General features: G+C 43.1%; 239 protein-coding genes, 1 tRNA gene, 1 pseudogene, 2 riboswitches and 2 other annotated features (2 of these 245 running past the window's edge). Of the genes and pseudogenes, 41 read left to right on the top strand and 200 right to left on the bottom strand.

Features of this window, described 5'->3' with window-relative positions; genetic code table 11:
* Both JI667_RS01605 and JI667_RS01610 read right to left on the bottom strand, forming a co-directional pair.
* Window positions 1-170 carry the beginning of a CoA transferase subunit A gene (locus JI667_RS01605; RefSeq protein ID WP_206849556.1) on the bottom strand. The gene continues 523 nt to the left of window position 1, outside the view, so 170 of the gene's 693 nt are visible here — the first part of the coding sequence; the start codon lies at window positions 168-170; its stop codon lies beyond the left edge, outside the window.
* Between the two features lie 35 nt (window positions 171-205).
* The gene (locus JI667_RS01610; protein WP_206849557.1) at window positions 206-1,393 is read right to left on the bottom strand and encodes an acetyl-CoA C-acetyltransferase; all 1,188 of its coding nucleotides are present in this window, start codon (window positions 1,391-1,393) and stop codon (window positions 206-208) included.
* 176 nt (window positions 1,394-1,569) lie between these two features.
* Between JI667_RS01610 and JI667_RS01615 the strand changes: the two genes are divergently transcribed.
* The 4 genes from JI667_RS01615 to JI667_RS01625 all read left to right on the top strand — a co-directional run bounded on the left by JI667_RS01615 (window position 1,570) and on the right by JI667_RS01625 (window position 4,611).
* Entirely contained in the window at window positions 1,570-2,469 is a 900-nt protein-coding gene (locus JI667_RS01615) for a hydroxymethylglutaryl-CoA lyase (RefSeq protein WP_206850501.1), read from the top strand.
* Window positions 2,470-2,530: 61 nt separating this feature from the next.
* Entirely contained in the window at window positions 2,531-2,662 is a 132-nt protein-coding gene (locus tag JI667_RS22855) for a hypothetical protein (protein ID WP_256503904.1), read from the top strand.
* 129 nt (window positions 2,663-2,791) lie between these two features.
* Entirely contained in the window at window positions 2,792-3,718 is a 927-nt protein-coding gene (locus JI667_RS01620) for an alpha/beta hydrolase (protein WP_206849559.1), read from the top strand.
* On the top strand, window positions 3,715-4,611 hold the full coding sequence (locus JI667_RS01625; RefSeq protein WP_206849561.1) for an aminoglycoside phosphotransferase family protein: 897 nt from the start codon (window positions 3,715-3,717) through the stop codon (window positions 4,609-4,611). The genes JI667_RS01620 and JI667_RS01625 overlap by 4 nt, the downstream gene beginning before the upstream one ends.
* 104 nt (window positions 4,612-4,715) lie before the next feature.
* Here the strand turns inward: JI667_RS01625 and JI667_RS01630 are convergent, their stop codons facing one another.
* Complete coding sequence (locus tag JI667_RS01630) at window positions 4,716-5,048, bottom strand: iron-sulfur cluster biosynthesis family protein (RefSeq protein WP_206849563.1); 333 nt, start codon at window positions 5,046-5,048, stop codon at window positions 4,716-4,718.
* 130 nt (window positions 5,049-5,178) lie between these two features.
* Between JI667_RS01630 and JI667_RS01635 the strand changes: the two genes are divergently transcribed.
* Window positions 5,179-5,394 carry a CDGSH iron-sulfur domain-containing protein gene (locus JI667_RS01635; RefSeq protein WP_206849564.1) on the top strand — a complete coding sequence of 72 codons (216 nt, stop codon included), beginning with the start codon at window positions 5,179-5,181 and terminating at the stop codon, window positions 5,392-5,394.
* 39 nt (window positions 5,395-5,433) lie between these two features.
* Here JI667_RS01635 and JI667_RS01640 read toward each other — a convergent pair whose 3' ends face one another.
* Window positions 5,434-5,766: a YolD-like family protein gene (locus JI667_RS01640; RefSeq protein ID WP_206849566.1), complete on the bottom strand. Its 333-nt coding sequence runs from the start codon at window positions 5,764-5,766 to the stop codon at window positions 5,434-5,436.
* 18 nt (window positions 5,767-5,784) lie between these two features.
* Window positions 5,785-7,047 (bottom strand): DNA polymerase thumb domain-containing protein, encoded by a 1,263-nt coding sequence (locus JI667_RS01645; protein WP_206849568.1) that lies wholly within the window; start codon window positions 7,045-7,047, stop codon window positions 5,785-5,787.
* Window positions 7,048-7,568: 521 nt separating this feature from the next.
* On the opposite strand from JI667_RS01645, the gene JI667_RS01650 reads away from it, so the two are divergent.
* Complete coding sequence (locus JI667_RS01650) at window positions 7,569-7,871, top strand: EthD family reductase (protein WP_206849570.1); 303 nt, start codon at window positions 7,569-7,571, stop codon at window positions 7,869-7,871.
* Between the two features lie 47 nt (window positions 7,872-7,918).
* Here JI667_RS01650 and JI667_RS01655 read toward each other — a convergent pair whose 3' ends face one another.
* The 5 genes from JI667_RS01655 to JI667_RS01675 all read right to left on the bottom strand — a co-directional run bounded on the left by JI667_RS01655 (window position 7,919) and on the right by JI667_RS01675 (window position 12,106).
* Window positions 7,919-8,704 carry a glucose-1-dehydrogenase gene (locus JI667_RS01655; RefSeq protein WP_206849572.1) on the bottom strand — a complete coding sequence of 262 codons (786 nt, stop codon included), beginning with the start codon at window positions 8,702-8,704 and terminating at the stop codon, window positions 7,919-7,921.
* Window positions 8,705-8,716: 12 nt separating this feature from the next.
* Complete coding sequence (locus tag JI667_RS01660; RefSeq protein ID WP_206850502.1) at window positions 8,717-9,568, bottom strand: GRP family sugar transporter; 852 nt, start codon at window positions 9,566-9,568, stop codon at window positions 8,717-8,719.
* A 196-nt stretch (window positions 9,569-9,764) separates the two neighbouring features.
* Complete coding sequence (locus tag JI667_RS01665; RefSeq protein ID WP_206849574.1) at window positions 9,765-10,286, bottom strand: DUF3221 domain-containing protein; 522 nt, start codon at window positions 10,284-10,286, stop codon at window positions 9,765-9,767.
* Window positions 10,287-10,335: 49 nt separating this feature from the next.
* Complete coding sequence (locus JI667_RS01670) at window positions 10,336-11,130, bottom strand: SDR family NAD(P)-dependent oxidoreductase (RefSeq protein ID WP_206849576.1); 795 nt, start codon at window positions 11,128-11,130, stop codon at window positions 10,336-10,338.
* 16 nt (window positions 11,131-11,146) lie between these two features.
* On the bottom strand, window positions 11,147-12,106 hold the full coding sequence (locus JI667_RS01675; protein WP_206849586.1) for an MBL fold metallo-hydrolase: 960 nt from the start codon (window positions 12,104-12,106) through the stop codon (window positions 11,147-11,149).
* Between the two features lie 226 nt (window positions 12,107-12,332).
* Window positions 12,333-12,556 (top strand) — a binding site (T-box leader).
* 45 nt (window positions 12,557-12,601) lie between these two features.
* Here JI667_RS01675 and proC point away from each other — a divergent pair.
* From proC to namA, 3 genes are all read left to right on the top strand, one after another.
* On the top strand, window positions 12,602-13,420 hold the full coding sequence (gene proC / locus JI667_RS01680; protein ID WP_206849588.1) for a pyrroline-5-carboxylate reductase: 819 nt from the start codon (window positions 12,602-12,604) through the stop codon (window positions 13,418-13,420).
* A 75-nt stretch (window positions 13,421-13,495) separates the two neighbouring features.
* Window positions 13,496-14,647, top strand: a complete 1,152-nt coding sequence (locus JI667_RS01685; RefSeq protein ID WP_206849590.1) for a glycosyltransferase — start codon at window positions 13,496-13,498, stop codon at window positions 14,645-14,647.
* Window positions 14,648-14,743: 96 nt separating this feature from the next.
* Window positions 14,744-15,760, top strand: a complete 1,017-nt coding sequence (namA, locus tag JI667_RS01690; protein WP_206849592.1) for an NADPH dehydrogenase NamA — start codon at window positions 14,744-14,746, stop codon at window positions 15,758-15,760.
* 41 nt (window positions 15,761-15,801) lie between these two features.
* Here the strand turns inward: namA and JI667_RS01695 are convergent, their stop codons facing one another.
* From JI667_RS01695 to rnz, 3 genes are read right to left on the bottom strand one after another with little or no spacing between them, the layout of a single operon-like run.
* Window positions 15,802-16,557, bottom strand: coding sequence for a GNAT family N-acetyltransferase (locus JI667_RS01695; RefSeq protein WP_206849594.1), 756 nt, complete (start codon window positions 16,555-16,557; stop codon window positions 15,802-15,804).
* Window positions 16,558-16,591: 34 nt separating this feature from the next.
* On the bottom strand, window positions 16,592-17,131 hold the full coding sequence (locus tag JI667_RS01700) for a histidine phosphatase family protein (protein WP_206849596.1): 540 nt from the start codon (window positions 17,129-17,131) through the stop codon (window positions 16,592-16,594).
* Between the two features lie 12 nt (window positions 17,132-17,143).
* Entirely contained in the window at window positions 17,144-18,070 is a 927-nt protein-coding gene (gene rnz, locus JI667_RS01705; RefSeq protein WP_206849598.1) for a ribonuclease Z, read from the bottom strand.
* A 280-nt stretch (window positions 18,071-18,350) separates the two neighbouring features.
* Between rnz and zwf the strand changes: the two genes are divergently transcribed.
* Window positions 18,351-19,859 carry a glucose-6-phosphate dehydrogenase gene (gene zwf, locus JI667_RS01710; protein ID WP_206849600.1) on the top strand — a complete coding sequence of 503 codons (1,509 nt, stop codon included), beginning with the start codon at window positions 18,351-18,353 and terminating at the stop codon, window positions 19,857-19,859.
* A 16-nt stretch (window positions 19,860-19,875) separates the two neighbouring features.
* Window positions 19,876-20,496 carry a cyclase family protein gene (locus JI667_RS01715; protein WP_206849602.1) on the top strand — a complete coding sequence of 207 codons (621 nt, stop codon included), beginning with the start codon at window positions 19,876-19,878 and terminating at the stop codon, window positions 20,494-20,496.
* 331 nt (window positions 20,497-20,827) lie between these two features.
* On the opposite strand, the gene JI667_RS01720 is transcribed toward JI667_RS01715, so the two are convergent.
* From JI667_RS01720 to mce, 9 genes are all read right to left on the bottom strand, one after another.
* Window positions 20,828-21,931 (bottom strand): NADH:flavin oxidoreductase, encoded by a 1,104-nt coding sequence (locus JI667_RS01720; RefSeq protein ID WP_206849604.1) that lies wholly within the window; start codon window positions 21,929-21,931, stop codon window positions 20,828-20,830.
* Between the two features lie 73 nt (window positions 21,932-22,004).
* Window positions 22,005-22,502, bottom strand: a complete 498-nt coding sequence (locus JI667_RS01725; RefSeq protein WP_206849606.1) for an HIT family protein — start codon at window positions 22,500-22,502, stop codon at window positions 22,005-22,007.
* 519 nt (window positions 22,503-23,021) lie between these two features.
* A complete protein-coding gene (locus JI667_RS01730; RefSeq protein ID WP_206849608.1) occupies window positions 23,022-23,294 on the bottom strand; it encodes a hypothetical protein in 273 nt (90 codons plus the stop codon).
* Between the two features lie 45 nt (window positions 23,295-23,339).
* Window positions 23,340-24,746 carry an NADP-dependent phosphogluconate dehydrogenase gene (gene gndA, locus JI667_RS01735; protein WP_206849610.1) on the bottom strand — a complete coding sequence of 469 codons (1,407 nt, stop codon included), beginning with the start codon at window positions 24,744-24,746 and terminating at the stop codon, window positions 23,340-23,342.
* Window positions 24,747-24,895: 149 nt separating this feature from the next.
* Window positions 24,896-26,149, bottom strand: a complete 1,254-nt coding sequence (locus tag JI667_RS01740) for a DNA polymerase IV (RefSeq protein ID WP_206849612.1) — start codon at window positions 26,147-26,149, stop codon at window positions 24,896-24,898.
* Window positions 26,150-26,170: 21 nt separating this feature from the next.
* Window positions 26,171-26,641 carry a chemotaxis protein CheW gene (locus JI667_RS01745; RefSeq protein ID WP_206849614.1) on the bottom strand — a complete coding sequence of 157 codons (471 nt, stop codon included), beginning with the start codon at window positions 26,639-26,641 and terminating at the stop codon, window positions 26,171-26,173.
* A gap of 186 nt (window positions 26,642-26,827) precedes the next feature.
* Entirely contained in the window at window positions 26,828-27,952 is a 1,125-nt protein-coding gene (locus tag JI667_RS01750; RefSeq protein WP_206849616.1) for a tripeptidase T, read from the bottom strand.
* A 74-nt stretch (window positions 27,953-28,026) separates the two neighbouring features.
* Window positions 28,027-29,574 carry an acyl-CoA carboxylase subunit beta gene (locus tag JI667_RS01755; RefSeq protein WP_206849618.1) on the bottom strand — a complete coding sequence of 516 codons (1,548 nt, stop codon included), beginning with the start codon at window positions 29,572-29,574 and terminating at the stop codon, window positions 28,027-28,029.
* A 5-nt stretch (window positions 29,575-29,579) separates the two neighbouring features.
* Window positions 29,580-29,993, bottom strand: a complete 414-nt coding sequence (gene mce, locus JI667_RS01760) for a methylmalonyl-CoA epimerase (protein ID WP_206849627.1) — start codon at window positions 29,991-29,993, stop codon at window positions 29,580-29,582.
* Between the two features lie 187 nt (window positions 29,994-30,180).
* On the opposite strand from mce, the gene prli42 reads away from it, so the two are divergent.
* Window positions 30,181-30,276 carry a stressosome-associated protein Prli42 gene (gene prli42, locus JI667_RS01765; RefSeq protein ID WP_206849636.1) on the top strand — a complete coding sequence of 32 codons (96 nt, stop codon included), beginning with the start codon at window positions 30,181-30,183 and terminating at the stop codon, window positions 30,274-30,276.
* A gap of 47 nt (window positions 30,277-30,323) precedes the next feature.
* On the opposite strand, the gene JI667_RS01770 is transcribed toward prli42, so the two are convergent.
* The 5 genes from JI667_RS01770 to JI667_RS01790 all read right to left on the bottom strand — a co-directional run bounded on the left by JI667_RS01770 (window position 30,324) and on the right by JI667_RS01790 (window position 34,150).
* A complete protein-coding gene (locus JI667_RS01770) occupies window positions 30,324-30,827 on the bottom strand; it encodes a L,D-transpeptidase (RefSeq protein WP_206849638.1) in 504 nt (167 codons plus the stop codon).
* A gap of 20 nt (window positions 30,828-30,847) precedes the next feature.
* Entirely contained in the window at window positions 30,848-31,825 is a 978-nt protein-coding gene (locus JI667_RS01775) for an aromatic acid exporter family protein (protein WP_206849640.1), read from the bottom strand.
* Window positions 31,826-31,928: 103 nt separating this feature from the next.
* Complete coding sequence (locus JI667_RS01780) at window positions 31,929-32,645, bottom strand: amino acid ABC transporter ATP-binding protein (RefSeq protein ID WP_206849642.1); 717 nt, start codon at window positions 32,643-32,645, stop codon at window positions 31,929-31,931.
* A complete protein-coding gene (locus JI667_RS01785) occupies window positions 32,638-33,297 on the bottom strand; it encodes an amino acid ABC transporter permease (protein ID WP_206849645.1) in 660 nt (219 codons plus the stop codon). Before JI667_RS01785 ends, JI667_RS01780 begins: the two co-directional genes overlap by 8 nt.
* 76 nt (window positions 33,298-33,373) lie before the next feature.
* Window positions 33,374-34,150: a transporter substrate-binding domain-containing protein gene (locus JI667_RS01790; protein ID WP_206849647.1), complete on the bottom strand. Its 777-nt coding sequence runs from the start codon at window positions 34,148-34,150 to the stop codon at window positions 33,374-33,376.
* A gap of 289 nt (window positions 34,151-34,439) precedes the next feature.
* Here JI667_RS01790 and JI667_RS01795 point away from each other — a divergent pair, with 289 nt between their 5' ends.
* Entirely contained in the window at window positions 34,440-34,577 is a 138-nt protein-coding gene (locus tag JI667_RS01795) for a hypothetical protein (RefSeq protein ID WP_206849649.1), read from the top strand.
* Between the two features lie 157 nt (window positions 34,578-34,734).
* Here JI667_RS01795 and JI667_RS01800 read toward each other — a convergent pair whose 3' ends face one another.
* From JI667_RS01800 to JI667_RS01860, 13 genes are all read right to left on the bottom strand, one after another.
* Window positions 34,735-35,172, bottom strand: a complete 438-nt coding sequence (locus JI667_RS01800; RefSeq protein ID WP_169213592.1) for a BrxA/BrxB family bacilliredoxin — start codon at window positions 35,170-35,172, stop codon at window positions 34,735-34,737.
* Between the two features lie 105 nt (window positions 35,173-35,277).
* On the bottom strand, window positions 35,278-36,327 hold the full coding sequence (gene meaB / locus JI667_RS01805) for a methylmalonyl Co-A mutase-associated GTPase MeaB (protein WP_206849651.1): 1,050 nt from the start codon (window positions 36,325-36,327) through the stop codon (window positions 35,278-35,280).
* A complete protein-coding gene (scpA, locus tag JI667_RS01810; RefSeq protein WP_206849653.1) occupies window positions 36,327-38,489 on the bottom strand; it encodes a methylmalonyl-CoA mutase in 2,163 nt (720 codons plus the stop codon). The genes meaB and scpA overlap by 1 nt, the downstream gene beginning before the upstream one ends.
* Window positions 38,470-40,266, bottom strand: coding sequence for a methylmalonyl-CoA mutase family protein (locus JI667_RS01815; protein WP_206849655.1), 1,797 nt, complete (start codon window positions 40,264-40,266; stop codon window positions 38,470-38,472). The genes scpA and JI667_RS01815 overlap by 20 nt, the downstream gene beginning before the upstream one ends.
* 189 nt (window positions 40,267-40,455) lie before the next feature.
* Entirely contained in the window at window positions 40,456-44,805 is a 4,350-nt protein-coding gene (locus JI667_RS01820; protein ID WP_206849657.1) for a S8 family serine peptidase, read from the bottom strand.
* Between the two features lie 518 nt (window positions 44,806-45,323).
* Window positions 45,324-46,637 (bottom strand): dihydrolipoamide acetyltransferase family protein, encoded by a 1,314-nt coding sequence (locus JI667_RS01825; RefSeq protein WP_206849659.1) that lies wholly within the window; start codon window positions 46,635-46,637, stop codon window positions 45,324-45,326.
* 45 nt (window positions 46,638-46,682) lie between these two features.
* Window positions 46,683-47,666 (bottom strand): alpha-ketoacid dehydrogenase subunit beta, encoded by a 984-nt coding sequence (locus JI667_RS01830; RefSeq protein ID WP_206849661.1) that lies wholly within the window; start codon window positions 47,664-47,666, stop codon window positions 46,683-46,685.
* Window positions 47,667-47,680: 14 nt separating this feature from the next.
* Window positions 47,681-48,679, bottom strand: a complete 999-nt coding sequence (locus JI667_RS01835) for a thiamine pyrophosphate-dependent dehydrogenase E1 component subunit alpha (RefSeq protein WP_206849663.1) — start codon at window positions 48,677-48,679, stop codon at window positions 47,681-47,683.
* A 103-nt stretch (window positions 48,680-48,782) separates the two neighbouring features.
* Window positions 48,783-50,207 carry a dihydrolipoyl dehydrogenase gene (gene lpdA / locus JI667_RS01840; RefSeq protein ID WP_206849684.1) on the bottom strand — a complete coding sequence of 475 codons (1,425 nt, stop codon included), beginning with the start codon at window positions 50,205-50,207 and terminating at the stop codon, window positions 48,783-48,785.
* Window positions 50,208-50,227: 20 nt separating this feature from the next.
* A complete protein-coding gene (gene buk, locus JI667_RS01845; RefSeq protein ID WP_206849686.1) occupies window positions 50,228-51,349 on the bottom strand; it encodes a butyrate kinase in 1,122 nt (373 codons plus the stop codon).
* Window positions 51,350-51,485: 136 nt separating this feature from the next.
* Window positions 51,486-52,583 (bottom strand): Leu/Phe/Val dehydrogenase, encoded by a 1,098-nt coding sequence (gene bcd, locus JI667_RS01850; protein ID WP_206849696.1) that lies wholly within the window; start codon window positions 52,581-52,583, stop codon window positions 51,486-51,488.
* Window positions 52,584-52,626: 43 nt separating this feature from the next.
* Window positions 52,627-53,535 carry a phosphate butyryltransferase gene (gene yqiS, locus JI667_RS01855; RefSeq protein ID WP_206849699.1) on the bottom strand — a complete coding sequence of 303 codons (909 nt, stop codon included), beginning with the start codon at window positions 53,533-53,535 and terminating at the stop codon, window positions 52,627-52,629.
* 135 nt (window positions 53,536-53,670) lie between these two features.
* Complete coding sequence (locus JI667_RS01860) at window positions 53,671-55,740, bottom strand: sigma 54-interacting transcriptional regulator (protein ID WP_206849700.1); 2,070 nt, start codon at window positions 55,738-55,740, stop codon at window positions 53,671-53,673.
* A 125-nt stretch (window positions 55,741-55,865) separates the two neighbouring features.
* Here JI667_RS01860 and JI667_RS01865 point away from each other — a divergent pair, with 125 nt between their 5' ends.
* Window positions 55,866-56,108 carry a DUF2627 domain-containing protein gene (locus tag JI667_RS01865; protein ID WP_206849703.1) on the top strand — a complete coding sequence of 81 codons (243 nt, stop codon included), beginning with the start codon at window positions 55,866-55,868 and terminating at the stop codon, window positions 56,106-56,108.
* A 13-nt stretch (window positions 56,109-56,121) separates the two neighbouring features.
* Here the strand turns inward: JI667_RS01865 and JI667_RS01870 are convergent, their stop codons facing one another.
* The 29 genes from JI667_RS01870 to JI667_RS02010 form a co-directional block, all read right to left on the bottom strand.
* Complete coding sequence (locus JI667_RS01870) at window positions 56,122-56,856, bottom strand: glycerophosphodiester phosphodiesterase (RefSeq protein WP_206849705.1); 735 nt, start codon at window positions 56,854-56,856, stop codon at window positions 56,122-56,124.
* A gap of 169 nt (window positions 56,857-57,025) precedes the next feature.
* Window positions 57,026-57,238 carry a hypothetical protein gene (locus tag JI667_RS01875; RefSeq protein ID WP_206849707.1) on the bottom strand — a complete coding sequence of 71 codons (213 nt, stop codon included), beginning with the start codon at window positions 57,236-57,238 and terminating at the stop codon, window positions 57,026-57,028.
* A 277-nt stretch (window positions 57,239-57,515) separates the two neighbouring features.
* Window positions 57,516-58,295, bottom strand: a complete 780-nt coding sequence (spo0A, locus tag JI667_RS01880) for a sporulation transcription factor Spo0A (protein ID WP_206849709.1) — start codon at window positions 58,293-58,295, stop codon at window positions 57,516-57,518.
* Between the two features lie 324 nt (window positions 58,296-58,619).
* Entirely contained in the window at window positions 58,620-59,909 is a 1,290-nt protein-coding gene (gene spoIVB, locus JI667_RS01885; RefSeq protein WP_206849711.1) for a SpoIVB peptidase, read from the bottom strand.
* 125 nt (window positions 59,910-60,034) lie between these two features.
* Complete coding sequence (gene recN / locus JI667_RS01890) at window positions 60,035-61,744, bottom strand: DNA repair protein RecN (protein ID WP_206849713.1); 1,710 nt, start codon at window positions 61,742-61,744, stop codon at window positions 60,035-60,037.
* Between the two features lie 109 nt (window positions 61,745-61,853).
* Window positions 61,854-62,303, bottom strand: coding sequence for a transcriptional regulator AhrC/ArgR (gene ahrC / locus JI667_RS01895; RefSeq protein ID WP_098353657.1), 450 nt, complete (start codon window positions 62,301-62,303; stop codon window positions 61,854-61,856).
* A gap of 600 nt (window positions 62,304-62,903) precedes the next feature.
* On the bottom strand, window positions 62,904-63,740 hold the full coding sequence (locus JI667_RS01900; RefSeq protein WP_206850503.1) for a TlyA family RNA methyltransferase: 837 nt from the start codon (window positions 63,738-63,740) through the stop codon (window positions 62,904-62,906).
* Window positions 63,741-63,742: 2 nt separating this feature from the next.
* Entirely contained in the window at window positions 63,743-65,635 is a 1,893-nt protein-coding gene (gene dxs, locus JI667_RS01905; RefSeq protein ID WP_206849715.1) for a 1-deoxy-D-xylulose-5-phosphate synthase, read from the bottom strand.
* 21 nt (window positions 65,636-65,656) lie between these two features.
* Complete coding sequence (locus tag JI667_RS01910; protein WP_206849717.1) at window positions 65,657-66,289, bottom strand: hypothetical protein; 633 nt, start codon at window positions 66,287-66,289, stop codon at window positions 65,657-65,659.
* 701 nt (window positions 66,290-66,990) lie between these two features.
* Entirely contained in the window at window positions 66,991-67,881 is an 891-nt protein-coding gene (locus tag JI667_RS01915) for a polyprenyl synthetase family protein (protein WP_368077869.1), read from the bottom strand.
* A gap of 2 nt (window positions 67,882-67,883) precedes the next feature.
* Window positions 67,884-68,117, bottom strand: coding sequence for an exodeoxyribonuclease VII small subunit (gene xseB, locus JI667_RS01920; RefSeq protein ID WP_206849719.1), 234 nt, complete (start codon window positions 68,115-68,117; stop codon window positions 67,884-67,886).
* Entirely contained in the window at window positions 68,104-69,471 is a 1,368-nt protein-coding gene (xseA, locus tag JI667_RS01925) for an exodeoxyribonuclease VII large subunit (RefSeq protein WP_206849721.1), read from the bottom strand. Before xseA ends, xseB begins: the two co-directional genes overlap by 14 nt.
* Window positions 69,472-69,589: 118 nt before the next feature.
* Window positions 69,590-70,456: a bifunctional methylenetetrahydrofolate dehydrogenase/methenyltetrahydrofolate cyclohydrolase FolD gene (folD, locus tag JI667_RS01930; protein WP_206849722.1), complete on the bottom strand. Its 867-nt coding sequence runs from the start codon at window positions 70,454-70,456 to the stop codon at window positions 69,590-69,592.
* A gap of 21 nt (window positions 70,457-70,477) precedes the next feature.
* Window positions 70,478-70,864, bottom strand: coding sequence for a transcription antitermination factor NusB (gene nusB, locus JI667_RS01935; protein ID WP_206849724.1), 387 nt, complete (start codon window positions 70,862-70,864; stop codon window positions 70,478-70,480).
* Window positions 70,865-71,459: 595 nt separating this feature from the next.
* Window positions 71,460-71,870 (bottom strand): Asp23/Gls24 family envelope stress response protein, encoded by a 411-nt coding sequence (locus JI667_RS01940; protein ID WP_206849732.1) that lies wholly within the window; start codon window positions 71,868-71,870, stop codon window positions 71,460-71,462.
* 23 nt (window positions 71,871-71,893) lie between these two features.
* A complete protein-coding gene (accC, locus tag JI667_RS01945) occupies window positions 71,894-73,246 on the bottom strand; it encodes an acetyl-CoA carboxylase biotin carboxylase subunit (protein ID WP_206849734.1) in 1,353 nt (450 codons plus the stop codon).
* 15 nt (window positions 73,247-73,261) lie between these two features.
* A complete protein-coding gene (gene accB / locus JI667_RS01950) occupies window positions 73,262-73,768 on the bottom strand; it encodes an acetyl-CoA carboxylase biotin carboxyl carrier protein (protein WP_206849736.1) in 507 nt (168 codons plus the stop codon).
* 268 nt (window positions 73,769-74,036) lie between these two features.
* Window positions 74,037-74,594, bottom strand: a complete 558-nt coding sequence (locus JI667_RS01955) for a SpoIIIAH-like family protein (RefSeq protein ID WP_206849738.1) — start codon at window positions 74,592-74,594, stop codon at window positions 74,037-74,039.
* Between the two features lie 14 nt (window positions 74,595-74,608).
* Entirely contained in the window at window positions 74,609-75,259 is a 651-nt protein-coding gene (spoIIIAG, locus tag JI667_RS01960) for a stage III sporulation protein AG (protein WP_206849748.1), read from the bottom strand.
* On the bottom strand, window positions 75,249-75,878 hold the full coding sequence (gene spoIIIAF / locus JI667_RS01965) for a stage III sporulation protein AF (protein WP_206849756.1): 630 nt from the start codon (window positions 75,876-75,878) through the stop codon (window positions 75,249-75,251). Before spoIIIAF ends, spoIIIAG begins: the two co-directional genes overlap by 11 nt.
* Before the next feature lie 16 nt (window positions 75,879-75,894).
* Entirely contained in the window at window positions 75,895-77,100 is a 1,206-nt protein-coding gene (gene spoIIIAE / locus JI667_RS01970; protein WP_206849774.1) for a stage III sporulation protein AE, read from the bottom strand.
* Between the two features lie 24 nt (window positions 77,101-77,124).
* Window positions 77,125-77,517 carry a stage III sporulation protein AD gene (spoIIIAD, locus tag JI667_RS01975; RefSeq protein WP_206850505.1) on the bottom strand — a complete coding sequence of 131 codons (393 nt, stop codon included), beginning with the start codon at window positions 77,515-77,517 and terminating at the stop codon, window positions 77,125-77,127.
* Between the two features lie 14 nt (window positions 77,518-77,531).
* Window positions 77,532-77,738 carry a stage III sporulation protein AC gene (gene spoIIIAC / locus JI667_RS01980; protein ID WP_034758004.1) on the bottom strand — a complete coding sequence of 69 codons (207 nt, stop codon included), beginning with the start codon at window positions 77,736-77,738 and terminating at the stop codon, window positions 77,532-77,534.
* Between the two features lie 53 nt (window positions 77,739-77,791).
* A complete protein-coding gene (gene spoIIIAB, locus JI667_RS01985) occupies window positions 77,792-78,307 on the bottom strand; it encodes a stage III sporulation protein SpoIIIAB (RefSeq protein ID WP_206849776.1) in 516 nt (171 codons plus the stop codon).
* Window positions 78,308-79,231 (bottom strand): stage III sporulation protein AA, encoded by a 924-nt coding sequence (gene spoIIIAA, locus JI667_RS01990; protein ID WP_206849778.1) that lies wholly within the window; start codon window positions 79,229-79,231, stop codon window positions 78,308-78,310.
* 241 nt (window positions 79,232-79,472) lie between these two features.
* Window positions 79,473-80,030 carry an elongation factor P gene (gene efp, locus JI667_RS01995; RefSeq protein ID WP_206849780.1) on the bottom strand — a complete coding sequence of 186 codons (558 nt, stop codon included), beginning with the start codon at window positions 80,028-80,030 and terminating at the stop codon, window positions 79,473-79,475.
* A 38-nt stretch (window positions 80,031-80,068) separates the two neighbouring features.
* The gene (locus tag JI667_RS02000; RefSeq protein ID WP_206849783.1) at window positions 80,069-81,133 is read right to left on the bottom strand and encodes a M24 family metallopeptidase; all 1,065 of its coding nucleotides are present in this window, start codon (window positions 81,131-81,133) and stop codon (window positions 80,069-80,071) included.
* Window positions 81,123-81,581, bottom strand: coding sequence for a type II 3-dehydroquinate dehydratase (gene aroQ / locus JI667_RS02005; protein WP_206849784.1), 459 nt, complete (start codon window positions 81,579-81,581; stop codon window positions 81,123-81,125). The genes JI667_RS02000 and aroQ overlap by 11 nt, the downstream gene beginning before the upstream one ends.
* Window positions 81,582-81,675: 94 nt before the next feature.
* Complete coding sequence (locus tag JI667_RS02010) at window positions 81,676-82,245, bottom strand: YqhR family membrane protein (RefSeq protein ID WP_206849786.1); 570 nt, start codon at window positions 82,243-82,245, stop codon at window positions 81,676-81,678.
* A gap of 294 nt (window positions 82,246-82,539) precedes the next feature.
* Here JI667_RS02010 and JI667_RS02015 point away from each other — a divergent pair, with 294 nt between their 5' ends.
* Complete coding sequence (locus JI667_RS02015; protein ID WP_206849787.1) at window positions 82,540-82,902, top strand: SA1362 family protein; 363 nt, start codon at window positions 82,540-82,542, stop codon at window positions 82,900-82,902.
* Between the two features lie 16 nt (window positions 82,903-82,918).
* Here JI667_RS02015 and JI667_RS02020 read toward each other — a convergent pair whose 3' ends face one another.
* The 3 genes from JI667_RS02020 to JI667_RS02030 form a co-directional block, all read right to left on the bottom strand.
* A complete protein-coding gene (locus tag JI667_RS02020) occupies window positions 82,919-83,800 on the bottom strand; it encodes a patatin-like phospholipase family protein (protein WP_206849788.1) in 882 nt (293 codons plus the stop codon).
* Window positions 83,801-83,906: 106 nt separating this feature from the next.
* Window positions 83,907-86,477 (bottom strand): vitamin B12-dependent ribonucleotide reductase, encoded by a 2,571-nt coding sequence (locus tag JI667_RS02025; protein ID WP_206849790.1) that lies wholly within the window; start codon window positions 86,475-86,477, stop codon window positions 83,907-83,909.
* Window positions 86,478-86,825: 348 nt separating this feature from the next.
* Window positions 86,826-87,662, bottom strand: a complete 837-nt coding sequence (locus tag JI667_RS02030; RefSeq protein WP_206849793.1) for a lipoate--protein ligase family protein — start codon at window positions 87,660-87,662, stop codon at window positions 86,826-86,828.
* Window positions 87,663-87,875: 213 nt separating this feature from the next.
* Here JI667_RS02030 and JI667_RS02035 point away from each other — a divergent pair, with 213 nt between their 5' ends.
* Window positions 87,876-88,259 (top strand): rhodanese-like domain-containing protein, encoded by a 384-nt coding sequence (locus JI667_RS02035; RefSeq protein ID WP_206850507.1) that lies wholly within the window; start codon window positions 87,876-87,878, stop codon window positions 88,257-88,259.
* A 133-nt stretch (window positions 88,260-88,392) separates the two neighbouring features.
* On the opposite strand, the gene gcvPB is transcribed toward JI667_RS02035, so the two are convergent.
* From gcvPB to gcvT, 3 genes are read right to left on the bottom strand one after another with little or no spacing between them, the layout of a single operon-like run.
* The gene (gcvPB, locus tag JI667_RS02040; RefSeq protein WP_206849795.1) at window positions 88,393-89,856 is read right to left on the bottom strand and encodes an aminomethyl-transferring glycine dehydrogenase subunit GcvPB; all 1,464 of its coding nucleotides are present in this window, start codon (window positions 89,854-89,856) and stop codon (window positions 88,393-88,395) included.
* Window positions 89,849-91,195, bottom strand: coding sequence for an aminomethyl-transferring glycine dehydrogenase subunit GcvPA (gene gcvPA, locus JI667_RS02045; RefSeq protein WP_206849797.1), 1,347 nt, complete (start codon window positions 91,193-91,195; stop codon window positions 89,849-89,851). Before gcvPA ends, gcvPB begins: the two co-directional genes overlap by 8 nt.
* Window positions 91,196-91,211: 16 nt before the next feature.
* The gene (gene gcvT, locus JI667_RS02050) at window positions 91,212-92,318 is read right to left on the bottom strand and encodes a glycine cleavage system aminomethyltransferase GcvT (protein WP_206849805.1); all 1,107 of its coding nucleotides are present in this window, start codon (window positions 92,316-92,318) and stop codon (window positions 91,212-91,214) included.
* 97 nt (window positions 92,319-92,415) lie between these two features.
* Window positions 92,416-92,495, bottom strand: a riboswitch (glycine riboswitch).
* Between the two features lie 3 nt (window positions 92,496-92,498).
* Window positions 92,499-92,590: riboswitch (glycine riboswitch) on the bottom strand.
* Window positions 92,591-92,764: 174 nt separating this feature from the next.
* Between gcvT and JI667_RS02055 the strand changes: the two genes are divergently transcribed.
* Window positions 92,765-94,465, top strand: coding sequence for a DEAD/DEAH box helicase (locus tag JI667_RS02055; RefSeq protein ID WP_206849808.1), 1,701 nt, complete (start codon window positions 92,765-92,767; stop codon window positions 94,463-94,465).
* Complete coding sequence (locus tag JI667_RS02060; RefSeq protein ID WP_206849809.1) at window positions 94,434-95,225, top strand: YqhG family protein; 792 nt, start codon at window positions 94,434-94,436, stop codon at window positions 95,223-95,225. The genes JI667_RS02055 and JI667_RS02060 overlap by 32 nt, the downstream gene beginning before the upstream one ends.
* Window positions 95,226-95,290: 65 nt before the next feature.
* On the opposite strand, the gene JI667_RS02065 is transcribed toward JI667_RS02060, so the two are convergent.
* The 8 genes from JI667_RS02065 to comGA form a co-directional block, all read right to left on the bottom strand.
* A complete protein-coding gene (locus JI667_RS02065) occupies window positions 95,291-95,494 on the bottom strand; it encodes a YqzE family protein (protein ID WP_414635216.1) in 204 nt (67 codons plus the stop codon).
* A 24-nt stretch (window positions 95,495-95,518) separates the two neighbouring features.
* Window positions 95,519-96,028 (bottom strand): shikimate kinase, encoded by a 510-nt coding sequence (locus tag JI667_RS02070; RefSeq protein WP_206849813.1) that lies wholly within the window; start codon window positions 96,026-96,028, stop codon window positions 95,519-95,521.
* 3 nt (window positions 96,029-96,031) lie between these two features.
* Window positions 96,032-96,364 carry a hypothetical protein gene (locus JI667_RS02075; RefSeq protein WP_206849815.1) on the bottom strand — a complete coding sequence of 111 codons (333 nt, stop codon included), beginning with the start codon at window positions 96,362-96,364 and terminating at the stop codon, window positions 96,032-96,034.
* A 16-nt stretch (window positions 96,365-96,380) separates the two neighbouring features.
* A complete protein-coding gene (comGF, locus tag JI667_RS02080) occupies window positions 96,381-96,866 on the bottom strand; it encodes a competence type IV pilus minor pilin ComGF (protein ID WP_244668179.1) in 486 nt (161 codons plus the stop codon).
* 239 nt (window positions 96,867-97,105) lie between these two features.
* Complete coding sequence (comGD, locus tag JI667_RS23110) at window positions 97,106-97,552, bottom strand: competence type IV pilus minor pilin ComGD (RefSeq protein WP_368077877.1); 447 nt, start codon at window positions 97,550-97,552, stop codon at window positions 97,106-97,108.
* Complete coding sequence (gene comGC / locus JI667_RS02090; protein WP_206849827.1) at window positions 97,548-97,856, bottom strand: competence type IV pilus major pilin ComGC; 309 nt, start codon at window positions 97,854-97,856, stop codon at window positions 97,548-97,550. The genes comGD and comGC overlap by 5 nt, the downstream gene beginning before the upstream one ends.
* Window positions 97,857-97,881: 25 nt before the next feature.
* Entirely contained in the window at window positions 97,882-98,904 is a 1,023-nt protein-coding gene (comGB, locus tag JI667_RS02095; protein ID WP_206849829.1) for a competence type IV pilus assembly protein ComGB, read from the bottom strand.
* Window positions 98,888-99,928, bottom strand: coding sequence for a competence type IV pilus ATPase ComGA (gene comGA, locus JI667_RS02100; protein ID WP_206849831.1), 1,041 nt, complete (start codon window positions 99,926-99,928; stop codon window positions 98,888-98,890). Before comGA ends, comGB begins: the two co-directional genes overlap by 17 nt.
* Window positions 99,929-100,515: 587 nt before the next feature.
* Here comGA and JI667_RS02105 point away from each other — a divergent pair.
* Window positions 100,516-100,587, top strand: a tRNA-Gln gene (locus tag JI667_RS02105).
* Window positions 100,588-100,929: 342 nt separating this feature from the next.
* On the opposite strand, the gene JI667_RS02110 is transcribed toward JI667_RS02105, so the two are convergent.
* Window positions 100,930-101,310 carry a Spx/MgsR family RNA polymerase-binding regulatory protein gene (locus tag JI667_RS02110; RefSeq protein WP_206849832.1) on the bottom strand — a complete coding sequence of 127 codons (381 nt, stop codon included), beginning with the start codon at window positions 101,308-101,310 and terminating at the stop codon, window positions 100,930-100,932.
* A gap of 391 nt (window positions 101,311-101,701) precedes the next feature.
* Here JI667_RS02110 and JI667_RS02115 point away from each other — a divergent pair, with 391 nt between their 5' ends.
* Window positions 101,702-101,947 (top strand): DUF2626 domain-containing protein, encoded by a 246-nt coding sequence (locus tag JI667_RS02115; protein ID WP_034757675.1) that lies wholly within the window; start codon window positions 101,702-101,704, stop codon window positions 101,945-101,947.
* Window positions 101,948-101,984: 37 nt separating this feature from the next.
* Here JI667_RS02115 and JI667_RS02120 read toward each other — a convergent pair whose 3' ends face one another.
* The gene (locus JI667_RS02120; RefSeq protein WP_206849842.1) at window positions 101,985-102,620 is read right to left on the bottom strand and encodes an MBL fold metallo-hydrolase; all 636 of its coding nucleotides are present in this window, start codon (window positions 102,618-102,620) and stop codon (window positions 101,985-101,987) included.
* Window positions 102,621-102,827: 207 nt separating this feature from the next.
* Here JI667_RS02120 and JI667_RS02125 point away from each other — a divergent pair, with 207 nt between their 5' ends.
* Window positions 102,828-103,001, top strand: a complete 174-nt coding sequence (locus tag JI667_RS02125; RefSeq protein WP_034757672.1) for a DUF2759 domain-containing protein — start codon at window positions 102,828-102,830, stop codon at window positions 102,999-103,001.
* A 209-nt stretch (window positions 103,002-103,210) separates the two neighbouring features.
* Complete coding sequence (locus JI667_RS02130) at window positions 103,211-103,564, top strand: winged helix-turn-helix transcriptional regulator (protein WP_206849844.1); 354 nt, start codon at window positions 103,211-103,213, stop codon at window positions 103,562-103,564.
* Window positions 103,565-103,621: 57 nt separating this feature from the next.
* Here JI667_RS02130 and JI667_RS02135 read toward each other — a convergent pair whose 3' ends face one another.
* The 8 genes from JI667_RS02135 to JI667_RS02170 form a co-directional block, all read right to left on the bottom strand.
* Window positions 103,622-103,936, bottom strand: coding sequence for an MTH1187 family thiamine-binding protein (locus tag JI667_RS02135; RefSeq protein WP_206849853.1), 315 nt, complete (start codon window positions 103,934-103,936; stop codon window positions 103,622-103,624).
* On the bottom strand, window positions 103,936-104,838 hold the full coding sequence (locus JI667_RS02140) for a hypothetical protein (protein ID WP_368077870.1): 903 nt from the start codon (window positions 104,836-104,838) through the stop codon (window positions 103,936-103,938). Before JI667_RS02140 ends, JI667_RS02135 begins: the two co-directional genes overlap by 1 nt.
* Window positions 104,795-105,043 (bottom strand): hypothetical protein, encoded by a 249-nt coding sequence (locus tag JI667_RS02145; RefSeq protein ID WP_206849857.1) that lies wholly within the window; start codon window positions 105,041-105,043, stop codon window positions 104,795-104,797. The genes JI667_RS02140 and JI667_RS02145 overlap by 44 nt, the downstream gene beginning before the upstream one ends.
* A 530-nt stretch (window positions 105,044-105,573) precedes the next feature.
* On the bottom strand, window positions 105,574-106,767 hold the full coding sequence (locus JI667_RS02150) for a M14 family metallopeptidase (RefSeq protein ID WP_206849875.1): 1,194 nt from the start codon (window positions 106,765-106,767) through the stop codon (window positions 105,574-105,576).
* Window positions 106,768-106,866: 99 nt separating this feature from the next.
* On the bottom strand, window positions 106,867-108,744 hold the full coding sequence (locus tag JI667_RS02155) for an LTA synthase family protein (protein WP_206849877.1): 1,878 nt from the start codon (window positions 108,742-108,744) through the stop codon (window positions 106,867-106,869).
* Window positions 108,745-109,090: 346 nt separating this feature from the next.
* A complete protein-coding gene (locus JI667_RS02160) occupies window positions 109,091-110,059 on the bottom strand; it encodes an ROK family glucokinase (RefSeq protein WP_206849887.1) in 969 nt (322 codons plus the stop codon).
* A 5-nt stretch (window positions 110,060-110,064) separates the two neighbouring features.
* On the bottom strand, window positions 110,065-110,271 hold the full coding sequence (locus JI667_RS02165; protein WP_206849889.1) for a YqgQ family protein: 207 nt from the start codon (window positions 110,269-110,271) through the stop codon (window positions 110,065-110,067).
* Between the two features lie 235 nt (window positions 110,272-110,506).
* The gene (locus tag JI667_RS02170) at window positions 110,507-111,967 is read right to left on the bottom strand and encodes a spore germination protein (RefSeq protein ID WP_206849891.1); all 1,461 of its coding nucleotides are present in this window, start codon (window positions 111,965-111,967) and stop codon (window positions 110,507-110,509) included.
* A 143-nt stretch (window positions 111,968-112,110) separates the two neighbouring features.
* Between JI667_RS02170 and JI667_RS02175 the strand changes: the two genes are divergently transcribed.
* Window positions 112,111-112,989, top strand: coding sequence for a hypothetical protein (locus JI667_RS02175; RefSeq protein WP_206849892.1), 879 nt, complete (start codon window positions 112,111-112,113; stop codon window positions 112,987-112,989).
* On the opposite strand, the gene JI667_RS22615 is transcribed toward JI667_RS02175, so the two are convergent.
* From JI667_RS22615 to JI667_RS02220, 9 genes are all read right to left on the bottom strand, one after another.
* Window positions 112,986-114,503, bottom strand: a complete 1,518-nt coding sequence (locus tag JI667_RS22615; RefSeq protein WP_206849903.1) for a rhomboid family intramembrane serine protease — start codon at window positions 114,501-114,503, stop codon at window positions 112,986-112,988. The genes JI667_RS02175 and JI667_RS22615 overlap by 4 nt on opposite strands.
* A gap of 164 nt (window positions 114,504-114,667) precedes the next feature.
* Window positions 114,668-114,850, bottom strand: a complete 183-nt coding sequence (locus JI667_RS02185) for a hypothetical protein (protein ID WP_244668165.1) — start codon at window positions 114,848-114,850, stop codon at window positions 114,668-114,670.
* Window positions 114,851-114,925: 75 nt separating this feature from the next.
* A complete protein-coding gene (locus tag JI667_RS02190) occupies window positions 114,926-115,711 on the bottom strand; it encodes a DUF92 domain-containing protein (protein ID WP_368077871.1) in 786 nt (261 codons plus the stop codon).
* The gene (locus JI667_RS02195) at window positions 115,701-116,267 is read right to left on the bottom strand and encodes a 5-formyltetrahydrofolate cyclo-ligase (RefSeq protein ID WP_206849914.1); all 567 of its coding nucleotides are present in this window, start codon (window positions 116,265-116,267) and stop codon (window positions 115,701-115,703) included. The genes JI667_RS02190 and JI667_RS02195 overlap by 11 nt, the downstream gene beginning before the upstream one ends.
* Before the next feature lie 132 nt (window positions 116,268-116,399).
* Complete coding sequence (gene rpmG, locus JI667_RS02200; protein WP_064091498.1) at window positions 116,400-116,549, bottom strand: 50S ribosomal protein L33; 150 nt, start codon at window positions 116,547-116,549, stop codon at window positions 116,400-116,402.
* A 57-nt stretch (window positions 116,550-116,606) separates the two neighbouring features.
* A complete protein-coding gene (locus JI667_RS02205; RefSeq protein WP_206849916.1) occupies window positions 116,607-117,185 on the bottom strand; it encodes a hypothetical protein in 579 nt (192 codons plus the stop codon).
* A 6-nt stretch (window positions 117,186-117,191) separates the two neighbouring features.
* The gene (locus tag JI667_RS02210; RefSeq protein WP_206849918.1) at window positions 117,192-118,199 is read right to left on the bottom strand and encodes a nucleotidyltransferase family protein; all 1,008 of its coding nucleotides are present in this window, start codon (window positions 118,197-118,199) and stop codon (window positions 117,192-117,194) included.
* On the bottom strand, window positions 118,196-120,520 hold the full coding sequence (locus JI667_RS02215; RefSeq protein ID WP_206849920.1) for a glycosyltransferase: 2,325 nt from the start codon (window positions 120,518-120,520) through the stop codon (window positions 118,196-118,198). The genes JI667_RS02210 and JI667_RS02215 overlap by 4 nt, the downstream gene beginning before the upstream one ends.
* Window positions 120,517-121,221: a DUF4912 domain-containing protein gene (locus JI667_RS02220; protein WP_206849923.1), complete on the bottom strand. Its 705-nt coding sequence runs from the start codon at window positions 121,219-121,221 to the stop codon at window positions 120,517-120,519. The genes JI667_RS02215 and JI667_RS02220 overlap by 4 nt, the downstream gene beginning before the upstream one ends.
* 344 nt (window positions 121,222-121,565) lie before the next feature.
* Between JI667_RS02220 and JI667_RS02225 the strand changes: the two genes are divergently transcribed.
* Window positions 121,566-121,898 (top strand): hypothetical protein, encoded by a 333-nt coding sequence (locus JI667_RS02225; RefSeq protein WP_206849925.1) that lies wholly within the window; start codon window positions 121,566-121,568, stop codon window positions 121,896-121,898.
* A gap of 54 nt (window positions 121,899-121,952) precedes the next feature.
* Here the strand turns inward: JI667_RS02225 and JI667_RS02230 are convergent, their stop codons facing one another.
* The 14 genes and pseudogenes from JI667_RS02230 to JI667_RS02290 form a co-directional block, all read right to left on the bottom strand.
* Window positions 121,953-122,900 (bottom strand): methyl-accepting chemotaxis protein, encoded by a 948-nt coding sequence (locus JI667_RS02230; protein ID WP_414635217.1) that lies wholly within the window; start codon window positions 122,898-122,900, stop codon window positions 121,953-121,955.
* Window positions 122,892-123,092, bottom strand: a pseudogene (locus JI667_RS24015) (HAMP domain-containing protein); the annotation flags it as partial. The gene JI667_RS02230 and the pseudogene JI667_RS24015, both read right to left, overlap by 9 nt.
* Complete coding sequence (locus tag JI667_RS02235) at window positions 123,089-123,709, bottom strand: hypothetical protein (protein ID WP_206849929.1); 621 nt, start codon at window positions 123,707-123,709, stop codon at window positions 123,089-123,091. The pseudogene JI667_RS24015 and the gene JI667_RS02235, both read right to left, overlap by 4 nt.
* A gap of 166 nt (window positions 123,710-123,875) precedes the next feature.
* Window positions 123,876-124,535, bottom strand: a complete 660-nt coding sequence (gene phoU, locus JI667_RS02240) for a phosphate signaling complex protein PhoU (RefSeq protein WP_206849931.1) — start codon at window positions 124,533-124,535, stop codon at window positions 123,876-123,878.
* A 54-nt stretch (window positions 124,536-124,589) separates the two neighbouring features.
* Entirely contained in the window at window positions 124,590-125,363 is a 774-nt protein-coding gene (gene pstB, locus JI667_RS02245; RefSeq protein WP_206849933.1) for a phosphate ABC transporter ATP-binding protein PstB, read from the bottom strand.
* A gap of 23 nt (window positions 125,364-125,386) precedes the next feature.
* Window positions 125,387-126,202 carry a phosphate ABC transporter ATP-binding protein PstB gene (pstB, locus tag JI667_RS02250; RefSeq protein WP_206849935.1) on the bottom strand — a complete coding sequence of 272 codons (816 nt, stop codon included), beginning with the start codon at window positions 126,200-126,202 and terminating at the stop codon, window positions 125,387-125,389.
* Window positions 126,203-126,220: 18 nt separating this feature from the next.
* Entirely contained in the window at window positions 126,221-127,108 is an 888-nt protein-coding gene (gene pstA, locus JI667_RS02255; RefSeq protein WP_206849937.1) for a phosphate ABC transporter permease PstA, read from the bottom strand.
* Window positions 127,108-128,025, bottom strand: a complete 918-nt coding sequence (pstC, locus tag JI667_RS02260) for a phosphate ABC transporter permease subunit PstC (protein ID WP_206849939.1) — start codon at window positions 128,023-128,025, stop codon at window positions 127,108-127,110. Before pstC ends, pstA begins: the two co-directional genes overlap by 1 nt.
* Window positions 128,026-128,109: 84 nt before the next feature.
* Window positions 128,110-129,030, bottom strand: coding sequence for a phosphate ABC transporter substrate-binding protein (locus tag JI667_RS02265; protein ID WP_206849941.1), 921 nt, complete (start codon window positions 129,028-129,030; stop codon window positions 128,110-128,112).
* Between the two features lie 299 nt (window positions 129,031-129,329).
* Window positions 129,330-131,456, bottom strand: a complete 2,127-nt coding sequence (locus tag JI667_RS02270; RefSeq protein ID WP_206850512.1) for a peptidoglycan D,D-transpeptidase FtsI family protein — start codon at window positions 131,454-131,456, stop codon at window positions 129,330-129,332.
* Window positions 131,457-131,682: 226 nt separating this feature from the next.
* Window positions 131,683-132,897 (bottom strand): MFS transporter, encoded by a 1,215-nt coding sequence (locus JI667_RS02275; RefSeq protein ID WP_206849944.1) that lies wholly within the window; start codon window positions 132,895-132,897, stop codon window positions 131,683-131,685.
* 105 nt (window positions 132,898-133,002) lie between these two features.
* A complete protein-coding gene (locus JI667_RS02280; protein WP_034757581.1) occupies window positions 133,003-133,611 on the bottom strand; it encodes a superoxide dismutase in 609 nt (202 codons plus the stop codon).
* A gap of 323 nt (window positions 133,612-133,934) precedes the next feature.
* Window positions 133,935-134,414, bottom strand: a complete 480-nt coding sequence (locus JI667_RS02285) for a DUF456 domain-containing protein (RefSeq protein ID WP_206849946.1) — start codon at window positions 134,412-134,414, stop codon at window positions 133,935-133,937.
* 78 nt (window positions 134,415-134,492) lie between these two features.
* Window positions 134,493-136,121 carry a Na/Pi cotransporter family protein gene (locus JI667_RS02290; protein WP_206849948.1) on the bottom strand — a complete coding sequence of 543 codons (1,629 nt, stop codon included), beginning with the start codon at window positions 136,119-136,121 and terminating at the stop codon, window positions 134,493-134,495.
* A 242-nt stretch (window positions 136,122-136,363) separates the two neighbouring features.
* On the opposite strand from JI667_RS02290, the gene JI667_RS02295 reads away from it, so the two are divergent.
* On the top strand, window positions 136,364-137,137 hold the full coding sequence (locus tag JI667_RS02295) for a DUF1189 domain-containing protein (protein WP_206849950.1): 774 nt from the start codon (window positions 136,364-136,366) through the stop codon (window positions 137,135-137,137).
* 44 nt (window positions 137,138-137,181) lie between these two features.
* Here the strand turns inward: JI667_RS02295 and JI667_RS02300 are convergent, their stop codons facing one another.
* Window positions 137,182-138,357, bottom strand: a complete 1,176-nt coding sequence (locus JI667_RS02300) for an MFS transporter (RefSeq protein WP_206849952.1) — start codon at window positions 138,355-138,357, stop codon at window positions 137,182-137,184.
* Window positions 138,358-138,415: 58 nt separating this feature from the next.
* Here JI667_RS02300 and JI667_RS02305 point away from each other — a divergent pair, with 58 nt between their 5' ends.
* Window positions 138,416-138,787: a hypothetical protein gene (locus tag JI667_RS02305; RefSeq protein ID WP_206849954.1), complete on the top strand. Its 372-nt coding sequence runs from the start codon at window positions 138,416-138,418 to the stop codon at window positions 138,785-138,787.
* Between the two features lie 125 nt (window positions 138,788-138,912).
* The gene (ispG, locus tag JI667_RS02310; RefSeq protein ID WP_206850514.1) at window positions 138,913-140,019 is read left to right on the top strand and encodes a flavodoxin-dependent (E)-4-hydroxy-3-methylbut-2-enyl-diphosphate synthase; all 1,107 of its coding nucleotides are present in this window, start codon (window positions 138,913-138,915) and stop codon (window positions 140,017-140,019) included.
* Between the two features lie 85 nt (window positions 140,020-140,104).
* Here the strand turns inward: ispG and JI667_RS02315 are convergent, their stop codons facing one another.
* On the bottom strand, window positions 140,105-140,488 hold the full coding sequence (locus tag JI667_RS02315; protein WP_206849957.1) for a DUF4190 domain-containing protein: 384 nt from the start codon (window positions 140,486-140,488) through the stop codon (window positions 140,105-140,107).
* A 204-nt stretch (window positions 140,489-140,692) separates the two neighbouring features.
* Between JI667_RS02315 and JI667_RS02320 the strand changes: the two genes are divergently transcribed.
* The gene (locus tag JI667_RS02320) at window positions 140,693-141,262 is read left to right on the top strand and encodes a hypothetical protein (protein WP_206849959.1); all 570 of its coding nucleotides are present in this window, start codon (window positions 140,693-140,695) and stop codon (window positions 141,260-141,262) included.
* Between the two features lie 29 nt (window positions 141,263-141,291).
* Here the strand turns inward: JI667_RS02320 and JI667_RS02325 are convergent, their stop codons facing one another.
* The 5 genes from JI667_RS02325 to JI667_RS02345 all read right to left on the bottom strand — a co-directional run bounded on the left by JI667_RS02325 (window position 141,292) and on the right by JI667_RS02345 (window position 144,851).
* Window positions 141,292-141,654 carry a DUF1499 domain-containing protein gene (locus JI667_RS02325; RefSeq protein ID WP_206849961.1) on the bottom strand — a complete coding sequence of 121 codons (363 nt, stop codon included), beginning with the start codon at window positions 141,652-141,654 and terminating at the stop codon, window positions 141,292-141,294.
* Window positions 141,655-141,755: 101 nt separating this feature from the next.
* Window positions 141,756-142,172 (bottom strand): Fur family transcriptional regulator, encoded by a 417-nt coding sequence (locus tag JI667_RS02330; protein WP_206849963.1) that lies wholly within the window; start codon window positions 142,170-142,172, stop codon window positions 141,756-141,758.
* A gap of 4 nt (window positions 142,173-142,176) precedes the next feature.
* Complete coding sequence (locus JI667_RS02335; RefSeq protein ID WP_206849971.1) at window positions 142,177-143,034, bottom strand: metal ABC transporter permease; 858 nt, start codon at window positions 143,032-143,034, stop codon at window positions 142,177-142,179.
* An 18-nt stretch (window positions 143,035-143,052) separates the two neighbouring features.
* Window positions 143,053-143,829: a metal ABC transporter ATP-binding protein gene (locus tag JI667_RS02340; protein WP_206849973.1), complete on the bottom strand. Its 777-nt coding sequence runs from the start codon at window positions 143,827-143,829 to the stop codon at window positions 143,053-143,055.
* Between the two features lie 140 nt (window positions 143,830-143,969).
* Window positions 143,970-144,851, bottom strand: a complete 882-nt coding sequence (locus tag JI667_RS02345; RefSeq protein WP_206849975.1) for a YitT family protein — start codon at window positions 144,849-144,851, stop codon at window positions 143,970-143,972.
* A gap of 85 nt (window positions 144,852-144,936) precedes the next feature.
* On the opposite strand from JI667_RS02345, the gene JI667_RS02350 reads away from it, so the two are divergent.
* Window positions 144,937-145,191, top strand: coding sequence for a DUF2624 domain-containing protein (locus JI667_RS02350; RefSeq protein WP_206849984.1), 255 nt, complete (start codon window positions 144,937-144,939; stop codon window positions 145,189-145,191).
* Between the two features lie 50 nt (window positions 145,192-145,241).
* Here JI667_RS02350 and JI667_RS02355 read toward each other — a convergent pair whose 3' ends face one another.
* Window positions 145,242-146,135, bottom strand: a complete 894-nt coding sequence (locus JI667_RS02355) for a deoxyribonuclease IV (RefSeq protein WP_206849986.1) — start codon at window positions 146,133-146,135, stop codon at window positions 145,242-145,244.
* A gap of 69 nt (window positions 146,136-146,204) precedes the next feature.
* A complete protein-coding gene (locus tag JI667_RS02360; protein ID WP_206849988.1) occupies window positions 146,205-147,512 on the bottom strand; it encodes a DEAD/DEAH box helicase in 1,308 nt (435 codons plus the stop codon).
* A 494-nt stretch (window positions 147,513-148,006) separates the two neighbouring features.
* Here JI667_RS02360 and vrrA point away from each other — a divergent pair, with 494 nt between their 5' ends.
* Together vrrA and JI667_RS02370 are read left to right on the top strand one after the other, a co-directional pair.
* The gene (gene vrrA / locus JI667_RS02365) at window positions 148,007-148,726 is read left to right on the top strand and encodes a VrrA/YqfQ family protein (protein WP_206849990.1); all 720 of its coding nucleotides are present in this window, start codon (window positions 148,007-148,009) and stop codon (window positions 148,724-148,726) included.
* 170 nt (window positions 148,727-148,896) lie between these two features.
* A complete protein-coding gene (locus tag JI667_RS02370; protein ID WP_206849992.1) occupies window positions 148,897-149,853 on the top strand; it encodes a 4-hydroxy-3-methylbut-2-enyl diphosphate reductase in 957 nt (318 codons plus the stop codon).
* 42 nt (window positions 149,854-149,895) lie between these two features.
* Here JI667_RS02370 and JI667_RS02375 read toward each other — a convergent pair whose 3' ends face one another.
* The 10 genes from JI667_RS02375 to JI667_RS02420 all read right to left on the bottom strand — a co-directional run bounded on the left by JI667_RS02375 (window position 149,896) and on the right by JI667_RS02420 (window position 159,687).
* Entirely contained in the window at window positions 149,896-151,014 is a 1,119-nt protein-coding gene (locus JI667_RS02375) for a Nif3-like dinuclear metal center hexameric protein (protein WP_206850000.1), read from the bottom strand.
* Window positions 151,011-151,721: a tRNA (adenine(22)-N(1))-methyltransferase gene (locus tag JI667_RS02380; RefSeq protein ID WP_206850516.1), complete on the bottom strand. Its 711-nt coding sequence runs from the start codon at window positions 151,719-151,721 to the stop codon at window positions 151,011-151,013. The genes JI667_RS02375 and JI667_RS02380 overlap by 4 nt, the downstream gene beginning before the upstream one ends.
* A 113-nt stretch (window positions 151,722-151,834) precedes the next feature.
* Entirely contained in the window at window positions 151,835-152,209 is a 375-nt protein-coding gene (cccA, locus tag JI667_RS02385) for a cytochrome c550 (RefSeq protein WP_206850008.1), read from the bottom strand.
* A 258-nt stretch (window positions 152,210-152,467) separates the two neighbouring features.
* Window positions 152,468-153,610: an acyl-CoA dehydrogenase family protein gene (locus JI667_RS02390; RefSeq protein WP_206850016.1), complete on the bottom strand. Its 1,143-nt coding sequence runs from the start codon at window positions 153,608-153,610 to the stop codon at window positions 152,468-152,470.
* Window positions 153,611-153,776: 166 nt separating this feature from the next.
* Window positions 153,777-154,316, bottom strand: coding sequence for a hypothetical protein (locus JI667_RS02395; RefSeq protein ID WP_206850018.1), 540 nt, complete (start codon window positions 154,314-154,316; stop codon window positions 153,777-153,779).
* A gap of 120 nt (window positions 154,317-154,436) precedes the next feature.
* Window positions 154,437-155,567: an RNA polymerase sigma factor RpoD gene (gene rpoD / locus JI667_RS02400; protein WP_034757535.1), complete on the bottom strand. Its 1,131-nt coding sequence runs from the start codon at window positions 155,565-155,567 to the stop codon at window positions 154,437-154,439.
* 33 nt (window positions 155,568-155,600) lie between these two features.
* Entirely contained in the window at window positions 155,601-157,412 is a 1,812-nt protein-coding gene (gene dnaG, locus JI667_RS02405) for a DNA primase (protein ID WP_206850020.1), read from the bottom strand.
* A gap of 47 nt (window positions 157,413-157,459) precedes the next feature.
* The gene (locus JI667_RS02410; protein ID WP_206850518.1) at window positions 157,460-157,933 is read right to left on the bottom strand and encodes a YaiI/YqxD family protein; all 474 of its coding nucleotides are present in this window, start codon (window positions 157,931-157,933) and stop codon (window positions 157,460-157,462) included.
* A gap of 301 nt (window positions 157,934-158,234) precedes the next feature.
* Window positions 158,235-159,047, bottom strand: coding sequence for a pyruvate, water dikinase regulatory protein (locus JI667_RS02415; protein WP_206850520.1), 813 nt, complete (start codon window positions 159,045-159,047; stop codon window positions 158,235-158,237).
* Between the two features lie 13 nt (window positions 159,048-159,060).
* Window positions 159,061-159,687: a helix-turn-helix transcriptional regulator gene (locus JI667_RS02420; RefSeq protein ID WP_206850522.1), complete on the bottom strand. Its 627-nt coding sequence runs from the start codon at window positions 159,685-159,687 to the stop codon at window positions 159,061-159,063.
* Window positions 159,688-160,149: 462 nt separating this feature from the next.
* On the opposite strand from JI667_RS02420, the gene JI667_RS02425 reads away from it, so the two are divergent.
* Complete coding sequence (locus JI667_RS02425) at window positions 160,150-161,523, top strand: glycine--tRNA ligase (protein ID WP_206850022.1); 1,374 nt, start codon at window positions 160,150-160,152, stop codon at window positions 161,521-161,523.
* Window positions 161,524-161,788: 265 nt separating this feature from the next.
* Here the strand turns inward: JI667_RS02425 and recO are convergent, their stop codons facing one another.
* The 15 genes from recO to rpsU form a co-directional block, all read right to left on the bottom strand.
* Entirely contained in the window at window positions 161,789-162,541 is a 753-nt protein-coding gene (gene recO / locus JI667_RS02430) for a DNA repair protein RecO (protein ID WP_206850024.1), read from the bottom strand.
* 45 nt (window positions 162,542-162,586) lie between these two features.
* Window positions 162,587-162,730 (bottom strand): YqzL family protein, encoded by a 144-nt coding sequence (locus JI667_RS02435; protein ID WP_206850025.1) that lies wholly within the window; start codon window positions 162,728-162,730, stop codon window positions 162,587-162,589.
* A 106-nt stretch (window positions 162,731-162,836) separates the two neighbouring features.
* Window positions 162,837-163,757 (bottom strand): GTPase Era, encoded by a 921-nt coding sequence (gene era / locus JI667_RS02440; RefSeq protein ID WP_206850027.1) that lies wholly within the window; start codon window positions 163,755-163,757, stop codon window positions 162,837-162,839.
* Window positions 163,750-164,148 carry a cytidine deaminase gene (locus JI667_RS02445; RefSeq protein ID WP_206850029.1) on the bottom strand — a complete coding sequence of 133 codons (399 nt, stop codon included), beginning with the start codon at window positions 164,146-164,148 and terminating at the stop codon, window positions 163,750-163,752. The genes era and JI667_RS02445 overlap by 8 nt, the downstream gene beginning before the upstream one ends.
* A gap of 245 nt (window positions 164,149-164,393) precedes the next feature.
* Window positions 164,394-164,786, bottom strand: coding sequence for a diacylglycerol kinase (locus tag JI667_RS02450; protein ID WP_206850031.1), 393 nt, complete (start codon window positions 164,784-164,786; stop codon window positions 164,394-164,396).
* Window positions 164,761-165,234 carry an rRNA maturation RNase YbeY gene (ybeY, locus tag JI667_RS02455; protein ID WP_206850032.1) on the bottom strand — a complete coding sequence of 158 codons (474 nt, stop codon included), beginning with the start codon at window positions 165,232-165,234 and terminating at the stop codon, window positions 164,761-164,763. Before ybeY ends, JI667_RS02450 begins: the two co-directional genes overlap by 26 nt.
* Window positions 165,231-167,393: an HD family phosphohydrolase gene (locus JI667_RS02460; RefSeq protein WP_206850034.1), complete on the bottom strand. Its 2,163-nt coding sequence runs from the start codon at window positions 167,391-167,393 to the stop codon at window positions 165,231-165,233. Before JI667_RS02460 ends, ybeY begins: the two co-directional genes overlap by 4 nt.
* A 184-nt stretch (window positions 167,394-167,577) precedes the next feature.
* On the bottom strand, window positions 167,578-168,537 hold the full coding sequence (locus tag JI667_RS02465) for a PhoH family protein (RefSeq protein ID WP_206850035.1): 960 nt from the start codon (window positions 168,535-168,537) through the stop codon (window positions 167,578-167,580).
* Between the two features lie 3 nt (window positions 168,538-168,540).
* The gene (gene yqfD / locus JI667_RS02470) at window positions 168,541-169,728 is read right to left on the bottom strand and encodes a sporulation protein YqfD (RefSeq protein WP_206850037.1); all 1,188 of its coding nucleotides are present in this window, start codon (window positions 169,726-169,728) and stop codon (window positions 168,541-168,543) included.
* A gap of 11 nt (window positions 169,729-169,739) precedes the next feature.
* Complete coding sequence (yqfC, locus tag JI667_RS02475; RefSeq protein WP_206850039.1) at window positions 169,740-170,024, bottom strand: sporulation protein YqfC; 285 nt, start codon at window positions 170,022-170,024, stop codon at window positions 169,740-169,742.
* A 57-nt stretch (window positions 170,025-170,081) separates the two neighbouring features.
* Window positions 170,082-170,543, bottom strand: a complete 462-nt coding sequence (locus JI667_RS02480; RefSeq protein ID WP_206850042.1) for a hypothetical protein — start codon at window positions 170,541-170,543, stop codon at window positions 170,082-170,084.
* A 30-nt stretch (window positions 170,544-170,573) separates the two neighbouring features.
* Entirely contained in the window at window positions 170,574-171,569 is a 996-nt protein-coding gene (gene floA / locus JI667_RS02485; RefSeq protein WP_206850524.1) for a flotillin-like protein FloA, read from the bottom strand.
* A 27-nt stretch (window positions 171,570-171,596) separates the two neighbouring features.
* Window positions 171,597-172,907 carry an NfeD family protein gene (locus JI667_RS02490; protein WP_206850044.1) on the bottom strand — a complete coding sequence of 437 codons (1,311 nt, stop codon included), beginning with the start codon at window positions 172,905-172,907 and terminating at the stop codon, window positions 171,597-171,599.
* A 141-nt stretch (window positions 172,908-173,048) separates the two neighbouring features.
* Window positions 173,049-173,495: a GatB/YqeY domain-containing protein gene (locus JI667_RS02495; RefSeq protein ID WP_206850046.1), complete on the bottom strand. Its 447-nt coding sequence runs from the start codon at window positions 173,493-173,495 to the stop codon at window positions 173,049-173,051.
* A 14-nt stretch (window positions 173,496-173,509) separates the two neighbouring features.
* Window positions 173,510-173,683, bottom strand: a complete 174-nt coding sequence (gene rpsU / locus JI667_RS02500) for a 30S ribosomal protein S21 (RefSeq protein ID WP_032087602.1) — start codon at window positions 173,681-173,683, stop codon at window positions 173,510-173,512.
* Between the two features lie 336 nt (window positions 173,684-174,019).
* Between rpsU and JI667_RS02505 the strand changes: the two genes are divergently transcribed.
* Complete coding sequence (locus JI667_RS02505; protein WP_206850048.1) at window positions 174,020-174,952, top strand: Na/Pi symporter; 933 nt, start codon at window positions 174,020-174,022, stop codon at window positions 174,950-174,952.
* A gap of 32 nt (window positions 174,953-174,984) precedes the next feature.
* Here JI667_RS02505 and deoC read toward each other — a convergent pair whose 3' ends face one another.
* The 13 genes from deoC to spoIIP all read right to left on the bottom strand — a co-directional run bounded on the left by deoC (window position 174,985) and on the right by spoIIP (window position 190,774).
* On the bottom strand, window positions 174,985-175,656 hold the full coding sequence (gene deoC / locus JI667_RS02510) for a deoxyribose-phosphate aldolase (RefSeq protein ID WP_206850050.1): 672 nt from the start codon (window positions 175,654-175,656) through the stop codon (window positions 174,985-174,987).
* Between the two features lie 164 nt (window positions 175,657-175,820).
* Complete coding sequence (locus JI667_RS02515; protein ID WP_206850052.1) at window positions 175,821-177,485, bottom strand: glycoside hydrolase family 13 protein; 1,665 nt, start codon at window positions 177,483-177,485, stop codon at window positions 175,821-175,823.
* A gap of 242 nt (window positions 177,486-177,727) precedes the next feature.
* Window positions 177,728-179,062, bottom strand: a complete 1,335-nt coding sequence (gene mtaB / locus JI667_RS02520) for a tRNA (N(6)-L-threonylcarbamoyladenosine(37)-C(2))-methylthiotransferase MtaB (protein WP_206850061.1) — start codon at window positions 179,060-179,062, stop codon at window positions 177,728-177,730.
* Window positions 179,063-179,067: 5 nt separating this feature from the next.
* Complete coding sequence (locus JI667_RS02525; RefSeq protein ID WP_206850064.1) at window positions 179,068-179,814, bottom strand: 16S rRNA (uracil(1498)-N(3))-methyltransferase; 747 nt, start codon at window positions 179,812-179,814, stop codon at window positions 179,068-179,070.
* A gap of 31 nt (window positions 179,815-179,845) precedes the next feature.
* Window positions 179,846-180,787: a 50S ribosomal protein L11 methyltransferase gene (prmA, locus tag JI667_RS02530; protein WP_206850066.1), complete on the bottom strand. Its 942-nt coding sequence runs from the start codon at window positions 180,785-180,787 to the stop codon at window positions 179,846-179,848.
* A 24-nt stretch (window positions 180,788-180,811) separates the two neighbouring features.
* On the bottom strand, window positions 180,812-181,942 hold the full coding sequence (dnaJ, locus tag JI667_RS02535; protein ID WP_206850068.1) for a molecular chaperone DnaJ: 1,131 nt from the start codon (window positions 181,940-181,942) through the stop codon (window positions 180,812-180,814).
* Window positions 181,943-182,134: 192 nt separating this feature from the next.
* Entirely contained in the window at window positions 182,135-183,964 is a 1,830-nt protein-coding gene (gene dnaK / locus JI667_RS02540) for a molecular chaperone DnaK (RefSeq protein WP_206850076.1), read from the bottom strand.
* 39 nt (window positions 183,965-184,003) lie between these two features.
* Window positions 184,004-184,567: a nucleotide exchange factor GrpE gene (grpE, locus tag JI667_RS02545; protein WP_206850083.1), complete on the bottom strand. Its 564-nt coding sequence runs from the start codon at window positions 184,565-184,567 to the stop codon at window positions 184,004-184,006.
* A gap of 106 nt (window positions 184,568-184,673) precedes the next feature.
* The gene (gene hrcA / locus JI667_RS02550) at window positions 184,674-185,708 is read right to left on the bottom strand and encodes a heat-inducible transcriptional repressor HrcA (RefSeq protein WP_206850526.1); all 1,035 of its coding nucleotides are present in this window, start codon (window positions 185,706-185,708) and stop codon (window positions 184,674-184,676) included.
* Window positions 185,709-185,982: 274 nt separating this feature from the next.
* Window positions 185,983-187,113, bottom strand: coding sequence for a radical SAM family heme chaperone HemW (hemW, locus tag JI667_RS02555; RefSeq protein WP_206850085.1), 1,131 nt, complete (start codon window positions 187,111-187,113; stop codon window positions 185,983-185,985).
* 90 nt (window positions 187,114-187,203) lie between these two features.
* On the bottom strand, window positions 187,204-189,036 hold the full coding sequence (gene lepA / locus JI667_RS02560) for a translation elongation factor 4 (RefSeq protein WP_211201163.1): 1,833 nt from the start codon (window positions 189,034-189,036) through the stop codon (window positions 187,204-187,206).
* A 174-nt stretch (window positions 189,037-189,210) separates the two neighbouring features.
* Complete coding sequence (locus JI667_RS02565) at window positions 189,211-189,546, bottom strand: DUF3679 domain-containing protein (RefSeq protein WP_206850087.1); 336 nt, start codon at window positions 189,544-189,546, stop codon at window positions 189,211-189,213.
* A gap of 19 nt (window positions 189,547-189,565) precedes the next feature.
* Window positions 189,566-190,774 carry a stage II sporulation protein P gene (gene spoIIP, locus JI667_RS02570; RefSeq protein ID WP_206850089.1) on the bottom strand — a complete coding sequence of 403 codons (1,209 nt, stop codon included), beginning with the start codon at window positions 190,772-190,774 and terminating at the stop codon, window positions 189,566-189,568.
* Window positions 190,775-191,001: 227 nt separating this feature from the next.
* On the opposite strand from spoIIP, the gene JI667_RS02575 reads away from it, so the two are divergent.
* A complete protein-coding gene (locus JI667_RS02575; protein ID WP_206850091.1) occupies window positions 191,002-191,190 on the top strand; it encodes a hypothetical protein in 189 nt (62 codons plus the stop codon).
* On the opposite strand, the gene gpr is transcribed toward JI667_RS02575, so the two are convergent.
* Complete coding sequence (gene gpr, locus JI667_RS02580; protein WP_206850093.1) at window positions 191,178-192,287, bottom strand: GPR endopeptidase; 1,110 nt, start codon at window positions 192,285-192,287, stop codon at window positions 191,178-191,180. The genes JI667_RS02575 and gpr overlap by 13 nt on opposite strands.
* Before the next feature lie 203 nt (window positions 192,288-192,490).
* Between gpr and rpsT the strand changes: the two genes are divergently transcribed.
* Window positions 192,491-192,742: a 30S ribosomal protein S20 gene (gene rpsT, locus JI667_RS02585; protein ID WP_034757447.1), complete on the top strand. Its 252-nt coding sequence runs from the start codon at window positions 192,491-192,493 to the stop codon at window positions 192,740-192,742.
* Window positions 192,743-192,784: 42 nt separating this feature from the next.
* Here rpsT and holA read toward each other — a convergent pair whose 3' ends face one another.
* On the bottom strand, window positions 192,785-193,813 hold the full coding sequence (gene holA, locus JI667_RS02590; RefSeq protein WP_206850095.1) for a DNA polymerase III subunit delta: 1,029 nt from the start codon (window positions 193,811-193,813) through the stop codon (window positions 192,785-192,787).
* A gap of 293 nt (window positions 193,814-194,106) precedes the next feature.
* Here holA and JI667_RS02595 point away from each other — a divergent pair, with 293 nt between their 5' ends.
* A complete protein-coding gene (locus tag JI667_RS02595) occupies window positions 194,107-194,241 on the top strand; it encodes a YqzM family protein (RefSeq protein ID WP_034757445.1) in 135 nt (44 codons plus the stop codon).
* Window positions 194,242-194,392: 151 nt separating this feature from the next.
* Here JI667_RS02595 and JI667_RS02600 read toward each other — a convergent pair whose 3' ends face one another.
* The 3 genes from JI667_RS02600 to JI667_RS02610 form a co-directional block, all read right to left on the bottom strand.
* Window positions 194,393-196,675 carry a DNA internalization-related competence protein ComEC/Rec2 gene (locus tag JI667_RS02600; RefSeq protein WP_206850097.1) on the bottom strand — a complete coding sequence of 761 codons (2,283 nt, stop codon included), beginning with the start codon at window positions 196,673-196,675 and terminating at the stop codon, window positions 194,393-194,395.
* Window positions 196,668-197,231, bottom strand: a complete 564-nt coding sequence (locus JI667_RS02605; RefSeq protein ID WP_206850100.1) for a ComE operon protein 2 — start codon at window positions 197,229-197,231, stop codon at window positions 196,668-196,670. Before JI667_RS02605 ends, JI667_RS02600 begins: the two co-directional genes overlap by 8 nt.
* Before the next feature lie 77 nt (window positions 197,232-197,308).
* On the bottom strand, window positions 197,309-197,914 hold the full coding sequence (locus JI667_RS02610; protein WP_206850105.1) for a helix-hairpin-helix domain-containing protein: 606 nt from the start codon (window positions 197,912-197,914) through the stop codon (window positions 197,309-197,311).
* A gap of 78 nt (window positions 197,915-197,992) precedes the next feature.
* Between JI667_RS02610 and comER the strand changes: the two genes are divergently transcribed.
* The gene (gene comER / locus JI667_RS02615; RefSeq protein ID WP_206850106.1) at window positions 197,993-198,814 is read left to right on the top strand and encodes a late competence protein ComER; all 822 of its coding nucleotides are present in this window, start codon (window positions 197,993-197,995) and stop codon (window positions 198,812-198,814) included.
* 101 nt (window positions 198,815-198,915) lie between these two features.
* Here the strand turns inward: comER and JI667_RS02620 are convergent, their stop codons facing one another.
* The 8 genes from JI667_RS02620 to JI667_RS02655 are packed head-to-tail and all read right to left on the bottom strand — an operon-like array spanning window position 198,916 to window position 203,915.
* A complete protein-coding gene (locus tag JI667_RS02620) occupies window positions 198,916-199,662 on the bottom strand; it encodes a class I SAM-dependent DNA methyltransferase (protein ID WP_206850107.1) in 747 nt (248 codons plus the stop codon).
* Window positions 199,663-200,016 carry a ribosome silencing factor gene (gene rsfS, locus JI667_RS02625; RefSeq protein ID WP_206850114.1) on the bottom strand — a complete coding sequence of 118 codons (354 nt, stop codon included), beginning with the start codon at window positions 200,014-200,016 and terminating at the stop codon, window positions 199,663-199,665.
* A 4-nt stretch (window positions 200,017-200,020) separates the two neighbouring features.
* Window positions 200,021-200,587 (bottom strand): bis(5'-nucleosyl)-tetraphosphatase (symmetrical) YqeK, encoded by a 567-nt coding sequence (gene yqeK / locus JI667_RS02630; RefSeq protein WP_206850116.1) that lies wholly within the window; start codon window positions 200,585-200,587, stop codon window positions 200,021-200,023.
* The gene (locus JI667_RS02635; RefSeq protein ID WP_206850118.1) at window positions 200,580-201,146 is read right to left on the bottom strand and encodes a nicotinate-nucleotide adenylyltransferase; all 567 of its coding nucleotides are present in this window, start codon (window positions 201,144-201,146) and stop codon (window positions 200,580-200,582) included. Before JI667_RS02635 ends, yqeK begins: the two co-directional genes overlap by 8 nt.
* Before the next feature lie 14 nt (window positions 201,147-201,160).
* Window positions 201,161-201,454, bottom strand: a complete 294-nt coding sequence (gene yhbY / locus JI667_RS02640) for a ribosome assembly RNA-binding protein YhbY (RefSeq protein WP_206850126.1) — start codon at window positions 201,452-201,454, stop codon at window positions 201,161-201,163.
* Window positions 201,441-202,286, bottom strand: coding sequence for a shikimate dehydrogenase (aroE, locus tag JI667_RS02645; RefSeq protein ID WP_368077872.1), 846 nt, complete (start codon window positions 202,284-202,286; stop codon window positions 201,441-201,443). Before aroE ends, yhbY begins: the two co-directional genes overlap by 14 nt.
* Window positions 202,287-202,296: 10 nt before the next feature.
* Window positions 202,297-203,397: a ribosome biogenesis GTPase YqeH gene (gene yqeH, locus JI667_RS02650; protein ID WP_206850128.1), complete on the bottom strand. Its 1,101-nt coding sequence runs from the start codon at window positions 203,395-203,397 to the stop codon at window positions 202,297-202,299.
* A complete protein-coding gene (locus tag JI667_RS02655) occupies window positions 203,394-203,915 on the bottom strand; it encodes a YqeG family HAD IIIA-type phosphatase (protein ID WP_206850129.1) in 522 nt (173 codons plus the stop codon). The genes yqeH and JI667_RS02655 overlap by 4 nt, the downstream gene beginning before the upstream one ends.
* Before the next feature lie 449 nt (window positions 203,916-204,364).
* Here JI667_RS02655 and JI667_RS02660 point away from each other — a divergent pair, with 449 nt between their 5' ends.
* From JI667_RS02660 to sigK, 3 genes are all read left to right on the top strand, one after another.
* The gene (locus JI667_RS02660; RefSeq protein WP_206850132.1) at window positions 204,365-204,505 is read left to right on the top strand and encodes a sporulation histidine kinase inhibitor Sda; all 141 of its coding nucleotides are present in this window, start codon (window positions 204,365-204,367) and stop codon (window positions 204,503-204,505) included.
* Between the two features lie 309 nt (window positions 204,506-204,814).
* A complete protein-coding gene (gene pssA, locus JI667_RS02665; protein ID WP_206850135.1) occupies window positions 204,815-205,354 on the top strand; it encodes a CDP-diacylglycerol--serine O-phosphatidyltransferase in 540 nt (179 codons plus the stop codon).
* 664 nt (window positions 205,355-206,018) lie between these two features.
* A complete protein-coding gene (gene sigK / locus JI667_RS02670) occupies window positions 206,019-206,735 on the top strand; it encodes an RNA polymerase sporulation sigma factor SigK (protein ID WP_044339577.1) in 717 nt (238 codons plus the stop codon).
* Window positions 206,736-207,212: 477 nt separating this feature from the next.
* Here the strand turns inward: sigK and JI667_RS02675 are convergent, their stop codons facing one another.
* From JI667_RS02675 to JI667_RS02700, 6 genes are all read right to left on the bottom strand, one after another.
* Complete coding sequence (locus tag JI667_RS02675; RefSeq protein ID WP_206850137.1) at window positions 207,213-207,353, bottom strand: YrzI family small protein; 141 nt, start codon at window positions 207,351-207,353, stop codon at window positions 207,213-207,215.
* A 382-nt stretch (window positions 207,354-207,735) separates the two neighbouring features.
* The gene (locus tag JI667_RS02680) at window positions 207,736-207,969 is read right to left on the bottom strand and encodes a YrhC family protein (protein ID WP_206850139.1); all 234 of its coding nucleotides are present in this window, start codon (window positions 207,967-207,969) and stop codon (window positions 207,736-207,738) included.
* Between the two features lie 102 nt (window positions 207,970-208,071).
* The gene (locus tag JI667_RS02685) at window positions 208,072-209,208 is read right to left on the bottom strand and encodes a bifunctional cystathionine gamma-lyase/homocysteine desulfhydrase (protein WP_206850141.1); all 1,137 of its coding nucleotides are present in this window, start codon (window positions 209,206-209,208) and stop codon (window positions 208,072-208,074) included.
* A gap of 2 nt (window positions 209,209-209,210) precedes the next feature.
* On the bottom strand, window positions 209,211-210,134 hold the full coding sequence (locus JI667_RS02690; protein ID WP_206850142.1) for a PLP-dependent cysteine synthase family protein: 924 nt from the start codon (window positions 210,132-210,134) through the stop codon (window positions 209,211-209,213).
* 137 nt (window positions 210,135-210,271) lie between these two features.
* The gene (mtnN, locus tag JI667_RS02695; RefSeq protein WP_206850152.1) at window positions 210,272-210,964 is read right to left on the bottom strand and encodes a 5'-methylthioadenosine/S-adenosylhomocysteine nucleosidase; all 693 of its coding nucleotides are present in this window, start codon (window positions 210,962-210,964) and stop codon (window positions 210,272-210,274) included.
* A 16-nt stretch (window positions 210,965-210,980) separates the two neighbouring features.
* Window positions 210,981-211,619 carry a class I SAM-dependent DNA methyltransferase gene (locus JI667_RS02700; RefSeq protein WP_206850153.1) on the bottom strand — a complete coding sequence of 213 codons (639 nt, stop codon included), beginning with the start codon at window positions 211,617-211,619 and terminating at the stop codon, window positions 210,981-210,983.
* A 188-nt stretch (window positions 211,620-211,807) separates the two neighbouring features.
* On the opposite strand from JI667_RS02700, the gene JI667_RS02705 reads away from it, so the two are divergent.
* Complete coding sequence (locus JI667_RS02705) at window positions 211,808-212,014, top strand: DUF2536 family protein (RefSeq protein ID WP_206850163.1); 207 nt, start codon at window positions 211,808-211,810, stop codon at window positions 212,012-212,014.
* Window positions 212,015-212,241: 227 nt separating this feature from the next.
* On the opposite strand, the gene JI667_RS02710 is transcribed toward JI667_RS02705, so the two are convergent.
* From JI667_RS02710 to JI667_RS02795, 18 genes are all read right to left on the bottom strand, one after another.
* Window positions 212,242-212,952: a YrrS family protein gene (locus tag JI667_RS02710; protein WP_206850165.1), complete on the bottom strand. Its 711-nt coding sequence runs from the start codon at window positions 212,950-212,952 to the stop codon at window positions 212,242-212,244.
* Window positions 212,953-213,061: 109 nt separating this feature from the next.
* Complete coding sequence (locus JI667_RS02715) at window positions 213,062-214,819, bottom strand: peptidoglycan D,D-transpeptidase FtsI family protein (RefSeq protein WP_206850167.1); 1,758 nt, start codon at window positions 214,817-214,819, stop codon at window positions 213,062-213,064.
* A 101-nt stretch (window positions 214,820-214,920) separates the two neighbouring features.
* Window positions 214,921-215,397 (bottom strand): transcription elongation factor GreA, encoded by a 477-nt coding sequence (greA, locus tag JI667_RS02720; RefSeq protein WP_206850169.1) that lies wholly within the window; start codon window positions 215,395-215,397, stop codon window positions 214,921-214,923.
* Between the two features lie 171 nt (window positions 215,398-215,568).
* Entirely contained in the window at window positions 215,569-216,204 is a 636-nt protein-coding gene (gene udk / locus JI667_RS02725) for a uridine kinase (protein WP_206850170.1), read from the bottom strand.
* Window positions 216,205-216,209: 5 nt separating this feature from the next.
* Window positions 216,210-217,487, bottom strand: a complete 1,278-nt coding sequence (locus JI667_RS02730) for a peptidase U32 family protein (RefSeq protein ID WP_206850173.1) — start codon at window positions 217,485-217,487, stop codon at window positions 216,210-216,212.
* 37 nt (window positions 217,488-217,524) lie between these two features.
* Window positions 217,525-218,454: a peptidase U32 family protein gene (locus tag JI667_RS02735; protein ID WP_206850175.1), complete on the bottom strand. Its 930-nt coding sequence runs from the start codon at window positions 218,452-218,454 to the stop codon at window positions 217,525-217,527.
* On the bottom strand, window positions 218,454-219,098 hold the full coding sequence (locus tag JI667_RS02740; protein ID WP_206850177.1) for an O-methyltransferase: 645 nt from the start codon (window positions 219,096-219,098) through the stop codon (window positions 218,454-218,456). Before JI667_RS02740 ends, JI667_RS02735 begins: the two co-directional genes overlap by 1 nt.
* A gap of 195 nt (window positions 219,099-219,293) precedes the next feature.
* Window positions 219,294-220,436: an endolytic transglycosylase MltG gene (mltG, locus tag JI667_RS02745; RefSeq protein WP_206850185.1), complete on the bottom strand. Its 1,143-nt coding sequence runs from the start codon at window positions 220,434-220,436 to the stop codon at window positions 219,294-219,296.
* 164 nt (window positions 220,437-220,600) lie between these two features.
* A complete protein-coding gene (locus tag JI667_RS02750; RefSeq protein ID WP_098439785.1) occupies window positions 220,601-220,891 on the bottom strand; it encodes a DUF1292 domain-containing protein in 291 nt (96 codons plus the stop codon).
* A 14-nt stretch (window positions 220,892-220,905) separates the two neighbouring features.
* Window positions 220,906-221,322 carry a Holliday junction resolvase RuvX gene (gene ruvX / locus JI667_RS02755; protein ID WP_206850187.1) on the bottom strand — a complete coding sequence of 139 codons (417 nt, stop codon included), beginning with the start codon at window positions 221,320-221,322 and terminating at the stop codon, window positions 220,906-220,908.
* Between the two features lie 3 nt (window positions 221,323-221,325).
* Window positions 221,326-221,592 (bottom strand): IreB family regulatory phosphoprotein, encoded by a 267-nt coding sequence (locus tag JI667_RS02760; protein WP_034757362.1) that lies wholly within the window; start codon window positions 221,590-221,592, stop codon window positions 221,326-221,328.
* An 83-nt stretch (window positions 221,593-221,675) separates the two neighbouring features.
* Window positions 221,676-224,309 (bottom strand): alanine--tRNA ligase, encoded by a 2,634-nt coding sequence (gene alaS / locus JI667_RS02765; RefSeq protein WP_206850190.1) that lies wholly within the window; start codon window positions 224,307-224,309, stop codon window positions 221,676-221,678.
* A 67-nt stretch (window positions 224,310-224,376) separates the two neighbouring features.
* Window positions 224,377-224,594, bottom strand: a binding site (T-box leader).
* Between the two features lie 74 nt (window positions 224,595-224,668).
* Complete coding sequence (locus tag JI667_RS02770; protein ID WP_206850192.1) at window positions 224,669-225,745, bottom strand: AI-2E family transporter; 1,077 nt, start codon at window positions 225,743-225,745, stop codon at window positions 224,669-224,671.
* Window positions 225,746-226,076: 331 nt separating this feature from the next.
* The gene (locus JI667_RS02775; protein ID WP_206850194.1) at window positions 226,077-226,208 is read right to left on the bottom strand and encodes a YrzQ family protein; all 132 of its coding nucleotides are present in this window, start codon (window positions 226,206-226,208) and stop codon (window positions 226,077-226,079) included.
* 15 nt (window positions 226,209-226,223) lie between these two features.
* Complete coding sequence (locus JI667_RS02780; protein ID WP_034757353.1) at window positions 226,224-226,409, bottom strand: hypothetical protein; 186 nt, start codon at window positions 226,407-226,409, stop codon at window positions 226,224-226,226.
* 192 nt (window positions 226,410-226,601) lie between these two features.
* The gene (gene bioB / locus JI667_RS02785) at window positions 226,602-227,609 is read right to left on the bottom strand and encodes a biotin synthase BioB (RefSeq protein ID WP_206850197.1); all 1,008 of its coding nucleotides are present in this window, start codon (window positions 227,607-227,609) and stop codon (window positions 226,602-226,604) included.
* Window positions 227,610-227,623: 14 nt separating this feature from the next.
* Window positions 227,624-228,220, bottom strand: coding sequence for a biotin transporter BioY (locus tag JI667_RS02790; RefSeq protein WP_206850198.1), 597 nt, complete (start codon window positions 228,218-228,220; stop codon window positions 227,624-227,626).
* A gap of 160 nt (window positions 228,221-228,380) precedes the next feature.
* Window positions 228,381-230,686 carry the 3' portion of an ATP-dependent RecD-like DNA helicase gene (locus JI667_RS02795; protein ID WP_206850200.1) on the bottom strand. Its footprint extends 91 nt past the window's final position, so the window shows 2,306 of its 2,397 coding nt (coding positions 92-2,397); its start codon lies off the right edge, out of view; the stop codon is at window positions 228,381-228,383.

Raw genomic sequence — 230,686 nt, forward strand, 5'->3', positions numbered from 1 at the left:
TCTACACCGCAGTTATTTGAAATGACGGTCAGGTTCTTCACACCCTTTTTCACAAGGGCAAGGATGAGCTTTTCAGGGATCCCGCACAGACCGAATCCTCCAACCATTATCGTGGCTCCATCATGGATGTCAGCCACTGCTTCGTCATATGAAGTGTACACTTCTTTCATTGTATTCCCTCCTCGAATCTGGATTTTCCAACTCCTTATTTATGAAGTTCAACAACCGTTGCTACTCCCTGTCCACCACCGATACAAAGAGTAGCCAATCCGTTTTGAACGCCTCTTTTCTTCATCTCATGGATCAGCGTCACCAGAATTCGTGTTCCACTAGCTCCAATCGGATGACCTAGAGCAATGGCTCCCCCATTTACATTCAAAGCATCCTTCTTGAATTGAAGTTCCTTATCCACGGCTAATGATTGAGCAGCGAATGCTTCATTTGCTTCAATTAATTCCATGTCCTCAATCGTCATCTTTGTTTTTTCCAATACTTTTTTCACTGCGGCAACAGGTCCGATTCCCATGACACTTGGATCTACACCTGCATTGGCGTTCCCCTTGATCGTCACGAGAGGCGTGATGCCAAGTTCGTCTGCTTTCTTCCTGGACATGACGACAACAGCAGCTGCACCATCATTTATGCCTGACGCATTACCGGCTGTCACAGAGCCATCTTTTTTGAAGGCAGCACGAAGCCCCGATAACTTCTCGGCAGTTGAGCCTTTACGCGGGAACTCATCCTGACTGAACACGAGTGGATCCCCTTTTCGTTGCGGGATGGAAACCGGAACGATTTCATCATCGAATCGGCCGGATTCGATGGCAGCAGCAGCTTTTTGCTGACTCCATGCAGCGAATTCGTCCTGTTCTTCTCTTGTCAGAGAGTAACGGTCACATAGATTTTCTGCCGTCACACCCATATGATAATCATTAAAGGCACACCATAAGCCGTCTGATATCATGCTGTCGACGACTTTCTGGTCCCCCATTTTATACCCTTCTCTTGCTCCCTGAAGTAAATAGGGAGCCTGACTCATATTTTCCATTCCACCTGCAACAATGATATCTGCATCCCCCGCGAGGATTGCCTGCGTTGCTAGATGAACCGTTTTTAATCCTGATCCACATACTTTATTGATCGTCATGGCAGGTACTTGCTCAGGCAGTCCTGCTTTGATGGATGCTTGACGGGCGGGATTTTGACCCAACCCTGCCTGCAACACATTCCCCATGATCACTTCATCCACGTCACTACCACTTAAACCAGCCTTTTCAAGGGCATCTTTAATCACAATCGCTCCAAGTTCCGGAGCGGAAATACCTTTTAAAGATCCGTTAAAGCTTCCGATGGCTGTGCGTACTGCACTCACAATGACAACTTCATTCGACATCTTTCTTCCTCCCTTTCTCTTCTGACTGATGTGCTTGCCTATTCGTTACCTTTTGAAAACTGTTCCACTTTAACTCATTCTATGTAAGCGGTTAAATTCCTCTAAATTCGTCAAAAAATTTTTATATTGATTTATATGTCGAAATTTTCTTAAAATGAAGAGGGAGGAGTGAAATGATGAAATTACCTAAAAAAGCTACGATTATCGAAGTAGGTCCAAGAGACGGCTTACAAAATGAGAAGAATTTTGTCCCGACGGACGTTAAGAAAGAATTTATCCTTCGTTTGAAACAATCGGGAATAAAAGAAATGGAACTGACCTCGTTTGTGTCTCCGAAATGGGTTCCACAGATGCAGGATGCGAGTGAAATTGTCGACACCTGTCTGACACTGGATTCACGTGATATGATACTTGCTCCTAATAAAAAGGGGATGGAACGAGTTTATGAAACAGACTGCCGGTCTGTCGCTGTATTCGTTGGCGTAAGCAATACCTTCAATCAAAAAAACATCAATAAGACAACGGATGAAGCTCTTACAGATCTGGCACCGCTTCTTTCAGAGTTAAAAGAAAAGGGCTATTTCGTAAGAGCCTGCATCTCTACCGCCTTCTACTGTCCATATGAAGGGAAGATCAAGCCTCTTGACACTCTTTCCCTTTGTAAGGGATTCGTTTCATTGGGAGTGGATGAACTGAGCGTCGCCGATACGATCGGCCGTGCTAATCCGTCTGAAGCATATCATCTTTTTGCAAGGTTGAAGCAGGAAATACCTCATACATTACTGACAGCACATTTCCATGACACCCGCAAAATGGCCCTGGCGAATATCCTTGCGTCCCTTCAAGCGGGGATCGATCGCTTCGACACGAGTGCCGGCGGTCTTGGAGGGTGCCCTTTCGCCCCCGGTGCCACCGGAAATGTGGCAACCGAGGATGTTGTGTATATGCTCGAAGAAATGGGGATCTTAACAGGGATTGATCTGGAGAAGCTTGCACATGCCATCGAAGTCGTTAAACCGCATGTCAGCCGCCCAATTCAGAGCGGTTACTACCGTCTTCATGAATTGAATCAGTAATGCATAGGCCCTTTCTCCTTGAAGCATTATAATGATGATAACCTCTAAGGAGATGAATCACATGAGCCAAAAACGCGATAAAGGATTCAGTCAAAAAGGGAAACCGAATGCAGATACGGTTTCAAACACCATGGCGAAAGAAGAACTTGATAAAGCCATTCATCCAACTAAAGGACAAAATGCTAAATCATAAGTCCTGAATTACACACCGATTAAAAAGAGTGTCTCTTCCTGAGGCACTTTTTTTCGTCCTCAAAAATTCCGCTTATTTCCTTTATTTGCTACAATAAGAATAAACGATATTCCTTTGAGGTGATGACACATGAGAAAAAAATGGGCCATCCTTGGCGGCACCCTTTCTTCTATCGGGCTGCTTGGGGTTTATATTACGAATCGATTTATGTATTTACCGAAAAAGGGGGATGACTTCATCCGGGCTCGGGAAACCGAATCGACCCGGCTGATCGAAGAAGAGTATGACTCCCTTCCTAAAGAAGAAATCCTGATTCCTTCTCAGTACGGTTATGATATTAAAGCGGTATTCGTGAAGCCCCACCCTCATAAAAAATTCATGATCTTTTCCCATGGAGTGACGGAAAACAAGTGGAATTCCATTAAATACATGAACCTTTTCATCAAACAGGGGTTCAACGCCGTCATTTATGACCACAGGCGCCATGGGGAATCAGGGGGGAAGACTACGAGCTATGGATACTTTGAGAAATATGACCTGAAGGCGGTCGTGGATGAACTGATCCGCCGGGAAGGGGACGATGTATTCTTCGGAATCCACGGGGAATCCATGGGGGCTGCAACTCTGCTTCTTTATGCCGGAAGTGTTGAGGACCGGGCTGATTTTTATATTGCCGATTGTCCCTTCTCCGACTTTGGTGAACAGCTTGCCTACCGGATGAGTGCAGAAGTGAAGATGCCTGCAAAATTCCTCCTCCCCCTCGTGGATGGTACGCTGAAGCTGCGACAAGGCTACACATTAAAGGATTTATCTCCTATTTCGGTAGTCCAAAACATTCAAAAACCCGTATTATTCATTCACAGCAAGAACGATGATTTCATCCTACCTCAAATGACCAAGGATCTTTTTGAGAAGAAACAGGGTCCAAAGGAGCTTTTCCTTGATTTCAGCGGTACCCATGCCCAGTCGTATAATGATAACCCGGAAGAATACGAGGAATTGATCCAACGGTTCTTAGAGCAATTTGTTATAGAGGGAAAGGATGTCGTCTCATGATTCCAACTGATTTCAGGTTAAAAATGCAAACGATGTACGGAGATGCGGGGGATGACTGGATTACGGATACGGAAAATCTCATGGAGTCACTAAAAGACCGGTTCCGGTTAACCTACGGTGAGCCGTTTTCACTAAGCTATAACTTCGTGGTTCCTGTCCACATCATGCATGAGCAGGCCGTTTTAAAGATCGGGTACCCGAACAGTGATTTCTACAATGAGTTTCATGCCCTGCAGGATTTTCAGGGAAAGGGAATGGTGAAGGTGCTCGACTTCAATAAGGAAGAAGGCTGGATTCTTTTAGATCGCCTCATGCCGGGTTCCCCCCTTCTCTCTATTGAGGATGAAGAAGAGGTTCTCTCTGTCTTCGCCCGTACTGCCAAGGGACTTTGGCATAAACCTGTCAGCAATCATCCCTATCCTACGGTTCAATCCTGGTCAAAGGGGATCGGGAGGTTACGGGATCGATTTAACGGAGGAACCGGCCCCATTCCTCCGGAGTTCGTCGTAAAAGCTGAAGCCCTTTATCCGGAGTTGCTGAATACTTCCACAGATTTCTATCTTCTTCACGGTGATCTTCATCATGGTAACATTCTCTACTCCGATTCTTCCGGCTGGACAGCCATCGACCCTAAAGGGCTGATCGGAGAGAGAGAATATGACTGTATTCAGTTCATGTTGAATGAGTGGGAAAAGTGGGATGCGCCGTTAGAGTTGCTCCGATATAGGACAGAGACAATCGCTTCCCTGCTTTCCCTCTCTTATGAGCGGTTGCTTCAGTATGGATTTTGTCATTCAATTCTGTCTGCGTCCTGGTCTGTAGAAGATGGACTTGATGGATGGAAAACCGGAGTTTCTTTGGCGGGGATGTTTGAAGAGCTGTTGGCAGAGTAACAGGCTCCACTGACCCTCTGCCCCAGAGATTCCCCTTATATTTTGTTGGGAATATTGGTTTTTAAGAACATAAAAGCTCCGGTATGCACCGGAGCTTTTCTTCTCTATTCCCCAGGATACATCAAAAAGTTCATTCTCCCATTAATGATTTGACCTGGGCTTTTTAATTGGAATGTATTACTTTGGGAAGAAAAGTCGATTTTCAGCTCTTCATCTAAAAAGACCACCTTTGACTTTTCTACGAGTATCGGGTAGCTGTTCGTCTCTATTTTTATATCTTCACCTTCAACGGGATGCTCGACAAACCATAAAGTAGGAATGCCGCTCACTACACAGCCACAGCCTTCTGTATCATACTTTAGCTTGAGGTGACCTTTTTCGTTTTCTATTTTATCTTGAATTTTTCGGATTGCTTCGTTTGTCAGTTCGATTTTCATTTGACGACCTCCTCTGCCCTTTATCCTATCACATTTTATTAGTTCCTTTTAGATTATTGCTTTTTTGCTCTTTTCACCTTACTATCGATAGTGGGGATTCTTTTGTATTTTCTAGAAAGGGTGGTTTTTTATGACAAAAGCTCAAATTAAAGTGAACGATAACGGTTCTTTTCGCGTTAGCGGCGATGTGGAACTGATCGATGCTGATGGGAATGTATTTCCAACCAAACAAGTATTTACCCTTTGTCGCTGCGGTTTATCTGCCAACATGCCGTTTTGTGACGCTTCACACAAGGGAAAATTCGATTCTTGTGTGCGTGCAGAAAAAGTATTGGACGAAGAGTAGTTTGAATGAAAAGAGAGACTTCGGACGAAGTCTCTCTTTTCATTCAAAAAAACGAATGTCCACAACGCTTGCCAGTGGAATATAGTGTACACTTTCAAACCTGTCGACCACGTGCAGCTTCTCTTCCATGGAGTCGAAATGATGAACGGTTCCAATCAATAACTGATGACGATACTTTGCATAATGAGTAATCGAGACCAGCTTCCCGAACTCCATCGCCTCTGCCACCACTTCATTCATCCTGTCCAGCTCCTGCTCATCAAGTTCGGCCCTTTTTTCATGTGTATCTTCCTTAGCCCAATCTCTTAGGAGCTTCACATGCTCCGGGAGCATCATCGATGTCCATTTGATTCTTCCTCGATCGCGGATCAACTCTCTCACCTCCATTCGTTACGATTTATGTCCGCCCACCAAGCGGGCACGATGCTTCGCTGTTCCTGCTTCTGTGTAGGAAACGGCGCGGAGAAGTGCCCCTGATCCATATCTATTCCGGATGCGATCCACCACATACCCAAGCTCCCGTTTTTCCCAACGGTCAGGTTCAAAAAGGGACACCTGCATCGCTCCATCCTCCACTATATTTGAAAGGGTGATGTTGATTTTCCGGACGGTTTTTCCATTGTAGTTCTCTTCGAATAGGTCCAGGCACACCCGGTACAAGTCCATGGTGATATTGGTCGGTTCCTCTATCGTCCTTGACCGGTGAAACCCGCCGCCGAATTCTTCGTGGCTGTAGCCGATCCCAAAGCTGACGGTCCTCCCCGCCTTGCAATGGGTCCGGGCGCGTCTTGCTACTTCTTCGCACATTTCCAAAATGACGCGCTTGATTTCCTTTTTCTCTTTGTAATCCCTGAGGAGGATCTGCCCCTTTCCGAAGCTGACCTGGCCATCCATGATCGGGGCGCCTATTTCCGACAGATCCACTCCCCATGCATGGTGATAAAGCTGGTTCCCCATCACGCCGAACTTCGCCTCAAGCTTCCCGAGATCATACTTCGCCAACTGTCCGACAGAGAAGATGCCCATCCGATTGAGGGTCTTTTCAAGGCGTCCGCCTATCCCCCACATCTCGCGTAACGGTGCCAGGGGCCACAGTTTCTCCGAAACGTCTTCATATGTCCACTCGGCAATCCCTTCTTTCTTTGCTTCAAGATCCAGGCACAGCTTGGACAGAAGCATGTTGGGGCCGATTCCGATGGCGCATGGAAGTTGGAATTCCCTTTCCATATCGTCTTTGATCTTCCCTGCGATGGTGGTCGCATCCCCCCAGAGACTCGTCGCCCCATCAATCTTGATGAAGCTTTCATCCACGCTGTACGTATGGATGGCATCCTTCGGTACATAGCGATGAAACAGACGGGTGAGCTCCGTTGAAATCCGTACATACGTCGCCATTTTCGGCTCTACAAGGCGGATTCGTGGATCGTTCGGAATTTCAAACATCCGCGAACCCGTTTTGATTCCAAAGTCCTTCTTCATCCTGGGCGAGGCAGCCAGCACGATGCTTCCCTGCCGGCTTTTATCCCCCACTACAGCCAAGTGGCATCCAAGGGGATCCAGCCCCTCCATGACAGCCGAACAGCTAGCATAAAAGCTCTTCATATCGATGCACAAAATCTTGTGGTGTGGCAGCACACTGTAATCGACAGTCATATCTTCGCCCTCCATTTTACCTAAATAAGAACAAACGTTCTTGTATAGTATAGTTATGATTCTATACGAATATACGTTCCCTTTCAACTTAAATTACTGGAAATGGAGAGAATAATAAGAAAAGCGGAGGCGGCTTGGTCAGGCTCGACAAGCACAACTGGGAAATTCCAAAAGGCGCTTTTTGCCTTATGGAATTTTTCAGTTGTGACCTCGAGGGACTAGCCGCCGGAGCTGGACAAAGAAAAGTGGAAGGGGCTCGCCCTGGGGCGACAAGCATAAGACGAGTAACCCGGAAAGGCGCCCTTTGCCTTTTTGGGTTACTTGGCTTATGACCTCGAGCCCCAAGCCCCTGCAGCTGGACACAAGAAAAGCGGAGGCGGCTTGGTCAGGCCCGACAAGCATGAAAGACACACGCCTAAGTCAGATCCTGTCGATATTTTTGTTATGAATGACATAGTCGTATTTTCCTATATTTGTTAAAATTCAAAAGAACGATCATTGTGAATATAAGGAGGAGTAACATGCCGAAAGTAATTGTGATGTATGAAAAGCCAAAAGATCAGGACAAGTTCGAAGAGTATTACTTCAACACCCATATGCCGATTGCAGAAAAGGTGCCCAATGTAAAAGAGGCTAGAGTACAACGGGTATTATCGAATCAAAACACTGATTTATCCCTATACTTAATAACAGAAATAGAGTTTGAAAACAAAGGTGCCATGAAAGAAGCATTTGCGTCGGAGCAGTGGAAAGCCGTCGGGGATGACGTGCCAAACTTTATGAAATACTTAGAAAAACCGCCGATTATCACGATCGTAGATTAAACGCTATAATAAAGGCCGGAATCTACCATGATTCCGGCCTTAGTTCATTACCCTTTTCCGGCTTGGAAGCCAGGATATTTCGTCATGCCACCGTCGGCAATGAGAGTCGTGCCCGTGACGTAGCTCGCTTGATCAGATGCAAGGAAAACCGCACAGGAAGCAACCTGCTCGGGTTCTCCGATATAGCCAAGAGGGATGAGTTTCTCCACTCCTTTTTTCTTTTCCGGATCTGAGAATTTTTCCGCATTGATGGGTGTATCGATGGCCCCGGGAGCGATATTATTCACCCGGATTCCATCGGGAGCGAATTCCAATGCAAGACTCTCCATTAATAATTTCACTCCTCCCTTACTGGCAGCATAGTGAGCAAAGTGAGGCCAAGGAATGATTTCATGTACGGAAGAAACATTGATGATGGATCCTTTAATATGATGATTGAGCATGTATTTTGCCGCTTCACGGCACCCAAGGAATGTACCTGTGAGATTCGTATTGATGACCCTTTGCCAATCTTCAATCGGCAGGTTTTCAGACGGGACTTCATTTTCGATTCCAGCGTTATTCACGTAGATATCCAAACTGCCATATGTATCATGGGCAAATTGGACAAAGCCCTGAACGTCCTCTTCATTTGAAACGTCCCCCTGAATGATGGAGGCTGTTCCCCCTGCTTCTTCAATTTCTTTTACTACTTCTTCTGGGTTTTCTTCATCTTTGAAATAGTTAATGACAACCTTACAACCTTCAGACGCGAACCGTTTCGCAATCGCCTTTCCGATACCCGTTGCAGCTCCCGTTATAATGACGACCTTATCTATTAGATCTGAATACATATCCATTCCTCCTTAATCTTTCGTAAATCCTAATAGCACACCGCCGATAATGATCAGCACACAGCCTGCGATGACGAGAAGGATCTGCTTTTTCGATTTCTTTTCACCTAAGAAAAACAAACCTCCGAGAGTCGAAATGACGATTCCCGTTTGGGAAAGGGAGAAACTTGTTGCGACCCCGATACGTGGAAGGGCAAGCAGCAGCCCCAGATTTCCCGAAGCCCACATAAGTCCGGTTAAGATATTCCGGATCGTATATTTATTAAATGGTTTATGCCTGAAAGTGATGACAACGGCTCCAATGAACATGCCGATTGCCTGAGGCAAAATCGCTTCCCAGCCATCGATATCAAACCATCTTAAGATGACCACATATGCTATGTAACCACAACTTGAAAGAAGGAGCGTCATTAAGCCTTTTTTAAGTTGTGAGTCTTCATCACCCTCGGATTTTTGAGTGAATGAGGTCAGGACGACACCGATGATAAGAGCTAAAACCGCTCCGCTGCCGAGGAGGATCGTTTCAGTCGTTTTCCATTCCTTGAATACTAAAACACCAAAAAGGGTCGTTCCAATCAGCTGCATCCCCGTTGAAATCGGGACGGTTTTTGAAACGCCGATGAATTTTACACTGGCCAGCTGGTTCACTTGTCCGACCGCCCAGAAGACGCCGGAAATAAACCCGATTCCCCAGACAAATAACGTTAATTCAGGGGATTTGATGAAGAAAACGCCAATTGCAAACAGCAGTGAGCCAACCGTGATTCCAACCGTTTGACTATAGGCATTCCCTCCGAGTTTTACACTTACAAACACAAGACTTCCCCACGCAACCGCAGGGATCAGGGCTAAAAGAATCCCTATCATACATCCACATCCTTTTTCCAACAATGATCATAGTTTTCCTCCGAAACCGTCATTCTAGCCGTTTCGACTGGAAAAACCTAAAAGATTTCCCACTCTCTGATGCATACCCTTCTTTTCTACGGTGTAATCTCGAAAAGAGGAATGCGGACAGAAAAAAGAAAGCGGTGATTGGTCATCAACGCTTTCTTTTTTGCTATTGGGTGGACGTATGTATCGGGACAATCACTCTTTCATTCTCGACATTCACCATAACATGGACATCACGATCGATGGAAAGGTCTTTAAAACGGAGTGAATATAAGCCGGTAGGATTTTTTTCGATGGATTGGATGACCACCTCTGAAAACCGGGGATCTCTCATGACTAATTGAACGACATTTTTTTCTGTTTCACTTTGCACGTCTGTCAGGAACACCAGTTGGTCCGCAGAAGCTCTTCTGGGATAGGATTCCTGGAGCTCGCCATTGAAGGTCACATTCACTTTTTTGCCCAGTTCTATATCTTCTTTATGCAGCTTTTTGTCTTGATCAGTCACTATGACGGTATGTTGATCGAAAGAAAACCAAATATCATTGATCAATACCTCGTTATTCTCCATCCGGGTCACGAAGCCTATGAAATCTGTACTGCCCTGAGAGTTGACAGATGTTGAAGGCCCGCAGCCGGTACACAATAAACAGAAACAAAGTATCAGAACAGTCAAACATTTTTTCATAGACTCCCCCCTTATGTGATTAGACGATTGAGGACAGTATTAAGTTTCACTATTTTTTGAAAAATAGGTTATTTCCTGCTTTTTCGACAAATGATGGGAATAATTGATAGATCTTACTGCCCATATTCATCCACCGTGGCAGGTTGATTTCTCTCTTGTTCGTAAAGAGCCCGTTCACTACCGTGTCTGCAACATATGCAGGATCAAGCATGAATTTTTCTACATTCTTAACATAATTCCCAGATTCATCGGCAATGGAAAAGAAGTCCGTGGCGATCGGACCGGGGTTTACAGCGGTCACCTTTACACCATACCTTTTCGCTTCCATCCTTACACTGTTTGTATAGCCCAGGACAGCATGCTTGGAGGCTGAATATGCACTTGATTTCGGGGTGGCAAACTTCCCTGCCTGAGAAGCGATATTCATAATGTGCCCGAAACCTTGTTCACGCATATGGGGAAGGACTTCACCTGTGCACGCCATAAGGCCTAGCACATTCACATCCATCATTCCTTTCACATCTTGAAAGGTGACTTCATGCGCTTCTTGAAATATTCCATAACCCGCATTATTGATCAAGGCATGAATGGTTCCAAAGTCCTCAAGGATGGTGTGGAAGACAGAGGGAATTTGCTCATAATCCGTTACGTTTAATGGATAGACTTCCACCTTACACTTATATTCTGTTGTCAACTTTTCCTTCAATGCCTGGAGGAGATGGACGCGGCGCGCAATCAACGCAAGGTTCCCGCCACTCTCGGCAACCTTGATGGCCATCTGTTCCCCAATGCCTCCAGAGGCACCGGTAATGACAATCGTTTTACCTTTGATTCTACTATTCATGGAACGTCACATCTTTCTAAGCGAAATAATAAAAAATTCCTTCATGTTTTTCTTTTTTTATGTAGTGAAGGGATTCCAAGTAGTCCAATTGCCCGATGGTTTCGGACAGTGTCAAGCCGAGTTCCTTTCGGTAAACGGAAGGAAATAGCCTCTTGCAAACCTCAAATACGGTCACTCGATTTCCTCTTATCATCCCGAGCACGCCTTGAGCCCTCTCATCTTGTTTCCCTAATCTCCTCGGAATTAATCCATGAACATCTTCAATATTGTCCCCATGGCCCGTGTAAGCAAGGGTAATCGGTATGTCCAGCAGTTTTTTCAATGAAGCATTATATTGCAGCAATGGCTTTGAACGCTCCATTTCCCCCTCGAATGGAGGTTCAATGAGGGGATTGGGAGAAATCGTTGCAAGAATGTGATCTCCCGCGATCAGAACACCATCACGTTCACGATAAAATGATAAGTGACTCTGTGCGTGGCCCAGGGTTTCGATTATGGACCATCCTTCCATTCCAGGCACTTTATCCCCTTCGCCGATTACCACGTCCAGCTTACGGTTTCCCATGAATTTCAACGCACTCTTAAATTTTGGGATAGCTGAGAGATACTCATGGGGCAATCCCGATTCAATAGCCAACTGCATAAAAAAACGGTCGTACACTTCATGGAAGTGGTCATCGCGGTGAAGCCAGAATCGATTATATTGGTGACCATAAACAGTAACGGAGGACTGAAAACGGTCAAGCAGTCCAGCATGATCCGGATGGTGATGGGTCAGGACGATTTGTTCGATATCCCCCGGTGTATATCCTAAAGCGGATAATTGCTCCGTCAGCTGTATCCAGGCCGCATCGGTAAGAGGACCTGCATCAACCAGCGTCAAAGCATCCCCTTTCACTAAATAAACATTCACATCTCCTACGGCAAATGGAGTGGAAAGTGTGATTTTTGCAATATCATTCACTAAGGTTGTCATATTTTCACCACATTCTTCATAATAAAAAGGGTAAAGCAAACACCATACCCTCAGCCACTCACAAAAAATGAATGACCCTTCAGTACCTAGTGTACAATTTTTCGTGTACAATGTCATTTTTAAAATGATTGAATATACTGAAATAAACACTTGACAAACAAGCTGTCTTTCAAAGATAATCACCTATAATATCTACTTGATCTTCATTTTTTACCTATTGATACATGAAAAAGCGATGATAAAGACTAGTAATGAATAGATGATGTCAGAGAACGGAGCCCACCGGCTGAAAGGCACCGTCGTCCCCTCTATTCGTGAACCTGCCTTTTGAGCGTCTTAAAGCAGAACGTTCTCCAGCGTTAATGGAATTTAAGAGTGTGTTCATTTTCTTCGATTGAAAATGGACAAAACAAGGTGGTACCACGGAAGACAGACCCTTTCGTCCTTTAAGGATGAGAGGGTCTGTCTTTTTACTATAAAGGGAGGAATGAGGGAATGAAGACATTATTTATCGGGGCAGGATCGATGGCACATGCATTAATGAGCGGCGCCTTGAAAGCAGGCGTATTGAGAAGTGAAGAAGTGTATGTAACCAATCGTGCCAACCAGCAGCGTTTAGAAGAAATCATGCACGAATTCTGTGTTCAGAGGGTGAATCAGAACATCCCCTATGATGTCGTCATTCTTGCCATGAAACCAAAGGACTTTCATGAAGCGGCAGAGTCGATCAGCCCCCACCTCTCAGAAGATACGCTTGTTATTTCTGTACTGGCAGGGATCACCTTGGAACATATAAGCGACAGGCTTTCCTTTAACGGGGCCATTGCAAGAGCCATGCCCAATACTAGTGCCACCCTTGGGAAATCGGCAACGGCTGTATCCTTTAACGGAAACCTCTCACACTCTCAAAAGGAATGGACTAAAACACTCTTTCAATCTGTCGGAATGGCAACAGAGGTAGAAGAAGAGAAGCTGGACCTCATTACGGCACTTTCCGGAAGCGGGCCTGCTTATATCTATTATATTGCCGAAATCATGAAGCACGCGGCAGTCGAATTGGGACTCGAAGAAGAGCTCGCCGAAAGTATGGTGACCCAGACAATTGCAGGAGCGAGTGCCATGCTTTCTGAATCCGGATTAGAAGCCGGTGAATTGAGGAAAAACGTAACCAGTGCAGGTGGCACAACCGAGGCGGGTATTAGAAAGCTAGAAGATCACCAGGTAAGGGATGCCTTTCTCCAATGTATCACTTCTGCAAAGGACCGATCCCTGGTCCTTGGAAGTGAATTAAAGAAGCAATCTTTGAAAAAATAAACGGAAAGCCCACCATGATTCGAAAAGATTCCATCACATTGTTACAATCAGAGAAAAAGAAGAGGGTCGACACACATGAATCTCCTGATTATCTTCCTTTCTACAATCCTTGTGGTCTGGATTGTTCTCTCCATAGACGTGTGGAGGGGCCTGGGAAAGCTTACATCGATCGAAGAATTTCAGTTAACAGCAGACAGACCGTTTCTATCCATCATTGTGCCAGCAAGGAACGAAGAGGAAACCATTTCAGACAGTATTCTGTCACAACTCGATCAGGACTATGACCGGATTGAATGGATTCTCGTTAATGACCGTTCCACAGACGACACCCCAGTGAAACTGGAGGCAATGGCGGAAAAAGACAAGAGGATCCAAGTCCTTCATATCGATTCCCTGGAAAAAGGCTGGCTTGGCAAAAATCAGGCATTATACAAAGGGTATAAACGCTCAAAAGGGTCACTGATCCTGTTTACCGATGCAGACGTACTGTATAAAGATCCTTCGACGCTATCAAGAGCTGTCGGTTTCTTACAATCACGGAAACTTGACCACCTGACCTTGGCACCCGGCATCAAATCACAAACTTTCTGGTTAAGAAGCTTTGTTGCATTCTTTTTATTCGGTTTTTCATTTTATAAGCGTCCATGGAAAGCAAATGATCCTTCCTCTAATACAGGAATGGGGATTGGCGCATTCAATCTCGTCACCCGTTCAGCTTATGAGGAGATTGGAACTCATGAGAAGATCAAGCATATGCCCGATGATGATTTGCAGCTCGGCATCACGATGAAAAAACAGGGCAAAAACCAGGCTTTCCTCACTGCCTTAAAGTCCCTAGAAGTCGAATGGTACCAATCGTTGAAAGAGGCGTTTAAAGGTCTTGAGAAAAATACGTTTGCCGGGCTCCATTATTCTATTCTCCTTGTATTGTTTGCGATGACGGGGGTATTCTGCTCCACTGTACTGCCTTTCTTAACGATATTCTCTAGAGATCCGCTCATTGCGACCGTCAGCCTGCTGATCATTTTCTTCATCGGTATTACCTACTTAAAAGTGATAAAAGAAATGACGAACGAGTCTCCCCTCCTTTTTCTTTCTTTGCCTGCTACCGCCATGTTATTCATCTATTCCATCGCAAGAGCCACCTTTCTAACCTTCAAAAGGGGAGGTATTGAATGGCGAGGAACGATTTATCCGTTGAAGGACTTGAAACAAAAAAGAAAATAAAGCACATTTCTTTTCGGGCAAAAATGTTGTTGATATAATCACTGTGTATAACTGTTTAGAAACCCGAAATAAATTCGTCGTGGAAGGTGATCGAAGATGAAAGCAAAATTATTCGAACCATATAAACTTAAAAATGTAGAACTGAAGAACAGAATCGTTATGGCCCCGATGTGCATGTACTCTTCCCACCATGAAGATGGAAAAGTCGAAAACTGGCATCGGACCCACTATACAAGCCGTGCGGTCGGAGGAGTCGGACTCATCATCCTAGAAGCATCGGCGGTTACGCCACAGGGAAGAATTTCTCCACAAGATTTAGGTATCTGGGATGATGCACATATTGAAGGATTAAAAGAGTTAGTGGATCTGATGAAAGAGCAAGGGGCAAAGACAGGCATCCAGCTTGCCCATGCAGGAAGAAAAGCTGTCCTTGATGGCGATATCCTCGCACCATCTGCCATTTCCTTTAACGATGAGATGAAAACCCCGGTAGAAATGTCAGCGAATGATATAGAAGAAACAATCGCGGCCTTCATAAAGGGAGCCGAAAGAGCAAAGAGAGCGGGCTTTGATGTAATCGAGATTCACGGCGCCCACGGATATCTCATCAATGAGTTCCTCTCCCCTTTATCCAATAAACGGACGGATGAATACGGCGGATCGGCAGAAAACCGCTACCGTTTCCTACGTGAAATCATTGACGGCATCCAACAGGTGTGGGATGGACCACTCCTCGTCCGTGTTTCTGCCAAGGATTATCACGATGAAGGGCTGGACGTGGAAGACTATGTCGTCTTTGCAAAATGGATGAAAGAACAAGGTGTCGACTTGATTGACGTCAGCTCAGGCGCCCTGGTACCTGCACGCATCCCTGTATTCCCGGGCTATCAGGTGAAGCTTGCCGAGGATATCAAGAACGGAGCAGGCATCGATACAGGAGCTGTTGGATTGATAACAACCGGCATTCAGGCAGAAGAAATCCTGCAAAACGAACGGGCAGACCTTGTCCTCCTCGCACGTGAACTCCTGAGAGATCCATACTGGCCAAGAACGGCAGCGAAAGAGTTGGGTGTAGAGATTGAAGCACCTAAACAGTATGAGCGCGGCTGGTAATCCAAAGAAAGAGCGCGGAACCCCCGGTTCCGCGCTCTCTTTTATTTATACACCTTCTGCACCTCATACCGAAAACCTAAACACGTGTAACCCTGCTTCTGATACATCAGTCTCGGCGTATCTTCCCCATCCGCAACCAATATGACATCCCTGTCAGAGAACCGGTCCATGACAAATCGTTGCAGCCTGCTGCCGATTCCTTTCTTTTGAAAGGTTTCGTGAACCATCAATCCGTCGATTTCCACAGCATCTTCTTCAATGATCACATCCACGGACCCTGCAGGTGTCTCCTTATAATAAGCAAGTACCTGCATAATACAGGGATTTTCAAAATTCCGCTTATGCATATCCACCTTTTGATCGGCAAATTCCCGTCCATAGTCCATATCCTGATCATACTGAAAAGCAAGATAATCATTCAGTTCCTTCTTAGTCACTTCTTTGACTTCTATGTCAGAATTCTCTTCCACTGTCGGGAATTGATCTGGTTCAATGGAATAAAGTTCATTGAATCCGACGTCATATCCCTCTTGTTTAAAATAGTCCATCAGTTCTTCTGAAGGTTTGTGATCTTGAGGAAACAGAAATTTCACGTGTTTCTGACCTTTCGATTGATGGAATTCCCTTAAAAAAAGGGAAGCATCTTTAAACTCTTCGACAGTAAGTTGTCTCGTGAATGCCAGAAAGTTGCTATCATACCTCGTCAGCATTTCCGGATAATGAACATGTTTATAAAGTGCGTTTTCCCCGATAACATGTCCTGGATAATAAATATGGTCAAATGTGTATGCTTTCATATTGACTCCCCCTTGTGTCTATGTACACTTTTTCCTATTCCCATATGCGACGCACAGTGGCGCGCTGATTTACTATTTCAACGACGTATACATCCGGATTTGAAAGAGCGAAAAGCTCCTTGTATCCATAGGTGTCATCAAACAACCTTAATAAAAGCGTTGTTAAATTTCCATGGCTAACACAAACGATCCGGTCCTCTTCTTTTTTCATTACCTCATCCACAAATGATCTTGCACGTTCCAGTGCCATTTGATTGGACTCACCGCCAGGCAATGAAAGGGAGAAATTGTCGAAGCTGTCCTTCAGCCTTTCCCTCCAGTCGGGAAGATCCCGGTCACTCAACACCCTTTCCCCCAGTCGGTCATCCTCCTGCACCGTAAGACCGGACCGCATGGCAAAAGGAGCAATCGTACCCTTTGCCCTTACAAAGGGACTTGAATAAATCGCCTGTATGGATCGATTTTCTAAAAGGGTTGATAATTGAAGTGCCTGACGTTCCCCTTCTTCCGATAAAGGAGCCTGAAACCGCTGACCTTCCGCCTTTGCATGACGCACGACATAGATTGTTTTCAATTTTTCTCCCCCCTATTTCTTTAAAGGTATGACGTATTCCAAGAAATCTTTTGCCATGTATGTTTCAGGGAAGATTTCCCTCGCTTCCATCTCAAGCTCCCCCCATGATTCCTTGGCATATCTGGAAGAAATATGAGTCAAGAAAAGCCTCTTCGCTCCGGCTAGAAGGGCCGTCTCCCCTGCTTGTTTCGTCGTGGAGTGGAAATATTCCCTGGCCATATCCTCTTGATCCCGGTTAAAGGTTGCTTCATGGACCAGCACATCCGCACCTTTCCCAAGCTCCACCGCAGCGGAACAGACCCGTGTGTCTCCAAGCACCGTGACAACACGCCCTGGAATAGAGGGTCCAAGAAAGTCCATCCCGTCAATCTCCCTGCCACCTTCCAACTTGACCGTTTCTCCCGCTTTCAACCTCTTATAGAGGGGACCCGGCGAAACGCCGCTTTCCCGCAATCGGTCTACTTGCAATACTCCGGCCTTATCCTTTTCAACCACCCGGTATCCGAAGGTAGGCAGTGCATGATCCAATGCCAATGCTTCAACACGAAAAGCGTCATCCTCAAACATGATCCCTTCCCCGATCTCCTTCACTTCAAGAGGATACTGAAGATGTGTCCTGCTGACAGAGAGGGAAACCTCAATATACTCCTTGATCCCCTTAGGACCATATACGGTCAACTGTGATTCTCCCCCCTGAAAAGAACGGCTCCCAAGTAACCCGGGCAAGCCGTAAATATGATCACCATGAAGATGGGTTATAAAAATTTTTTCGATTCTTCTTGGTTTCAAGCTTGTATGTAAAATTTGATGCTGTGTCGCTTCCCCGCAATCAAAGAGCCAGACTGCACCACGCTCCTCCAATAATTTCAATGCAATACTGGTCACGTTGCGGAGTTTGGCAGGAACTCCGGCGCCCGTACCTAAAAACAATAATTCCACTGTATTCACTCCTCAGATGAACTATTTTGTCTCCATTTTAGCATAATCGCCACTATTTTACCCTTTCACGGAAAATCAGTCATAAGAATGAAAATTAAAGCCAACATAATGACGAAGATGTTTGCAAAAAAGATAAAACGTTTTCATGCATATACGCAGAAAAAGTCCTCAGCATATCATTTGCTAAATGAATCATAAGTCTTTAAAATTAAGTAATTGTAGAGGATATTAAATAAGAAGAAACGCATAAATAAGGGTTACAACAAGATAAAGTGAGGTCATGACATTGAATAATTCAACGACACCAACATCTCTGATTACCATCTTTGGAGCGACTGGTGATTTAGCCAAAAGGAAACTCTATCCGTCTCTTTATCATTTGTTCCGTAAAGGGAAAATCTCCAAGCGTTTTGCCGTTGTAGGTGTGGCGCGACGGGAATGGTCAAATGAAGAATTTCAGGAACACGTCAAAACATCGGTACATAAGGCGTTAGGCAGCAATGAAAACATCGATGAATTCGTTTCCCATTTTTATTACCAGCCAAATGATGTTTCAAACAGCGATTCATACAAAGCATTAAAAGACTTATCCGATGAACTGGATGAAACATATGAATTGGAAGGCAACCGTGTTTTCTACTTGGCGATGGCGCCTGAATTCTTCGGAACAATCACTGAACAGTTGAAAAATCAAGGATTAACCGATACAAGCGGATTCCAAAGACTAGTGATTGAAAAGCCCTTCGGCCACGATCTTCCTTCAGCTGAAAAACTGAACAGCCAGATCCGTGAATCATTCTCTGAAGACCAAATTTATCGTATCGATCACTACCTAGGCAAAGAAATGGTTCAGAACATCGAAGTCATCCGTTTCTCAAACGCCATGTTCGAACCACTTTGGAACAACCGCTATATTTCCAATATCCAGGTCACTTCATCCGAAGAGCTTGGTGTGGAAGATCGAGGTCGCTATTATGAAAAAAGCGGGGCCCTTCGCGATATGGTGCAAAATCATCTCCTTCAGATGGTTGCCTTACTTGCCATGGAGCCACCCATCAAATTAACGACGGATGAAATCCGCAGTGAAAAAGTACGTGTATTACGTTCACTTCGTCCATTTGAACAGGATGAAGTCAAGGATTACTTCGTTCGTGGGCAATACGGTCCTGGAAAAGCAGGAAATGAAGAACTTCCTGGCTACCGCGAAGCAGAGAACGTCGATGAACAGTCCAATACGGAAACTTATGTTGCCGGTAAGCTGATGATTGATAACTTCCGTTGGGCAGGTGTGCCTTTCTATATCCGCACAGGAAAAAGAATGGAAACCAAATCAACGAAGATTGTCATCCAGTTCAAAGATATCCCGATGAACCTGTATTATAATCCGGACAAGCCGCTGGCGCCAAACCTTCTGGTCATTCACATCCAGCCTGAAGAAGGAATCACTCTTCACCTGAACGTAAAGAAATCCGGACAGAACATCGAAACGACTCCGGTGAAGCTGAACTTTGCCAACAACAGCGTAGATGGCATGAACACTCCGGAAGCATATGAAAAACTCTTATTCGACTGTCTGCGTGGAGATGCCACGAATTTCACACACTGGGATGAAGTAAAACTATCATGGGCATTCGTCGACAAAATCTCTGATGTATGGGAACATACCCGTGACGGAGAATTCCCGAACTACGAAGCAGGTTCGATGGGACCGAAAGCCGCTGACAATCTGCTGGCAAAAGACGGCTTCTCCTGGTGGCCAATTGCCAACCTTGATGTAGACCAATGCTAAGAAAGGTGTGTAACCAATGAACATTTATGACGTAACAGCCCCAATCTTTAACGGTATGCCCGTTTATAAGAACAAACCTGAAAAACAACCGACTATCGAAACGAATACGAATGGACATGTGACTGAGTCAAGGCTCTCGATGGATGTTCACACAGGAACCCACGTTGACGCCCCGCTTCACATGATCAACGATGGCGATACGATTGAAACCATCGATATCGAAAAGCTTGTCCGCCCTGTTAAAGTATTTGATGTAACGGAAGTGGATGAAAAGATCAGCCTGAAGGATATTGAAGGATTAGACATCGAAGAGAATGACTTCATCCTCTTCAAAACAAAGAATTCATGGGATACGGAATTCAACTTTGACTTCATCTATGTTGCTGAAGATGCTGCAGCTTACCTTGCTGAGAAAAAAATTGCAGGGGTCGGAATTGATGCCCTCGGAATCGAAAGGGCACAGGAAGGTCACCCTACTCACCGCAGTCTGATGGGAAGCGGCGTTATCATCATGGAAGGCCTTCAGTTGAAAGATATCAAAGACGGCCAGTACTTCATGGTGGCGGCACCACTTAAGATTCAAAACACCGATGCATCACCGGCACGCGTGCTGCTGTTTGATGAGATGATCGGGTAAATGGTATATGGAGACTCTTCGGCTTTTTGCCGGAGAGTTTTTTTGAGGGATTTCAAGTACTGACCTTGCTGAAGGTAATTATGGCGTATTTTTATGAAGTTTAAGCCTTTTTTTGAACACAGATTAATGGATTGGTTAATGGAAGCCTGATTTACGGTAGGAAATGACACTTTTTTTGTTTTGTAGTGGACACCTCAGCCGAACTCGTGCCAGTTAGAGGATAACTTGTGCCACTTTTCAGGAAACTTGTGCCAAATTGTGAACTATTAGAATTGCTATCGTTAATAACGTAAAAACAGGTGCCTCAATCAATGAGGCACCCTCCCTACCATTAATACAATTTTTTCAAAGCTTCCTTATCAAACGGAAGCAGGTCATCCGCTCTGCCCTCTTCCACTTTCCTTACCCATTCAGGGTCCTGAAGGAGTGAGCGTCCGATTGCGACCAAATCGAATTCTTCGCGATCCAGTCTTTCAATCAGACCATCCAGACTAGTGGTACCCGCAGCTGAGAAGCTGGTGAATTCCCCATCGAGGCCAACCGATCCCACAGATATCACCGGTTTACCTGTCAGTTTCTTTGTCCAGCCAGCAAGGTTCAAATCAGATCCTTCAAATTCCGGCTCCCAGAAGCGGCGTGTGGAGCAATGGAAGATATCTACACCTGCCTTCACTAGAGGCTCGAGAAAATGCTCCAGTTCATCGGGTGTTTTTGCAAGCTTTGCCCCGTAATCATTCATTTTCCATTGCGAAAAACGGAAAATGATCGGAAAATCGGGTCCCACTTCGCGTCGGCAGGCCTCGATCACCTCGACGGCAAATCGGGTTCTTCCTACATGATCTCCACCATAGCGGTCCGTTCTTTTATTTGTATTCTCCCAAAAAAACTGGTCGATCAAATAACCATGTGCCCCGTGAAGTTCAATTCCATCAAATCCAATGCGTTTGGCATCAGAAGCAGCCTGGGCATAAGCATCCACCATTTGCATAACTTCCTCCTCCGACAGAGGCTCATTGATTTTTTTCCCTGATAGGCTTAGTCCCGATGGTCCAACAGGCAACGCTTCTTCATTGGGAAGCTCACCTTTTTTGCGGGTCATCCCCACATGCCAAAGCTGTGGAACGATCTTTCCTCCTGCTTGATGGACTTCCTTCACGACGTTTGCCCATCCATTCAGAGATTCCTTACCATGGAAAAGCGGAATGCTTGCTCCTGAAACAGATGAGGGATGGTTGATCCCTGTTCCCTCCGTAACAATCAGTCCGACCCCATTTTCTGCCCTGCGGCGATAATAGGCAGCCACGTCATCGCCGGGTACTCCATCTGGCGAAAAGCCCCGCGTCATTGGTGCCATCACCGTGCGGTTGGATAACTGTAATTTCTCACTATTAAAAGGTTTGAATAATGGTTCTGTCGATGTATTCGTTTGACTCATTAAAATGCCTCCTCTTTTCTTGGTGCACTCTTTCATTATTTCAAACACGTAAGGAAAATCAAAGAAATCTGTTTCAAGCCTGCACGTTCCTTTGTAATTCTCGTGAAAGTGCTTGAATGGCTGACATTACTGCCCTAACATTTTCTTCATCGTTCATTTCGTTCCTTGCATGGAGGAGTACTGGCCTGACCGATTCAACAGATCGCCCGAATTCATACATCCATTCGTAACGGGGAACCATCCACGTATGGAAATGATGGGTGGTGTCCTCATTGTAAAAGTAGTAAACATATTCAATGCCCAACACATCTCTCTGAGCCTGTCTGATTCTAGATAAAATGGTTATGTAATCTTTTTTTTCATCTTCACTGAGTTCGTCAAACGATTTAATATGACGTTTGGAAGCTAATATGATCAATCCCCTAATGGGATATGCTACATCCTGATGTGCATGGAAATATTCCGTTTCATATACCACACCACCATCAGGGTCGATTAAACCGCTTGTTAATGCGCAGCTAAGACAGTCGACCACTACCACTTTTCCGTTTGATAAAGTAATTTGTCTCATAAGCTTCCCTCCTGTAAAAATTCATAATGTGAAAATCAATCTATTTTTTCTTTTTCGTTTTATTTTCCATTTTCTTTATTCTCAGCCACCCTGAATTTTACGATTCCTATACCAATTCATTGGGCATGGGCTTATTTAAAGGAAATTGCACAGTCGCTTCTGAGGCGTTATACTCTGTCATTTTATCTTCAAACGCATTGATTCCACTGGGAGCTGGCTAGAATCCTATATGATTTTGATAAGCCGTAAAATGCACCAGATTTCCATGAAGGGCAAAGGTGGGCATTTGATTAGCTGATCTTCTCCTATGCATCAGGGACGGTCTCTCTAATCCCTTTTCTTAAGAATTGTAAACGCTCATGGACACTTTCCGGGTATTGTGAAATAGATTCATCGACGGTCGTAAATGACTTTTTTCCCTTCCATCATAACCTCCTTTCCAAGCAAAACCCAGTAATGCTTCATTCATTTTATCGTAAGAAATCCGTTGGTGTCATCTCACCAACGGATTTTTAGACGCTATCTTAAAAATTTCTTTAGTAGGTGCAATTCTTTATTGGTAAATGATTTCCCACCGTAGCGCACTTTTTCATAAAGCGGTATGACTTCTGTCGGACCTTTTATCCGCCTGAACCATTCTTGAATGGTTTCGTGGTTCTTTTTTCTATTTAAGATGTTTAAATGAGCCTCCCAGTCTCTCATCAATTGACGGATTTCGTTCAACTTTACTTCAGGGGGCGTAATGGATCCTTCTTCTCTTGGTACTTTTTGAAAATTAAGTAGATTCCACACAAAAACCCCTTTCCTATCAAACAGGAAAAGGGCCATCATACTCTATTATTTCATCCACTCGGTATGGAAAATACCTTCTTTATCTACACGCTCATATGTGTGTGCACCGAAGTAATCCCTTTGAGCCTGGATCAGGTTCGCAGGGAGCGTTTCAGTGCGGTAGCTGTCGTAATATGACAATGCCGCTGAGAAGCCAGGTACGGGTACGCCGTTCTGGACGGCCACACTGATGACTTCACGAAGTGCATATTGATAGCTTTCAACGATTTCTTTAAAGTAAGAATCTAGTAGGAGGTTTGTCAGATTCGCTTCACGGTCATACGCTTCTTTGATTTTCTGAAGGAACTGTGCACGGATAATGCAGCCTCCGCGGAAAATCATCGCAATATCACCGTACTGAAGATCCCAATTGTATTCCTCAGAAGCAGAACGCATTTGGGCAAATCCTTGAGCATACGAACAAATCTTGCTCATGTAGAGGGCTTTGCGGATGGATTCAACCAATGCTTGCTTATCGCCTTCAAACGGTTTCGCATCGGGACCTTTCAGCATTTTGCTCGCTTTCACACGCTCATCTTTAATGGCAGAGATGAAACGGGCGAAGACGGACTCCGTGATGATCGGTAACGAAACGCCAAGATCCAAAGCACTTTGGCTTGTCCATTTACCTGTCCCTTTTTGGCCGGCTTTATCAAGGATGACGTCCACCATAGGCTTTCCAGTTTCTTCGTCCTTCTTCGTGAAGATATCGGCTGTGATCTCGATGAGGTAGCTATCAAGCTCACCCTTGTTCCAGTCGGCAAATACTTCATGCAGTTCTTCGGCACTCAAGCCGAGGACATTCTTCATCAGGAAATAAGATTCTGCAATCAGTTGCATATCTCCATACTCGATGCCGTTGTGCACCATTTTCACATAGTGTCCGGCTCCATCTGGGCCGATGTATGTTGTACAAGGATCTCCATCTACCTTCGCTGCGATATCCTTCAGAATGGGAGCGACAAGATCATATGCTTCCTTCTGTCCACCAGGCATGATGGACGGACCCGTAAGAGCGCCTTCTTCCCCACCGGATACACCTGTCCCGATGAAATGAATGCCTAGTCCGCTTAACTCCTGATTGCGTCGACGCGTATCTTCGAAGAACGTATTTCCCCCATCGATCAGGATGTCCCCTTCTTCAAGAAAAGGTTTCAACTGTTCGATTGTCGCATCGGTCGGATTCCCCGCTTTCACCATCAATAGAATCTTACGAGGTTTTTCCAGCGAATTGACAAATTCCTCAATCGTATATGCAGGAACGACATTCTTCCCTTTCGAATCATCCATCATTTCGTCCGTTTTTTCACGGGAACGATTGTAGACAGAAACAGAATATCCTCTGCTTTCAATGTTCCAGGCTAAATTTTTCCCCATTACGGCTAAGCCGATAACACCAATTTCCTGAGGCATAGTCAACGTCCTTTCATCTATAGAATCATGATTAAACACTTTCATTATTTCATCAAAAGAATGACTAAAGTCTATTTCAATCTATCAAGAATGGAGAAGCGATGCAAATAATCCGTTTGAGGAGGCGTCTTCTATAACAAGATACCCCGTCATTCCCTTAAAAAGTCTTTGTTAAAGCTAGTGTCCTGTTTCGGATCAAAAGGCTTCTTCTTATTTTTCCCTTTAACCCCTTGAGAGATGGAGTCTTTTCCGAACTTATCCTGCAACTGTGATAAGACATTGTAAAGAGGCTCCTTTTCGGCCACCTTTTTATAAGAAAACAGGTCCAGCTGCTCCGTGGCTTCACTCTTCTCCACCACATCCTGGGCAGTCACACCTAAAAGCCTTACAGGATCCCCGTCCCAATGCTTTAAAAACAGATCTTTCGCATGGCGATACAGGTCTTCTGTTTTATAAATCGGATTTTCCACCTTTTTGCTTCTTGTGATGGTTTTCCTGAATTTATCACGGATCATCAACTGAACGGTCGTTCCCAACACGTCTTTTTGTTGCAAACGAGAGGATACCTTCCCACATAATTTCTCTACCACTGTGAGAAGCTCATGCTGATTTGTCGTATCCTTTGGCAGCGTAGTAGAATTTCCCACGCTCTTATAATCATAAATGGATTCTGGGTCGACACTTCTTCTGTCGATCCCGCTGGCACGTTCCTTAAGCCGCATACCATTGATTCCAAGGAGGGACTTCAACTGGATATCGTTGGCATGAGCCAGATCGCCGCATGTATGAATACCAATTGTATTCAGCTTCTCGGCGGTCTTCTGGCCTATCCCGTGCATTTCGATGACCTGAAGCGGCCAAAGCTTCTCAGGGATATCACGTTTACGTAAAACGGTGATTCCCATCGGTTTTTTCATATCTGACGCCGTTTTAGCTAGAAATTTATTGGGGGACACCCCTATGCTGCAGGGCAAATCCAACTGTCCTTTAATCTGGGCCTGAATGTCTGAGGCAATTTGTAAAGGACTCCCTTTTTCAAATGAGTCCGTAATATCCACATACCCTTCATCAATGGAGACCGGCTCCACTAATTCAGAGTACTGTCTCAAAATGTCAAATATTCCTTTGGAGGCTGCACGGTACCGGTCGAAGTTAGGGGTCATGATAATCAGACCAGGGCACAATTTTTTGGCTTCCCAAAGAGGCATCGTTGTTTTAACCCCAAAGCTTCTCGCTTCATAACTACATGTCACGATGATACCGCGCCTTTCTTCGGGGTTGCCGGCTATGGCCAATGGCTTGCCCCTCAAGGTGGGGTCGTATGCCATCTCCACGGATGCATAGAAACTATTCATATCAACATGAAGGATCACTCGTCCATTTTTTGGATAGTGTGGATTCATTTCAATCGCGGCTTTCTTTGTCTAATTTTGATGAGCTTTTTGCTCGTTCACATAATCCTTAATTTCCTTAATGCTTTCTAAGCTCTCTACTAAAACGTCTGCATCAATCTGGGTAATCATCTTATCTTCTAGATTAATGATACCAGAAAAATAGTTGGTCTTCGAATAGGCCAGTAACCCAACGTTGGTTATGGATTCTTCAGACACTTCAAGAATTTCCTTCGCTTCCTTTACAACCATACCGATCTGCATCGTTTTGGTTTGAACAACCAATAGGAACATCCCTGTTTCCGTCCCGGCAGTGGTGCCATAAAGGATGTTCCCTAAATCCAACACCGGGATCATCTCTCCCCTTACCTTAATAATCCCCATGACAAACTGGGGTAAATGAGGGATGGCCCTTATTTCTTCTACCTTCTCGATCGATACTACGTTTTCAACAGGCAGAGCATACTCTTCTTTTCCAGCATGAAATACAACTACTTTCGGCATTGTAAAACGTCCCCTCTCAAACTTCTGATATGTCTATTACTAATGTACCATATTTCAGAAAGGATGGGGTCTGGTTTGAAAGAAGAAAATCCACGCATAAGGGGATACCTTAGTGCGTGGATTTTTAAATTCACTCCGCTGGATTCATCTTATGCTTGTCGCCCCAAGGCGAGCCCTTCGGCTTTTCTATTCCCCAGCGACTTCCTGGATGATGGCTACTACCATTTCAGAAAGTTTGTTTAGTTCTTCGACAGGCATTCTTTCACTTTTGGTATGGATCTCTTCGTATCCTACTGCGAGGTTAACAGTTGGTACTCCGAATCCTGCAATGACGTTGGCATCACTTCCGCCTCCGCTTGTTAGAAGTTCACTGGGGCGACCGATTTTCTTGGCAGCACGCTTCGCCACTTCCACTACTTCGTCACCGTCTTTGAATTTGAAGCCAGGGTACATTACTTGTACTTCCACTTCCGCTTTTCCACCCATTTCTTCGGCAACGGTCGTGAAGGCCGCTTTCATTTTTTCTACTTGTGCTTCCATTTTCTCAGGAACGAGTGAACGGGCTTCTGCTAAGATATCCGCTTGCTCACATACGATATTCGTTGCTTTTCCGCCTTCAAAACGGCCGATGTTTGCAGTCGTTTCTTCATCAATGCGGCCAAGGGGCATTTTGGAGATTGCTTTCGCTGCGATTGTGATGGCAGAGACACCTTTTTCAGGCGCAACGCCTGCATGAGCTGTCTTCCCATAAATCGTCGCTTTCACTTTTGCCTGTGTAGGCGCTGCTACGATGATGTTCCCAACTTTTCCATCGCTGTCAAGGGCGAAGCCGTATTTCGCTTTAACCAGCGATGAGTCAAGGGCTTTCGCTCCAACCAGACCTGATTCTTCCCCTGCGGTGATGATGAACTGAATGTCGCCGTGTGAAATATTATTTTCCTTAAGAACACGCACTGACTCGAGCATCGTCGCAAGACCTGCTTTATCATCGGCACCGAGTATGGTTGTTCCGTCAGAATAAATATAGCCATCATCTTTAAGGGTAGGCTTAACCCCTTTTGCAGGAACTACAGTATCCATATGGGAAGTAAAGTAAATGGTATCAACACCTTCTTTATTTCCTTTCAATGTACAGATCAGGTTACCGGCACCGTGTCCCGTTTCCCCCATCGTGTCATCTTCGAATACTTCTACTCCAAGATCCGAGAACTTCTTGGTTAACACTTTCGCGATTTCCGCTTCTTCTTTCGTTTCGGAATCAATCTGAACCAATTCCAGGAATTCATTTAATAAACGCTCTTGATTAATCATTTAGTAGACCTCCACAAATATGTATTCACTTCTATAGTATAGCGTGAATAGTCAAGGACAACAAATGGTACCACTTACAACGGGATATTGCCGTGCTTTTTCTTTGGACGTTCTTCCCGCTTGTTTCTCATCATCTCAAGCCCCTGGATCAATTTGATACGGGTTTCCCGTGGATCGATGACGTCATCAACCATCCCACGTGAGGCTGCCACATAAGGATTTGCAAATTTTTCTCGGTATTCCTCAATTTTTTGTTCACGGAGCTCTTCCGGATTCTCGCTGCCGGCTATTTCCCTGGCGAAGATGATATTGGCCGCCCCTTGAGGTCCCATGACGGCAATTTCGGCATTCGGCCATGCAAATACTAAATCGGCCCCGATCGATTTACTGTTCAGCGCTACATAAGCTCCCCCATAGGCCTTTCGTAAAATGACCGTCATCTTTGGAACCGTCGCTTCAGAATAAGCATAAAGGATTTTCGCACCATGACGGATGATCCCCCCATGTTCCTGCTTGATACCAGGGAAGAATCCTGTGACATCTTCGAATGTGATCAACGGAATATTAAAGGAATCACAAAACCTGATGAAACGGGCCGCTTTGTCAGAAGAATCGATGTCAAGCCCACCTGCCATGAATTTTGGCTGGTTGCACACGAGGCCGACGACCTCTCCTTTAATGCGTGCTAATCCCACTACGATGTTCTTCGCAAATTCTTTTTGGACTTCCATAAAGCTTCCTTCATCGACGATTTCATTGATAACCGTCCGGACGTCGTAAGGACGGATGGCATCGAAAGGGATAAGGTCTGTTAAGTTGGCACGGTAATCATCTTCTTCGCTCACTTCTACTCGAGATGGTTTTTCTTCATTATTTTGAGGTAAATAAGTCAAAAGTCTTCGAACCTCTTGTAATACTTCTTCCTCGGTCTTTCCCCTGAAATGGGCATTGCCGCTTATGGAGTTATGAACCTTTGCTCCACCCAGATCTTCTGAGCTGATTTTCTCACCTGTCACCGTTTCGATGACTTTAGGACCAGTGATGAACATTTGACTTGTATCATCCACCATGAAAACGAAATCCGTGATGGCAGGAGAATAGACCGCACCACCGGCACATGGCCCCATGATGACGGATATTTGAGGGATCACCCCAGAATAGACGGCGTTCCGGTAGAAGATATGGCCATAACCATCCAGGGAGACGACCCCTTCCTGAATCCTCGCTCCTCCTGAGTCATTCAACCCGATGAAGGGTGCACCATTTTTGACAGCGAGATCCATCACATGAGAAATCTTCTTTGCATGCATCTCTCCCAATGCCCCTCCGAACACAGTGAAATCCTGTGAGAACAAGTATATGGGCTTACCATTTACTTTTCCGTATCCTGTCACGACCCCGTCCCCGGGGCCCTGCATTCCGTCCAGCCCAAAGTCTGAGCATCTGTGTTCAATGAATGGGTTCAATTCCACAAAGCTTCCCGGATCGACTAACAGATCAATTCGTTCCCTTGCCGTCAACTTTCCTTTCTCGTGCTGTTTATCTATTTTTTGATCCCCACCGCCAAGCTCCACTTCTCTTCTGCGATCGTATAATTCGTTTATTTTTTCATAGATATCCATTATGGTTACTCTCCTTTGATGTTAGTTTTATCACAAAGTTCATATAATACACCGTGTGCCGATTTCGGATGCAAAAATGCCACGGAAGCCCCGCCCGCACCCGGCTTCGGAGTATCATTGATCATTCGTACCCCTTTGGTTCGAAGTTCCTCAATGCGTTCCTCGATTCCTTCGACCCCAAAGGCTATATGATGGATTCCTTCTCCCTTTTTTTCAATGAAAGACGCAATCGGGCTTTCTTTATGTAGTGGCTCCAGTAACTCAAGCTTAAGATTCCCGCTATCCAGGAATGCTACCTTCACGCCTTGATTCCCCACTTCTTCAATCTTGAGTAGTGTAAGACCCAGAGTACCTTCGTAAAATGCGAGAACATTGTCTATTGATGATACTGCTATTCCGATATGATCTACCTTTTTCATCCCTATCATCCCCCTGTTGTTTGCATGCTCCACCCCTATAGTATTCCATACCCGATGTCGGATTTCCTCCTATTCCGCCGAATAATTAAAGCGTTTTCTTTAACCCGGTGGTTGTCTTCTACCGACATTCACGATAAAATAGAGTTGAAAATTATCTCATGCTTACGTGGGAGAATGGAGCGATACAATGGGTAATAAAAAGGTTCAAAAGATCGTTGTACTAGTCATGCTGTTTGCGATGATTGCAACCACGATCATGGCAGGACTGACGTTCTTATTATAAAAAATAAAAGGATCTGCTTTTCGACTAGTCGAAAAGCAGATCCTTCTTTATTTTAGTGCCCCATATTCTTTTCCAAGCTGTTCAAAGCTTTTCTTTGTTTTGACGACTAGTACCTTGGTGCCGATGGGGACTTTATTGAACAGGTATTCAACATTGTGAGTATGCATCCGGATGCATCCGTTGGAAATGTACTTTCCAATACTCGTTGGCTGGTTCGTCCCGTGTATCCCATATATCCTGCCGTCCGTCCCCTTGGCATCAAACCCGATCCATCTCGATCCGAGAGGGTTTCTTGGGTCACCACCGGGGATGTTCTTTTTCCGATAATACGGATTTTTCGCTTTAACCGTGACATTGAATAAGCCTTCAGGAGTAAGCTCAGCGGTCTTCCCCGTCGCGACTGGGAAGGTGCCCTGTATTCTGGCATCTGAAATGAATGCCAATTGGTTGTTTTCCTTGTTCACGATGACAAACGGATCACCGGGTATCGGGTTTCTCCCCAAGGGCCAGATGGGGGAGGCAAACAGTATAATAGCAAGTAGTAATCGCATCCTATCACCTATTTCGTGTTTTAGGTGTAGTTTGCATCACTTTCATACTTTTTTATTCCTTTAAACGAGCTTTTCAGGAGAAGGTACTGCTCCATCTCCTGGACAAACTGATAAAGGGCGGCACGGGTTTCGAACTCTTCCCTCGTTTTGGGTAACTCCATCTGTTCGAACTCCACTTTCATATCGTACAATTTTTTCAAGTAAAAGAGCGCCGTGTTACCAGGATGAATATGATCGCTCAGTTCTTCCAGGAATTCTGCAATGCGATGTCCCTGCTCTACCGTTAGCGATATAGATGTCGCAATCGGCAGGATACGCTGGAGGATTTCAAATTGCTTCTCCCTCATTTTAAAATATAAATAGTATAAGTTCTCATCTCTTAGAAAGTGGTTTTCTACATCTTTGAAGGCAATCGTCTTCGCCTCTTTAAGTAATTCCTCCGTTTCCGTGATTTCCTTACCGTCCCAGGCGCTATCGTTTGTCTTTAAGTAATTGATCATTTCGCAGAAGATCTTAAAAAAGTTTGCTTCAATTTTCTCCTGATAATTGATCATCTGTTTGTCGACGCTTGGCATATACAGGTTCATCAGGAGGGCAATCCCGATCCCGATTACGATGATCCCCAATTCATTTTCAAAAAGGCCCAGGGTGACGTGTCCCGCTGAGTAAACATGAAGGATGATGACGGAACTCGTGACAATCCCTTCTTTTATGTTCAGTTGGACGGTGATTGGAATGAACACAAGAAGCAGCAAGCCGATGACCGCCGGATGGTAGGCGATAAATTCAAAAAATCCGGCAGAAAAGATCATCGCAATGACGCATGCCAGGAAGCGGCTCCATGATGCGTTGACCGATTTCTTCTTTGTATTTTGAATGCACAGGATCGTCAATATCCCCGCTGATACGAAGTTATCCAGATGGAACCACTGTGCAAGGCTGATGGCAGCCGCGGTGCCGATTCCGGTCTTTAGTGTCCGATATCCGATTCGAAACATTCATCTTTCTCCTTACTACTTCATTTTTTGGCTTCTTTAGAATACCATAAACCGCGATGAACATAAAAAGAGGATTAACGACTGGTGCCGTTAATCCTGCATCCTATAATATTTTCTCGAGAAATTCTTTTCCCCTGTCACTTTGGGGATTGGAGAAAAAATCTTTGGGCTCGCCTTCTTCTACAATCCTCCCATCATCCATGAAGAGGATTCTGTCCGCTACTTCCCTGGCAAAGCCCATTTCATGGGTCACGATGAGCATGGTCATCCCTGTATGAGCCAGTGACTTCATGACGTCGAGAACCTCTTTCACCATTTCAGGATCAAGGGCGGACGTCGGTTCGTCAAATAACATGACTTTCGGCTCCATGGCGAGTGCCCTGGCAATCGCCACACGCTGCTTCTGCCCGCCGGATAAACGGTTCGGGTATTCGTCACTCTTTTCTTTCAATCCGACTTTTGTCAGAAGATCCGTTCCCAGTTTCTTCGCTTCCGCTTTATTCAGTCCTTTCACTTTCACCGGAGCGTATATGACATTCTCCAATGCGGTCATATGAGGGAAGAGGTGAAAGTGTTGAAATACCATTCCAACGTCCTGCCTTACTTTGTTGATGTTTTTCCCCTTTACGTGGGCATTTTCAAAGTATATTGATCCTGATGTCGGATCTTCTAAATGATTCAGGCACCGCAATAAGGTGGACTTCCCTGAACCGGATGGACCGATCAAGGCGACCACTTCCCCTTTTTCCACAGAAAAATCAATTCCCTTTAATACATTCAGCTTCCCAAACGATTTAGTGATCATTTCTCCTCTAATCATTTCCACGCAATCTCCCTTCCAGTACTTTCCCTAGTAGAGTCAGAATCATGACAAGCACATAATAGATCAGCCCGGCGAAAAGAAGAGGTTCAAAGAAGGAATATAAATCACTTCCGACCATATAAGATCTTCTCATCACATCAGCTGCACCAATGACGGTGACGATGGCGGATTCCTTTGTAAGGGTGATGAATTCGTTCATTAACGCAGGAAGGATATTTTTAATCGCCTGAGGCAAGATCACATCTTTCATCATCAAACGATAGGGAACTCCAAGAGCCATTGCAGCTTCCTTTTGCCCTTTATCTACTGCATTGATCCCGGCCCGGATTATTTCTGATATATAAGCAGCCGAATTCAGTGAAAACGCTAGAATGGCGGCTGAGTATGGTTCAATTTGTGTACCGAACAGCTGTGGCGAACCGTAAAATATGATCATCAGCTGAAGAACGAGAGGTGTTCCCCTGAAGATGGACGTATAAAGGTCGGCAAGCAGAGTCAGTGGTTTAACGGAACTTATTTTGCATAGGGCCAGAAGGATACCGAATGCAAACCCAAGCACCCCTGATAGTGCGACAATCTTAAGCGTGACCTTCAATCCTTCCAGAATAAAAGGAATTGAAGGAAGCAATTGTTCAAAATCCAGCGGCATGAAAATCTCCTCCAAATATGTGTTGTGCCTTTAATAAGGAAGGGCTAACCGGATTAGAGGTTAGCCCTAAATCAATCTACTGCTCTCCGTTAAACCATTTTTCAGCTAGTTTATCCAATTCTCCTGCGTCTTGAAGCTTCTTCAAGACATCATTGAATTCACTTGTAAGCTTGCTGTCCTTAGGAAGGGCAACAGCAGAACCAGTCTCCTCTTCATTTGCATTCATCGTATTCCCTTGAAGTTCATCGTTCTTATCCAGATAGCCGTTCGCGACCGTATTTTCAATGATAATGGCGTCAAAGCGCCCATTTTGAAGATCTTGAATCAATTCGGGAATTCGATCACGTGTATCTACTTTCAACCTGATTGTTTTAGAAAGCTCCTCTGCTGCATCCTGCTGGATGGAGCCAAGCTGAACGCCCACTATTTTCCCGTCGAGATCTTTCTCACTCTGTATTCCGCTATCTTTGGTGGAGATGATCATATCCTTGGCAGTATAGTAAATGTCACTGAAGTCAACGTTCTTTTGTCGCTCGGGCGTTGGCGTCATGGCAGATAGTACGAAATCCACCTGACCTGTTTTCAAGGCTGAAATCAATCCGCTGAATTCCATGTCCTTGATTTCTATTTCATAGCCCATTTCATCTGCCAGCATGTTCGCAAGATCGATATCGTATCCGATGATTTTGTCGCTGTTGGCGGTATCTACATATTCAAACGGTTTATAGTCAGCCGACGTCCCCATGATCAGTTTCTTCGATTCTCCTGACGCAGCCTTCTCTTCCCCTGTACCGCATGCTGCTAGAGTAGTAGAAAGGATTAGTAGTAATGCGAGAGATAATAGCTTTTTCATTGTGTTTCCTCCTCAGGTTCTGTGTATAAATATAATATATAATGTATATTAATTACTATATTCGTATTGTAACAGAGTTTAATTTTTATGCAATAGTATTTATAATCATAGATAAATATTTATATTTTCTGAAAAATTAAAGCGCACATTAATAGCATTTTACATAGGGAATTGTTTATAGAGGGATGGATAATATTCAAATTCTATGCATTGTCAGGCGGATTGAGTTTGAGTTTCACTCTTGGTGTAGCTTCAATTGCGTCTTACCATTTATTGAGAGGGAAAGTATATGGATTGGATAGAGGAGGCATTATTAAGGGACTTGTTGTTCAGGAAACACCTAATTGATATTTCAAGTGGCCAAATCCTGACTTCCTATCTGATGGTGATTGCGTCATTTCAGGGGGGATTGCTTCATTTTATTTAATGAATGCGTCATTTATAAAGTTATTGCGTCATTTTCATAAGGAATTGCGTCATTTAGTAAAAAAAAGAAATTACACTCAATCCCCCTTCTCAAAATAAGAAACCCGTCAAGCTTCTCACTGGACCTTCGAGAAACCTGACGGGCTATTTCAACTTCCTTATACTTCTTCACAATACTGATCGAAATAGGATTGAAGTTTATTCACAACGGACATTGGGTCATGCCCTTCAATCTCGTGTCTTTCGACCATCGTTAACAGCTTTCCGTCTTTAAGCAGGGCGAAAGACGGTGAGGAAGGCGGGTAACCTGTAAAGTAGCTGCGTGCTTTCGCAGTCGCTTCTTTATCCTGACCTGCAAAGACCGTTACTAATTGATCCGGTCTCTTATCGAAGTGAATGGAATGGGCAGCTGCCGGACGGGCGATTCCACCTGCACAACCACAGACGGAGTTAATCATCACGAGGGTTGTACCTTCCTTAGAGAATGCTTGATCCACTTCTTCTTCTGTAGTCAGTTGCGTATAACCTGCCGTCTCGATTTCCTGACGGGCCTGACGGACTACGTCGTTCATTAACAAATTGAAATCTATATCCATGCTAAACTCTCCTTTAATCACTGACTTGATCATCATTCCACTAAAAACGAAGGGATTTGATATACCCTTATCATAACAATTTCAAACCATATCTTTCAAATAAAATTAACTATTCCCATCCTGTATGGCAGCTTTGTATTGTTTTAACAGTCTTTCTACCGCTTGTGAAGTTGTAAAATCCCCCTTTTTCACCCTATCTTCCATGGCGGGAAGTGATGACTTGATGCTATTCTGAAAGAAAAAGTCTGAGAGGATTCTTTCTTTCAGCATGGTATGGAACCATTCCTGTCTTTGTTCAAGCCTTCTTTCTTCAAATACACCCTGTTCTTTTGTCTGCTTTTCAAACTGACGGATGAGATCCCAAAGCTCGGTCAACCCTTCATTCTTCAAGGCTGAACAGGTATAGGCCTTTGAACTCCAGCCTTTCGTTGCAGGAATCAGGAAGTGAAGGATCTGATTGAGTTCCCTCTTCGTTTTCTCGGCGAGAGGTTTATTTTCCCCGTCGGCTTTATTCACAAGTAAAGCATCGGCAAGCTCCATGATTCCTTTTTTCATTCCTTGAAGCTCATCACCGGCACCGGTTATGACGAGTAGTAAGAAGAAATCCACCATCTGCCTCACCATCACTTCACTTTGCCCTACTCCCACGGTTTCAATGATGATGAGATCGTACCCGGCTGCTTCACATAATAAGAGGGTTTCATTGGTCTTTCGATGAACACCCCCCAATGTACCTGCAGTAGGGGATGGCCTGACATAGGCAAGGGGATTTTTCGATAGCCGCTCCATTCTGGTTTTATCTCCCAATATGCTCCCTCCTGAAATGGAGGAGCTTGGGTCGATGGCAAGAACGGCAACACGTAAACCTTCGTTACATAACATCTCACCGAATTGTTCGATGAATGTACTTTTCCCTGCTCCCGGTACACCCGTTATGCCGATCCGGAAACTTTTACCTGTATGGGGCAGTAATTCCTGCAGAAGTTCCTGTCCCAATGCATAATGCTGCTCTGCATTGCTCTCGATCAACGTGATGGCCTTCGCTAAATGGCTCCGGTCCCCATTCAGGATACCGGTTTTCAATTCTGTTACTGAAACGGGGTCTTTCTTCCTTTTCACAAACCGCTTCTTTCGACCAGACTGTTGCTCTGTCATTATTCAGCCACTTCCTCATATCCCAGCACTTCATAAATTTCTTTGATCACCTTCTGTGCAGCAACGGGAATGATCGTGCCAGGACCAAAGACGGCCGATGCCCCATTACTTAAAAGGAACTCATAATCCTTCGCAGGTATTACCCCGCCGATGACGACAAGGATGTCTTCCCTGCCAAGCTTCTTCAATTCTGCCACTAATTGAGGAAGAAGTGTTTTATGTCCGGCAGCAAGTGAGCTGACACCGATGACATGTACATCATTTTCAACTGCCTGAAGGGCCGTTTCCTCAGGAGTTTGGAACAACGGACCGATATCTACATCAAATCCGAGATCGGCGAAGGCTGTGCTGATTACTTTCGCCCCTCTGTCATGCCCGTCCTGGCCCATCTTCGCAATGAGAATGCGGGGTCTCCTTCCTTCATTCTCCAAAAATTCTTCTGTCATCTCTTTCACAGTGTTGATTTCCTGTTCATTTGAGAAATTGGAACTGTACACCCCGCTTATGCTCCGGATCGTTGCTTTGTGCCTTCCAGAGACTTTTTCGATTGAATCCGAAATTTCTCCTAATGTTGCCCGCGCTCTTGCTGCTTCAACGGCTTTTTCAAGAAGATTCCCTTCTCCTGTTTCTGCGGCATGAGTTAATGCGTGAAGGGTTTCAATGACTCTCTCTTCATTTCGCTCTTCTTTCAGTCTTTGAATCCGGTCAATTTGTTTTTGTCTGACAACCGTATTATCAATGTCAAGCGTTTCAATCGGATCTTCCTTCTCGAGGCGATATTTATTCACCCCGATGATGGACTCATCTCCTGAATCGATCATCGCCTGTCTTCTTGCAGCCGCTTCTTCGATTCGCATCTTAGGTAATCCGGTCTCGATCGCCTTGGTCATGCCACCGAGCTCTTCGATTTCTTCAATATGCTCCCACGCTTTTTCCATCAGCTGATGAGTTAAGGTCTCTACGTAATGTGAACCTGCCCAAGGATCGATCACTTTCGTAATACCGGTCTCTTCTTGTAGAAACAGTTGTGTATTACGGGCGATCCTGGCCGAAAAATCTGTTGGCAGCGCAATCGCTTCGTCGAGTGCATTGGTGTGAAGGGATTGCGTATGCCCCATGGCCGCTGCGTGTGCCTCAAGTAACGTACGAACGACGTTATTATAAGGATCCTGTTCCGTTAAACTCCACCCGGATGTTTGGGAGTGGGTCCTTAGCGCCATCGATTTAGGATTCTGAGGATTGAACGTCTTCATCATCTTCGCCCAAATTCTCCGTGCCGCTCTCATTTTGGCCACTTCCATGAAATAATTCATCCCGATTGCCCAGAAAAATGAGAGTCTGGGAGCGAAGGAATCGATATCAATTCCCGCCTTCAATCCGGTCCGGACGTATTCAAGTCCATCCGCCAGTGTGTACGCAAGTTCAATGTCGGCTGGTGCACCCGCCTCCTGCATGTGATACCCTGAAATACTGATGCTATTGAACTTTGGCATATGCTTGGATGTGTACTCAAAGATATCAGCAATGATCTTCATAGACGTTTCAGGTGGATAAATATATGTGTTCCGTACCATGTATTCTTTCAAAATATCATTTTGGATCGTACCGGACAGTTTATCCTGGGAAACACCCTGCTCTTCCGCCGTCACGATATAAAACGCGAGGATCGGCAGCACTGCACCGTTCATCGTCATGGAAACAGACATTTGGTCAAGGGGAATTCCGTCAAACAGAATCTTCATATCCAGTATCGAATCAATAGCTACCCCCGCTTTCCCTACATCTCCTACAACCCTTGGATGATCCGAATCATAGCCGCGATGAGTGGCCAGGTCGAACGCCACCGACAACCCTTTCTGCCCCATGCTTAAGTTTCTGCGATAAAAAGCATTGCTCTCTTCAGCCGTTGAAAATCCTGCATATTGCCTGACCGTCCAAGGACGGTTAACATACATCGTAGGGTACGGCCCCCTTGTGTATGGAGCAAGGCCTGGAAGGTCGCCTCCATGAGAGATATCCTTTGTGTCTTCCCCTGAATAAAGTGGTTTTATAGAGATTTTTTCGTTCGTTTCATAGTTTTGGTCCGAAGAGGGGACCCTACTCGTTGTTCCCTCATTTGCATATGGGTTGATTTGCTGCCAATCAGGCTTTTTCACTGTCATTTCCCTCCTCCCAGATCGTTAAAAGCTCATCCATTTTTTTAAGTATGTTCTGTTTATTATAGATGGACCCGTTCAATCCCATACGTTCCCACTTGCTTCTCTTTTCATCAGGTATTTTCCCTGCAATGTCAATCACGATGTCTCCATCTATTTGATGGATCGATTCAACGATCATTGATAATTGATCAAGATATTCCTCATCTTTCCCACACACTACATAGTACGGATACCGGGTATCTTCTATAAAATGAAGGAGATCTTCCTTTGACATGCTTGCTTGACTTTGATGTGCATGAATGCCCCCCGTGGCTAAAAAGCCTTTTACAAAGTCTGCACGGGGCTTATGGGTCTTCAACTCTCCCAAACCAATTAGACCAGCCACCGGTTTCCTTGTGAGCTTCTGTGCCCGACTCCTTAAATCTTCAAAAGGAAGGGACAACCGTTCTTCAGAAGTCGACTGTGTATCAGGCAGGTTTTCTTCCAGGTTTGCATAGATATTCGTCCCGATCATAGAATTCTTTCGAGTGGCCAAGTCAATAATCCGGGTTTCTCTCACTCTAGTAATTTGACTTTCAATAAAACCATCTTTCAGGGAGACAAGCATTCCCCCTTTTTCATCAATGCGTTGAAATTCCTTCCACGCTACCTTGCCTACCTCTTCTGAGAGCCATTCCACATAGTAAGAACCGCCTCCCGGATCGATGACTTTATCCAGATGGGCTTCTTCTCCGAGGATGAGTTGAGTATTTCTTGCGATCCTTTCAGAAAATGGATTTACATTTCCACTCACTTCATTGAATGGAGCAACAACCAAATAATCAACGCCTGCAAGAATGGCAGAAAAAGCTTCTCCACCACCGCGAAGCATATTCACATATGAATCTAAAGTAGATTTATTAAATCGGGACGTTTCTGCACTGATGCTGATAGTACGGGAAATCACGTCTTTCTCCATCCCATAAGAAGACAAGACCTCTTGCCACAATTTCTTGAAAGCCCTGATTTTCGCTATTTCCATAAAGAAATGACTGCCTACTGCAAAGTGAAAATGCATCTTTTCGGCTGCTTTCTCAAGGGTCCAGCCTTTTTCGGAAAGTGCCTCGATATAAGCAACACCCTCACTCAGTGAATAGGCCAACTCCTGGGTGGCACTTGCTCCTTTGTTATGATAAGGTGCAGAGTTGACGATTATGGTCTTTACTTCAGGAAAGAGCTTATCAGCCCCTTCCACACTCTTCATCCATTCTTCTAATCTATCTTCATCCGACCATTCCTCTTCTGAGAGAGGATCGAATCCAACGATTCCATTCATTCCCTTCCATTCAGGTACCTCCTCCATTGCAAGGATGGATAACGATGTCTTTTTATCAATTGAGAAGATCGGAGTATCGAATCCTATCATTTCTTTCAAGAATGGAAAAAGATGCTCTTCATGCTGCAGATCCCCAATGGAAAAGGAAAGACAGTTCTGTCCACGTGATAACGCATCCTGCACAGCTGTTGTCAGTTCTTTCCACGAATCCCTTTTGATGGACTGAGCGATATACCATTTAGAAGCACGCTCATACTTCCCTTCTATATTTGGAATATAATCCTTCACTCTATCCCGATGAGGGACGTCTACTTCTGTAAATAACGGCTTAAGATCAATATTCTCATATGTGCTTGTATGTAACGTACTTATTCCCTTCCCCTTTAACGCCTTTTCAGCTGCTTCCTGCCACTCTGTAAGCGTACGGTGACTGAATGATTGATCTTTCATATCACTAAGCTTCATATATACCCCTCTTCCATACTGCAATTTTGTAATCGTTTACATTATTCCTGGAAAAAGTCCCCCAAATTTTCTAAATGTTTATACTAATACTATTTTAGTATATAAAAAAAAACGCCTTTCTTCAATCTCTCAGGAAAATGAGTGTAAAAAAGAAGAAGAGCTGAACGTTCCAACTCTTCTTCCATGATCTTATTTCTTTGTATTGATATACAATTTACCTTCTGCACGGTCCGTCGTGCCATTCCCATAATCATCGGAGATCTTCACTTCAATCACGGCTCCCGGTGCCTTAACGTTTGAGGTTGCCGTATAGTAACCGACGTAATGACCTTGTGACGTTTCCATCATCGGAAGTTCATTCGCATTCGTTACTTGACCCGCATTGGTTAGAGGCATGTGAAGGACAAATGTCGCATCCAGCCCCGGCTCACTGTCGAATTCGATTTTGACGGATTCACCTTTCTTCAGTTCCTTATCTTCTGCAGGAAGAAGATTTTCAATCTCAATGTCTCCAAACTTAGCGAAGACCGTTACACTTTGTTTCTTTCTGTTTCCTGCTTGATCTTTCGCTACAACCTGGATGACATTTTCTCCTTCATTGAGGAGAATTCGGTGACTGAACTCGCCTTCTTTGACGGATGCTTTCTCTCCATTCACTTTCACCCATGCAAGATTTTCTTCTGTAATCGTTCCTTTCACCGTTATGGCTTCGCGATTTGTTTTCATGCCATCTTCCGGTGAAGTGATGGCGAGTTCAGGTTTATTCTGATCAAGTATGACGGTCACTGAATCCGATGGACCCGTCATTCCCTGTTCCGTCGCTGCCTTTGCGGTTAACACATTCTCACCTTCGTGGAGGGAGACATCGGCAGAGAATGTTCCATCGTCTCCTGTGTCGGCTGTCCCTACTTCTTCCTCTCCATTATAGAGATGAACAGTCGTCGTCGGGGCAGAAGTCCCTTCAACTGTAATGGAATCTTTATTCGTAAATGAACCATCTTTCGGCGATGTGATGACCGGTGCGGTCACTTCATAATTCACCGTTGCACGAATCATGTAGTTCCCTTCGTCTTCCGGTGCTTGGGACCATGCTCCACCGACGAACTGCCAGCTTCTGGCTGCATACTCACCATCTTCATCTGTTCCAAGACCAGGTGCATTCGGGTTTGGAGCAGATTGGATATACACCATGTAGAAATCTCCTTCGACCATGATACCGTGCTCACTAAGGTCCACATGCGTCCATTTGCCGTTACGCAACGCGGTTCCATCGAACGGACCAGCAATTTTCTTCCCTGGTGCCCCGTCCGGTCCATTCGCATCATATACGGCGACCTCGAATTCAGTTCCACCCGGTATCGGCCATTCAGTATCCCAGAAGCGGAATAGTCCACCCGTCACAAGTGCGGTGTCATTTCCTTCTTCAAGAGACATTTTTACGGCCCAGCCGTTTCCTGCATCATAGAAAGCACGTGCATTTTCAGCTGTACCATCATCGTAACCAATTTCACCAGGAAAACCGATGAATGGTTCTAAGCTTACATCAGCGGTTGTTGCTTCCCCACCTTCAACTGTGACGCTCATTTCCTTACTGTAATAGTAAGGAGCTACTACTTTAAGGGTGTAATCCCCTTCGTAAACCTCCAGTTCATATGTTCCATCTGCATTTGTTTGTACCGGCTCTACTACGGCATCTTCTAGAACAAAGACCGTTGCTCCTTCGACGGGTTCACCCGTCACTTCGTTGGTTATGGTTCCGGTCATATTTCCTTTAGGGATTTCCTCAAGGGTAAAGTTAGCCGTTGATGCTCGGTCGGCTTCAATCGTAACATTTTGTGTATCGGATCTATAACCATATGTGGATGCCTGCAGCGTAAATTCACCTGCTGCATGGGTCATTTCGTATGATCCATTGGAAGGGTCGGTATAAACCGATCGGCCCGTTTCCAGTACACTTACTTCTGCTTGTAATGGAAGCAGTAAAGGTGCGGGACCAGCTTCACCCGCCTTTCTATCTTCCTTCACTGAATTTTTTAAAGTAATTTTATCTGGATCTACACTTGGCTTTTTCGAAACAGATGAGGAATTCTCATCTTTGGATTTCAAACGAAGACTCATTTTCTTGGCAGGAAGGTTGGATTCTGCACTAAGCTTAACGTCATCCAGGTACCAGCCTTGCTTGGTCACACTTCCATCGGAGGTAACGTTGAAGGCAATATATACGCGCTGACCTGCATAATCACTCAGATCGACCTCTCCGTCAATCCATCCTCCGGTATCACCATTGACCCTTAGTGCCTGTGTCCACTCTTCTCCATCAGTAGATACAAACACGTGACCATAATCATAGTTCCTTTCAAGCTCATGCCACTGTTTGAATTGTAAGAAGCTCTCTCCTTCAGGTAAATCGATTGGAGGCATTTGAAGGGACATGTTCGCCCTGTTGTCATACGTACCGCCAAGATTTGTGGCATAAACATTTTCCCCCGAAGTAGCCACTCCGGGACCACTCTCCGGAACTCCACGCTCCCAACTGTTTCCTGGGCCATAAGAAGTCCACCCGGTAGCAGAAGATTCAAAGTCCTTCTCATAGCCTACTGTGATACCCGGAAGAAGATTTACCGTATACGTGTCGGACTCGACTTCGTTTCCACCGAAATCCATGGCCGCCCATTTATACGTGATTGTGTCTCCTGTGAGGGCGTCCCCGGGTATGACTGCTTCAAACGTTCCTGATGTGTAGTTTCCTGACGTTCTTACTGCATCAACCTGCATCCACGTACCATCTTGATTCTGATAATGCAGGGCTACACTGGTTACACTTACATTATCACTTGCTTCTGCCTCTAGGGGCAGATTCATTTCTTTAAATGCTTCTTGCGGTGCTTCATGTGAGATGACTGGCGCTTCCGAATCTTCTCCTTCTTTTGAAACCTGCCCTTTTACTTTTCCGATCCCGCTCATAACCGATGAAACGGCGTCAAACGCATTGACCAAGCCGTGTCCATACCCGTTATTCGGCGACTCGGGAAATGTGCCGTCTGTAAGTGGCACAGCGGTTGTCATAAGGATTTCTTCGATCTCATCCACTGTCAGGCTTGCATCCACTTGACGCAAGAGGGCAGCTACTGCCGTCACATGCGGTCCAGCCATCGATGTTCCATTCCATCCGCCTTCATAATTGCCACCTGGTACGGAAGAACGAATATTCACACCCGGTGCTGCAATTTCAGGCTTAATTTCATCATAAGGTGAAGGTCCCTGTAAGGAGAAGCTTCCCAATTGATCATTGATATCCGTTGCACCCGTTGCGAATGACTCAGGGTAGTTGGCAGGATTCGCGATCGATCCAGGTCCACCCGGATTGAATAGCGTGGTATTTCCTGCAGAGAACTCAGGGAAGATTTCAGCCGCTCTCCACGCGCTTACCATATCCCGGTACCACTCATCAAGTCCAGCTCCACCACCCCAAGAGTTATTGACAACATCCGGAGCCATTTCAGGATGGGGATTACCCTCGGCATCCTTTGGAGCCAGAATCCATTCCCCTGCTTCCAGTAAATCTACATCCGTTCCACCATTAGCTGTGAACGCTTTAACTGCAATCCACTTTGCACCTGGTGCTACACCGATTTGATTGCTGCCATCAGGCTCAGAGCCGACCATTGTTCCAACAGTGTGCGTTCCATGTCCATCATCATCATATGGTGCACTCTGCCCGGCAGTTGCATCAAACCAGTTGAATTCATGGTCTGGAGATTCAGGATTTTGAGGATCATACCCTCTATATTTTTCTTTTAATGCCGGATGATTCCATTGTACTCCAGAGTCAATGGAGGCAATGACCGTTCCCGCTCCATCGATACCCATGTCCCATACCGCAGGTGCACCGACCCGATCGATATTCCACTCAATCGATGCTGGAGTATTTGGGGCTTCTTTATCCAATACTGCTGAAGAAGAAGCCTTAGCTTTCGCAGGTTGGATAATCTGTCTCGTTTCATTCGGCAGGATTTTCTCTACTTCAGCAAAGGTTGAGATTTTTTCCATGACTTTCTTTGTACTTGTGACGGCCATCCCATTCACAACATAAAAGTCTTTGATTTCCTTCACTGCACCTGATTTCTTTTCTTTCTGTAAGTATTCTTTCACTTGTGCTTGAGATTCAAGGGCGGTTGCCCGAAGCTCGGAGACGACCATATTTCGTTTTAATAGTTTTTTACTATTAGCAGACAGTTTCTGCTTTTTCGCTTTTTCAGTCGCCTTTTTCGCTACAGACCCAGTGTCCACCTGATCCTTGAATTTCACTAAGTATGTGACATGCTTCTCTTTCTTGAATTGTTCCTGTAGTTGAGACGTGATCTTTGATTGTGGGTTTACTTTTGATGATTCTTTTGCTGAAGTGGATGGTCTTTCTTTCCCTAAAGATGTTTGTGAGGTATTCGCCGCCCCTGCATTATATGGAAACATCAAGGGGACAAACATGACTAAAGTGAGTACAATGGATAACCATCTAGACTTACGTCTACTTCCTGACATCTAATTCCCTCCCAATCATTTTTGGCTCTTTCTGTAAACCCCGCACCTCCCTTAGACACCCAATATGGTAAATTGTAGGTGTTAAACCAAAGATAACCAATAATAGATAAGGGATGTTGTAAATTAATGTCGAAATAAATCTGAATATTCAGTATTTAATAGAAAAGTCACGAACCCACTCATTTTAAATGAGCATATAGCCACACAAGCATTATAACTCCAGGAATATATTGGGTTTCACCGGATTTGCAACAGAGTAATAGGTGCCGGTATTCCACTTTTCTTATTTGAATAAAGTTAGAAATGAGCGGGAAGTTGCAGAGGGTATATTCAGTTGTTGAGGAAACAGTAAAACGAACTACTGGTAAAAAGCCAACTAAATTTAGAATATTCTTCTAGTTATAAATGATAAGCTTTTCCCGAATCGAAGCATCCGGGAATCCACATGTCCCGGGACATTTTATCTAGCTGCAAAATAAAACAAGGACCAACCTCCCAGGGTCAGTCCTTTGTTTTATTTAATATAAAGATGTATTTTCTTTTGATGTGTTTTCTAGAATTTCTTTTACACGTTGTAAAAATCTTCCGCATACTAATCCGTCGAGAACACGGTGATCAAGTGACATACATAGATTCACCATATCACGAACGGCAATCATTCCGTTGTTCATGACAACTGGGCGTTTCACGATCGATTCAACCTGAAGGATTGCTGCTTGAGGGTAATTGATGATTCCCATCGATTGTACCGAACCAAATGACCCGGTATTATTAACCGTAAACGTTCCTCCCTGCATATCTTGGGAAGTCAATTTACCGCTTCTGACTTTTCCGGCAAGCTCTGTGATCTCTCTAGCAATTCCTTTGATTGTTTTTTCGTCTGCATTTTTAATCACTGGAACATAAAGTGCATCATCCGTAGCTACTGCAATGGAAAGGTTGATGTCCTTCTTCTGGACAATCTTATCTCCCGCCCACATTGAATTGATTTGTGGGTATTCTTTAAGGGCTTGGGCTACTGCTTTCACAAAGAATGCAAAGAATGTCAGATTATACCCTTCACGTTGCTTAAATTCTGTCTTAAGGGAATTTCTGTAGTCAACCAGATTGGTTACATCCACTTCCATCATCGTCCATGCATGCGGCGCTTCATGCTTACTGCGTACCATGTTGGATGCAATCGCTTTGCGGATTCCTGAAACCGGAATTTCAATGTCCCCAGGTACGACAGGAACATTCGCGGCAGGTGCAGAAGGTTTGGCCGGTTGTGCCGGCGCCGCGTCCTCCACAGGCGCTTGCTGTGGAGCCGGTGTTTCAGCCTTAGGTACCGGAGCGTCTCCAGCCTTTGGAATTGATCCAGATTCTATGATTTTCTTTAGATCCTTACGAGTGATTCGGCCGCCGTTACCGGTACCCTCCACTTGATTTAGATCAATATCATGCTCTTGAGATAGCTTTAATACGGCAGGAGAATACCTTGCTTTATTTCCGCTATCTTTGCTCGGAGCTTTTGTTTTCGGTGCAGTTGATTCGTTTTCTGCCTGTTTAGGCGCTTCTTTCGGAGCTTCTTCAACAGGAGCTGAACCTCCACCTTCAATTTCAATCGAACAAATGATTTCCCCGACTTCAAGAGTATCCCCTTCTTCGGCAATCAGTTCTTTAATCGTACCTGTGAAGGAAGATGGTACTTCTGCATTTACTTTATCCGTTTGCACTTCTGCAATCGGGTCATATTTATTAACGGTATCACCAGGTGACACCAACCATTTACTAATCGTACCTTCTGTAACACTTTCCCCTAGCTGAGGCATTTTCATATTTTCAATACCCAATGAGGAACCCTCCTTACTTTTACGTTTAATTGGTGTTAACGGGGATTAAAATTCTGCAAGTTCACGCATTGCTTTTTCTACTTTGTCCGGGTTAATCATAAAGTATTTTTCCATTGTCGGTGCATATGGCATAGCCGGCACATCTGGACCGGCAAGACGTTTAACCGGAGCATCCAGCTCAAATAAACAATTTTCAGCAATGATGGCTGAAACTTCACCCATGATGCTTCCTTCTTTATTGTCTTCAGTTACAAGAAGGACTTTACCTGTTTTAGAAGCTGCTTCAATAATTGCTTCTTTATCTAACGGATAGATGGTGCGCAGGTCCAGGATATGCGCTTCAATTCCGTCCTGGGCAAGTTTTTCTGCAGCTTGAAGAGCAAAGTGAACACACAGACCGTATGTGATGACCGTGATGTCTTCCCCTTCACGCTTCACATCTGCTTTACCGATTGGAAGAGTGTAATCATCATCAGGTACTTCTCCTTTGATTAGACGGTAAGCCCGCTTATGTTCAAAGAATAATACCGGATCTTCATCGCGGATCGCCGCTTTCAGTAAGCCCTTTACATCATAAGGAGTAGAAGGCATAACAATCTTTAATCCAGGCTGATTGGCAAACACGGCCTCTACGGATTGCGAATGATAGAGCGCTCCATGTACTCCACCACCATAAGGTGCACGGATGACCATCGGGCAGCTCCAATCATTATTCGAGCGGTAACGGATACGTGCTGCTTCAGATATGATTTGGTTCACAGCCGGCATGATGAAATCAGCAAACTGCATTTCAGCAATCGGTCTCATACCGTACATAGCAGCCCCGATTCCGACACCTGCAATCGCAGACTCCGCAAGAGGTGTATCGATAACCCGGTCTTCTCCGAACTGATCGTACAATCCATGAGTGGCTTTGAAGACCCCACCTTTTCTTCCAACGTCCTCACCTAGAACGAATACTTTTTCGTCTCGTTCCATTTCTTCTCTTATGGCCATCGTTACGGCATCAATGTATGAAATTACTGGCATGATTGAATTCCCCCTTACTTCTCTTCTGCGTATACATACTTCATCGCTGATTCAGCTTCAGCATATGGAGCATTTTCTGCATAATCCGTTGCTTCGTTCACAAGTTTCATAATGCGGTCATTGATGTCTTTTTCAATCTCATCATTCATGACGCCTGTTTCTTTTAAGTAAGCACCAAAGGTGATGATTGGATCATTTGTTTTCGCTTTGGCCACTTCGTCAGGAGAACGGTAGCTGCGATCATCATCATCAGAGGAGTGAGGAGTTAAACGGTAAGAAACTGTTTCAACAAGCGTTGGACCTTCACCACGTCGACCGCGGTCAGCGGCTTCCTTAACAGCTTTATATACTTCGATGGGATCATTTCCATCTACAGTGATACCAGGCATGCCGTATCCAATGGCGCGGTCTGATACTTTCTCACAGGCCAATTGTTTTTCAATCGGAACTGAGATCGCATATTTATTGTTTTCACACATGAAAATAACAGGAAGTTTATGTACACCTGCAAAGTTTGCCCCTTCATGGAAATCACCCTGGTTGGAAGATCCTTCACCGAATGTGACAAACGTCACAACGTCTTTCTTCTCCATCTTTCCTGCAAGAGCGATTCCCACTGCATGGGGGACTTGAGTCGTTACAGGAGATGAACCCGTTACGATATTATTTTTCTTTTGACCGAAGTGACCCGGCATTTGACGTCCGCCAGAGTTTGGATCTTCTGCCTTGGCAAAACCTGATAGCATTAATTCCTGAGCAGTCATACCGAATGTCAGAACGACACCCATATCGCGGTAGTAAGGAAGAACGAAATCCTTCTCGCGATCTAAGGCGAATGCAGCACCTACTTGAGCCGCTTCCTGACCCTGACAGGAAATAACAAACGGAATTTTACCCGAACGGTTCAATAACCACATGCGCTCATCGATTTTCCTGGCAAGCAGCATGGTTTCATACATTTCTAATACTTTCTCATTGGAAAGACCTAATTCTTCATGACGATTCTCTGCCATTTTGTTTACCTCCTACACAATCTAATGGTTGGAAGGTAGAGAAGACCTCTACCTTTTACTGATTTTCTTTCATTAAGAGGGCTAATAAGCCTTCTCCGTTCTCTTAAGAGTGAATCGCCTTTCCATCCACAGCGAGTGCTGCTTCTCCAATCGCTTCTGATAAGGATGGATGAGGATGGATGGTATGGGCAATCTCCCATGGAGTTGCGTCTAATACTTTCGCCAGACCAGCTTCGGAAATCATATCCGTTACGTGAGGTCCGATCATATGAACACCTAGGATATCATCACTGTCCTTGTCGGCAATGATCTTCACAAAACCATCCGATTCCCCATAAACAAGGGCTTTACCGATGGCTCTAAAGCTGAATTTACCGACTTTTAAGTTGTATCCTTTTTCTTTCGCTTCCTGTTCTGTGATACCGACACTTGCGATTTCAGGATTGCTGTAGATACATTTAGAAATAAGTGAATAGTCAATCGGATCCGGATTTTCATTTGCCATATGTTCAACTGCCGTGATTCCTTCATGAGAAGCGACATGGGCCAATTGAAGTCCACCGATTACATCACCGATTGCATAGATGTGGGATTCCTTGGTTTGGAAGAATTCATTGACCTCAATGAAACCCTTTTCCACTTTAATATCTGTGTTTTCCAGACCGATGCCTTCTACATTTGCTTGACGGCCGACAGAAACAAGGATTTTTTCAGCTGTAAAGGATTTCTCTTCCCCTTTGTGCTCCGCTTTAATCGTAACCTCTCCGTCCCCTTTTTCTAAGGATTCAGGAAGCACCTTGGCACCTGTCACGATTTTGACGCCTTTTTTCTTCATTAAGCGCTGCATTTCCTTCGAAATCTCATGATCTTCCGTTGGTACGATCTTATCAGCGTATTCAACAACGGTTACTTCAACATCAAAGTCAGAAAGCATTGAAGCCCATTCGATTCCGATGACACCGCCACCGACGATGATAATCGATTTCGGAAGCGCCTCAAGTGAAAGCGCTTCATCTGAAGATAGAACAAAATCTCCATCGATATCAAGTCCAGGCAGTGAACGGGGTCTTGAGCCTGTTGCCACTATGACATTCTTCGGAATCAGCATCGGATTATCTTCCCCGTTGTTCATTTCCACGGAAATCGTTCCAGGCATAGGTGAAAAGATAGAAGGTCCGAGAATGCGTCCAAGTCCTTCGAAAACATCGATTTCCCCCTGTTTCATCAGGTGTTGAACCCCTTTGTGAAGCTGCTCGACGATTCCGTCTTTTCTTGATTGAACCTTGGTGAAATCGAGCTCTACCCCATTGATTTTCACACCAAAGTCTTCACTGTGTTTCGCCGTTGCATATACTTCAGCACTGCGAAGAAGAGCTTTACTTGGAATACAACCTTTATGAAGGCATGTTCCTCCCAGTTTCCCTTTTTCAACGATTGCTGTTTTTAATCCAAGTTGAGAAGCACGTATGGCTGCTACATATCCACCCGTACCTCCCCCTAGAATGACTAAATCATATTCTTCTGCCAATCTTGAGTCCTCCTCCGCTTTTATACTCTCGCTTCTTTTTTTACATTTCCCGGGTACATCTTGTAGTCTTCCTCATTTCGTAAGACCCTGAGTGCTCCTTCAGCAAGAGCCTGAAGTTCATTTTCTCCAGGCTGGATGACGACATCCGCTATCCAATTGATTCGATCGCTTATCGCCTTTACAAATTCCTTCCCATATGCAAGTCCACCCGTCAGCACTATGGCATCGACTTTACCATTCAGGACTGCACTTGCCGAGCCGATCTCTTTCGCAATCTGGTACGCCATCGCATCATATACGGCTTTGGCATTATCATCGCCATTTTCAATCATTTTTTCGACTTTAACTGCATCATTTGTGCCAAGATAACCGACCAGGCCACCTTGTCCGACAAGTTTCTTCATGATTTCATCACGGTAATAGTCCCCGGAAAAACATAGATCGACCAGATCACCGGCAGGTACGGTCCCCGCTCGTTCAGGACTGAATGGACCATCGCCGTGCAATCCATTATTCACGTCGACCACCTTCCCATTTCGGTGGGCCCCTACCGTGATTCCACCACCCATATGAGTGATGATCAGGTTAAGATCTTCATATTTCTTCCCCAACTGCTTCGCGACCCTTCTTGCTACCGCTTTCTGGTTTAATGCATGGAAAATACTTTTCCTTTCAATCAGTGAGAATCCCGATACGCGGGCAAGGGGTTGAAGCTCGTCCACTACTACGGGGTCCACGATATAAGAAGGAATATTCAATCCAGAAGCGATTTCAAATGCTAATATACCACCCAGATTCGATGCATGCTGGCCTGAAAATCCTTCTTTCAAATCCTTAAGCATGTCAGCATTCACTAAATAGGTACCACCTTCGATTGGTCTCAGTAGTCCTCCACGGCCGCAGACTGCGCTTAGCTTTGAAACATTGATTCCTTCTTCATCCAACGTTTGAAGAATGGTGGTTTTCCTGAATTCGTATTGATCTATAATGGTTGGAAATTCATTGATTTTTTCTGTATCATGACGGATCGTTTTCTCAAAGATTGAGCGATCATCATCAAAAACACCAATCTTGGTTGATGTTGATCCAGGGTTAATGACGAGAATTCGATGTTTGGTTTCTTGCACTGTTGTTACCTCCATTTGGGCAGCTAGATTGTATTGTTTGCATGAAAGAATTTTCCCCCTATGATAGATAACCCCTTACTTTGTTCGATGTTCGTTATAACAGGGAAGAAACGCTTCACTTCATTTCAAAGTAAAGCGTTCACTCTTCTTATTATCCGCGTCTGCTAAGGATATGATGACCGTTTTGAAGGAATTGGCTTCTTGACCGGCGCATTTTTTCAATGCGTTCTTCTGCCATACGGTCCGCAGCCACATATGTTGGGACGTTATCACGTTTGGCAATTTCAATTACACGTTCAACGTTGTTGTATACCTGCTCTACTTTCTTCATCGCTCTTTCGCTGTTGTAGCCGTATAATTCGTCTGCTACGTTAATGACGCCTCCTGCATTGATCACATAATCCGGTGCGTAAACGATACCCATCTCATGGATAGCATCACCATGACGAGTTTCTTTCAACTGGTTATTCGCAGCCCCTGCAATGACTTTCGCCTTTAGCTGAGGAATGGTTTCATCATTGATAATCGCCCCTAGAGCACATGGTGCGAAGATATCACAATCAACACCATAAATATCGTTGATGTCAACAGCTTTGGCACCGAATTCATCCACTGCACGTTGAACGGCTTCTTTATTGATATCCGTTACGATGAGGTTTGCCCCTTCTTCATGAAGGTGACGGCACATATTGTATGCAACATTTCCGATACCTTGAACGGCAATTGTCTTCCCTTCCAAGGAGTCTGTACCGAATGCTTCTTTCGCTGCTGCTTTAATTCCACGGTATACTCCATAAGCTGTTACAGGGGATGGGTTACCGGAAGAACCGAAAGCTGGTGAAATGCCTGTTACATAGTCCGTTTCTTCGTGGATCAGATCCATATCCGCAACCGTTGTCCCCACATCTTCAGCAGTAATGTAGCGACCGTTCAGTCCTTGGATATAACGTCCGAATGCACGGAACATTTCTTCGTTTTTATCTTTGCGGGGGTCACCGATGATGACCGTCTTTCCTCCACCCAGGTTAAGTCCTGCAGCTGCATTTTTATAAGTCATACCTTTTGCAAGTCGCAGTGCATCTTCAATTGCCGCTTCTTCCGATTCGTATGTCCACATACGGGTTCCTCCGAGAGCTGGTCCAAGAGTTGTATCATGAATGGCAATAATCGCTTTTAAACCTGATGCTTCATCTTGACAGAATACCAATTGCTCATAATCATATTGTTCCATATAGCTGAAAATTTTCATTTTTATTTCCCCCTGTAGTCTTTTGATTTTAGGTTGTTTGTAATTATTTATTAGAAGCAGAGCATATGGCCAGTGCCAATGAATATAACTTACTTTCTGCACTGTCCGCCCTGGATGTTAATACAATTGGTGCTTTTGCTCCAGCGATGACAGCCCCAACTTTAGCCTTGGCAAAATAGATTAAGGACTTATATAGAGCATTTCCAGTTTCAATATTTGCCACAAGAAGGATATCTGCTTGCCCGGCCACTTCACTTTCGATTCCTTTATGCTCGGCGGCATGGCGGGAAACGGCATTGTCAAGGGCTAAGGGTCCGTCCACTTTACAGTCGCGAATTTGCCCCCTTTGATTCATCATCGTAAGAGAAGCGGCATCAACTGTTGCCTGCATTGCAGGATTCACAACTTCCACAGCGGCAATCGCTGCTACTTTCGGCAGGTCCACACCGATTGAACGGGCGATTCCCACGGCATTTTCAATGATTTGGGCTTTCTGCTGGACATCGGGACTGATATTCATGGCTGCATCGGTAATGAAGGTCAGCCTCTCATATCCTTCCACTTCAAATGCCGCAACATGTGAAAGGACATTACCTGTACGAAGGCCCCACTCCTTGTTTAATACTGCTTTTAAGATGACAGCAGTCGGGACGTTCCCTTTCATCAATGTACCTGCTTCATTTTCCTTTACCGCCTTCACTGCAAGTTCGGCTGCCTTCTGGGGAGAAAATGCATGCTTGATTTTGATACTGCTATGAGATATGAGGTTTGGAGCAACCTCTTCTAAAATGGAGAGGATCTCCTCTTTATCACCGAACAATAAAAAGTCAGCCATCTTTTTTTCAACCGCCATGGCGACAGCACCAAGAACTTCTTTATCTTCTGCAGCTGCCACGGCTACAGTTGAGTTTTCGATTCGGGTTGCGTTTTCCACTATAGATTGTAGATTCATGTATGTCGTTTCAACCCCTTTTTTCTGTTTTTTTGTATCCATTAAACTTCTTGCAAGAAGCGTGCCAACTTTAAATTACTGAAAACGCTTTATAACCGCGTTATCCACCCTGCAACTTTCTTCGTACCATGCAAATTATTTCATGCTATTTATTTCAATGTTATATTTTTCAATTTTGTAATATAAGTTTCTCACTGAAACGTTCAACGCTTTAGCAGTAGCCGTTTTATTACCTTTATTCTGCTCTAAAACCTTTTGAATTATATTTTTTTCATACTTTTCAACTTGGGCTGCAAGATCCCCCCCTGTTTCTCGAGAAGCAACTTCCCCTGCGTTGAAGTAGGTTTTCCCTGTATTCTCTAATTGAGGTAGATGCTTACCATCTATTTTGACTTCATTATAGTTCATAAAGATGATGGCTCTTCCCAGCACATTCTCAAGCTCCCGCACATTCCCGGGCCAATGATAATTCATAAGCTTGCTCATGGCTGTCTCCGTCACTCCCTCTACATTCCTTCCGTAGTCCTGGTTGATCTTCGTGATCAAAGCTTCTGAAATGAGTGGAATGTCGGATTTGCGCTGTCTTAGTGGAGGTATTTGAATCGGCATTCGGTTGAGGCGATAATACAGGTCTTCCCTGAATGATCCATCGGCTATCCCCTTTTCGAGGTTTACATTCGTAGCAGCGATGACGCGGACATTGATTTGGATTGATTTCGTACCTCCGACCCTTACAATTTCATTTTCCTGAAGAACCCTCAATAATTTCGCCTGGGTATTCGCACTTAATTCGCCTATTTCATCGAGGAAGATACTCCCGTTATTCGCTTCTTCGAACAACCCTCGCTTACCACCGCGCTTCGCTCCGGTAAAAGCCCCCTCCTCATACCCGAATAATTCGCTTTCCAATAAGTTCTCAGATAACGCAGCGCAATTGACCCTGAGGAATTTATTAAACTTGCGATTACTCGCATTATGTATGGCGTGGGCAAACAATTCCTTCCCGGTCCCAGATTCTCCGCGCAGGAGGACGGTTGCAGGAGTTTTCGCCCCCAGTTTTGCCTGTTCGATGGCAATCATCATTTCCTCGGAATCACCTATAATATCTTCAAACATATACTTCGCCTCTAGAGTGCGGATGATTCTCCTCGCACGGTCCAATTCCTGGGTAAGAGATTGAATTTCAGACATGTCATGGATGACCCCGACGCTTCCCTTGAGCTTGTTGTTCACGATGATCGGTGCTACATTGACAATGACTTCCTTGCGTTTGGGGCCAACGCGCATCCTCGTCCCGCGGATCGCTCTCCGGGTTTGCAGCACTTTCAAATGGATGCTTTCCCCTTCGGAAATATCTGCCGTCGCAGGCTTTCCGATCACTTCCTCCTGAGAAAGACCCGTGATCCTGGTATACGCAGGGTTTATCATAATCCCCTTACCTTCTTCATCGACGACGGAGATCGCGTCATCACTGGAATGGATGATGGCTTCAAGCATCGTCTGGATTTCTCTGAGGTTGGTTATTTCTTCTGCCAGATTCACCACTTCCGTGATATCTTTGAATACAGAAAAGGCACCGATGATTTCATCTTGTTCTGTGATCATCGGAATCCGATTGGAGATGATTTTCAATCCATTCCCCAGTATGACCTCCTGATTGATTTCCGTTCGCCTTGTCTCGATCGTTCTGGTCAATTTACTTTCAGGAATCACTTCGGAAATATGAATACCCATCACATCTTCCTGCTTCTTTCCGATCATTCGCTCTGCACTTTTATTAAAGAGCATCACGATGCCACGATCGTCAATCCCAACCATGCCATCATCAGTAGAGTTAAAAATAAGATCCCTTTTAAAGGACTCACTCGTCAATTGATGGATAAGGTCTTCTTTTTCTTCAAGAAGCTTGGAAATAAGGAAAGCCACACTACCAGGTATGATAACGGTGTTTTTCCCACGCTTATCTCTTATCTGTTCAAACACTTCCTGTTCACCGGTCACTTCGATGACGATGTCAACGGAATCACTGAGGAATGGCCGCCAATCAGTACCTACAGGAATGTCAAGCTCTTTAGAAAGCTGGATACCTGGAGCATTTTTATTTAGGTCTACCACGGCAATCACTTTCATAACGGAGACTTCGTGTAGAATCTGCAATATTGCTGTCCCACCCTTACCGCCCCCGACAATTAGAACCTCTTGCAACTTTCTTCACCCCGACACCTGCAATTTTTTTCACAATCATAATGTTACACTACTTTTTGAAACTTGACAATTTTCTACTTGGAGTTAGAATTTTAGTATGGAAACGTAAAGGAGTTAAACATCTCATGGCCCGTCTAATTGCCCTTATTATTATGTTGATTCCCGGTGCATTTGCTGCTCTAGGGATTAAGCTGATGAGAGATATGTTATTTGGGATCCTGCAGCCTCCCATCCCCTTTTTATGGGTGCAGTTTATTATCGGGTTACTATTTTTCATTTGCGGTCTCGGATTCATTGCAGGATTCGTCCTGCATCGTGATCGAAAACGCAATAAAGTTCAATCCCGATTCAACAACAAGAAAGGCTAGCGCTTTGACAGCGCTAGCCTTTTTTACTTTCCCTCAGCTTCCATGCTTTTTCAGGATAGTCCGTTACAAATGCCGAACATCCTATATTCAGTAATCTCTCCATTTGTTCCACCTTGTTCACCGTGTAAGGTCTGACAGCAATCCCGTTATTCATCGCCTCGATGATGATTTCATCCCTGACAGCTTTCAGGTTGGGGTGTATCGCTTTCGCCCTTAAAGACTGGGCATAAATCCAGGGCATGAATAATCCTGATGAGTACAGTGGTGCAGTTTCCACGGCAGGCTCCAATTGGTAACAAGCCACAATCGAATAGTGATTAAATGATGAGATGATGATTCTCTTTTCAAATCCGAATTCGCGGATTAATCCGATCACCTTCTGTTCCAGTCCCAGATAGTCAATGATACTGTTTTTCAACTCTATATTACAAAGAAGATCATTTCTCTGCATCCACAGAAAAACCTCTCTCAGTGAAGGAACACGATTTTTCTTGAATAGCTTGCTTTTAAATTTAAAATTCGCTTGAAGTTTTTGAATTTCCTTTAATGTATAATCTTTGACGAATCCTTTTCCATTCGTTGTCCGATCGACAGTTTCATCATGGATCACGACCACTTCTCCGTCTTTGGTCAGCTGAACATCCAATTCAATTCCATCAGCTTTCACTCTTTCGGCTTCATAAAAAGCTTCCATAGTATTTTCGGGATGAGTACCGGCAGATCCACGATGAGCAAAGATTAGCGTCATGTGTTCACTTCCTTCGTTTGGTCTTTAAGTATCTTTTTTCCCCTGTGTAGTCGTATGACTGACTCCATTATAAACTTATTTCATCCGACCACAAAGCATGAACCTTTTAAATACGATCATCAAAATAAAAAAATCCTGAGAAACTAACTCAGGATTTTTCGAGGTTCAATTAGAACCAGCGGCATCTGCATTTGCAGCGGTTGTCCATTTCACCTGCTACATCGTTTTCTCTGCAACGACGCACGGCTTTACAGAAATCTTCCCCTCTGATATAAGCTTTAACAGGTACTCTGAAGTTATTGTCAGAAGCTCCGCCTACATCATTGTTTCTGCAACGGTCATTTGCTCCTGCTACATAGTCATTATTGCGGTAGTATCCCATCGTCTCACCTCCCCTGTTTTCTTATTGCACTACACTTTATCTTATGTCTCAGGGGACATGCTGTAAGGGCGAAACACCAATAAATGAAAAAAGAGGCGATTGTTCCTGTGTCTATGCTCTCAGTGTAAGGAGTTAAATATGAGAGGAATGGAGAGAAGGATATACTTCACAAAAAAATACCGACAAAAATAAAACCCAATGAACTTAAGGGGCTCAGAGGGTTTTTCACGTTCGTATGATTTTATTCTTTGTCAGACGCGGGCTATTCCTTCCTTTTTCAGGAAGCCATATGCTCCAGGCGAAGTTTGTCGGCCACCATAGCGATAAATTCAGAATTGGTCGGCTTTGCCTTCGACATGCTGACGGTATATCCGAATAAAGAGGAAATGGAATCGATGTTCCCTCTGCTCCAAGCCACTTCGATGGCGTGACGAATCGCCCGTTCTACACGTGATGCAGTCGTATTGTATTTTTTTGCGATATCCGGGTAAAGGACCTTGGTGATGGAACCGAGTAGCTCGATATCGTTATAGACCATTGAAATCGCTTCTCTTAAATATAAATAACCTTTAATATGTGCCGGCACGCCGATTTCGTGGATGATGCTTGTAATACTTGCATCCAAGTTTCTTGGTTTTTGCTCTGTATTCATTCTGGACGAGGAAGGTTTTTTGATGATTGGGTTTGACTTGCCGCTAACTTGTCTGATATGACTCACTAAGTTTTCCATATCGAATGGTTTTAGGATAAAATAAGAAGCTCCAAGGTCTACAGCTTTCTTCGTAACATCTTCCTGACCGAAGGCAGTAAGCATGATTACGTTCGGAATGCTCTTCTTTTCACGAAGTCGTTCCAATACTGCCAGCCCGTCCAGATGGGGCATGATAATATCTAAGACCAGGACATCTGGATCGACTTCTTCTAATAAGTCCAAACAATCTTGACCATTATGAGCAATCCCTACTACTTCCATATCATTTTGTGAAGCGATGTAGTCCTCCAATAATGACGTTAGTTCACGGTTATCGTCCACAACACATACTTTAATCGATTTCACTACAGGTTTCCTCCTCAATCCTAATTAATTCATCTCTGTAATTTTATTCTAAATTACTTTTTCGACAATGCAACCCAAATTCCTTTTATTTTTGAAAAAAACTTGAAAAATATTATATTTTCTTCGATTTTCTAAAGATTTCTTTATATTTCGACCCTATTCGATATTAACTCTTCCGTTTGTCGAATATTCTTTATTTTAACAAGGAGAAGCTCTCTTTAGCAAACCAATATGATGTAAAAAGACGGTTGTATCCGTTTAATTTATAAAAAAAGAACCCTTAAAAGCACCCGGGTTCGGTACTTTGGTAAGGGTTTTCTCACTTCAGCTTGCTCGGTTATGATCTTTTTTATAAATATCGATTCCAGCTTCACTCAGCATCCATTCGATATGGACACCATATCCACTGGTCGGGTCATTCACAAATACATGGGTGACAGCCCCGATGACCTTCCCGTTTTGAATGATCGGGCTTCCGCTCATTCCCTGGACGATCCCGCCTGTTTTCTTTAGGAGCTCTGGATCAGTCACCTTCAGAACCATCCCTTTTGTTGCCGGATACTTCTGCGGGATGGTGCTCACTATTTCAATGTCGTACATTTCTACTTCTTTCCCATCCACTACAGTCAAGATTTGAGCTGGTCCTTCTTTCACTTGATGAGAGAGAGCGATTGGCATCGGTTTATCCATCAGATCATTCTCGATGGCCTGATTCAGTTCACCAAAAATTCCAAAAGGACTATTACGTGTGATATTACCGATGACGTTCCGGTCAGATGAAAAGCGGGCTAACTTTTCCCCCGGCTTCCCATCCGTGCCTTTTTGAATGGACGTTACTTCCGAATTCACGATTTCACCATTCTCAACTACGATCGGCTTCTTTGTATCCATATCTGAAATCACATGGCCAAGTGCACCATATTTCTTGGACTTAGGGTCATAAAATGTCATGGTACCAATACCTGCTGCCGAATCACGGATATACAGACCCAATTTGTAATTTGTATCCCCTTTTTCCTTCAAGGGGAGCAAGTGTGTCTTTACCGTTTTTTGCTCTCTCTTGATCACCACGTCAAGAGATTTGGATTCCTCTCCCGCCTTCTGAACAAAAGGAGCAACATCAGCAAGCTCTTCAATTTTTGATCCATTTATTTCTGTAATCATGTCCCCTACCTGAATCCCGGCTTTTTCGCCGGGGGACAATTTCCCATCATCTGTATCAACCAGATGATGACCAACCACCAACACCCCAACAGTATTTAACTTGACCCCAATGGATTGCCCACCAGGAATCACTTTGAAATCCTTCAGTACTTCCACATCGACCTTTTTAATAGGTAAACCGGCGAGCTCAAAGACCACTTCGTCCTTCCCTACAGAACTTCCCTGGATGGAGAGCTGCCCCTTTCCTTCTTCTACTTGAACATGTCCATTATGCGACGAACCCATAGTCGTGACAGATGCAGCCTTGGGGAGAGCAACTTGATCCCCTTCCATCATTCTTACAGTGTTCGGTGTATTGATAAATTGTTGAACCGGCTTGTAAAAACCAATAAGACAAAGCGAAACAAGGAGAATTCCACCTATACATTTCCTTAACCAATCTAAACTCAATATATTCACTCTCCTCGCTTCTAATCCACACACACTAACTATTGGCTACAGTTATAATTTTGCCTTTAAGAGTCACATTTATAACTGGTAATCACGAAAAAAAGCTACCCGAATTGGATAGCTTTTCATGTTTCTTTTATGGATCCCGCCAACTGCAGCAGTTCCTTTGCATGTTCGAGAGTTAAATCGGTTATTTCCACACCCGATATCATGCGAGAGATTTCTTTAATCTTATCTTTCTCCTGAAGCCGTTTCACCATAGTACTTGTCCTGCCACCGGACAGTTTTTTGAAGATGAATAAGTGACAATCTGCCATAGCAGCCACCTGTGGCAAATGGGAAATGCACATAACCTGGGAATGGACGGCAACATGATAAATTTTTTCGGCGATCGCCTGTGCGACTCTTCCGCTCACACCCGTATCCACTTCATCGAAAATAATCGAAGTAATTCCTTGATGTTTTGAAAAGATGGTCTTAAGAGCGAGCATGATCCTTGAAAGTTCTCCACCTGAAGCCACTTTAGATAAAGGCTTCAAAGGCTCTCCAGGATTGGTGGAGATATAAAACTCAACCGTGTCCCACCCATCTTTTTTGAAATGTTGAAAGGAAAAGGATTCACCCTCTCCACTTTTCACAAAACGGACTTCAAATTTCGTCTTATCCATATACAGCTGCTTTAACTGTTCATGAATGCTCGCGGTCAATTTTTTTGCCCAATGCTTTCGCGTTTGGGAGAGGTTTTTCGCTTCCAGTGATAAATCTTTCTCCAACGAATGTAACTTGCCTTGCAAATGTTCAACATGGGAATCCTTATTCATGATCGTTTCGATTTCTTCTTCAATCTTTGAACTGTACGCAAGAATTTCTTCCACTGATGCTCCATATTTTCTCTTGAGACCATTGATTTCATTCAATCTTGCTTCGATCAAATCCAAACGATTCGGCTCGAACTCAAGCATATCCAACGCTCCGCGCACCTGATGGGCGGCATCTTCTAGTATATAATAGGCATTCGATACGGATTCAAATGTCTTTTCATACTGGGAATCCACCTCTGCAGCCGTTTCAAGATGGCTCATGGCAAGTCCTGCCCAGTCCATCCCTTTTCTCTCACCCTGAATGCTATCATAGGACGTTTGAAGCGCTTCAAAAAGGCGTTCGAAATTCATCAGCTTCCGTTTTTCTTCCAACAGCTCTTCATCTTCATTCAGCTGTAAATTCGCATCATGGATTTCCTTCAGCTGAAATTGAATGAGATCCAGGCGGTGCGCCATCTCCTGCTCGTTCTCATTTAATCTGTTTAATTGCTTATAGATGGAAAGATATTCTTTATATACTTGTCCGTAGCTGGATAAACCAGAGGCAATTTCACTACCCCCGAATTGATCCAATAAGGAGAGATGCAGGCTTTCATTCATAAGCTCCTGATGTTCGTGCTGTCCATGGATATCGATGAGAGATGCCCCGACCTCCCTCATGATGGCGATGGTCACCAGCTTGCCATTGATTCTGCAAACACTCTTTCCAGTGCTTGAGATATCCCTTCTGAGGATGATCATGCCTTCCTCTATCTCAATCCCGAAGTCCGCCGCTTTACGAAAGCAAGGATGAGTTTCATTATCAAGAATAAATAACCCTTCAATTTCAGCCTTTTTCTCTCCATGCCGTACAAATTCAGAAGATCCTCTACCGCCAACCAATAAATGAATGGCATCGATGATAATCGATTTACCAGCACCCGTTTCACCCGATAATACGGTCAATCCTTCTTCAAAGGAAAGGGAGAGGGAATCGATTATGGCGAAATTTTTGATTGATAGTTCTTGTAGCAAAACATTCACCTCAAATAAAAAGGAGCTTTCCCCTTACATACTCAAAAGAAAAGCATCCTATTGGATTTTGTATTGGGGTCATAAAAGACCCATTGTACTCATAATTCCTTTACAACATATCTAAAAATCGTTCCGAAACGACTCTGGTTTCTTCCTCTGTCCGGCAAATGATCAAACAAGTGTCATCGCCACAAATGGTCCCTAATATCTCTTCCCAGTCCAGGTTATCGATCAATGCACCGATGGCGTTTGCATTGCCGGGTAACGTTTTCATCACCAGCATGTGCCCTGCCTGATCCACTTTCACGAAAGCATCCGTCAATGTCCGCTTTAACTTTTGAAGGGGATTGAATCGTTGATCCGCCGGCAAACTGTATTTATATCTGCCATCCATCAGCGGAACTTTAACGAGATGGAGCTCCTTGATATCCCTTGACACGGTTGCCTGGGTTACATTAAAACCTGCATTTTTCAGGCTTTCCACAAGCTCATCCTGTGTTTCAACATCTCTATTCGTAATGATTTCCCTGATTTTAATATGTCTTTGCCCCTTGTTCATCATAGAACATACACCTCTTACATTGGATTAAATCCTGTATAAATATACCTCTACGCTTATGTTAGCCTATTTCGAATGGAAGTACAATAAAAAAGAAAAGCAGAGGCGGCTTGGGTTGAGGCGACAAGCATAAGACGAACATCCCACAAAGGCGATCTTTACCTTTTTGGGATGTTTGGCTTATGACCTCGAGCCTCTGGCCGCCGGAGCTGGATAATGAAAAGCGGAAGGGGCTCGTTCTGGGGCGACAAGCATAAGGCGAGTAACCCGGAAAGGCGCTCTTTGCCTTTTTGGGTTGCTTGACTTATGACCTCGAGCCCCAAGCCCCTGGAGCTGGACAATGAAAAGCAGAGGCGGCTTGGGTTGGGGCGACAAGCATAAGGTGTTGGTCCGAAAAATAAGGTTCACTTCAGATTTTCATGAAATTTAGCCCTTTTCAGTAACGCCACGTGACATTTCTTGAAAAATTGAAAGGAATAGTCATAACCCCTGTTTAGGATAGCCTTTTGGATAAATTCATTCACTTAAGGAACTGTTTTATTTTTAAAAGGCCTGCTAAAGACATCAAAAAGCCACCCTCCGAAGAAGAGTGGCCCTATTTTACTGCTGCGTTTTCGCCTTAAATTGTTGATGCGCTTCCTCGATCACCTCAACCGGTGTGGTGGTGAGGAGGGACTCTCCTTCACCATCTTTACCTGACCATTTCAGATGAATGAGGAATTCAATATTTCCGTCTCCACCTGTAATAGGAGAGTAAGACAAACCGGCGATATGATAGCCTTCTTTGATTGCCAGGGTCATAATCTTCTCGATGACCATCTTGTGCACGGCCGGGTCCCTTACGATTCCTTTTTTTCCAACCTGGTTTTTCCCTGCTTCAAATTGCGGCTTGATTAATGCGACACAGTCCCCGCCAGGTACGAGCAATGTTTTCAGGACAGGGAGTATCAAGGAAAGGGAAATGAAGGATACATCGATGGATGCAAAGCTTGGCATTTCCCCTTCCAGATCAGCGGGGGTGACGTAACGGAAGTTGGTCCTTTCCATCACGACTACCCGTTCATCCTGTCGCAGCTTCCAGGCTAATTGATTGTATCCTACATCAAGGGCATAGGACATCTTGGCACCGTTTTGAAGGGCACAATCCGTGAATCCCCCTGTGGAAGCACCGATATCAATCATCACTTTCCCGTCTACTTCCACGTCGAAGACCTGCAGGGCTTTCTCAAGCTTCAATCCTCCGCGGCTCACATAAGGGATGACTTTCCCCTTCATTGTCAGGGGGATATCTTCACTGACTTTTTCACCCGGCTTGTCCAGTCTCATTTCATTGGAGTAGACTAGTCCCGCCATGACGGCCCGTTTCGCTTTTTCTCTTGTTTCAATTAATCCTCTTTCAACTAGAAGTACGTCTACACGTTGTTTTTTTACTTTCATCATTAAGCCCTTTTTTGTTTTTTTGGTGTAATCGTCAAAATCCGATCCACTACATTTTCTTTCGTCATACCAATTTCGTTCAATAATTCCTTTACGCTTCCGTGCTCTATGAAGTAATCCGGGATTCCGATACGGTCGATCACAGCGTCATGGAATCCCTGTTCCTGTGCAAACTCGAGGACTCCGCTTCCGAATCCGCCTTGAAGCACCGCCTCTTCTATCGTCAGCACTGGCATTTCTTCTTCCAGGATACTCTTCAACATGGCTTCGTCCATGGGTTTGATGAAACGCGCGTTTACCACCCGGACAGATAACCCCTGTTTTTCAAGGTCGGCAGCCGCTTCCATGGCCATGGGGATCGTTGTCCCAAAGGTTAGGATGGCCGCATCCGTTCCGTGCTTCAATACTTCCCACGTTCCAATAGGGATCGTCTTCAATTCAGGATCCATCGGTGCCCCATAGCCGTTTCCACGAGGGTAGCGTAAAGCGATAGGTCCTTCATCATATTGAAGTGCCGTATTGACAAGATGCTGTCCCTCATTCTCATCCTTTGGCATCATGATGACCATGTTCGGTAAATGTCTTAAAAATGCGATATCAAATACACCTTGATGGGTTTCACCATCAGCACCTACTAAGCCGGCACGGTCAATTCCAATGAAAACATTTAAATTCTGGCGACATATATCGTGGACCACCTGATCATAGGCTCTTTGCAAAAAGGTAGAATATATAGCTAAAAACGGCTTCATTTCCTGAGTGGCAAGTCCTGCCGCCACCGTTGTAGCATGTTGCTCGGCAATTCCTACATCAAACATCCGGTCAGGAAATTCCTCGGCGAAACCAAGAAGTTTTGAGCCTACCGGCATAGCGGGGGTGATGGCAACAATCCGTTCATCCTCACGGGCAACCTTACGAACTGTTTCACTGACAAGGCCACTCCATGATGGAGGTGCATTAACCGGCTTGATCAGATCCCCTGTATCAATCTTGTACGGTCCTGTGCCGTGCCAAGTCCCCTTTTTGTCTGACTCTGCTGGATGAAACCCTTTCCCTTTTTTCGTAATCACGTGTAGAAGGACGGGCCCTTTGGTCTTCTTTGCATATTGGATGTTTTCAGAAAGATTTTGATAATCATGCCCATCGATTGGTCCCAAGTAGGTGAATCCCAGCTCCTCAAAGAACATGCCCGATACGAATAAATACTTTAAGCTGTCTTTTACCCGCTCGGCAGTACTCGCAAGTTTCCCTCCTACAGCAGGGATGCGCTTGAGGATATACTCCATTTCATCCTTCACCCAGTTGTATTTGCCTGCTGTGCGAAGGCGTCCCAGTACATTGTGAAGGGCCCCTACATTCGGGGCGATGGACATTTCATTGTCATTCAGAACCACAATCATATCCTTCTTCTCATGACCGATATGATTCAGAGCCTCGAGTGCCATTCCCCCTGTCAAGGCACCGTCCCCGATCACCGGGATGATATAGGAATCTTCCTTTTTAACGTCCCTGGCGATCGCCATACCCATGGCTGCAGAAAGTGACGTAGAACTGTGACCTGTTTCCCATACATCGTGCTCGCTTTCATTACGCTTTGGAAAACCGCATAACCCTTTGTACTGACGGAGAGTGTCAAACTGACAAGCTCTACCTGTTAAAATCTTATGAACGTACGATTGGTGACCAACATCCCAAAGGATTTTATCTTTTGGACTGTTAAAATGCTTATGGAGGGCAACAGTTAATTCGACCACCCCTAAGTTTGGACCAATATGACCGCCAGTCTTGGATAGATTCTTGATTAAGAATTGGCGAATCTCCTGGCTGAGCTCTTCCAATTGTTCATTTGACATGGTTTTTAGAAAAGAAGGCTCCTTTATTGATAATAAATCCATGGGGTCCACTCACTTTCATTACTAAATATTTTGTTTCTCACGCTTATAAGTTTTTTTCTTGTTTTTATCTTTTTTGTCTTTTTTATCTTTGATCAATACGATATGGAATCGATCTTCAAGGAATTGTAGAACTTTACCAACTCTAAATATTATATCCTTAGAATAGGTGATAGCAAACGTTTTTCCAAGCGCTTTGCCTCCGACGGTCAAAGAAGCGATGATGCTTGTAAGGGTCACGCTTACGATATACTCCCTCAAGGATCCCCCTTCAAGGTGGAAGGAAACAGCCAGCTGAATCAGGACAATAGCCGAGGCCGTCCCGCTTATGATCCCTGATATATCACCGATTACATCATTACAGAAACTCGCAAACCGATCCGCGTTACGTACTATTTTAATTGAATATTTGGCACCGTACACCTTTTTGGCTGCCATGGCATGAAAGGGGGTTTCATCAGCCGCTGTAGCTGCGATTCCCAACATATCAAAAAAGATCCCGATGAAGACGATGATCAACACGACGATGAGCCCTGTAAACCATGCGACACCATTTAAAACCATATTGGATGTGACTGAAAAAATAGCCGCTAACACAAATGTGATAACGGCAATGCTGACACTCCATTTTATTGAGTTTTTCATCGTTTCATTCATTATCGTTTAAACACACCGTTTCTTGTGTAAATAGTTTGTTTATATGTAATTGGGGGGTCATATAAAGAGTAAAAATTGCAGCTTAGGTCCAGTAGGTTTTCCCAATCAGGTACCGGATGTTGCCATACCGGCGGTTTCCCATTAAACCCGACTTAGCCGCGTCACCACAAGCTAGACTGGATTACCACTTAGTCCGCACTATAATCCTCTTTATATGTCCGTATATGAACAGTCTAGGAGTTTTCCTCAACAGTCCTTAACGCAATCCTTAGCCTCTTTTGCAAAGAGGATTTCATATGGACGAAAAAGCACATATCAATGGCCAACTGATGTGTACCCTGTAACCATAATCCCCTCACTCTTCACTCAAGGCAGGCTACGCTGCTAGTGAATCATCACATCACAGGTTCATACTTTGTTCTTATTGCATATGCTTAATGCCAGCATAAGAAACAAAGCCTCCGCGGCTCGCGGGTCAACGCCCACATGCCATTGTGGATCGCCCTCAAGCCTTACTCCCAGATATGACCCAAAGCTGGGCGCCTCAAGCCAATTCCAGGAACTTCATCGATGTGCCCTTTAGTGGATTTTTAGGCCCACCTTCAAGATTGGTGGACTGACTAGAATACTGCACCACCCCAAAATTAATTCTAATCATATTATAACATATGTTAAATCTTTTGCTCAAACAAAGAATGGTTTTAATGATTCCTTGAAACGATCAATTGGGCAATTTCTGTAAGCAGACTTGAGTCCACCGGCAATTCATCAATGGACGTTAACGCTTCATCCAAATGGAATTGCAGCTTCTCCTTCGCGCCTTTCATCGTCAATATACTTGGATAAGTACTCTTATGTTTCGATTCGTCGCTCCCGACCGGTTTACCAATCATTTCTTCTGATCCTTCAATATCAAGGATGTCATCCTGAATTTGAAAAGCAAGGCCGATATGAAAAGCAAACCGCTCAAGAAGCTCGAGTTCAAATCTTGACACCCCGGAGATGATCCCACCGGCCTTAACACTGAACGTGAGTAACCTTCCCGTCTTGTGAACGTGAATGTTCTCAAGCTCGTTAGCTGAAAGCTGCTTCATTTCACCTTCAATGTCTGCAGCTTGTCCTCCCACCATGCCTTCAGGACCTGCACACCGTGCGAGTAAGGCAATTAGCTTTACCTTCTTATCACTTGTTAAGGCAGCATCTTCTGCTATGAGCTGAAAGCTATATGTGAGCAGACCATCGCCGGCTAATATAGCGGCTGCTTCCCCAAACATTTTATGATTGGTCGGCTTTCCTCTCCTTAAATCGTCATCATCCATGGAAGGAAGGTCGTCATGGATGAGGGAATATGTATGAATCATTTCAAGAGCAGCCGCAGTATTCAAACCCAGCATCGGGTCCTCATTGAAAGTCTTGATTGCAGCTAACAGGAGGATGGGACGAATTCTTTTCCCACCTGCCTGCAGGGAGTAAACCATGGCCTCCTTTAATAAATGAGGCATGGAGAGCCTCTCAACGTTTTTAACCATATGATTGGTAATCAATTCTCCATGCTCCTGTTGAAACTCTTTCAATGTAATGGGAGGATTCACTTTTATTCCCCCTCATCAAGATCAAAGGATTTTTCCCCTTCATCTGTCATCATTTTTGTTAATTGATTTTCTGCATTTTGCAGGGTATCATGGCAGTATTTCGAAAGGTCCATTCCTTTTTGATAAAATTCCAGCGCCTTTTCCAGAGGAACTTCCCCTTCTTCCAATTTCTCCACAATCTCCTCCAACTGATCCATTGCTGTTTCAAATGATAGCTCTTCTTTAGACTTTGCCATTTTCCTCACGCTCCTCAACAGATTCCACTTCACAATGTATTTTCCCATCTCTGACATTGATCTCCAAACGGTCGCCTGTTTTGACTTGTCGAGATGATTTAATCAATGTACCTTCATTCTGGTAAACCAAACTATACCCCCTGTCCATAATCTTCAATGGACTTAAGGCATGTAGGGTAGAAAGAGCTGAACTGAACCGATGATCCTTTTCCTTCAGCACCTGTTTAAATTGCTTCTCCAACCGGGTTTGCATAAACAACACCCGTTCATTCTGCCTCTTGATGAGTTGCGATGGATGAACCCGCTGCAGCCTGGAATGAAGTGAGCCTATTTGATCCCTGTTCTGCTTCACATGTAGACTGATATTTCTTTGAAGCTGATCTGTTAACCTGTCGACCGTCTCAATCTTCTGCTGATAGAGGTTGCGGGGATTTCTTAAAGCGTAAGACTTCATCAATCCATTCAATCGGCTTCTTTCACTTTGGAGCTTGGTTTTAAAGGATTTAATTAAACGTAACTTACGGTTCATGATTCTCTCCATTAAGTCATCTATATGGGGAACCGCAAGTTCACCGGCAGCTGTAGGGGTAGGGGCCCGAAGATCCGCGACAAAGTCTGCGATGGTGAAATCCGTTTCATGTCCGACAGCTGAAATGACGGGAACGCCGGACTCCACGATGGCTTTGGCCACAATTTCTTCGTTAAACGCCCATAATTCTTCTATTGACCCGCCACCACGGCCGATGATCATCACGTCAATATCCCCTATGTCATTCACCTTACCCATTGCTCCGGCAATCGAGGCAGCCGCATGATCTCCTTGGACCAATGCGGGAAATACGAGAATTTCACCAATCGGAAAACGCCGTTTGATCGTTGTAATGATATCCCGGATTGCAGCACCTGTCGGGGAGGTAACCACAGCAATCCGTTTAGGGAATTTGGGAATCACCCGTTTTCGGCTTCCATCAAAGTAGCCGGCCTTCTCGAGCTTCTCCTTCAGTTGTTCATACGCTAAATAAAGTTCACCTATCCCATCAGGCTGCATTTCTTTTACATAGATCTGATATTGACCACCTGATTCATAGACAGAGATATCCCCGCGTATCAACACATTCATCCCATTTTCAGGCCTGAATTTCAGGGATTGATTGTTGCTTGAAAACATCACAGACAATATACGGGCTTTTTCATCCTTCAAGGTGAAATACATGTGGCCGCTCGAATGTCTTTTGAAGTTGGAAATTTCCCCCCGCACAAACAGGTTGGAGAGGTGGGGATCCTTATCGAATTTTCTTTTTATGTATTTTGTCAGAGCTTGTACCGTTAAATATCGAGACTGATCAAGTTCCATGCTCTATGACTCCTTTATTTTCGTTCATGATCTGGTGGATTTTTATATGCAGGAAAACGGAAAGGGACCAGCAATTAGCCTGTCCCTTTCCATTTTGTTACTACCAGTGTACTATTTTTTACCCATTTTGGCGATTCTGAATGGCCCATTCTGCAGATTTCACAGTGTTATATAGAAGCATCGTAATCGTCATCGGGCCGACACCGCCTGGAACCGGTGTAATTTTACCTGCTTTATCCTTCACCTCTGTAAAATTCACGTCCCCACATAGCTTGCCTTCTTCATCACGATTCATTCCCACATCGATGACAACGGCGCCGGGTTTAATATCCTCTGCACCGATCAGGTTCGCCTTCCCCACAGCCGATACGATGATATCAGCCTGCTTTGTGTAAAATGACATATCTTGAGTCCGTGAATGGCAATACGTCACTGTTGCATTACGGTTCAGGAATAAGTGTCCAGCCGGTTTCCCGACAATATTACTCCGCCCTAATATGACGACATGTTTCCCCTCTACCGAAATGTTTTCATATTCAAGCATTTTCATGATCCCCAGGGGCGTACAGGAATAAAATGTATCTTGATTCGTCACCATTTTCCCGATCGAAACAGGATGAAATCCATCTACATCCTTCGCTGGTGAAATGGTTTCAATCACCGTAATCGGATTAATATGCTCAGGGAGGGGCAGTTGAACGAGGATCCCATGGATATGCTCTTGTTCATTTAACTCCCTGATTTTAGTTAAAAGCTCTTCCTCTGTAAGGCTGGATTCGTACTGATAAAGCTCTGAATGAATCCCAAGCTCACTGCATGCCTTTCTCTTCATTTTCACATATGAATGAGAAGCATGATTATTCCCAACTAGGACGACAGCCAAACCTGGAGTAACATTCTGCAGTTCCAGCTGTTCGATCTGATACCTTAATTGTTCCCGATAATGATCTGCAATGCGTTTACCATCAATTATGGAAGCTGACATTCCACTCGTCTCCTAACATTGTTAAGATTGACTTACCTTGGAAAGAACACCATTGATAAATTTACTGGACTGATCATCCCCAAAGATCTTCGCGATTTCAACCGCTTCATTAATGACGACTTTATTCGGTACATCTTCTACGAACAAAAGCTCGTACACACCCAAACGCAATATATTACGATCGACTTTCGCCAGCCGGTCAAAAGACCATTTCTCCAGGTTTTCACGAATATGCCCATCAATCCGTTCCTGATTTTCAATGAACCCCAATACAATATGTTGAAGATATGCATCCATCTTCTCTTCTTCCTCCAACACATTCGTTAACGCAACCTCGGGCTCAATCCCACTCATATCTATTTGAAATAACGCCTGTAAAGCCTTTTCACGGGCAACTCTTCTCTTCATCTTATATTTACTCCTTTTACTCCATCAATTTTCATACCTTTGATAATAGCACAAACTAAGGGCAATACGCACGTCTATGTAAAAAAATCAATATTCTGAAAGAAAAGCGGAGGGGCTTTGGTCAGAGGCGACAAGCATATGACGAACCAGCCGGAAAGGCGTTCTTTGCCTTTTTGGCTGGTTTGGCATATGACCTCGAGGCTCTAAGCCCCGGAGCTGGACAATGAAAAGCGGAGCCGACTGGGTTGGCCCGACAAGCATAAGATGAATGGGCCTTGAAGGCGTTTTTTGCCTTCATGGCCCATTTAGCTTATGACCTCGAGGGACAAGGAGGTGGAGCTGGACAATGAAAAGCGGAGTCGGGTTGGTCAGGCCCGACAAGCATTTCTGGGAAATCCCTGAAGGCGTTCTTTGCCTTTGGGGATTTTTTAGAAATGAACGTCCGTGGAAAGCGGGACTGTTCCCTTCACCCTCCAGCACCACAACCTCAATGACAGAGCATCGAATATCTTAGTTTGTATGCGATTAGCCACAATTTTTGCGAAAACAGCCTTTCAAAAAAAAGAACGGCCCCCTAAAAGGACCGTTCCATCTATTACATTTCGTCTTCAATTTCAGCTTCAAACTTCTGGTTTTCAAATTGAACGCCAACGATATGAACATTTACTTCGTCTGCTTCGAGAGCAGTCATGTTAAGCAATGCTTGACGGATGTTGTCCTGGATTTTTTGAGCGACTGTCGGGATGGCTACACCAAATTTCATGATGCAATAGACATCCACGACGATTCCTTCTTCGGAAAGCTCCACCTTGACACCTTTACCGTGGTTTTTCTTACCAAGACGCTCTACGACACCTGTCGCGAAATTCCCGCGCATCTGGGATACTCCTTCGACCTCTGACGCTGCGATACCTGCGATCACTTCAATCACTTCAGGTGCGATTTCAATCTTCCCAAGACCGTCTTTTCCATGAGACATTTGTAAAAGGTTTTGATTTTCCGCCATGTAAGGCACCTCCTGAATTCACACTAGGATTTCATTACTTCATATTTTTCTAAAAACTTCGTATTAAATTCACCGCCAACAAAGGTTTCATGTTCTAATAGTTTAAGGTGGAACGGAATGGTTGTGTGTATTCCTTCAACCACAAATTCACTCAGGGCACGTTTCATCCTGGAAAGGGCTTCTTCACGAGTCGCTCCAAATGTAATGACTTTGGCAATCATGCTATCGTAATAAGGAGGGATCATATAACCAGGATATGCTGCTGAATCGACTCTTACGCCGATTCCCCCTGGTGGAAGATACATTTCAATCCGTCCCGCGGAAGGCATGAAATTCTTCTCCGGATTCTCTGCATTAATACGACATTCAATGGCCCATCCAGTGAATGTTACTTCCTCTTGTGTAAGAGAAAGTTTTTCTCCAGACGCAACCAAAATCTGTTCTTTAATCAAATCGACCCCGGTAACCTGTTCGGTTACCGGATGCTCCACCTGGATACGTGTATTCATTTCCATAAAGTAGAAGTTTTGGTTCACGTAATCATATATAAATTCTACCGTGCCCGCACCTGTATAATCAACCGCTTTGGCTGCTTTTACGGCTGCTTCCCCCATTTTAACACGAATTTCCTCCGTTAAAGCAGGTGACGGTGTTTCTTCGATCAATTTTTGGAGGCGGCGCTGAATCGTACAGTCACGCTCCCCTAGATGGATCACGTTTCCGAAATTATCGGCAAGGACCTGAATTTCAACATGTCTGAAGTCCTCAATGTATTTCTCGATATAGACACCAGGGTTTCCGAATGCAGTCATGGCTTCCTGCTGGGTGATCGTCACCCCTTTAACAAGCTCTTCCTGACTTTTTGCAACCCGTATCCCTTTCCCTCCACCACCGGCAGTGGCTTTGATGATAACAGGATACCCCATAGATTCTGCAAGCTTCACGGCATCTTCTGCGTCCTTTACGATTCCTTTTGAACCAGGTACGATCGGAACGCCTGCTTCCCTCATCGTTTCACGGGCAACATCTTTTGTCCCCATCTTCGAGATTGCTTCGGGTGATGGCCCAATAAAGATGATATTGCAATCGCGGCACAGATCGGCAAAATCAGAGTTCTCGGCTAAAAATCCATAACCCGGGTGGATCGCATCACAATCCGTCAATTTTGCCACGCTAATGATATTGGTGAAATTAAGGTAACTGTCTTTCGATGCAGTGGGTCCTATACAATACGCTTCGTCCGCTAATTGAACATGAAGCGCCTCTTTGTCCGCTTCAGAATAAACGGCTACACTTTCGATGCCTAAATCTCGGCATGCACGAATGATTCGTACAGCAATTTCTCCTCGATTGGCGATTAATACCTTTTTTATCATATCTGTTTTCGCTCCTTATTCAGGTTTAACCAAGAATAACGGCTGTCCATATTCAACTAATTGACCGTCTTTTACTAAGATTTCTACGATTTCACCGTTCGCTTCGGCTTCAATCTCATTAAACAGTTTCATGGCTTCTACGATACATACGACAGAACTTTCATCTACCTTATCTCCGACTTTCACATATGGGCCTGTTTCAGGTGAAGAAGATTGATAGAACGTGCCTACCATCGGTGACGTGATCCTATGTAATGTCGGATCCTCTGCATTTGCTTTAGGAGCTTCTTTTTCTTGTGAATTTACAACAGCTGGAGCTTCCTGTACAGGCGCTTGTTGAACTGCCTGTGCAGCGGGCTTCACTTCTTCTACCGCTTGTACGACTTGTGGCTGGGCAGATACTGTTACTCCATTATTTTTCTTTAAATTGATCTTTGATCCTTCATGCTCGTATGTAAACTCTTCAACACTAGACTGATCTACGAGTTTGATTATTTCGCGAATTTCTTGAATTTTCAACACTGTTGACACCCCTCTTATAGTTTAAAGAATTATGACTAGCTACTAATATCATACGATAATACCATGTATAAATTCAATATGCGATTCCTACTATCCTGTAAAGCGCATACAACTCTTCTTCTATTCTAGACCTTTTTCGCAAAAAAATAAAATAATAGAAAGGGATTTTTGATGAATCCTGTAAAAAAGTACGTGAAAGAGAATTTGCGATGAGTACAAATAGAAATAAGCCGCCTAAAGGTCTCCTGTAGGCGGCAAGGGTTTTCATTTATTCATTTGCGGGTTGGAATTCCACAGCAACCGGCTTCATTTGTCCCACTTCACTCATTACCAGGCGGATGATTTCGTTGGCATCTGCTTTAGAATGCTCCTTGTCTGATTTCACTGTGATACGGATGTTTTCTCCGTTCGCTCTTACCAGTGCATCCTCATAACCCATTGTTTTAATCATGGTTTCAAGGACCGATTCTGTCATTGCGAGTTCTCGAAGGTTTTCCATCTGCTCATACGCGGCACTCTTTTCTTCTGCCGACACATCTGCGTTTGCTACTTTTGCTTCAAGTTCTTCACGAAGCTGTTCACGCTGATCCGTCACTTCTAATCTGAGTGCTTCAAACATTTCATTTCCTGCCGCGTCGGTCACTACTTGCATGTCAGTGCCTGACATCGTTTCTTTATCTCCATCTTTCGCCTGTTCTTTTCCGTCCTTTTCCTGGTAAGCCATATCTGTCGCTTGCTGCGTTGGTGAGGTAATGTAATAAACCGAGAGTACAATCACAAGGCTCAACATCGTTAATAACCAAACTGTTTGTTTTTTAAGTAACATCTATCATTTCCCCCTTATTGTTTGGGCAGGACCGATACCCTGTGGCTTGGAACATTAAGCGAACGGGTGACGGCCTCTATAATCCATTTTTTGATTTGTATGTTATCGGCACCTTTTGCTACTACAAGGACACCGCTGACTTTAGGCTTTTTCGTTTCTTTCACTATGGGAACTTCCTTATCTCCGTTATTGACAATGACGATTTCTTCTTCCTGTGATTTATCTTCTATCGACCGCTTTCCGCCTTCTTTATCTTCTTCATCGGTGGATTGCAGCTTGGTCGATTCATTCTTCTCATACACTTTCGATTCAGTCGCTTCCACATTGACTACCACATACACATCGCTTACCCCGACGATTTGATCAAGTGCTTCTTTCAACTGATTTTCGTATTGATCCTCATACCCCCTCATCGAACCGTCAGAGTCCTTTTGGCCAGCTCCAAACGCCTCGACATCATGGGTTCCTCCATCCACGGGCTTCGCGACCTCGATGCCCTTATCACTGCTCCACAGATCACTAATCAGCATAAAAGCGACACCAACTAGCAGTACGATGAGAAAATAATGCAGCCTTTTGCCTTTTTTTACACTGGGAGGAGAATTCGCATCTTCCTTTGACAACCATTGCTTCAATAGATTCAGCGGACCTTTATTAAAGTTCATTTCCTACCCCAGTCCCCCCTTCAACGGTAATGATTATTTTGTCTGGTGTAAGATTCCATTGTTTGGCAAGTAAGGAGGCCAATCGGGACGTATCTTCTTCTGATGTTTTCATTCTCGCTTCAGACCCCGTATCGATTTCAACGTTCTGGACCGTCTCAATCGTGCTGTCTGTTTCACTTTCTTTGTCTTTCATTAAGACTGCTACCTTTGAAATACTATCAGGAACATTTTTCAGATCATCTGCTTGTACGGTTATCTTCTCAATGACCTTACCGTGTTCATCCATCAGCTCCTTTTCTGCTTGTTGTTTCATTTGGACAGCCATCTGTTCTAAAATATATGCATGTTGCGAGGCTTGTATTTCTTTTTTCTTCATTTCTATTACATTTTCCACAGAATTATTCTCAGAAGTTCCATTAAAATCAATTGAATTCATCACTTCGTCAAAATCGGTGGACATTAATTTGAACAGCGGAGTGAGGATGATGGTGATCAGTAGTAAGCCCGTCACGATCTTGGCATATTTTTGCATGTTGGAGCTTGGAAGAAGCATGTCGATGACGGTGGCTAATAGGACAAAGATAATGATATTCGTAATCCAATCGGTTAGAAATGACATGACGACTTCTTCCTCCCTATCGCATCATCATCGTGATATTGCCTGCTGCAATAATGACCGTAAGACTCAAGAAAAACATGAATGACACAATGGCCAGTGCGGCAAATACATAGATTACACTCTTCGCGATCGTATCGAGACAATCAATGACCGGTCCCCCACCCAGTGGTTGAAGAAGGGCCGCGGCCAATTTATATATGAAAGCGATCATGAGGATCTTGATGGCAGGAAAGGCGGCAATGATCAGTACGATGGCGACCCCCGCTATCCCCACTGTATTCTTAAGAAGGACCGATGCGCTGATCACTGTATCAGTGGCATCCGTGAACATTCTTCCGATGACGGGGACAAAGTTCCCTGTCACAAATTTCGCCGTTCGGATCGTAATCCCATCCGTCACGGCTGCGGTTGCCCCCTGCACGGAAATCACACCGAGAAAGACCGTCATGAATGCCCCCAGGAGTCCGATACTCCAGGTCCTTAGAAGCTGAGCCAGCTGTGTCACTTTGTAGTGAACGGAAAGGGTGCTCACGATGCTCAGGAGGGCGGAAAGGAATAAGAGAGGCAGCACGATATTCTGAATAAGTAAGCCACTTGTATTCATGAGAAATATAATCACAGGGTGAAAGAATGCTGCCGAAACCACACCCCCTGAAGCAGCAATCAAGGCGAGCAGCAGGGGAATGAGGGCGATGATGAAATGAACCATGGTTGAGATGGCCTCCCTGGTGTAGTCGATCGCCACATGAAAGCTGTTCAGGGCAATGATGATCAGCACCATGAAGATGATGCTGTACGCCACCTTACTGACACTCCCCCCCTCGAAAGAATTCTGAAGGGATTGGAGAAACATGCTGAAAATTGTGAGAAGAATCAGGGTCCCTAACAATTTCCCATTCATCACAAGCTCTTGAAAGGCGAACTTGAAAATGCCGCTGAACCACACCTTGAATGAAAATTCTTTTTCCCCTTTCATGAAATCGATCAGACTGCCTTTTTGACTTTCAGGAAGAAACCCGCCGTACTGATCCACGATGTCATTCCAATATCCTGTTAATTCTTCAATTCCTAATCGGTCCAGCTGGGTATTGATCATTTCCTGCTGAATGGCAGGATCGGGATCGGGAGATGCATTCCGTTCTCCCTCTTCTGCTTGTCCACTTGAGGTGCTTATCATAAATAAGACGAGTGCCGTGACGATAATCCGATATAGCTGCAACATTTTTTCCACCTCATAACGTTTCGCTTATCCAGTTGGAATCATATTGATAATTGTTTCGATCATCACTGTAAGGATGGGAACAGCCATTGCCAATATTAATATTTTTCCGGCCAGTTCTACTTTTGCTGCAAGGGCCCCCTGCCCGGCATCTTTCGTAATGTGAGAAGCGAATTCCGCTATGTAGGCGATGCCGATGATTTTTAAGATGGTTTCCACATACACCATGTTCACGTTTGCGTTGGCAGCAAGTTTTTCAATCATATGGATGATAGAGTAGATCTGATCAATTAGAAATAGAAAAATCGTACAGCCAGTAAATACAATGAGCAGAAAAGCAAAATTCGGTTTCTGTTCTTTAACAATTAACGCGAGAAAGGTCGCAACCAATGCAATGCCTACAATTTGAATGATTTCAATCGTCGACGCCCCCTCTATCCCTGATATAAGAAGACCGACTTAATCTTCTGGAACAAATCATCAACAATCGATGCCACCATGAACAATATATAAATGAATCCGAACAACGTGACCCACTGGGCATATTCTTTTTTTCCGACCTGGTCTAGAATCGTGTGTAAAAAGGCGACCACTATCCCTACCCCTGCAATCTTGAATATAATATCTACATCAATTCCCATCGTAATTTCCCTCCTGGTTTCTGTATGCTCATCCCCCGTCCGGGAGAGGCAAGTCAAAGCAATAGGATGATCAGCAGCAATCCCGATAGAAAGCCTAAACTCTTCGTCATCTTTTCATATTTCCTCTGTTTCTCTACAGCTTCCGTTTCTTCCCTTTCCAGATGCTTTAGAGCAAGCTGGATATGTTTTTGTTGAGTCATCATATCGTGTCTGCCCAGGTTTTCCCCGAATTGCTTGAGGATTTCATATTCACCTGACTTGAAAGCCGTTAATTTCCAAATATCATTAAGGCTCTCTTCCCATGCTTTCTTAACGGAAATTTCCTGCTCAGTCAATTTCTTAGAAAACGTTTCAAAAAACCAGGAAACAGGCTTTTGCAGCTGTTTGGAAATTTTTCTGGTTGCTTCATGCAAAGGGGTATGACTGTAAGTGATCTCAGCTTCCAAAGACTGAAGCGCCACTTTCAGCAATCGAAGCTGCCGGGGACGTTCCGTCAAATATTTCGAAGCTTCGAATCCTGCCCAGGAAGTGGATAAGAGAATAAATACAGCACCAATCAATTTGATCATTTATGTCACACTCACTTTTTTGAGAAGAGATTGACCGTATTGGTCCCACACTTCATGAACCTGACCGGGTTCATCCCCTCTCCTTAGTTCAACAAAACGCTCGATCGTTTGGAGACCCACTATGTCCTTAATCACCGGTCTTTTTCTCACTTCTTGCAGTGTTGCTCCATGAGTCGTCATGATCAGGGTGATTCCGGCATTCACTGCTTCCTGGATGGATTGACCATCTTCTTTCCGCCCGATTTCATCGACGATCAGGACATCCGGGCTCATGGAACGAATCAGCATCATCATGCCTTCCGCCTTTGGACACGCATCCAGCACGTCCACCCTCGGCCCAAACAACAGCTGAGGGATTCCATTCACACAGCCGGCAATCTCAGAACGTTCATCGACGATTCCCACTTTATAAGGGGGAATCTTTTTTTCTGGTATACCTGTGGAAATCATCCTGGCAAGATCCCTGAGGAGCGTCGTTTTTCCGGTCTGAGGTGAGCCGATCAACATCGTATGCTTCCAGCCTTCGTCGTAAACATAAGGAAAAACTGACTGTGAAATACCGATCTTTTCTCTGGCAATACGGATATTAAAGGAAGAGAGACAGCGAATCCCTTTTACGAGGCCTCCTTCGAGTATCACTTTCCCGGCAAGACCTACACGATGACCACCTTCAATGGTGATATAACCCCTCTTCAATTCTTCTTCCAATGTATAAAATGAATGGTGCGATAATTTGTTAATGAGCTGTTCACTATCATCCTCAGTCACGATATAGGAAAGAAAATACGGTTTCCCTCGTGCCGTGACTTCCAATACACGGTTGGTTCGGATCCTTATTTCCTCAATCCGGTCAATCAAATCTTGTGGAAGAGTCAGGACTTTTTCAGAAATAGTGCTGGGTAGTAAGGCTAGAACTTCTTGCATTTGGAATACCTCCTAATCTTGTTCCACTTCAGGCTGAATGAAAAAGGGAATCCTTCCTCGTACATGCTTCCCGATAATACAATGTATTCTAGTGAAATAAGATTATGACAGTGGAGGTGCAAGATTTCTTGTGGACGTGGATTGGAATGGAGTGAAACGGATGAAGAGTTGAGAGCGGGCATGCCAAGAGACATAAAAAAAAGCCTGAACAGGAGTATTCCCGTTCAGGCTTTACAATCATTTAACCACGTGATACGTAAGATCCATCCGTTGTATTGATGATTAATGTATCCCCTTCATTTACGAAGAATGGTACGTTAACCACCAGTCCCGTTTCTACCGTTGCAGGTTTTGAACCACCGGAAGCCGTGTCGCCTTTGATTCCCGGTTCAGTTTCCGTCACTTTCAGTTCAACTGAGTTCGGAAGCTCTACCCCAAGGGTTTCTCCTCTGTACATCATGATGGATACTTCCATGTTTTCTTTCAAATATTTCAATTCATATTCGATGGAAGAAGCAGGAAGCTCGATTTGATCGTAGCTTTCATTATCCATAAATACATGCATGTCCCCATTTGCATACAGGTATTGCATTTTGCGGTTATCGATTTGTGCTTTTCCTACTTTTTCACCTGCACGGAATGTTTTCTCCTGTATGGCTCCTGTGCGAAGGTTACGGAGTTTAGAGCGGACGAAAGCTGCCCCTTTACCGGGTTTAACGTGCTGGAAATCGATTACTCGCCAAATGCCATTGTCGACTTCAATCGTTAAGCCTGTACGAAAATCATTTACTGAAATCATGTTTATTCCTCCTATTGTCTAGTAGGCCTTGTTCAGGACTAAAATGGTAGAATGATTAGATCTTTTGTTGAGTGTGTCAGTGTTTCATTGGAATCTTCCGTAATGAGTGTATCATCCTCGATACGCACGCCGCCAACACCCGGTACATAGACACCTGGTTCAACTGTAACAATCATTCCAGGCTCAAGAACCACATCAGAGCGTGTGGATAGTCCTGGTCCCTCGTGTACTTCGAGACCAATCCCATGTCCTAATGTATGGCCGAAGTACTCACCATAACCTTTTGCTGTTATGTAATCGCGTGCGATGGCATCCGCTTCTCTACCAGTCATGCCCGGCTTGATTTGTTCCATCGCAAGAAGCTGTGATTGAAGGACCACATCGTAAATCTCTTTCAATTTCCCGCTTGGTTCTCCTACAGATAAAGTGCGTGTCATATCAGAGCAATATCCTTTATAGTAAGCACCATAATCCAATGTTACAAAATCACCTTTTTCAATGACTTTATCACTGGCAACCCCATGAGGAAGGGCAGAACGATTACCTGAAGCTACGATGGTATCAAACGATGATGACGTCGCTCCTGCTTTTCTCATGAAGAATTCTAATTCGTTGGAAACTTCTAACTCTGTCACACCCGGTTTGATAAAGTCTAATATATGCTTAAATGCTGCATCGGCAATATCAGCCGCATCCTTAATTATATTAAGCTCTTCAGGTGTCTTAATCAAGCGTAACTTTTCCACTAAGCCTGATACAGGAACCATTTCCGCTTCCACTGCATCCCGGTAGCTTTCGTATGCGCTGTAAGTCATGTCGTTCTTTTCAAAACCCAGTTTTTGTATGCCCAGGTTTTTAGCCTGTTTCGCTACTTCTTCATGAATCGGTCCCGTGTGCTTAACGATTTCATAATCAGCCGCTTGTTCTGCCGCTTGCTCTATGTATCTGAAATCTGTAATGAACAGGGCTTTCTCATTTGAAATCAGCACGACACCGGATGAACCCGTAAAATTTGTCATGTAGCGGCGATTATAAGGACTCGTCAATAAAATTCCATCAAGTTCATTTTCTGAAAAGGTTTCACGTAATCGACTAATTTTCATTGTCATCCACTCCCTTAATATTTTTTATAATGGCTTCTAAGGCTAAGTTATAGCCAAATAGTCCGAATCCGACTATCTGCCCAATGGTTTCAGCGGCAATCACTGACTGATGCCTAAAGTCTTCCCGGGCATGAATATTGGATATATGCACTTCCACCACAGGAACGGATATGGATGCCACAGCGTCTCTAATGGCATAACTGTAATGGGTGAATGCACCGGGGTTCATGATGATCCCACCGTAACCTTCATCCTCCGCATTGTGGATGATATCAATCATTTCCCCTTCGTGATTGGACTGGGCTGAAACCAACTGGAACCCTTCTCCTTCTGCCTGCGTTCTTACGTTTTCCTCTAATTGAGACAGTGTGACTTGGCCGTAAATTTCAGGTTCACGCTTCCCTAACCTGTTTAAATTCGGACCATTTAGCAGTAAGATTTTCACCATATGTAAACTCCTAAGAAAAAAGAATGTTCATCATGAACATTCTAACATAAACCTTTTACCTATACCTACATAATTGTCTGATAAATAGGATTTCCTAATGAGATACTTCCCCGGACTTTTCCTTATTCTCCTGGTGTCTTAATTCATTTTCTTCATACGAAATCGAGTAACCTATAAATACCCCATAAAGAACATAAATACAAAGAGTAGTGATTAATGTATGATAATCAATCGTTGTAAAGGATTTGATGCTTGGGAAAAGTGGATTCAAAACCAGGAAAAAAGCCAGGTAAAGGACAATCCCGTAACCTGCGCCTACCCACATTGACTTGAATTTCCTTAGAACCCCATAATAGATAAGGGCTACACCGATCGAGATGAGACCGTAGGCAATGATGGATAACACGACCCCAATCCATTTATCCACCCAGTTCCCTACTGCCCAAGGTTCGAATATAATATTAGGTTCAATCTTCGTAAAAGAAAAGAAATAGCAAATGTATGCAATGGAACTCCAGAACATCCCCCCGATAAAACCAGTGACTACGACCATGGCCGTAAAGGAAAGAGGTTTTTCACTCTGATTCTGTTCTAAGTTAGGATTTTCTTTGCTTTCTTCCGTGCCGTTTTGGACTTTTTCATGTTGACCTTTTTGTTCTGCCATCTGAAACACCTCCATTCGTAGTATGTCCCATAGAATGAAACATTTGCATATAATTGAGGATATTTCATTGAAAATGGAGGCAGTATTTCACCGATTGACATAGTGAGGAGACCTCTCTCTAGTGCTTTTCTTCATTTTTTAGTAAAATAGATATTATCTTTCGAAACTTCAGAATAAAGATGCGTTTATAACACTATAAAAAATCAATTTATACGGTTAAAGAACACACAAATGGTCTAGAATAATAGTATAGATATCATTTATGATGGATAGTCATGTAAGGAGGTGGCTTTGTTGAACGCTCGTAATATCCTTGTTTTCACTCTTATATTATTGGCTACGATCGGGCTCGGAACTTCCCTGTTCGGAAATCCTTTAGGACTTGCAAGAAAACTGCTCGTGACAGCAGCCGTCATCGGAATCATCTACTTAATTTACCGAAGATGGTTCAGTGGAAGAAGCGCTGGTAATAGCAACGAACAGAGAGCGTTTGTTAAAGCAGCCAAACAATCAAAGAAGCGGCATAAGAGGAAATCTGCAAGTAAGCCTCAAGTATCCAATGTTTCAAAAAAACGACCGATACGAAAAAAATCCAATGCTAAACTGACTGTAATTGAAGGGAAAAAGAATAAAAAAAACAATCGAGCCTCTTTTTAGGAGCTCGATTGTTTTTTTAATAGGGCCATTTTTGCAGGAAGCTTTCAGCCTTGGATTTTCCATATTGAATGAGTTCCAGTTTCCTTTCCGGAGTCAGTTCGAACTCCGTGGTCAGCACTCCTTCAGTGGGGATAAAAATGATATTCTTTTCAAGCTTCCTTGAAATATATCTTGAATCATGGGCATCTTTCATTGTCGTAAAGAGGGCACCGTATAAATCAATGGCATTCTTGATTTGTTTTTTCGGTTTACCTATGAAGTCATGACTCAGCTTGACTCCGATAACAGGTCTTATCTTTTTCACATTCTCCCTGTCAAACAGCCACATCGGGAAATTACTGAGCACCCCTCCATCTACCATGTAACTGACCCCTTCCAAAGAACGCAATTTCACCGGTTCAAAAAAATAAGGAAGGCTCGCGCTCATCCGGATCGCCCTTGCAACAGGGAAGGTTTCTTTCGCGACCCCATACTTATCGAGGTCATCCGGAAGGACCAACAACCGGCCATTAGATAAATCGGATGCTATGACACGAAGGGAATGAGGAGGTAAATCCGCAAACGTATAAATCCCCCTCGCCTTCAGCTTTTCTTCCAGCCAGTTTTCAAGTGCCACCCCTTTATATAACCCTAAACGATAGTAGATACGAAACCACTTGAGAATGGGAAGAGGAATGATTGCGTTTGAGTCCAACAGCTTATGGAAATCCACATCGTCCATTATATCGAGCAGTTCCCGGCTTGAGTATCCTGCCGCAATAAAAGCGGCAATCACGGCTCCTGCACTTGTGCCCGCCAGTCTCTTGAACGTATACCCTTTTTCCTCTATAGCCTGATATGCTCCAATCAGGGCGAGACCCTTTATGCCTCCACCTGAAAATACCCCGTCAATGTCCAAAGGCTCCACTCCTCTTAGGTGTATTACTACATCTTTAATTCACCTTGAAGGAATTTAGACTAAAAAAATAAGAAGGGAACCAGTCCCCTCTTACCCATTTCCTTAATTATAGTCCACACTTCAGCTGTGCGCCGCAGTTTGTACAAGTATTGCACCCACCCATATCTTTTACCGTCCCTTTACGGCAGACAGGGCATGTATTCCCCACTTCAGAACCGATGGTCACGTCCGTTGAACGTACATCCTGGATCGTATCCAGTAATACAATCGGCTTTTTGGATGTAGGAATGTCATGTTGAACTTGTTCCTCTTCATCGTCAAAGCTGTTTTCTTCCGCTTTAAGGGTAAGGACCTGTGAATCACGGCTTCCGTCGACGTACACCGTCCCTCCCTTGGCGCCACCTTTATAAAGACGCTCATATACTTTTTCCACTTGTTCAACCGTATAACCACGCGGGGCATTGACGGTTTTAGAAATGGAGCTGTCGATCCAGTTCTGGATGACACACTGCACATCAGCGTGCGCTTGAGGTGCCAGGCTCATGGAAGAAACGAACCATCCCGGGAGATTGTCAGCATCGGCATCGGGATTTCTCTTCAAGTAATCCTCTACAATATCCGCTTTCACTTCAATGAATTTACCGAGGCGACCGCTACGGTAATACGTAAAGGAGAAGTAAGGTTCTAGACCCGTTGAAACACCGACCATCGTACCGGTCGAGCCCGTTGGAGCGACGGTTAACAAGTGGGAGTTTCGAATACCGTATTGTTCAATGTCTTTACGCACATCTTCAGGCATTTTCTTCATGAAACCTGTATTGACAAAGGCTTTTCGTAAGGCTTTCGTTTCTTCATCCGTGCTTCCAGTGAGGAATGGGAAGCTCCCTTTTTCCTTCGATAATTCAACGGATGCACGATAAGCCGTTGTAGCAATAACTTCAAACACTTCATCCACGAGCTTATTGCCTTCTTCTGAACCATATTCTTTTTCACAATAGATCAGGAGATCGGCAAGACCCATTACGCCAAGACCGACTCGTCTCTCACCGAGTGCCTGCTTCTTATTTTCATCCAGGAAGTATGGTGTCGCATCGATGACATTGTCCTGCATGCGGACACCGACTTTTACCGTGCGCTTCAATTTCTCGAAATCAACGGTTTTCGTCTCTTTATCAGCGAACTGAGCAAGGTTGACAGCAGCCAGGTTACACACGGAATATGGAGCAAGAGGCTGCTCTCCGCATGGGTTCGTGGCCACTACCTTTTGACCGTATGCTTTTGCATTCGTCATATCATTGGCGTTATCGATAAAGAAAATTCCAGGCTCAGCAGAGTATGTTGCACACACATTGATCAGGTTCCAAAGCTCTTTTGCCTCGATCTTGCGGTAAGTACGAACTTTGTAACCAAGCTTTTCCCACTCGCGGACATCGCCTATGTTGTGCCATTCTTCATTATAGTATTTCATTTGCTCTTCATTGTAGCTCTCCACATCAGGAAAGCGCAGCTCATATTCCCGGTCGTTCTCCACCGCTTCCATAAAGTCGCTTGTCAGGCACACAGAGATATTCGCACCTGTCAGGAATTCTGAATTATGGACGCTGTATGTTCCCCCAGTGCGGAGCTTTTCTTCTGCATTCTTAAGGATCTTTGCATCAAATCCACCGTAACCCGGGATATGTCTGTAGTTCAGGATTCCTTGATACATCGCTTCCTCTTGTTCAGTCAACGGAGTGAATTTCAACTTATCCTGAGCGGCTTTTTTAATCGTTTCATCTTCTGTGTTCTCCAGAAGGTAGCGCAGGATACGCGGGTTTTGCATTTTAGAAATAATAAATTCGATAATATCGGGATGCCAATCTGAAAGCATGATCATTTGAGCCCCACGTCTTGAACCGCCCTGCTCAACCAGATGAGTCAATTTCGCAATATCGTCCAGCCATGAAACGGAACCGGATGATTTGCCGTTCACACCTTTTGCCAGGGTATTGCGTGGACGAAGGGTCGACCCGTTCGTTCCGACTCCGCCACCGCGGCTCATGATTTCCATGACCTGCTTGCGGTGTTCTGAAATGCCTTCACGGGAATCCTGTACGAAAGGCATCACGTAACAGTTGAAGTACGTTACATCCGTTCCTGCTCCCGCTCCATAAAGTACACGCCCTGCTGGAACAAAATGCAGGTTCACTAATTCATGATAGAATTTTTCAAACCATACTTGTCTCTTTTCAGGAGTTTCTTCCACTTCTGCCAAGCCTGTTGCGTTACGCTTCGCGATTTGTTCATAATAGACCTCCAGTGGTTTCTCAATAACATCAAGTGTTCTTGAGACGACCCCCGTTTCCATTTCCTCCGGTTTGTCGATGGCGCTTCTGTATTCTTCTTCGATCCAGACAGATGCTTTTTTCGTTTCCCAATCGATTCCAGTGATGTAACCTAGCCCTCTAGCTGGAAATTTAGGATCTTCCTTAATGGTAAGGACCACAAAGTCACCTTCAGAAAGGGTGATTTTTTCCGTGTCTTTGAAAGAATAACGATCGATCATGACCAGACGGGATACACCTTTGTGTGTTGTTTTCATATCAGGGGTGATGGGATGTACTAGAGGGAACAATCCAATATCCTTGTTTAATCTTTCGGTGTTTAAATTCATCGTATTTTTCGACGCAACAGTCATAAAGACAACTCCTTCTATCTCAAATGTTTCAATTTATGTTATTTCGCTGATGACTAATATCAAATATTAAGATATCACAGCCATTCTGGAAAAGCAATAAATAAACACAACATATTGTGTACGAAAAATTATTCGACACACCATATATTGTGTTTCAGGTCAACAGGTCATTTGTTTGTCAAACGGATAATAAGCCAATAAAAATAGAAAACGGGAGAAAATAATAGAAAACAATATAATCCATGAGTCAATTCTATTAATTCAAGACTTGATATAAATCGAAGCCGTGCAATAGTTGCTAAAATAGGAAAAAAGCGACAAGGATCGCTTTCTTTCTACAAAAAAATTTTAACGCTTAAAGTTCCATTCATCTGATTCGTATCTGGATTTCGCAATGTCTACAACATATTGTGTTTCTTCTTCAGAAAGTTCATAGGGCTCAAGTTCGATGTTCAATCCCTCTTCAAAGCCTTTTTTGAATGCTTCCTTGGCCATGTCCATCGTGATCGTTTCAGAACTGATTTCGTTCATGGCAACCGCCTTGTTTTTGAAGGCACGCTGCATCCGTTCTTTTACTCTGTCAGATGGATAGTTAAACAGACTGAACAATTTATCTTCATCAAGATCCAGCAGAATTGAACCGTGCTGAAGGATGACACCTTTTTGACGGGTCTGAGCACTCCCTGCCACTTTCCTTCCTTCTACCACCAACTCATACCAGCTTGGTGCGTCGAAGCATACGGAAGATCGCGGGTTTTTCAATCCTTCCCGTTCTTCTGCTGTTTTCGGAACTGCAAAGTAAGCTTCCAGCCCGAGACCCTGGAACCCCTTAAGAATTCCTTCAGAGATGACCCGATATGCTTCTGTGACGGTTTTAGGCATCTCAGGATGTTCTTCTGAAACGATGACGCTGTAAGTCAATTCATGTTCATGCAGAACTCCACGCCCCCCCGTCGGCCTTCTAACGAATCCGAGTCCATGTTCCTTGACGGCATCAAGATTGATTTCTTTTTCTACCTTCTGAAAGTAGCCGACCGATAGTGTAGCTGGATCCCATCCGTAAAACCGGATCGTCGGAGGTATCTTCCCTTCACTATGCCATTCAAGCAATGCCTCATCAAGGGCCATATTATAAGAAGGGGAACAATTTCCCGAATCGATGAATCTCCATGTTTCTTTTTTCATGTAACATACCTCATTTACGTCTTTGCGTTAAGATTTTGTTATGTACAATTGTGTATTGATTCAAGTCCGTTACTAGTCTATCAAATCCCCACCAAAAAACAAAGAAAAACAGATTGGAAAGTCTTTGCTTTAAATTTAAAAAATATGTTTTGATTATCACTTGAATGATGAATATAATAGAAGGTAGCGCATTTGTAGAAAGGAGCATGAATGATGGAAGGATTATATATTCTTTTAGTCGTACTGGGTGGAATCATCATCTATTCACTTTTTACGTTCTTCTATCAAAAGAGAATCGTGAATACACTGACTGAAGAGGAATTTCGAGCAGGATATCGCAAAGCTCAATTGATAGATGTTCGTGAAGCGAATGAATTTGAAAATGGTCACGTCCTGGGTGCACGAAATATTCCATTGTCACAGATTAAAATGAGACAAAAGGAAATCCGTTCGGATCAACCCGTATACCTTTACTGCCAAAGCGGACTTCGCAGCGGAAGAGCAGCTCAAATGCTGCACCGCAAAGGATACCGCGACCTTCACCACTTACAAGGTGGATTTAAAAAGTGGACAGGTAAAGTGAAACATAAAAAATGATGTGGAAGGATCACCCTGGGTGATCCTTTTTTAGTGAAGTAAGGCGGGATGTGGTTTTGTGCTTAAAATGAAGGTCCGTCCCTCAGGTTAAAACCCCTCAGCATATCGCCAAGGGGTTGTTTAGGTATTGTTTTTAGCTTTCTTTCGTATAGCGCAGAACCGGCTTTCTAGCTGCCAGTGTTTCATCCATTCGTTTCACGATGGTTGTGTGAGGGGCTTCTTGGACAATTTCGGGTGTTTCTTCCGCTTCTTTGGCAATCTGGATCATGGCATCAATGAATGAATCCAGGGTCTCTTTTGATTCTGTTTCCGTTGGCTCGATCATCATGCATTCTTCCACATTCAATGGGAAGTAAATGGTTGGCGGGTGATATCCGAAGTCCAATAGTCGTTTCGCGATATCCAACGTACGGACACCTAGCTTCTTCTGACGCTTTCCACTGATGACGAATTCATGTTTACAATGACGGTCGAATGGAAGGTCGAAGTGAGGCGCCAGCCTGCGCATCATGTAATTGGCATTCAGGACGGCATTTTCCGTCACCGCTCTTAATCCATCCGGCCCCATCGTTCTGATGTACGTATAGGCACGAACGTTAATTCCAAAGTTTCCGTAGTAAGGTTTTACACGACCGATGGAGTCAGGACGATTGTAATCAAATTCGTATCCATCTCCGTTTTTCACCAGGATTGGCTTTGGAAGGTATTTAATCAGGTCTTCCTTCACTCCGACAGGACCGCTTCCCGGGCCGCCGCCTCCGTGAGGACCGGTAAATGTTTTATGGAGATTTAAATGAACGACGTCAAACCCCATATCTCCCGGTCTTGCTTTTGACAGAACCGCATTTAGATTGGCACCGTCATAGTACAGCTTTCCGCCAGCTTCATGAATGATGGAAGCCATTTCCATGATATTCTCTTCGAATAAACCCAATGTGTTCGGGTTTGTCAACATGAGAGCAGCCGTATCTTCTCCGACTACACGCTTAAGATCTTCTAAGTCGACCAGACCATTTTCGTTCGACTTGACCGTTACGGTTTCAAAACCGGCAACCGTTGCACTGGCAGGATTCGTTCCATGAGCGGAATCAGGTACGATAACCTTCGTTCGATCTGTATCTCCATTCGCTTCATGGTAAGCACGGATCATCATCAGGCCGGTCCATTCTCCATGGGCTCCGGCAGCTGGTTGAAGGGTGACTTCATCCATACCGGTGATTTCTTTCAAATGCTCCTGAAGGTCATACATCAATTCAAGTGCCCCTTGAACGCTTTCTGCTTCCTGAAGCGGATTGATATGGGCAAATCCATTCAAACGTGCTACGTTCTCATTCACTTTTGGATTGTACTTCATCGTGCAGGATCCAAGGGGATAGAAACCTGAATCCACTCCATGATTACGCTTGGATAAAGCCGTATAGTGACGCATGATATCAAGCTCCGATACTTCCGGTAGCTCCGGTGCTTCCGTACGGATATAATCGGATGGAATGAGATCGGACAATTCCACCTGTGGTACATCCATTTCAGGCAGGCTGTACCCTATGCGGCCTTCTTTAGATAATTCAAAAATAAGAGGCTGATCTTTCTTATTCATGACAATCCCCCAATTCTGCTGCGAATGCGTCGATTTCTTCTTTGCTTCTAAGTTCAGTAACAGCTACCAGCATATGTTGAGCCAGGCTGTCATCCATTAATCCAAGATCGTACCCGCCGATCATCTCTTTTTCGAGAAGCATTTGATTGATTTCTTTAACCGGCCTTTTCACCTTTACGACAAACTCATTGAATGAAGGCCCTTCAAATGCGATGGAGAATCCTTTTGCTTTAAAGGCTTCTTTGGCATAATAAGCTTTTTGGATATTTTGCATCGCCATTTCTTTGACACCCTGTTTTCCTAGGGCTGTCATAGCGACAGATGCGGCAAGAGCATTCAATGCCTGGTTGGAACAAATATTCGAAGTCGCTTTATCACGACGGATATGCTGTTCACGTGCTTGCAGGGTCAACACGAATCCGCGGATTCCGTCTTCATCGACGGTTTGACCTACAAGGCGGCCAGGTACCTTGCGCATAAGCTTCTTGTTCACGGCAAAGTATCCACAGTGAGGTCCACCGAAGGCACTTGGGATCCCGAATGGCTGTGCATCACCGATAACAATGTCAGCACCTAATTTTCCTGGAGGTGTAAGTGCTCCAAGGGCAAGAGGATTGGACGAAACGACAAACATGGCTTTTTCGGCATGTGCCACTTCTTCGATCCCTTTCAGCTCTTCCACCCGGCCGAAGAAATTAGGATATTGAACGATGACCGCTGCAATCTCAGAGCTCATCAACTTCTTAAGTTCTTCCACGTCCGTTACACCATCATTGTGCGGGATTTCTACCACTTCAATGTATTGACCTTTAGCATATGACCTCAGGACATCACGTGATTCAGGATGCACTGTGCTTGAAACCAGGACCTTTTTACGACGGGTCTGACCTGCACTCAGCATAGCCGCCTCTGCAAGAGCCGTTCCTCCATCGTACATGGAGGAGTTGGCTACATCCATGCCTGTCAGCTCACAGATCATCGTTTGAAATTCAAAAATGGCTTGAAGCTCCCCTTGAGAAATCTCAGGTTGATACGGCGTATAAGCTGTATAGAACTCTGAACGTGATAATACATGGTCCACGATAATCGGCATATAGTGGTCATATACTCCAGCCCCTAAAAAGGATGTATGACTTTTTAAATCAGCATTCTTCGCTGCCATTTTTGTGAGTTCTTTTACCAATTCCGTTTCTGACTTCGCTTCTTTGATCTTGTAATCCCCTTTGAAACGAACCTGTTCGGGAATATCTTCAAATAGATCATTAACGCTGTCTACTCCTATTTGTCCTAACATTTCCCTTTGATCTTGCTCTGTCATCGGTAAATAACGATGCTTCATGACCGTCATTCCTCCCCTATTTCTTTGGTCTTTTATAAAAAGGTGTTGCTACCACTTTTGCCTTCAACTTTTTCCCTCTGATTTCCACCCGTACTTCTGTATCCAAAGCAGTAAACTCTTTATTCAAGAGGGCGAGTCCTACATTTTTCTTTAACGTTGGAGATTGTGTACCCGTGGTGACTTCACCTATTTCTTCTTCTCCGGAAAATACTTTATAGCCATGACGCGGGATGCCGCGATCGATCATTTCAATCCCGACGATTTTTCGCGTGGCACCTTCTTCTTTTTGGTGTTTCAGCATTTCCTGACCGATAAATGGAACTTCTTTATTTACTTTTACAGCGAATCCGATTCCTGCTTCAATCGGCGTAATGGATTGAGACAATTCTTGCCCGTAAAGTGCAAGATTCGCTTCGAAACGCAAAGTATCGCGAGCACCCAGTCCGCACGGGAGGACTCCCTGCTCTTTACCTTCTGCAAGGATCTTCTTCCAGATCGCCGCTGCATCCCCTGAGGCACAATAGATTTCAAACCCATCTTCACCTGTATAGCCGGTACGGGAAACGAGTGCATGTTTGCCGTCTATATTCACTTCAGTCTGGAATTTAAAAAATCCGATATCGCTTAACGTCTGTTCATTGGTGATTTTTTGCAGTACTTCTTCAGCAAGTGGACCTTGAAGTGCCAATTGCGCCATATGTTCAGAGATATTGTTGATTTCAACGGCATCTGTTTCATGTTCTTTCAACCACTGAAAATCTTTATCTATATTTGCTGCATTTACAACGAGCAAATAATCATTGTCTTTTAGTTTATAAACCAGTAAGTCGTCGACCGTCCCACCGTTTTCGTAGCACATAGCCGTATACTGTGCGCCTCCGTCTTTTACTTTGGAGACATCGTTTGTCATCATTTTCTGTAAGTAGTCAAGAGCCCCTTCACCCTTCACTTCAATTTCTCCCATATGAGAAACATCGAATAGTCCTGCCCGGGTTCTTACCGCTTCATGTTCTTCTTTAATGCTTGAGAATTGCACTGGTAAAGCCCAGCCACCGAAGTCGATGGTCTTTCCTCCATACTCCTTGTACACATCGTATAAAGGTGTTTGTTTTAACTCTGACATGACTTTTCCCCCTTTAAATTCCTTGCTTGCATAATCCTTAACCACATTTTATCCCATGAAAAAAGGACAGAAAAACCCCTTTTCATAAAGAAGTTTTCTCTGTCCTTGCACCTGAAAGTTTACCGAAGAACGGCTTTCCCCTTTGGTGGTTTCCTGAGTCGGAAACGCTCTCCAGAGTTGCGTCCAACAAGAGTCTTTTTGCCTGAGAGATTCACACATTAACGTGCTTGCTCCTTCGGCGCTGTCTGCACAGTCTCTCCCCTTGCTATCATTCGCCAATATTCCTTGAAACAATTGGTCATACTAGAAATATACAGAAGAAATGTTGTAAATGTGAATGTTCGGATTTTCAAGTTTTTCTAACAATTGAAAATCTATTTTCATCCTACCATTAAATACGAGTTTTGAGCAATCATTTTTATTAGAAATAAGGAGATGTTTTTCAGATGAATGTTGATGTTATATTTGATGAAGAGTGGGGAGAAGGTCTTGAAAGTTTAATCGAAAACGATGGACCATGGGGGAACTGGGAGCTTTATAAACTCGCCATCGAATTTGAGCACCATCTTGCAATTCCGAACTTTGAAGGCCTGCAGGCTCCAAAACATTTGGCAAATGTCACTCCTCTCCCTCACCAGCTGGAAGCAGCGAAGCAGGTAGTGGAAACGATGAACGGAAAAGCCATTCTTGCGGACGAGGTAGGACTCGGAAAGACGATTGAAGCAGGATTAATATTGAAAGAGTATATGATTAGGGGATTGGTCAAAAAGGTGTTGATTCTTGTCCCGGCTTCCCTCGTTTCTCAATGGGCATATGAATTAAACAGTAAGTTCTTCATTCCCGCTGTACCACAGCGTAAGAGCTACGTTTGGGATCAATGTGACATTGTGGTCTCGTCCATGGATACGGCGAAAAGAAGCCCCCATAGGGAAAAGGTGTATGAGCAGGATTATGACCTGGTGATCATCGACGAAGCTCACAAACTGAAAAATCATAAAACAAAAAACTATGAATTTGTCCAAAATCTCAAGAAGAAATTCTGCTTGCTATTGACAGCGACACCCATCCAAAATCGTGTAGAAGAAATCTTTCATCTTGTTTCCCTTTTAAAGCCCGGGCATCTTGGGAATGAATCCGGGTTTACGGACAGATATAAAAAAGGGGATCGCACACTACAGGAGGATGAACATCTAAAAAGCCTCATCAACAAAGTGATGATACGCAATAGGCGCGGCGATACAGGGATTGAATGGACGAAACGGCATGTAAAGACAGTATTGATCGATTTCAACGAGGCTGAGAGAGATTTATATAACAGTATCGACCTGCTCAGGGGAAGATATGATGACTGGGCAAATTCCAGCTCTTTCTCTCTCCTCACCCTTCAAAGAGAAGCGTGCAGCTCCCGTGAAGCTGTATTTTACACGCTCAAGAATATGCTTGAAAAGAAGGAATCCCCTACACCTGCTTTTGAACAAATGATTGGCACACTGATGAAAAAAGTAGAAAATGTGACCATGAACTCAAAGGCACAAAAGGCACTGGAAATTGTCCAATCGATTAATGATAAAGTGATCATTTTCACAGAATATCGGGCAACCCAGCTCTACCTTCAATGGTTTCTGAAACAGCACGGAATCAGCTCGGTCCCTTTCAGGGGCGGATTTAAACGAGGAAAAAAAGACTGGATGAGAGAATTATTCCAGAAACATGCACAGGTGTTGATTGCGACTGAAGCAGGGGGAGAAGGAATCAACCTCCAATTCTGTCATCACGTGATCAATTTTGATCTGCCATGGAACCCGATGAGATTGGAACAGAGAATTGGCCGCGTTCACCGTCTTGGGCAGACAGAAGATGTTCATATTTATAACTTCGCTACAAAAAATACAGTTGAAGAACATATCCTGAAACTTCTGTATGAGAAAATAAATCTGTTTGAGCGGGTGATCGGTCAACTGGATGAAATACTCACCCGCCTGGATTTCAGGGATTTCGAAGAGCATGTGACAGATATCCTATCTTCATCCCGAACAGAGGGAGAAATGAAGATCAAAATGGAGAATTTAACAAGTATGATACAATTTGCAGAACAACTAAAGGAGGAGAAATCAAATGCAGCAGCACGAAATTCATCGATTTCTTGAGAGGTATTTCGTCGCCAATGGGTGTGATTTGGTTAGGAATGGAAATGGGTATATGACCGTACAGCTCACCATCGACTTGGATAAAGAACTAATGAACCGCCCATTCTACTGGCATTATCTTGAAAAGACAGGGGGAACACCGAATCCGATGACGTTATCCCTCATCACCAATCCAGATCATGCACCTGAGGATCTGAAAGGAGAACCGATCCACTTTGGTTCACCGAGGCTGCATCAGATCTTCCACTCAACACGGAATCTTGCCGGGTATATACGGCTTTATGAAAACCGGTATACTCCGAGCGGCCAACAGACGCCCCTTCATCCTTGGCTGGGGTTGAATATTAAAATATCTTATCAGTCCAACCGAAAGAAAGACAGCATCCGAAGTATCGGCATTAACTTGATCAATGGAATCATTGAAGAAAGCTTCCATGAGACATTAATGGCCAAAAACATGACACCGAAGATTCCAGATTTCTCTTTCACTTTGACACCGATCATCAAACCGAAAAGTGGAGTGAACAGGGTCCAGGCGTATTTATCTGAAGAAATAAAAAGGGAGCCCGTCGAGTGGGCGGATCAAGCAAGGAAGACCTGGGAGGAGGACCTTCAACTATTGAATCATTTTTATGGGGACCAGGAAGAAAAACCCGAATCCTATTTTCTTGAGCAGCAGGGGTTAAAGGAGCAGTATGAACCGAAAATAACTATTGAGGTCATAAACGGAGGAATATTTTATCTACAGCAATCTCAGTGAGGATTCCGGGGGCTCCCTTCCTCCAGGATCAAAAAAGGACTGCCTTTTACGGCAGCCCTTTTCCACTATTTATTTTTCTTGAACAGTATCATAAAAGCATATGGAATGATGCCGAACCACCTGAAAAGAAAAGGTTCCCGTTCATTCTTTTTCTGCTTTTTTAATGTTTTACGTTCATGAGGTGATTTTTCATAATGTTGGACAAATGTTTGTGTTATGAATTTAACATAATCATTCACTGACATAAAAGCACCACCTTCCGCTTTCATCAGTATTCCCGGAATGGAGCGGAATTATACAATGTTCTGTTGAAGATAGGGTAATAGCAGCTTTACCACTTCATCCACGGATTTTCCCTCTGTAAAAATGGTCACTGTGCTTCCACTTTCGTAAAGGGGCAGCCGTCGCTCATACAGCTCCATTAGACTGGTTTTCGAATTATTTTGAACGAGTGGTCTATCCAGATCCCCTTCAAGCCTTTCCCATAAAGCTTCAAAAGGGCAGGTAAGGTGGAAGACTGAACCACAATTCTGTAGAAAAGCACGGTTCTCCTTCCTATCCACTATTCCCCCACCAGTCGTTATGATGGCCTTTTCACTTTTCAGTTCCAGAAGAACCTTTGTTTCAAGTTCTCTGAAATACGTTTCACCATGCTTAAGAAAAATATCTTTAATCGGTTTCTTTTCTTTATTTTCAATATATTGATCCAGATCAATGACAGGAAGATTCAGTACTTCTCCTAAACGTTTTCCAACCGTTGTCTTTCCCACACCCATAAAGCCTACAAAGAAAATCGGTTTCATATTCTACTCCCAACGTATGATTTGTTTTGTTTCCCTATTATACACAACCGTTTCAGGAAGAAAAACCTTCTTCTCACGTTTATACGTCAATTCCATTTGAACTTCATTGGAATTAAGCATCGTACTTGAGGTACTGACCTCGCCGAAAGTAAGGCTTATTACTCCAGAGTATAAGGATTCATTCTCCATCTCAAGTAAGATGGCGTGGGAGAGGCTTATGTTTCTCTCATGAATAGTCTTCATATTCGAGAGGTATTGATACTTGCTTATATAAATGTCTTTCGAAGTAAAAGCTAAAAACAAGACAATCATCAGAAGGAGCAGCGTATACGGCAAGATGAAGCCTCTATCGTTAAGGAGAAAACGGCCCCTCCACACCTGAAAAACAGAAGAAGTCTCCTTCCACTTTTTCCCCTCCTTCAAATTCCAAATCCAAATGCATCCCTCCCCGAATGGAGGTAAAGGTAGCCTGATCCACTGCCTGAAGTACGATTTCATGCCCTCTATTATTCACCCTCCTTCGAATGGATTGATTGTAGGTTTCATAAAGAATCGTTTCTCCATCAATCACAAATGAAATGTGCTGAGGCGCAATTTCTATACTTTTTGCATTCTTTAATTCGTTCCTCACGCTCTCATTGAATAAATTCCACTCATAATAGTGGGGTGGGACCAAGTCATTTTTAATCATCGTAACGGCCTTCATCATAAGAGGAAGACTGAAGGATATCATGCAAAATACACTAAAGCTTAACAGGGCTTCAACCATTGTAAACCCCCGTTCATCTTTTTCTTGATATACATATCTCCCGGCTATCGTAGTGCACACATGCTTCATCACCTTCGCCCTCCTCCCAAACGACCTCATACCTGACCCCCTTATAAATTCTTGCGTGAGTAGAAAATTCATTCGTAACAATCGCTTTCTCTACACTTTCCCTGAGAAATTTCAGCGCTTCCACTTCGTGTTGGAGCAGTTGAAGACGGTGCATGTAATGAATGAGAAAAGGAATAAACAAACTACATATCATAAGGGTACAACTAAATGCGACAAGCGTTTCCGGAAGTGAAAAACCTTTAGGATTCTTGTACATAAAATCTCCCTTGCCCAATTTGGAACATAAGGTGTAACCTCTCATCTTTCATTTTAAAATTCACCCTGCCAAACCTGTTCGTATTTCCATCAGGAAAAAAAGTGATTTCTTCAAGGCTGTTTCTAGAAACCATTTCAATTCCTTCGGGAAGCTCTCTTGATACAATCGTTTGTCTCGCTCCCGTTTTAGCAACATATTTACTTGTTAGTGGATAAAAAGTTAGGGAAATCAGTGTTTGATGGTTGATACTGTAGCTTTGAATCTGATAAAGATCCGATTCGAGCTGAGATATGAAGAGTTCTTTTTCAGTGTGGCTTTTTAAAGGCAGGACTGAAAAGCCGACCCATGAAAGGAGAATGGTGAAAATCAACAAGACGATGAGTATTTCTATGAGGGTATAACCTGCTTCCGCTGTACCGCTATCATTAATCGGAGGTCACCACCTTTCCTTCCCCATTCACCGTGATGGATCTCCCATCAGGGCATGTTTTATACTTCTCGTTCAGATAACCATCGGTAACAAGAGAGTCAATGGTCACCGGATCAGTATTTCCGTCCATCTTATATGCTTCAATTTGCCCCTCAACCATATGAATAAATGCTTCGCAGCCCTTTGAATTAATGGAATTACTCTGATTGGTCACATTCGGGATTGTAATGAAAAGCAAAACCGAAATGACAAGCAAAACGATCATCATCTCAATCAATGTGAAACCTTTTTCACTTTTGAGCATTTTTGTCCTCCTTGAACTAATTTTTTCATATTCCCTGCATCATTTGAAAGAGAGGCATCATGATGGAGAAGTAGATCGCCATGATGAAAAGGCCGACAATTGTAAAAATGGCAGGTTGGATATACTTGAGCCATGTATGGGTTCTTTCTTCTAAATCCTGAAGGCAGATATCACTGTATACACGAAGCTCTTCCGCCAATCTTCCGTTCGTTTGCCCGTGATGAACGATGAACGACAATTCTTCCTGAAAAAAAGGCAGAGAAGTAAAACATTCATGAAAAGGTATACCTGCCTTAAGTTTTCGTATGAACTGACTGGAAATGTATTGTAATGTCGGGCGGAATGACTGACTCTCGATGATGAGGAGGGATTCAGTAATGGTTACTCCGCTTGAGAGAAGAAAGCTTAATTCCCTTGAAAAAAAGTAGGAATGAAACAGCTTTATATAAAACGAAAAAATGGGAAGTCTACAAAAGGCTGCTGAGAGTTTAGCAGGGGAAATTCGCCTTTTAAAAACAAAGAAAAGAATGGTTGAAACAAGGAGAGTTAAAAATACTGCACCTACTACCATTGGGAAATTTTCAATGAAGTGTAAAAGATACGTAAGTTTTACTGAAGGTTCATAACCCATAGAGGAATATAGGGACTGAAATCTTGGAAAAAGCACTTTTCGAAGCAACACCATCATTATAATGGAAATGAAGATCAGCATTAGTGGGTATTGAAGGACTTTTTGGAGCTTCTGTTGATTTTTCCTTCTATTAATAAGATAGATTCCGGCTTCAGACAAAGTGTGGCCCATTTGACCATGATGCTCGGCGAAAAAAATTTGTGCGCTGACATGATTGGGAAGGTTTAATTGTTTACTCATTACAGATGAAATAGACTCACCTTTCTGGAGTGATGCAACCAATCTCCTTTTTAATTTGATGGTTTTCTTCTCCTGATGTATTAGTAGAAAGTCGATGGCTTCCGTATAGGTATATCCTTTTTGAAGTAAATCACCAAGTCTCTTTAGAAACTTTCCTTGATCATCGCTTTTCCTCATGAACCCATTTCCTATATTCATTCTCCGAGACAAAACCTAGTGCCACCCCCTTACAGATTAATGTTTGCAGTGTGCTGTACTGGTGTTGGACAATTTCACCCCTTGCCTCTTTCAATACTTTCTTCAAGGCACTTCCCGTAATGATTTCATATACCGATGCCCTGTTCCCCTTACCAACTCTTAAACATTGTCCTCCACACTCTGCTTTGCAGATCGGACATAAAAGTTTCAGTAATCTTTGAGCGGATACAGCAAGCAGGGTCTGCTCGATATCATGCCACTCGATTCCTAATTCCATTAAGCGGTAAATCGCCCCTTTCGTATCTCTTGTATGCATGGTTGAAATTACTAAATGGCCCGTCAAGCTTGCCCTGACAGCGATTTCTGCCGTCTCCCGATCGCGGATTTCCCCCACCATGATGATGTCAGGGTCGTGCCGCAGGATTGCTTTTAATCCGGTGGCATACGTAATCCCCGCTTTCTCATTTACCTGGATCTGAACCATTTCATCATGCTGCTTCTCAACGGGATCCTCAAGGGTGATCACATTACGGTTTAGTACGACGGAACAGTGGTGAACGAGTGAATACAGCGTAGTGGTTTTTCCACTGCCAGTCGGTCCAGTGAAAAGGATGAGGCCGTGGGAATGCATAAGCAGGGCAAGAAGTTTCTTGGCAGAAGATGGGTAAAGAGACATTTTCTCAATGGGAATCTGGTATTTTTGAGGGAGTATCCGAATGACAAGACTTTCTTTAAGATGTGTCGTGGGCAGGGTAGATATTCTGAGAGAAAGAGGAGTATTTCTGACGGTAAGACTGAAAGAGCCACTTTGAGGTTTACGTTTTTCTCCGATATCCATGGAAGCCATGAACTTCAGATGGGCAATCAGGCGTTCACCCTGATCTTTGTCGATGGTCTGGAATGGCACCAAGCCCCCGGGTTTCCTGAATTGAATCAGGTATTCTTTCGTTCTAGGAATCAAATGAATATCTGTTGCATCATTGCTGAATGCTTCTCCAATCATCACTTCCGATAAGGATTCAACTGAGTGAAATATGGATGTGCACCACCTTTCTTATTTCATACCTTAAGATATACGACATTTTTTTACAAATCCCTTCTTTTTCCACAAACTTTTTTAAAAATTGTATTGAAATATATTCCTATATCCATTTACCAAGAACCTTCTTAATTATCGGATATCCTCTGGACAAGTCGCAAATGTCCCTCAAGGATGGTGGCATCACGAGGAAGCGACAAAAGATCGTACTCACCTATTGGCAATCTTCAAGGCAACCTACGCAGAAGTGATATTAGATTCGGATATAAATGAAACTCACTGCTTCAAGTGTCATGGCAATAGCCTATTGCATGAGTAAAAACGCGAGGATCAAAACGACAAAAAAGGTGAAGCCCGGAACTTATATCGGTCCGAGTTGCTTAGAACCTGATAGGTATCAACCTGCACGCTCAACATAGTTCCATTATTCTCCATACTATTACCCATACCAGCCCCCTATGACTTTAGGCAATGCATCCCGAAAAATTTTTAAAAACAGGTGAATAGATCATTAATATTGAACCATACTATATTTTGTAAAGAAGATTCAATGGGCTATAGCCAAGCGGTAAGGCATCGCACTTTGACTGCGACATGCGTTGGTTCGAATCCAGCTAGCCCAGTTTTAAAAGCGGAAGGGCTTTGCCCAGAGGCGACAAGCATAAGATGAGGCACCCTGAAAGGCGCTCTTTGCCTTTTGGGGTGCCTCATCTTATGACCTCGAGCCTCTAAGCCCTGGAGCTGGATAGTAGAAAAGCGGAGGCGGCTTGGTCAGCCCCGACAAGCACAACTGAAAAATCCCAAAAGGCGCTTTTTGCCTTATGGGATTTTTCAGTTGTGACCTCGAGGGGCTAGCCGCCGAAGCTGGACATCACGAAAAGCGGAAGGGCTTTGCCTAAAAAAAAGAGACACTTCCCATTGTAAAAGGCAGTCATTTGAAAAATTCAAGTGACTGCCTTTTAGATTCAGCTGCTTTTCTTCAACGTTTTGTTTTTATTCGCAAGACTCTGTAGTCCATCCGGGTTGTAGCCGACCACCAGTTTTTTGCCGTCTGTAAGAAGCGGCCTGCGAAGAAGCTTCGGTTCATCAATGATCAATTTGATCACTTCGGAAAGTGGCAGATCATTCACGTCTTTCCCAAGTTCTTTAAAGGTTTGGCTCCGTGTGGCAAGGATCTCATCAAGTCCCTCTGTCGTAAGGGTTAACAGTTCCATTAATTCTTCATGAGTCGGTGTCTCTCTAAAAAGGTGCCTCTCATCGAAATCAACAGAATGTGCGGTTAACCACTTTTTGGCTTTTCGACAAGAGGTACAGCTTGGATAAGTAAAAAATGTAAGGTTATTCACTTTCTTGACCTCCTTCAAATTTAACTTTCAGATTTCTAAGATTTGTTAAACATATTGTATATCACTTGTATAACTTTTGTACAGTAATTTCCCTTGTAAATTTGTGAACATTTTATTACGGGGAATAAATAGAGTAAATTCATCTTAGATGTTTCGTTTTAAAGCTGATTACATCTCGGCATTAAGCAGCGGAGTGGCCTTTATTAAACGAGGGGTTTGGCTTATTGGCAGTGTGGAAGTATATAACAAGGGTGAAAAGCGGATAAATCATTATTATACGGTTAGATAACACGTATTCGTCACAAACTAACGTCAAACACTTATTTACTTTTATGGTAGTATTCATTTATAATATTGAGTGATGGACTTAGGGTGCAAAGGAGGGTTACATATGGATCGTATGTTTAGAGTTCTTGGGTTTTGGACTGGTATTTTCGCCGTCATGTTCTATCTTGGTGATATGACCACGACATCATTAATCTTTTTAGGCCAAACCGGATTCTTCATTATGCTTAGCTATTTAAAACTGTCCGAACGCATGTATATTTATGTTTTCGGTGCATACTTAACAGTGTTCTTTGCAGGATTTACTTATTGGACGACCTTTATGATGACTCCTGGTGCAGGAGGACACTAAAAGAAATCCCTTCAGCTGATTGCTGAAGGGATTTTTTTTAGAAACCGTTTAAAAATGGGTTTGAGTCCATCTCTACTACTATTGTAGTTTCCGGACCATGACCGGGAAGTACCTTTGTATGTTCAGGCAGGCTTAATAATTGATCATGGATACTTACTATCAACTCTTTATGATTTCCACCAGGCAGATCAGATCTTCCGATACTCCCCATAAATAATGTATCTCCTGCTAATACGATTCCGCTTTCTTGTACATAATAAGAGATACTACCAGGTGAGTGCCCTGGTGTTTCGAACAACTGGAGCTGAAAGTCTCCAATTGTTAAATTCTTTTCATTTGTCAGTATGTAATCAGCCGGCTTAAGCCTGATCAACTCACCCATCATAAATAGCTGTGAGCCATTTAAAGAAGAGTCTATTAACCACTGAGCCTCTTTTTCATGAACATAAACAGGGATGTCAAAACGGTCCCTTATATGGTCGACAGCTCCGATATGATCAAAATGAGCATGTGTGAGGAGAATGGCTAATGGGGTCAACGATTGACTTTCCAACCAGCCGATCAGCTTCTCCCCTTCTCCGCCTGGATCGATGACAAGACAATCACGGTTTGAGTTCCATAAGATATAACAGTTTGTTTGCAAAGGGCCTAATGGGATTTGTTTCCACTGCAACGTTTCCACCTCCATTTGTGATACATTCATTGTATCAGAACGCGAAGCTTCTTAAAAACATGGAAGTCGGAAGGTCGCCATAGAAGTGTCAAATATTCGACCTCGACAAAATGGGAAAAAAACTATAAAATGTTAATGAGTGCATTTATGTACATATTGTTTATCAAGAGATCAGTAAAACGCATTTTAATGAAAGGGGTCATATAAATGGGTCTTGTAATTATTACTTCACTGGTTACATTATTAGCTTTATTCGCAGTAGTAAGCACTTTCAAAAACAAGAATGCAATGGGAATTCTTTTCTCACTTGCCACTTTAGGTGTTTTTGGATGGTTTACAATTATGACTGTCCTTCACTCTGGATACCCAGGTGGTCATTAATTGAAACTGTTTCACATTAAAAAGCCTTCCATATCATTATGGAAGGTTTTTTAATTTAACGGTGTTACAGGCACCAAAAAGTACCCTATGGACCTTTTGGATATGTACGTTATACTACTATTGACAATTACCTTAAGGCGTATGGGATATTCCACATCCTTACAGCCAATTCTATATAGTATTAGAACTCAGGCCAGGAGGTTTAGTAAATGAAAAAATACAATATACCGGTAGAAGCTTCCCTGGAAGTGATTGGGGGAAAATGGAAGGTAGTCATCCTTTGTCATTTGATCAAAAACAAACGGAGAACCAGCGAATTAAAACGGTTGATGCCTGGCATAACACAGAAAATGCTTACTCAGCAATTAAGGGAGCTAGAAGCCGATGGTGTCATCAATCGAATCATTTATAATCAAGTCCCTCCAAAGGTGGAATATGAATTGACAGAGTATGGGTGGTCACTAAAAGAGCCTTTGGATATGTTATGTGCATGGGGAGAGCAGCATATTGAAAAAACATATCCTGATAAAAGTGAAGTACTCTTGGAAAGTGAAGAAGCATAGAGATCAAATTAAACAGAGAGGGCCTTCGTTAACGAAGGCCCTCTCTGTTTGCCATTTTTATTGTTCTAATTGACGCTGAACGGAAGACAGTTTCCCTTCCATAGTCGTTTTCTTATCCCTGCGGTCATCTATTCTGATATTCGTGGCCACACGTTGGATCCCATGATTAAATGGGGATTCATGAATATCTTCTATTACTTGGAAAAGGATTGAAAGTTCCCCTTCTATAATGGTATTCATAGGAGTAAGCTGAAAACGGATTTTGCCATCCTTCTCATATTCCTTCAGGATCTTCTGCAAGTCTGCAACATACGAACTTACACTGGAAGATTCCGTTCCGATTGGAATCACTGATACATCAACAATTGCCATTATATATCTGCTCCTTCTTCTTTTAGTAGGTGGATGATGTCCGGTTTCTTGAGATTGATTACTTTTTCTAACTGGTTTCCATATAAACAAAATTCTCCATCAGGGGAGCATCGAATGGGTTCTAAAGGGAGATCTTCAAACAACACTTTCTCCTTACCTGAAACCGTATCCCAGCTCTTTAAAGAGAACGTCCCCGTGTACGTATCAAAAGAACCTGGTTCGTTTGCCACGAACGTAATCAACCGACCATCCTTTTCTATCATATCATAATAGGGAATTAACCAATCTGAGTAACGGCTCAATAGTACTACTGTGAATTCCGACTGAATTTCTCCATTGGAATGAATGAACTGGTATGTGAACGGTCCCTTATCTTCTAGGGAATGAACTGATAACAGAGAATCAACGAATTGATTGAAGTGAACACTATCTTCCACAATCATTTCCTTCTCATGATTGAGGATATTTTGAGAAATCAGTGGAGCTGATACACTCAGTTCATTCGAATCCCAATCTTGAAAAAGAATGGAGGATTTTGATTGCCACTGGACAAATGGCTCTTCCACTTCAATGGGTTCCATGATCTTTTTCTTCAAATTTATTTCAAAAACCTGAAAACTCCAATCCTCATTGAAACTAGTCATTAACAAAACATCTTCATTGAATCGATTCCAAGAATGAGTCAAATCATAGGAAGGCACATCTTTTTGATACTCGACCTCTCCTGTTTTATCTATGATGGTCACCTGCGCTGAATAAGAGACAGGGGACGAATGGATGAATATTTTTTTCATATCCGGAGAAATGCTTGCACTGACATAAGAGGAGTTCACTTCATAGATTTTTTTACTGCTGCCATCATATAAGTTGTAAATATAGAAGGAGGTGCCCCCCCCCCTCATCTCTTACAGTGAGGATTTCCCAGTTAGACAGCCAGCCCACATTTTCAATAAATCCTTCGACAGGAAGATGGTTGGCCATCAATTCTTTTTTCTCAGCCTTCACTTTTTCTGAGGGGGAGTTCTGTGTTTCTTCTGACTGACATGCCGCCAACCACAATATGCACAGCATCATTAGCATAATCAAGCTCATTTTTTTCTTTTTCATTCTCTTCCCCCCTCCTCTTTTATTTCATATTAATTAGTACGTTTTAAAAGCGAAAATGTTTCAAAAATATTAAAAAAACATTACAAAAATTCAAAAAAGTGATGACCAGATGCTCATTTATACACCTTTTGGGTCACCACGATATTGGTTACTAATCATTAGGATGATGCTTTATTTTACTCCTCATTTCTGTTTTCTACAATAGTTATTTGTGCAACAAATTTAAAGATTTTTCGAGATTTTTCTTAACCTTCTATTCCTTGCGATTAAACCTTCTCCGCTTTTTTCACTTCAGCTCCGGCGGCTTGCCCCTCACGGTCATAACTGGGAAATCCCATAAGGCAAAGGACGCCTTTGGGGATTTCCCAGTTATGCTTGTCGGGGCAGGGCGAGCCGCCTCCGCTTTTTTCACTCCAGCTCCGGCGGCTTGCCCCTCGAGGTCATAACTGATAAATCCCATAAGGCAAAGGACGCCTTTTGGGATTTATCAGTTATGCTTGTCGGGGCAGGGCGAGCCGCCTCCGCTTTTGTTAGTACCAGCGATAGATGGATACAAGGAATATGCCGAGGACGTCCTGGTAGATTTCATTGAATTGAGAAAGAGGTAGTGGATTGATCCCTTTTCCTAACTCCAGGGTGTATCCTGCTTTTTTGAAGTCCTTAATGAACCAGTCTTTATAGCCTGCGTAGCTATCGATATATCTGACAGATTCATATCCGCTTACTCTGGTGAAATCAGCTGCAAGTTTGGCTGCTTCCGGAGGTTCCAACCCTTCATATCCCCAATAAAATTCTTTCCCCTGGGTATGAATGGCGAGGAGGCGATCAAATTTTTCTTGCCGGGCAAGGTTAGCCATTGCGATGGCTTCAGGCTCTGAAAGGGGCTTGTATCCTGGGAAATCTCTCGGGGCAGGTGCTTTTTCCTCTTTTCTTTCCTTTTCTATTTCCCATTTGGCAGGAAACTGATTATTCAGATCTACTCCCCTGATATTGGCTTTCCATCCGATAAAATCCGTGCTGCCCCTATTGATGGCAAGGAGTTCCTTCCTTCTATCCTCCGGTGGTCCCTTCAGAACAAGATCAACTCCATCGGGGTTCACCATCGGCACGAATGACACCGTCACATCCCCATAGATTGGTAAGGTCTGTATACCTCTTATTGGGTTACTGTTGGTCAGGGACAGTAAATAATCATTCAGAAATGTCATTAAGATGGCGGTCGTGATCCATTCATTCGCATGAAAGGCAGCATTCATTTGAACCTTCTTCTTTCCGGTACCCACCCGAATTTCCACGAGGTCGTCCCCCAGGATACTCTCCCCTACAGACCTTAACTTTATGAAAGGGTAAATCTCTTTCAAATTTTTAATGTCTTCATTGAGTATTTTAGAATGATATACCTGTTTTCCTTTGACGATGGGAGCAACAACCCTTGATGGCAGGAAGATCGATGAACCTATTTGCAGCCCATTCGCATTTACATCTTCATTTAATAAAAGTAAGGCATCGACGCCAATGTTCCACTCGCTGGCGAGTGACCAAAAGGTATCACCTTTTCTAATCGTATAGTTTACTTCCCTGAAACCGGGAAGGTCTATTTCAGTGCCGATTTTCAATTTCTTCGGGTCAACGGAAGGGTTTGAATCGATAATGAGCCCGACCGGGATGTAAAACAGCTGGCTGTAATACCAAAGGGTGTCCCCACTTCGCACTTTCACTTTCATGATAGAACCTCCCCATATATATGTCCTTACTTACATGTATGAACAGTTCGAAGTTTCATGACAAAAAAAAGCTTGCGAAATTGATCGCAAGCCTTTTGTCTATGATTCGTCATTGTCCCTATTATCATTATCTCCATAAAAGCGAAGCAGGTCTCCGTATATGATCTTATCAGAGTATTCCAGCTCATTATTCACTCGCTCTTTGAATGGTTCACAATAGTTCATATCCGTTTTTTCCTCTGTCTCCTTGTTCCAGCATTTTTCACCTGCATACACATAGTCTTTCGTTATGAACCGACCGTCTCGAAGTATGGCAAGATCTTCATGCTCATCGGAGAAGATATCCGACCCAAACTGTATGTCTTTCTTGGTGTCAATTCCGAGAAGGTGCATGATAGTCGGCTTCAGATCAATCTGCCCTGACACTTTGGAAATGGTCTTTCCTTTCTGACCGGGGACATGGATGATCATCGGTACTTGTTGAAGCTGAGTGCTCACAAATGGCGTGATATCTTTACCAAGATATTGGCTCATTGCCTTATTATGGTTCTCTGATATCCCATAATGATCTCCATACATCACGATGACCGAGTTTTCATACAGTCCGGCTTCCTTTAGATCCGTGATGAAGTTCTTCACTGCTTCATCCATATAACGGACCGTTTGAAAATAGCGATTCACTGTACCATCATTGGACGTATAAGGATCGATCAACTTATCTTCTTCGTCCAAAGTGAATGGGTAATGATTTGTCAATGTGATCATCTTGGTACTGAAAGGCTTAGGCATTTGTTTCATATGCTCTACAGACTGCTTAAAGAACGGGATATCTTTCATGCCCCAGTTTACGGAGTTGTCTTCTGTTACATCATAATCCGGTAAGGAATAAAAACGTTCGTACCCTAAAGAATCATACATAATGTCACGATTCCAGAAACTTTTATTATTTGCATGCATGGCTGTTGTATAATATCCGTTTTCCCCGAGCTTTTCTGTCATCGACTCAAACTCATTCCCTGAATGGGTAAAGAAAACGGCTCCCCGGTTCAATGGGTAAAGGGAGTTGTCCAGGATGAATTCTGAATCTGACGTCTTCCCCTGTTGGGTTTGATGGTAGAATTGATCAAAGTAGTAGCTTTCCCCGATGAAGTCATTCAGGAAAGGAGTGATCTCCTCACCGTTCACTTCACTGTTGATGACAAAGTTTTGCAGTGACTCAAGGGATACAATGATCAGGTTTTTATCTTTGGCTGCCCCGAACATATCTTTATTGGGCGCAATATACCCCGCCCTGACATAGTTATCGATATCTGCCAGTTCACTTCCATCTGCCAATGCTCTTTGTGCAGAAGATTTGGATTGAAGAAAGATATCGTATACATGGTAATTATATGTGCCTATATTCTTGACCAGCATTTCACGATCGAATGTCCTTGTAAGTAATTGAGGTCTTTCCGATTCTGCGAGACCAAGATTAAAGAAAACCAGGGCTGTCGCCACCAGGAAATATGCCCGTCGGTTGACCCTAGAATAATTCTTAAGAGAAAACCATGCTGGTTTTACCTTAATGATGAGAATTAACACAATCACATCGGAGAAGTAGAATATATCCTTCCAGTTCATGATTGCGCTGGCACTGGTTCCTAAATCAGAGAAGTTGCTCGTTTGAAAGAGGACAGGTAATGTTAAAAAATCATCAAAAAACCGATAGAATACTACGTTCCCGTAAAGGATAAACGAGAGGATGAAACTTATCGTAATAATATAACGGGTACGCGCTTTATCCTTCTTAAGGAGTAATCCTATTCCGAAGATGAATAGTAAGAAACTTAGCGGGTTAATAAATAGGATCAGTTCCTGGAGTCCGTTTTCAATCTTAATATCAAAACTAGTTTTATAGACAATATACGTTTTGATCCAGAGGAGCAGTGCCGCAATGATGATCAGCGGTACCTTAGGTGTCTTTCTTATATTCATGTATTCAGCCTCCTTGCTACAAACGGTTCCTTCGTATGTAACACTTTCATTAGTATAATGGTAAAATAAGAGAATTATTAAACAATAAAGACCCGGATTACTCTTTTTTTACAAAACGTCAAACGTGGGTTCACATTGAGGGAGTATAATTGTTAAAGTCTTATTCTCTTACCCATACTATTAGACGATTGAAACCATTAAAAGTTTCAAAAAAACATGTTGAATAAAAAAAACGGTTCAATGGTCCTTGGGTTTTTTGTACTACCCTGAAGAGGGTACCTATAAAAAAGAGAACCTTCCTTTCCGGAAAGCTCTCCATTGAGCATTACTTTAGAAATCCTCAAGATCAAATCTTGTTTTTGACTAACCATGCTGCACCGATTACTCCGGCATCATTTCCAAGAGTGGCAATACTTAAGTTCGTTGAGGTCCTGACTGTAGGAAATGAAAATTGTTCAAAGTGTTTCTTGACCGGCTTTAATAAGATGTCCCCCGCTTTCGAGACCCCGCCACCGATCACAATCTTTTCAGGGTTTAACCCATTTCCAAGATTCGCAAGGGATAACCCTAGGTAGAATGCTAATTGATCGACGACAGCAAGGGCAAGTTCATCGTTCTCTCTTGCTGCATCAAAGATGTCCTTTGCATTGATTGAGCCATGGGAGTCTCTTAGCTCCCGCAGTGAGGATTCATCCGCACCAGCATTGAGTTTTTCATTGGCTAAGCGAACGACACCGGTGGCAGAAGCAACGGTTTCAAGACATCCCGTCTTTCCGCAATTACACTGAAAGCCACCTTCCGGAACCACTGTAATATGGCCAATTTCACCACCTGCCCCCTTCACGCCGTGGACGATATCGCCGTTTGTGATCACACCGCCTCCCACACCTGTTCCTAGTGTGACACATACAAGATCCTTGGCACCATCTCCTGCACCTTTCCACATTTCACCCAATGCAGCACAGTTTGCGTCGTTGTCAATAACTGCATGCAACCCTGTTTCAACTTCAAGCAGATCTTTTAGGGGTGTATTATTCTCCCACCCTAAATTGACCGCTTCGTAAATGATCCCTTTAGCCGTATCGACGGGTCCAGGCGCCCCCATTCCGATCCCGACCAGTTTATCTTTACTCTGATCCAGTTCCTCAAGCTTTTTATCAATCGCTTTGTCAATATTCACGATGATATTTTTTCCGTTTTCTGATTTATCAGTGGGGATTTCCCATTTATGTAGAAGCTCTCCGTATTTACTTAAGAACGCAATTTTTGTTGTCGTTCCCCCTAAGTCCACTCCAACCAACCATTTTTCTGTCATTTGTATCACCTGTCCTGTTTTTCTTTTTCAATTTCTATTTCATGTCGCAACAACAATAAAGCAGTCTGAAAATCCCCGATTTCAATCAGCTGGGATTGATAGAGTTCCTTTAGTTCGCCTTCCATTAGTTGCAGGTCGGAAAGACGATGCCCAACATATATAATTGTTCCGTAATTTTTTAATAACTGTTGGATATCATAAATCGTTTTCATGCCATACACCTGCTTTCAAATCTTCATTATAAAGTATAAGTGAAAACCGCTTTCTTCTCAATCAAAAACAGAATCCCGCAAAATGTTCATTGAGAGCAAAAGTTCCGTTTCATAGAAATTGTGATTCTCAAATACTCTTCTAACTAGTGTGTACTAGAGGATGAGGGGCACTAGTAATGCAAAAAGAGATTTCCTTAAAGGAAGATCCAGTAAGAAAATCTCTGTTCTATCGATTTTAACGATCAGGGTCTTTCGGATGCAGAAATCGTGGCCTTCTGTTTTTAAGCGGCATAGGAGAACGCAGAAATACGTCCCTGAATGCCCTGAAATTGAATGGTATGAATGGCCACATATATGGAATATCAAAGGAATTCATTCTCGACAGCATGATGATCCACACGAATACACCTGCTACAAAACCATACACTCCAAATAACGCCGTGCATACCAATAAGAAGATCCTTACAAGACGATTGGCCAGACTCATCTCATAACTCGGTGTAGAGAACGTACCGATTGCCGCTATTGCCAAATAAAGAATGACTTCGTTTATAAAAAGGCCAACCTCTACCGCAACCTGACCAATCATCAATGCGGCCACGAGCCCAAGGGCAGTTGCGAGAGACGATGGGGTATGAATGGCAGCCATTCTTAATATATCTATTCCGATTTCAATGATTAGAAATTGAAGGAATAAGGGGACTTCCCCAACATCATTAGGACCCACATAGGCAAAAGCTTCGGGCAGAAGTTCCGGATGAATGGCAAACAAATAATAAAGAGGCAGCAAAAAGATTGATGACCATACAGCAATGAACCTTACAAACCGGAGATAAGCTCCTACAGAAGGCTTATTCCTGTACTCCTCGGCATGCTGCAGATGATGCCAAAAAGTCGTAGGGGTGATCATGACACTCGGGGAACCATCTACCATAATAAGGACATGCCCCTCGTAGAGATGTGCTGCCGCTGTATCAGGCCGTTCTGTGTACCTCACCATAGGATAGGGATTCCAATGACGCCCGGCAATGAACTCCTCGAGCGTTTTCTCACCCATCGCAAGTCCGTCTGTATCAATCTTGGAAAGCGCATCCTTGATTTTATGCACCAAGTTCGGATCGGCGATATCTTCTATATAACTGACTACGATATCGGTCTTGGATCTTCTCCCTATTTGCATATATTCCATGCGAAGAGAGGGATCGCGAACCCTCCTTCTCGTCAATGCAGTATTAAAGACAATCGTCTCCACGTATCCGTCCCTTGAACCCCTGACAACCCGTTCGATATCCGGCTCCTGAGGTCCCCTGACAGGATAGGTTCTTGCATCAATCATGATGACCTTGTCAATTCCGTCCACTACAAGGGCTGTCGGACCTGCTAGTACTAAATCAATTACCTGATTCAAGTCATCTACTTGTTCAATCTCTATATAAGGAATGTACGTCTTTAATAGCTTCTCTAACGTATCTTCTTCCAATTGTTCAGGACTGAGCCCCGATAAAAGCTTCATTAGATAATGCATGATATCGTCTTTTACAAAGCCATCCACTAAAAACATGGCCATCTTGCGCTCAGCATACTCCAGATCCAATTGAATGACATCAAAGCTCTTATCCACTGCTAAGGTGTCCCTTAAATAATTGGTGTTTTCTTCAATCTGAGTAGAGACAGGCTTTTTCTTTTCATTTGACATTAGCCTTCACCCCCCCAATACCTTTACATGTATTTCCATCTTTACCATCCTAGACAAGGTAGTCGGAAATCATACCTCCTATCATATTCACATACGCATCTTCATACTATGTACTAAATGGACAAACCACTGGAGTGAACAAAATGAACCATAGATTGAAAGAAGCAATGCCCTTTTTAATCATCATGTGTCTAGTCGCTCTCGGAATTCAATACGTCTACAAACCACAGACAGAAGAAAGTATTATTTTTTTTCCGATCAATGAAAATGTATCGTACGAATCGGCGGCTACAATCCTCATGCTTGAACCGAAGAAGAAGAATGATCATTACGAGGTGGACTGGAAGGTATCTTCAAAGCTTGATACACCAGCTTATTTACGCCAGGATGTCGGCTTTTTATATATGAACGGAAGATTGAAAGGACTCATGAACGAATGGGAACAAGATACAGATCAAATTGTGGAGCAAACAACCATAAAGGGGAAAGAAAGCAGTCTTCTCCAAGCCGTATCTTTCCATTATTCAGAAATACATGAATCCGACACAGATTTCACCAGTGCTCAGAAAATGTCGGAAGATACCTTGTACGTCATCGATTCGAATTTCAGCCCGTTAAATGCCTTCAGACAACCAGCGACCGATGCAGAAACAGAATGGAAAAACATACTGGACAAAGTGACGTCCCAACAACTCGACTACTTATGGGAAAAAGCGATTTCCTCCCTGGAGATCCAAATCAAAGACTATACTTCCATTCCATTAACCGAACTCTCAATGTACGATGGCCGTCCGTTGGAAGGTTTCACAGAGCAGGAATGGGAGCGCCTTATCGGAAATCTTTGGGAGGGCCTATATAAAAACTATTATCTGGGGATAAAAAAAGAGGACGGCTCTGTCGTGGAATCCTTAGACAGTGCCATCCCTCTGCTATTAGTAAGTAAAGATAAGAAAGAAGTGATTGTCCTTCTCATTGATCAAAACGGTGAAGCGTCCTTGCTCAGGCAGCTTCTATCTCCTTAGCGGTTCAGGTCATTATAAAGCTTCTCATAATTTTTATCCTGCCTATTCAGATCATAGGCTTTCTTTGCATGGAGAAGGGCTTCTTCCCTATTTCCTGAGTCAATCAAAATCAATGCCAGATTGTAATGAGCTTCGTGAAAGCTTTCATCCTCTTCTATGGCAGCGATCAGATGCTTTTTCGCTGCTGGCAATTTATTCTGTTTAATTTCAGCATACGAAAGATAGAAAAAAGTTTGGGCATCAGGGGATCCTTCTTCAACCACCGGAGTAAGAAGCTTCTCGGCTTCCTCCCACTCCTGATTTGAAATCTTTTCCTGGGCGACCCCATTTACTGTATCGGTGTCCCAGTTTGTCGAATCCGTTCCAGGTCCTTGCCATACTAATATACCTGTAATCAAAATGCTTCCTATTAGGAATAGTATCTGCCTTACGGGACGGTTATAGTGTGGAAGGCTGACGATCCCCGCAACAAGGAAGCCCCCTATCAATCCTCCGATATGACCTGCATTATCAATCCCTGGAAGCGAGAATCCCAAGGCAAGATTCAAAAGGATTACCCCAATGATATTGGTTCCCATCGTACGGAAGAAAATGTTTGGGTGCAATACACCGAAGTATAGTAGAGCGCCAAAACAACCAAAGATTGCTCCACTGGCACCGGCTGAGAGATTGGATGTAAACAGGAAGCTGGCAAGCGTTCCTGTGATGCCCGACAAAATATAGATGACAACGAACCGGATACGGCCGAACATTTTTTCCACTGCCAATCCCAAGTAATAAAGCGCCAATGTGTTCATTAAGAGATGCAATAATCCTATATGCAGGAAGATAGGGGTTACGAGGCGCCACCATTCTCCTTCGATCATAAGGGGGTTATACTTTGCACCGAATTCTATGAGCGTTTCCGGATCTTTGCTTCCTCCATTCAATTCAAGGATAAAGAACATGAACACTTGAACGGCAATGAAGAAATAAGTAAAGAACGGCTTGCCCCTCTCGAATAGCTGTCTATCCTTTTGAACCTGCTGTTTAGATGACGTCATGGTCATGTTCTTGATCCAATCGACGTTCGCTTCCAGTATTTCAGGGGGGAGTTCCCATTCTCCTTCATTAAATAAAAGATCACCTTTCAGCACTTCAATACTTTCTTCACCATGAAGAAGCATAGGCTGAACGTTCGTTTTTCGATGCTCCACAGGATCCCTAAGTAAAGCAGGATCACCATCGACGGGAGGATACGTTGATATATATAGGTTCTTAATTGTCAGTTGCCTTTTCCCCAGGGATTTTCTTATCTTCTCTCCATTAATGGAAGTCATTTCTAAATCCCGCTTGACCCAGTTACCCCAATCCAGGTCCCTTCTGACGATCCGGATGATATTTGCCTCTTTAACCCTTGCATTTTCCAACCATATTTCATCCTGATTCTCAGAAAGTTTGAGTATCCGATACTCTTTATATTCCACCAGATGGTGGGCCACCTTCCAAAATAAATAATGATAACGTAAATCCACTACATCCACTACTTTCTTTTAAATTCATTTACCATTCCCGGAGTCTTGCTCTTCCGAATTGAAAGATTATGTATATACTCCTACTATACCGAACCTGTTTTTAAGGTGTAAACAAAAAAGACTGCAGGGTGAGGACATTCCCTCCCTGCAGTCTTCTTTATGCTTCAAGACCGAAATGCACCTTGAATAAATTTCGAGCGGATACCCGGCACCCCCATTGCTGCTTTCACGGCAAATTTACGAATGATGAAATTCCCTAATAACAGGTTTAACAATCGATAGCGATTTGGAACAAGAAAGAGAACCAGACCGCCCAGTACTAACCATTTTGTCCATCCGTTCATCATGATCCCTCCTACTAGTAGTTTGGATCATAACCGATCAGCTTATCCAACAAATTAATTTACATTTGCCGTTTTATTCTATCTCCAATAAAAAAGAAGAAGGATCACACCTGCCATAAGGCTTGAAAGGGCATTGACCAGCTCATTATTCATCCAGAAGCCCTTCGTTCTCTCGGTCTGCTTACCGCAGTGCAAGGTGGATTCTGTATGAACTCCGCACACTCGACATCTGTAATCCAGTTGAACGAAAGCACCAAGCAGTGTATCCATAATGTTGCCTAGAAACCCAGAAACCGTGATCAGGATAAAGCTTTCGTCATCCATACGATCAAACATTAGGAGTGCCGCCAGAGTAATAACGGCTGACCCCAAGGCAGCTGCTGCAGTACCAATTAGAGAAATGGCTCCCGATGTGCCTTTGGGAACTCTCTTAAATGACCTTACTGAAAATGGCGGTTTATGACTGAGGGGACCTATTTCGGAAGCCCACGTATCTGAATTGGCCCCTGCAATGGAAGCAGCAAAAGCAAATGTAAAGACCCCATCCCCCGTCAGGCTGAACATCAAGGCAAACAGTGCAGCAGGTCCGCCGTTTGCCAACACCTGCTGCCAATCTCTTATGGACGTCTTAGCGAGCCGGTCCTCTATCCCAACCTTGGCTTTCTTAAATAGATGGGACCATATGCTTGAGGACAAGAAGAAGACGCCCAAAACAATTAACCCCCTGAAACCATAAGCGTTCCCAATGAAAAGGCCAATCACCACTGCCATCACAGCCCCAGATGAACTTAAATTTTTTGTCTTCCATCCACCTATGGAAATGGCGAGAATAAAGAGTAAAAGAAAAAAAGATTCAACCGTCACAACGTATCCGTCTCTTCTCCGTGAGAATGGTAGAAACCTGCATATCGAAGGGTTCAACCGGCAGTGTATCAACTATTTGCTCTTCAAATGCGAGAGACATTGTTGTTCCTGAATAGGTGGAAAGCAATCGATCATAATAACCTCCGCCAAAACCAAGCCGGTAACCCGTGATTGTATAACTTAAGCCCGGGACGATCATTAATTCAATCGATTCGTTTTGAACCGTTGTGGCCTTTTCAGGGACCGGTTCGTATAAATTAAAGTAGGACTGTTCCAATTGATGAAAATGATGCAAATGATAAAAGATCAACTGCCGATTCTCTGGGAGACACTTCGGTACCACGACTGTTTTCCCCTCCTCCCAGCCTCTTTTGATGATATTCCAAGTATTCACTTCGGGAGTTTTTGATATGGTGAGCGCAACCGTTTGGCTATTCTTCCATTGAGGAGATAGGAAGAGGCGCTGTTCGATTTGAAAACATTTTTGTTGGAATGTGATGTGATCAATGGATTTCAATGTTTGCAGCTGAGATTTCCGCCGCTCCTTTTTAGACATACGATCCCTCCATACCTTGTAATCATACTTTATTTTAATCTATTTCCTATGTAATTGCGATGTGCCCGTGGTTTTCACGCAGGCATTCATCGAATAAAGCATAAAAAAAAGCAGCGGATAAAATCCGGCTGCTTATTTCGTTTCGCGGTGAAGAGTCACACGCTTTAATTTCGGGCAATATTTTTTTAGCTCTAAACGATCTGGGTTATTACGCTTGTTCTTAGTTGTAATATAGTTACGCTCACCAGTTTCTGTGCAAGCCAAAGTAATGTTTACACGCATTATAATTTCCCTCCAAACATATACATCATCTACTATTCATACGACTTTTCTATAATATCACTTTTCTCTTGGAAATGCTAGTCCGTTTTTTATTCTGTCACTTAAATTTGAAACCTCTTCTTCCATACCTCCAACAATAGCATATACTTTCCCACGTTTCACTTCGAAGGGTTTGAAAGAGAAGTCAAGCATGTACACCATCATATTACGGCCATTGGTGATGGGATAGTAATATAAGCTCCCCTTGCTCAAGGATTTCTTCCATAACTTAAGTCCTTTCAGATTAAGCGGATAAATGGTTTTTTTTACAGAGTGGGCACAAGAAACAATATTGGTGATCGCAACATGTTTGCCACTATAATTCCAGAATGTGTCCTTTGTCAGGGACAGGACCCCCACTCCATCTTCTGTGCAAGCCAGCCACTCAATCAGAAAGAATACCTTTAATTGACGGTGTTCTTTTGAAGTATTCTCCATTTCGAATAAGCAGGACTCCCCCCACCCCTCAACTTCTTCCCTCACACTTGCTTTAATGTCATTAAGGACGGGGGCATGCCCGGATATGGGGACATACTCATTTTTCTTACTCCAGGTTATCCCTTGAATATGGAAGGTACGTCTAGGATTCTCCTTCATTAGCCTCTACACCTTTTGCCAGATTTTTATTTTCTTTCCATAATACCTCGCAAGCTCCCTTGCATGATTCCGTCTATCTGCCTTGGAGTATATGATGAACCCTCTTTTTGGATCACTGATGATCTTCGTCCTTCCCCCATCCCTATGTTCGAACACGATTTCTTTCTGGTTGGAGGAAGTAGGAACCGTCTCAAGCAGTTTTGCTAACACCAACGGTTTTTTCCCATTTGGGCACGCCACTTGAAGCCGGGTGATGAAAGGCTCCATAAAGTCCCTTGAATGGTGATATCCTCTTTTCAGAGAAGGGGGAGAGAAATACCCCCGCATCAGATCGTCCCTTGCACCCTTATATTCTTCCGGATTGCCGATATCTCTCCAATATGCACTGGTCTTGAACACGTATACTTCTTCATTGTTCTGAAGCATCAGTGGAATGAAATCTTGTCCAAAGTCCCTGGCACCGGTATGGGCATATCGATCAAGTAGCATTGGGTCCATCATATATACACCAGTATTGACCTCGTTCCCAACCCACTCTTCAGGTTTTTCGATGAAATGGACTAATTTGCGTGTTTCGTCTGCATGACATATTCCGTATTCTTTCGGATTTGCCACTTCCTTAGATACTACAGTCATGACCGCTCTTTTCTCATAATGGAATTCTATGACCTTATCGATGGGAATATTGGTAAAGGCATCTCCGCTTAAGACAAGGAACGGTTCACGCAACCTGTGTCTGGCGAGGAACAGGCCACCGGAAGTACCCAGAGGAGACCTTTCTTCCAGGTAAGTGATATTCACATTGAACCGGTCTCCATTTCCAAAGTATTCTTTTATGGTTTCACTTTTATAACATGTTGTAATCAGAATATCTTTTATTCCACAGGACCTAAGAAGATCTATGCTATATTCAAGAATCGGCTTATTCAGGATCGGTACCATGGGCTTTGCAATGGACATCGTGTAGGGCCTTAATCGCTTCCCTTCTCCACCTGCCAATATGACCGCCTTCATCTTTTTATGCCTTCCACTTTCGATTGAAGCAGGACATCTTCATATACATGGATGGTCTGGTCTGCGATCCGATCCCAACTAAACATGGATTTTGCCATTTTAAATCCCAGTTCCCCCAATCGTTCAGACCTTTTGGTATCTTCAATCAAAGAAACCAATTGTGTGTAGAGACTCTGTTCATCATTCGGTTCAAATAATAAACCGGTCTGTCCATGCTTTACGATTGACTTTAATCCACCTGTGTTGGAGGCCACAACTCCTTTACGAAACGCCATTGCCTCCAAAGCAACGATCCCAAAAGGTTCATACAAACTCGGGAAAATGACAGCCAGACAGTTTTTCAAATAGTCGTTCCGTTCGCGATCGGAGATGTACCCCACAAATGATACGGTATCAGAAAGGTCATCCTGGATGACCGTCTGACGGTAATGCTCAAGCATCGGACCCTTCCCGGCTATGACGAATAAGATCCCATGGCCTTCTTTCTTGAGCCTTAAAGCTACTCTGATGATGGTATCGAAGCCCTTCTCATGAACCATTCTTCCGATCGAGAAGAAATAGGTTATCGGAGGCTGCTGAGAATTAAACTGAGAAAACTGATCCAATTTCTCCAGCTCCACACCATTTGGTATCACAGCAATTGGTGCTTCAATTGTAAATAAGCTCTTGATTTCTTCTTTCATATGCTCACTGCATACGATTAAATGATCAGATGCAGAAATGAGTAGCTGCTCTTCCCTGTGAATCTTGTGTTGTAAATCGGTATATATCCCTTGGTTTCTACCATGCTCAGTGGCATGGATGGTGGTGATAAGCGGTAGGGAATAGTATTCTTTCAACTTCATTGCCGATGTTGACACAATCCAGTCGTGTGCATGAATATGTGTGATCCTTTCGTCTTTCACTAAGTCATGGGCGTAATGAATGAATGCCTGATTCAAATCGAATACCCATTTAAAGAAATCCTCTTCATAGGGATGCAGTGGATGCACACGATGAATCGTGACTCCTTCGCTTTTCTCGAGGGAGAGTGTATCATTTGCTTTGGTTGTAAGGACATGCACATGCTTTCCCTTTTTCACAAGGTTATTGGCTAAATCATACACATGCCTCGATAATCCTCCAACGATATTAGGAGGGTACTCCCATGAAAGAATTAAGACAGAATCATGCTTCTCTACCACCCCGACGCGCGTTTCTGTAAAAAGCTTCGTCAATATTTCGTCAGATGGAAAGGGGACCAATCCTTTACGATGAAGAAGTAGATATTCATCCTTTGGTCCGACCTTGACTTGTTCAAGCAAGGTGTCAAAATGAATGGTTAATACTCCATTCTCATCATTGAACCCTTCAAGACATGCGACCCACTCTCTTATAAGCTGATGAGTCCACTCTGACTCATCCACCATGGTCACCATGTTTTCCAACTGCTCTTCCATGCGATGAATCTTTCGAATATTCCTGATGGATGCATCAGGCATGACCGGGGTTTGTTTTTCCATTCCAAGATATCCGAATCCTACTCTTGAAAGAGAGGTAGGCTTTTTCATCTGTGCATTCAGTTCATGATGCAAGTTTCCATCATCAAGCTTCATTAATTCATCATAGTCCGAAAGCTCTTCTATCTCTACCACTGAAAGCGGTTGATCGCTTTCTCTCCCATCCTTTATTCTACTTTCTGAGATAGGAAGAAGCTTCAAGCCTCTTGGTGTCCTGATGACCCCACTGTCCTGTTCTTTCTCACTATGTTCGTAAGAGCAGGAAGATATAAAGCTATATTGTATTCCCTGCTGAATAAGATAGAGGTCTATCCCGGGAACATAAGCCGCTCGAGGTAACCAAAATGCTTCGGGTATCTCCTGGAAATATTGCTTGTATAATAACGTACTCATCCTCACCTGGGATTCAATCGCTCTCGGAGTCCGGAAATGGGTTAATGGAAAAGGACTAACCGTCGTAGGAATAATCCTCACTTTACCTTGGACTTCAAGATTCTTATAGGCTTGTACGAGATTCATTTCATAGGTAGACCATTGTGAATAGATGCGCTGCCACTTATGTTTATCCTCGGTGTTTGATTGAAGTAGATTTGCTTGGATGATGACAGTGGCACGCTCTTTGAACTCCTCGCTCATAAAAAGGGGAAGAAGGAGAGGATTTAATACCACAGGAATGGAACGCCCCTCATTCCTTTCAAGGAATTCGATCAATACACTATTCTCCATAAGAAATGAAAGGAGTATTCCCTCCTTTTCAAAAAAGTGAGAGAATTTCAGTTCATTGAAATGAGGCTTAACAATGATTTTTGATAAAGACTTCATGCCTTTTCCCTCCCATTTGTTACATAATAGGAATACGTGCTTACATGTTCGACCCACTTTGGTTCATTAATCAATCCCTGTTCATATTCCATAAGTTCTTTCATACTATGGGCCTCCTGGTGATGAGATGTCCTGGGTGTATGGAGAACATTGGAACGAGTGAAAGCAACGAAGTCACCTGAAGAGAGCCGTAACCCGATTTCCATACAGTAACTTCTATTTCCTTTCAAACCGTTTACGAACCAATCACTTTCTGTAAATGGTACATAGGAGTCTGAATGGTAATGTTGATTATGCCCATTAAAGGAAATGGAGGTAATATCATATAATCGAAGAACAAATGGCTGAGGGTCGGATGTCATCTTAAAATGCTCTTTTACCAGCCGGATCCACTCTTGTGATATGTTCCAATGACAATAGATTCTTGAAGAAGTTGAAAACATGATCATTAACTCCGTAGCCCGGGGATTCTTTGCCCTGTGCTTTGGCATCCTTCTGCCAAAGGAAGCTCTTCCGACACGTTTTTTAGGTATTTCCTGCTCCGTCGTCACTATATCCATTTCAGGTTCCTGTTTGTTCTCCAATGCTTTCTGATACTTCACCCATTGATACTGAACCTTCCCGACCGACGTATTCAGTTCTTTAGCGATCTTTCTGAAAGACACTCCTTGTTCCTTTAACTTAATGATTTCTGTAATCAAAACAATTCCTCCTAAAGAGTAAACATATATTATATTATTTCAATCTAAATATTTTGACAATTATTCTTAAATTTATCGTAACACCGTATTGAAAAACCTACAATAAACGCATTTTGTCGTATCTTGTTACACGCAGTGATAATAGGATTTAAGCTGCATTTTTTTTGTGAATTATTATGCTGAAATGATATTTAAGCGATTACATTTTAATAGTGACATCATTCTTTCATTGTTTTCGACAAAATATCCGCAAATCCCACAAATTCGACCTGCAGTCATATAGAGTTAAAACCCTATATGTGCTATAACTAAAGAAGATAAAGAATAGAATATGGGGTGATATAATGACTTTACTTTTCATTGGATTAGTAAGCTTCTCTATCCTGTTACTAGTCATTTCGTTTTTTCAACGGGACCGGTACCGCGATATTGAAAAAGACATGGGAGAGTTATCGATGAATGTACTGCAGGAACAATATAAACTAAAGAAACGGATAAGCGTTTTGGAAGAAGAACTGATGATGGATGGAGAGAGACCATTTCAGAAGAATCCCGTTAACGAAATCATTAAAAATCAAGTTATTTCACTTTATAAGCAGGGTGTAAATGTGGATCAGATCACAAAGCAATCTGCATTGTCCAAACAAGAAGTCCTGTCAGTCATTAAAAATTCTTAAGGCGGATAAAATGAAGAGCGGCCAACTCCTTTTACTTCGGAGTCAGCCGTTTTTTCACATCTTAAATGTCTTAACCAAATCAGAAAGCTGATCTGCTTTTTCAATTAGATCATCCGACTGCCCATACAACGTTTCAATCAGACTATTTTGTTCCTGGACAGAAGAATTGATGGTAACCGTTCCATTGTTAAACTCTTTGCCGACAGCAGCAACGCTTTGAAATGCTCCTTGAATATGGTTCATGTATTCTTTTAGTAACTCAAGGCTACCAGAGATATCCGTAATATTCCGATCCATTCCTGAGACTTGTTCCTTCATCTCCTTGAAATGATCTCCTGTCTTTTGAATGTATTCCTTCCCGATACCCAGCTCTTGATACCCGTCTTTTAAAGAACTGGAAACTTCATTGGATATATGTTGAACATTCAGAACGCTATGGTTTATTTCAACCAATGAGGAATCTACGTCTTGTGCCAACTTTCGAACTTCATTTGCAACAACAGAAAATCCTTTACCTGCTTCTCCCGCTCTTGCCGCTTCAATGGAAGCATTTAGTGAAAGTAAGTTGGTCTGATCGGCAATTTTCTTGATGCTCTTTGTCAGATTGCTGATATCAGTTGCGCTTCCCTCTAATCTATCCAAAAGGTCATACGTTTTCTTTATTTTCTTATACACCATTTCAATTTGTTCGGTCGTAGAATTCATAGAAGCGAATCCTTTTACAGTGATCCCTTGCATGTACGTTGAGAGAGATGACAGGGAGTGCCCATTCATCTCTACTTGAGTGACCTGATCATTGAAAGTTTGATACTGATTATTCAATTGACGGGCAGCCGCCACTTGATCATCGGAACTGATCGATAACCGATACATGGAATCAGATACCTGGTGACTGGAGGCATTGATGGAATCTGCAAGAGATTTTATGTTCTGACTATTGCTTTGAACCGTAGAAGAACCGTCTTTGATCGCAAACACCAACTCCCTTAAACGCTCTACCATATGGCTGATAGAGTAGTTTAACTGGCCTATCTCATCCTTGCTCCTGGTAGGAGGAATCGATTGGGTTAAATCCCCCTGTGCAACAGATTTGGTAACGGTCAGGATTTTTCCTATGCTCCTATTTATCTTGTTTGAAACAAGCGTGACGATGAATCCACTTGCAATCAAGGAAAGAAGGACAAAACCAATCAACCAGAAAAAAATAAGTGCATATTATTTTCAGTTGTTTTCATAACAGAATTTTGTTGCTCGAGGGTGCGCTCTCTTATTTTTAATAAGATTTGATTATTTTCGTCCCTAAGAACACTTATTTGTTTCCGGGCATTTGTATAAATATCTTCATCTAAGCGAACGACAGCTGGAGCAATTTCCTTGATGAACAGTTCATCGATCGTGTTATTATTTTGAGAAAAAGTCCGGATAAATTCTTGATCTTCCTTGTTCAGATCTTTCAGGATGTCATTTGTCTTCTCGTTGAGCTCTACCCTTAATTTGCGATATTCTTTCACATCTTCTTCATTTAAAAACGTTATGTAATCGGCAATCCGAATATCCTTGGCATTAATAAGCCTGCTTAACTCCGTGATTTCTACAGAGTGCTCTCCGGTATCTTTCATAAAACGCATATCCTGCATGACATGATTCAGACTGAAGAGAGCTAAGCCCACGCATGAAATAAACAGCACGGCATTCAATAGAAACGTGTAGGCAAGTTTATTTTTTATGGAATGATGATATGAAAGCCGGGATGAAATTCGATTTTCTTTGATTCTCGATACATATTTCCTAAAAGGAATAGATAGTTTCAAAATTGAATCCTCCTGTATGTAAAACTTTGTGTCTATTAAGAATATGTACCAAAATACCCATTTTTTCTATAGTTTCACCATTATCTTAATATAATCTTTACAAAGGGGGGCTAATGACTATTAATTTAAAAAAGCGTCCCTTCATTTTAAGAAGAGACGCAAAAACTTAGTTATTCAAATCAAAACGTTCACCAGTCACTAAGAAAATAACATTTTCACAAATATTCGTAACATGATCTGCTACACGTTCAATATATCTGCACGTAAAGGCCAGTTGTGTAATCTGACTGATTTCATTAGGATAGTTCGGGATATACGTCATAAGTTCTTTGACTAATTGACCGTATAACTCATCAACCTCATCATCCCGATCCGCTACTTTCTTCGCCATGGAAGCATCCTCTGTGTAGAAAGCAGTCAACGCTTCTTCAAGCATTTCTTCAGCAATTGAAAGCATTCTAGGAATTTCTTCGATTGGTTTTATTAATTTCTGATTCCCAATATGCAGGGTAGACTTAGCGATGTTCGTCGCCATATCCCCGATCCGTTCAATTTCAGAACAGATTCTTAATGCCGAAATAATTTTCCGCAGGTCTGTTGCAACAGGTGATTCCTTTGCAATTAAGATAATGGCAAGGTTGTTAATTTCATTATCATATTGATTGATTACATGATCCTTTTTGATGATTTCCTCTGCCAGTTCAATGTCTTGTGTCTTTAAGGCTACCACAGACTCTTTTAAAGACGTTTTAGCAAGATCAGCCATATCAAAAAGCTTGTCTTTTAACTCTTTTAAATTGTTATCAAAATTTCTTCTAATCGCCATACTCATTCCCCTTTGCTAAGTAATGATGAAGAACCGTTTTTTAATCTGTGGGTATTATCCAAATCGACCCGACACATAATCTTCTGTTCTCTTGTCAGTAGGATTAGAAAATATTTTATCCGTTTCGTCTAATTCAATCAAGTCCCCTAACAAGAAGAAAGCCGTTTTATCAGATACCCTTGCTGCCTGCTGCATATTATGAGTGACAATGACAATCGTATATTGTTTCTTAAGATCACTGATCAACTCTTCGATTTTAACAGTAGAGATGGGATCGAGAGCAGACGTCGGTTCGTCCATCAGAAGGATTTCAGGTTTAGTCGCAAGTGCCCTGGCAATACACAGACGCTGTTGTTGTCCACCTGAGAGGCCCATGGCAGGGGCATCCAATCGATCTTTTACTTCATCCCATAATGCAACACTCTTTAAAGTGGATTCCACGATTTCATCAAGTTCTTTCTTCTTTTTGACCCCATGCACTTTCGGTCCGAATGTAATATTGTTATAAATGCTTTGAGGAAAAGGATTCCCCTTTTGGAATACCATCCCGACTTTTTTTCTTAATTCGACTAAATCAACTTTGTCTGAAAGGATGTTCGTCCCATCATAATTGATTTCACCGGACATTTTAATCCCAGGAACCGATCGATTCATCAAGTTTAATGTCTTGACGAATGTCGATTTCCCACATCCTGATGGACCAATGATCGCTGTTACCTCTTTATCATATATAGGAAATGTAATATTTTTTAACGCATAGTTATTGCCATACCATAGATTTAGGTCATTAACGTTAAATGCCGTTTTTTGTGCTGTTGCTATTGACACACGAAACCCCTCCAACTAAATGATCAACTGAAACGCCCTGAAATGTAGTCTTCTGTTCTCTTTTCTGATGGATTGGTGAAAATCTTTTCGGTTTGGTCGAATTCCACTAAGTCTCCATTATAGAAGAATGCCGTTTTGTCAGAGACACGTGATGCCTGCCCCATATTGTGGGTGACGATGATAATCGTGTACTCTTTTTTTAAATCGGTGATTAATTCTTCAATTTTTGCATTTGAGATTGGATCAAGAGCCGAGCAAGGCTCATCCAATAACATGACAGTCGGTTTCATCGCAATCGTTCTTGCGATACATAAACGCTGCTGCTGTCCGCCTGATAGTGACAGTGCTGAAGTATGAAGGCGGTCTTTTACTTCATCCCAAAGTGCCGCTTTTGTCAAACTCTCTTCTACCAGTTCATTCAACACACTTTTCTTTTTGACTCCTGAAAATTTCAATGCATGAACAATGTTTTCGTATATAGATTTGCTAAATGGATTTGGCTTCTGGAAAACCATTCCGATTTCTTTTCGAAGGGCTACAACGTCAATGTTCTTACCAAGAAGATTGACATCTTCATACATGATCTTCCCTTCTGCACGAGCGATCGGCACTAAATCATTCATGCGGTTAACCGTTCTTAAGAAGGTTGATTTCCCACAACCTGAAGGACCGATCAGAGCGGTTACAGCATTTTTTTCAATTTCCATATTAATATTTTTCACTGCGTGATTATCACCATAATAGAAGTTTAAATTCTGAACATCGATGATGGTCTCTTTTTTAAATCTATTCGCTACTCTTGAAGAGCGTTCCTGTTTCATTTCTAATTGAACCGACATGTACTATCACACCTTCTATTATTTAGTCGCTGTCATTTTATTATGAATGTAGCTTCCAATGAACCGTGCACCCAGATTAAAGATCAAGACAGAAAGAATCAAGACGGCTGATGCACCTGCAGCTTTTTCGTCTACATCAGGGATTAAACCTTGTGTATTGACAGACCAGATGTGAACCGCCAGGGTTTCAGCAGGTCTAAAAAGGTTCAATGGTGATGTAGGAGAGAATGGGTTCCAATCCATATAGTTCAATCTTGGAGTGGAAAGTCCCGCTGTGAATAATAATGCAGCTGCCTCCCCGAACACGCGTCCTGACGCAAGGATCGCCCCTGTCAGAATTGAGGGGAATGCGCCTGGAATAAGAACCGTTTTCACCGTATGCCAATTCGTGATCCCAAGAGCAAGACTCGCCTCTTTCAATTCCCGTGGGACTCCTCTGATGGCATCTTCACTTACACGCACCAATACCGGAAGGTTAAAGACTGTAAGAGCCAACGCTCCTCCTATAATGGTATATCCCCAGCCTGTTGTATTAACAAACACTAATAATCCAAACATTCCAATGACGATTGATGGTAGTGAGGCCAATACTTCAATACATGAACGGATCGTATTCGTTATTTTACCCGGTTTAGCGTATTCAGCCATATAGATTCCTCCGCCAACACCAAGCGGAACCGTTATGATCATCGTGATGACCAGAATATAGAATGAGTTGAATAATTGATCTCGTATTCCTCCACCGGCACGAACGGCACTTGATGGGGTTGTCAGGAAGTCCCATGTCACATATGGAAGTCCTTTAATTAATATATAAGAAAATAGAGCAACTAATAGCGCAATGATAATTGTCGCTATCCCAATGAAAAAACCTGTGGCGATCTTGTCTGCTCTTTTACTATTCATTAGACTTTCCTCCTAGATGATAAGTAGCGGATTAATAAGATAAATACGAAAGACATAATCAACAGAATAAGACCCATGGACCATAGCGTGTTATTCTCAACACTTCCATAAGTGGTATGTCCCATATTTAACGTTATGATCGTTGTCAATGTTGCCGACGCATCTACTATACTTTGAGGAAGATCTCTCGTGTTTCCTATAACCATTTGAACAGCCAGTGCTTCACCAAAGGCTCTCGCCATACCTAATACTACAGCTGTCAATAAAGTTGGCAATGCTGCCGGGATTAAAACTTTTCTAATGGTTTGCCATCTTGTTGCCCCTAATGCATATGATCCATCGCGCAGGCTTTTTGGCAAAGAGCTCATGGCATCAGTGGCAATGGTTGTGATGGTAGGCAAGATCATCACAGATAATACAATCATTCCGGCCAGTAATGAAAATCCGATACCGGATGTATGGTTGCGAATGAATGGAACTAAAACTGTAAGCCCTATAAATCCATAAACAACGGAAGGAATCCCTACAAGAAGCTCTACAATCGGCTGCATGATTTTCCTTCCCCAAGATGGAGCGATGTCTGTCATAAAGATCGCCGCTCCAATGCCGAGCGGTGCTGCAATGAAAGCAGAAAGAATCGTTACAGCAAATGATCCAAATATGAAAGGCAAAGCGCCATACATCGGGTTCTCCCCTGTAGGACTCCAATCTGGACTGGTTAAGAACTCAATTGGACTTACACCATTTTTAATAAATGATTGCAACCCTTTTGAAGTTAAGAAAATGGTAATTGATATTGTTGCCGCAATCATGATGACTGCACTTAGTGTCACCAGGAATTTTCCCTTAAATTCACCGCTCATCCAAGATCTATTGCTTTTAATCAGCCTCTTTGAGGCAGGTAGCTTGTTTTCCATAACCGTAAACACCCCTAAATACGAGATAATAGGGTAAATGCCCTCAAGCATCTACCCTATCAATTTATTTAATTGCATCTTGAATTACTTCTTTGTTTGTTTCCCTTCAGCGTCACGTTCAACTTCCATTTTTGTAGAAGCGATGTAACCTTGGTCTTTTAATAAACCAGTCTGAACATCTTCACTCATCATGTAATCAAGGAATGTTTTAGCTAAACCATCAGCTTCACCTTTAGTGTAAGAATGTTGATAAGCCCAGATTGGGAATTCGCCTTTTTGTACGTTTTCATCCGTTGGTTCTACACCGTCAACGGCAAGTGGTGTCACACTTTCATCTGTGAAGTAAGAGAAAGCAAGGTAACCGATTGCTCCATCCGTTTCGCTGATGATTTTCTTTACAGTGTTTGAAGAATCTTCTGTGATTCCTTCAGCAGGAGTTTCTCCATCAAGACCGAATTTCACGAATGTTGCACGAGTACCAGAAGAATCAGGACGGTTTACAAGAGTGATCTTTTGATCTTTACCACCAAGCTCTTTCCAGTTCTTGATTTCACCAGTGAATACTTTTTTAAGATCTTCTTTAGAAATGTCTTCGACACCAACATTAGGATTAACTGCAGCTGTCATACCTACAACCGCTACTTTATGGTCAACCAACTCATCCGCCGGGATACCTTCTTTTTCTTCAGCGAATACGTCTGAGTTACCGATTTGAACTGATCCTTCAGAAACTTGGGATAATCCTGTACCAGATCCACCAGCATTAACTTGGATGTCTGCATCTGGATTTTCTGCCATGAATTCTTCAGCTGCTGCCGCAACAAGTGGTTGCATTGCAGAAGAACCTGAAACTACGATTGAACCTGAAGCTGTTTGTTCTGTTTTACCTTCATCATTGTTGTCTCCAGCATTTTCATCTTTGCTGCTTCCATTCCCACATGCAGCTGCAAATGCTACTAACGTTGCAATGATTAAAAGCAGACCGTATTTCTTGAAGTTCTTCATTCTTTAATTCCCCCTAAAATATTGGTTGTTTTGTCCTACGAGTTATAGATTAATAGATGAGTGTTAATTGTGTTTTAATCGATTGTAAAGGTTTTGTAAATTCGACATTTTTCTTCATGATTCCGCGGTTCATAAATGCTTAAAACCCTTATAGGACTAGTATTGTTTTATACTTATTGGATTATGTATCATTATAAAAAAAATCTGATTGACTTAATCTTTTTAAGGGTATACACCATAGTTTATTCCATAAAAAAACTGACTTATGGAACAAATTTCCCATAAGTCAGTTTCTATTGTTAATTATTTTCTTCTCTTTCTTCTTTCATCTGTTCTTCTGCTTCTTCCGCATTTTCCACTTTCTTGTTAACCGATGTTGGGTCTTTCACTTTTTCTGCACGTTCTTTCTTTAACTCAAAGTACTTATCCATCACCCGTCTGGAGATGTATTTATTTACATAAGGATCAGACACACCGCTTGCTTGGATATGTGATGCTGGAACCAACGTAGCATAAGCTACTTCAGGGTTGTCAAAAGGTGCATATCCAATCAAAGTGGTGTTATAGTTCAATTCCCCATCTACATACGTTTCGGCTGTACCGGATTTACCCGCCGCATTATACGGTGCGTCATGAAATAAGTAACCCGTTCCTTCAGGGTTGTGGTAAACCCGATAGAAACCATCTTGAACATGTTCGATCTGTGCCGGTGTGGCATCAATACGGTTCAGGACATTTGTTTCTTTCTCAAACAGGATAGGTCCGAGACTTTCCTTCTCATTGGTAGGCTCTCTTATTTCCTTCATGATATGAGGCTGCACACGGTAACCATCATTGGCGATGGTGGAAACATATTGTGCCAGCTGCATGGTTGTGTACGTATCAAATTGGCCAATCGCCAAATCCAGCAGGAAACCGGGGTCCGTCTTGGTTCCTGTTAGACCGGAAGATTCTCCGGGCAAGTCGATTCCTGTCGGCACACCTAAACCAAATTGAGCATAGTGATTTCTAAAGGTATCAAATGCTTCTGGATTATTTACGATTGGTTCATTCGGTACATATCTGCCGCCTGCAATTTTCAAGGCAACCTTCCACATGTAGGCGTTGGAGGATTTCTCCAGTGCATATAGATCGGTCATAGGAATTTGCTGATATTTATTAAACCAGGAAGTTTTCGGTTTCGTCCCTTTAATCCTCAATGGTTCATCAATCAATACTTCTCCCGGTGTCAATTTCCCTGTCATATAGCCTGTAAGGACGGTCGCGCCCTTTACAACTGATCCCACTTCATAAGAAGAGGTAAAGGTTCCTAGTGCAGCATCCCGCATTTCATATTTTCCCGTCTCGGGATTTTTCACATATTGTTTTCCGGCCATAGCCAGGATTTCACCTGTATTTGGGTCGATCATGACGACATATGCACGATCCAAATTAGGGGATGCATTACGATTGACAATCTGCTTACTTAATTCTTCTTCGATGATTTTTTCAATTTCACGCTGAAGTTCCATGTCAATGGTAAGGACAATGTCTTTCCCTCTCTGACCTTGTTGGACCAGGACAGATTCCAGTACACTGCCGCCTTTTGTCACGTTTTTTATTTGTTCTTTTTGTCCTTGAAGTACATCTTCATATTCTAATTCTACGTAGCTTTTCCCCACCCGATCGTTCCGATTGTAGTCCTGTGCTAAATATGAATCTACCAGATTCTTCGGCAGTCCTTCCCTGGCAGAGGATACATTTCCTAAAATGGTCCGTAACGTATCATCAAATACGTATGAACGCTTCCAATCCGTAGTGGTGTTCACACCTGGAAGTTCACTCAAATGCTCACTGACGGCTGCGAATTCTTGTGGTGTGACATCTTCATTTTTCACGATTTGTGGATTCAGGGCGTACCCACTTGAAAATTCACGGTAGATAGCGATGATTTCCAAATCTTTATCCGTAAGTGATGCAAGTTCTTTGTCGGTGATTCGGTCCAATCTCATTTGATACACTTTTTTATTTACATCGTCTTCAGAAAGGTCCTCATTATTTTGAAGTTTTTTGATTTCCGATGCAGTGACTTTGGCATCAGCTTCTTCTTTATGATTGATCAACCAATAATCCTTCTTGTCCCTTTCCGTGACATCATCTGTATCCTTTTCGATATACTCAGAAAGTCTGGAGGCAACCTCGATCATCTCCTCGATCTTTGTGCTGTTTGCACGAGTGTAGGTAATGGCATTGAGTGGAACGTTATCGACGATCACATTGCCATAACGGTCATACATCTTCCCACGTGGCACACCCGTATTGACCACTATATCCTCTGTTCTTTCCACTTCTTTCTTATAGCTCTCCCCATTCACAATCTGAACAAGTCCAAGTCTAAGAACAAGAAGAGAAAATAATAAGAACACGGCAAAAAACAGCAAATTCATCCGAACGGGAACATGCGTCTTTCTTTTTCTCTTATTCTTTTTCAATTCTTCCAGCCCTTCCTATATGTAAAAATTCTTTCTAACTCTTCTCTGATACCTTTTTATTAAATATAAGAATGAGGTAGATTCATCCTGTTTCCTCTCTTATCATTTTATAGAATTCTTCAAGGATAATCTAGCCATAAGTAAAGAGAGGAAATCTTTCCCTCTCTTTGCTTTATGTTCCTTATAAAGGCAAAACGACCTTTCGTATAAATATATAGATCAGCGTATGTCCCGCCCCAAGAATTAACAGTAAGATGGGGATGCTTTCTTCCTGGTTGAAGAGGGTCACCGCTACGATGAAAGAAAGGACCGATACGATCCTGCCGAGGTTCAAGAAAATCTCTCTAACCACGATATACTCGATTCTCATTTCAGCTGCATTCCATCCTGTCCCAATGACATCATAGGTCATAGAAATATAAGGCACCAGCAAAATGGGATAGGCAATGGCAATGACTCCAGCATAAAGCAATAATTTCGTATAAGTTACATCAAATACGATGAGGAATATTGCCAGATACAAGAGGATTCCCCCCAATAAAATAGCCCGTTTCCTCAAGGGTTTCTTTATGACTCTGGAAGCGACATAGTACCCGATAAAAGCTATACCCGAGTTGATCAGCCCGAAAGTACCGATGGCAAATTCACTTCCAGTACTGATGAAGACAAAGACAGAAATGATAAAGATGAACGTCCCTTCCCTGAGACCCTGGAAAAAGTGGGCATTGGTGATGAGCCGCCAATTGTGATTGTGTTTTCTTTCTTCCAGAATCCTAAGGAATAAGTACCTCCCTGAAGCCGGTCGCCTTTTGAGGAAGAAGCTCATGACCACTGCGAGGGAAAATAATAAAAGAGAGATTCCAAATACAATGGTATACCCTTTAAAGGAAGCAAACCTTGAAATGATGAATCCGGCAAGAATCGGTCCGATCATGCCTCCCGCTGAAGTCAATGTACCAAGGAACCCATTGAAAAAATCCCTCGTCTCAGGTTCAGTGATTTCAAATGTCAGAACATTGAAGGCCAACCAGTAGAAGCCATATCCAATTCCAAGGAGCGCACCCAATACGACAAGAAAATTTTCTGCCGATTCTCCAAATGCAAGGACGGATATGTAAAAGAGAGCCAAAAAAATAACACCGAAGCGTAATACGATCACCCGGTCCACTTTCTTAGCCAGTCTTCCAGCTAAGATAAATGTCAAAGGCTGAAAGATGACCACGGTTAAATTATAAACCCCTAAATCAATGAATTCACCTGTCTGCTTCCACAGGTAAATGTTCACAAAGGTGTTGGAGAGAGCAATACTCAATGAGTACAATCCTCCGATTAACAGGAGCAAAGTGAGATCTTTCGTTAAATCAATATCGCCTAATACCTTTTTATAGCTACTCATGTGAAAAACTCCCCTTTAACGTACCCCTATCTTTTGAAAAAGGGAAGAAACTTATACAAAAAAAAGAGAGGTTCTTAAAAGAACCCCTCTTCCGGAAAGCTTACATTATTTAGCAGCTGAATAACGCTTAGCTACTTCATCCCAGTTTACAACGTTCCAGAATGAACTGATGTAATCGGGACGACGATTTTGATAGTTAAGGTAGTAAGCATGCTCCCAAACGTCAAGGCCTAAAACAGGAGTTTTACCTTCCATTAGAGGACTGTCCTGATTTGGCGTGCTTGTTACTTCTAATTCACCGTTGTTTACTACAAGCCAAGCCCAGCCTGAGCCAAAGCGTGTTGCAGCCGCATTTGCGAATTCTTCTTTAAATGAATCGAAGCTTCCGAATTTTGAAGAGATGGCATCTGCTAATTCTCCAGATGGAGCGCCTCCACCATTCGGTGATAGTACCGTCCAGAATAGAGAGTGATTAGCGTGACCGCCACCATTATTGCGGACTGCCGTACGAGCACCTTCAGGAACTGCGTCTAAGTTAGAAACAAGATCTTCAATTGATTTGCTTAATAAATCGTCGTGTCCTTGAAGTGCATCATTTACTTTGGTCACGTATGCGTTATGGTGTTTTGTGTGATGGATGTTCATTGTTTCCTTGTCGATATGAGGTTCTAATGCATCATATGCGTAAGGTAATTGCGGTAATTCGTAAGCCATAATAAATTCCTCCCTATGTATAGTTTCCTGAATAGTTATATTCAGGTCGTTTCAGTATAAGATTACCAAAACAACTATAGCTGTTCAAATATTTTGCCTTCAATCTCTTACTTTTTTCGTACAAGAATAAAATACCCTATTTTCTGCTGACTAGTCATTTGAATATTATTTTGTCATTTTTTTATTAAGAGGAGTGGTTCATTCGGCTCCAGCTCCTCGCTTTACCTGCGATCTATTGCTACTCCCTCAGCAATCGAGCACACAGATCGGATCACCAAAAGGTTAATGTCTTACATGCTTCCCACGTAGTCTGCACATAGGAATTAAATAACCCAGAAGAAATAGATCGCCATTACAACTTGAATGAATCCTTTTGTGAATACGCTTGAGATGAAGCCTATCACCGATCCTATTCCAACTTTGACTGCAGTCTTCAGGTTAGACCGATGGACGAACCACTCCCCAATCACAGCTCCAAGGAAGGGACCAATCAATATTCCTGCGACAGGTATGACGAATGGACCTAACAGCAGTCCAATGGTACTTCCCCATACCCCTGCCTTCGTTCCCCCGAATTTTTTCACTCCGATCAGGTTCGCCATATAATCTGCTCCGAACAATAAGGACACAAAGAGGATCTGTACAGTCCAGAACAGCCAGCTGAAGGGCTCAAAGCTGAAAAACACTCCATACAACAGAAAGCTGCCTACTAAAAATACGACACTTGGCAAGATTGGATACACCAGGCCGACAAAAGATAAAATCATGAGTATCATAATGATGCTCCAGTAAATGATCTCCACGTTTCAACACCTCATTTCGAGTATAAAAAAATCTGACCCCTTTGACAATGATCAAAGAGGTCAGAAAAAGGAATTTATTTATTCTACTCCCAACACCGCTTCTGCAATGTTGACTGCGTGATCCCCTATACGCTCCAGGTTACTGATGATATCTACGTAGACGATACCTGCTTGTCCCGAACACTTACCTTCGTTTAAACGAAGAATATGCTGTTTGCGAAGTTTACGTTCCATTTTATCTATTTGATCTTCTTTCTCAGCTACTTCCCTGGCAATTGCCGTATCATTCAGGTCTAATGACTGAATAGCCTTTTCCACTGTCTCAATAGTCAAATTGAACATGACTTCAAGATCGGACATGGCATCATCGGTGATTTTCACCTTGTTCGCTTGTTGGTATTCTACTAATTCAACAATGTTTTCAAAATGGTCACCCACCCGTTCAATATCCCGAACCGTATCCATCAGGATTGAATGGCGCTCAGATTCAGATTCCGAAAGGGAAGCAGAAGATAGATCCACGAGATAGTTCGTAATTTTCTTATCGAGATTGTTGATGGCACCTTCAATTTGATAAGCTGCCTCAGCATTTTTTGAACTCTTTGTCTTCAGGAATTCATTCGTTTCCTGTAATCCCTTTACCGAAAATGCCCCCATCCGAAGAACTTCTTCTTTTGCCTGTCCGAGTGCAATGGATGGAGATTGTTCAATAAACACAGGATCTAAATGTTTAGAATTATAATCGACAATGGAGTCCTGACCAGGTATTAACTTCGTTACAATCACCGCTAATACGGCGATAAACGGAAATTGAATGATTGTATTTGTTATATTGAATGTACCATGAGCGAATGCAATGGTCATAGGCTCATTGAGATTGAATGTGGTTTGTAGAAGGACTACAAATTTAGAGAAAAACGGCAATATAATCAAGAATATTGTTGTTCCGATTAAGTTAAACAGTACATGGACCGCCGCTGCACGTCTTGCCGCAACCGATGCACCAAGTGCTGCCAGAACTGCAGTAATGGTTGTACCGATGTTATCCCCGAATAAAATAGGTAATCCTGCTTGTAAATCAACCAGGTTAGAACTGTACAGTTCCTGAAGGATACCAATCGTTGCAGATGAACTTTGTACAACGACAGTGAACAATGTACCAACCACAACACCAAGAATCGGATTATCACTCATACTAACGGTCAAATCATGGAATGCTTCCAGTGAGCGCAGAGGTTTCATTCCTCCCCCCATTAGCTCCAGCCCGTAAAACAATGCACCAAAACCAAAGATCATTTGACCAAAGTTATGGATTTTCTTATTCTTGAAGAAAAATAACAGAATGGTACCAACGGCAATGATCGGGAGTGCATATTCCCCTATGTCAACACCAATGATAAATGCTGTTACTGTTGTACCGATATTGGCACCCATAATGACACCGATTGATTGTCTGAGGGTCATAAACCCGGCACTTACCAGCCCGACAACGATAACCGTCGTCCCACTACTCGACTGAATCAGGACCGTTACGAAAACACCCGCCAGAACACCCATGAATGGATTAGTCGTGAACTTATCCAGAATTTCCTTCAGGCGTTCACCGGCAGACTTCTGAAGTCCGTCCCCCATATACTTTATCCCAAAGAGGAAAATACCCAATCCTCCAAAGAACTGAAACAACATTTCTTGCCAATTTAATTCCATCTTTTCAACCCCTACATATATTTTCGACATTAAACAACAAAAACCCCATATCATTTTTAATATATAATGGAGCTTACGTAAATACTTTTTACCCCAAATTTACAATAGGTTAATAAAACTCGCCTTTTATTACAATAATATTACAAATGATAATAATTCTAATTTTTTCAGGGTCTATACTTGATGATGCATAAAGACAAGCATAAAATAGATAGAGTGTGCAAGAAAGGAGAAAGTTTCTAATGAATGTATTTCAGCAATTGTATAAAAGTATCTATTCCCCAAAAGATATTGCAAAATTCCGGTTCCAGGGGATTGGTAAGACGATTCGTTTCATTTTTCTGTTGGCACTTTTTTCTATCATCCCAACAGTCATACAATTTGTAGCATTTACAGGCAATGCCCTCGATACCTTGAAGGAATCAGTCGATAAGGAACTTCCACCCTTTTCAATTAAAGACGGTTCCTTATCTTCTGAACAGTCAAAATCGATGACGATTGAGAAAGACAACATGACGATCATCTTTGATGATACGGGCGAGATCAAAGAAGAGGACCTGGACAAACAGGATAATACCATTGCTTTCCTGAAACAGGATTTCGTTGTGATCAATCAGGGTAACGTTCAATCTTCCTCCTACTCTTTGTTTGGGGATACGGCCTTATCGAAAGAAGGCTTACTTGATTTGATGGATTCCCTCATTGCTTTGAAATGGATACTTATTCCCGTTGCCCTGTTTATCCTATTTCTGTTCACCTCGGGAATGACCTTCTTGAAAATAACCATTTTTGCTCTTATAGGCATTACGTTCGCAAATGTTCTTAAGAGAAATTTGCCATACCGTCAGAGCTTTAGGATCACAGCCTATTCAGCTACTGTTTCTACGTTATTTTTTACCCTTATGGAATTATTGCAAACCAAGATTCCCGCTGCTCCCATATTGGATTGGTTTGTGATTACCATTATCCTTTATTTAGTAGTGAAAGAAATTCCTCAAAGGAAAATACGTCATTAAACAACATCCCCGTCACTCTAACGGGGATGTTGTTTTAATAGCGACTATTGAATCTCAGGCTGAACCTCTTTTGACCTTAAAGAAAGAAATTTATATAGAAAGATGTTGAATAATGAAAAGAAAAATGCAATCACGTACATCTGTTCAAGGTCTTCCCTCCATAAGTCAAAGGCAATCGGCCCCAACGCCACACCACTAAACCGTACCGCTCCATAAAGACTGACAACAAGCCCTCTATCTTGTTCCCGAACGCTCCCGGTAATAAATGTATTGATGACTGGTAGAATCAAACCCAATCCCCCAAAGCTTATCGTGATTAAAAACATCAGGAAGCCCAGTCCAGGAAACACGCTTAATAAGCCTAAAGGAATGGCCATCATCATCAAACCGAATTTTAAATACCTCCACCCCAATTCCTCACCAGTCTTCATCCTTTTCCCACACCAATAGGAACAAATCGTCATCGCACCCAGGGGGAAGATGAAAGTAAACCCTTTGAAAAATCCATCGATTTGAAAAGTATTTTCAATATGGTAGGAAAGATAGAAGAGCATGCCGAATAATAAAAATAAGCCCGTTCCCCCAATCGTATATAGAGGAATCAATAAACGTCCCTTTGACCGAAAGATAGCGGAGAATGATTGTTTATCCTTTTTCTGCTTAGGTTCTCTAGATTCAACCGTATATCGTAAACCGCCTAAAATCACGATAGATATAAACGGGAACACCCAAAAGGACTGGTGCCAAAGAATAAGCTGAGCGATAGCTGCACCAGCAAGGGGAGCTGCTACCTTACCCATACCATTGAAAACCTCCAAAGAGCCAAGCATCCGTGATCGTTCCTGTCCCTGATAAAGATCGCCAATCAACGCCATGGCAAGAGGTGTCGTCCCTGCCGCCCCAACACCTTGTAATCCTCTGCCGATCATAAAGAGACTGATATCCTCTCTGCTGAATATGCATACTACACTTCCCAGAATCATGATCCACAAGGAAATGCTTATCAATCGCTTTCTCCCATAACGATCCGACAGTACACCTGTAAATGGAATGACCAGTGCCGCCGGTATCGTAAATGAACTTAATATGAACCCTGACCAGCCGGACTTCAAATGCAAATCTGCTTCAATGTCGGGAATGATTGGAATGAGCATTGAGTTACCAAGCACCATCAATATAGGTAGTAAACCAATCACAAATGGAAGAAGCTTATCCCGCATAAATTCACAACTCCTTCAACGACCATTCATACATCAAACTAATCGGGAGGAAAAATGGATGAAAAGAATGGCTATATTCATTGGTATTATCATTCTTCTATACAGCGTTTATTATGATTTAAATAATGGGACGTTAAAGCTCCTGTATAAAGAAGCGACCGTGGCAAACTCAGCTCCACGCGTGAATGTAAATCAAACAAAGCCTTCTACCCCTGTTGAAGGAGTACGAGAACGGGATACTTCTTCTCTTCCTTATGTAGAAATGGAAGTAAAGCCAGGTGATACAGTGCTGAGCCTGGTAGAGGACCTTATAGATGGGTCCATTCCTGTTTCCATTGATAGGGTCATCACTGACTTTGAAAAATTGAATGATCTCCCTCCGGCGAAAATACAGATAGGAAAGACGTATAAAATACCGAATTATCAATAATCCTGCAAGGCGAAAATAACACCTATTTCTTGTCATTTCACATAAAACACTGTTACAATAGCTTCATATTACTTATAATGAAACTTTGAGAACCTTTCTAAAGGAGCGAATTACACTTGAGTGAAATTATACATCGTTCAAAAACACGTCCGGTCAAAGTCGGAGATTTAACTATTGGCGGTAATAACGAAGTTGTCATCCAAAGCATGACAACTACCAAAACGCATGACGTTGAAGCAACGGTTAAGGAAATTCACCGTCTTGAAGAAGCAGGATGTCAGGTTGTGCGCGTCGCTTGTCCAGATGAACGGGCTGCAAACGCCATTGCTGACATCAAAAAGCAAATCAATATCCCACTTGTTGTCGATATACATTTTGATTATAAACTAGCCTTAAAAGCCATTGAAGGCGGTGCTGATAAAATCCGGATCAATCCTGGAAACATCGGGCGCCGTGAAAAAGTGGAGGCTGTCGTCAAAGCAGCGAAAGAAAAAGGTATTCCAATTCGAATCGGTGTAAATGCAGGAAGCCTGGAAAGAAAGATCCTGGAGAAGTACGGATACCCAACAGCTGATGGGATGGTCGAAAGTGCCCTTCATCATATTAAGATCCTGGAGGACCTTGATTTCCATGACATCATCGTTTCCATGAAGGCTTCAGATGTAAATTTAGCGATTGAGGCCTACACGAAAGCAGCGAAGGCGTTTGACTACCCTCTTCACCTCGGGATCACCGAATCAGGCACCCTGTTTGCAGGGACTGTAAAGAGTGCAGCAGGTCTTGGGGCCATTCTTAGCCTCGGGATCGGTAATACAGTTCGTATATCATTGAGCGCTGACCCTGTCGAAGAAGTGAAGGTCGCAAGAGAATTGTTAAAATCATTTGGATTAGCATCCAATGCAGCTACACTTATCTCTTGCCCTACATGCGGCCGTATCGAAATCGATCTTATTTCAATTGCCAATGAAGTGGAAGAATACATTTCAACTATTAAAGCACCGATCAAAGTGGCCGTCCTTGGATGTGCAGTGAACGGTCCTGGTGAAGCCAGAGAGGCCGACATCGGTATTGCCGGCGCCCGTGGGGAAGGACTCCTCTTCCGCAAAGGAAAAACGGTCCGTAAAGTACCTGAGGAAACCATGGTTGAAGAATTAAAGAAAGAAATCGACAAGATTGCAGAAGAATACTTCGCTAAGCAGGAAGCTGAAAAGAAAGAACAGGAGCAAGTATAATTCCATGTTTAAAGAGGGCTGATCATAGATCAGCCCTCTTTTCTGGTTTCCTGAAACGCTCCTAATTTCAAGAAATCGAATTATTTTAAAAGAACGGCAGTACAAATAATCCTACGATTATCGATACGGCCCCAATTCCAATCGCCCAGGCACCAAGCATTTCTGCTCCACGGCGTCTTGCCACAAATCCAAGTACAATTCCTGCTGCCCCCATAATAACCGGGAGAATAAATAAGGAAAGAATGGACAAGGCAAGTGCAGAGTATCCTAACACACGACCTGATGTTGTCGTATCTTCCACGGCATCATGTTCAAAGTCGCGGCTGACATTCATTGGAGCAGCAATTTCTGCTGCTGTTTCTTCGCGGTAATCATCTCTATCCACATCTGTTTCCGGATTGTCGTAATACACGTCGATATCTTGAAGATTTCGATCAACGCTGTTTAATTCGCGTCGTTCATCACTCATACAGCAATCCCTCACTTTCTGTGTTTGGGAGCCTTCTTATTGTGTGTCAGTTCAGCTTTTTTACTATGCTAATCTTTGTCATTTTTGTTAGCTCGGTCATCCATTTTTATCAACCAGAAGAAGATTTATTTCCTTTAAGGTTATTTCTACGCGGGGAATATGATAAAATTGAAGGAGTTTTCATAAAGAGGAGCATGATAAAGAATGAAACGTTTCGGAATTGATATCGATGGGACAGTCACGTCTCCAGAATCTTTACTGCCTCACATAAATGATCATTTTAAATTAAATTTGACTTTACAGGACATCACACAATACGAACTGACCGAAGTTCTGAATATTTCACCTCAAACCTTTGGGAAATGGTTTAAAGAAGCAGAGCCGTCCATTTATAAAGAATCTCCCCTTGCCTCCGGTGCCAAGAAGATCCTGGATGAATGGAAAGAAAGACATGAGCTTTACTTTATCAGTGCCAGAAGATCGGATCTCATCCAGGTTACAAGGGATTGGTTCAATGCTAAGGACATCATGTATCACCATATTGAATTAATCGGATCACATGATAAAATTTCAACTGCTAAAAAACATGAAGTCGACATCTTCTTTGAAGATAAGCACGATAATGCCGTAGCCATATCAGAAGAACTCTCCATACCCGTTTTATTATTCAATACACCCTACAATCAAAAGCCGGTTCCCGATGGCGTCATCCGGGTGAATGATTGGCATGAAGCGGACACCTGGGTTCATAACTGGCTTCAAAATCAATCATAGAAAAAAAGCCTCAGCATCTGAGGCTTTTTCTATTGCTCATTAAAAATTGATTTAAATCGTTCCACACGGTTCCTGTTCACTTTAAAATCATAATATCCAAGACGAGAGCCCGATTTCATGTGCAAGAGGTTAGTGCTTTCATCAATGTGGATTTCCAGGTCATCCTTAAACTTCAACCATTTAGAGGTAAAGACCGCATGCACATAATGTGACTGTTCTTCCTGGATATCCACATGATCAAATTGATTCAAGGTCTTATGAATGCGTTCTTTCGTATCTTCAACACTTCCCTTTATGGGAAGAGGTGCGATTCGATGATAGGATGTGAGATCGATGGTGCTCACGCAGTTTTTCTTATTCGTAGGACAGTGTGTAAATGGTACGGTTTCCATGGCTACATCTCCTCTTCATTCTATACAATATTTTTCCCCTTCTTTATGAATAGTTAAACACTTAGATGTAACCAGAGAAAAAAGAGACCCAGAAAGGATCTCTATTGACACTGAGGGCACTTACCATAAATTTCAAATTTATGACCTGAAATATCATACCCGGTTTCAGTTAAGTTCTCTTTTAGGGCTTCCATGGGACATGTGTGAATTTCTTTCGTCTTCCCACAATCCAAACATATGAAGTGATGATGGTGGTGATGGCTTTCACACGTAAATCGGAAATGTCTTTCACTGGATAGTTCCGTCTCTTCGAGTATGCCAAGCTCAACGAACAAGCTTAAGTTTCGATAGATCGTATCGAAACTGAGACCAGGGTAATCCGCTTTCATGCATTCCAACACATCCCGGGCGGTTAAATATTTATTCGAACTTGAAAACAGTTCAAGTAACTGCTCACGTTTTCCAGTATGTTTATAACCCTTTGCTTTTAACAGATCCATTGCTTCGGTTACATTCAATTTATTACACCTCTACTTTAGAAGAAAGATTCACTGTTCTCAGCTTCTTAAATACGATTGTCATAAGCAAAATCAAAATCGCCGTTACCACGATTGTTCCACCGGGAGCAAGATTCAGATAAAATGCGCTTACCAATCCAACGATGACAGAGATCTCACCAAATAAAAGGGAAAATCCGATCGTCTGCTTAAAGCCATTGGCAATCCTGATGCTTGCTGCAACGGGTAATGTCATCAAAGAAGATACCAGAAGGATTCCGACGATACGCATGGAAGCGGCAATCACAAGGGCCACCATGATCATAAAGATAAAGTGTATCGCCTTAGCAGGGATTCCTGACGCCTTAGCATGATCTTCATCAAATGAAAGGAGAAACAGTTCTTTATATAATAAGAGAATGACACCGATCACAAGGATGCTGATTCCACCAATCAGGTATAAGTCCCCTCTGCTGACTGCGCTGACACTACCAAATAAATAACTAAATAAATCGGTATTGAAGCCGTCTGCCAATGATATGAAAATGACACCGATCCCGATTCCTCCTGACAGGATGATCGGAATGGCAAGTTCCTGATAATGCTTGTATACCATACGTAAACGTTCAATAAATAATGAGCCCATGACAGAGAACGCCATTCCGAAGTATAGGGGATTCAAACCTGATAGGGCGGGTACGGTTTTACTTAGATATAGGCTCGCTGCAATTCCTGACAGAGTGACATGACTGAGGGCATCCGCAATGAGAGAAAGCCTCCTTACCACGATGAACGCTCCCAATAATGGGGCAATGATCCCGATCAGTATTCCTGTTAAAAAGGCATTTTGTAAAAATTCATATTGAAAAATAGCTTGAATCATTTTCTTCCCTCCAATCGATCATGAATGATGGTGTTCATGCTCATGATTCAAAAAATGTACATCATGACCATAAAAAGAGGAAAGCTGATTTTCCTTAAGCTTTTCGAACTCTTCTGTTTTGCCATGGAAATGTAAATGTTTATTTAAGCAGGCAACGTGCGTCACCTTATTCGAAATCGAACCTATATCATGTGTGACAAGTACGAGGGTAATGCCTAAATTCTTGTTCAATTTTTCAAGCATATCGTAGAAGTTTTGAACGTTTTTGCTGTCTACCCCCACTGTAGGTTCGTCGAGTATCAATATTTCCGGACGGCTCACGAGGGCTCTGGCGATGAATACCCTCTGCTGCTGACCTCCTGATAGCTCGCCGATATTCCGGTTGGAGAACCGGCTCATCCCGACAGATTCAATTGCTTCGTATACATCCTGCCTGTATGCCGAGGAAACCCGTTTGAATAATCCAACCTTTTTAGCCAGTCCACTCGCCACCACTTCATATACCGTTGCTGGAAATCCGGTATTGAAGGTGTTGGCCTTCTGGGATACAAAGCCGATGCGGTCCCATTCTTTAAATTTTTGCTGAGGGATTCCAAACAATTCAATATTCCCCTGCTTCACCCGCAAGAGGCCGAGGACAAGCTTTAATAATGTGGATTTACCCGACCCGTTCGGACCCACGATTCCAAGAAATGCGCCTTTGGGAATGCTTAAATGAATATCTTCTAGCACTCTTTCACGCTCATAACGGAAATTCACATCTTCTATTTTTATCACTGGATAAGTTGTATCCATGTCCATCAACTCTCTTTATAAGAATCATTACGATTTAAAAGTACATAGGGTAGTATACAGGATGCGTGGTAAATTGTAAATGATTCCGTATCACATTTAAAAGGACTGCCCCGAGGCAGTCCTGAAATCTTCGTCATGCATCAATGTATAGCAGATTTGAAGCGCGCCCCTTTTGTTTCCTGGGTGTTCATGATTGTGATGAAAGCATTCGGATCAACATCCGAAACAATGAATTTCAATTTCGTGACTTCAAGTCTCGTGACCACGACGTAAATGACTTCTTTATCGTTATCCGTATAGCCGCCACGCCCCTTCAACATAGTTGTACCTCTTCCAAGCCTTTGTAAAATGGCATCCGATACCTCGAGATAATAATCCGAAACGATGATGACCGCTTTCGTTTCATCCATTCCCTGAATGACCGTATCAATGGTCTTGAAGGCGATATAATAGGTCATGACAGAATACATGGCTTCTTCGATCCCAAAGACAAATGCCGCCCAACCGAAGATGAAAATATTCATAAACATCACAAACTCACCGACGGAGAATGGCAATTTCTTAGTCAGAAGGATCCCTAAGATTTCAGTTCCATCCAACGAACCCCCATGACGGATGACAAGTCCTACACCCACCCCAAGAATCAATCCGCCGAAGACGGTCGCAAGGATCTCTTCTGTCACGAATGGATCCATATGATGAAGGAGGCTTTCAATGACCGCCAACGCGACAATGGCAAACAAAGAAGATACGACAAACGTCTTTCCTATTTGCTTGTACCCCGAATACATAAAAGGAAGGTTGAGTAAGACCAACAGGGTTGAAAAATTAAGGAAAGGGATAGAATCGGAAATCAAATAATTCAGGATCAGTGAGATACCAATGATCCCCCCATCAATAATATTATTCGGTACTAGGAACAGTTCAATGGAAACGGCTGCCAGCCCGGCTCCGATAGTTATAAAAAATAGACGGTAAATGAAATGAAGGGGACTTTCTTTCTTATGCACTCTTTGAGTCATCGCCAATTCCTTTCAGTTTATTTTCTAATAAAATTGTCACTTTCTTGATCGATACTACATATGTATCTGATGAGGAGTGATAAACATGAAGCTATTACAAAATGTGATTAATCACAAAATCAACCATATTACAAATGATGAACTGCTAAAGTATGCCAAACAATATAATATTTCACTGACGCCCGATCAGGCTACAAGCATTGTTGCCAAGGTGAACGGAAAAAACATCAACATTTTTGATGATGCGAAAAGAAGCAGGCTAGTGAAAGATCTTGCCAGGGTCATCGGACCAGCAAAAGCAAAGGAAATCAACCAGCTCTTTTTACAGCTTATCAGATAGATAGAAAGAGGAGGTTTCCTCAAATCTTGAGAGATGACCTCCTCCACTCTTTACTGATTTACTATTTTCGTTAAAACATCTTCATCAAAGGATTGATTACGCAACATGTCAATTTCGAACTTGTAAGGAGGTTTTTTATTTTTCTTACCTTCCCCTACATATGGAGTTTCCAGAATCTTAGGAACGGCCTCCAGCTGTGGATGATGCACGATATAATTCAGTGCCTTGAATCCAATATGACCGAAGCCCAGGTTTTCATGACGGTCCTTAGCGGCTCCCCGTTCATTCTTGCTATCATTTATATGAAGCACTTTTAAGCGATCGATTCCAATAATTTTATCGAATTCCTCCAATACACCATCGAAATCTTCTACAATATTATATCCTGCATCATGGGTATGACATGTGTCAAAGCACACAGATAGACGATCATTCAACTCTACTCCATTGATGATCTGGGCTAATTCCTCAAATGTCCTGCCGCATTCAGAGCCTTTTCCGGCCATTGTTTCAAGTGCAATCTGAACTTTATGATCCTTGGTTAATACTTCATTCAGACCTTCAATGATCTTCTCGATTCCTTTATCTGCCCCTGCCCCTACATGAGCACCGGGATGAAGCACGATTTGCCCTGCACCGAGCGCTTCAGTGCGTTCCATTTCAGATCGGAGGAAATTGACACCCAGCTCGAATGTAGACGGGTTTGTCGTATTGCCAATGTTAATGATATAAGGGGCATGCACGACGATGTCCTCTATTCCATTATCTTTCATATGAGCGAGTCCTGCTTCAATATTTAAGTCTTCGATCTTCTTTCTTCTCGTATTCTGCGGGGCACCTGTATAAATCATGAAGGTATTCGCACCATACGAAACCGCTTCTTCACTCGATGCGAGTAACATGTTCTTTCCACTCATGGAAACATGGGATCCAATCTTAACCATTCTTCTCAACTCCTAAGAATATCTCTCTTTATTGTATCGAATGTGTACAAATGAATCACGTTCAAACACTTACTTATTTCTATTTTTGATTCTTCTTTCCCGCTTCTTGATTTGATCCATTTTGTATTTCATCTTCTTTTTATATCCCGGTTTCACCGATTTTGGTTTTCGGACCAGGGACTTCGCCTTTTCATCAATCTCATCGACGTTCGATTTTTGACGGTTCTTACGTTTGTTCAGAGGAGGTAGCTCGGACCATTCGCCTTTTTTAATATCCCGATGTGAAAAGCTGATTCCAAGCTTCTCCAATCGATTCAATGCATCTTCATCTGAAGGCGTATAAATGGTATAAGCAATACCGCTGTTCCCGGCACGTGCTGTTCGGCCGGAACGATGAACATAGAAATCAAGGTCTTGAGGCAGTTCAAAATTAATAATGTGACTGACCCCTTCGATATCGATCCCTCTGGCTGCAAGATCTGTGGCTACAATATATTGATAGTCCAGATTCCTTGTTTGTTTCATCATTTTCTTACGCTCACGGGGAGATAGATCACCATGAATGCGCCCGACCTTCAATCCTTTGGCAATCAGGGCATCGGCCACTTCATCCGCTTTTTGTTTCGTATTCGTGAACACAATACCTAAATATGGATTGATCTCCACTAAAATATTGTACAGAAGATTGACTTTATCCCTACTCTTCAAGGGAACGATCACGTGTTGAATATTTTTCGCCGAAAGCTGTTCCGGCTCTACATGTGCATATTGAGGATTTTCCATATACTTTTTCAAGAAGGGCTTCAGCTTCTCCGGAATGGTAGCAGAAAATACTAACATTTGAAGTTTCTCCGGCATCTTTGCTGCAATCTGATCCACATCTTCAATGAACCCCATATCCAGCATAAGATCCGCTTCATCTATGACTAGGAGTGAAGCTGTATGGACAAATAATGCCTGATCTTTCACAAGGTCATTGATGCGTCCAGGCGTCCCCACAACGATATGTGGCTGGTGCTTTAATTTCTCGATGGTTCTCTGCTTATCCGTCCCACCGATATAGCAACGGGATACGATGTCGCTGTCCTTCGTGATCTTTAATACTTCCTGATATATCTGTTGTGCCAATTCACGTGTCGGTGCAGTTATGACAGCTTGTACCTGTTCAGCTTCTGCATCCACCTTTTCGATGATCGGTAACAGATACGAATGGGTCTTTCCTGTTCCCGTTTGAGATTGGCCAATTGCACTTTGCCCTTTCAAAATCAGAGGGATCATTTTCTTTTGAATTTCCGTTGGTTCGTAGAATCCTAATTCTTCTACTGATTCATTAATGAATGACTTGAAACCAAATTGTAGAAATAAATTCTTTTTCATTCAATACATCTCCTTTTTTTTACTATCCTTTTATTTACGCTGTCACGGGGATGGATGCCGTAAGCCGTTCACATCATCACCACAGATTTATATAAAATGTACGGATCACTTATATTTTTAGGCTATTTTCTTAATGCCTGTTGCTAAAAGCAGCGTGTAGTCGTTGATTTCCGCCCCAGGGGCTCACTTTCTGCTGGGATCACGGTGAGCCTCCCCGGCTAAAGCCCTGCAGCAGAAGACAGAGATTTGAAAGTTATAGTCAATAATAGAATAACAATAGCCTTTGCCAAGATAGCCTAATAGTAATTGAAAATTTTATTTTAACGTTAGCAAGCGTCATATTTAAAGAACATCTAACCATTATAATCAATTTTCAGCAAAACATCTAGGTCAACCTGATATTATTTCAGATGATATTGTCACAATACCCTTTTTTAACCTATTGCATACTCTATAGTGAGAATGAATTTATTCAATGAAAGGAGGCTGTCATCATGCCGCCTAGAAGAATGAGAAATCAAGGTCAGGATATGCGAAACCCTTTCGGAATGAGGCAGCGGCGGGAATCCGGCTTTGGAATGCAGCAACCTGGCAGAAATAATTTTGGACTGGGACAGACACAACCCCCCCCATTTCAACTAGGAAGGCAGAATTCCAACACTGGGTTCAATATGGGAATGAATCAGAGAGGAAAGGGGCGGGGTCGGGGACAAGGCAAAGGGTTGTTGTCTAAGCTTTTGAAAAAAGGTGAAAACCGTGGTGCTGACGGAGGGGGCGGACTCCTACAACAGTTTTCCAGGGGTGATGCCTCATCCAATTCAACCGGGTTTGAGCGTTCTCCACAGGCAGCAGGTGGAATTATTCAGACCCTCCTCAATCCGGGAAATGTAAATTCTTTTTTATCCAACACACAACAGATGCTCCAGACGGCTCAACAATTAGGGCCTATGTTTCAACAATACGGTCCAATGGTCAAGAACATCCCTTCTTTATGGAAGTTGTACCGGGGGTTGAAGGATATGCCAGCTGATGGCGCATCTGAAGCAAGCACAGAGGATATAGAAAGCACAGATGACACTGAAATCCCCGAAGAAAAAGCAGCTGTTAAGAAGAAGAAAAAGAAGAAAAAGCCCCCGGCTGAATTATCGGATGATGAAGAAGTAAAAACGAAGGCACCTGACCAATCCAGCTCAAAGCCAAAACTATATATTTAAAAAGCCGAATCCCTAAGGGTTAAGTATCACCCGACAGGGATTATTTTTTGGTTTTCAGCATGTGTGGGGGGATACAGAAAACCTACCCGGATGTCGAACTCTTTGTCAGATGGAACAATCTCCTTTATAATGTAGACAAAACCTTTTCTCATGTAGGAGGATATTCATAGATGGAAATTATTAAGATAACTCCGAGAGGCTATTGTTATGGTGTAGTAGACGCAATGGTCATTGCAAGAAACGCCGCATTAGACAAATCGCTTCCTCGTCCAATTTATATTCTGGGCATGATTGTCCATAACAAGCATGTGACCGATGCTTTCGAAGAAGATGGAATCATCACCCTTGACGGAAGCAACAGAAAAGAAATCATTGAACAGGTAAATGAAGGAACTGTGATCTTCACGGCTCACGGGGTATCTCCTGAAGTGAAGGAAATCGCCAAGCAGAAAGGACTCGTCACCCTCGATGCAACATGTCCTGATGTAACGAAGACTCATGACCTGATTCGCGCAAAGGAAGCTGAGGGCTACGATGTCATTTACATCGGTAAAATGGGACACCCTGAACCTGAGGGGGCTGTCGGGGTCGCACCCGATGTCGTCCACCTTGTAGAAACAGCGGCAGACGTTGAAAAGCTATCCATCGACAATGAGAAGATTATTGTGACGAACCAAACCACCATGAGTCAGTGGGATGTACTGGATACGATGGATAAAGTGAAGGAGATGTACCCTCACGTGGAGCTGCACAAAGAGATTTGCCTTGCCACACAAGTCCGACAGGAAGCTGTGGCGGAGCAGGCCGGAGACGCCGATGTTCTTATCGTTGTTGGTGATCCCAAGAGTAATAACTCCAATCGCCTTGCTCAAGTCTCGAAGGATATTGCAGGTACTCCCGCACATCGCATTTCAGATATTAGCGAGTTGGACATCGAATGGATCAAGGATTCAAAAATCGTCGCGGTTACTGCGGGCGCGTCAACCCCCACCCCAATCGTCAAAGAAGTCATTAAATTCCTTGAAGCCTTTGACCCCACTGACGAATCTACCTGGACAAGAGAGCGCAATGTCCCATTAAATAAAATTCTCCCTAAGGTGCGTAAAGCAAAAATGGGAACCAAGTAAACCAAAGTCCCCTTGCCAGAATGGCAAGGGGACTTTCTTTGATTACATATACGTAAAAGGGTTTGTTTCTGCTTTTGATGCAAAGATATTGACGATATATCCCTTTTCAGAGCATTTTCTGGCTAAATGACCGGCCACTCCATCTTTCATCACTTTCTCAATATGGTGACCTGCATCCACTACATTCAGCCCCATCATCATAGCGTCGTGAGCAGTATGATAATAGATATCACCTGAGACAAAAACATCAGCACCTAGTCTTTTGGCTTTTCCAATGAACTTGTTCCCATCTCCGCCAAGTATCGCCACTTTTTTCACCGTCGATTTCCCATCTCCAATCATCCTGATACCGTCCATGCCAAAGGTTTTCTTTACCAACAATGCAAAGTCCTTAAGACTCATTTCCTCTGGTAAATACCCTATTCTGCCAAGTCCCAGGGCAGGCGATTCATTATTAAGAGAATAGATATCATAGGCAACCTCTTCATATGGATGATGGGTGAACATGGCCTTCAGTACTTTTTTCTCCAGAGAAGCTGGATATACGGTCTCGACCTTTTCTTCTGCTACTTCCTCAAGCTCACCCTGCTTCCCTATATGAGGATTTGTCCCTTCTTCAGGCAGGAACCTGCCCTTCCCTACGTTTGAGAAGCTGCAATGAGAATAATTGCCGATATGGCCTGCTCCTGCTTTCCCGAGGGCGATTCGGAGTTCTTCTGCATTTTCTTCAGGCACATATACTGCCAGTTTACGAATTTCCTCTTGGTAGGTTGGAACGAGTACGGACGGTTGCTGTAACTGTAGCATTTCAGCCAGCATATCATTAACTCCGCCTTCCGCGGCATCCAGATTGGTATGGGCCGCATAAACGGCAATGTCATGCTTGATTAACTTCTCAATCATTCGTCCTTGATACGAATTAGTATGCAATGCCTTTAGAGGACGAAATAATGGTGGATGATGAGCAATGATCAATTTGACGTTATTCTTGATTGCTTCATCCACTACGTTTTCAAGAACATCCAATGTGATCATGACATTCTCGACCTTTTCATTCAGCTTTCCAATTTGAAGTCCGATCGGGTCGCCTTGTTCTGCCAGGTGTTTAGGGGAGAATTCTTCAAATAGCTGAATGATCTGATGACCATTTACTGTTTTCACGGATTAAGGACCTCCTCTACTATTTTGATCTTCTCATTAAGCTCAATCTTACGTTCTTCTAACGCTTCTGTCTTTTCTGCTTTTTCCATGTTATTCAATATATTCTTCCATTGATGAAGTTCCAGATTCCATTTTTTGATGAACGCAGCGTTCTTTTCTTTCATCAAGAATGGACCGAGCAATAGCTCTCTTTCAACGTCCTTGGAATAATGGCTCTTTGGGTTTCCTTTTTCAGCAATTAATATTTCATAAAGTTTGTCATCTTCTTCAAGGATTTCTTCTCCAATCAGATCCCATTCATTATCCATCAGCCAAGTCCGAATGGATTTCGCACTTACATTCGGCTGCAGAATCAATCTTGGGCCATTTGTAAGCTTGTCCTTGCCTGCCTCGAGAATCGAAGCAATCAAAGTGCCCCCCATTCCGGCAATCGTAATGCACTCTACCTCTCCCGGTGCGATCACCTCCAGACCGTTTCCTAATCTCACTTCTACTTCCTGGGTCAATTGTGCATCCACTACTTGTTTCTTGGCGGAAAGATAGGGGCCCTTCACTACTTCGCCTGCGATGGCAGACGATGCAATGCCCTTGTTTACTGCATAACATGGAAGGTAAGCGTGATCTGACCCTATATCTGCAATTTTCGATTGTTTGGGTATGTATGAGACAACTGTTTCCAGTCGCTTAGATAATTGTTGAATATTCATCTCTTCACCTTTACTCATTTTATTGGATTCTTAATATGGTACTCATTCTAACCAACTTTTCCATATAAAAAAAGCCCTTTGCCTAAAGACAAAGAACCTTTTTCATTCATGGATTATTTAAGTGATTTGATCCAGTCTGCCATTGCATCAAGATTTTCATCTTTTACAAGACCAGCCGGCATGATGCCTCCACCATTTTTAATTCTATCCTTGATCTCGTCTTTAGATAGTTTCGTACCCTTAAGTGCAGGACCAGCGCCACCTTCATAGTTTCCACCATGACAAGATACACAAGACTCCTTGTATTTGGCTTCCGGATCGAATTCGCCGCTTGAAGCCTCTTCGCCTTCTTTACCGGCCATCTCACCATGCTTTTCTTCTTTCGCTTTCTCATCAGCATTGTTAAGGCCTTCAATCGACAAGAAGAAAACCAGGCCAATTCCAAGAGCCATGATTAGTACGAATGGAATGATTGGATTACGATTCATGATTTAACCTCCCTTATGTAAAACATCCAAAATAGTGCTTTTTTCAACACTTTATATTTTACTGTAAAAACTGACAAAGTAAAAGTACTATCAATTAACTTTTCCATCTTTCTCACAAATTAGACACATTTCCTTCTTTTTTCCTAATATCCAACCAGAAACGATTTCATATAGTCCTTGAAACAGAATAAAGACAGGAGCTCTGTCAGCCACAGGGGACCAGCTGAGCTCCTTCCTTTCACGTATAGGCTATCTACCCTATTGGCAGCCGACCAACCTTGAAATGACCATTCTCTGCACCTCTGAAGTCCCTTCTCCAATCTCAAGAAGTTTCGCATCACGTAAGTAGCGTTCTACATGGTATTCTTTCATATAACCGTATCCACCATGAATCTGAATCGCTTCGTCCGCCACTTCCATACTGATTTCGGAAGCGTATAGCTTACACATAGAAGCTTCCTTTGAAAATGGTCTGCCCTGGTCTTTTAACCAGGCTGCTTTATGCACCATGTTCCGGGCAAGTTCAATCTTCATCGCCATATCAGCCAGTTTAAATTGTGTGACTTGGAATTGTGATAGCGTCTTACCAAATTGTTTTCGTTCTTTTGAATATTGTAGCGCCTTGTCAAAAGCAGCCTGGGCAACTCCTACTGCCATCGCCCCTATCCCAATTCTGCCCCCATCCAGGGTTACAAGGAACTGCTTGAAACCTTCCCCTTGTTTCCCTAACAGATTTTCTTTCGGGACTTCCACATCTTCAAGCACAAGCTCTGTTGTATTGGAGGAATGAAGACCCATTTTTTCATAATTGTCAATGACCGTAAATCCATCTGCTTTGGTAGGTACGATGATGGCACTAATCTCTTTACTGCCATTGTTTCTTCCTGTAATCGCCGTTAAGGCAAGATGATTTGCATAACTGGCGTTGGTGATATAACACTTATTACCATTAATGACCCACTTATCCCCTTTATCTTCCGCAGTGGTCTGGGTTCCGCCTGCATCTGAACCAGCATTAGGTTCGGTCAGACCGAAAGCTCCAAATGATTCTCCTGTACAAATCGGCGTCAGATATTCCTGTTTCTGCTCATGTGTACCAAATAGATTAATCGGAGCCCCCCCAAGTGAAATATGGGCAGAGTAGGTGATCCCCGTAGAAGCACATGCACGGCTAAGTTCTTCTGTTACAATGGCGAAGCTGACGGTATCCGCTCCAGCTCCTCCATACTCTTCCGGAAAGGGAAGACCCATCATACCGAGGTCCGAAAGCTTCTTGAAAATTTCTTTAGGAAACTCCTTTGTACGGTCCCGGTCCAATGCGCCAGGTGCCACCTCTTCTTCAGCGAATTCCCTGATTGTCTTTTTAATCATTGCCTGTTCTTGTGTTAAGTCGAAATTCATTCTTATCCCCCTTGTCTAACTTTGATGACTGAAAGCCCTAGACTTCTTCAAATGATAATAGCGCTTTCAAGCATACACATACCACTCTATGAATACGCTCTCATTCCTATTATAAGAGGGAAAAGCAAATTTTCTCAACTTTAAAAAACTTTTTAATTTTCAGAAGTTATAGTAATATATAAATACTCACAAATACTACTCCTATAATGCCCGCGACAGAAAAATAGTTCAGCTTCCACTTCACTCCTGCTACAATCCACAGGAAGCAGTTGAGGAACAAGGTTATGTATAATTCCAAAGGGCTTCCCTTAAAAACCACCTCAGCGACATCAATCGATGAAAGAAGAAGGATGCTTGCTGCAGACGCATAGAGAAGCATAGGAGATATTTGTTTCTTAGTATAATAAATCCCCATACCAAGTAATAATCCGACAAAACCTGCCAAAATCGTTGTTTGCAAAACGATTGACAATTCAGTAAAATAAATGACAAATAATGAAATCGCTAAAATGCATACTGAAATCAAAACGTCTATATATGTGAAGGACCTTCGGATTAGGGTCTGGTTTCCAACATTGATTTCTTCCCCACCTGTATAGAATGCAAGCAGATAATCACAATATTGTTCCGGAAGCAATTTCGTCTGTTTCCAAAATTGAATTTCCCTGATGATCGTTTCGGTTTTCAAATCCTTTGTTCTTGTCACAAGTGTCACACCTTCTATAGTTGAATCCTGTAGCTTTATTCGGCAAAGAACTGGAAAAACCCTTTAAACTGGACAAAAAAAACCACCCCTATTCACAATAGAGGCAGTAATAGGATATTTCTATTCCAAAAAGTCTTTTAATCGTTTGCTTCTGCTAGGATGGCGCAGTTTCCTCAGAGCTTTCGCTTCTATTTGACGGATACGTTCACGGGTAACACCGAAAACCTTACCTACTTCTTCAAGTGTACGTGTCCTGCCGTCATCCAGACCAAAGCGCAGTCTTAGAACATTTTCTTCTCTGTCAGTAAGAGTATCCAGAACATCTTCAAGCTGTTCTTTCAATAGTTCGTAAGCAGCATGTTCTGAAGGGGACTGAGCTTCTGCATCCTCAATGAAGTCACCAAGGTGAGAATCATCTTCTTCCCCAATAGGTGTTTCCAGTGAAACAGGCTCTTGCGCAATTTTGAGTATTTCCCTGACCTTTTCAGGTGTCAGATCCATTTCTTCTGCAATTTCCTCAGGAGCAGGTTCACGACCTAAATCCTGTAGTAATTGTCTTTGAACCCGGATCAATTTATTGATGGTTTCAACCATATGAACCGGTATACGGATCGTCCTTGCCTGGTCAGCAATCGCACGGGTAATGGCTTGGCGAATCCACCATGTAGCATACGTACTGAATTTGTATCCTTTACGGTAATCAAATTTTTCAACCGCTTTGATCAGACCCATATTTCCTTCCTGAATAAGGTCTAAGAACAGCATACCGCGACCTACATAGCGTTTGGCAATACTGACAACAAGTCTCAGGTTTGCCTCGGCAAGACGTCGTTTCGCCTCTTCATCACCATCTTCAATTCGCTTGGCAAGATTGATCTCTTCCTCTGCAGATAAAAGGTCGACTCTACCGATTTCTTTCAGGTACATACGAACCGGATCGTTTATTTTAACCCCTGGAGGAACGCTTAAATCATTCAGATTAAACTCTTCTTCTTCTTCCTTCTCTAACTCCGTGGCACCTGGATCATCATCTTCGTCGCTTTCATTGACGATTTCTACACCCTGCTCACCCAAGTGTTCGTAAAATTCATCCATTTGATCGGAATCCAGTTCAAAGCCCGATAATTTATCGGCAATATCTTCGTATGTGAGGACTCCTCTTTTCTTACCTTGGTTAACTAAGAATTCTTTCACCTGATCAACAGTTAATTCTGATGCTATTTGCTTGGAACGCGCTGACTTTTCAGCCATTTGTTCCCCTCCTTCCAACTTCCTGACAAAACTTTATAGAGACTTACGTAGCTGTAAGATTTCCATTGCTATCTGTGCTTCTTGCCTGTAATCCTTTAATCTTTCCGCTTCTTTTCTTTCTAGTTCTTTTTCCTTTATTCTCAACATCTTTTGATGTTTTAACACCTGATTCACATAATCCGCTAATTCCTGATCCGAACTTTCTTCGCTGATGGACATCATTTCTATGTCCGTGACGATCCTTCTAAGCCTTTCATCGGGAAGGTACCCGATGAAAGCACTCGCACCTGGAGGCAGTCCTTCTTCATAATATCCCAATAAATAAGTAATAATAGCCTGGTGTTCATCAATATTAAGGTTTGTACCTGCAAGCCACTCCTGGACCTTGTAAGCAGTATTCGGATCCTTCAGCATGTATGCGATCAACCTTCGTTCAGCGGTTTGGTAAGCAGGCAGCAATTTAGTCTGCGTGTGCCGTTTGAAATCACCCTCCATACCGACCTGTTTAGGCGTATTGGAGGCTCGTTTTTCCGGACCTTGTAATTCGGATAGTTGTTGTTGAAGAGCCTCTAAGGATAATTCGAACTCATCGGCCAAATATCTTAAATAATAATCCTTTTCCACCGCTTTACTCAATTGAGTAATTTCCTTAAGTATGTCTTCTATATACTTGAGGCGATCTCCTTCATCATTTAAGTTTTTATTCAGCTTGTAATACCGAAGTTTAAATGCCATGAACGTCAAACTTGCCCCTATTACATCCTGTTGAAATTTGGCAGAGCCATATTTAGTGATGTAGTCATCAGGGTCTAACTGTTCTGGTATCGTGGCCACACGTATGTCCAACTGATGTTTATGAAGAAGCTTTCCTGCCCTGAATGCAGCTTCCACTCCGGCAGAATCACCATCGTAGCATATCGTGATGGAATCGGTTAAACGTTTCATAAGGCCGATTTGCTGCTCAGTCAATGATGTTCCCATGGTGGCTACACCATTTTCAACCCCGGCTTCGCTTGCTGAAATCACATCGGCGAATCCTTCGAATAATATCGCCTGCTGTTTTCTTCTGATCATCGCCCTTGCACCGTGATAGTTATAAAGGATGCTGCTTTTATTAAAAATCTTTGTTTCAGGACTGTTTAAGTATTTAGGCTCGTCACCCTTATCGATGGTCCTGCCCGAGAAAGCGACGGTATTGCCTTTGGCGTCCAAAATAGGGAACATGATTCTTCCCCTGAAGCGATCAAGGAATGAATTGTCCCTTTCCCTTCTGACGAGCAAGCCTGCTTCTTCCATCAGTTCCAAAGAGTAGCCACGCTTTTCAAGGAACTTAACCGTGAAATCCCAACTCGGGAGAGACCAACCGATCTGGAATTTGGAGATGCTTTCCGTTGTAAAGCCTCTTGCTAATAAATATTCCAGAGCATCCTGACCTTCCTTTGTATTTAGAAGAAGATGATGGTAAAATTTACTTAATAAGCCGTGGGCTTCCATCATTTGTTTCTCATTCTCTTGAGAAGGACGCGGTTGGTCAGCAGTTTGGGTTTGAATGGAAATATCTTCGCCTACTTTGGATCCGAGTTTCTGGGCAGCTTCAAGGAAGCTGAGACCATCCACATCCATAAGAAAAGTAAACGCATTTCCACCTGCTCCACAACCAAAGCAGTGAAATATTTGTTTGTCAGGTGAAACAGAAAAAGATGGAGTATTTTCTCCATGAAACGGACACAAACCGAAATAATTTCGGCCCTGCTTTTTCAATTGCACATAGTCACTGACAACGTCAACAATATCTGTTGACGACAAAATTTTATTTAACTTATCTTCAGGGATTCTTTCAGACATGTTCTATCACCTGTTTTTATTAACCCTCTTAATCCATTCTGTATTGATTACGAATCTCCTGCAATTCCCGACAAGATTTTCTCAAAGGATGCACAGAATGTTACCCTGTCTTCATTAGTAAAAGGCTTAGGACCTTTACCGTAGTTGCCTCTCTTGCGTTCTTTTGCTGCAAGATACCGATAATCGAGCGCTGTCACAATACTCTCTTCCCTGTAGGCTTTTCCCCTGGGAGAGATGGCATAAACTTTTTTCGGTAACACCAGACTTGCAAGTCCTATGTCCTGCGTTACCAGGACATCCTTTTCTTTGACGTGATTCATGATGTACAAGTCGGCCGCTTCCTTCGAACTATCCACATATACCCATTCACCCTCGTCAGGTGTATTCTTTCGATGGGCATGGGAAGCGACAAAAATCACTTTAAAGCCATAACCTCTTGTGATTTTTATGATTTCCTGTTTTACCGGGCAAGCATCTGCATCTACATATACGGCGGGGTTATGTTCGCTATTACTAACTATTCTACATCACTCCGTATTTTCCTTCTCTCTTTAGGAACTTTCCTAGAGATTTGATTAAAATTGTCGAATTGTAATTCAGACGAGACTTGACATATCACAATAATTAGTTTATTCCTTAAGAGTTTAGTCTAAACCTATTTTAAATATTTTTATCACAATTTTTTATTATAGTATAATCGGACAAGTTTGACCACTATAAAAACTTGATTTGTTTGAGGTTTTTGTTGGTGTCAGTCATTTCATTCAAATGAAAAGATGATTCCCCAATTAATTCAGGGGAATCATCTTTATTTTTTTATGTTCAGTCGTTGGAGTTTTGATAGATGTTAGTGATGACATTAGCTGTTTCTTCAACTGCCTTGTTCGTTACATCGATGACATGACATCCGATGCGGTCTGTAATTTTCTCGAAATACTCCAGCTCATCTTCAATCCGTTTAATATTTGCATAGCTTGCCTGATCATTCAAGCCCAGGGACTTCAATCTTTCCCGACGGATGGTATTCAATTTTTCCGGGCTGATTTTAAGACCAAAGCATTTCTTAGGTGAAACCATAAATAATTCCTCAGGGGGATCGACTTCCGGTACGAGCGGAACATTCGCCACTTTGATCCTTTTTAATGCAAGGTATTGGGACAGAGGCGTTTTCGAGGTTCTTGACACCCCAACAAGCACGATATCCGCTCTCAGTATGCCACGGGGATCACGTCCATCGTCGTACTTGACGGCGAACTCAATGGCTTCCACCTTCTTAAAGTAATCATCATCAAGCTTTCTGACAGTTCCTGGCTCGAACAAAGGTTCTTTTTGGTAGGAAGACTGGTATTTATCCATTAATGGACCGATGATGTCGAAAGCATAAAGCTCTTCCTTTTCAGATTGTTCTTTAATGTACGCACGCATATCCGGCTTGACCAGAGTGTATACGATCAATCCCTGGTTCAATTTCGCTAGGGAAATCACTTCGTCAATGTGTTCCAGATCCTCTACATACGGAAAGCGTTTAATGACCGTATTGGAACCATTGAATTGGCTTATCGCCGCTTTTGTCACTAATTCGGCAGTTTCCCCCACCGAGTCGGATACAACATAGATGATCGGTTCTTTCACGATCGTTCACCACCTTCTAATATTCATCTGCCAATGCTACAAATGCTTTGGTAATATTGGTCTTCGTAATTCTTCCGATGACTTCGAGATCACCATTCTCGGATTTCTTTACGACGGGGACGGAGTCAATTTGTTTATGAATCAAATCCTTCGCCACACCGATCAACTGGTCATCTTTTTCACAGACCGTGATATTCGGCATTCTAGTCATAATAATATTCACCGGCAACGTACTGAGTTCCTGCTTCCCAATACTTGCTCTTAAAAGATCCTTACGTGACAGGACTCCCACTAAATATGTATTGGCGTCCACAACAAACAATGTTCCCACATCTTCCAAGAACATGGTCACGATTGCATCATACACGGAGACATTTTCGTTTACCACGACAGGAATGGATTGATAATCCTTCACATAAATCTTGTTCAGGTTCTCAGTCAGGAGCTGGGTCCCTGTTTTACCGGTATAGAAATAGCCCACTCTTGGTCGTGCATCCAGGTATCCCGCCATGGTGAGGATCGCCAGGTCAGGTCGTAGGGTAGCTCTTGTTAAGTTTAATCGATCTGCAATCTGTTCACCAGTGATAGGTCCATTGTCTTTCACTATCTGTAAAATATGTTCTTGACGCTTATTAAGTTCGATTGTTACTCACCACCTAACGGTCAAACGATTTATGTTATACTTTATATGAAATATTATATACTATTTAACCAAAATGAAAAGAGCATATTATCATCCAATTGTGACAACCTATAGTTAAAATTTCACTTTACAAAGAGTATCTTTTTTCAAACGAAACTTCAAATCATTTCTCTTGAATGAAACAGGAGTTGTTTTTATTTCTTTATCATGATAAAATGTCTTCATCTTACAACCAATAATGCTATGACGGATCAATAAGTACTTGCTAACCGATAAGCGACTGGGGACAGTGAAAGCCCAGAAAGCAGGGAAACGGAAATCCTGAGCAACTTACCAATGAAAAGTGGATATGCATACTGCATATCAACTAGGGTGGAACCGCGAGTATCAAGCTCGTCCCTAGGCCTTAAGCGCCTAGAGACGAGCTTTTTTATTTACATAAAAAGAAGAGGAGTGACTTAAATGTCAATGGAACAAGTAGTCAACTTAGCAAAGCACCGGGGATTTGTTTTTCCTGGTTCTGAAATCTACGGGGGTCTTGCCAACACATGGGATTACGGTCCGCTTGGAGTCGAGTTGAAGAATAATATTAAAAAAGCTTGGTGGAAGAAATTCGTTCAGGAATCCCCTTATAATGTGGGACTTGATGCAAGCATCCTGATGAATCCTCAAACATGGGTAGCATCCGGTCACGTTGGGAATTTCAACGACCCGATGATTGATTGTAAGCAATGTAAGACACGTCATCGTGCAGATAAAATCATTGAAAACGCCCTTGAAGAAAAAGGGATCGAAATGATCGTCGACGGTCTTTCTTTCGAGAAAATGGAAGAGATTATCAAAGAACATGATATTGCGTGTCCTGATTGCGGAAGCCACGACTTCACCGACATCCGCCAGTTCGATCTGATGTTCAAAACCCATCAAGGTGTAACGGAATCTTCTACTAATGAAATCTACCTACGCCCTGAAACAGCACAAGGAATTTTCGTAAACTTTAAAAATGTACAGCGCTCCATGCGCAAAAAAATGCCATTTGGTATTGCACAAGTAGGAAAAAGCTTCCGAAATGAGATCACACCGGGTAATTTCACATTTAGAACGCGTGAATTTGAACAAATGGAACTGGAATTCTTCTGTAAGCCAGGAGAAGATTTGGAGTGGTTCTCGTACTGGCGTGAATTCTGTAAGAACTGGTTATTGAACCTAGGGATGAGTGAAGATAACATGAGACTTCGCGATCATGATCAAGATGAATTGTCACACTACAGCAATGCGACAACGGATATCGAATACAAATTCCCATTTGGATGGGGAGAGCTTTGGGGTGTGGCCGATCGAACGGACTTCGACCTGAAGCGCCATATGGAACATTCCAATGAGGACTTCCACTACATGGATCCTCAAACGAACGAAAAATATGTTCCATACTGCATCGAGCCTTCCCTTGGGGCAGACCGCGTAACTCTTGCATTCCTTTGTGACGCTTTTGAAGAAGAGGAACTTGAAAATGATTCACGTACAGTGCTTCGTTTCCATCCGGCACTGGCACCATTCAAAGCGGCTGTTCTGCCACTCTCGAAAAAGCTTTCGGATGATGCGTTCAAAGTGTACGAAGAGCTTTCCCAGGATCTGATGATTGATTTCGACGAAACGGCATCCATCGGTAAACGTTACCGTCGTCAAGACGAAATTGGAACACCATTCTGCATCACATTCGATTTCGACTCAGTAGAAGACGGCCAAGTAACCGTCCGCGACCGTGACACAATGGATCAAGTCAGAATGCCAATCAGTGAAGTAAAAGCATTCTTACAAGAGAAAATTAAGTTTTAAAAACCTAAAGCGGAGGCGGCTCGTTCAGAGGCGACAAGCATAAGACGGCCCTGCCGGAAAGGCGCTCTTTGCCTTTTTGGCAGGGTTGACTTATGACCTCGAGCCTCTAGCCGCCGGAGCTAGCAGACACCTAAAGCGGAGGCGGCTCGTTCAGCCCCGACAAGCATATCTAAAAAATCCCTGAAGGATTCTTCATAAAAAACAGGCCCATCCACAAACCGTGAATGGGCCTCTACTATATCATCACAAGCAGCATATATAAAATCTAGAATAAGTCCTTAAGGTTATCCATTTGGTCTAAAAACCTCCTGGATTTTAATGTTAAACCTGAATTTTCATCGTAATAAGTCCTGATTACCCGTTTTAATTGATGTTTTGTTTCATCTTTCACCGATATATTTCCCAACCGATTGATATCAAAATAATAAAATATTCTGAGAAGTTTCACAGTACCTTGTGATAAAGGTAAATGATGAGGATCTTCACTTAGACAACGATGACAAATGAATCCATTCTCCCTAAACGAAAACGCGAATTCCCCATCGGTCTCCCCGCAAACGGAACACCCGTTCAAATGAGGATATAACCCTAATACAGGAAGCATCTTCATTTCAAATATATGCATAAGGATTTCCGGGTCGTAGTCTTCATTTAGGTAATGAAGAGTCTTAAAAAGCAATTCAAAGAGAAAAGGATTAGGCTTCTTGTCCTCAGTCGCTTTATCAAGGAGTTCGACAATATATGTAGCATATGCCGTCTTAAACAAATCTTCCTTCACATGTCTCAGCGATTCGGCCATCTCTCCCTGTTGCAGGGTACCCAGTCCACTTCCCTTGATAAAAAGGAAATAACCATATGTAAACAATTGAGAAATGGCGGATAGACGGCTATTGGGCTTCTTTGCCCCTCTAGCCATCAATCCAATCTTTCCGAATTCCCGCGTGTATAAGGTAACAATTTTATTCGACTCACCGTAATGATTCGTTCGAATGACAATCCCTTCACATTTCTGCAGCATACAGCCACCTCCCGACATCAGTCCACCCGGGTGATGACAAACTTATCACGTTAAAGGGAAATCTACTTCCGCTGATTCTTCTTCAAAGCTGTAAGGATCTTCAAACGTCTCCTTTTCAAGCTCCTTAAATAGGAGATAGGTGTCTATACTACCCGTTTGCGAAAAAAATTTCCATGTTAAGTCTAACATAAAAAACCCACCTTTCTGGATTTAAACTAGCAAGACTTCATAAGCTTTCTTGTGATTAGAATGAGCATTATCTCTCTAAAACATGTGGCCTAAATATTGTTAATTATCAATATTCGTCATCGCTGAAGCCAAAGTCCCGAAGGTTCGAGGATCGGTTTCGCCAATCTTTTTGCACCTTAACCCAAAGTTCCAGGTAAACCTTTGATCCCAACAGGTTCTCAATGTCTACACGGGAACGCTTTCCAACTTCCTTAAGCATGGATCCCTGTTTGCCGATGACAATTCCTTTTTGTGAGTCTCTTTCCACAATGATCGTGGCGATGACGTCAATAAGATCCTTATCCTGCTTTCTCTCCATCTTATCGATGACCACTGCGATACTGTGTGGGATCTCTTCTCTGGTCAAATGCAAGACCTTCTCACGGATAAGTTCTGATACAATAAAACGTTCAGGGTGATCGGTAATCTGATCGGCAGGATAGAATTGAGGTCCTTCAGGTAGCAGTTCCCTCAATAACAGCAGAAGATGATCTACGTTATTTCCCTCTAATGCTGAAATCGGTACAGTCGCCGCGAACGGAAACAGGTCATTATATTGTTGTATCATAGGAAGTAATGCATCAGGATGGATCTGGTCTATCTTATTAAGAATGAGGAAGACTGGTGTTTTCACACCTTTCAGCTTCTCAATGATGAAGTGATCTCCCTTTCCCAATCCTTCTTCGACATTCACCATGAATAAGATGACGTCCACTTCTTTTAAAGTGTTCTGAGCAATCTTCATCATGAAATCTCCCAGTTTGTGTTTCGGTTTGTGAATTCCAGGAGTATCGATGAATATCATCTGGGCATCATCTGTCGTATAAACTCCTTGAACTTTGTTTCGAGTTGTTTGAGGCTTATCACTCATGATGGCGATCTTCTGACCGATGACCCGGTTCAGGAAAGTGGATTTCCCGACATTAGGTCGTCCGATAATGGAAATAAAGCCTGATTTGTATTCTGTATTACTACCTATATTACTCATTTAAATCCTCCGGTGAAAATGCTCCTGGTAATAGTTCTGCTACGGTTAATTCTTCTACATCGCCTTTGAGATTCGTCAGGACGACCTTCATTTCTTTCGGGCATAGCTCTGAAATGACTTGTCGACATGCTCCACAAGGAGGAACAGGTCTTGCCGTGTCTGCCACAACCGCAATCATAGAATAGTCTGTGTCGCCTTCTGAATAAGCCTTGAATAAAGCGGTCCTTTCAGCACAGTTACACATACTATAGGCTGCATTTTCAATATTACAACCGTGATATACCTTACCGCTTTTTGACAGAAGAGCAGCTCCCACCTTGAATTTACTATAAGGCACGTATGCTTTTTCTCTCGCTAGTTTGGCTTCTTGTATCAATTGTTCTGCATTCATTAATTGAACTCTCCTTTTAACCCTTACACATTTATTTTACTACAATTTTCATAAAAGAAAATGGGCTGTTATCATTTTGTAATAAAATAGTTAGATAATTCAAACTATTTATCGATTTTGTGCTTTGCTCCACTTATTCTATACAAGTATAAGAACGTTTTCAAATGAATTAAGGGCTGCAGGGAAGAAATCGTACAATTTCTTCCCTGCAGCCCCTATTTTTCGGCATCATACCGTCTTTTTGATCAATTTATAAGTTCCAAGAGCTTGGGAAGAAAGATAATGGCTCCTACTATTGCAGTACAAATGGCAAAAAGAAGTACCGCAGCTGATGCAAGATCCTTCGCAGCTTTGGCAAGTGGATGATACTCATCAACGGAAAGGTCTACTGCCTTTTCAATCGCTGTATTCATCGTTTCCAATGCAAGCACAGAAAAAACAAGGATAATCAAAATAATCCATTCCATTGTAGATACTGAAAGCAGATACGCAAATAAGAAAACAGCCACCCCCATGAACGAGTGGATTCTGAAATTCTGTTCCGTAGCCCATACAGACTTCATCCCTTCCGCTGCATATCCAAAGGATTTCAGGAACCGGAATAAGCCGAACTTAGTCTCTCTTGAGTCCATATTCATCTAAAATGTCCTTTTGTTTCTGAAACATTTCTTTTTCCTCTTCTTCCTCCATATGATCATACCCCAATAAGTGAAGGAATCCATGAAGGGCAAGAAATCCAAGCTCACGGGAGACAGAATGATTGTATTCTTCCGCCTGTTCTTTCGTACGGTCTATGGAAATGATGATATCTCCAAGGACCCGGGGAATTTCTGATCCAATGATTTCCACCTCGTCTTCCCCCAATTCTTCAAGGGCAAATGAAATCACATCTGTCGGTTGGTCCTTCCCCCGGTACTCCCTGTTGATTTCCTGTATTCGTTCGTTGGTCACAAAGGTTACAGACACCTCACTCTCATCCTCAACTTCTTCTTTACCAGCTGCAAAGTTCAGGATATTTCGAACCAAACTTGTTTGTTCCTCGGAAATTGTTTCTGTTTCATCAATAAAGTCTATCAATAGTGTCATGCTTTTTCTCCTTTTGCTTGAAGTTCCGGATATTCTATTCTTGGATGAAATATTCCATTTAACGTCTCACAAAGAGACCTCTTCACTGTCTCTAATTGCTTCAATGATATATCACATTCGTTAAACTGCCCGTCCTGCAGGCGGTCTTGTACAATCGAATGCACGAGCTGCTGAATTTCAGCCTGAGTGGGGGATTTCTTCGACCTGACAGCTGCTTCTACACTATCTGCAATGCTGATGACAGCTGCCTCCCTTGTCTGTGGTTTAGGTCCGGGATAGCGATAGTCTTCTTCCTTAACATCTTTCCCTTGTTCTTTCGCCTTATAATAGAAAAATTTCAGCAAGGTCGTTCCATGATGCTGCTCTGCAATATCAACAATTTCCTTCGGCAGTTTATGTTTCCTGAGCATTTCTGCCCCATCCGAAGCATGACTAATAATAACATCCCTGCTTGTTTCAGGCGAGACCCGGTCATGGGGATTTCCCATATTAAGCTGATTTTCGATGAAGAAGTGTGGACGTTTAGATTTCCCAATATCATGATAATAGCAGCCGACCCTTGCGAGTAAACCGTTAGCACCAATGGATTCACAAGCAGCTTCTGCAAGATTCGCCACCATCACACTGTGATGATAGGTACCTGGTGCATCCGTCAAAAGCTTCTTCAGCAATGGCTGTGTTGGGCCTGAGAGCTCGACCAGTCTCATCGAGGAGAGAATGCCGAACCCGGCTTCAAAAAACGGAAGAAACCCGATGGTCAGGATAGAGGAGCTGATTCCTGACACCAAGGCAAACACAAGATAGTACACATATTCACTGTTTGAATAAGAAGTACCGCTTAATAGAATCAAGAATCCAAGGATCAGGATATTGACAAGGGCAACATAAATCCCTGCCCTCAAAATATTTGAACGCTGATTACGGTTCACCAGGAAAAGTATTCCGGATACACCGCTGAATAACGTGTATATTGCGATTTCAATATCGATGGATCCCGAGAACTGCTGATGAAAGACGATACTTGAACAAGCGGAAAGCATGAATACCATCATCATGGCGATTCTTTCGTTTAGTAAAATTCTCAATATCATCCCCGTGAACGCTGCAGGAAATATGAAGGCGATATCATTAATCTCCAGTTGATCAATCAGTCCCACAATCTTCATGATTAAGAGTGATATGACAAATACAATACTTGTCAGAATCAGATAATTTTGTTTTCGCTCCTCTGTTACTTCAAGCGTGTAGAAGAAATAGTACAGAGAGCTGATGAGAACTAACACAAATAGAGCCAGTCCAATATACGGCCTGAAGGAAAACGTATTCTCAACCATCCCCAATGATTTCAATATGCTGTATTTTTTTGGGGTGATGAGTTCACCGTCTTCCACGATGACCCCGCCTTCTATGATTTCAACCTTTTCTACATTTGCCTCAGCGAGCTTTTTTAACTCGTCCGTTTTTTCGGCATCATATAAAAGGGTTGGCTCAATGGCCACTTTACCTAATTTAACGGCAGCTGTAGATAAATCACCCTTGAACGAATAGTTGGTAATGCGCTGTTCCAAATTCAATTTCGCTTCATTTAACTCTTCCTCTTTCACGCCGTTTTCCATGATAATCTTCATCTGTGTGGAAACGATCGTCTCCACCCTCGACAGATCGTCTACTGACGCCTCAAGAAGAATCTTTAACACGTCATCACTTAAGCTGCTGGTTACATTATTATTTTTATTCTTGGGCAGTTTCGTTTTCAACAGTTTAAGCTGATCATTTATATCCGGTCTCGCCGGGGGTTTCAGATTTTCTTGTCCTGCCTGTGGTTCAGATTCTTTTTTCACTTCGTTTACACTTTCTATCAGAGAGTGAAGTAACGATATGGAGTTGTCTATCGCCCCTTCCTTCGGGGTGTATACATCCGCCACTTCCGCCTTCGCTTCTTCCTTCTTCCTTGCAGTAGCTTCTTCATCGACAAATTTCTTAGGAGCCCTAATCGTAGTAGGGGCATCTTCATACAAATTGATATCCAGCGTTTTGGGTTTTACATTTCCATATAGTACACCGAACACAATGAGACCCAATAACACAAATAGAAGATTGGTAAACAGCCGGTAGCTTAGAAAGCTCCTTATCTTAAGTAGAAATGGGTGAGTTTGCATAAAGAACCCCCTGTTATGTATGGACAATTTGAATTTACTCATTCGAAAACATGTAGCAATTATGTAAAATGATAACAGTTTTTGACTGATTTATCTATGTTTAACCCATTAAAAAAGATTGATCCAGGAACATGCCCCGTCTTTTCGGGAGGGCATGGACCTATCGGATCAATCTCTGCTTTGTTTATTTTTCATTTGTTTCATAGGCATCGATAATTTTCGCGACTAACGGATGTCGAACCACATCGGCTTGATCGAGATAAATGAACGATACTCCCTTGACATCTTTTAATATTCTTTCAGAAGAAATTAATCCCGACTCGCTTCCCCTCGGCAGGTCAACCTGGGAACGGTCTCCCGTGATGATCATCTTAGAATCAAAGCCTAGTCTGGTCAAGAACATTTTCATTTGTGCCTTTGTTGTATTCTGTGCCTCATCCAGGATCACGAACGCATCATCCAATGTACGGCCCCTCATATATGCAAGGGGGGCGATCTCAATGGTCCCTCTTTCGATCAAGCGTACGGTATGCTCTGCTCCCAAGACATCATGCAAAGCATCATAAAGGGGACGCAGGTATGGATCTACCTTCTCTTTCAAGTCACCCGGGAGGAATCCGAGGCTTTCACCTGCTTCTACTGCTGGCCTGGTCAGGATAATTTTCTTTACCTGCCCATTTTTAAGGGCATGAACGGCCATGACGACAGCTAAATACGTCTTACCTGTCCCTGCAGGACCGATCCCGAACACCATATCATGTTTTTTGATGGATTGAATGTATTGTCGCTGCCCTAGGGTTTTGACACGTATGGATTTACCTTTTGCATTCTTAGTGATTTCTTCATTGTACAACTCTGTAAAGTATTCAAGCGTCCCTTGTCTGCCCATTTCAATGGCATAGTGGACGTCACGCTGGCCGATGTTGATCCCTTTGCGGATCACGGCCACCAGTCGATCAGAAATATCAAGAGCTAGACTTACATCTTCTTCTTTACCCGAAACCAGCAATTCTTCGCCTCTTGTTACGATCGAAACATGTAATTCCTGTTCTATTAATTTAAGGTGAGAATCTGAAACGCCGAACAAAGCAATGGCTTCATTTGGGTTTTCAAGTTGTAATTTCATTAAGATTTCATCTGACATTCGTTAGTCTCCTTGAATAATTGGTTGTCCTACTGCAATATTTTCGATTACTTTGAAGTGAATGGTTAACCTAACTTTACCATTCTCAACCTTTTCTTGCAAAATTTTTTCACCTCTGATTTCTGCATCTTCCGGTAGGTTGGATTCAAGATTACTCTTGGCAAGCTTCTTGGCCGCTTTAATGGCTTCTGACTTCGTATAGGTTCTTTCCACATCTTCTTTTTCTTTTATGCTTCTATCCATATAAAGAACAGGTAGCTCCCACTTAAGAAATCGAAGGGGCTTTTTATTTTCTTCCACTACTACGTCCTTGAATTCGATTTTCCCAAATCCCCATATGGGAATATCAAGTGAACCTATCCCCAGATAATGCTTTCGTTTTTCATTGCCGCTGAACACGATAAACTGTGACTTTAACGGTAGTTCCACTGACGTCTTATACCATGTTTCCCCGAGAATCTTCGCTTTGGCCGACACACCTTTTGGATCCTTTTCATTCCCGATTAAACCTGAAACAAGGAGCTGCCCTTTATTGACGTAGTCATTCACATTCACTTTCGGATCTCCTTCTTCTACAAACATGTTCGTAATGATGGCTTTCTTTGTTGCCACGATATGCTGCAGGCCAGTGGACTCCGGAGGCTCAGGTGCGTTCTTCTCCACTACTTGAAAGTGGAAGGTTGTCCCCTGTAATTCCACCCCTACCCACGTAATGTTATTCATCCTGAAAGATAATTCCCGCTGAATGTTCTCCACATCAGGGATCGAGAATTGCATCTTCCCTTTGGAAACACCCATTTCATTCAGTTCTTTCCGTATACTGTGTTCGGTTTGGGGGGACGCACCCTTTATCTGTATGTCCCACACCATATTGGAGAGAAGGAATACGATGACGAAGAATGCCAATCCACCGATCATGAAGCCCGAATTCTTTAATGCTCGCTTGAATAAAAAAGGGAGGCCTTGTCCTCTTAGGAATGTCGCTTTACACCCTGATGCCCGAACCGCTCTTCTGAAGTTATGTACATCATCTAAGGATAGGTAAAAGGTAACGGTCTCCGTCCCCGCTCTCCTTACATTCCAAACCGTGATATCGGCACGAAGCAGTTGATTGATGACCCGCTCGACTAGTCTGCCTTCCATTTTCACAAATACCTTTCCCCTCAGAAAGGTGAACCAATTATTCTTCAAATCCGTCCCTCCTATTGATCTAAATAGATCACTTCTACAATTTTTCCCTGTAGGAGAATTTCTTCCGGAAGAATCATCTTGATGACAAATTGTTCCCCTTTTATCAGTACCTGACCCTGCTTCAATAAGAGCCGCACCTCTCGATCTGTGAAGGTCAAAAGTCCACGGTGGTTTTCTATATAGATATGAATTTGTCCAATCATTGTGACGCGAGGAAGGTCCATCATGACATCTTCGGGTAAATCCATCTTCTGTGTCATCCATTTACGCATATGGTGTATAAAGCTTTTCGCCATAAAAAAAGAACCCCCTTTCATCTCATATGTATGAAATGAAAAGGGGTTTCATCACTGTTATTTTTGATGATGACGTTTTTTTGATCTTGGAGGACCAAATACCTCCGAAAAAATAAATCCTTTTACGATATCATCTTCATTTTTGAAATCAAGTTTGAGGGGTCGGCTACCCTCGCGAATCCTACTGGCCCGGGCATGATGGGCTTCAACCTTCCTTGAATAACGCTCTTCTTGTTCCTTGAGGCTGGTTGATTCCGCCGCTCTCTTCTTATCTTCAAAACGGGATTGAATAGAGGATACAGCCTCTTTCATGGGCTCTCTCGATGATCTCGGCTTACTCTGCCTCGTTCTTTCCCGTTCTCTTTCTTCTCCCCTGTCCCTTCTATCATGCGTGGACGTGGAAGCCGGAGAAGCTGTTTGAATCGGTTTCTGCCTTGGCTTATCGGCAGGTGGCTGTTTCACTTTATTGAATATGGATGTGATGACCCCGATCAATATAGCAATGATCAATGGTTCCATGGAGAAAACTCCTTTCTAAACAAAGGGAGATTACTTATCATTTTTTGGATCTTTTTTATCCCCTGTCAGTTTTCCGATCGAGTCTCTCATGTCTGTATCAGCATCGATGTTCTTCAGGTTCATATAGTCCATCACACCGATGTTGCCTGATCTTAGGGCTTCAGCCATGGCGAGTGGTACTTCTGCTTCCGCTTCCACAACTTTCGCTCTCATTTCTTCTACCCTTGCTTTCATCTCCTGCTCATTGGCAACGGCCATGGCTCTTCTTTCTTCCGCTTTTGCCTGAGCGATGTTTTTATCTGCCTCCGCTTGCTCTGTTTGCAGTTCAGCTCCGATATTCTTGCCGATATCAACGTCCGCAATATCAATCGAGAGAATTTCAAATGCTGTACCTGCATCCAGGCCTTTCGAAAGGACCGTTTGAGAAATCAGATCGGGATTTTCCAAAACCTTCTTGTGGTTGTCGGATGAACCTATTGTAGATACAATCCCTTCCCCTACACGGGCAACGATCGTCTCTTCCCCGGCCCCACCGACTAGGCGGTCAATATTAGCACGAACCGTAATACGGGCTTTCGCTTTCACTTCAATTCCATCCATTGCCACACCGGCAATGAATGGTGTTTCGATCACTTTAGGGTTAACACTCATTTGAACTGCTTCAAGTACGTCACGACCTGCTAGGTCAATCGCCGCGGCACGCTCAAAGGTCAATTCAATATTTGCACGATGAGCTGCAATCAATGCATTCACCACTCTGTCTACGTTACCACCAGCTAAATAATGACTCTCCAGCTGATTGATCGTTACCGTGATTCCTGCTTTATGGGCTTTAATCAACGGATTGATCACACGACTCGGGATAACACGTCTCAATCTCATCCCCACTAGTGTAAAAATACTGATTCTAACCCCTGCCGCTATAGCTGAAATCCACAGCATAACTGGCACAAATGTAAATAATACAGCTAAAACGATAATCCCCACCACAATTGCAACGAGTAGTAAAATCGTACTTGGTCCTATAACCATAATTTCTTACCTCCTAAATTATTATGAAATGTCTCTGACTACAATCCTTGAACCTTCAACCTTTACAATTTTAACCTTTTCCCCTGCTTTAATAAACCCGCCTTCTGTTACAGCATCAATTCTTTCGTCTTCTACGATCACAGTGCCGGATGGTCTTAGAGGCGTTTTGGTTACACCCTCTTTTCCAATCAAGTCCAATCGGTTGGCGTTTGATACATATCCGCTTTCTGTGCTTGTTGAATCTTTTAAAATGATTTTGTTGAAAAATTTCATTTTTTTACCAAACACCTTTACAAAGATAATCACTGTCGCAACGGCAATCAATAAAGCGATCAAAAGAGATATCCCCATTTGCATCATATCGCCCCCAGCCAACATAATACTTCCAAGGATCGCACCTATCCCGAGTCCTCCGGCTATTCCGCCAGGCAGGAAGAACTCCGCCACTATCAGAATGATACCAATGACAAAAAGAATAATGGTTTCGTATCCCGCAAGCCCTGCAACCAAGTGTCCATAAAAGAATAATACAAGGGATATCAGGCCGATAGAACCGGCAATTCCAAATCCCGGTGAATACAGTTCTACTATCAATCCGATGCTAGCTAGGGACAGAAGGATCGGAACAACGACAGGATTGGTGATGAAGCGGGCGAGTTTTTCCGCGAACGTTTCTTCCACCTGCTTTACAGAGGATTTTTCCACTCCGATCGTTTCATACAATTCATCGAGGTCTCTCACAGTCCCTTCAGAATAACCGATTTGTTTTGCTTCCTTTGAACCTAAGGTTAAGAGTTCGCCTTTTTCAATCCCGAGTTCTTCAATGACCATTGATTCATCCGCCATGGCCAATGCATATCGAGGATCTCTCCCATTTGATTCGGCAGCACTTTTCATGGCAGACAGCCAATAGCTTTGAGCCTTCTTATCAGCAGCATTTCCCGCTTGATCTATGACTGCTGCAGCACCCATTTGTCCATTGGGCACCATATAAATTTCATCTGCATGAAGGGAGATGAAGGCTCCAGCTGAAAGCGCATGATTGTTCACAAATGCAATCGTTTTCGTATCGATGCCATCCATGAGTTGACCGATATCACCGGCGGCATCCACCAATCCCCCGGGAGTATCAATATCAAATATAATCAGTTCAGCATTGTGGTCTTCCGCATCTTTGATCGCTCTTTCCAAAAATGCATGAAGCCCTCTTTCAACCTCTTTTTGAATGGGAATCACGTATACCCGATCCTCATCACTTGCAGAACCGACTAGCGGCTGCAGAAAGCTGCACCCAAGGATCACTATGAATAATGCAAGTATACCTCTTTTCAACTTAACCCCCTCGTTTCAGGTAATATTCCTTGATACTCTATGTACGAATGACCTATTAGAAAAGTTTCAACATTTTTATCTTTACTGAAATCGATTTTTAAAAAAACCGGAAAGCATCAAGGCTTTCCGGTTTCTTTAATCTTATGATAGATGTTGAAGAACAAGTTTGTTGACGAGAGCTCCATCGGCTTTCCCTTTTAATTTAGGCATGATTGCTCCCATCACTTTGCCCATGTCCGCTTTAGAAGTAGCACCTACCTCTGTTACCGTCTCTTGGACGATAGCAGAGACTTCTTCTTCTGAAAGCTGTTTGGGCATATATATTTCGACGTAAGTCAGTTCTGTTTGAATTTTTTCAACGAGGTCTTCGCGACCAGCGTTTTGAAATTCCTGGAGGGAGTCTTTCCGTTGCTTCACTTCTCGAGAAAGGACAGTCAACTCTTCGTCTTCAGAGAGTTCCTGTTTCCCATGTTTGATTGCTTCATTTTGAAGTGAAGCCTTTAGCATGCGGATAACGGAAAGCTTCTCTTTTTCTTTATTTTTCATCGCTTGTTTCATATCATCATTTAAACGATTGAGAAGACTCATTCTTACACCCTCTCTTAGAACTTACGCTTTCTTGCAGCTTCTGATTTCTTTTTGCGTTTTACGCTTGGCTTTTCATAAAATTCGCGCTTTCTAAACTCTTGTAAAGTTCCTGTTTTAGAAACTGAGCGTTTGAAGCGACGAAGAGCATCTTCAAGCGATTCGTTTTTACGAACAACTGTTTTTGACATCTCTCTTTCCCTCCCTCCGAACACACTACACTTACATGTTCAAGTCAAGAAATGGTTTGTACCAATTTCTCAAGACGCAGGATTACCTGACGTCCCTTTACTTCACCAATAGGTTATGGCTTTGCCCTTGCCTTATTGTCACAAGGGGACAGAAAGTGTATGTCTTTCTTGGATGAACTTCTTTAACATTATAAAGAAACTCATGTACTTTGCCATTATAATATATGATATGTGTCAGGTCAACAATTTATCATAAAACACTCACATAAATAGGCATGTCTCCCTGAATTCCTCCATACATTTATAGTATTCGTACTGGTGTACAGGGGGAATTCAATGCTTTTACATGGGGTCGCCTTTATTTTTTTCATTTTATGTTTCTTATTTGGAATGACATGGCTTAGATCCGGTTTATTTAATATTGCAAATGAGAAGATCAAGAAGTGGCTTCATTATCTCACGAACACCCCTGTTAAGGGGGTCATGACTGGAACAGTTGTCACTGCTTTTATCCATAGCAGTTCTGCTGTCATGGTCCTTACCGTAGGACTTGCTTCGTCCGGGCTGATCCCTTTCAGGCAGACCATCGGCATAATGCTTGGATCAAACATTGGGACGACCTTCACCCTTGAGATGTTCACGCTGGATATGAACTACCTCATTATACCCTCGATGATCACCGGGTGCGTACTGTATTTTTTCAGGTCACCTCAGATCAGGAGTACCGGGATGATCTTTGTCGGATTCGGTTTGATCTTTACATCCATCCGGGCCATCCAATGGCTTGCAACCCCTTTAACAACGCACGATTCCGTCCGTACTTACATGACACAGGTAAATGAACATATCGTCCTTGCCTTACTGATTGGATGCGTGCTAACCGCCATCATTCAATCCAGCACGGTTGTGACGGGGGTGGCGATGGGGTTTCTGGCTGCAGGTTCCATTGATCTTCATGCAGGGATTGTCATCATGCTGGGGGCAAACGTCGGCACCTGCATCACTGCCTTTATTGCGAGTATCGGTGGTGGAACACAGGCAAAGCTGACAGCATACGCTCATATCTGGCTGAATGTGATTGGTGTTGCTATGTTCATCCCGTTCATTCCATTACTCGGTATGGCTGTAAGAGCACTTGCAGACTCCGCGGATTTGCAGCTGGCCCACGCCAGTGTCATCTTTAATATGATATGCTCCCTCTTTGTCCTACCGTTCGCCAATCGATTCGCCAGGTTGATTGAAAACATCCATCTCTCAAAAAAAAGCTGAACGGGAAATAGTCCTGTTCAGCCTTTTTCTTATTAATAATCTGATTCGCTTGTTAAACCTTGTACAATTTTCACACCTGAGCTTGCTCCTAATCGAGTAGCTCCTGCCTCGATCATGGCTTGCGCGTCTTCCAGGGAGCGTACGCCACCCGAAGCCTTTACGCCGATATCAGGTCCCACCGTTTTTCTCATTAAAGCGATATCTTCTACAGTCGCACCGCCAGTAGAGAAACCGGTTGATGTTTTTACATAATCTGCTCCTGCTTCAACGGCAAGTTGACACGCTTTCACTTTTTCTTCTTCAGTAAGAAGACATGTTTCAATGATGACTTTAGAAAGTGCTTTTCCTTTAGAAGCTGCAACAACAGCTTCGATGTCACGTTTCACCAACTCGTGATCTCCGCTTTTCAACGCACCTATATTGATGACCATATCGACTTCCGTTGCACCCTTTTCGATGGCATCTTTCGTTTCGAATGCTTTCGTTTCAGGTGTAGAAGCTCCAAGCGGGAACCCGATTACTGTACATACTTTCACTTCTGTACCGCTTAATAATTCACTTGAATATTGTACCCAAGTCGGGTTTACGCACACAGAAGCAAATGTAAATTCTTTTGCTTCCTGGCAAAGTACCTCTACTTGGTCTTTGGTTGATTCAGGTTTAAGTAAAGTATGATCGATCATACTTGCAATGTTCGTAGTCATTCATTATCTCTCCTTTAACAGTTGTCCGTACCTCTCTTATCATACCAAAACAAAGAGAAAAAGACGAGTACTTTGTAGTATCTCCCAAAATTAAGAAAACCTTTTCATTTTGATGGAGAAATGAAACATACCCCCGGTCTACTAGACCGGGGGTATGTGAGGGTTTAGTTTAATCGATATACCCTTGCCTCATATGGTTTGAGAGTCAGCTTGCCCAACTCTCCATGGTTTTCAACTGCGTAGTTGTTCAACATAAGATTAGATGAAGATATCTTTAGATCATTAAGGTCACATACAGCTTCCTTGGTTGAAAGATTTGTGATGACAATCATTGATGTATTTTCTCCTGTACGGGTATACGCATAGATTTGCTTGTCCTTTTCAAGCAGTAAATCATAATTCCCGTAAGTGAAGACATCTTCCTGTTTCTTCAGTTGTATCATTTTCTTGTAGAAATTGAGAATGGAGCTTTCATCCTTTTTCTGCGTCTCTACGTTGATTGTCTTAAAGTTTGGATTCACTTTCATCCACGGTGTCCCCGTCGTAAATCCAGCGTTTTGTTCACCTGACCATTGCATCGGGGTTCTGCTGTTATCACGTGAGGACGCCCAGATGATTTCCATGATATCCTGATGAGGGACTCCCTCTTCACGCTTCAGACGATAGAGATTTTTAACCGCCACATCATCATAATCATCAATAGAAGGAAATTGAACATTGGTCATGCCGATTTCCTGGCCCTGATAAATGAATGGAGTCCCCTGCATGAGGAAATACATGGCTGCCATTGCAGTGGCACTTTCTTTCCAGAATTCCCGGTCGTTCCCCCATGTGGATACAACACGTGGTTTATCATGATTCTCAATGAATAATGCGTTCCAGCCGTTCCCTTCAAGACCTTTTTGCCAGCGGGTGAGTACTTTCTTTAATTCCACGATGTCTAAATCAGGATTCGTTTCAGCATCCCATAAACCCAGATGTTCAAATTGGAAAATCATATCCATTTTTCCATTTTCTTTTCCTACCCACAGTTCAGCCTCGTCCGCTTTCACACCGTTCGCTTCGCCTACAGACATGACATCATAGTTGGCATACGTCCGATCTTTAAACTCTTGCAGGAATGTATGGATCCCCTTTTGGTTCATATGCATGTCGAAGGAAGAAACATACTTTTCTTTCTTCGGATTCGGCATGTCAGGTAGTCCAGGACGTTTCTTGATATGGCTGATGGCATCGATTCTGAAACCGTCAATCCCTTTATCAAGCCACCAATTGACCGTATCATAGAGTGCCTCACGAACTTCTTCGTTTTCCCAGTTCAAATCAGGCTGCTTGGTTGAGAAGACGTGGAGAAAATATTGATCTGTTTCCTCATTATATTCCCATGCAGACCCTCCAAAGATACTTTCCCAGTTATTTGGCTCCTTGCCTTTCCTGGCATTTCTCCAAATGTACCAATCACGCTTAGGGTTTTCTTTAGAGCTTTTAGATTCGATGAACCACGGATGCTCATCACTGGTATGATTGAGTACCAGGTCAATGATCAGTTTCATCCCTCTTTTGTGTACTTCCTCTAGTAATTGATCAAAATCAGCCATCGTTCCGAAGTCTTCCATGATATCCTGATAATCTGAAATATCGTATCCATTATCATCATTTGGCGATTTGTACATCGGGCAAATCCAGATCACGTCGACTCCCAGTTCTTTAATATAATCCAACCGCTGTATGACTCCCTGCAGATCCCCGATGCCGTCACCGTTTGAATCCTGGAAACTTCTTGGGTAGATTTGATATCCCACTGCCTCTTTACGCCATGCCTTTTTCATCGTAACACCTCATCAAAGTATAGTAAGATACAAACGCTTACATTTAATGCAATCGTTTGCACTACAAGTTTAAAAAAAAGATCCATTCACTGTATTTGATTAACAATAATAGTTTACAACCTTCTACTGCACTAATCAATAGATAATTTGATTCTGTCGAAAAAAAGAAAGTGGTTACAAAGTATGATTGTACTAAATCAAAATATAAAGGCATCTAACGATTGCTAGATGCCTTCATCTATTTATATAACAGCTTTGTCTTCTTCCTCTTTAAGAACACGTACAAATTGTCCTTGGTTAATAGGATAACCTGCTTTGGTCAGTTTCACTTTCACAAGTTTCCCTACCATATCCTCTGTAGCAGGGAATACCACTTTCAAGTAGTTATCCGTGTATCCTACATAGAGATCATCTTTATAGATTTCTTCAGGAATGACTTCGAGTACGTCGTTTTCGAACTCCGAGGCATATTGTTTCGCTAATTGGTTTGAAAGTTCGATCAAGCGGTGAACTCGTTCATTCTTGATGTCTTCATCAATCTGGTCGTCCATTCGGGCAGCAGGTGTACCTGTACGCTTAGAGTATGGAAACACGTGAAGCTCAGAGAATTTATGTTCTTTGATGAAGTTATACGTTTCCATGAATTCTTCTTCCGTTTCCCCTGGAAAACCAACAATAACATCGGAAGTAACAGCAAGACCCGGTAAAGCCTTCTTAAGTTTTTCCAATCGCTCTGCAAAGAATTCCATCGTGTACTTTCTGCGCATTCTCTTCAGGACCGTATTGGAGCCTGATTGAAGTGGAATATGCAGATGCCTTACCACGATATCGGATTGATCGATCACTTCAATGACTTCGTCGGTCAATTGACTGGCTTCAATGGATGAAATACGGATTCTCTTCAGACCTTTCACCTTTTGCTCCAGGTCTTTAAGAAGCATGGCAAGATTGTAGTCCTTCATATCTTCACCGTATCCACCGGTATGGATACCGGTCAGGACGATTTCTTTGTAGCCTGCATCGACAAGCTGTTGAGCCTGATTGATGACTTCTTCAGGATCACGGGATCTCATCAGGCCACGGGCCCAGGGGATGATACAAAACGTACAAAAGTTATTGCAGCCTTCCTGAATTTTAAGAGAGGCGCGGGTGCGATCCGTGAACGCCGGGACATCCAATTCCTCGTACACACGGTTCTTCATAATATTCGTAACTCCATTGATAGGCTGGCGTTCTTTTTTATATTCTTCGATATACGTAAGCATTTTCCGACGATCCTGTGTACCTACTACGACATCGACGCCGGGGATAGCCATGATTTCGGCAGGTGACGTCTGGGCATAGCAGCCTGTTACACAGATGACTCCGTCAGGGTTCTTCCGAATGGCGCGGCGAATGACCTGCCTGCTCTTCTTATCCCCTGTATTGGTTACCGTACATGTGTTGATGACATATACATCTGCGATGGAGTCATACTCTACACGTTCATATCCTTCTTCTTTAAATAGTTGCCAAATGGCTTCTGTTTCGTAGTGGTTCACTTTACACCCTAAAGTGTGAAACGCTACTGATGGCATTACAATCACCTCATAAGTTCTAATTGATAGCTGATGGCTGAGAGTACATATAGCGGGGCCGTTTCCGTCCTAAGAATTCTCGGGCCGAGCCCGCATGTAAGGAAGCCTTCGCTCCTCAACAGTTCTATTTCCTTTTCAGATAATCCGCCTTCAGGGCCGAATATGACCAGTATACTCTGACGGGGTCCAATAGAGGAAAGCACTTTAGAAAGGTTCCCCTTCTCACCAGCTCGTGCATCTTCTTCATAAGCGACAAGTTTATAATCGAACGGTTCCTGAATCAATCTATTGAGTGAGACGGGCGCAGATACCTCAGGGACAAGCAGTCTATGCGATTGTTCAGCCGCTTCCTTCACTATCTTCTCCCACCGCTCCGTCTTTTTCTTTGCTTTTTTATCGTCCCATTTCACAATGGAGCGATCCGCATTAAAAGGGATAAATCGAGTGGCTCCAAGCTCCGTTCCCTTTTGGAAAATCAACTCCAATTTATCCCCTTTCGGCAGTCCGCTCGCAATGGTTACTTTAATTGGTAATTCTCTCGTCGATGTTTCCCATTGTACTACTGATAGTTCGACTGCGTCACTGGAAATCGTTGCAATACGGGTGATGGCTGATGCCTGATCCTTGAAGACGACGAATACTTCATCCTCTTCCTTCATTCTCATCACACGCACCATGTGATGATAGTCGTCTCCCGTTATGAAAATCGGATCATTATCTCGATATACGCTGTTAATAAAATATCGTTGCATTCAGGTTCAACTCCACCGTTTTTACTTTGTTTTACCGGGGCTTACACGCGATGATGGCTACCCAGTCTTCCATGACCATGATTTCTTCAATCTCGAAACCTGCGGCCTCCAATGAGTCACGCACCTCTTGCTTTTTGGGCTGGATAATCCCGGAAGTGATAAAATATCCACCAGGTTTCACTAGCTCGTATGCGTCTTCCGTAAAACGAAGGATGATCTCAGCCAGGATGTTCGCCACAATCACATCCGCTTGTCCAGTCACACCATTCAACAGATTATTGGCATCCACCGACACGGTATTCTGAACTTTGTTAAGCTTCACATTCAATCTCGCTGAACGGACAGCCACTTCATCCAGATCATAGGCCCTTACCTTGTCTGCTGCTAAAAGAGCCGATGCAATGGATAATACACCTGAACCAGTGCCGACATCTATAACAGAATCATTTTCCTTTACGATTCTCTCCAGAGCTTGAATACACATGACAGTTGTGGGATGAGTCCCTGTTCCAAATGCCATGCCAGGATCCAATTCTATTATGAGTTCGTCACTATGAACCGGAGTATAGTCTTCCCAAGTAGGGACAATCGTGAACATATCAGAGATTTTTACAGGATGGTAGTATTTCTTCCAGGCTGTGGCCCACTCTTCTTCATTCACCTCTGAAATTTCCACCTTATTTTCACCGATGTCGATATCATACGTGACAAGATTTGTAATTCCCTGCTTGATTTCATCAACCGTTTCTCCAAGGAAACTATTCACCGGTAAGTATGCCTTTACCAATACCCCTTCTGTAGGATAATCATCAGGATTGAGTTGGTAGATCTCACCAAACATATCTTCTCTTTCCTTAATTAACTCGGCAGGATCCTCTATGACCACACCGCTAGCTCCTGATTCATGAAGAATGTTTGAAATCGGCTCAATCGCTTCATTCGTCGTAAGAATACTGATTTCTGACCATTTCATTGATCTACCAACTCCGATCTTTCGTTATTCGCCCTTAAAGGCTTTTTTCACTTTATCGAAAAAACTTTCATGCTGTTCATCTGGGATTTGTCCACTGATATCCGCAAATTCCCTTAATAATTGCTTTTGCTTATCCGTCAGCTTGGATGGAGTGACCACCTTCACTTGAACATGCTGGTCACCAGTACCATATCCACGCACATTCGGTACACCTTTGCCTTTCAGACGGAACCTTGTACTTGTCTGAGTTCCCGCAGGTACCTTAAGCTTTACTTTACCGTGGAGTGTCGGCACCTCAATCTCATCTCCCAGTGCCGCTTGAGCAAACGTCACAGGCATTTCGCAATAAATATCATCTCCGTTACGTTCGAAGAAATCATGAGCGCGTACGTGGAAGACAACATACAGATCACCGGCAGGGCCGCCGTTTATACCAGGTTCCCCTTGCCCTGTCACACGCAGTTGCTGTCCATCATCGATACCTGCAGGGATTTTGACGGAAATTGTACGGCGCTTCTGAACTTTCCCTGCTCCACCACATGTTGAACATTTTTCCTTGATTTGTTTACCTGTACCGTTACAGTAGTGACAAACCCTTCTGTTCACGATGCGGCCGAATGGCGTATTCTGCTCGACATTCAATTGACCGGATCCATTACAGTGAGAGCATGTACTCACCTTCGTACCAGGCTTCGCACCGGACCCTTTGCACGTGTCACATTCTTCTTCTCTCGGAATCTCAATTTCTGTTTCTTTTCCGAATACCGCTTCTTCAAATGTCAGAGACATCGTATATTGAAGATCTGCACCTTGTCTAGGGGCATTCGGATCTCTTCTGCGGCCTCCGCCGCCGCCTCCGAAGAATGTATTGAAGATGTCTTCAAAACCACCGAATCCGCCGCCGCCAAAGTCAGCACCGCCGCCAAAGCCCTGGTTAGGGTCCGTATGTCCGAAACGGTCATATTGGGCACGCTTCTGATCATCACTTAAGACTTCATACGCTTCCGATATTTCTTTGAACTTTTCATCCGCATCCGCTTCTTTATTAATATCCGGATGATATTTTTTGGAGAGCTTGCGGTAAGCTTTTTTCATTTCGTCTTTTGAGGCATCTTTACTGATACCAAGAACCTCATAATAGTCCCGTTTACTCATTAAAACACCACTCCCGAATCCTTTGCATAAAGGTTATTTTAACATTGAGCTTTGACTATTATCAATAAAAACTCAACATTCCTTATAATTGATTGTGTCTGATAATTGAATGAAGCATCGCTTCTCCCGGCAATCATAGAAAAAGTCAAAGCCAAGAACCGCCCTGACTTTGACTTTTTCGTTCAAGTTACATTATTTCTTGTCGTCATTTACTTCTTCATATTCAGCATCGACTACGTCGTCGTCTTTTGAAGCTTCGCCTTCTGCACCTTGAGCTGCTTGAGCTTCCGCTTGAGCCTGTTCATATAGCTTCATCGTTAAGCTTTGAACGATTTCCTGCAATGCATCTTTCTTTTCGCGGATAAGATCCAGATCATCTTTCTCGATGGCTTCTTTTAATTCAGCCTTCGCATCTTCTGCTTTTTTCACTTCTTCTTCTTCTACTTTGCCTTCGAGATCTTTTAACGTCTTTTCCGTTTGGAATACAAGTTGGTCTGCCTCGTTACGAAGTTCGACTTCCTCTTTACGTTGTTTATCTGCTTCGGCGTTTTCTTCGGCTTCTTTCACCATACGTTCTACTTCGTCATCTGAAAGACCCGTAGAAGACTTGATTGTGATGTTTTGCTCTTTACCTGTTCCAAGGTCTTTCGCGCTTACATTCACGATACCGTTTTTATCAATATCGAATTTCACTTCGATTTGTGGTACACCACGTGGTGCCGGCGGAATGTCCGCTAATTGGAAACGTCCAAGGGTTTTATTATCAGCTGCCATCGGGCGCTCGCCCTGCAATACGTGAATATCAACAGCTGTTTGGTTATCGGCAGCAGTTGAGAATGTTTGGGATTTAGACGTTGGGATCGTTGTGTTACGCTCGATAAGCTTCGTTGATACGCCACCCATTGTTTCGATACCAAGTGAAAGTGGTGTAACGTCAAGAAGAACGACATCTTTTACGTCTCCAGTCAGAACTCCACCTTGAATCGCTGCACCCATTGCTACAACTTCGTCAGGGTTAACGCCTTTAGATGGTTCTTTACCAGTTTCTTTTCTGATTGCGTCTTGTACGGCCGGGATACGAGTTGATCCACCAACAAGAATGATCTTATCGATTTCGCTTGCAGAAAGACCTGCATCTTTCATTGCTTGACGAGTAGGTCCCATTGTACGCTCGACAAGATCAGAAGAGATTTCATCGAATTTCGCTCTTGAAAGAGTCACTTCCAAGTGAAGCGGTCCTGCTTCCCCAGCCGTGATGAAAGGAAGTGAAATTTGAGTTGAAGTCACTCCTGAAAGATCTTTCTTCGCTTTCTCAGCAGCATCCTTCAAACGTTGAAGAGCCATTTTATCTTTAGAGAGGTCGATTCCGTTCTCTTTTTTGAATTCGGCTACAAGATAGTCAATGATCACTTGGTCAAAGTCGTCTCCACCAAGACGGTTGTCACCGGCAGTAGAGCGTACTTCGAATACTCCGTCACCAAGTTCAAGGATCGAAACGTCGAATGTACCGCCACCAAGGTCATACACAAGGATTGTTTGATCTTGGTCCATTTTATCAAGGCCATAAGCTAATGCAGCTGCAGTTGGCTCATTTATAATACGCTCAACTTCAAGGCCTGCGATTTTACCTGCGTCTTTTGTGGCTTGACGTTCTGCATCGTTAAAGTAAGCAGGAACTGTGATGACCGCCTTCTCCACTTTTTCACCAAGATAGTCTTCTGCATATGATTTCAAGTGTTGAAGAATCATAGCTGAAATTTCTTGTGGCGTATATTCTTTTCCTTCTGCTTCTACTTTGTGGTCTGTTCCCATGTGACGTTTCACTGAAATGATTGTGTTAGGGTTTGTGATAGCCTGACGCTTCGCGACTTCCCCAACTTGCTTTTCACCATTTTTGAACGCGACAACCGAAGGAGTTGTGCGGTTTCCTTCTGCATTTGCAATTACCTTAGGTTCTCCTCCTTCAAGTACTGATACGCATGAGTTTGTTGTACCTAAGTCAATACCGATAATTTTACTCATAGTAAGAAACCTCCTTATTTTGTATATGTAATGTCTATATTATTGACTGACCTTCACCATTGAAGGACGAATTACTCTGTCTTTCAGCTTGTATCCCTTTTGGAATTCCTCGACCACGACATTGCTGTCGAAGTTTTCATCTTCCACTTGCATGACTGCTTGATGCAAATGAGGATCAAACTCCTGACCTACTGCTTCAATTGGTTCCACTCCCTCTTTCCTAAGGGCTTCAACAAGACTCCTGTGAACCATTCCCATTCCTTGAAGCAATTGTTTCGTTTGTTCATTATCAGCTTCTATATTTAAAGCACGCTCGAAATTATCGAGTGCCGGCAATAGTTCCGTAATCAATCCTTGAGCACGATATTTTTCCTTCGCCTCATTTTCAACGTTGACGCGACGACGGAAATTATCGAAATCAGCTCTTAGACGAAGATAACGATTTTCAGATTCATTCAGCTTTTCCTCTAATTGTGAAAGCTCATCTGATTGCTGCTCTTCTGCTGTTTCCTCTGCCTGAGGTTCTTCAGCGAACACTTCTTCCACAACTTCGCCGGTTTCCTCTTTCGCATCCTGCTGCTCTTGTTTTGTTTCTTCAGACATAACATTCACCTCCTTAAAATCACTTCTTGCCTTGATTATCTCACGATCACCTTAAAAGACCGAAAAAACTAATACGGGCCTTATTTTCCTTTATACAATATGTCCACTAATCACCACTTTGATACAGCTTCGTCAGGACCTTGGACATATCGTTCGAAAAGAAATTAAGTAAACTGACGACACGGGAATACTCCATCCGGGTTGGCCCGATGATCGCTATGGAACCTAATTGTTCTTTACCAATCGAATAAGTAGCGGTTATGAGACTGCAATTCTCCATAGCAAGATGATCGTTTTCTTTCCCGATCTTAATGTTCACTCCTGTCGCGGATGGACGGATCAGGTTATAGATGCTCTCTTCCTGTTCAATCATTTCAAGGAGCATCCGCACCTTTTGTACATCATTGAACTCGGGTTGATTCAGAATATTGGTCTTCCCTCCGAAGAACAGCTTATCCGTGACCGCAGGGTTGAAAGAATCCGTAAGGGAATGGAGGATAAAATCGTAATTTTGAATATGCTCTTTAAGCAAAAGAGCGACCTCTTTAAAGATTTTATCGTTCAGTTCACTAATTGGTACACCCGTCAAACGATCATTTAAAATATGAACAAGCTTCTCAAGCTCTGACGCATCCATTGTCGGGGGGATATGGAAAAGTTTATTTTCTACATGCCCGTTATCTGTGACAATGATGGCAATGGCCGTATCTTTATTCAGAGGAATCAGTTGAATCTTCTTCAGCTTGTTTTCCTTTAATTCCGGTCCCAATACAATCGTTGTATAATTTGTCAGCTCAGAAAGAATCTTCGCAGACTTTTGGACCACTTTCTCCAATTCATACATGCGCTCTGTGAAGATGGAACGAAGTGCATGAACATCATTTTTCGCTAATTTTTGTGGAGAAAGCAAGTGATCCACATAATACCGGTAACCCTTTTCTGATGGAACGCGACCTGAGGATGTATGTGTTTTTTCAATAAAACCCAAGTCCTCAAGATCTGCCATTTCATTACGAATGGTTGCCGAGCTGAACGAAATCTCATCCTTTTTTGACAAACTTCTGGAGCCTACAGGCTGAGCAGAAAGTATAAAATCATCAATGATCACTTGAAGAATTAGAAGTTGTCGATCTGTTAACAACATTCATCACCCCTGTTAGCACTCTACTAAGATGAGTGCTAAATCTAATTAATAAATTATCAAATCAGAAAAGGGATGTCAATATATTAGATTGGGTCTTTTCATTGAGCCTTTTGGCCGGAGTTGAAAATTAGCAAGTGCTAGTTGTTTTCCGCTACAGGTGCTCACTTTCTGCGGGGCGTGAGTTGAGCACCTTCCACTCCAATCAACTCTATGAGTATGAGTTGATTATTACCAGACTAAATAAACACCCGTACTCTAAAGATTAGACCAATTAGATCACTCCAAGGAATGATTGAAATACCTCGTTGCCTAAAAAGCGTCCCTGTTTCGTCAATGCCACCCGATCATCAGTTACCGAGAGTAGTCCCCGCTTTTCCATTTCTTCAATGGAAGCTCCGAATACAGATTCGATGCTTGTGCTGAATTTTTGTTGGAAAATGGCTTTACTGACGCCCTCTACTTTACGTAAACCCAGGAACATTTCCTCTTCCATACTTTCTGCTTTGGTGACATCATGCCCTTGTATGGTCGGCAGGGATCCTTGTGATATTGGGTCCATGTATTTCTTGAGCGGGCCGTAGTTTGAGTAACGCACTCCGTTTATATATCCGTGTGCGCCTGCTCCTAAACCATAATATTCATTATTGTCCCAATAAACGAGATTATGTTTGCTTTCAAATCCCGGTTTGGCAAAGTTACTGATCTCATATTGATTGACTCCATACCTCTCCATCGTTTCAATCAGTATCTCGTACATGGACGCTTCCTGGTCCTGGGATGGCAGCGGGAGCTTCCCTTTTCTCATTAGATTATAGAAGACCGTTTTCGGCTCTACGATGAGAGAATACGCTGAGTAATGGGGAAGATCAAGATCCAGTGCTTTTATTAAAGTATCCCTGAAATCTTCTTCTGTCTGCCGGGGCAGGCTGTAAATCAGATCAATACTGATATTCGAGAATCCCACCTTTTGAGCTGTATCCACCGACGTATAGACATCTTCACTTTTATGGGTCCTGCCAATTCCTTTAAGAAGCTCGTTATTGAATGATTGAACACCGAAGCTTAAGCGATTGACCCCGTGATCTTTTAGTACACGGAGCTTATCTTCCGTTAAATCTCCAGGATTCGCTTCAAAGGTGAATTCTCCTTTATCAAAAGGAAGATGGTTCGTGATTGATTCGCATAAGATATCCAGCTGTTTTGCATCAAGGGAAGTCGGTGTTCCCCCTCCTACAAAAATGGTGTCAAGCTTCTCCTGGGAAACGACCCTTTGCTTCATTTCATTCCCTAAGCTGATTAAGTATTCATTCACAGGCTGTCCTTCCAGGAAGACTTTATTGAAATCACAGTAGTGACATATATGTTCACAAAAAGGAATGTGAATATAAGCTGATTTTACCAAGAATTTCACTCCTTTTTAGCAATCATAGAGAAAAGGGGGTAAGTAGTGCCTGCAGAAACAAGCCACTTCCCCCCTTTATCATCTTGACAATTATTTTTTATCCGTTTCATCCATTTTCAAGACGGCCATGAAGGCTTCTTGTGGAACTTCAACATTACCAACGGACTTCATACGCTTTTTACCTTCTTTTTGTTTATCAAGAAGTTTACGTTTACGTGAAATATCTCCACCGTAACATTTTGCCAGTACGTTCTTACGAATGGCTTTGATGGTGGACCTTGCCACAATCTTCTGTCCGATCGCTGCCTGTACAGGTACTTCGAACTGCTGTCTCGGGATTAACTCCTTTAACTTCTCAACGATCAGCTTACCGCGTTCAAAAGCGAAATCACGGTGAACGATAAAGCTCAGTGCATCGACATTTTCACCGTTTAAAAGGATATCCATCTTCACAAGCTTGGATTCCTTGTATCCAATCAGCTCATAATCGAAGGAAGCGTACCCTTTCGTATTCGACTTCAATTGGTCAAAGAAGTCATAAACGATTTCAGCAAGGGGGATTTCATAAATGATATTCACTCGGGTGTCATCCATATATTGCATGTCGATGAAATTCCCGCGTTTTCCTTGGCAAAGTTCCATGACGGCACCAACGTAGTCATTTGGAACCATGATCGTTGCTTTCACATACGGCTCTTCTACATGATCCACTTTTTGCGGATCCGGCATCATGGACGGGTTGTCGACCTTAACTTCTCCACCATCCGTCAAATTCACATGATAGATAACGCTTGGCGCAGTCGTAATCAGGTCAATTTTGAATTCCCGTTCAATACGTTCCTGAATGATCTCCATATGAAGAAGGCCGAGGAACCCGCAACGGAATCCAAATCCTAGTGCCTGTGACGTTTCGGGCTCATATTGAAGCGCAGAATCATTCAACTCAAGCTTCTCGAGTGCTTCCCTCAAGTCGTTATAACGATTTGAATCAATCGGGTATAAACCGCAGTAGACCATAGGATTCATTCGACGGTACCCAGGCAGTGCTTCCTGAGCAGGATTGTTCGCAAGGGTGATTGTATCACCTACACGGGTATCCCCTACATTCTTGATTGCCGCCGTCAAGTAACCAACATCCCCTACGGTCAATTCTTTCTGACCTGTCGCTTTCGGTGTGAAGACACCGATCTCGGTTACTTCAAACTCTTTGCCTGTTGCCATCATACGGACTTTATCCCCTATTTTGACGCTTCCTTCCATCACACGGATGTAGGCAACGACTCCTCTGTAGGCGTCATACAATGAGTCAAAGATCAGGGCTTTCAATGGTGCATCCGGATCTCCTGTAGGAGCAGGCACCTTTTCAACTACCTGCTCTAGGATTTCCTCGATCCCGATTCCGGCTTTGGCAGATGCAAGTACCGCTTCCGATGCATCCAGACCGATGACATCTTCTACTTCCTGACGAACCCTTTCAGGATCAGCTGCAGGAAGGTCGATTTTATTGATGACTGGAAGGATTTCCAAGTTATTATCCAAAGCAAGATAAACGTTTGCAAGCGTCTGGGCTTCGATTCCCTGAGCGGCATCCACTACCAGGACAGCTCCTTCGCAAGCAGCTAAACTACGGGATACTTCGTATGTAAAGTCTACGTGGCCCGGTGTATCAATGAGATGGAATATATATTCTTCCCCATCCTTCGCCTGATACTTTAATTGTACTGAGTTTAATTTGATGGTGATCCCACGTTCTCTCTCAAGATCCATTGAATCCAGCAATTGCGCTTTCATTTCACGGGCAGTCAGTGCTTTCGTCTTTTCAAGTATGCGATCAGCGAGGGTAGACTTTCCATGATCGATATGAGCAATAATGGAAAAGTTTCTGATTCTCGACTGTCTCTCTAATTTTTCTTCACGGTTCATTATTCGTTCAACTCCTGTTATTTCCACACATGTACACTATTTTGAATTATAGCAGTAGACTATCTATTATTCAATGTAAACTAAAAGGGCAGAAGGAATTCCTTGTTTTTATTGAAATTTCACTGATATTCCCCAAAAAAAGAGAAGGCCTCACGAAGTGCCTTCTTAGTCCCATTAAATGAACGAAGCTATAACGTCCACTATTTTATTGGTGATGCTTTCGATTGTATTGGCTATTACTTTTCCGATGGACGAGAAAACATTGAAGGCTTTCATCTCTTCCAGTTTCTCTTTCTTCTCACTCAGGGTTTTGGAATCTACCTCATTACCAAGGAAGGAGGCTTCTACATTCCCTTCACCGTTTTGACTGACCCCGACAGGCGAAGTGAAATTTTGTTGGTCATGCCCCTTCATTTCAACAATTCCTTCATTGGCATATTGCATGCCGATCAACACCCCGATGAATAATGCAGCTATGAGAAGTGAACATTTTAAAAAGAATTTTGTCATGATTCCATCCATCCTTTTATTACTGACTAACAGCAGGCGTCATCGGTATATGATTCACCTTTTCTGCCTGCCAGTAGTAATCAGCGAATACTTCAGCGAACGCCCCCGCGGTTCTCTCAAGCTCTTCAAATGTATTATCCACCCCGCCAAACTCTATGAGCATGGCGTTCCCGGAAAGGTCCTGGTTGAATTTCCCGTTTGTACCGCTTCCTTTTTTAGCAATGACACCTCTTGAAATCCCCTTATACTTTGATTCCAGTCGTTTATGAAGTTCTGTAGCCACATGCAGGTTTTTCTCATAGTTAGGGTGCTCTTCTCCTACAACAAAGGCAAGCTTCGCATATGATTTGCCATTAATCGCTCCGGTCGTTACTTCTCTTCTCTGGGAATCCCGATGAATATCGACCATATACAACAAATCTTTATTACCGGTCATCGCTGCCTGCACGAGTGGTCTGGACTCCTGATACGCCGCCCAATAATCGAGACCCTTATTATTCAAATTCTGTATCACATCGGTTTTATCAATGCTAGTACCGATCCCGAGATCCTCTAAATCCTGTTTCAGCATGTCCCCTACCCTGGTTACATTGATTTTAGAGTGCATGGCTGAATCGGGATTTGTGACTCCCTCCAGGTAAGGCAGATAAGATTCCCGGGTATGGGTGAAATAGAGAAGGACCGTCTTTTTATTTCCAGTGGATAATGGCGGTGACACGTCGCCGCTTTTTTGATTTGTTTCTTTCAGGTTGCCTACATTCTTGAGCGGTGCTTCATTTCCTGATTCCAGAGCCTCAGGGGGCGGGATGGATTCAATCGGCATATTCGTAAAATCAGTCCCCTCTCCAGCTACCATGATATCCCCATCGAAAATCGAGAATCCCGGAAGCTCACGACCGAGGAAGCTTCGGGGATCTTCAAAGCTTACATTGGTTGCCACTTGAAACAAGATAGAAGACAGGCCGGGTAAAGCCCTCTCCTCTTCGGGAATAACTTGATAGAAAGACCGGTTTTCCATTGCCAATATTTTATATAAGACCTCACCCTTCACATTGGAAGCAGCATGATTCAGAGAGTTCGACGTAATTCTGTACTCAGGGTTCAAGGATGTGAGGATACCGGTGATCGAAAAAATTGAAAGCAATCCCACCACGAAGATCAGCATTCCTTTCAGTATCGTTGACATATTAATCGCAATAACATAGTTAGAGGCTTTATATGATCTCATTCTCCCACCCTTTCTTTTTCTTTACTCTAGTACAACCTATGAATTTGCTAGAGATAATAGAACTATATTTAGTAGTCATTATGAGATGATTGACGGAAAGTTAAACGGGGGGAGTCTATTAATTTTTCGCTAGAGGATGTTCCCGGTTAAAACACGGGGTATTACTGACTATGGTGGGGCAGGAATGAGAGTATTATCTTTTTGAACATATAGGGGGATTGATTTTCATGAAAATGGCAGCTGAAAGCCTATTACAGCCTCTTCCTGGGGTTTTGGGGAATATTAATGGAGGCATCAGCGATATTCCAAATTCCTCAGTGAAACGCCTTATCCATCTGTTTAAAAAAATAAAGACACCTCAAGGTCCACACTCTTCCCTCAAGGCGTCATTACAACCTTTCTTTTATCTTGTCTGATACCCCGTATTCGCCTGATCTACGGCATCATGAAGCGCGGCATTGAGGCCGCTTGCGATAAGATTCGCCATGTCCTCCATGAATACATCCACTTCTTTTGGGGTCACCATCAGGTTATGACCGATCGGAGCCAGTACCTCATGGATCAGCTTCCGTTTCTCTTGATCCGGAAGTGTCCCGACAATGCCCATAAAGGTTTGCCGGTGCTCTTCCTCAGGCAGGTCTTCCTCAGTTAATTTCCTTCTCTCGCCGAAGCTTAATCCTGCAGGGGCAAGCGATCTTGATGGACGATCTCCTTCTCTCATTTCTTTGCCAAAATGTTTTAATAGAAAATCCACCGTATCACTGACGATCGTGACCGCATCCAAAACAGTTGGAACCCCGATGGCAATGACCGGAACACCTAACGTTTCCTGATCCAACCCTTTTCGCTTATTCCCCACTCCCGACCCCGGATGGATGCCTGTATCTGAAATCTGGATGGTTGCATTGACGCGTTCTATGGAACGGGAGGCTAATGCATCAATGGCGATGATGAAATCAGGCTTTGATTTCTCCACCACACCGAAGATGATATCACTTGTTTCAATTCCCGTCAGTCCCATCACGCCAGGTACGAGGGCACTGACCGGGCGATACCCTTCTTCCACTGATTCAGGCTGAAGTTCAAATAAATGCCTTGTCACAATGACATCTTCACATACCCTTGGTCCGAGAGAATCAGGGGTCACATTCCAGTTTCCGAGCCCGACAATTAAACAGCTAGCATTTTTGCTGATCTTGTTATTAATCAAGAATTGGCTAAGTTCATTGGCGAATACCTTTTCAACACGCTGTTGCAGCTCTGTATTTTCTTCACGTATACCATGAGCCTCAATGGTTAAATAGTTTCCCGGTTTCTTGCCGATTTTCTCTTCCCCTTCAGGTGTCACCGTGACCAGGGAAACCTTCACTCCGTCTTCTTCCCTTTCTTTAATCATCACACCCTGAATGGATGACGTATTTTCCGCTTTATCTGCATCCACCATTTCTTTTGCTTCTACTGCAAGATCGGTACGGATGGAATATTTACTCAGATCGATTTCTTCTTTTTTCATTTCGCACTCTACCTCCAGGCTTGGGATATTTTCCAGTATTTTTTTATGGTTACCTTTTTGGCAAGTGTTCATTCACTTGTTTAATTTCACCTCATAGTATTGCAATATCACTGTCCGTTTGATAAAATATCATTTGTTCTTATTGTTTAGGAATTTAAATCGAGTCACATAGAATCTCGATCCTTTTATAGGAGGTGACAGGAATGCCAAATATCAAATCAGCTATCAAACGCGTAAAAACTAGCAACGAGCGTAATGCTCAAAACGCTGCAGTAAAATCTACAATGCGTACTGCTATCAAGAAAGCAGAAGCAGCTGCGACTAACAGCGCTGATAACGCGAAAGATCTAGTAACTGAAGCGGTACGTCAATTAGACAAAGCAGCTCAAAAAGGTCTTATCCACAAAAACGCTGCAGATCGTCAAAAGTCTCGTCTAATGAAAAAAGCGAACTAATTGAAGAAAACCACCCGGCCATTTTTGGCAGGGTGGTTTTTTTTACGTAAAACGTTGATCATGAAGTTTAAATAGAAACATTTCGATCATCAGTTCTTTTTTGATCTTGCCCGTTTTGATTTCATAGTCCCCCTGGGAAAGCAGCTCAATAATATGAGCCAGCTGTTTATCATTAAAATGCTTTGCCTGTCCAGCTGCGAGTTTTACCCTGAACGGGTGTACCTTCAAGGTGGAAGCGATTTTCTGCTGTCCATACCCTCTTCGTGAGAGCTCCTTGACACCGTAGATCAGGCGGAATTGCCCGGCAAGGATCGCCAGGATTTTTATCGGTTCTTCGTTTTGCTTGAGGAGATCGTAATAGATTCTTAACGCCTCATCTGTTCTTCTTTGAACGACTTTATCCACCAGAGTGAAAATATTTTGTTCCAGTGATCTGGCGGTTAACCGTTCGACTACTTCTATATCGATTCTGTTGGTGTCACTTGCATATAAAGAGAGCTTATCCAATTCCTGAGTGAGCATCATCAAGTTCGTTCCTGCAAGCGTGAGCAATAATTCGATGGCATCTTCATCAATCTGAACGTTATTCCCGGCTGCCCTTTCCCTTACCCAGGATTTCAGTTCATGTTCATTCAATTTTTTGGCTTCCACTACTTCTGCAAGCTTCTTTAAGGACTTGGTGACTTTTTTACGCTCGTCCAATTTCTCGTAATTCGCGGTGATCACAAGTATCGTGTATGGTGCAGGTGATTGTATGTATTGTTCAAAGCGCTTGATATTATGCTCTACCTTTTCTTTCGTTTTTTCAGCCGTCAGGAAAACGGGATTCTGAAGAATGACTACTCTTTTTTCTCCCATAAAAGGAAAGGTTTCAGCGTCTTCAATCGCTACTTCTATCGGCGTCTCCTCCAGGTCATAGCTGGAAAAGTTAAAATCCATTTCTTCTTCTGAAATGGCTCTTGAAACAATCCTTTGTTTCGTTTCATTAATAATAAATGATTCATTTCCGTAAACTAAATATATATCGGCAAATTGAGACTTCTCTATTTTTTTCCATGTATCGATAACCAAGTCAGCACTCTCCATTAAGTCTATTCTCTACTCTATGGTAAAAAAGCTTTCTGGTTTTGGCAAGGGGTAAAGGGGACATCCCTCATTAGGACACCCCCTATATCTATATTAACGTTAACGGATAAGACCTAGGAACCTGATCCGCCAACGGTATTTCCTTTGTATTGATTAGTGTCACCACACATCCATAAACTTATGGGTGACAACTCTTGTCAGTAAAGGAAAAAGTAAAGGGAAGTATAGATTTTTCATTAGCGTTGTTCTATACTAGAATAGAAATAGGAGGGGTAATTGTGAACCAATTTGAAAAGAATGTACAATCAAAAAGAAATGATGCAGTAGATTCAGGTGTAGCCTTCGGTGTTTCTTTTGGATTCTTTGCATTAATGTTCATTATTGCAACAGCGATCAAATTAATTGGATCTTAATGAAAAATAGGAAGCAGGCCTTTAAGAAAACGGTTACTTCAACTTCCATATATGGTACTTTCCGTATCATAAAGATGGTTTGAATGCCCTGATTCTTTGTAATAGGTCTGCCCCTTTTTTCATTAGCGCTTAATTTGTTTTGTTCTACATCCTATGGCAGTTGGGCAGAAAACGTTCCTTCTTTATCCCAAAATCGATAGGTGATTGCCCCGTTCCCTGCCGTGTTATAAATGGCCACTCCTCTAGTTGTCAATCGCTTGACCACGTCAGGATGCGGATGGCCGAATCGATTGGTTTCTCCTGCAGAGATAACTGCGAAGTCTGGACTCGCTTCCTCTAGAAAAGGCTCTGTACTACTTGTATTACTGCCATGGTGACCGACTTTTAACACATCGACCTGCATATCGAATGTCTTCAATAACTCTCTTTCCCCTTCCTCCTCCAAGTCTCCTGTAAACAACCATTTCATGAATCCGATATCTCCATAGATGACAATGGAGTCGTTATTCCCTTCATATGCTGTATCCAGGGGAGAAACGATATGCAATCCTTCCTCATCCCCACGCCAACTGGTAGGATACATTGCCTCTTTAACGGAAATCCTTTTGCTTTGTGCCTTTTTAACAATGTTACCCACTTCCAATTTCCCCATGCTTCCGGGACTGATCAAGATTTCCCTTACCTTCACTTCATCTATCACTGCTTCTGCACCGCCTACATGATCGAGATCCCCATGAGTTAAAATCAACGTATCGATACGCGTGATTCCTTTACTTTTTAAAAACGGAACGACAATATCCTCTCCTACAGAGAAAGTGCTGCCTTTTTCCTCCCATTTCTCTTCCGGGAAGTGAATTTCCCCTCCTGCATCGATTAAGAAGGTACCCCGGTTATAAGGTAGGTCGATCAAGGTTGCATCTCCTTGTCCGACATCAATGAAAACGACTTCCCCATAAGGATGAAAATTATTCCATAGTAGATGAAGACTTCCAAACACAATAAACAGTACACCCGAGAGGTATTTTTTCCTTTCAAAACCGGCAAATACGTAATAGATCAGAATAAGATAACAGAGTAAAAGAAGAAAATGGGGTCTCCCCATCACCAGAGTGCTTAGAGGAAAAGAAGAAACCTCAGAAGATAGCCATTGAATTCCTTCCAAGAGGGTTTTGTAAGGAACCATGACCCATCCGGCAGTTACGATTGACGATAGAAAATAAACGATGATGGCCATCGGGAGGACGATAGCGGAAAAAAGCGGTATATAAAAGAGATTGGTCAGAAAACCGATTAAGGAAAATTCGTAGAAATGATGGATCACGATGGGAAGTGAAGATAACTGGGCTACGATTGTTACCATGAACATTTGCCTGAAGGAGGATGAGGATGCATCCTTTAATATTGTCCGGGATGAAATCACAAGGGAGAAACTGACCACAAAAGATAATTGAAATCCTGCGTTAAATACGGAGAATGGCTCGTACAAGACAAGAATTAGAAATACTGCCGCTAAACTATCGAACACGCTGATATTCAGAGATGTTTTTTTACCCAACAGGAGTACAATTAGCATAGAAGATGCCCTGACAACAGAAGGTGAGCCGCCTGTCAATATGATGTAGCAAAGAAGAAAAAAAATGCCCACCCATGATGCAGCTTCCCGGGTTACACCCGCCCTTAATAAAAAATGATGAAGGAATGCAAATAACAGACCCACATGAAGACCTGAAATGGCAAGGAGATGCACAACACCGAGCTCCCTGAATGACTTCATCGTGTCCTCTTTAATCATCCCTGTCTCCCCGAATAATAATGCCTGTGTCACTCCGACAGTGGATGGCGGGAAACTCTGTTCTATTCTTTTTAACCCTTTGAATCTCAGCGTAATCAACGCATCCTTCCAAGAACCCCTACCTCTGCATCCCTTGAATTTCTTTATGTCCAGGAACCAATATACCCCTTGATAATAAAGAAATTCTTTATAGTTGAATAAATTAGGATTTTTATTTGGACTGGGTTCAGTAAGCTCTCCCTCCACTTCGCACATAAATCCTGGTTTCAATTGTTGAAACGCTCTTTTTTCCTCTTCTGATGTGAAATAATAGCGGGACAGGACTTTTTCACCACGTATTCTTACCAGGGAGTTGAATGAATTGCCGTCGATGGACGGGATATCTTTTATAGTCAGCTGAAAGGTATGGGCTGTGGTTTGTTGGGAAAGTTTTGTTTTCTGATGGGTTTGGTGGAAATGGGCATTGGTGAAAGAAAAAATGGTAAAGAAAACAGCAAGCAGGATGGGGGTAAGGGAGGTTTTTCTGAAGTATAGAGAAAAGAGGAGAAGGACAAGGATGCTAGCACCCCAGTGAACCTGAAGTGCCAGTAATGTCCCTGACAGAACCGCCAAAGCCAAGTAGAGATATAACCCTCTACTCATTGAAAAGCTTTATGTATTCCTGTTCATAATGGTGAAGTTTCTCCTCTGACACTCCCTCTTGTCTGAGATCCTGGATCAATTGGATCATTAATGCTGCTTTTTCCTTATGTTTGACATCGATACTGCTTTCCTGAAAAGGGACTTTCTCAACATGGACATCGGCCTTTTCAAACAGTTCTATTGCGTACCGATGATTTTTGTAATCTTTTGCATAATAAACCGTCTTGATCCCCGCTTGAATCAGCGCCTTACAGCATTGAAGACAAGGAAAGTGAGTGACGTATATGTCCGCATTTTCCGTCCCGACACCGAATTTTGAACATTGCAGAAGAGCATTCATTTCTGCATGAATGGTCCTTACACAGTGATTGTCGATGACATAACATCCTTCATCTATACAATGATCCCCACCGGCAATGGATCCATTATAGCCGCCTGCGATGATCCGCTTGTCCCTTACGATGGTTGCACCCACTGCGAGTCTTGTGCACGTACTGCGGAGGGCAAGCAGTTGGCTCTGAGCCATGAAATACTGATGCCAAGCTATTCTTTCCATCCCCATTCCTCCTTCTGTTATGCGGTGTATTAATCATGCTTGTTTAAGTGTATAAAGATTTCCTCTGTTTCGTCAATTCATTGAACAAAAATATGCTCTTTTAATTTTTCGAATGTCTTATCTCCGATGCCGGATATGTTTGTAATCTCTTCAATGGCAGTGAACGGTCCATTCTCTTCGCGATACTGCACAAAAGAGGCCGCTTTGGATGGCCCGATTCCAGGAAGTGACTCAAAGTCCTGTTGGGAAGCAGTATTGATATTGAGTTTATCCTGCCCTGATTCAGCACCTGAAGAAGGGACTGGAAGATCCTGAGGTTCCATTTCACCGACTTTGGGCACGTATATCATCATTTCGTCCGTTACCTTGACGGCCAGATTGATCATTTTCCTATCGGCATCTTCCGTGAAACCGCCTGCCCTGTCAATGACAAATTTCAACCTGTCCCCCTGCCTCACCTCATATAGCCCGGGGCTAACGACTTGTCCTTTCACATCTACATATACGTTTTCTGGAGTTTTCACAGGTTCAGAACCCTCCTCTTTTTTCACCGGTGCTGCTTGAATGGAAGAATCCTCAATGGGTGGCTGGAATGCACTTTTCAATATATAGGCAATCAGTAAAACACTACAAACCAAAACAACGAACAGAATCGTTCTATACTTTTCAATTATGGATCGCACGGAAATCACCTCGGATGGAATAATCATTGCAAGGAATTCATAAGTTTTAGGAGAGACTGTGATTAAGGAGGGCTGAACATGAAGGTAGGTATCATCGGGACAGGAAACATGGGGAAAATAATGATTGAGGCTCTCATTGAATCCAATGCGATTTCTCCTTCGCATCTTCATATTACGAATCGTTCAATAAAAAAAGCTGAGGATATAAAGAAGAAGTTCACGAAAATCAATGTAGGCTTTTCCAATGGAGATGTGATTTCTACATCTGATCTAATCTTCATCTGTGTAAAACCACATGATGTGTATGATGTGATTCAGGAGAATAAGAAAAGATTCACGAAGGAAAAATGCGTTGTATCCATCACCAGCCCGGTAAATGTGGGTCAATTAGAGTCATTATTAAGCTGTTCTTGCGCCCGATTCATTCCAAGCATCACCAATCGCGCCTTGAGCGGTGTGTCCCTTTTAACATTTGGTGATCAATGTTCGGATAATTGGAGACGGGTTTTAACTAGCCTTGCCAGAAATATATCCACACCTGTAGAAATTAATGAAAATGTGACACGGGTGGCTTCTGACATCGTCAGCTGCGGTCCTGCTTTTTTCAGTTATGTTACTCAACAATTCATCAATGCAGCCGTTGAAGTAACGGAAATAGATCAGGAAACCGCGACGGTCCTGGCATCCGAAATGCTGGTCGGCCTTGGAGACTTATTAAAGAAAAATATTTATACGTTACCGACGCTTCAAGAGAAAGTTTGTGTAAAAGGAGGAGTGACGGGCATAGGGATTTCTGTGATGGAAAGAGAATTAGGAGATGTTTTTGAGAAGTTATTCGAAGCTACACAAGAGAAATTCGTGGATGATATTGAAGGGACAAAATCACAATTCGGGCTCTAGGAAGAATCCTTACGTTACTATTTCGACACGAATTGTTTTTTTCCTTCTTTTTTTTATTACACGAATAAAAGCCGGACCGCCTTGTGGCAATCCGGCTTTTATTATTTCTTTTTGCATGCAAAGAAGATTCTCTCACTCTGTTCGGTTGGAGATTCGCTGGAAAAGTCTGCTGTGATGCTGGCTACTTCAAATCCGCTTCCCACCAGCCATTCATTTAACATCAGAATGGGATAGGTTCGCTGTTTGTGGAGCTCTTCCACTCTCTCATACTGTCCGGTATCATCATCCTTCACAAAAAAGGTGAGTTCGTGTTCCACGCTATTGGGGACAACTCCCGGAAAGCAATCCCAGATATAGGAGACGTGTTCATCCGTTAAGGTGAAGGTTTGATTCGTGAATATTTGCGACATCTTAAAAATGGAATGTACATCAAAAAGGAATAATCCGCCCTGTTTCAAGTGAGCGTAGACGCTTTTAAACGTATGTTCTACGTCACTCTCGTCTTCCAAGTAATTCAATGAATCACAAAAAATCGTAATAATATCATATTCACCAAGGGAATCGAGCTTTGACATATCCTGTTGGAACAGTTGAATTGGAAGCTTTTGGTCCGCTGCCTTTTCCTGGGCGACCATCAACATATCACTGGATAAGTCGACCCCCGTCACATCGTACCCTTCACGAGCTAGTCTCAGAGACAATTCCCCTGTTCCGCAGGCGATATCAAGAATTCTTTTTCCTTGAACTGAACATTCTTTTGTCTGTTGATTGACATATTCCAACCAGCCGTCGTATGGGACGTCCTGCATGAGATAATCGTACACATAAGCAAAACGTTCATAACTCATTTAGAGGTTCTCACCTTGCCCGACTTCCACTAATGACGCGTCTCCCCATAGGCGTTCCAGGTTATAGTAACCTCTTTCTTCTTTATGGAACACGTGAGCGACAACGTCACCCAAATCAACTAAAATCCAACGTGCCTGATCAAAGCCTTCTAATCGTTTGACCGTATAGCCTTTTTCTTCTGCTGCGTCTTTCAGTTCACGGGCAATTGCCTGTACCTGCTTGTCCGAGTTTCCGTGGCAGATCAGGAAATAGTCCGCAATCAACGAAACACCTTTCATATCCAATACAACAATATCCTCAGCACGTTTGTCATCAGCGGCTTTATACGCTAATTCTACTAAATTCTGTTCCATTCCTTCATCTCCTCTGATTTAAAGTTAATTCATTGTAAAAGCGAAATGTATCAGGATAAATCGCTTGATTTTTTTTCATTAGAAACGTCATCGTATTCTGAAGAGCCTTTATGATGGCAGCATCCAATGATTCTTTAGCTAGTTCCCTCACTTCTTCCACACCTGGGAACCCGCGATTCGGCTCGATATAATCGGCTAAATAAATCACCTTGTCAAGGATGGTCATCCCCTCTTTACCTGAAGTATGGAAACGGATGGCATCCAAGATTTCCAGGTCTTCTATCCCTACCTCACGTTCTACCAGGAGTGCCCCGACAGGTGCATGCCACAGCTCGCTATTATAAAGCAGCAGCTCCCCTGAAAGATTCTCTTCTTCAATAATCGCTTTCATTTCCTCTTTATCCCGAAACTTAGCATAGTCATGAAATATGGCAGCTGTTTCAGCTTTCTTTTCGTCCGCTCCATACCTTTGTGCAAGTTCGATGCTAGTTTCCATGACACCGCATGTGTGAATATAGCGGTGCTCGGTCAAATGTCCTTTTACGATTTCCAAGGCTTTTTCTTTATTCATATAACCTCTCCTCCTTTATAAATCGATACACGTCATCTGGAACTAAATACCGAACCGAATGACCCTTATTTACAGTGTCACGAATGTAAGAAGAAGAAAGATCGATGGCCGGGACTTCAATCAATTGCACATTAAAGGAAGTCTCATGGGTATACATAGGACGATTCACCCCAATAAAATTCACCATATTCTGAAGTTCATCGATTTTATACCATTTTGGGAGATACTCAATCATATCCCCCCCAATGATAAATGAAAATTCGGTGTTCTCTTCTCTTTCCATTAAGAGCTTGATGGTGTCATATGTGTAGGATGCACCCTGTCGTTCGAGTTCGATCATTTCAATGGAAAAACGCGGATGATCCTTTATCGCTGCCTCCAGCATCATTAGCCGCTGATTTGCCGATACAGAATCATCCACCTGTTTATGTGGGGGCACATGGTTCGGAAGAAAGCGTATTTCATCCAAATCCGCCTTCTCAAGAACCTGTTCCGCAATGACCAGGTGACCCATATGCGGAGGGTTGAATGTGCCTCCCAGTAGTCCAACCTTCTTCATGATTGTATCAATCCTTATCTTGGCAGGATTAATTGCTTGTTTTCTTTTGATTCTTTATAAAGAATGATGGTGTTCCCGATGACCTGGACAATTTCAGCCCGTACACCCTTTGATAGTTGTTCTGCCACCTCAGTCTTATCCATATCACAATTTTGAAGGATGCTGATTTTCATCAGTTCCCTTACTTCGATTGCTTCGCTTATTGTCTTGATCATATTATCATTGACTCCGCCTTTTCCTACTTGAAAAACCGGATTTAAGTGATGTGCTTCTGAACGTAAAAACCTTTTTTGTTTACCTGTTAACATGTTGACCTCCTAGTTGTTGTAAAACGATGTTTTTCATTATGGAATAGGCAGGGAAGATCCCTGTCCACTTCTCAAATGAGAGCGCCCCCTGAAACACAAACATATCTAGTCCGTTTTGGGTGATGGCTCCTTTTTGTTTAGCCTGCTTTAAAAGTGCTGTTTCTAATGGATTATAAATAATATCGCTGACGATGCTTCCCTGCTTTAACTTGACGATTTTCAAAGGAATCTGATCGATATGAGGAAGCATACCGATAGACGTCGTCTGGATGATGACATCATATTCCTCCAGTACGTTCTCAGCTTCGTCCAAAGGAAGAAATACGGATTTCAGTGCGAAAGGACACGTTTCCATCATCTTCTCCGCTCTATCGGGCGTCCGGTTAGTTACATCTATTCTACCCGCTCCCGATGAGGCAAGGGTGTAGTAGATGGCCTTGGCAGCACCGCCTGCTCCAATGATAAGGATCGATTTGTTTTCAAGTTGATCCCCGGCTAACTGCTTCAACCCCTCAACAAAACCAAGACCGTCCGTATTATAGCCGATCAGCTTTCCATCTTCATTGACGATCGTATTCACAGCACCAATAGCCTCCGCCAGAGGATCAATTTCATCCAATAGGGGCATGACCTTTTCCTTATGGGGAACCGTTACATTCACACCTTTGATGCCTAATGCTTTAATCCCGAGGATCGCTTCGGGGAGCTGTTCCTTCTTCACGTGAAACTTCACATATTCTGCATCAATACCATTTTCTTTAAATGCGCTGTTATGCATCAAGGGAGACATGGAATGAGCAATCGGGTCCCCCATTACACCATATAGAGCCACAGAACCCCTCCTAGATCAATGATTTTCTCAAAAAGACGCTGACGCCTTTCGGAACATGAGCCGCAATGGTCGCACCTGCATCATTCACGGTGATCCACCCGAGCCCTGAGAAAACGATATCCGTTTTCGCTTCTTTGATCTTGAATTCATGCCTCACAAGCTCCGGGAACGAATCCATGTCATCTTTTCTTGGCGGCTGCAATAACTCACCCGCATGATTTTTATAAAGCTCCTCTGCTTTTTCAACCTTCGTACGATGGATTGTCAACTCATTAGAGAAGTAGCAGGTAAAGGGCTGACGTTCCCCCGCCATGAAATCAAATCGTGCCAACCCGCCGAAGAATAACGTTTGCTCAGGATTCAATTGAAACGTCCTCGGCTTAATTTCTTTTTTCGGCGTGATGATTTTTAAATCCTGTTTATCTACAAAGTGTGCCATCTGATGATGATTGATGATCCCGGGGGTATCAATCAGTGATTCCTCATCATCCAATGGTATCTGAATCATATCAAGAGTCGTTCCCGGGAAGTGAGAAGTCGTGATGACATCCTGCTCTCCCGAAACATGCTTTATGATTCGGTTAATGAACGTGGATTTCCCTACATTCGTACATCCTACTACATAAACGTCTTTTCCTTCTCGATATTCTTCTATCGCTTCGATTGCTTCGGCTATCCCCTGACCTTTGGCAGCGCTCACCAGTTGAACATCAATTGGTTTTAATCCAAGTTGGCTCGCTTCATGCTTCATCCAGTGAATAAGCTTGGAGTGCTTGACGGACTTCGGCAGAAGGTCTACCTTGTTTCCAATCAGAAGAATCGGGTTGGAGCCCACGAACCGGTGCAGTCCCGGAAGCCAGCTTCCATTAAAGTCAAATATATCTACAACCTTGACAATCAAGCCTTCAGAGTCACCAATTTGGTTTAATATTTTCAGGAAGTCATCATCGGTCAATGGAACATCCTGGACTTCATTATAATGCTTTAATCTAAAACAGCGTTGACAGATGATCTCTTCCTTTTGAAGAGCCGAAGGAGGGGCATATCCCATCTCATCTTTATTTTCCGTCTGGATTTCAACGCCACAACCTATACATACAACTTCACTCACTTTTTATCCTCCCACTCAAGCATGCCTTTACGCTTGAAAAACTTCATGATCCTGCGTTCTACTTGACGATTGAATTTCGTAAAGAAACCATCCGATTGTGCTACAGGGACAACCAATATCGTATGAAAGCCGCTCCGGTTCCCACCCAGTACGTCCGTTAAAAGCTGGTCCCCGATGACGACCGTCTCTTCCTTCTTTACACCCATTTCCTTGATTGCCTTCTTGAATGCACGTCCCATGGGCTTACGTGCCTGAAATATAAATGGAACTCCTAAAGGCTCGGCAAATGCTCCGACACGGCTCTTGTTATTGTTAGATACAATTGTCACAAGAATCCCCTGCTCCTGCATCACTTTGAACCACTGAATTAATTTCGGGGTGGCGTTGGGCCTGTCCCATTCCACTAATGTATTATCCAAGTCGGTGATAATTGCCTTGATTCCCTTTTCTTTTAAATGGTCCGGGCTGATACTGAAGATATCCTGAACCTGCTCATTTGGTAAAAACTGTTTGATCACTCGCTACACCTCAAATTTCGTTTACAATTATATAAATAACTGCTCTCACTATTTTCTTTAATCGAACATACTCTTTATAAAAAAATTGATTTCTTCCTTATACCTTTAACCTATAACAGATTAATGATAACCAATTTTACATACAGATTCAAAATAAATCATATATATTCCTGGAAATCCAAACATATTCGTAAAACAAATAAATATTTTTCGACAAATTTCCAGTTCCGTTTAGGATTGTGGATAACCTTATTCACATTATACAGAACACAAACATCGGTTATTTACCAGTTATATACAAGATAGTCACAACTTATCCACCGTGAGCTGTGGATAACGGAACGCTTGTTCTAAAAAAATAAATTTGGTAAAGTTTAATTACTACTTGAAAACGTACTTACATTCATTTTTGAAATACAAAAAGATGATGATTATTGGAGGTGGCATTAATGAGGAAGTTATCGGACGAACTGTTGATTGATTCTTATTTCAAAGCAATCGAGCTGAAGCTCAATACAGAATTCATTCGCCTCATCGAAATGGAAATTCACCGTCGATCCCTTACGAATAAAATAAAAGCTACTTCGTAGAATAGTAACATTAAATGGGACGGATTTGATTAGAATCCGTCCTCTTTTTTTATTCAATGTATTCCCCGATATTTCATCTGCTGTCATCTTTTAAGGAACCTACTGACGGAAAGTTCCTGAACAATCCTGCATAATTTCAAAAAACGATTAACTTTAGCAGTTTCATAAGTATATAATAAAATTTTATTATATACTATATTAATAAGAATCTTTTTTCACTGTGTGCGGTTACAATCATTAGTTCAAGCATCTTCAGCCATAATTCATGTTCAACAGTGAACAAACTTTATTAAAAGGAGTGAGTGCTGATTGTTTCTCTCTGGCGTCCTCGATCAAACGTTCAAGAAGATTAAAGCACAAACAGCCAACCTGATTACCCTGACCAATTTATCATTAGGTGGCTTTGCCATTATTTCCATTCTTCATAACCAATTACATTTAAGCTTGATTCTCATTTTCATCGCCGCTTTAACAGACAGATTTGATGGGATGGTAGCGAGGAAATTAAACATCGAGTCCGAACTAGGAAAGCAGCTGGATTCAATGAGTGACATCATTTCTTTTGGGGCTGCCCCGGCCATACTCCTGTATGCGGCCGTTCTCAACGAGTTTGATGTGCCGGGCATGTTTTTTATGATTTTCTATTTAGCTTGTGGAGCTTATCGATTGGCACGCTTCAACATTTCAGAGAATGACGGCTACTTTACAGGATTGCCCATTACTGCAGCAGGCTGTTTATTGACCATGTCCTATTTCGCCATTCCGTTTGTGCCGAGCGTACTCCTCGTATGTATAGTCGTCGCCCTGTCCATATTAATGATCAGTCCATTTACTTTGAAGAAGATGTAATAAACAAAAGAACCCGGCTTGGGTTCTTTTTATTTTTGCTTGTCGCCTCTGGGCAAAGCCCCTCCGCTTTTCTTCTTGTCCAGCTCCGGGGCTTAGAGGCTCGAGGTCATAAGTCAAACCTGACATAAAGGCAAAGGGCCCCTTTTTGTCAGGTTCGTCTTATGCTTGTCGCCTCTGGGCAAAGCCCCTCCGCTTTTCTCTTGTCCAGCTCCGGCGGCTTGGCCCTCGAGGTCATAAGCTAAATCGACCAAAAAGGCAAAGAACGCCTTTCCGGTCGATTCATCTTATGCTTGTCGGGCCAGAACGAGCCGCCTCCGCTTTTCGTTTAGCAATTGGTGTAGTACCACCAGCCACCGAATAGGAAAAGCAGGATGAGTAATACGACGACGAGGGCGAAGTAGAATCCTCCTCCGCCGTAGCCGTAGCAACCTGGATAGACTGGGCCGTAACAAGGATATCCGTAAGGCATGACCATACCTCCTCACTCACTTTTACTATCAGTATATGTATATAGTGAAAGAGCGTATAGGCCATTCTCACTTTCATTACGGAATTAGCGTTGGAAAATATGCTCATTTCCCGATTACTTTGCCTGGACATGCAAGGACATCCTCTCCTTATCATATGAATGAATATAGTCTTAAGTCCTTATGGAGGTGGAAATATGTCTGGAGTCCTTACAGCACTCGGTTATTTCTTTAAGGAGTTAATTTTTCTCGTTTCTTACGTTAAGAATAATGCCTTTCCCCAACCATTATCTGCTGCTGATGAACGGAAATATTTAAGGTTGATGGCAGAAGGCGATGAACATGCCCGAAATATGCTCATCGAACATAATCTCAGGTTAGTTGCCCACATCGTCAAGAAATTCGAAAACACAGGCGAAGATCCAGAAGATTTGATCTCCATCGGGACCATCGGGTTGATCAAAGCGATTGAAAGTTATTCAGAAGGTAAAGGAACGAAGCTTGCTACCTATGCGGCACGATGTATCGAGAATGAAATCCTAATGCACCTGCGCGCACTTAAGAAGACCAAGAAAGATGTTTCCCTCCATGATCCCATCGGACAGGATAAAGAAGGCAATGAGATCAGCTTGATCGATATTTTAAAATCGGAAAGCGATGATGTTATTGATACTATCCAACTAAGCATGGAGCTCGAAAAGGTCAGAAAGTACATTTGTGTACTGGACGAGAGGGAAAAGGAAGTGATCGTAGGGCGGTTCGGACTGGATTTAAAAGAAGAGAAAACCCAAAGGGAAATAGCAAAGGAGTTGGGTATTTCAAGAAGCTATGTTTCACGGATCGAGAAACGGGCCCTCATGAAGATGTTTCATGAATTTTATCGCGAGGAAAAAGAAAAGCGAAATAAATCCTAATAAAGAAAAGCGGTCCATTGGCCGCTTTTCTTTTTCATATTCACTACTCTACGCTTACTTCAGCGGAAATGATCAAACCAATCACAGATGTCAGGATAAGACCCATTATCATTGAGAACATCGTCATCCCTCTCCCTCATTAAACTGCACTTCTTACTATTAATATATCACGAAAACGCGCAAATTCCCTTCCCATTCGTGAACAACTTATTACTAAAGATTGACAGAGGTGTGACTGATCCTTCCTTATACAAAAAAGAGGATACCCTCCGAGTAAGGGTATCCTTTTCCTCATTTTTTCGTTACCCGCTTCTTCCTTTTATGGAAGATAGCCGACCAAAGTGCAATATTCAAAAACATCTTTCCACCACCTCCAGAATCGTTAGGCAGTATCCTTCTCTACCCATAGCGCATTCAGCATTTTCTCCTGTACATAAATCATCATTCATTCTCCTCTCCAGTAGTTGATCTTGTGTCTTAGAACAATTGCGACATGTAGTGCTGCTTTGTTTTTGTTTCTTCATAGCTTTTAGAAACTGTTTCATTGTGAGAAGCTTCTTCAAACGATTCTTGCTTCTTATTGAAGGTTACAGTAATAAATAAAAGATTCAGTGTCATACGTATCACCCCTTTCAAAGTGCCTGCTGTATGCAGGGCATAGTAAAAAGCCACAAAGAGACCGATCCTTGTGGCACAAAAAAGCCACAGGGATCTACATTCTCCCTGTGGCTATCATTTAATGGAATTCAAATTAAGATAAAGACATCCCACAAGCGGTCGAATGATGAAAACAATATGAAGTTGTGTCTTTTTTTCCAATAAGCACGAACATTTTCTTCGACCTCCCTCTTGTGATTTTTTCTTACACTGGTTAGTATATCCAATTATTGATGTAATGTAAACTCTTTTCTTCACTATTTTTTCTACAAATTTCCACATTTGATAACATCCGATATCAAAGAAGAAAAGCGGACCCTCATGGAGAATCCGCTTTTCTTATCTATTCATCCGCTGACTGCAGATCTTTTTTATATTTGATGACTTTTGTGAAAAACAATAATGACAGCCCGAGTAAAACAACCGTCCCTGTCATTAGTGGAACCATTTTACCTGGTGTGACCGTTACTGTTGGAATGATGACGCCTAAATACATAAAGACACTAAGTGCAAGTAACGTAAAACCAAATCGTTTGAAGTCAATGATCTTATGTTGAATGGTCTTTTTGTTATCCATTTGCTTTCACCTACTTTAGAACTAGTAAACTCTCATTCTATGGTAACATATGAATGCATGAAGTCTGCCATGTAATTGATACCAGTTCTCCCACAGGTTTCTTTACTTGGAAAGGGCGTTGTCGATATCTTCAATCAAGTCTTCCACATCTTCAAGACCGACAGAGATACGAACAAGTCCATCTGTGATGCCAAGTTCATTACGACGTTCTGCCGGAATGGAAGCATGGGTCATGCGTGCAGGAACGGAGATAAGACTTTCTACGGCACCAAGACTTTCAGCCAATGTGAAGAATTTTGTATTGGTTAAAAGTCTGTCGGCATTTTCTTCGCTGCCTACATCAAAGGAAACCATACCGCCAAATCCTGATGCCTGCTTTTTAGCAATGGCATGATTCGGATGGGTTTCTAAACCTGGGTAGTATACCTTTGATACTTTCGGATGAGAAGAAAGGAACTCAACGATCTTCTTTGTATTTTCTTCATGTTCTTCCATTCGAAGTCCCAATGTTTTAATACCACGAATCAATAACCACGAATCCTGGGGCCCGAGAACCCCTCCTGTGGAATTCTGTACAAAGAATAATTCATCCGCAAGCTCTTGTGAATTCACCACAACGAGACCTGCCACAACGTCACTGTGTCCACCGATATATTTAGTAGCACTGTGAAGCACAATGTCTGCCCCCAGGCTGATTGGGTTTTGCCAATACGGTGTACTGAACGTATTATCTACGATGGTCAACAGATTGTGTTTCTTGGCTAATGAAGCTGCTGCCTCTATATCCGTGATTTTCAGTAGTGGATTGGTAGGTGTTTCAATGTATACAGCCTTAGTATTCGATTGGATCGCTTTTTCGATATTGTTGATATCACTTGAATCAACAAATGTGGATTCAATTCCAATGCGGTTTAACACTTTGGTCATGACACGGTACGTGCCACCATATACATCGTCTGTCATCACAATATGATCTCCGCTATTGAACATCATCATGACTGCCGTGATGGCCGCCATTCCCGACCCGAATGCAAATCCTTTTTCTCCGCCTTCGAGATCTTTAATAAGCTCTTCCAAAGCGTGGCGGGTCGGATTTCCAGAACGGGAATATTCAAAGCCTTTATGCTTTCCTACTTTATCCTGCTTATACGTACTCACCTGATAAATGGGAGTGGATACAGCACCTGTTTGAGGATCTGTCGGAATACCACCGTGAATTAATTGTGTTTTCTTTTTCATGATTAGATTCCTCCTTGATATATTCTCTTACTTAAATATCTCTCACTTGAATCCGGAAAAATCGTGATGATATGACTTCCCGGTTCTGCCTCTTCTGCCTCCAACAGCGCTGCATGGAGGGCAGCACCGGAAGAACTGCCAACAAGCAAACCTTCCAATGATGCCAGTTCCTTTACCCTTCTAAAGGCATCATCATCCGTGACTGTGTGGATACAGTTAAAGTAGCTTGCATCCATATAGTCAGGAAGAAATTCCATCCCGATCCCTTCAGTTTTATGGGGTCCTGATTCTCCCCCATTCAGGATGGATCCTTCAGGTTCAACGATCACGGTCTTAACCGTCTCATTCATTTCTTTAAGGTAGCGGGCAGTCCCCATAAAGGTTCCGCCTGTCCCTGCACCGGCGACAAAGGTATGAATGTTCCCATCCATCTGTTGCCATAGCTCCGGTCCCAACGTTTTGTAATACGTATTCGGATTGGCTTTATTCCCGAATTGTTGCGGGGAATACGAGTTAGGGATTTCCTTCACCAATTCGGCGGCTTTCGCGATGGCTCCCTTCATTCCTTCTTCAGTAGGGGTATGAACAATCGTCGCACCCAGTGCCTTCATAAGCTCCTGTTTTTCCATACTGAATTTTTCCGGAATGCAGAATATGACGTTGTAGCCTGAGTTCACTGCCGCCAATGCCAAACCAATTCCTGTATTTCCTGCCGTTGGTTCAATGAAGGTCCCCCCGGGCCTAATGTTACCGTTCTCAACGGCCGTCTTTAATAACTCCAGCCCCAATCGATCCTTTACGCTGCCCCCGGGGTTAAAGAACTCCAGCTTGGCAAAAAGGCGGACACCGTTCTTTAGCGGGAAATGTGTCAGTTCAACGATCGGTGTATTCCCTATCAGATCGTGTACACTCTTATAAACGTCCATGAATTTAATCCCCCTTTAAACAAAAACAGACCCATGTACCAATTCGTTCTCATAAAGGTTGAATAAACGGCTCTTAAACACGTCCGATCTCCATCGATGAGGGAAAAGGTGCCTGGGTCAGCTGTATGTCCCGTGTATTAAGCAGACTTTACAATGCTCATGACCATTTTCGCAGAGTGAAGTGCTGCCTTTTCTAAATATTGGTCAAAGGAAACATCCGATTCCTTGCCGGCAATATCCGATAGAGATCGAATGATGACAAATGGAACCCCAAATTGATGCGCCACTTGTGCAATGGCTGCTGCTTCCATTTCCACTGCCTGCAGGCCGGTGAATTTATCACGTATCGCTTCCACTCGCTCAGGGTCATTCATAAATGAGTCTCCTGTCGCAATCAATCCAGAAACAACCTGTACGTCCCCTAACTCCCTCACGCTGTCGATGGCCGTTTGCTTCAACTTCTCATCTGCCGTAAAGGCTGCCGGAAGCTGAGGAACCTGACCATAGTCATACCCAAAAGCTGTTACATCTACATCATGATGTCTTACTTCAGTTGAAATGACGACATCACCTACATTTAGAGAAGGATCGAATCCTCCTGCTGACCCAGTGTTGATGATGCAATCCGGTTTGAAGTGCTGCAATAGAACAGCTGTCGACATCGCTGCATTCACTTTTCCGATTCCGGAACGAAGTAAAATCACTTCTTTGTCTTTCATAGTACCGCTTGTATATTCACACCCTGCGATCGTTTCTGTTACAGGGTTTGAAATGTTCTCTCTTAATAAGGCTACTTCTTCTTCCATTGCTCCGATGATGGCGATTTTCATTCGTTAAAACCTCTTTCTACTTTTTAGTCGCCTCCATGATCCACACAAACGTATTCACTTGTTCAAACGTGACTGAAAACCCATTTTCGTCCAATAACTCCCTTAAAACATTCAAGGTTGTATAGTATTCCCGTTTTAAATCTTCAGCCAGATTGAAATACTCTTTCTTTATTGCTTGGGATATGGCGGCTTGATAGTGCTGATCTGTCTCAAACATTGTATCAGCAAATACTATTTTACCACCTTGTACTAGAAGCTTTCCATAGATGCTGAAAGCTTTTCCCTTTTCTTCATCGGTTAAATGATGAAAGGCATATGAGCTTACAATGGAATCGGCATGACCTTCTATAGAAAAGTCAAGGAAATCGCCATCTCTGAAGGTGACATCATTACCAAGTTTCTGCATACCTACCGCTCTCATTTCAGGAGAAGGTTCAAAGGGGATGACCTCAAATCCTGAATCGAGGAATCTCTTCGTAAGATTTCCCGTACCGGGACCAAATTCAACGACTCTCCCTTTGGATCTTGAAACGACCTCATCAAGAATGCTGTCATAATGTTCAAACACTGCTTGATATTCCACGTCTTTCCCAGTCACTGTATCATCATAGGAATCTGCCCAATCCTGAAACAGATCCAAAAATTCTCTACCCATGGTTAAGCACCTCTGCGTTATTAAGTTTACAATTCCTATAAACATACTATGAATTAAATTTAAAACTGTTATTAAATTATCATATTCTCCTGACTTATTCAAGAAATTTTATTTGTCAAACAGGGGAAAGCCCTCTAAAATAAAGGGGTCGACCTTATATAAACCATGCATAAAGAAGGAGGTATTCCATGAATATTTCATTTGATTTAATAGAAGATAAAGTGGAGTTCTTTGAAGCGGACAATTTACGGACGTTGGAGAAAAAGGTAGATGAACAGATTCAACATAATAAAGCCATCATGCTCTCAGTCCATCATGTGGATCACGCGGTTTCCATCGATGAGAACGGTAGAAGATTATACAGCGCGATGGTGCATTTCAAAGTGAAGAAGTGATTTATGGGAAAAGGCCCTTTTACGTTTGAAGGGCCTTTAAAATGATGCATCATAGTTATTTGTTGTGAAATATTATAGAATAGCATTAATTAGAAGCAATATTCGGGGCTTGGATGGATTAAGCCAAAATGTCATTAATCCGGCCGCTTTACAATTTAATTCCCACCCCCGGCCCTCACTTAACTCAACCATATAATAAAAGAGAGCCCCTCAGGACCCCCTAATCATCAGTCTTTATCATTTTCCTTAAGTTCCTGCACTTTCGTCGGCTGCCATCCTTTGCCATCGACCCATTGCAAGTACACTCTATAAGGCGTCTTTGTATCTTTAGTCGTCACGGTAGCCATGGATTTCTGAGGGCCACCATTCCCTTCAATATACCAAACGGTCATGTTGGATTCAGGAATCCCCGTTGCATAAGAAACGGCCTTAATTTTTTCCTGCCAGTCGGCACTGCCTGGTTCATAAGAAGAGGCGTGTTCACCGGACTGCTTTGTGCCTACGGGCTTCCAGTCAGGATGCACCATGGTTTTCTCCACATTGGGTCCATCGCCTTTCTCGACTTTCATCTTACTGTCGTCCAGAGCTACACTCTCTTTATTCTCATCAGATGATCCGTCCTGCTTTTGTTCATCCTCTTTCTTTTTATCATCGTCTTTTTGTTCTTCGTTTGCTTTATCTTCAGCATCGCTATTTTCTTCCATAGAAACGGATTTATCGCTGTCTTGTTTTTCTTTCGAGCTTGTAGCGCTCTTGGCATCCTTGGTCTCTGAATTCTTCGGAGCGTCGGTCGTGGCTTTTTCGTCGCCACCTCCGCCAAATACGATGGTGCCTCCGACAACGACAATTAATAGAAGTACGACGGCTATCATTATGTTTAATATTTTATTTGTATTCTTTTTGGATCGTTTGTCTAATCGAGATTGGTATTTCGCCATTTTGTTCCCTCCCTATTATCCTACACATTTTAACATGATAAGTGGAAAAGAATAAAGCGAAACATTATCCAGCCGTGCGACAAAGGAAAAAGGTCACAGAAATACCTTTTTACTGATGATCAAGACGATAGACGGCATCGACGCTGTCTTTGAAGATGGGGTAGATTCCCCCTTCGCCTATGGTCACATCCATGTTGACGGCAACAAGGGCGTATTTTGGGTTTTCGAAAGGAAAGTAACCGGCAAACCATTTATTGTATAATTCGTTCGCCTTCACCTCTTCTCCCCTGTATTTTCCGGTCTGGGCGGTCCCGGTTTTTCCGGCGATCGTATAGGCGGCGGTTTGCAGGTAAGGCGCCGTTCCTTCTGGAGAATTGACCACACCCCTTAAATATTGCTGGAGCTTCATAGCAGTAAACGGGGTGATCGTTTCTCCTTCGATCTTCTGCTTAGGGAAGGAAAACATCGTGGTCCCATTTTGATACTGTACTTCCGATACGGCGCTCACCTGAAACTTCTCTCCACCCCTGGCAATGGTGGCCATCATATTGGCAATACCAAGCGGGGTAACGCGGACCTCCTGTTGTCCAATACCTGTCTGAGAGACCAGTTTAGATTCACCCCGGTCCCCATCTGACGAGAAAATCCTGCCTTCACTCACCTGAAGCTGAGGAAAGCTTTCGTAATGAAAGACGTTCCCTTTCCATGCGACATCACCGATCAACCCCATCTTCACAGCATATTCATCCAGGATATGATCATCTTTCTCAGTAAGCTCTTTTGCCAGGTCCGCAAACGTCCTGTTACAGCTGACTGCGATGCTGGTTTTAATATTGATGTTTCCGTGCGGTTTTTCAGCGGGGCCTCCACGGATGTCTTCATCACAAGGAAAAAGCCTCCGTTCATCCACGATCCCCTCATCCAGGGCAGCAGCCGCCACTACGGTCTTAAACACGGAACCCGGGATCAGTGCTTTCAACATGTAATTTGTCGCTCCCCCACTGAAGGGATCCCGGTTCTTCATGGCAGGTCTTGAGACACTGGCGAGTATTTCACTTTTTTCAATATCCAAAAGGAGCATCCCTCCCTGTTGAATATGATACGTATCTGCCACTTCCTCCAGGGCAAGCTGCATCTTCTCATCGATGGTCGTTTTCACGTTCAAAGGATAAAAAGGGTTGGCTGGGGCCAGGTACTTAACATCCACACCAAATAACGGTCCACCCCTGGCATCTACATGATAGATCAGTTTTGCCTCTTCTTCTGCAACCAGCCACTCATCAAAGCTTCTTTGAAGTCCTGAGACGCCGATCTTCTGGGTGGCTCCCTTCACTTTGTCCGGGTATCGCTTATGGAATTCATCCGTGTTTTCTCCTGTGACACCGATCATCTGTGAAGCAGGCACAACGTCGCTCTTAAACTTTTTCGTAAGAGCGAACACTCCCTGGATTTTAAGAGTATTAATTTCCTTCATCTGCTCTTCCGAAAGGCTAAAAGGCTCTTTCCCACCAAAAATCATCGGTCCTTTTGCTTGCTCCACCTTTGTTTGAATGGTTCCCGGAGGTACGTGGAGAACGGCTGCCACCTTTTCCACCGGCCATTCCATTTGTTTAAGAAAAGGGAAAAGAACAAGGACATTTTTTTCTGTAAAGGTCAGTGGTTCTCCATTCCGATCAAGGAATTCTCCCCTTCCTTCATCGATCACCAATGCTTGCGTCCGTTGAGCGACACTCTCCTCAAGCAGATTGATTTTATGACTGGAATATGATTCAGTCAGGAATAATTGCAATTGCATCAATCTACCTGATAGGGCAAGGAGAGCAAGTAATAATACGATACTGAGAATTCTGATCCGCTTCCGTTTCATTTTGTCACCTCGTCCCCATTGTTGACGAGAATCCTATGAAATAATCTTTTTGCCTCCATAAAAAAAGGAGAGACTCACATTGTGAGTCCCTTCTAACAAAATCAGCTTACTTCTACAATCTTAACGCTCATTTCCCCGCCTGGAGTCTGAACATTCACTTCTGCTCCTACTTTATGACCAAGAAGGCTTTTAGCGATTGGTGAATCATTGGAAATCTTTCCTTCAAATGGATCCGCTTCTGCACTACCGACGATTGTATAGGTTTCTTTATCTCCGTCAGGCAGTTCCACGAATGTCACTTTTTTACCCAATTGAACTGTATCTGAATTCATATCATCTTCTTGAATGATTTTCGCATTGCGAATCATGTTTTCTAATGTGGAAATACGACCTTCGACGAATGCTTGTTCATCTTTTGCTGCGTCGTACTCAGAGTTCTCGGATAAATCCCCGAAGCTGCGGGCAATCTTAATGCGCTCAACGACTTCTTTACGTTTAACCGTTTTCAGATTCTCCAGTTCTTTTTCTAATTTCTCTTTACCTTCTGCTGTCATAGGAAATACTTTGTCTGTACTCATGACCCTCTTCACTCCTTTTCTATCTAAGAGCTTCCCCATGCTCTCTATGTAAATGTGCTACGTATGTAAAGGGAGGGAATGGAGGAAGAATCGCTTCTCACTCCATTCCCTGCTTCTTTACAATGTGGGAAAATGTAATCTCGCCTATATGTCTTTATCTATGCTATCGTATTACAAAAATGACTTTTGTTCAAGAATTGTTTGAATTTTTGTTACCATTAAATCGATTGCCACATGATTATGACCGCCTTCAGGGATGATGACATCGGCATATCGTTTCGTCGGTTCAATGAATTGATTATGCATCGGGCGGACGACTGTGATGTATTGATCGATCACGGAATCAATGGAGCGGCCGCGCTCTTTAATGTCGCGGAGCATTCTTCTGATGATCCTGAGATCTGCATCTGTATCTACATATAACTTAATATCCATTAAGTTACGCAATCTTTCATCTTCTAATACTAAAATTCCTTCTAAAATAATAACATCTTTCGGTTCAACTAGAATCGTGTCCTCGGAACGGGTGTGCATTTTATAATCATACACCGGCTTATTGACCGGCTGATGATCTAAAAGACCGTGCAGATGCTGAATCAACAGATCATTATCAAAGGCTAATGGATGATCATAATTCGTTTTCAGACGTTCCTCAAAAGGTAGATTCGATTGATCTTTATAATAATAATCCTGCTGCAGCATTAAAATCGAATGACCCTGAAACTGCTCATATATGGCTTTGGTGACACTCGTCTTCCCAGAGCCGGATCCTCCTGCTACACCGATCACAACGGGTTTATGCTTCATAAGTATTAGGTGTTCTCCTTTCGCATCATGTTATCAGGATATACTCGCTGATGAACTTTGAATTTCACAATTTGTAACGGGTGACGGGCAACATCAAGCTCATTCCCACGCTCATCCCACATCTTTTCGATTACCTGCGTAAAATTGGAGATTTCAGGACCGAAAAACTCTACTTCCTGTCCGGCCTTAAAATGGTTCCGTTGCTGTAAGGTGACGATTTGAGTTTCTTCATCGTAGTCCAGTACCAGACCTACAAATTCGAAGTTGGTATTTTTCTTATTATGGACTCCGAACATCTGCTCCTTGAAGCCGGGTACTCCTTCAAAAAACGCCGTGGCAGTGTCACGATTTGCGCATTTCTCAAGCTCTTCCAGCCACTCCTGTTGGATCACGAAGTTGTCTGGATCTTTGCAGTATTCATCGATCACTTTACGGTACACACTCACAACTGTAGCGACATAGTGAATGGACTTCATTCGCCCTTCGATTTTCAAGCTGTCAATTCCCATTTCAATCATTCTTGGAATCGATTGAACAAGTTTCAAATCCTTTGGACTCATGGCAAAAGGAGCATCGCCTTTCTCAAAGAGAGGTTTCTCCTCTTCTCCATTCCCCTCATAAAGATCATAGTCCCAGCGGCATGACTGACAGCAGCCGCCGCGATTGGAATCCCTTGCTGTCATATGGTTACTTAATGTACAGCGGCCGGAATAAGCGATGCACATAGCCCCATGAATGAAGGTCTCAATCTCAATATCTACCTTTTCCTTCATTTCACGGATTTCGTCACCGCTTGCTTCACGTGCCAATACGACGCGATCAAGTCCTTCTTCTTTCCAAAATTGAACAGCTTTCCAATTGGAAAGGGATTGTTGTGTGCTCAAGTGAACCTCAACATTCGGAGAGACCTTTCTGCAAGTCTCAATAATGAGGGGGTCGGCCACAATGATCCCAGCCACTCCCGCTTCCCCGAGTCCCTTCAGATATTCCTCAAGTCCATCCATGTTTTCATTATGAGCATATATATTAGTGGTGACATAGATCTTGGCGCCGTATTTCCTGGCAAACTCCACACCCTCTTTCATATCATCAAGGGTGAAATTGCCTGCATTTGAACGCAGGCCATATTCCTGCCCGCCGATATAGACAGCATCTGCCCCATAATGGACAGCAATCTTCAATTTTTCCAGATTACCGGCAGGAGCCAGTAATTCAGGTTTCTTCACTATGACGCGCTTTCCGTCCACAAGCTTCGATATCGGCCTCTTCACAACCGTTGTCATCCTTACTCCTCCGTTCCGATCCATCTCCAACATGATCTTAATACACCGTTTCTTTAAAGAAGAATCCTGTATCCAAAGGACGATTGTCCGGCTGCAGGCTCTTCGCTCTCTCTAAGATGTCGTCTTTTACTTCATCATATTGATTTTCGTCATCCGCACATAAATCAATGGCCATTCGATACAGCTTCGTCACTTCAAGGATATATTGAGATGATTTCATCACTCCATCAATTTTGAAGGAGTCCACACCTGCCTCCATCATTTCTCCAAGTTCATCGATGATGCACATATCATTCGGACTCATGATATGCGTTCCGTTATCGTCTTCAAAGATTGGGTATTTATTGTGACGCTCCTCATCGTGTAAAAACATATTGCGCTGTTCTTTACGATTTTCGACTTCCATCACTTTTCCCCTATACTCAAAGTAATTTCCAAGCAGTGACCGTTTGGATTGGAACATACAGGTCATCCCGTGAACCTGGACCTGGATTTCGACCTCAGCATTTTCTTTCATCTCCACAATTGTATCCATGCTCAATTCACGGGCCAATACAGCACGCTTTGCGCCTTTACGGCCCCAGTAATTGCACGTATACCAATTCGTCGCAGTTGTTTCCGTATTCCAGTGGAGCTTCATCTCAGGAGCTGCTTCACGTGCGGCCATCAATACAGCTGGATCACCGAATACGATGGCATCTGCCCCGGCTTCATCAAGAAATGCAATATATTCATCAAGCTCTGGAATTTTATCATTATGAAATAGGGCATTCATGGCCACGTACACTTTTTTGTTGTGCTTATGTGCCAATGTAATGACTTCACGAATGTCCTCCCTTGAGAACTCTCCCGCAAGCCTTAATCCGTATCTCTGCTCACCGATCATAAAGGCGTCTGCCCCCGCTGCTGCCATTGGTTCAATATCGGATACTGAGACAGGGGTCACCAGTAATTCGGGTTTTTTCATCAGAGTTCACCTCTTTTTTTACTGATGGCGATCCCGTCACCGACGGGTAAAATCGATGTATCGAATTGTGCATGATTCATCAGCCAGGCGTTATAATTCTGCAGCTTCTTTACCATGTTCCGAATTCGTTTCTGCTCCACCTGTCCCTCAGCAACAAGACCTTTGAATAAAACATTATCCGAATAAACGACCCCATTATCAGAGAGCATAGTGGAGTATAGCTCAAAGAATTTAAGATACTGACCTTTTGCAGCATCTATAAATATCGCATCATACGGTCCATGCTTTTCCACCTCACGAGACAGTTCCAATGCATCACCTAAAATTGCGACCACGCGATTTCCATCTTCCGAACGGGAGAGGAAGCCTTGTGCTGCTTCAAACCTTTCTTCATCTCGCTCAATGGTGATGACTTTAGCCTCAGGGAGCGCTCCAGCCATACGGAGAGCGGAATATCCTATGGCTGTTCCGATTTCCAGGATCCGTTTTGGCTGCTGGATCCGTAACATCCCGATGAGGGCTTCAATTCCAACCAGTTCCATGATGGGAACGCTATGAACTACTGCATATCGTTCCATCTCTGAAACCAGGCTTGGCCGTTCTTTCACTATTGATTCTATATAGCCGATCACTTGTTCATTCATATATAAGCCTCACGATCATGATCATAAATAGGTCCGGGTAACGCTTCTTTCTTAGACAACATGAAAAGAAGAAAGCTGCAATGAGCTTTCTACTTCACACGACTATCAAGAAAACGCCCGTATATAAAAATAACTTGTACTATTTTACCACATAGAGAAGAGGAAAGCGAATCTTTCTTTCCTCTTCTCCAAGAGCTATTCTTGTTTTTTAGTAATATATTTTGCTTTTTTCTCGTTATGCTCGTCCAGAGTCTCGGAGTAATAGACTGAACCATTTGACGCTGCAAGGAAATAATAATACTCTGTATCCTCGGGCTGCAGGGCTGCCTCTATGGAAGACACACCCGCATTTGCAATCGGACCCGGCGGTAATCCCTTCACTTGATACGTGTTATAAGGTGACTTCACTTCAAGATCTTTGTATACAGTCTTATCTTTATGCTTACCTAGTGCATATAGGACCGTTGGGTCTGTCTGGAGGGGCATCCCTTCTTCTATACGATTATAGAACACACTTGAAATTTTCCCTCTGTCTGCTTTTTCTGTCGCTTCTTCCTCGATTAGGGAAGAAAGGGTGAGTAGCTCATGGGGAGTATAATCGTTTGCAGCCATGGCTTCCTGATATTGAGCCAATACTTCATTCGTTTGGGCGATCATCTTCTTTAGAATAGTGTCCAAAGAAGGCTTTTTCTCATAAAAAGGATACGTTGCAGGATAGAGATATCCTTCCAACGGACGCTTAATGTCTTTGTTCAGGATTTCATCTGTGATCAATTCCGGATATTCCTCTTTTAATTGCTCGAGCCATTTCTTATCATTTAGTTTCTTTTCAATCTCTTCTTTTGTATACGGGGACTTTTCTGCAATGATCTCTGAGATCTGATCTAATTGCAACCCCTCTGGAATGGTAATCTTAAACTCAGCTTTCCTCATGACCTTACCTGTCTTTAAGCTGTTGACAATTTCATTTAAGGTCATCGAAGGCGTCAAATCATATGAGCCTGCCTGGAATCCTGCTTCATTATTGAATTTCACATAATATTTAAAGACCGTTGAATTCTTTACGATTCCTTTATCCTCAAGGATACTACCAATACTCGTCACCCCGGAGCCAATGGGTATATCCACTTTTACGGGGTTTGTATTATCCGGGTCAACCGGTTTCAAGGCGGAATTCACATATAGGTATCCACCAATTGCCGTGCCCCCTATGACAATGACAAGACAAAGAATGACAAGACCTACTATTTTTCTAATGACCTTTGCCTCCTCTTGTCTTTCAAGCAATTTCTTCATAAGTGTCTCTTTTATCTTTTTCTTTTCTTCCAAAGCTTTCATTTCCCCCTTTCGAGCAAAAAAGCGGGCTATCCGTCAAGCGTAATTCGACATCATCTCCACTATTATACAATATTTTGCACAAAGTGAAACAGGGACCTGCAAAAAGGGTGAATTTTTTGTCCCTTTTTGCGGTCCCTGTCTTCATATCATGCTATACCTTCTGCTTATTCAGCGTCTTCTTCTTCGTCAAGGAAAGTGTTTAACATTTCTTCGATCATGTCCCACTCTTCTTCTGTTTCAATTGGCTTTAATTCGCCTTCCTGGCCTTCGTCTCCTGCCATGAATGCAGATGCATGAATTTCAATTTCTTCTTCGTCGTTCTCATCTGCTCCAAGTGGATAATAAAGAACATAAGATTTATTGAATTTATCTGATTCAAATGTGAAAAGGACCTCGCATAATTGCTCATTTCCTTGTTCGTCAACTACTGTAATTTGCTTTTCTCCGTGTTCCATGAACATTCACCTCATTATTTTTGGCTGTCAAGGTATCCTTGAAGAATCATCATTGCAGCCATTTTATCAATTACTTTCTTACGCTTCTTCCTGCTAACATCGGCTTCTAAAAGGACTCTCTCAGCAGCCATAGTGCTTAGTCTTTCATCCCAATATTTAATGGGAAGGGATAACTCTTGTTGAATCAATTCTCCATAAGCTTTAGACGCTTCCCCACGTGGACCAATTGTGTTATTCATGTTTTTAGGCAATCCAACCACAACGGTATCCACCTGGTACTCTTCGGCAAGTTCCTTTATTCGATCCATACGGAACACACCTTGATCTTCGTTGATTTTTATGGTTTCAATTCCTTGAGCTGTCCAGCCAAGCTCATCGCTGATGGCGACACCGACTGTTTTAGAACCAACGTCTAAACCCATTACACGCATCTATTATCCCTCTTTGTGCTGTTTCAAATACGATTTTACTAATTCTTCGATGATCTCATCACGTTCCAAACGGCGGATGATATTTCTGGCATCTTGATGTCTGGGAATGTAAGCCGGATCTCCAGATAATAAGTATCCTACGATTTGATTGATCGGATTGTACCCTTTTTCCTGCAAAGCATCGTGAACCTGTAAGAGCACTTCCTTCACATCATGTTCGAACGGCTCCTCTGAAAAATCAAACCGCATCGTTTTGTCAAAAGAACTCATTTTTAGCACCTCTCTTTAGGCTTGTCTTTTTGACAACCGAATTGTTAATCGTTACCTACATTGTACACCACTTTCATCGGGAGTTAAACGGATTTGACCCATTCTTCTACAAATTGAAGGGCTTCTTCCACTTTTTCTGGGTTTTTCCCTCCAGCCTGCGCCATGTCCGGACGGCCACCACCGCCTCCACCGCAACGCGAAGCGACTTCTTTGACCAATTTTCCTGCATGATATCCTTTTTCGACTAAATCACTAGTAACTCCTGCAATGATCGTCACTTTATCTTCTCCAGTTGTTGCCAGTACGATAACCCCGGATCCAAGTTTCTGTTTAAGATCATCCATCATCGTACGCAGTCCGTTGCTGTCACCCGCTGCAACCTTCGCAGAAAGTACGTTCACACCATCAATGACCTTCACTTGATCCTTTAAGCTTCCTGCTTCTATGTTAGACAACTTTGCAGCTAATGATTCATTTTCACGCTGAAGCTCTTTCATCTCAACTAACAATGAATCCACCCGGCTGACAACTTCTTTAGGATTTGATTTGAGTTTACCAGCCACTTCTTTCAGCTGGGAAACCTGATCATTCAACACTTTGTACGCATTCTCTGCCGTAACCGCTTCAATCCTTCTTGTACCTGCACCGATCCCGCTTTCAGAAAGGATCTTGAAGAGCCCGATCTCAGACGTATTAGACACATGGCAGCCTCCGCATAGCTCTAAGCTGTAATCTCCAATTGATACAACACGTACTTCTGAACCGTATTTCTCTCCGAATAGAGCCATGGCACCCATCGCTTTTGCCTCGGATAACGATTTAAGGGCCGTGTTGACAGACATCGCTTTCCAAACTTTCTCATTGACGATCGATTCGATCTGTTCCATTTCTTCCGGTGAAACAGAACCGAAGTGAGAGAAGTCAAAGCGCAGGCGATCCGGTTCTACAAGAGAGCCCGCCTGGTTGACATGGTCTCCAAGGACATCTTTCAAGGCTTGATGGAGGATATGCGTCGCTGTATGGTTTTTCTCGACTTTTGTTCTTGACTCTCGAGACACTCTTGCAAGAACCTTCGCGCCTTGTGTAAGCGTGCCCTCTTCAACGACGGCTGAATGAAGGTTTTGTCCATTCGGCGCTTTTTTCACATTCGTCACCAACACTTTTACCCCATCTGCTTCAATGTAACCTTTATCCCCGATTTGCCCACCGCTCTCTGCATAGAAAGGAGTCTGGTCAAGGATGAATTGGCATTCCTGCCCTTTATCGACTTTCGGCTGGCGTTCGTTATCCACCAATAATTCAAGAATCGTTGCCGTGCTTTCTAATGTGTCATATCCTACAAAGCGGCTTTCCACCGTAATGTCACTCAGGATTCCACCTTGCACCTGCATGCTTCCTACATCCTGGCGTGCAGAGCGCGCTCTCTCCCGCTGACCTTCCATTTCTCTTTCAAAGCCTTCATGATCAACCGTTAAACCTTCTTCTTCTGCATATTCTTCCGTCAACTCAACCGGGAAGCCGTATGTGTCATAAAGTCGGAAAACATCTTCACCAGGAATGACATTGCTTCCTGCAGATTTCTGAGCTTTGATGATGGATGAAAGGATGGATAGACCTTCATTCAGAGTTTCATGGAAACGATCTTCTTCATTTTTCACTACTTTTTGAATAAATTCGGCTTTTTGCTTTACTTCCGGATAGAAATCCACCATGATTTCAGAAACGACGGGAACCAATTCGTACATGAATGGGCGGTTGATTTCAATTTTCTTGGCAAAACGGACCGCACGGCGAAGCAGTCTGCGTAATACATAGCCTCGTCCTTCATTTGATGGAAGGGCTCCATCTCCAATCGCGAAGGAAACCGTTCTGATATGATCGGCAATCACCTTGAAAGCCACATCGGTTTCACTGTCATTACCATATGATTTACCTGATATTTCTTCCGTTGCCGCCATGATCGGCATAAATAAGTCAGTATCAAAGTTCGTCGGCACTTCCTGAACCACACATGCCATGCGCTCAAGTCCCATTCCTGTATCGATGTTTTTCTTAGGAAGTGGTGTGTAGGTTCCATCAGGATTATGATTGAATTGTGAAAATACAAGATTCCATACTTCAAGATACCGGTCATTTTCCCCGCCAGGATATAATTCCGGATCTTCAGGATTGTCTCCATATTCAGGTCCTCGGTCATAGAAGATTTCAGTATTCGGGCCACTCGGACCTTCCCCGATATCCCAGAAGTTCCCTTCGATGCGGATGATGCGCTCATCGGGTACGCCCACTATTTTGTTCCAAATATCAAATGCTTCATGATCTTCCGGATGGATGGTGACAGAAAGGTTTTCGGGGTCGAAGCCTACCCACTTTTCATCCGTCAGGAATTCCCAAGCCCATTCAATCGCTTCTACTTTGAAGTAATCTCCGATTGAGAAGTTGCCGAGCATCTCGAAGAACGTATGATGACGGGCTGTTTTCCCAACATTCTCGATGTCATTTGTACGGATGGATTTCTGGGCATTCACGATCCTGGGGTTTTGAGGAATCACACGACCATCAAAATATTTCTTTAATGTGGCTACCCCGCTATTGATCCATAATAGGGACGGGTCTTCATGAGGAACCAATGATGCACTCGGTTCTACACCGTGTCCCTTTTCCTGAAAGAAATCTAAAAACTTCTGACGAATTTCTGCGCCTGTTAATTTGTTCATGTGAAACTTCCTCCTTTATATATGTAAGATTGGTTAAAAAAGAATACAAAAAAGCCCTCATCCCTAAAACAGGGACGAGAGCTGTTTCTCGCGGTACCACCCTGGTTATGAATAAACGTTCGTTTATCCATCCCTCAAAACACCTTAACGCGGCTGGACGGCAGGGTTTACCTGCACTCAGGATTAGCATTCCGTTATCCTTCACCTAAAAATCCCTTGCAGCCTAAAGGGGATTTCTCTCTGATAGATGGACTATAACGTACTCGGGTCCTTCACTGATTTTATTTATTAGAATACTTGTATATGTTGGATTATAGAAATATTCATTGTATTTGTCAATGACCTTTCCCACTTTTCAGCTATTCATCGATCTTTGAATGAAGAAAATGGGTCCGTCCGTGTAAAATGGCGACTTTTATGACGGCCAGAAAGGGCACTGCTACAATCATTCCGATCACACCCCCAACCTCACCTCCAAGGATCAAACTACCCATGATGAAGAGGGGATGCATATGCAGGCTTTTCCCGACGATGAGAGGTGATAGGATGTTCCCCTCCAAAAACTGAAGAACCACCACCATAATAACAACATAGATCACCATATTCGTGGAAATGGTACTCGCGATGATGGCGGCCGGGACAGCACCTATAATTGGGCCGAAGTACGGGATCACGTTTGTGACACCTATGATCAAGCCGAGAATCAAGGGATACTTCATTCCGATCAGCCATAAGGTGACAGCTGAAATCCCGCCGATGATCAGGCAAACCAGAAGCTGCCCCCTGATATAGCCACCAAGTGACTCATCCACGTCTCTTGAGAAAGAAATTGCACTCTGCCTCCATTTTTTTGGAGTGAGCTGCCACAAAAATGCCTTTACTTTAGTAATATCTTTCAAAAGGTAAAACGAGACGAAGGGAATGATGGCAACAATAAGCAGGCTGTTCATGAATTTCATGACGGTGGCGAGGACAACAGTCACTAGACCCGTCACCCAGGCCTCAAGGCCATCGATTCGTTTATCGAGCTGTGACTGGATCCCGTCCGGCCAAGTTGCCGTTTCACTCTGAACAATCTTAAGCCAGCCCTGATACTGCTTCGTGAAAACGGGGGCATTCTCCGATAGATCCCTTAGCTGATGAATGATGGCAGGGGTCCCTTTGTAAATGGCATAGCCCAATCCCCCAAAGAAGAGGAGATAGATGAAAAGGATTGCGATTCCCCTATGAATGCCGGCCTCATGCAGCTTTTCCACTACCGGGTGAAGCAGGTAGGCAATGAAGCCACCTATGACGAAAGGGAGCAGGGAAAAGAATAAGACCTCTAGTACGGGATGCCACACAGGCTTCAATAAATACAGAACATAAAGGAATAGTGCAAGAATAAGGGCCATTGAAAGCCTGTATATCCACTTGGCATAGGGTCTCTTCTCCATTAGGGTACCTCCTTCTTTTCTTCTTTAGTGTTTGAAAATAAGAGGTAATTTTATTCATGGTGTGCTTCATCGAAGGAAAAGATGTTTTTGATATGTTAAATCCCTTTATTTGGACTACATAGAACCTGAGAGGGCTTGACCCCTTCTTTCTAAATGTGCAGAGGATGGGATTTACTTCATTCGGGAATTTATTCTATTGCGTCATTTTATTATTATTTGTGCCAAAATCAATTGTAATTGTGTCTTTTTCCATTTTTAACTAATTATATCCCCTGACCTCAATGAAAGAATAAAATAAAGAGGCTGACCACAACGGCCAGCCTCTTTCAGCTTAAAAAAGTTTCTTTACTTGTTTACGGATTCGTTTCATTTGCTTCTGGCTCACCATATTGGATCTTGATGAATAGATGGAAGCCGCAACTCCTGCTCCGAAACCGACAATGGATGCAAATGTTTTATTCAAGAAAGACACCTCTTCCTAGCTTAATCGGCGCTCTTCCTCATCAAACAAGTCATCTAAGGAGCTGAGTGATCCATCTTCCTCCACTTGGTGGGTATGAATGACTCCCTTGGATAAGGAAAGTTCAATATAACATCCCCAACAATAATATTGGTTGATGCCGATCTTTCCGATATCTTTGCTCTGACAATTTGGACACTTCATGGGTACGTTCACCTCAGGGCTACACCAGATATGGTGATTATTCCCTACCATCATGTCCGATTCTTGCCTGTTTTATACTTGTTTAATGAGAAGAGACGCACAAACGGTGAATCACCGTTCTTGTATAGTGTAGGTCATTTTCCCGAAAACATAAGACGTAACCTTTTCCATAGCACCCATTGAATTTTTTCCTTATGATAATGTAACCGTTTGTCCGCCTGGTTCATTTACATAATCAATTTCAAATCCTAAATCTTCAAGCATCTGATGATCGGCGGTTCCTTCCTGACCTGCTGTCGTTAAGTAGTCCCCCACAAAGATTGAATTAGCCGGATAAAGACCCAACGGCTGCAAGCTGCGGAGGTTTACTTCACGTCCCCCTGAAATCCTGATTTCCTTTGTCGGGTTGATGAAGCGCATTAAACAAAGTACTTTTAAGCAGTAACGCGGGTCAAGCTCATTGGTCCCTTCAAGTGGCGTACCATCAATGGCATGAAGGAAATTAACCGGTATTGAATCGGCATCGAGGACCTTTAAGCTGTTTGCCATATCCACAACATCCTGGAGCGTTTCTTTCATGCCGACGATGATGCCGGAGCATGGTGATATCCCCTGCGCCTTTGCCTGTTCTACTGTATTGATCCTGTCTTCGTATGTATGGGAAGTGGTGATGTTTTCATGGTGGTTGCTGGATGTGTTGATGTTATGGTTATAACGATCCACCCCGGCTTCCTTCAACCGTTTTGCTTGATCACCCTTTAATAAACCGAGGCACGCACACACCTTCAGGTTATATTGTTCCTTGATTTCCTTCACCGCTGAAACGACATGGTCCACTTCCCGATTGCTCGGGCCTCGCCCGCTTGCCACGATGCAATAGGTACCGACATTCAGTTTATGAGCATTTTCGGCTCCCTTCATGATCGTGTCTTTATCCACCATGCGGTACTTCTCTATCGGTGCATCAGACACGCTTGACTGTGAACAGTACCCGCAATTTTCAGGACACAGACCCGATTTGGTGTTGATGATCATATTTAATTTGACCTTATTACCGTAATAATGTTTTCGAATCCGGTATGCCCCATTCAATAATTCTAAAAGTTCATCATCCGGACTCTCCAAAATCGATAAGGCTTCTTCATTTGTTAAAACCGCTCCCCCAATGACCTCTCCGGCAAGCTCCTTCCACGTTTTCATACTTTTCCTCCCATTTATGCTGCTCGATTCAAGTTTCTGAAGGTGCTCTTTGACAGTACCGATTTCTCCAATCGATGAGCCATCATACCTGCACAGACGGCTAAAATGATGTCTTTAGGCAGTGGAACGACCATCCATGCCCATGCTAATTTATAGGTGAATCCTTCCGGTGCTTGTGCCCAAACCTTATATGCTGCATACATCCAGTTCGTGCCAAACACATAATTGACTGCCATGCCGACAATTGCAGCGAAGATGTAGGTCTTGATCCCTTTGTGTTTTTCTACGATTTTCCCCGTAATGTATGCTGTAAAAATAAATGAAACGATAAATCCGAATGTGGGGCTCACAATGGAAGATAAACCTGCCCCGAATCGTGCAAATACAGGAACACCCACTAACCCAACCAGTGCGTATACTGTCATGGAAATCGCCCCGACTCTGCTTCCAAGAATGGCTCCTGCTAAAATTGCGAAAAACGTTTGTAATGTAATGGGAACGCCGCCCACTACCATAAACGGAGCAAATGTCGTGATGTTGGCACCTATCGCCATAAGTGCAACAAACATCCCTGCCAGTGTAAGATCAATCGTTCTTAATTTTCTGTTCATTCGTCTTCCCCCATCTGTCGTTTCTTGTACAAGATAAGGATATCGCTTCCAACGATTATATGTCAACTCAAATATTTTTAAGTTAACACAAATAAATGATTACATAAAAAAAGTTGACGAATGAACCATTTCCAAATAGGAAAATCTTCATTCGTCAACCTTATGCTTCCATAAAATCGTATGGAGTGATGCCTTCCATACCAATCATCGGATCTTCATTGAGCAGACGTTCCTCAATCGGCATGTCCTCGGCAGGTGACTCCTTTTTCAAACCGCCTTCATAATCCAGTAAGCCCCTTAGCCTCTCACTCAAGGTCGTCTTTCTAAGAAAATCATCTTCCCTTTCAACGCCCAGTTTAAATGCATCCAACTCACCGCAAAGAATGAGAAACTGTTTACTGCGTGTGATGGCCGTATACAACAGGTTTCTTCTCAGCATGCGGTAATAGCTCTTTACAACCGGTAAAATCACAATGGGAAACTCGCTCCCCTGGGATTTATGAATGGAGCAGCAATACGCATGGGTAATTTGCATAAGGTCCTGCCGGGTATACGTGACCTCATTCCCTTCATATGAAACGATGATCATGTCCTGTTTTTCAGTGTTTTCTTTTGCATAAAAAATCGAAACGATTTCACCGATATCCCCATTGAATACATTGTTTTCAGGCTGATTGACAAGCTGAAGAACCTTATCCCCGATACGGTATTTCACATCCCCGAAGGCAAGTTCCTTCCTGGTACCATCATTGGAATTGAAAATTTCCTGAAGAAGTTCATTCAAGCGGTCGATCCCTGCAGGGCCCCGGTACATAGGGGCAAGTACTTGTATATCCTTTGGCGTGTAGCCTTTCTTCTTTGCGTTTTCCACCACTTTTTGAACGACGTCGGAAATCTGATGTGTTCTGCACGGGAAAAATGAACGATCCTTTTGCTGTTTCGTCAAATCAGCAGGAACCTGTCCCTTCTTCATATCGTGAGCGAGTTCAATAATTGATGAACCCTCTTCCTGTCTGTAAATATCCGTCAACCTGACAGTCGGGACCACTTCTGAATTCAATAGGTCCTTCAATACCTGCCCCGGTCCGACAGATGGCAGCTGGTCCTCATCACCGACAAAAATCACCTGAATGCCTTCAGGCAGGGCCTTCAGCAACTGATGGGCGAGCCAGGTATCGACCATTGACACCTCATCCACAATCAAAAGCTTCCCTTCGATCGCCCGTTCTTCATCGCTTTGGAACCCTTCCTGGCCGTTCCACCCGAGGAGCCGGTGGATGGTCATGGCGGGAAGACCGGTGGATTCAGTCATACGCTTAGCCGCACGTCCTGTTGGAGCCGTCAGCAGCACCGGGAATGGTTCGTCTTTATAGTCCTTCGGATCAAGGGAGCAGCCGTGCAGATCGGCGAACAGTTCAACGATTCCCTGGATGACGGTCGTCTTACCGGTACCTGGTCCTCCCGTCAACAGTAACATAGGGGACATTAACGCCGTTTCGATGGCCTCTTTTTGGGAGGGGGCATATTGTACTCCCAACCTGTCTTCAAGCGCCCCCAGTGATAATAGGAATTCCGATTGGGGGAATTGATCTTTATACTGGGTCTGCGCAAGAATCTTTTCGATATTTGTCACAATCCCCTTTTCGGAAAAATAGAGGGATGGCACATACACCTTCGTTCCTTCCCCTACAACCTTGCTTTCTTCCTCAAGGGAGACGAGTTGACTGGAGATATCAGTGTAGTCGATTTTTTCGGGCTGACTCTTCTCTAGCAGTTCCTTCACAATGACAATCAGCTCTTCTGCTTCCATGTATACATGGCCCTGCTTGACGCACGTTTGTTCCAATGTATACAAACATCCCGCTTTGATCCGGTCCGGGTGGCTGCCTGTCAGTCCAATCTTCGCCCCCAGTTCATCTGCCCGGGTAAAGCCGATTCCCTCGATATCTTCCACAAGCTTATAGGGATTATTCTGGATGATTTCAAGTGCCTGTTCCTTATAAGCCTGGTAGACCTTCATGGAGATTTGGGGACCAAAGCCCATGTCGTTCAACATGATCATGACCCTCTCGAGGCCTTGATGCTCGGAAAGTGTATCATAGATACTCTTCGCCTTTTCCTTTGGCAGCTTTGGGATTTCATCAAGGAGGCTGGGGTTTTCGAGGATTTTGCCTATGGCATTTTCCCCGATATGTTCCACAATCTTCTCAGCTGTCTTTTTCCCAATGCCTTTGAATAAATCACTGGATAAATAATGGACGACACCCTGTGTGGTTTGGGGGATTTCCTTCTTGAAATGCTTCGCATGGAATTGCATGCCAAACCTTGGATGCTCCTGGAACCGCCCATAAAACACATACGTTTCATCTTCATGGATTTTAGGAAAGTTCCCTGTTACAACCGCTTCTTTATCCTCATAAGAATCATTTGTCTCATCTACCCGGATTCTGACAACCGTGTAGAGAT

This window comes from Bacillus sp. NTK074B, assembly GCF_017303375.1.
Classification (GTDB): domain Bacteria; phylum Bacillota; class Bacilli; order Bacillales; family Bacillaceae_B; genus Rossellomorea.

Bases quoted from the DNA above. Each gene is read 5' to 3' on its own strand.
- JI667_RS01610 (WP_206849557.1), bottom strand. From the start codon at position 1,393: ATGTCGAATGAAGTTGTCATTGTGAGTGCAGTACGCACAGCCATCGGA.
- JI667_RS01615 (WP_206850501.1), top strand. From the start codon at position 1,570: ATGAAATTACCTAAAAAAGCTACGATTATCGAAGTAGGTCCAAGAGAC.
- JI667_RS22855 (WP_256503904.1), top strand. From the start codon at position 2,531: ATGAGCCAAAAACGCGATAAAGGATTCAGTCAAAAAGGGAAACCGAAT.
- JI667_RS01620 (WP_206849559.1), top strand. From the start codon at position 2,792: ATGAGAAAAAAATGGGCCATCCTTGGCGGCACCCTTTCTTCTATCGGG.
- JI667_RS01625 (WP_206849561.1), top strand. From the start codon at position 3,715: ATGATTCCAACTGATTTCAGGTTAAAAATGCAAACGATGTACGGAGAT.
- JI667_RS01630 (WP_206849563.1), bottom strand. From the start codon at position 5,048: ATGAAAATCGAACTGACAAACGAAGCAATCCGAAAAATTCAAGATAAA.
- JI667_RS01635 (WP_206849564.1), top strand. From the start codon at position 5,179: ATGACAAAAGCTCAAATTAAAGTGAACGATAACGGTTCTTTTCGCGTT.
- JI667_RS01645 (WP_206849568.1), bottom strand. From the start codon at position 7,047: ATGACTGTCGATTACAGTGTGCTGCCACACCACAAGATTTTGTGCATC.
- JI667_RS01650 (WP_206849570.1), top strand. From the start codon at position 7,569: ATGCCGAAAGTAATTGTGATGTATGAAAAGCCAAAAGATCAGGACAAG.
- JI667_RS01655 (WP_206849572.1), bottom strand. From the start codon at position 8,704: ATGTATTCAGATCTAATAGATAAGGTCGTCATTATAACGGGAGCTGCA.
- JI667_RS01665 (WP_206849574.1), bottom strand. From the start codon at position 10,286: ATGAAAAAATGTTTGACTGTTCTGATACTTTGTTTCTGTTTATTGTGT.
- JI667_RS01670 (WP_206849576.1), bottom strand. From the start codon at position 11,130: ATGAATAGTAGAATCAAAGGTAAAACGATTGTCATTACCGGTGCCTCT.
- JI667_RS01675 (WP_206849586.1), bottom strand. From the start codon at position 12,106: ATGACAACCTTAGTGAATGATATTGCAAAAATCACACTTTCCACTCCA.
- proC (WP_206849588.1), top strand. From the start codon at position 12,602: ATGAAGACATTATTTATCGGGGCAGGATCGATGGCACATGCATTAATG.
- JI667_RS01685 (WP_206849590.1), top strand. From the start codon at position 13,496: ATGAATCTCCTGATTATCTTCCTTTCTACAATCCTTGTGGTCTGGATT.
- namA (WP_206849592.1), top strand. From the start codon at position 14,744: ATGAAAGCAAAATTATTCGAACCATATAAACTTAAAAATGTAGAACTG.
- JI667_RS01695 (WP_206849594.1), bottom strand. From the start codon at position 16,557: ATGAAAGCATACACATTTGACCATATTTATTATCCAGGACATGTTATC.
- zwf (WP_206849600.1), top strand. From the start codon at position 18,351: ATGACATTGAATAATTCAACGACACCAACATCTCTGATTACCATCTTT.
- JI667_RS01715 (WP_206849602.1), top strand. From the start codon at position 19,876: ATGAACATTTATGACGTAACAGCCCCAATCTTTAACGGTATGCCCGTT.
- JI667_RS01720 (WP_206849604.1), bottom strand. From the start codon at position 21,931: ATGAGTCAAACGAATACATCGACAGAACCATTATTCAAACCTTTTAAT.
- JI667_RS01725 (WP_206849606.1), bottom strand. From the start codon at position 22,502: ATGAGACAAATTACTTTATCAAACGGAAAAGTGGTAGTGGTCGACTGT.
- gndA (WP_206849610.1), bottom strand. From the start codon at position 24,746: ATGCCTCAGGAAATTGGTGTTATCGGCTTAGCCGTAATGGGGAAAAAT.
- JI667_RS01740 (WP_206849612.1), bottom strand. From the start codon at position 26,149: ATGAATCCACACTATCCAAAAAATGGACGAGTGATCCTTCATGTTGAT.
- JI667_RS01745 (WP_206849614.1), bottom strand. From the start codon at position 26,641: ATGCCGAAAGTAGTTGTATTTCATGCTGGAAAAGAAGAGTATGCTCTG.
- JI667_RS01750 (WP_206849616.1), bottom strand. From the start codon at position 27,952: ATGATTAATCAAGAGCGTTTATTAAATGAATTCCTGGAATTGGTTCAG.
- JI667_RS01755 (WP_206849618.1), bottom strand. From the start codon at position 29,574: ATGGATATCTATGAAAAAATAAACGAATTATACGATCGCAGAAGAGAA.
- mce (WP_206849627.1), bottom strand. From the start codon at position 29,993: ATGAAAAAGGTAGATCATATCGGAATAGCAGTATCATCAATAGACAAT.
- prli42 (WP_206849636.1), top strand. From the start codon at position 30,181: ATGGGTAATAAAAAGGTTCAAAAGATCGTTGTACTAGTCATGCTGTTT.
- JI667_RS01770 (WP_206849638.1), bottom strand. From the start codon at position 30,827: ATGCGATTACTACTTGCTATTATACTGTTTGCCTCCCCCATCTGGCCC.
- JI667_RS01775 (WP_206849640.1), bottom strand. From the start codon at position 31,825: ATGTTTCGAATCGGATATCGGACACTAAAGACCGGAATCGGCACCGCG.
- JI667_RS01780 (WP_206849642.1), bottom strand. From the start codon at position 32,645: ATGATTAGAGGAGAAATGATCACTAAATCGTTTGGGAAGCTGAATGTA.
- JI667_RS01785 (WP_206849645.1), bottom strand. From the start codon at position 33,297: ATGCCGCTGGATTTTGAACAATTGCTTCCTTCAATTCCTTTTATTCTG.
- JI667_RS01790 (WP_206849647.1), bottom strand. From the start codon at position 34,150: ATGAAAAAGCTATTATCTCTCGCATTACTACTAATCCTTTCTACTACT.
- JI667_RS01795 (WP_206849649.1), top strand. From the start codon at position 34,440: ATGGATTGGATAGAGGAGGCATTATTAAGGGACTTGTTGTTCAGGAAA.
- JI667_RS01800 (WP_169213592.1), bottom strand. From the start codon at position 35,172: ATGGATATAGATTTCAATTTGTTAATGAACGACGTAGTCCGTCAGGCC.
- meaB (WP_206849651.1), bottom strand. From the start codon at position 36,327: ATGACAGAGCAACAGTCTGGTCGAAAGAAGCGGTTTGTGAAAAGGAAG.
- scpA (WP_206849653.1), bottom strand. From the start codon at position 38,489: ATGACAGTGAAAAAGCCTGATTGGCAGCAAATCAACCCATATGCAAAT.
- JI667_RS01815 (WP_206849655.1), bottom strand. From the start codon at position 40,266: ATGAAGCTTAGTGATATGAAAGATCAATCATTCAGTCACCGTACGCTT.
- JI667_RS01820 (WP_206849657.1), bottom strand. From the start codon at position 44,805: ATGTCAGGAAGTAGACGTAAGTCTAGATGGTTATCCATTGTACTCACT.
- JI667_RS01830 (WP_206849661.1), bottom strand. From the start codon at position 47,666: ATGCCAGTAATTTCATACATTGATGCCGTAACGATGGCCATAAGAGAA.
- JI667_RS01835 (WP_206849663.1), bottom strand. From the start codon at position 48,679: ATGGCAGAGAATCGTCATGAAGAATTAGGTCTTTCCAATGAGAAAGTA.
- buk (WP_206849686.1), bottom strand. From the start codon at position 51,349: ATGGAGGTAACAACAGTGCAAGAAACCAAACATCGAATTCTCGTCATT.
- bcd (WP_206849696.1), bottom strand. From the start codon at position 52,583: ATGAAAATTTTCAGCTATATGGAACAATATGATTATGAGCAATTGGTA.
- yqiS (WP_206849699.1), bottom strand. From the start codon at position 53,535: ATGAATCTACAATCTATAGTGGAAAACGCAACCCGAATCGAAAACTCA.
- JI667_RS01865 (WP_206849703.1), top strand. From the start codon at position 55,866: ATGGCCCGTCTAATTGCCCTTATTATTATGTTGATTCCCGGTGCATTT.
- JI667_RS01870 (WP_206849705.1), bottom strand. From the start codon at position 56,856: ATGACGCTAATCTTTGCTCATCGTGGATCTGCCGGTACTCATCCCGAA.
- JI667_RS01875 (WP_206849707.1), bottom strand. From the start codon at position 57,238: ATGGGATACTACCGCAATAATGACTATGTAGCAGGAGCAAATGACCGT.
- ahrC (WP_098353657.1), bottom strand. From the start codon at position 62,303: ATGAACAAGGGGCAAAGACATATTAAAATCAGGGAAATCATTACGAAT.
- JI667_RS01900 (WP_206850503.1), bottom strand. From the start codon at position 63,740: ATGAAAGTAAAAAAACAACGTGTAGACGTACTTCTAGTTGAAAGAGGA.
- dxs (WP_206849715.1), bottom strand. From the start codon at position 65,635: ATGGATTTATTATCAATAAAGGAGCCTTCTTTTCTAAAAACCATGTCA.
- JI667_RS01910 (WP_206849717.1), bottom strand. From the start codon at position 66,289: ATGAATGAAACGATGAAAAACTCAATAAAATGGAGTGTCAGCATTGCC.
- xseB (WP_206849719.1), bottom strand. From the start codon at position 68,117: ATGGCAAAGTCTAAAGAAGAGCTATCATTTGAAACAGCAATGGATCAG.
- xseA (WP_206849721.1), bottom strand. From the start codon at position 69,471: ATGGAACTTGATCAGTCTCGATATTTAACGGTACAAGCTCTGACAAAA.
- folD (WP_206849722.1), bottom strand. From the start codon at position 70,456: ATGTCAGCTTCCATAATTGATGGTAAACGCATTGCAGATCATTATCGG.
- nusB (WP_206849724.1), bottom strand. From the start codon at position 70,864: ATGAAGAGAAGAGTTGCCCGTGAAAAGGCTTTACAGGCGTTATTTCAA.
- JI667_RS01940 (WP_206849732.1), bottom strand. From the start codon at position 71,870: ATGGCGGAAAATCAAAACCTTTTACAAATGTCTCATGGAAAAGACGGT.
- accC (WP_206849734.1), bottom strand. From the start codon at position 73,246: ATGATAAAAAAGGTATTAATCGCCAATCGAGGAGAAATTGCTGTACGA.
- JI667_RS01955 (WP_206849738.1), bottom strand. From the start codon at position 74,594: ATGTTACTTAAAAAACAAACAGTTTGGTTATTAACGATGTTGAGCCTT.
- spoIIIAG (WP_206849748.1), bottom strand. From the start codon at position 75,259: ATGAACTTTAATAAAGGTCCGCTGAATCTATTGAAGCAATGGTTGTCA.
- spoIIIAF (WP_206849756.1), bottom strand. From the start codon at position 75,878: ATGTCATTTCTAACCGATTGGATTACGAATATCATTATCTTTGTCCTA.
- spoIIIAE (WP_206849774.1), bottom strand. From the start codon at position 77,100: ATGTTGCAGCTATATCGGATTATCGTCACGGCACTCGTCTTATTTATG.
- spoIIIAC (WP_034758004.1), bottom strand. From the start codon at position 77,738: ATGGGAATTGATGTAGATATTATATTCAAGATTGCAGGGGTAGGGATA.
- spoIIIAB (WP_206849776.1), bottom strand. From the start codon at position 78,307: ATGATCAAATTGATTGGTGCTGTATTTATTCTCTTATCCACTTCCTGG.
- spoIIIAA (WP_206849778.1), bottom strand. From the start codon at position 79,231: ATGCAAGAAGTTCTAGCCTTACTACCCAGCACTATTTCTGAAAAAGTC.
- efp (WP_206849780.1), bottom strand. From the start codon at position 80,030: ATGATTTCAGTAAATGATTTTCGTACAGGCTTAACGATTGAAGTCGAC.
- JI667_RS02000 (WP_206849783.1), bottom strand. From the start codon at position 81,133: ATGAAAATTAGTCGATTACGTGAAACCTTTTCAGAAAATGAACTTGAT.
- aroQ (WP_206849784.1), bottom strand. From the start codon at position 81,581: ATGGTGAAAATCTTACTGCTAAATGGTCCGAATTTAAACAGGTTAGGG.
- JI667_RS02010 (WP_206849786.1), bottom strand. From the start codon at position 82,245: ATGGCAGAACAAAAAGGTCAACATGAAAAAGTCCAAAACGGCACGGAA.
- JI667_RS02025 (WP_206849790.1), bottom strand. From the start codon at position 86,477: ATGACTGTTGCGTCGAAAAATACGATGAATTTAAACACCGAAAGATTA.
- JI667_RS02030 (WP_206849793.1), bottom strand. From the start codon at position 87,662: ATGAAAAAAGAAACATGGAGATTCATCGATTCGGGAAATTGTTCCCCT.
- JI667_RS02035 (WP_206850507.1), top strand. From the start codon at position 87,876: ATGGAAGGATTATATATTCTTTTAGTCGTACTGGGTGGAATCATCATC.
- gcvPB (WP_206849795.1), bottom strand. From the start codon at position 89,856: ATGAATAAGAAAGATCAGCCTCTTATTTTTGAATTATCTAAAGAAGGC.
- gcvPA (WP_206849797.1), bottom strand. From the start codon at position 91,195: ATGAAGCATCGTTATTTACCGATGACAGAGCAAGATCAAAGGGAAATG.
- gcvT (WP_206849805.1), bottom strand. From the start codon at position 92,318: ATGTCAGAGTTAAAACAAACACCTTTATACGATGTGTACAAGGAGTAT.
- JI667_RS02055 (WP_206849808.1), top strand. From the start codon at position 92,765: ATGAATGTTGATGTTATATTTGATGAAGAGTGGGGAGAAGGTCTTGAA.
- JI667_RS02060 (WP_206849809.1), top strand. From the start codon at position 94,434: ATGCAGCAGCACGAAATTCATCGATTTCTTGAGAGGTATTTCGTCGCC.
- JI667_RS02065 (WP_414635216.1), bottom strand. From the start codon at position 95,494: ATGAAAGCGGAAGGTGGTGCTTTTATGTCAGTGAATGATTATGTTAAA.
- JI667_RS02070 (WP_206849813.1), bottom strand. From the start codon at position 96,028: ATGAAACCGATTTTCTTTGTAGGCTTTATGGGTGTGGGAAAGACAACG.
- comGF (WP_244668179.1), bottom strand. From the start codon at position 96,866: ATGAAGCATGTGTGCACTACGATAGCCGGGAGATATGTATATCAAGAA.
- comGC (WP_206849827.1), bottom strand. From the start codon at position 97,856: ATGCTCAAAAGTGAAAAAGGTTTCACATTGATTGAGATGATGATCGTT.
- comGB (WP_206849829.1), bottom strand. From the start codon at position 98,904: ATGAGGAAAAGCGATGATCAAGGAAAGTTTCTAAAGAGACTTGGTGAT.
- comGA (WP_206849831.1), bottom strand. From the start codon at position 99,928: ATGATTGGAGAAGCATTCAGCAATGATGCAACAGATATTCATTTGATT.
- JI667_RS02115 (WP_034757675.1), top strand. From the start codon at position 101,702: ATGGATCGTATGTTTAGAGTTCTTGGGTTTTGGACTGGTATTTTCGCC.
- JI667_RS02125 (WP_034757672.1), top strand. From the start codon at position 102,828: ATGGGTCTTGTAATTATTACTTCACTGGTTACATTATTAGCTTTATTC.
- JI667_RS02130 (WP_206849844.1), top strand. From the start codon at position 103,211: ATGAAAAAATACAATATACCGGTAGAAGCTTCCCTGGAAGTGATTGGG.
- JI667_RS02135 (WP_206849853.1), bottom strand. From the start codon at position 103,936: ATGGCAATTGTTGATGTATCAGTGATTCCAATCGGAACGGAATCTTCC.
- JI667_RS02140 (WP_368077870.1), bottom strand. From the start codon at position 104,838: ATGAGGGGGGGGGGCACCTCCTTCTATATTTACAACTTATATGATGGC.
- JI667_RS02145 (WP_206849857.1), bottom strand. From the start codon at position 105,043: ATGAAAAAGAAAAAAATGAGCTTGATTATGCTAATGATGCTGTGCATA.
- JI667_RS02150 (WP_206849875.1), bottom strand. From the start codon at position 106,767: ATGAAAGTGAAAGTGCGAAGTGGGGACACCCTTTGGTATTACAGCCAG.
- JI667_RS02155 (WP_206849877.1), bottom strand. From the start codon at position 108,744: ATGAATATAAGAAAGACACCTAAGGTACCGCTGATCATCATTGCGGCA.
- JI667_RS02160 (WP_206849887.1), bottom strand. From the start codon at position 110,059: ATGACAGAAAAATGGTTGGTTGGAGTGGACTTAGGGGGAACGACAACA.
- JI667_RS02165 (WP_206849889.1), bottom strand. From the start codon at position 110,271: ATGAAAACGATTTATGATATCCAACAGTTATTAAAAAATTACGGAACA.
- JI667_RS02170 (WP_206849891.1), bottom strand. From the start codon at position 111,967: ATGTCAAATGAAAAGAAAAAGCCTGTCTCTACTCAGATTGAAGAAAAC.
- JI667_RS02175 (WP_206849892.1), top strand. From the start codon at position 112,111: ATGAACCATAGATTGAAAGAAGCAATGCCCTTTTTAATCATCATGTGT.
- JI667_RS02185 (WP_244668165.1), bottom strand. From the start codon at position 114,850: ATGATGAACGGATGGACAAAATGGTTAGTACTGGGCGGTCTGGTTCTC.
- JI667_RS02195 (WP_206849914.1), bottom strand. From the start codon at position 116,267: ATGTCTAAAAAGGAGCGGCGGAAATCTCAGCTGCAAACATTGAAATCC.
- rpmG (WP_064091498.1), bottom strand. From the start codon at position 116,549: ATGCGTGTAAACATTACTTTGGCTTGCACAGAAACTGGTGAGCGTAAC.
- JI667_RS02205 (WP_206849916.1), bottom strand. From the start codon at position 117,185: ATGAAGGAGAATCCTAGACGTACCTTCCATATTCAAGGGATAACCTGG.
- JI667_RS02210 (WP_206849918.1), bottom strand. From the start codon at position 118,199: ATGAAGGCGGTCATATTGGCAGGTGGAGAAGGGAAGCGATTAAGGCCC.
- JI667_RS02215 (WP_206849920.1), bottom strand. From the start codon at position 120,520: ATGAAGTCTTTATCAAAAATCATTGTTAAGCCTCATTTCAATGAACTG.
- JI667_RS02225 (WP_206849925.1), top strand. From the start codon at position 121,566: ATGACTTTACTTTTCATTGGATTAGTAAGCTTCTCTATCCTGTTACTA.
- JI667_RS02230 (WP_414635217.1), bottom strand. From the start codon at position 122,900: ATGGTAGAGCGTTTAAGGGAGTTGGTGTTTGCGATCAAAGACGGTTCT.
- phoU (WP_206849931.1), bottom strand. From the start codon at position 124,535: ATGGCGATTAGAAGAAATTTTGATAACAATTTAAAAGAGTTAAAAGAC.
- pstB (WP_206849935.1), bottom strand. From the start codon at position 126,202: ATGTCGGTTCAATTAGAAATGAAACAGGAACGCTCTTCAAGAGTAGCG.
- pstA (WP_206849937.1), bottom strand. From the start codon at position 127,108: ATGAATAGTAAAAGAGCAGACAAGATCGCCACAGGTTTTTTCATTGGG.
- pstC (WP_206849939.1), bottom strand. From the start codon at position 128,025: ATGGAAAACAAGCTACCTGCCTCAAAGAGGCTGATTAAAAGCAATAGA.
- JI667_RS02265 (WP_206849941.1), bottom strand. From the start codon at position 129,030: ATGAAGAACTTCAAGAAATACGGTCTGCTTTTAATCATTGCAACGTTA.
- JI667_RS02270 (WP_206850512.1), bottom strand. From the start codon at position 131,456: ATGAATTTGCTGTTTTTTGCCGTGTTCTTATTATTTTCTCTTCTTGTT.
- JI667_RS02275 (WP_206849944.1), bottom strand. From the start codon at position 132,897: ATGAGTAGCTATAAAAAGGTATTAGGCGATATTGATTTAACGAAAGAT.
- JI667_RS02280 (WP_034757581.1), bottom strand. From the start codon at position 133,611: ATGGCTTACGAATTACCGCAATTACCTTACGCATATGATGCATTAGAA.
- JI667_RS02290 (WP_206849948.1), bottom strand. From the start codon at position 136,121: ATGGAATTAAATTGGCAAGAAATGTTGTTTCAGTTCTTTGGAGGATTG.
- JI667_RS02295 (WP_206849950.1), top strand. From the start codon at position 136,364: ATGAATGTATTTCAGCAATTGTATAAAAGTATCTATTCCCCAAAAGAT.
- JI667_RS02300 (WP_206849952.1), bottom strand. From the start codon at position 138,357: ATGCGGGATAAGCTTCTTCCATTTGTGATTGGTTTACTACCTATATTG.
- JI667_RS02305 (WP_206849954.1), top strand. From the start codon at position 138,416: ATGAAAAGAATGGCTATATTCATTGGTATTATCATTCTTCTATACAGC.
- JI667_RS02315 (WP_206849957.1), bottom strand. From the start codon at position 140,488: ATGAGTGATGAACGACGCGAATTAAACAGCGTTGATCGAAATCTTCAA.
- JI667_RS02320 (WP_206849959.1), top strand. From the start codon at position 140,693: ATGAAACGTTTCGGAATTGATATCGATGGGACAGTCACGTCTCCAGAA.
- JI667_RS02325 (WP_206849961.1), bottom strand. From the start codon at position 141,654: ATGGAAACCGTACCATTTACACACTGTCCTACGAATAAGAAAAACTGC.
- JI667_RS02335 (WP_206849971.1), bottom strand. From the start codon at position 143,034: ATGATTCAAGCTATTTTTCAATATGAATTTTTACAAAATGCCTTTTTA.
- JI667_RS02340 (WP_206849973.1), bottom strand. From the start codon at position 143,829: ATGGATACAACTTATCCAGTGATAAAAATAGAAGATGTGAATTTCCGT.
- JI667_RS02345 (WP_206849975.1), bottom strand. From the start codon at position 144,851: ATGACTCAAAGAGTGCATAAGAAAGAAAGTCCCCTTCATTTCATTTAC.
- JI667_RS02350 (WP_206849984.1), top strand. From the start codon at position 144,937: ATGAAGCTATTACAAAATGTGATTAATCACAAAATCAACCATATTACA.
- JI667_RS02355 (WP_206849986.1), bottom strand. From the start codon at position 146,135: ATGGTTAAGATTGGATCCCATGTTTCCATGAGTGGAAAGAACATGTTA.
- JI667_RS02360 (WP_206849988.1), bottom strand. From the start codon at position 147,512: ATGAAAAAGAATTTATTTCTACAATTTGGTTTCAAGTCATTCATTAAT.
- vrrA (WP_206849990.1), top strand. From the start codon at position 148,007: ATGCCGCCTAGAAGAATGAGAAATCAAGGTCAGGATATGCGAAACCCT.
- JI667_RS02370 (WP_206849992.1), top strand. From the start codon at position 148,897: ATGGAAATTATTAAGATAACTCCGAGAGGCTATTGTTATGGTGTAGTA.
- JI667_RS02380 (WP_206850516.1), bottom strand. From the start codon at position 151,721: ATGAATATTCAACAATTATCTAAGCGACTGGAAACAGTTGTCTCATAC.
- cccA (WP_206850008.1), bottom strand. From the start codon at position 152,209: ATGAATCGTAATCCAATCATTCCATTCGTACTAATCATGGCTCTTGGA.
- JI667_RS02390 (WP_206850016.1), bottom strand. From the start codon at position 153,610: ATGAATTTCGACTTAACACAAGAACAGGCAATGATTAAAAAGACAATC.
- rpoD (WP_034757535.1), bottom strand. From the start codon at position 155,567: ATGGCTGAAAAGTCAGCGCGTTCCAAGCAAATAGCATCAGAATTAACT.
- dnaG (WP_206850020.1), bottom strand. From the start codon at position 157,412: ATGTCTGAAAGAATCCCTGAAGATAAGTTAAATAAAATTTTGTCGTCA.
- JI667_RS02425 (WP_206850022.1), top strand. From the start codon at position 160,150: ATGTCAATGGAACAAGTAGTCAACTTAGCAAAGCACCGGGGATTTGTT.
- recO (WP_206850024.1), bottom strand. From the start codon at position 162,541: ATGCTGCAGAAATGTGAAGGGATTGTCATTCGAACGAATCATTACGGT.
- JI667_RS02435 (WP_206850025.1), bottom strand. From the start codon at position 162,730: ATGTTAGACTTAACATGGAAATTTTTTTCGCAAACGGGTAGTATAGAC.
- era (WP_206850027.1), bottom strand. From the start codon at position 163,757: ATGAGTAATATAGGTAGTAATACAGAATACAAATCAGGCTTTATTTCC.
- JI667_RS02445 (WP_206850029.1), bottom strand. From the start codon at position 164,148: ATGAATGCAGAACAATTGATACAAGAAGCCAAACTAGCGAGAGAAAAA.
- JI667_RS02450 (WP_206850031.1), bottom strand. From the start codon at position 164,786: ATGAATATGGACTCAAGAGAGACTAAGTTCGGCTTATTCCGGTTCCTG.
- ybeY (WP_206850032.1), bottom strand. From the start codon at position 165,234: ATGACACTATTGATAGACTTTATTGATGAAACAGAAACAATTTCCGAG.
- JI667_RS02460 (WP_206850034.1), bottom strand. From the start codon at position 167,393: ATGCAAACTCACCCATTTCTACTTAAGATAAGGAGCTTTCTAAGCTAC.
- JI667_RS02465 (WP_206850035.1), bottom strand. From the start codon at position 168,537: ATGTCAGATGAAATCTTAATGAAATTACAACTTGAAAACCCAAATGAA.
- yqfC (WP_206850039.1), bottom strand. From the start codon at position 170,024: ATGGCGAAAAGCTTTATACACCATATGCGTAAATGGATGACACAGAAG.
- JI667_RS02480 (WP_206850042.1), bottom strand. From the start codon at position 170,543: ATGGAACCATTGATCATTGCTATATTGATCGGGGTCATCACATCCATA.
- JI667_RS02495 (WP_206850046.1), bottom strand. From the start codon at position 173,495: ATGAGTCTTCTCAATCGTTTAAATGATGATATGAAACAAGCGATGAAA.
- rpsU (WP_032087602.1), bottom strand. From the start codon at position 173,683: ATGTCAAAAACAGTTGTTCGTAAAAACGAATCGCTTGAAGATGCTCTT.
- JI667_RS02505 (WP_206850048.1), top strand. From the start codon at position 174,020: ATGCTTTTACATGGGGTCGCCTTTATTTTTTTCATTTTATGTTTCTTA.
- deoC (WP_206850050.1), bottom strand. From the start codon at position 175,656: ATGACTACGAACATTGCAAGTATGATCGATCATACTTTACTTAAACCT.
- JI667_RS02515 (WP_206850052.1), bottom strand. From the start codon at position 177,485: ATGAAAAAGGCATGGCGTAAAGAGGCAGTGGGATATCAAATCTACCCA.
- mtaB (WP_206850061.1), bottom strand. From the start codon at position 179,062: ATGCCATCAGTAGCGTTTCACACTTTAGGGTGTAAAGTGAACCACTAC.
- JI667_RS02525 (WP_206850064.1), bottom strand. From the start codon at position 179,814: ATGCAACGATATTTTATTAACAGCGTATATCGAGATAATGATCCGATT.
- prmA (WP_206850066.1), bottom strand. From the start codon at position 180,787: ATGAAATGGTCAGAAATCAGTATTCTTACGACGAATGAAGCGATTGAG.
- dnaJ (WP_206850068.1), bottom strand. From the start codon at position 181,942: ATGAGTAAACGGGACTATTATGAGGTTCTTGGTATCAGTAAAGATGCC.
- dnaK (WP_206850076.1), bottom strand. From the start codon at position 183,964: ATGAGTAAAATTATCGGTATTGACTTAGGTACAACAAACTCATGCGTA.
- grpE (WP_206850083.1), bottom strand. From the start codon at position 184,567: ATGTCTGAAGAAACAAAACAAGAGCAGCAGGATGCGAAAGAGGAAACC.
- lepA (WP_211201163.1), bottom strand. From the start codon at position 189,036: ATGAACCGTGAAGAAAAATTAGAGAGACAGTCGAGAATCAGAAACTTT.
- JI667_RS02565 (WP_206850087.1), bottom strand. From the start codon at position 189,546: ATGACAAAATTCTTTTTAAAATGTTCACTTCTCATAGCTGCATTATTC.
- spoIIP (WP_206850089.1), bottom strand. From the start codon at position 190,774: ATGAGATCATATAAAGCCTCTAACTATGTTATTGCGATTAATATGTCA.
- JI667_RS02575 (WP_206850091.1), top strand. From the start codon at position 191,002: ATGAAAATGGCAGCTGAAAGCCTATTACAGCCTCTTCCTGGGGTTTTG.
- gpr (WP_206850093.1), bottom strand. From the start codon at position 192,287: ATGAAAAAAGAAGAAATCGATCTGAGTAAATATTCCATCCGTACCGAT.
- rpsT (WP_034757447.1), top strand. From the start codon at position 192,491: ATGCCAAATATCAAATCAGCTATCAAACGCGTAAAAACTAGCAACGAG.
- JI667_RS02600 (WP_206850097.1), bottom strand. From the start codon at position 196,675: ATGAGTAGAGGGTTATATCTCTACTTGGCTTTGGCGGTTCTGTCAGGG.
- JI667_RS02605 (WP_206850100.1), bottom strand. From the start codon at position 197,231: ATGGAAAGAATAGCTTGGCATCAGTATTTCATGGCTCAGAGCCAACTG.
- comER (WP_206850106.1), top strand. From the start codon at position 197,993: ATGAAGGTAGGTATCATCGGGACAGGAAACATGGGGAAAATAATGATT.
- JI667_RS02620 (WP_206850107.1), bottom strand. From the start codon at position 199,662: ATGAGTTATGAACGTTTTGCTTATGTGTACGATTATCTCATGCAGGAC.
- rsfS (WP_206850114.1), bottom strand. From the start codon at position 200,016: ATGGAACAGAATTTAGTAGAATTAGCGTATAAAGCCGCTGATGACAAA.
- yqeK (WP_206850116.1), bottom strand. From the start codon at position 200,587: ATGAATAAAGAAAAAGCCTTGGAAATCGTAAAAGGACATTTGACCGAG.
- JI667_RS02635 (WP_206850118.1), bottom strand. From the start codon at position 201,146: ATGAAGAAGGTTGGACTACTGGGAGGCACATTCAACCCTCCGCATATG.
- yhbY (WP_206850126.1), bottom strand. From the start codon at position 201,454: ATGTTAACAGGTAAACAAAAAAGGTTTTTACGTTCAGAAGCACATCAC.
- JI667_RS02660 (WP_206850132.1), top strand. From the start codon at position 204,365: ATGAGGAAGTTATCGGACGAACTGTTGATTGATTCTTATTTCAAAGCA.
- sigK (WP_044339577.1), top strand. From the start codon at position 206,019: ATGTCTGGAGTCCTTACAGCACTCGGTTATTTCTTTAAGGAGTTAATT.
- JI667_RS02675 (WP_206850137.1), bottom strand. From the start codon at position 207,353: ATGACACTGAATCTTTTATTTATTACTGTAACCTTCAATAAGAAGCAA.
- JI667_RS02680 (WP_206850139.1), bottom strand. From the start codon at position 207,969: ATGGATAACAAAAAGACCATTCAACATAAGATCATTGACTTCAAACGA.
- JI667_RS02685 (WP_206850141.1), bottom strand. From the start codon at position 209,208: ATGAAAAAGAAAACACAATTAATTCACGGTGGTATTCCGACAGATCCT.
- JI667_RS02690 (WP_206850142.1), bottom strand. From the start codon at position 210,134: ATGGACGTTTATAAGAGTGTACACGATCTGATAGGGAATACACCGATC.
- mtnN (WP_206850152.1), bottom strand. From the start codon at position 210,964: ATGAAAATCGCCATCATCGGAGCAATGGAAGAAGAAGTAGCCTTATTA.
- JI667_RS02700 (WP_206850153.1), bottom strand. From the start codon at position 211,619: ATGGGTAGAGAATTTTTGGATCTGTTTCAGGATTGGGCAGATTCCTAT.
- JI667_RS02705 (WP_206850163.1), top strand. From the start codon at position 211,808: ATGAATATTTCATTTGATTTAATAGAAGATAAAGTGGAGTTCTTTGAA.
- JI667_RS02710 (WP_206850165.1), bottom strand. From the start codon at position 212,952: ATGGCGAAATACCAATCTCGATTAGACAAACGATCCAAAAAGAATACA.
- JI667_RS02715 (WP_206850167.1), bottom strand. From the start codon at position 214,819: ATGAAACGGAAGCGGATCAGAATTCTCAGTATCGTATTATTACTTGCT.
- greA (WP_206850169.1), bottom strand. From the start codon at position 215,397: ATGAGTACAGACAAAGTATTTCCTATGACAGCAGAAGGTAAAGAGAAA.
- udk (WP_206850170.1), bottom strand. From the start codon at position 216,204: ATGAAGCATAAACCCGTTGTGATCGGTGTAGCAGGAGGATCCGGCTCT.
- JI667_RS02730 (WP_206850173.1), bottom strand. From the start codon at position 217,487: ATGACAACGGTTGTGAAGAGGCCGATATCGAAGCTTGTGGACGGAAAG.
- JI667_RS02735 (WP_206850175.1), bottom strand. From the start codon at position 218,454: ATGAAAAAACCCGAATTACTGGTGACCCCTGTCTCAGTATCCGATATT.
- JI667_RS02740 (WP_206850177.1), bottom strand. From the start codon at position 219,098: ATGAATGAACAAGTGATCGGCTATATAGAATCAATAGTGAAAGAACGG.
- mltG (WP_206850185.1), bottom strand. From the start codon at position 220,436: ATGAAAGCTTTGGAAGAAAAGAAAAAGATAAAAGAGACACTTATGAAG.
- JI667_RS02750 (WP_098439785.1), bottom strand. From the start codon at position 220,891: ATGGAACACGGAGAAAAGCAAATTACAGTAGTTGACGAACAAGGAAAT.
- ruvX (WP_206850187.1), bottom strand. From the start codon at position 221,322: ATGCGTGTAATGGGTTTAGACGTTGGTTCTAAAACAGTCGGTGTCGCC.
- JI667_RS02760 (WP_034757362.1), bottom strand. From the start codon at position 221,592: ATGAGTTCTTTTGACAAAACGATGCGGTTTGATTTTTCAGAGGAGCCG.
- alaS (WP_206850190.1), bottom strand. From the start codon at position 224,309: ATGAACAAATTAACAGGCGCAGAAATTCGTCAGAAGTTTTTAGATTTC.
- JI667_RS02770 (WP_206850192.1), bottom strand. From the start codon at position 225,745: ATGGAGAAGAGACCCTATGCCAAGTGGATATACAGGCTTTCAATGGCC.
- JI667_RS02780 (WP_034757353.1), bottom strand. From the start codon at position 226,409: ATGAAGTGTCCAAATTGTCAGAGCAAAGATATCGGAAAGATCGGCATC.
- bioB (WP_206850197.1), bottom strand. From the start codon at position 227,609: ATGAAAACGTGGAAGGAGCTTGCCGGAGAGGTCATTGGGGGAGCGGTT.
- JI667_RS02790 (WP_206850198.1), bottom strand. From the start codon at position 228,220: ATGAACAGAAAATTAAGAACGATTGATCTTACACTGGCAGGGATGTTT.